162 protein-coding genes, 2 tRNA genes and 3 pseudogenes (1 of these 167 cut by a window edge) are annotated in these 193,828 nt (G+C 71.1%); 66 read left to right on the top strand and 101 right to left on the bottom strand.

Annotated features, from left to right (window positions below):
- Window positions 1-187: 187 nt before the first annotated feature.
- The 4 genes from rsrA to ACIO3P_RS19260 form a co-directional block, all read right to left on the bottom strand.
- A complete protein-coding gene (rsrA, locus tag ACIO3P_RS19275; RefSeq protein ID WP_329829289.1) occupies window positions 188-559 on the bottom strand; it encodes a mycothiol system anti-sigma-R factor in 372 nt (123 codons plus the stop codon).
- Window positions 556-1,215, bottom strand: a complete 660-nt coding sequence (locus tag ACIO3P_RS19270) for a sigma-70 family RNA polymerase sigma factor (protein ID WP_329829288.1) — start codon at window positions 1,213-1,215, stop codon at window positions 556-558. The genes rsrA and ACIO3P_RS19270 overlap by 4 nt, the downstream gene beginning before the upstream one ends.
- Window positions 1,216-1,503: 288 nt before the next feature.
- Window positions 1,504-2,259 carry an alpha/beta family hydrolase gene (locus ACIO3P_RS19265; RefSeq protein WP_401851278.1) on the bottom strand — a complete coding sequence of 252 codons (756 nt, stop codon included), beginning with the start codon at window positions 2,257-2,259 and terminating at the stop codon, window positions 1,504-1,506.
- Between the two features lie 22 nt (window positions 2,260-2,281).
- On the bottom strand, window positions 2,282-3,097 hold the full coding sequence (locus ACIO3P_RS19260; protein WP_401851280.1) for an SOS response-associated peptidase: 816 nt from the start codon (window positions 3,095-3,097) through the stop codon (window positions 2,282-2,284).
- 176 nt (window positions 3,098-3,273) lie between these two features.
- Here ACIO3P_RS19260 and ACIO3P_RS19255 point away from each other — a divergent pair, with 176 nt between their 5' ends.
- The 4 genes from ACIO3P_RS19255 to ACIO3P_RS19240 all read left to right on the top strand — a co-directional run bounded on the left by ACIO3P_RS19255 (window position 3,274) and on the right by ACIO3P_RS19240 (window position 6,964).
- Window positions 3,274-3,987, top strand: coding sequence for a M50 family metallopeptidase (locus ACIO3P_RS19255; RefSeq protein WP_329829687.1), 714 nt, complete (start codon window positions 3,274-3,276; stop codon window positions 3,985-3,987).
- Window positions 3,988-4,121: 134 nt separating this feature from the next.
- The gene (aroA, locus tag ACIO3P_RS19250; RefSeq protein WP_329829285.1) at window positions 4,122-5,471 is read left to right on the top strand and encodes a 3-phosphoshikimate 1-carboxyvinyltransferase; all 1,350 of its coding nucleotides are present in this window, start codon (window positions 4,122-4,124) and stop codon (window positions 5,469-5,471) included.
- 4 nt (window positions 5,472-5,475) lie between these two features.
- Entirely contained in the window at window positions 5,476-6,486 is a 1,011-nt protein-coding gene (gene rsgA / locus ACIO3P_RS19245; protein WP_399292593.1) for a ribosome small subunit-dependent GTPase A, read from the top strand.
- Window positions 6,487-6,640: 154 nt separating this feature from the next.
- Window positions 6,641-6,964: a multidrug efflux SMR transporter gene (locus ACIO3P_RS19240; protein WP_329829283.1), complete on the top strand. Its 324-nt coding sequence runs from the start codon at window positions 6,641-6,643 to the stop codon at window positions 6,962-6,964.
- Here ACIO3P_RS19240 and ACIO3P_RS19235 read toward each other — a convergent pair.
- Window positions 6,930-7,673 carry a TetR/AcrR family transcriptional regulator gene (locus ACIO3P_RS19235; RefSeq protein ID WP_401851283.1) on the bottom strand — a complete coding sequence of 248 codons (744 nt, stop codon included), beginning with the start codon at window positions 7,671-7,673 and terminating at the stop codon, window positions 6,930-6,932. The genes ACIO3P_RS19240 and ACIO3P_RS19235 overlap by 35 nt on opposite strands.
- 129 nt (window positions 7,674-7,802) lie before the next feature.
- On the opposite strand from ACIO3P_RS19235, the gene hisN reads away from it, so the two are divergent.
- Both hisN and ACIO3P_RS19225 read left to right on the top strand, forming a co-directional pair.
- The gene (gene hisN, locus ACIO3P_RS19230; protein WP_401791473.1) at window positions 7,803-8,603 is read left to right on the top strand and encodes a histidinol-phosphatase; all 801 of its coding nucleotides are present in this window, start codon (window positions 7,803-7,805) and stop codon (window positions 8,601-8,603) included.
- A gap of 418 nt (window positions 8,604-9,021) precedes the next feature.
- A complete protein-coding gene (locus tag ACIO3P_RS19225; protein ID WP_401851286.1) occupies window positions 9,022-9,426 on the top strand; it encodes a cyclic nucleotide-binding/CBS domain-containing protein in 405 nt (134 codons plus the stop codon).
- A gap of 112 nt (window positions 9,427-9,538) precedes the next feature.
- Here ACIO3P_RS19225 and ACIO3P_RS19220 read toward each other — a convergent pair whose 3' ends face one another.
- A complete protein-coding gene (locus ACIO3P_RS19220; RefSeq protein WP_329829279.1) occupies window positions 9,539-10,990 on the bottom strand; it encodes a catalase in 1,452 nt (483 codons plus the stop codon).
- Window positions 10,991-11,134: 144 nt separating this feature from the next.
- Between ACIO3P_RS19220 and ACIO3P_RS19215 the strand changes: the two genes are divergently transcribed.
- Complete coding sequence (locus ACIO3P_RS19215; protein ID WP_329829278.1) at window positions 11,135-11,551, top strand: Fur family transcriptional regulator; 417 nt, start codon at window positions 11,135-11,137, stop codon at window positions 11,549-11,551.
- Between the two features lie 125 nt (window positions 11,552-11,676).
- Here ACIO3P_RS19215 and ACIO3P_RS19210 read toward each other — a convergent pair.
- From ACIO3P_RS19210 to ACIO3P_RS19195, 4 genes are all read right to left on the bottom strand, one after another.
- Window positions 11,677-11,750 (bottom strand) — tRNA-Met (locus ACIO3P_RS19210).
- Between the two features lie 134 nt (window positions 11,751-11,884).
- Entirely contained in the window at window positions 11,885-13,855 is a 1,971-nt protein-coding gene (locus ACIO3P_RS19205; RefSeq protein ID WP_329829277.1) for a tetratricopeptide repeat protein, read from the bottom strand.
- Window positions 13,856-14,048: 193 nt separating this feature from the next.
- Window positions 14,049-14,122 (bottom strand) — tRNA-Met (locus tag ACIO3P_RS19200).
- Window positions 14,123-14,165: 43 nt separating this feature from the next.
- The gene (locus tag ACIO3P_RS19195) at window positions 14,166-17,123 is read right to left on the bottom strand and encodes a UPF0182 family protein (RefSeq protein WP_329829686.1); all 2,958 of its coding nucleotides are present in this window, start codon (window positions 17,121-17,123) and stop codon (window positions 14,166-14,168) included.
- A 125-nt stretch (window positions 17,124-17,248) separates the two neighbouring features.
- Here ACIO3P_RS19195 and ACIO3P_RS19190 point away from each other — a divergent pair, with 125 nt between their 5' ends.
- Entirely contained in the window at window positions 17,249-17,809 is a 561-nt protein-coding gene (locus ACIO3P_RS19190) for a PPA1309 family protein (protein WP_329829276.1), read from the top strand.
- 78 nt (window positions 17,810-17,887) lie between these two features.
- Here ACIO3P_RS19190 and ACIO3P_RS19185 read toward each other — a convergent pair whose 3' ends face one another.
- From ACIO3P_RS19185 to ACIO3P_RS19170, 4 genes are all read right to left on the bottom strand, one after another.
- Window positions 17,888-18,976, bottom strand: a complete 1,089-nt coding sequence (locus tag ACIO3P_RS19185; protein WP_329829275.1) for a PDZ domain-containing protein — start codon at window positions 18,974-18,976, stop codon at window positions 17,888-17,890.
- 104 nt (window positions 18,977-19,080) lie between these two features.
- A complete protein-coding gene (locus ACIO3P_RS19180; protein ID WP_329829274.1) occupies window positions 19,081-19,251 on the bottom strand; it encodes a hypothetical protein in 171 nt (56 codons plus the stop codon).
- Between the two features lie 166 nt (window positions 19,252-19,417).
- The gene (locus tag ACIO3P_RS19175; protein WP_399292585.1) at window positions 19,418-19,876 is read right to left on the bottom strand and encodes a molybdenum cofactor biosynthesis protein MoaE; all 459 of its coding nucleotides are present in this window, start codon (window positions 19,874-19,876) and stop codon (window positions 19,418-19,420) included.
- A gap of 100 nt (window positions 19,877-19,976) precedes the next feature.
- The gene (locus tag ACIO3P_RS19170; protein WP_329829272.1) at window positions 19,977-21,089 is read right to left on the bottom strand and encodes an SDR family oxidoreductase; all 1,113 of its coding nucleotides are present in this window, start codon (window positions 21,087-21,089) and stop codon (window positions 19,977-19,979) included.
- 237 nt (window positions 21,090-21,326) lie between these two features.
- Here ACIO3P_RS19170 and ACIO3P_RS19165 point away from each other — a divergent pair, with 237 nt between their 5' ends.
- Together ACIO3P_RS19165 and ACIO3P_RS19160 are read left to right on the top strand one after the other, a co-directional pair.
- Window positions 21,327-22,787, top strand: coding sequence for a zinc-dependent metalloprotease (locus tag ACIO3P_RS19165; protein WP_329829271.1), 1,461 nt, complete (start codon window positions 21,327-21,329; stop codon window positions 22,785-22,787).
- The gene (locus ACIO3P_RS19160) at window positions 22,784-23,323 is read left to right on the top strand and encodes an NUDIX hydrolase (RefSeq protein WP_329829270.1); all 540 of its coding nucleotides are present in this window, start codon (window positions 22,784-22,786) and stop codon (window positions 23,321-23,323) included. Before ACIO3P_RS19165 ends, ACIO3P_RS19160 begins: the two co-directional genes overlap by 4 nt.
- A 58-nt stretch (window positions 23,324-23,381) precedes the next feature.
- Here ACIO3P_RS19160 and ACIO3P_RS19155 read toward each other — a convergent pair whose 3' ends face one another.
- From ACIO3P_RS19155 to ACIO3P_RS19140, 4 genes are all read right to left on the bottom strand, one after another.
- A complete protein-coding gene (locus tag ACIO3P_RS19155) occupies window positions 23,382-24,140 on the bottom strand; it encodes an AIM24 family protein (RefSeq protein WP_401851289.1) in 759 nt (252 codons plus the stop codon).
- Window positions 24,141-24,155: 15 nt separating this feature from the next.
- Entirely contained in the window at window positions 24,156-24,836 is a 681-nt protein-coding gene (locus ACIO3P_RS19150; protein WP_329829267.1) for an AIM24 family protein, read from the bottom strand.
- Window positions 24,837-24,849: 13 nt separating this feature from the next.
- On the bottom strand, window positions 24,850-26,457 hold the full coding sequence (locus tag ACIO3P_RS19145) for a TerD family protein (protein WP_401851292.1): 1,608 nt from the start codon (window positions 26,455-26,457) through the stop codon (window positions 24,850-24,852).
- A gap of 186 nt (window positions 26,458-26,643) precedes the next feature.
- Window positions 26,644-27,288: a M48 family metallopeptidase gene (locus ACIO3P_RS19140; protein WP_329829265.1), complete on the bottom strand. Its 645-nt coding sequence runs from the start codon at window positions 27,286-27,288 to the stop codon at window positions 26,644-26,646.
- 180 nt (window positions 27,289-27,468) lie between these two features.
- On the opposite strand from ACIO3P_RS19140, the gene ACIO3P_RS19135 reads away from it, so the two are divergent.
- Window positions 27,469-28,614, top strand: a complete 1,146-nt coding sequence (locus tag ACIO3P_RS19135; RefSeq protein WP_401851294.1) for a TOMM precursor leader peptide-binding protein — start codon at window positions 27,469-27,471, stop codon at window positions 28,612-28,614.
- A gap of 42 nt (window positions 28,615-28,656) precedes the next feature.
- Window positions 28,657-30,114 (top strand): AarF/ABC1/UbiB kinase family protein, encoded by a 1,458-nt coding sequence (locus ACIO3P_RS19130; protein WP_329829262.1) that lies wholly within the window; start codon window positions 28,657-28,659, stop codon window positions 30,112-30,114.
- 15 nt (window positions 30,115-30,129) lie between these two features.
- On the opposite strand, the gene ACIO3P_RS19125 is transcribed toward ACIO3P_RS19130, so the two are convergent.
- From ACIO3P_RS19125 to ACIO3P_RS19105, 5 genes are all read right to left on the bottom strand, one after another.
- A complete protein-coding gene (locus ACIO3P_RS19125; RefSeq protein ID WP_329829261.1) occupies window positions 30,130-30,324 on the bottom strand; it encodes a hypothetical protein in 195 nt (64 codons plus the stop codon).
- 105 nt (window positions 30,325-30,429) lie between these two features.
- Window positions 30,430-30,753, bottom strand: coding sequence for a hypothetical protein (locus ACIO3P_RS19120; RefSeq protein WP_329829260.1), 324 nt, complete (start codon window positions 30,751-30,753; stop codon window positions 30,430-30,432).
- A complete protein-coding gene (locus ACIO3P_RS19115) occupies window positions 30,750-31,127 on the bottom strand; it encodes a WhiB family transcriptional regulator (protein WP_329829259.1) in 378 nt (125 codons plus the stop codon). Before ACIO3P_RS19115 ends, ACIO3P_RS19120 begins: the two co-directional genes overlap by 4 nt.
- A 172-nt stretch (window positions 31,128-31,299) precedes the next feature.
- The gene (locus ACIO3P_RS19110) at window positions 31,300-31,638 is read right to left on the bottom strand and encodes a hypothetical protein (protein WP_401851296.1); all 339 of its coding nucleotides are present in this window, start codon (window positions 31,636-31,638) and stop codon (window positions 31,300-31,302) included.
- A gap of 182 nt (window positions 31,639-31,820) precedes the next feature.
- Window positions 31,821-34,112 (bottom strand): ATP-dependent DNA helicase UvrD2, encoded by a 2,292-nt coding sequence (locus tag ACIO3P_RS19105; protein ID WP_401851759.1) that lies wholly within the window; start codon window positions 34,110-34,112, stop codon window positions 31,821-31,823.
- 161 nt (window positions 34,113-34,273) lie between these two features.
- On the opposite strand from ACIO3P_RS19105, the gene ACIO3P_RS19100 reads away from it, so the two are divergent.
- The gene (locus ACIO3P_RS19100; RefSeq protein WP_114661462.1) at window positions 34,274-34,516 is read left to right on the top strand and encodes a mycoredoxin; all 243 of its coding nucleotides are present in this window, start codon (window positions 34,274-34,276) and stop codon (window positions 34,514-34,516) included.
- A gap of 81 nt (window positions 34,517-34,597) precedes the next feature.
- Here ACIO3P_RS19100 and nudC read toward each other — a convergent pair whose 3' ends face one another.
- The 5 genes from nudC to ACIO3P_RS19075 all read right to left on the bottom strand — a co-directional run bounded on the left by nudC (window position 34,598) and on the right by ACIO3P_RS19075 (window position 45,117).
- Window positions 34,598-35,542 carry an NAD(+) diphosphatase gene (gene nudC / locus ACIO3P_RS19095; protein WP_329829257.1) on the bottom strand — a complete coding sequence of 315 codons (945 nt, stop codon included), beginning with the start codon at window positions 35,540-35,542 and terminating at the stop codon, window positions 34,598-34,600.
- A 116-nt stretch (window positions 35,543-35,658) separates the two neighbouring features.
- The gene (locus ACIO3P_RS19090; RefSeq protein WP_401791482.1) at window positions 35,659-37,053 is read right to left on the bottom strand and encodes a dipeptidase; all 1,395 of its coding nucleotides are present in this window, start codon (window positions 37,051-37,053) and stop codon (window positions 35,659-35,661) included.
- A gap of 10 nt (window positions 37,054-37,063) precedes the next feature.
- A complete protein-coding gene (locus tag ACIO3P_RS19085) occupies window positions 37,064-40,753 on the bottom strand; it encodes an ATP-dependent helicase (protein WP_401851299.1) in 3,690 nt (1,229 codons plus the stop codon).
- A gap of 198 nt (window positions 40,754-40,951) precedes the next feature.
- Window positions 40,952-44,350: an ATP-dependent helicase gene (locus ACIO3P_RS19080; RefSeq protein ID WP_401851301.1), complete on the bottom strand. Its 3,399-nt coding sequence runs from the start codon at window positions 44,348-44,350 to the stop codon at window positions 40,952-40,954.
- Window positions 44,351-44,676: 326 nt separating this feature from the next.
- Window positions 44,677-45,117, bottom strand: a complete 441-nt coding sequence (locus ACIO3P_RS19075; protein WP_329829253.1) for an MGMT family protein — start codon at window positions 45,115-45,117, stop codon at window positions 44,677-44,679.
- Between the two features lie 164 nt (window positions 45,118-45,281).
- Between ACIO3P_RS19075 and ACIO3P_RS19070 the strand changes: the two genes are divergently transcribed.
- Together ACIO3P_RS19070 and ACIO3P_RS19065 are read left to right on the top strand one after the other, a co-directional pair.
- The gene (locus ACIO3P_RS19070) at window positions 45,282-48,101 is read left to right on the top strand and encodes a lysylphosphatidylglycerol synthase domain-containing protein (RefSeq protein ID WP_401851303.1); all 2,820 of its coding nucleotides are present in this window, start codon (window positions 45,282-45,284) and stop codon (window positions 48,099-48,101) included.
- Between the two features lie 138 nt (window positions 48,102-48,239).
- Window positions 48,240-49,859 (top strand): alpha/beta hydrolase, encoded by a 1,620-nt coding sequence (locus ACIO3P_RS19065; protein ID WP_329829251.1) that lies wholly within the window; start codon window positions 48,240-48,242, stop codon window positions 49,857-49,859.
- Window positions 49,860-50,015: 156 nt separating this feature from the next.
- Here the strand turns inward: ACIO3P_RS19065 and moeZ are convergent, their stop codons facing one another.
- From moeZ to ACIO3P_RS19005, 12 genes are all read right to left on the bottom strand, one after another.
- On the bottom strand, window positions 50,016-51,194 hold the full coding sequence (gene moeZ, locus ACIO3P_RS19060) for an adenylyltransferase/sulfurtransferase MoeZ (RefSeq protein ID WP_329829249.1): 1,179 nt from the start codon (window positions 51,192-51,194) through the stop codon (window positions 50,016-50,018).
- Between the two features lie 72 nt (window positions 51,195-51,266).
- Window positions 51,267-52,151 carry a spherulation-specific family 4 protein gene (locus ACIO3P_RS19055; protein WP_401851306.1) on the bottom strand — a complete coding sequence of 295 codons (885 nt, stop codon included), beginning with the start codon at window positions 52,149-52,151 and terminating at the stop codon, window positions 51,267-51,269.
- Entirely contained in the window at window positions 52,139-53,119 is a 981-nt protein-coding gene (locus ACIO3P_RS19050; RefSeq protein ID WP_329829247.1) for an NAD-dependent epimerase/dehydratase family protein, read from the bottom strand. The genes ACIO3P_RS19055 and ACIO3P_RS19050 overlap by 13 nt, the downstream gene beginning before the upstream one ends.
- A gap of 118 nt (window positions 53,120-53,237) precedes the next feature.
- Window positions 53,238-54,461, bottom strand: coding sequence for a hypothetical protein (locus ACIO3P_RS19045; RefSeq protein WP_401851309.1), 1,224 nt, complete (start codon window positions 54,459-54,461; stop codon window positions 53,238-53,240).
- A complete protein-coding gene (locus tag ACIO3P_RS19040; RefSeq protein ID WP_401851311.1) occupies window positions 54,454-56,328 on the bottom strand; it encodes a glycosyltransferase in 1,875 nt (624 codons plus the stop codon). Before ACIO3P_RS19040 ends, ACIO3P_RS19045 begins: the two co-directional genes overlap by 8 nt.
- 202 nt (window positions 56,329-56,530) lie before the next feature.
- Entirely contained in the window at window positions 56,531-58,270 is a 1,740-nt protein-coding gene (locus ACIO3P_RS19035; protein WP_401851312.1) for a dipeptide ABC transporter ATP-binding protein, read from the bottom strand.
- Window positions 58,271-58,293: 23 nt separating this feature from the next.
- Window positions 58,294-59,283 (bottom strand): ABC transporter permease, encoded by a 990-nt coding sequence (locus tag ACIO3P_RS19030; protein ID WP_329829243.1) that lies wholly within the window; start codon window positions 59,281-59,283, stop codon window positions 58,294-58,296.
- Window positions 59,280-60,320: an ABC transporter permease gene (locus tag ACIO3P_RS19025; protein WP_329829242.1), complete on the bottom strand. Its 1,041-nt coding sequence runs from the start codon at window positions 60,318-60,320 to the stop codon at window positions 59,280-59,282. Before ACIO3P_RS19025 ends, ACIO3P_RS19030 begins: the two co-directional genes overlap by 4 nt.
- Entirely contained in the window at window positions 60,317-62,041 is a 1,725-nt protein-coding gene (locus ACIO3P_RS19020; protein WP_329829240.1) for an ABC transporter substrate-binding protein, read from the bottom strand. The genes ACIO3P_RS19025 and ACIO3P_RS19020 overlap by 4 nt, the downstream gene beginning before the upstream one ends.
- Window positions 62,042-62,283: 242 nt before the next feature.
- The gene (locus tag ACIO3P_RS19015) at window positions 62,284-62,382 is read right to left on the bottom strand and encodes an Ms4533A family Cys-rich leader peptide (protein WP_329829239.1); all 99 of its coding nucleotides are present in this window, start codon (window positions 62,380-62,382) and stop codon (window positions 62,284-62,286) included.
- Between the two features lie 211 nt (window positions 62,383-62,593).
- Window positions 62,594-63,943, bottom strand: coding sequence for a DUF3152 domain-containing protein (locus tag ACIO3P_RS19010; RefSeq protein ID WP_401851315.1), 1,350 nt, complete (start codon window positions 63,941-63,943; stop codon window positions 62,594-62,596).
- An 8-nt stretch (window positions 63,944-63,951) separates the two neighbouring features.
- Window positions 63,952-64,938: an alpha/beta fold hydrolase gene (locus tag ACIO3P_RS19005; RefSeq protein WP_401851317.1), complete on the bottom strand. Its 987-nt coding sequence runs from the start codon at window positions 64,936-64,938 to the stop codon at window positions 63,952-63,954.
- Between the two features lie 110 nt (window positions 64,939-65,048).
- Here ACIO3P_RS19005 and ACIO3P_RS19000 point away from each other — a divergent pair, with 110 nt between their 5' ends.
- The 4 genes from ACIO3P_RS19000 (at window position 65,049) to ACIO3P_RS18985 (ending at window position 66,894) form a co-directional block, all read left to right on the top strand.
- Entirely contained in the window at window positions 65,049-65,279 is a 231-nt protein-coding gene (locus ACIO3P_RS19000; protein WP_329829236.1) for a hypothetical protein, read from the top strand.
- Between the two features lie 183 nt (window positions 65,280-65,462).
- On the top strand, window positions 65,463-66,104 hold the full coding sequence (locus tag ACIO3P_RS18995; RefSeq protein WP_329829235.1) for a TetR/AcrR family transcriptional regulator: 642 nt from the start codon (window positions 65,463-65,465) through the stop codon (window positions 66,102-66,104).
- Window positions 66,105-66,236: 132 nt separating this feature from the next.
- On the top strand, window positions 66,237-66,464 hold the full coding sequence (locus tag ACIO3P_RS18990) for a DUF3107 domain-containing protein (RefSeq protein ID WP_329829234.1): 228 nt from the start codon (window positions 66,237-66,239) through the stop codon (window positions 66,462-66,464).
- 160 nt (window positions 66,465-66,624) lie between these two features.
- Complete coding sequence (locus ACIO3P_RS18985) at window positions 66,625-66,894, top strand: hypothetical protein (protein WP_329829233.1); 270 nt, start codon at window positions 66,625-66,627, stop codon at window positions 66,892-66,894.
- A 54-nt stretch (window positions 66,895-66,948) separates the two neighbouring features.
- Here the strand turns inward: ACIO3P_RS18985 and ACIO3P_RS18980 are convergent, their stop codons facing one another.
- Entirely contained in the window at window positions 66,949-67,746 is a 798-nt protein-coding gene (locus tag ACIO3P_RS18980) for a ferritin-like fold-containing protein (protein WP_329829232.1), read from the bottom strand.
- 516 nt (window positions 67,747-68,262) lie between these two features.
- Here ACIO3P_RS18980 and ACIO3P_RS18975 point away from each other — a divergent pair.
- A complete protein-coding gene (locus ACIO3P_RS18975) occupies window positions 68,263-70,254 on the top strand; it encodes a DEAD/DEAH box helicase (RefSeq protein ID WP_401851318.1) in 1,992 nt (663 codons plus the stop codon).
- A 192-nt stretch (window positions 70,255-70,446) separates the two neighbouring features.
- A complete protein-coding gene (locus ACIO3P_RS18970) occupies window positions 70,447-71,295 on the top strand; it encodes an alpha/beta fold hydrolase (RefSeq protein WP_401851320.1) in 849 nt (282 codons plus the stop codon).
- 69 nt (window positions 71,296-71,364) lie between these two features.
- Here ACIO3P_RS18970 and ACIO3P_RS18965 read toward each other — a convergent pair whose 3' ends face one another.
- Entirely contained in the window at window positions 71,365-72,198 is an 834-nt protein-coding gene (locus tag ACIO3P_RS18965) for an NYN domain-containing protein (protein ID WP_329829684.1), read from the bottom strand.
- A 319-nt stretch (window positions 72,199-72,517) separates the two neighbouring features.
- On the opposite strand from ACIO3P_RS18965, the gene ACIO3P_RS18960 reads away from it, so the two are divergent.
- On the top strand, window positions 72,518-72,670 hold the full coding sequence (locus ACIO3P_RS18960) for a hypothetical protein (RefSeq protein ID WP_015611185.1): 153 nt from the start codon (window positions 72,518-72,520) through the stop codon (window positions 72,668-72,670).
- A gap of 127 nt (window positions 72,671-72,797) precedes the next feature.
- Here ACIO3P_RS18960 and ACIO3P_RS18955 read toward each other — a convergent pair whose 3' ends face one another.
- The 3 genes from ACIO3P_RS18955 to ACIO3P_RS18945 form a co-directional block, all read right to left on the bottom strand.
- Window positions 72,798-73,403 (bottom strand): MarC family protein, encoded by a 606-nt coding sequence (locus tag ACIO3P_RS18955; RefSeq protein WP_329829224.1) that lies wholly within the window; start codon window positions 73,401-73,403, stop codon window positions 72,798-72,800.
- Window positions 73,404-73,629: 226 nt separating this feature from the next.
- Window positions 73,630-74,499, bottom strand: a complete 870-nt coding sequence (locus ACIO3P_RS18950; protein ID WP_401851324.1) for a PHP domain-containing protein — start codon at window positions 74,497-74,499, stop codon at window positions 73,630-73,632.
- Between the two features lie 242 nt (window positions 74,500-74,741).
- Window positions 74,742-75,380: a DUF6758 family protein gene (locus ACIO3P_RS18945; protein ID WP_329829222.1), complete on the bottom strand. Its 639-nt coding sequence runs from the start codon at window positions 75,378-75,380 to the stop codon at window positions 74,742-74,744.
- A gap of 160 nt (window positions 75,381-75,540) precedes the next feature.
- Between ACIO3P_RS18945 and ACIO3P_RS18940 the strand changes: the two genes are divergently transcribed.
- Window positions 75,541-76,794: an MFS transporter gene (locus ACIO3P_RS18940; protein ID WP_401851326.1), complete on the top strand. Its 1,254-nt coding sequence runs from the start codon at window positions 75,541-75,543 to the stop codon at window positions 76,792-76,794.
- A 53-nt stretch (window positions 76,795-76,847) separates the two neighbouring features.
- On the opposite strand, the gene ACIO3P_RS18935 is transcribed toward ACIO3P_RS18940, so the two are convergent.
- On the bottom strand, window positions 76,848-77,435 hold the full coding sequence (locus ACIO3P_RS18935) for a suppressor of fused domain protein (RefSeq protein ID WP_329829220.1): 588 nt from the start codon (window positions 77,433-77,435) through the stop codon (window positions 76,848-76,850).
- A 477-nt stretch (window positions 77,436-77,912) separates the two neighbouring features.
- On the opposite strand from ACIO3P_RS18935, the gene ACIO3P_RS18930 reads away from it, so the two are divergent.
- On the top strand, window positions 77,913-79,037 hold the full coding sequence (locus tag ACIO3P_RS18930) for a magnesium and cobalt transport protein CorA (protein ID WP_329829218.1): 1,125 nt from the start codon (window positions 77,913-77,915) through the stop codon (window positions 79,035-79,037).
- Window positions 79,038-79,158: 121 nt separating this feature from the next.
- Here ACIO3P_RS18930 and ACIO3P_RS18925 read toward each other — a convergent pair whose 3' ends face one another.
- Complete coding sequence (locus ACIO3P_RS18925; protein WP_401851328.1) at window positions 79,159-82,305, bottom strand: VCBS repeat-containing protein; 3,147 nt, start codon at window positions 82,303-82,305, stop codon at window positions 79,159-79,161.
- Between the two features lie 282 nt (window positions 82,306-82,587).
- On the opposite strand from ACIO3P_RS18925, the gene ACIO3P_RS18920 reads away from it, so the two are divergent.
- From ACIO3P_RS18920 to ACIO3P_RS18905, 4 genes are all read left to right on the top strand, one after another.
- Complete coding sequence (locus tag ACIO3P_RS18920) at window positions 82,588-89,007, top strand: RHS repeat-associated core domain-containing protein (RefSeq protein WP_401851331.1); 6,420 nt, start codon at window positions 82,588-82,590, stop codon at window positions 89,005-89,007.
- A gap of 18 nt (window positions 89,008-89,025) precedes the next feature.
- The gene (locus ACIO3P_RS18915) at window positions 89,026-89,577 is read left to right on the top strand and encodes a hypothetical protein (RefSeq protein ID WP_329829215.1); all 552 of its coding nucleotides are present in this window, start codon (window positions 89,026-89,028) and stop codon (window positions 89,575-89,577) included.
- Window positions 89,578-89,730: 153 nt separating this feature from the next.
- A complete protein-coding gene (locus ACIO3P_RS18910) occupies window positions 89,731-90,117 on the top strand; it encodes a hypothetical protein (protein WP_401851333.1) in 387 nt (128 codons plus the stop codon).
- 183 nt (window positions 90,118-90,300) lie between these two features.
- The gene (locus ACIO3P_RS18905) at window positions 90,301-90,807 is read left to right on the top strand and encodes a hypothetical protein (RefSeq protein WP_329829213.1); all 507 of its coding nucleotides are present in this window, start codon (window positions 90,301-90,303) and stop codon (window positions 90,805-90,807) included.
- Window positions 90,808-90,861: 54 nt separating this feature from the next.
- Here ACIO3P_RS18905 and ACIO3P_RS18900 read toward each other — a convergent pair whose 3' ends face one another.
- A complete protein-coding gene (locus ACIO3P_RS18900; RefSeq protein WP_329829212.1) occupies window positions 90,862-91,665 on the bottom strand; it encodes a hypothetical protein in 804 nt (267 codons plus the stop codon).
- Between the two features lie 188 nt (window positions 91,666-91,853).
- On the opposite strand from ACIO3P_RS18900, the gene ACIO3P_RS18895 reads away from it, so the two are divergent.
- The 3 genes from ACIO3P_RS18895 to ACIO3P_RS18885 are packed head-to-tail and all read left to right on the top strand — an operon-like array spanning window position 91,854 to window position 94,941.
- On the top strand, window positions 91,854-93,128 hold the full coding sequence (locus ACIO3P_RS18895) for a magnesium transporter MgtE N-terminal domain-containing protein (protein ID WP_329829211.1): 1,275 nt from the start codon (window positions 91,854-91,856) through the stop codon (window positions 93,126-93,128).
- A 22-nt stretch (window positions 93,129-93,150) separates the two neighbouring features.
- Entirely contained in the window at window positions 93,151-93,738 is a 588-nt protein-coding gene (locus ACIO3P_RS18890; RefSeq protein WP_329829683.1) for a DUF1003 domain-containing protein, read from the top strand.
- A 42-nt stretch (window positions 93,739-93,780) separates the two neighbouring features.
- Complete coding sequence (locus ACIO3P_RS18885) at window positions 93,781-94,941, top strand: Mrp/NBP35 family ATP-binding protein (protein ID WP_329829210.1); 1,161 nt, start codon at window positions 93,781-93,783, stop codon at window positions 94,939-94,941.
- Window positions 94,942-95,124: 183 nt separating this feature from the next.
- On the opposite strand, the gene ACIO3P_RS18880 is transcribed toward ACIO3P_RS18885, so the two are convergent.
- The 5 genes from ACIO3P_RS18880 to sigE all read right to left on the bottom strand — a co-directional run bounded on the left by ACIO3P_RS18880 (window position 95,125) and on the right by sigE (window position 99,988).
- Window positions 95,125-95,790, bottom strand: a complete 666-nt coding sequence (locus ACIO3P_RS18880; protein WP_401851334.1) for a hypothetical protein — start codon at window positions 95,788-95,790, stop codon at window positions 95,125-95,127.
- Between the two features lie 116 nt (window positions 95,791-95,906).
- Complete coding sequence (locus ACIO3P_RS18875) at window positions 95,907-96,440, bottom strand: sec-independent translocase (protein WP_329829207.1); 534 nt, start codon at window positions 96,438-96,440, stop codon at window positions 95,907-95,909.
- A gap of 136 nt (window positions 96,441-96,576) precedes the next feature.
- Window positions 96,577-98,238, bottom strand: a complete 1,662-nt coding sequence (locus ACIO3P_RS18870; protein WP_401851337.1) for a trypsin-like peptidase domain-containing protein — start codon at window positions 98,236-98,238, stop codon at window positions 96,577-96,579.
- 92 nt (window positions 98,239-98,330) lie between these two features.
- On the bottom strand, window positions 98,331-99,233 hold the full coding sequence (locus ACIO3P_RS18865) for a zf-HC2 domain-containing protein (RefSeq protein WP_329829204.1): 903 nt from the start codon (window positions 99,231-99,233) through the stop codon (window positions 98,331-98,333).
- Window positions 99,230-99,988, bottom strand: a complete 759-nt coding sequence (gene sigE / locus ACIO3P_RS18860; RefSeq protein ID WP_329829202.1) for an RNA polymerase sigma factor SigE — start codon at window positions 99,986-99,988, stop codon at window positions 99,230-99,232. The genes ACIO3P_RS18865 and sigE overlap by 4 nt, the downstream gene beginning before the upstream one ends.
- Window positions 99,989-100,152: 164 nt before the next feature.
- Between sigE and ACIO3P_RS18855 the strand changes: the two are divergent.
- Window positions 100,153-100,819, top strand: a pseudogene (locus ACIO3P_RS18855) (O-methyltransferase).
- 192 nt (window positions 100,820-101,011) lie between these two features.
- Here ACIO3P_RS18855 and ACIO3P_RS18850 read toward each other — a convergent pair.
- Window positions 101,012-101,179, bottom strand: coding sequence for a DUF3117 domain-containing protein (locus tag ACIO3P_RS18850; protein WP_003966491.1), 168 nt, complete (start codon window positions 101,177-101,179; stop codon window positions 101,012-101,014).
- A 314-nt stretch (window positions 101,180-101,493) separates the two neighbouring features.
- Between ACIO3P_RS18850 and ACIO3P_RS18845 the strand changes: the two genes are divergently transcribed.
- Window positions 101,494-102,297, top strand: coding sequence for an enoyl-CoA hydratase/isomerase family protein (locus tag ACIO3P_RS18845; RefSeq protein ID WP_401851338.1), 804 nt, complete (start codon window positions 101,494-101,496; stop codon window positions 102,295-102,297).
- 19 nt (window positions 102,298-102,316) lie between these two features.
- Here ACIO3P_RS18845 and ACIO3P_RS18840 read toward each other — a convergent pair whose 3' ends face one another.
- Both ACIO3P_RS18840 and ACIO3P_RS18835 read right to left on the bottom strand, forming a co-directional pair.
- Window positions 102,317-102,913, bottom strand: coding sequence for a DNA-3-methyladenine glycosylase I (locus tag ACIO3P_RS18840; protein ID WP_329829200.1), 597 nt, complete (start codon window positions 102,911-102,913; stop codon window positions 102,317-102,319).
- On the bottom strand, window positions 102,910-103,263 hold the full coding sequence (locus tag ACIO3P_RS18835) for a hypothetical protein (protein ID WP_329829198.1): 354 nt from the start codon (window positions 103,261-103,263) through the stop codon (window positions 102,910-102,912). Before ACIO3P_RS18835 ends, ACIO3P_RS18840 begins: the two co-directional genes overlap by 4 nt.
- A 161-nt stretch (window positions 103,264-103,424) precedes the next feature.
- On the opposite strand from ACIO3P_RS18835, the gene folP reads away from it, so the two are divergent.
- Window positions 103,425-104,303 (top strand): dihydropteroate synthase, encoded by an 879-nt coding sequence (folP, locus tag ACIO3P_RS18830; protein ID WP_329829681.1) that lies wholly within the window; start codon window positions 103,425-103,427, stop codon window positions 104,301-104,303.
- Between the two features lie 110 nt (window positions 104,304-104,413).
- Here the strand turns inward: folP and ACIO3P_RS18825 are convergent, their stop codons facing one another.
- Complete coding sequence (locus ACIO3P_RS18825; RefSeq protein ID WP_329829196.1) at window positions 104,414-105,163, bottom strand: TIGR00730 family Rossman fold protein; 750 nt, start codon at window positions 105,161-105,163, stop codon at window positions 104,414-104,416.
- Between the two features lie 124 nt (window positions 105,164-105,287).
- Window positions 105,288-106,367, bottom strand: coding sequence for a succinyl-diaminopimelate desuccinylase (gene dapE / locus ACIO3P_RS18820; protein WP_329829194.1), 1,080 nt, complete (start codon window positions 106,365-106,367; stop codon window positions 105,288-105,290).
- A 195-nt stretch (window positions 106,368-106,562) separates the two neighbouring features.
- On the opposite strand from dapE, the gene ACIO3P_RS18815 reads away from it, so the two are divergent.
- Both ACIO3P_RS18815 and ACIO3P_RS18810 read left to right on the top strand, forming a co-directional pair.
- Complete coding sequence (locus ACIO3P_RS18815; RefSeq protein ID WP_329829192.1) at window positions 106,563-107,612, top strand: hypothetical protein; 1,050 nt, start codon at window positions 106,563-106,565, stop codon at window positions 107,610-107,612.
- A gap of 230 nt (window positions 107,613-107,842) precedes the next feature.
- Window positions 107,843-108,289 carry an ATP-binding protein gene (locus ACIO3P_RS18810; protein ID WP_329829190.1) on the top strand — a complete coding sequence of 149 codons (447 nt, stop codon included), beginning with the start codon at window positions 107,843-107,845 and terminating at the stop codon, window positions 108,287-108,289.
- A gap of 111 nt (window positions 108,290-108,400) precedes the next feature.
- On the opposite strand, the gene dapC is transcribed toward ACIO3P_RS18810, so the two are convergent.
- Entirely contained in the window at window positions 108,401-109,495 is a 1,095-nt protein-coding gene (gene dapC, locus ACIO3P_RS18805) for a succinyldiaminopimelate transaminase (RefSeq protein WP_401851340.1), read from the bottom strand.
- Window positions 109,496-109,574: 79 nt separating this feature from the next.
- On the bottom strand, window positions 109,575-109,895 hold the full coding sequence (fdxA, locus tag ACIO3P_RS18800; RefSeq protein WP_003985062.1) for a ferredoxin: 321 nt from the start codon (window positions 109,893-109,895) through the stop codon (window positions 109,575-109,577).
- 140 nt (window positions 109,896-110,035) lie between these two features.
- Here fdxA and ACIO3P_RS18795 point away from each other — a divergent pair, with 140 nt between their 5' ends.
- Both ACIO3P_RS18795 and ACIO3P_RS18790 read left to right on the top strand, forming a co-directional pair.
- The gene (locus ACIO3P_RS18795) at window positions 110,036-111,055 is read left to right on the top strand and encodes a GNAT family N-acetyltransferase (protein WP_401851343.1); all 1,020 of its coding nucleotides are present in this window, start codon (window positions 110,036-110,038) and stop codon (window positions 111,053-111,055) included.
- Entirely contained in the window at window positions 111,052-111,873 is an 822-nt protein-coding gene (locus ACIO3P_RS18790; RefSeq protein ID WP_401851344.1) for a tetratricopeptide repeat protein, read from the top strand. The genes ACIO3P_RS18795 and ACIO3P_RS18790 overlap by 4 nt, the downstream gene beginning before the upstream one ends.
- 27 nt (window positions 111,874-111,900) lie before the next feature.
- Here ACIO3P_RS18790 and ACIO3P_RS18785 read toward each other — a convergent pair whose 3' ends face one another.
- From ACIO3P_RS18785 to ACIO3P_RS18750, 8 genes are all read right to left on the bottom strand, one after another.
- Window positions 111,901-112,515 carry a response regulator transcription factor gene (locus ACIO3P_RS18785; RefSeq protein ID WP_329829164.1) on the bottom strand — a complete coding sequence of 205 codons (615 nt, stop codon included), beginning with the start codon at window positions 112,513-112,515 and terminating at the stop codon, window positions 111,901-111,903.
- Window positions 112,512-113,645 (bottom strand): sensor histidine kinase, encoded by a 1,134-nt coding sequence (locus tag ACIO3P_RS18780; protein ID WP_401851762.1) that lies wholly within the window; start codon window positions 113,643-113,645, stop codon window positions 112,512-112,514. Before ACIO3P_RS18780 ends, ACIO3P_RS18785 begins: the two co-directional genes overlap by 4 nt.
- A 65-nt stretch (window positions 113,646-113,710) precedes the next feature.
- Window positions 113,711-114,448: an ABC transporter permease gene (locus ACIO3P_RS18775; RefSeq protein ID WP_329829162.1), complete on the bottom strand. Its 738-nt coding sequence runs from the start codon at window positions 114,446-114,448 to the stop codon at window positions 113,711-113,713.
- The gene (locus ACIO3P_RS18770; RefSeq protein WP_401851347.1) at window positions 114,445-115,446 is read right to left on the bottom strand and encodes an ABC transporter ATP-binding protein; all 1,002 of its coding nucleotides are present in this window, start codon (window positions 115,444-115,446) and stop codon (window positions 114,445-114,447) included. The genes ACIO3P_RS18775 and ACIO3P_RS18770 overlap by 4 nt, the downstream gene beginning before the upstream one ends.
- Before the next feature lie 241 nt (window positions 115,447-115,687).
- A complete protein-coding gene (locus tag ACIO3P_RS18765; RefSeq protein WP_401851349.1) occupies window positions 115,688-117,901 on the bottom strand; it encodes a hypothetical protein in 2,214 nt (737 codons plus the stop codon).
- 197 nt (window positions 117,902-118,098) lie between these two features.
- Window positions 118,099-118,494 carry a DUF6113 family protein gene (locus ACIO3P_RS18760; RefSeq protein ID WP_329829156.1) on the bottom strand — a complete coding sequence of 132 codons (396 nt, stop codon included), beginning with the start codon at window positions 118,492-118,494 and terminating at the stop codon, window positions 118,099-118,101.
- A 26-nt stretch (window positions 118,495-118,520) separates the two neighbouring features.
- Window positions 118,521-119,453, bottom strand: coding sequence for an N-acetyl-1-D-myo-inositol-2-amino-2-deoxy-alpha-D-glucopyranoside deacetylase (gene mshB / locus ACIO3P_RS18755; protein WP_401851352.1), 933 nt, complete (start codon window positions 119,451-119,453; stop codon window positions 118,521-118,523).
- A gap of 190 nt (window positions 119,454-119,643) precedes the next feature.
- On the bottom strand, window positions 119,644-119,838 hold the full coding sequence (locus ACIO3P_RS18750) for a hypothetical protein (RefSeq protein ID WP_329829152.1): 195 nt from the start codon (window positions 119,836-119,838) through the stop codon (window positions 119,644-119,646).
- 224 nt (window positions 119,839-120,062) lie between these two features.
- Between ACIO3P_RS18750 and ACIO3P_RS18745 the strand changes: the two genes are divergently transcribed.
- The gene (locus ACIO3P_RS18745; RefSeq protein WP_401851355.1) at window positions 120,063-122,249 is read left to right on the top strand and encodes a prolyl oligopeptidase family serine peptidase; all 2,187 of its coding nucleotides are present in this window, start codon (window positions 120,063-120,065) and stop codon (window positions 122,247-122,249) included.
- A gap of 144 nt (window positions 122,250-122,393) precedes the next feature.
- Here ACIO3P_RS18745 and ACIO3P_RS18740 read toward each other — a convergent pair whose 3' ends face one another.
- From ACIO3P_RS18740 to ACIO3P_RS18720, 5 genes are all read right to left on the bottom strand, one after another.
- The gene (locus ACIO3P_RS18740) at window positions 122,394-123,443 is read right to left on the bottom strand and encodes an ABC transporter ATP-binding protein (RefSeq protein WP_401851358.1); all 1,050 of its coding nucleotides are present in this window, start codon (window positions 123,441-123,443) and stop codon (window positions 122,394-122,396) included.
- A complete protein-coding gene (locus ACIO3P_RS18735; RefSeq protein WP_401791518.1) occupies window positions 123,436-124,497 on the bottom strand; it encodes an ABC transporter ATP-binding protein in 1,062 nt (353 codons plus the stop codon). Before ACIO3P_RS18735 ends, ACIO3P_RS18740 begins: the two co-directional genes overlap by 8 nt.
- Before the next feature lie 13 nt (window positions 124,498-124,510).
- Window positions 124,511-125,557: an ABC transporter permease gene (locus tag ACIO3P_RS18730; RefSeq protein WP_401851360.1), complete on the bottom strand. Its 1,047-nt coding sequence runs from the start codon at window positions 125,555-125,557 to the stop codon at window positions 124,511-124,513.
- Window positions 125,550-126,473: an ABC transporter permease gene (locus tag ACIO3P_RS18725; protein WP_329829143.1), complete on the bottom strand. Its 924-nt coding sequence runs from the start codon at window positions 126,471-126,473 to the stop codon at window positions 125,550-125,552. The genes ACIO3P_RS18730 and ACIO3P_RS18725 overlap by 8 nt, the downstream gene beginning before the upstream one ends.
- A gap of 72 nt (window positions 126,474-126,545) precedes the next feature.
- Complete coding sequence (locus ACIO3P_RS18720; protein WP_329829142.1) at window positions 126,546-128,180, bottom strand: ABC transporter substrate-binding protein; 1,635 nt, start codon at window positions 128,178-128,180, stop codon at window positions 126,546-126,548.
- A gap of 337 nt (window positions 128,181-128,517) precedes the next feature.
- On the opposite strand from ACIO3P_RS18720, the gene ACIO3P_RS18715 reads away from it, so the two are divergent.
- The 12 genes from ACIO3P_RS18715 to pabB all read left to right on the top strand — a co-directional run bounded on the left by ACIO3P_RS18715 (window position 128,518) and on the right by pabB (window position 144,339).
- Window positions 128,518-129,546 carry an ABC transporter permease gene (locus tag ACIO3P_RS18715; RefSeq protein ID WP_329829141.1) on the top strand — a complete coding sequence of 343 codons (1,029 nt, stop codon included), beginning with the start codon at window positions 128,518-128,520 and terminating at the stop codon, window positions 129,544-129,546.
- A 140-nt stretch (window positions 129,547-129,686) separates the two neighbouring features.
- Window positions 129,687-131,510: an ABC transporter substrate-binding protein gene (locus ACIO3P_RS18710; protein WP_401851363.1), complete on the top strand. Its 1,824-nt coding sequence runs from the start codon at window positions 129,687-129,689 to the stop codon at window positions 131,508-131,510.
- 98 nt (window positions 131,511-131,608) lie between these two features.
- Window positions 131,609-132,589 (top strand): ABC transporter permease, encoded by a 981-nt coding sequence (locus ACIO3P_RS18705; protein WP_329829138.1) that lies wholly within the window; start codon window positions 131,609-131,611, stop codon window positions 132,587-132,589.
- 19 nt (window positions 132,590-132,608) lie between these two features.
- Entirely contained in the window at window positions 132,609-133,676 is a 1,068-nt protein-coding gene (locus tag ACIO3P_RS18700; protein ID WP_401851366.1) for an ABC transporter ATP-binding protein, read from the top strand.
- A gap of 66 nt (window positions 133,677-133,742) precedes the next feature.
- Window positions 133,743-134,756 (top strand): ABC transporter ATP-binding protein, encoded by a 1,014-nt coding sequence (locus tag ACIO3P_RS18695; protein WP_401851764.1) that lies wholly within the window; start codon window positions 133,743-133,745, stop codon window positions 134,754-134,756.
- A gap of 837 nt (window positions 134,757-135,593) precedes the next feature.
- Window positions 135,594-136,634, top strand: a complete 1,041-nt coding sequence (locus ACIO3P_RS18690; protein WP_401851368.1) for a polyprenyl synthetase family protein — start codon at window positions 135,594-135,596, stop codon at window positions 136,632-136,634.
- A 46-nt stretch (window positions 136,635-136,680) separates the two neighbouring features.
- Complete coding sequence (locus ACIO3P_RS18685; RefSeq protein ID WP_401851370.1) at window positions 136,681-137,559, top strand: SAM-dependent methyltransferase; 879 nt, start codon at window positions 136,681-136,683, stop codon at window positions 137,557-137,559.
- A 360-nt stretch (window positions 137,560-137,919) separates the two neighbouring features.
- A complete protein-coding gene (locus tag ACIO3P_RS18680; protein WP_329829131.1) occupies window positions 137,920-139,098 on the top strand; it encodes a cytochrome P450 in 1,179 nt (392 codons plus the stop codon).
- The gene (locus ACIO3P_RS18675; protein ID WP_329829130.1) at window positions 139,095-140,024 is read left to right on the top strand and encodes a 4-hydroxybenzoate octaprenyltransferase; all 930 of its coding nucleotides are present in this window, start codon (window positions 139,095-139,097) and stop codon (window positions 140,022-140,024) included. The genes ACIO3P_RS18680 and ACIO3P_RS18675 overlap by 4 nt, the downstream gene beginning before the upstream one ends.
- 116 nt (window positions 140,025-140,140) lie before the next feature.
- Window positions 140,141-140,980, top strand: a complete 840-nt coding sequence (locus ACIO3P_RS18670; protein WP_329829128.1) for an arylamine N-acetyltransferase — start codon at window positions 140,141-140,143, stop codon at window positions 140,978-140,980.
- 68 nt (window positions 140,981-141,048) lie between these two features.
- Window positions 141,049-142,059 (top strand): diiron oxygenase, encoded by a 1,011-nt coding sequence (locus ACIO3P_RS18665; RefSeq protein WP_329829127.1) that lies wholly within the window; start codon window positions 141,049-141,051, stop codon window positions 142,057-142,059.
- Between the two features lie 120 nt (window positions 142,060-142,179).
- Window positions 142,180-144,339, top strand: coding sequence for an aminodeoxychorismate synthase component I (gene pabB, locus ACIO3P_RS18660; protein WP_401851372.1), 2,160 nt, complete (start codon window positions 142,180-142,182; stop codon window positions 144,337-144,339).
- A gap of 160 nt (window positions 144,340-144,499) precedes the next feature.
- Here pabB and ACIO3P_RS18655 read toward each other — a convergent pair whose 3' ends face one another.
- Window positions 144,500-145,477: a 4-hydroxy-3-methylbut-2-enyl diphosphate reductase gene (locus ACIO3P_RS18655; protein WP_329829123.1), complete on the bottom strand. Its 978-nt coding sequence runs from the start codon at window positions 145,475-145,477 to the stop codon at window positions 144,500-144,502.
- Between the two features lie 576 nt (window positions 145,478-146,053).
- Between ACIO3P_RS18655 and ACIO3P_RS18650 the strand changes: the two genes are divergently transcribed.
- The 3 genes and pseudogenes from ACIO3P_RS18650 (at window position 146,054) to ACIO3P_RS18640 (ending at window position 148,114) form a co-directional block, all read left to right on the top strand.
- Complete coding sequence (locus ACIO3P_RS18650; protein WP_401851766.1) at window positions 146,054-147,349, top strand: 3-deoxy-7-phosphoheptulonate synthase; 1,296 nt, start codon at window positions 146,054-146,056, stop codon at window positions 147,347-147,349.
- Between the two features lie 234 nt (window positions 147,350-147,583).
- Window positions 147,584-147,886 (top strand): annotated as a pseudogene (locus ACIO3P_RS18645) (Scr1 family TA system antitoxin-like transcriptional regulator); the annotation flags it as partial.
- Between the two features lie 3 nt (window positions 147,887-147,889).
- Complete coding sequence (locus tag ACIO3P_RS18640; RefSeq protein ID WP_329829122.1) at window positions 147,890-148,114, top strand: DUF397 domain-containing protein; 225 nt, start codon at window positions 147,890-147,892, stop codon at window positions 148,112-148,114.
- A gap of 21 nt (window positions 148,115-148,135) precedes the next feature.
- Here ACIO3P_RS18640 and ACIO3P_RS18635 read toward each other — a convergent pair whose 3' ends face one another.
- From ACIO3P_RS18635 to ACIO3P_RS18555, 17 genes are all read right to left on the bottom strand, one after another.
- The gene (locus ACIO3P_RS18635) at window positions 148,136-148,771 is read right to left on the bottom strand and encodes a hypothetical protein (RefSeq protein WP_401851375.1); all 636 of its coding nucleotides are present in this window, start codon (window positions 148,769-148,771) and stop codon (window positions 148,136-148,138) included.
- Between the two features lie 235 nt (window positions 148,772-149,006).
- Window positions 149,007-149,606, bottom strand: coding sequence for a DUF4291 domain-containing protein (locus ACIO3P_RS18630; RefSeq protein WP_401851376.1), 600 nt, complete (start codon window positions 149,604-149,606; stop codon window positions 149,007-149,009).
- A complete protein-coding gene (locus ACIO3P_RS18625) occupies window positions 149,603-150,157 on the bottom strand; it encodes a hypothetical protein (RefSeq protein WP_401851379.1) in 555 nt (184 codons plus the stop codon). Before ACIO3P_RS18625 ends, ACIO3P_RS18630 begins: the two co-directional genes overlap by 4 nt.
- 119 nt (window positions 150,158-150,276) lie before the next feature.
- Window positions 150,277-150,699: a hypothetical protein gene (locus ACIO3P_RS18620; protein ID WP_401851380.1), complete on the bottom strand. Its 423-nt coding sequence runs from the start codon at window positions 150,697-150,699 to the stop codon at window positions 150,277-150,279.
- A gap of 21 nt (window positions 150,700-150,720) precedes the next feature.
- A complete protein-coding gene (locus ACIO3P_RS18615; protein ID WP_401851383.1) occupies window positions 150,721-151,140 on the bottom strand; it encodes a DUF4279 domain-containing protein in 420 nt (139 codons plus the stop codon).
- Window positions 151,141-151,364: 224 nt separating this feature from the next.
- On the bottom strand, window positions 151,365-151,772 hold the full coding sequence (locus ACIO3P_RS18610) for an Imm50 family immunity protein (protein ID WP_401851386.1): 408 nt from the start codon (window positions 151,770-151,772) through the stop codon (window positions 151,365-151,367).
- Window positions 151,759-152,259, bottom strand: coding sequence for an Imm50 family immunity protein (locus tag ACIO3P_RS18605; RefSeq protein ID WP_401851389.1), 501 nt, complete (start codon window positions 152,257-152,259; stop codon window positions 151,759-151,761). The genes ACIO3P_RS18610 and ACIO3P_RS18605 overlap by 14 nt, the downstream gene beginning before the upstream one ends.
- Complete coding sequence (locus tag ACIO3P_RS18600; protein ID WP_401851392.1) at window positions 152,240-156,892, bottom strand: putative T7SS-secreted protein; 4,653 nt, start codon at window positions 156,890-156,892, stop codon at window positions 152,240-152,242. Before ACIO3P_RS18600 ends, ACIO3P_RS18605 begins: the two co-directional genes overlap by 20 nt.
- Window positions 156,889-157,608 (bottom strand): hypothetical protein, encoded by a 720-nt coding sequence (locus tag ACIO3P_RS18595; protein WP_401851394.1) that lies wholly within the window; start codon window positions 157,606-157,608, stop codon window positions 156,889-156,891. The genes ACIO3P_RS18600 and ACIO3P_RS18595 overlap by 4 nt, the downstream gene beginning before the upstream one ends.
- Window positions 157,605-158,177: an SseB family protein gene (locus ACIO3P_RS18590; RefSeq protein WP_401851396.1), complete on the bottom strand. Its 573-nt coding sequence runs from the start codon at window positions 158,175-158,177 to the stop codon at window positions 157,605-157,607. Before ACIO3P_RS18590 ends, ACIO3P_RS18595 begins: the two co-directional genes overlap by 4 nt.
- A gap of 114 nt (window positions 158,178-158,291) precedes the next feature.
- On the bottom strand, window positions 158,292-159,458 hold the full coding sequence (locus ACIO3P_RS18585) for a dipeptide ABC transporter ATP-binding protein (protein ID WP_329829109.1): 1,167 nt from the start codon (window positions 159,456-159,458) through the stop codon (window positions 158,292-158,294).
- Window positions 159,451-160,509: an ABC transporter ATP-binding protein gene (locus ACIO3P_RS18580; protein WP_329829108.1), complete on the bottom strand. Its 1,059-nt coding sequence runs from the start codon at window positions 160,507-160,509 to the stop codon at window positions 159,451-159,453. The genes ACIO3P_RS18585 and ACIO3P_RS18580 overlap by 8 nt, the downstream gene beginning before the upstream one ends.
- A gap of 11 nt (window positions 160,510-160,520) precedes the next feature.
- Window positions 160,521-161,486, bottom strand: coding sequence for an ABC transporter permease (locus ACIO3P_RS18575; protein ID WP_329829106.1), 966 nt, complete (start codon window positions 161,484-161,486; stop codon window positions 160,521-160,523).
- The gene (locus tag ACIO3P_RS18570) at window positions 161,479-162,408 is read right to left on the bottom strand and encodes an ABC transporter permease (protein ID WP_329829105.1); all 930 of its coding nucleotides are present in this window, start codon (window positions 162,406-162,408) and stop codon (window positions 161,479-161,481) included. Before ACIO3P_RS18570 ends, ACIO3P_RS18575 begins: the two co-directional genes overlap by 8 nt.
- 131 nt (window positions 162,409-162,539) lie before the next feature.
- Window positions 162,540-164,162 carry an ABC transporter substrate-binding protein gene (locus ACIO3P_RS18565; protein WP_329829103.1) on the bottom strand — a complete coding sequence of 541 codons (1,623 nt, stop codon included), beginning with the start codon at window positions 164,160-164,162 and terminating at the stop codon, window positions 162,540-162,542.
- Window positions 164,163-164,671: 509 nt separating this feature from the next.
- Window positions 164,672-166,546 (bottom strand): translational GTPase TypA, encoded by a 1,875-nt coding sequence (gene typA / locus ACIO3P_RS18560; protein WP_329829102.1) that lies wholly within the window; start codon window positions 166,544-166,546, stop codon window positions 164,672-164,674.
- Between the two features lie 444 nt (window positions 166,547-166,990).
- Window positions 166,991-169,441: an ABC transporter family substrate-binding protein gene (locus tag ACIO3P_RS18555; RefSeq protein ID WP_401851398.1), complete on the bottom strand. Its 2,451-nt coding sequence runs from the start codon at window positions 169,439-169,441 to the stop codon at window positions 166,991-166,993.
- A 381-nt stretch (window positions 169,442-169,822) separates the two neighbouring features.
- Here ACIO3P_RS18555 and ACIO3P_RS18550 point away from each other — a divergent pair, with 381 nt between their 5' ends.
- From ACIO3P_RS18550 to ACIO3P_RS18535, 4 genes are all read left to right on the top strand, one after another.
- Entirely contained in the window at window positions 169,823-170,053 is a 231-nt protein-coding gene (locus ACIO3P_RS18550) for a hypothetical protein (RefSeq protein ID WP_401791537.1), read from the top strand.
- 70 nt (window positions 170,054-170,123) lie between these two features.
- Window positions 170,124-170,966, top strand: a complete 843-nt coding sequence (locus ACIO3P_RS18545; protein ID WP_399292469.1) for a hypothetical protein — start codon at window positions 170,124-170,126, stop codon at window positions 170,964-170,966.
- Window positions 170,967-171,023: 57 nt separating this feature from the next.
- Window positions 171,024-172,946 carry a fumarate reductase/succinate dehydrogenase flavoprotein subunit gene (locus ACIO3P_RS18540; RefSeq protein WP_401851401.1) on the top strand — a complete coding sequence of 641 codons (1,923 nt, stop codon included), beginning with the start codon at window positions 171,024-171,026 and terminating at the stop codon, window positions 172,944-172,946.
- Complete coding sequence (locus ACIO3P_RS18535) at window positions 172,943-173,755, top strand: succinate dehydrogenase/fumarate reductase iron-sulfur subunit (RefSeq protein ID WP_401851404.1); 813 nt, start codon at window positions 172,943-172,945, stop codon at window positions 173,753-173,755. The genes ACIO3P_RS18540 and ACIO3P_RS18535 overlap by 4 nt, the downstream gene beginning before the upstream one ends.
- 17 nt (window positions 173,756-173,772) lie before the next feature.
- Here ACIO3P_RS18535 and ACIO3P_RS18530 read toward each other — a convergent pair whose 3' ends face one another.
- From ACIO3P_RS18530 to ACIO3P_RS18520, 3 genes are all read right to left on the bottom strand, one after another.
- Window positions 173,773-174,327: an isochorismatase family protein gene (locus ACIO3P_RS18530; RefSeq protein ID WP_401791544.1), complete on the bottom strand. Its 555-nt coding sequence runs from the start codon at window positions 174,325-174,327 to the stop codon at window positions 173,773-173,775.
- 70 nt (window positions 174,328-174,397) lie between these two features.
- Window positions 174,398-174,874, bottom strand: a complete 477-nt coding sequence (locus tag ACIO3P_RS18525; protein WP_329829094.1) for a MarR family transcriptional regulator — start codon at window positions 174,872-174,874, stop codon at window positions 174,398-174,400.
- A 68-nt stretch (window positions 174,875-174,942) separates the two neighbouring features.
- Window positions 174,943-175,929: an acetylxylan esterase gene (locus ACIO3P_RS18520; RefSeq protein WP_401791545.1), complete on the bottom strand. Its 987-nt coding sequence runs from the start codon at window positions 175,927-175,929 to the stop codon at window positions 174,943-174,945.
- A gap of 180 nt (window positions 175,930-176,109) precedes the next feature.
- Between ACIO3P_RS18520 and ACIO3P_RS18515 the strand changes: the two genes are divergently transcribed.
- Entirely contained in the window at window positions 176,110-178,170 is a 2,061-nt protein-coding gene (locus ACIO3P_RS18515) for a TPM domain-containing protein (protein WP_401851767.1), read from the top strand.
- 45 nt (window positions 178,171-178,215) lie between these two features.
- The gene (locus tag ACIO3P_RS18510; protein WP_401851406.1) at window positions 178,216-178,926 is read left to right on the top strand and encodes a PspA/IM30 family protein; all 711 of its coding nucleotides are present in this window, start codon (window positions 178,216-178,218) and stop codon (window positions 178,924-178,926) included.
- Window positions 178,927-179,028: 102 nt separating this feature from the next.
- On the opposite strand, the gene ACIO3P_RS18505 is transcribed toward ACIO3P_RS18510, so the two are convergent.
- The 5 genes from ACIO3P_RS18505 to ACIO3P_RS18485 all read right to left on the bottom strand — a co-directional run bounded on the left by ACIO3P_RS18505 (window position 179,029) and on the right by ACIO3P_RS18485 (window position 184,206).
- Window positions 179,029-181,581, bottom strand: coding sequence for a SpoIIE family protein phosphatase (locus ACIO3P_RS18505; RefSeq protein WP_329829091.1), 2,553 nt, complete (start codon window positions 181,579-181,581; stop codon window positions 179,029-179,031).
- Window positions 181,582-181,727: 146 nt separating this feature from the next.
- On the bottom strand, window positions 181,728-182,216 hold the full coding sequence (locus ACIO3P_RS18500; protein ID WP_401791597.1) for an ATP-binding protein: 489 nt from the start codon (window positions 182,214-182,216) through the stop codon (window positions 181,728-181,730).
- Window positions 182,217-182,408: 192 nt separating this feature from the next.
- Window positions 182,409-182,804, bottom strand: coding sequence for a (deoxy)nucleoside triphosphate pyrophosphohydrolase (locus ACIO3P_RS18495; protein WP_329829090.1), 396 nt, complete (start codon window positions 182,802-182,804; stop codon window positions 182,409-182,411).
- A 66-nt stretch (window positions 182,805-182,870) separates the two neighbouring features.
- Window positions 182,871-183,050 carry an SPOR domain-containing protein gene (locus ACIO3P_RS18490; RefSeq protein ID WP_329829089.1) on the bottom strand — a complete coding sequence of 60 codons (180 nt, stop codon included), beginning with the start codon at window positions 183,048-183,050 and terminating at the stop codon, window positions 182,871-182,873.
- Between the two features lie 403 nt (window positions 183,051-183,453).
- The gene (locus ACIO3P_RS18485; protein WP_329829088.1) at window positions 183,454-184,206 is read right to left on the bottom strand and encodes a GntR family transcriptional regulator; all 753 of its coding nucleotides are present in this window, start codon (window positions 184,204-184,206) and stop codon (window positions 183,454-183,456) included.
- Between the two features lie 201 nt (window positions 184,207-184,407).
- Between ACIO3P_RS18485 and ACIO3P_RS18480 the strand changes: the two genes are divergently transcribed.
- Complete coding sequence (locus tag ACIO3P_RS18480; protein ID WP_401851770.1) at window positions 184,408-187,050, top strand: discoidin domain-containing protein; 2,643 nt, start codon at window positions 184,408-184,410, stop codon at window positions 187,048-187,050.
- Window positions 187,051-187,098: 48 nt separating this feature from the next.
- On the opposite strand, the gene ACIO3P_RS18475 is transcribed toward ACIO3P_RS18480, so the two are convergent.
- Together ACIO3P_RS18475 and ACIO3P_RS18470 are read right to left on the bottom strand one after the other, a co-directional pair.
- The gene (locus ACIO3P_RS18475; RefSeq protein WP_401851408.1) at window positions 187,099-187,461 is read right to left on the bottom strand and encodes a hypothetical protein; all 363 of its coding nucleotides are present in this window, start codon (window positions 187,459-187,461) and stop codon (window positions 187,099-187,101) included.
- Between the two features lie 48 nt (window positions 187,462-187,509).
- Window positions 187,510-188,265, bottom strand: a complete 756-nt coding sequence (locus tag ACIO3P_RS18470) for a LysR substrate-binding domain-containing protein (protein WP_329829084.1) — start codon at window positions 188,263-188,265, stop codon at window positions 187,510-187,512.
- 58 nt (window positions 188,266-188,323) lie between these two features.
- Here ACIO3P_RS18470 and ACIO3P_RS18465 point away from each other — a divergent pair, with 58 nt between their 5' ends.
- The 5 genes and pseudogenes from ACIO3P_RS18465 to ACIO3P_RS18445 all read left to right on the top strand — a co-directional run.
- A complete protein-coding gene (locus ACIO3P_RS18465; RefSeq protein WP_329829082.1) occupies window positions 188,324-188,731 on the top strand; it encodes a DUF5997 family protein in 408 nt (135 codons plus the stop codon).
- Window positions 188,732-188,747: 16 nt separating this feature from the next.
- Window positions 188,748-189,328 (top strand): annotated as a pseudogene (locus ACIO3P_RS18460) (Uma2 family endonuclease).
- A gap of 202 nt (window positions 189,329-189,530) precedes the next feature.
- A complete protein-coding gene (locus ACIO3P_RS18455) occupies window positions 189,531-190,325 on the top strand; it encodes a hypothetical protein (RefSeq protein WP_329829080.1) in 795 nt (264 codons plus the stop codon).
- On the top strand, window positions 190,322-191,080 hold the full coding sequence (locus ACIO3P_RS18450) for a hypothetical protein (RefSeq protein WP_401851411.1): 759 nt from the start codon (window positions 190,322-190,324) through the stop codon (window positions 191,078-191,080). The genes ACIO3P_RS18455 and ACIO3P_RS18450 overlap by 4 nt, the downstream gene beginning before the upstream one ends.
- Before the next feature lie 60 nt (window positions 191,081-191,140).
- Window positions 191,141-193,828 carry the 5' portion of a CHAT domain-containing protein gene (locus ACIO3P_RS18445; protein ID WP_401851413.1) on the top strand. Its footprint extends 57 nt past the window's final position, so only the first 2,688 of its 2,745 coding nucleotides appear in the window; the start codon lies at window positions 191,141-191,143; its stop codon lies beyond the right edge, outside the window.

Below are 193,828 nucleotides of genomic sequence, written 5' to 3'. Positions count from 1 at the left end.
AAGGGCGCCGCGCTGAACGCGGTCCAGATCGCGGAGCTGGTGGCGGCCGAGCTGACGGCGTAGGGCGACCCACGAGGACGCTCACCGCGGCGGGGGGGGGGGGGGGCGCCCCCCCCCCCCCCCCCCCCCCCGGGGGGGGGGGCCCCCCCCCCCCCCCCCCCCCCCCCCCGCCTCGACGGCGCCCGGCTCACTCCTTGGCGACACCCGGCAGATCACTGCCGGACGGCTTCGCGCGCGCCGCGGTGGTGACGGACGTGGTCGACACGTCCGGGGCCGTCGACACGTCATGGTCGGGCACGGCCTCGCCCGACCGGATCAGGTCGATCCGCCCCAGCACCTTGGAGCGCAGGTCGGCCGGTACGTCGTCCTGCCCGCAGCACCGTTTCACCAGCTTCTTCACGGCCTGCTCCAGGCCGTACTTCTCCAGGCACGGGGAGCACTCCTCGAAGTGCACCTCGAACTTGGTGCAGTCGCTGTCGGGCATCTCCCGGTCGAGGAACTCGTAGAGGTGGTCGAGAACCTCGGCGCAATCCGTCTCATGCGGCTCTCCGCAGCTCATGAGTCCGAACCTTTCCGATCGTCCGACGACTCCCCGGCACCCGCCGGGACGAGCCCGCGGTCGCGGGCGTAGTCCTCCAGCATGCCGCGCAACTGGCGGCGCCCACGGTGGAGTCGTGACATCACCGTACCGATGGGTGTCCCCATGATGTCCGCGATCTCCTTGTAGGCAAAGCCCTCTACATCGGCGAGATAAACGGCGATCCGGAACTCCTCCGGAATCGCCTGGAGCGCCGACTTCACATCGGAGTCCGGCAGGTGGTCCAGCGCCTGGGACTCGGCGGAACGCAGCCCGGTCGACATGTGCGACTCGGCGCGCGCGAGCTGCCAGTCCTCGATCTCCTCGGCGGCGCTGCGCTGGGGTTCCCGCTGCTTCTTGCGGTACGAGTTGATGAAGGTGTTCGTGAGGATGCGGTACATCCACGCCTTGAGGTTGGTGCCCTCACGGAACTGGTGGAAGGAGGCGTACGCCTTGGCATAGGTCTCCTGCACCAGGTCCTCGGCATCGGCCGGATTGCGCGTCATGCGCAGCGCGGCCGAGTACATCTGATCGAGGTAGCCCAGGGCGTCACGCTCGAAGCGGGCGTTGCGCTCGGCAGTGGTCTCTTCGATGTGGCCGTCGTCGGTCGCTCCGTCGGTCCCAGTGACCGGACCCACCTCCTCCAACGCTGTGGCGGATCCGAATGCGGACCCACTCGAATCGGAGAATAGTCGACCTTGCTGGGACGGGGCCTGTCGGTCCGTCCCGGCGCCGGCCCGACCGGGGGCGTTCCTGGCCGCGGAAAGCACAGTCCACTCCAGGTCAGTGGCTTCTGAGCGGCGCGGGCAGATGGTCGAACCCATACGACGGACTCCCTTTCGATGCGCTGTGTACCGATGTTCGTCACAACAGCGTCCCCCTGCGCATCATTCCCGCCCGGAACGACCTGGAGCCTCTCCTTCCGATCAGGCCGGATCGAGCCCGTCCAGCCACGCGGCCACGCCCCCGGTGATCGTCTCCAGAGCCTCGTCCTGCCCGAGAGGCGCCCTCTTGGGTACGGCGAAGGAGTGATCGCCGTAGGGCACCTCAAGAAGCCCGTACCCCGCTCCGGAGGACTTCAGAGACACGGAGGACTCCAGGGACACGGAGGACTTCCCCGACTCCGAGGGCTTCCGGGACGCCGAGGACTTCCGCGGCTCCGAGGGCGCCGGGAACTCCGCGGGCTTCCCGAAGGGGTCGTTCCCGCCCTGGACGACCAGGGTGGGCACCCCGGAGCCCAGCAACTCGGCCGCCCGGGACTTCTCGGGGCGGCCCGGTGGGTGCAGCGGGAAGCTCAGCGCGAGTACGGCGCGGGCGCCCAGCTCACGCGCCGTACGGCAGGCCACGCGCGCCCCCGCGCTGCGCCCGCCGGCGACGAGACCGAGCCCCGGCTCCCTCCCGGCCAGCGCGGGCCACAGCGCCCGCCAGCCGGTGTCCAGGGTCGCGGGCGCGGGCGCCACCTTCTTCCCCGCCACCCGCCAGGGCTGCTCCACCAGGGCGACGGTCACCCCGAGCGGGGGCAGCGCGGCGGCGAGGGCTCGCAGGTCGCGCGCCTCGATCCCGCCGCCCGCGCCATGGCCGAGGGCGAGGACGAGCCGCGGGTGCGGGGCGGGGTGCCAGGTGATCCTGGCGTCCCCGGCGGGGGTGTCGACGGTCCGGGTGTCTGTGGTCACCCGGCCCATCCTGCCGCCCGGGGGAGGATCTTCAGAAGAGCGTGCTCTCCTCCGGCGCGGCCAGCTCCTCCAGCAGCTCGGGCCCGTTGTTGCGGACGCTGCTGACCGCCGTCGCGACCGGGTACGCCCGCATCAGCCCGCCCGGCGGCGGCGTCAGCAGCCGCCGCAGGTCGTCCGGGTCCGTACGGGACGGGTCCAGCCAGGCGTCCCAGCGGTCCGGGGTCAGCATCAGCGGCATCCGGGGGTGGATGTCGGCCAGCGCCGCGGGCCCCTCCGCGGGGGCCACCCCGAGCGGGGTCGTCTCCGCCTCCGTGGTGATCACCGAGCAGGTCGCCCACCAGGCCAGCGGATGGTCGGGCGGCAGGGTCGGGTCGCGCCAGAACTCGTACACCCCGGCCAGCGCCATCACCGAGCCGTCGGCGGGGGTCACGAAGTACGGCTGCTTGCGCGTCCGCTTCTTCTTGCCCTGTTCCTCCAACTGCCGCTCGTCGGAGCTGGTGACCCACTCGTAGTAGCCGTCGGCGGGCAGGATGCACCGCCGTGCGGCGAAGGGCCGGCGGAAGGACGGCTTCTCGTGGACGGTCTCGGCCCGCGCGTTGATCATCCGGGCGGCGCCCTCGGGCGTCTTCGACCAGGACGGTACGAGCCCCCAGGTGAGCCGCCGGAGCTGGCGCACCGGCCGCGGCGTGGGCGCGTCCTTCAAGGGGCGCTCAAGGACCGCGTAGACCTCTTTGGTGGGCGCCACGTTCCAGTCCGGGGCGAGCGTCTCCTCCGGCTCCCACTTCTCGATCCCGAAGATCCCCTGAAGCTCCTCGGGCCGCCGGCTCGCCGCGTACCTGCCGCACATTCCCCATCACCGCCTTGGACCGGCCCGCAAGCGCCGGTCGGTCTTATGAACTGCCTGTGCGTTCTCGTCCGCCGGAACGGAGGGCATCGGGTGAGCGTCTTTCACCCGTACCGCGTATGAGTGCCAGACTGCCACGACGTACACCCAGTTGAGGAGCCGCCCGAGAAATGGCCAGCATCGACCCGACCTCGCTCGGCGATCTCTGGGATCGCGTCTTCGGCACCCAGTCCCCTCCGGACGAGTGGCTGGTGTTCGCCACGGCGGCCGTCGCGCTCGTCGCCGTCGTCCCCCGCGTGCTGTGGCGGCTCTCCCGTAACGCGATCACCATCGCGCACGAGGGCGGCCACGGGCTGATAGCCCTGGTCACCGGGCGCAGACTCGACGGAATACGGCTGCACTCGGACACCTCGGGGCTCACCGTCAGCGCGGGAAAGCCCACCGGCCCCGGCATGATCCTCACCGCCGCCGCCGGCTACACCGCGCCGCCCCTGCTGGGGCTCGGCGGCGCCTGGCTGCTCTCCGCCGACCACATCACCCTGCTGCTGTGGCTGACCACCGCGCTGCTGCTCGCGATGCTGGTGATGATCCGTAACGCGTACGGGGCGCTCACCGTGATCGTCACCGGCGCCGCCTTCCTCCTCATCTCCTGGCTGACCAGCCCCGACGTGCAGGCGGCTTTCGCGTACACCGCCGTCTGGTTCCTGCTGCTGGGCGGCGTGCGCCCGGCCTTCGAGCTCCAGTCCAAGCGGCGGTACGGCGGCGCGGGCGACTCGGACGCGGACCAGCTCGGCCGGCTCACCCACACGCCGCCCCTCCTGTGGCTGCTCTTCTTCCACGCCGTCTCGCTCTGCTCCCTGGTCGGCGGCGGGCGCTGGCTGCTGGACCTCTGACCGGCCCGGCCGCCGCCCAGCACGGGGAAGGTCCTCCCGTATCTCCACACGTGGTCACGACGCGCGGATTACGCCCGGGTTGCCGCGCATTTGATCAGGATCGGGCTCCGTCAAGAGCCACTAAAGTGTGGGGCATGACCGAAAGCTCCGTGCAGTCCGCCCACTGGCCCGCCCCCTACGCGAGCGGGGCCGTCCACGCGACGGTCACCGTGCCCGGATCGAAGTCGGTCACCAACCGCGGTCTCGTCCTCGCCGCGCTGGCCGCCGAGCCCGGCTGGCTGCGCCGTCCGCTCCGCTCCCGCGACACCCTGCTGATGGCGGAGGCGCTGCGCGCGATGGGCGTCGGCATCGAGGAGACCGTCTCGTCCAGCTCCGGCGGCGGCCCCAGCGGCGAGGCGTGGCGCGTGATCCCCGCCGGGCTGCACGGCCCTGCCTCGGTCGACGTCGGCAACGCCGGTACGGTGATGCGCTTCCTGCCGCCCGTGGCGACCCTCGCCGACGGCCCCGTCCGCTTCGACGGCGACCCCCGGTCGTACGAACGCCCGCTGCACAGCGTCATCGACGCGCTGCGCGTCCTCGGCGCCCGGATCGACGACGACGACCGCGGCTCGCTCCCGCTGACCGTGCACGGCGGCGGCGCGCTGGACGGCGGCACGGTCGAGATCGACGCCTCCGCGTCCTCCCAGTTCGTCTCGGCGCTGCTGCTCTCCGCGCCGCGCTTCAACCAGGGCGTGGAGGTACGGCACACGGGCTCCGTACTGCCGTCCCTGCCGCACATCCGGATGACCGTCGACATGCTGCGCGGGGTCGGCGCGCAGGTGGACGAGCCCGAGACGGGCGGCGAGCCGAACGTCTGGCGGGTCTCCCCCAGCGCGCTCCTCGGCCGCGATCTGACGGTCGAGCCCGATCTGTCCAACGCCCAGCCGTTCCTGGCCGCCGCGCTGGTCACCGGCGGCCGGGTCACCGTCCCCGACTGGCCGGCGCGGACCACCCAGCCGGGTGACACGCTGCGCGAGATCTTCACCGCCATGGGTGGCTCCTGCGAGTTCACCGAGACCTCCGAGGGCACCAGCCTCACCCTCACCGGATCGGGCCGGATCCACGGCGTCGACCTCGACCTGAGCGAGGTCGGCGAGCTGACGCCGGGCATCGCCGCGGTCGCCGCGCTCGCCGACTCGCCGTCCACGCTGCGCGGCGTCGCCCATCTGCGGCTCCACGAAACGGACCGGCTGGCCGCGCTCACCAAGGAGATCAACGAGCTGGGCGGTGATGTCACCGAGACCGCGGACGGTCTGCACATCCGCCCGCGCCCGCTGCACGGCGGCGTGTTCCACACGTACGACGACCACCGCATGGCCACGGCGGGCTCGATCATCGGCCTCGTGGTGCCCGGCGTGGAGATCGAGAACGTCGGCACGACCGCCAAGACCCTGCCCGACTTCCCGCGGATGTGGACAGAGATGCTCGCGGGAGCGGGAGCCTGAGGGCATGCGGCGCTACGGCAAGAACCCCGACGAGGACGACATCCGCTCCCGTCCCAACCCCAAGGGCAACCGGCCCCGCACCAACATCAGGCCCAAGCACGAGGACGCCTCCGAGGGCATGGTCCTCACCGTCGACCGCGGCCGGCTGACCTGCCTCGTCGACGACCGGGTCGTCCTGGCGATGAAGGCGCGTGAGCTGGGCCGCAAGGCCGCCGTCGTCGGGGACCAGGTCTTCCTGGTCGGGGACCTGTCCGGCAAGAAGGACACCCTCGCCCGGATCGTACGGATCGAGAAGCGCCGCTCCGTGCTGCGCCGCACGGCGGACGACGACGACCCGTACGAGCGCGTGGTCGTCGCCAACGCCGACCAGCTCGCCGTGGTCACCGCGCTCGCCGACCCGGAGCCGCGCCCCCGGCTGATCGACCGCTGTCTGGTCGCGGCGTTCGACGGCGGTCTCGAACCGCTCCTCGTCCTCACCAAGTCCGACCTCGCGCCGCCGGACGAGCTGCTGGAGACGTACCGGGCGCTCGGCATCCGCCATGTCGTCACCCGGCGGGACGAGCTGATGAGCGGGCACGCGGCCGAGCTCGTACGCGAATACCTCGACGGCCGGGTCACCGCCTTCGTCGGCCACTCCGGCGTCGGCAAGACGACCCTCGTCAACGCTCTCGTACCGGACGACCGGCACCGGATCACCGGTGACGTCAACGCGGTGACGGGGCGCGGCCGGCACACCACCACCTCGGCGCTCGCACTGCCGCTGGCCAAGGCGGAGGGCTGGGTGATCGACACCCCCGGCATCCGCTCCTTCGGGCTCCACCACGTCGATCCTTCGCGGGTCATCCTCGCTTTCCCCGACCTCGTGCCGGGTACGGAGGGGTGTCCGCGCGCGTGCAGCCACGACGAGGCGGAGTGCGCGCTCGACGCCTGGGTGGCCGAGGGACACGCCGATCCGGCGCGGCTGTACTCGCTGCGGCGGCTGCTCTCCACGCGGGAGCGGCGCGAGGGCGACTGACCGGGCGACGGACCGCGCCGGGCCATGGCCACGTTTGCGGGCCGCGGTGACTGGTAAGGGCATAATCACACCAGGTGGGCCGGTTGGTCACGGACGGTTGCAGGGCCTGCCGACCGGCCGGCAGGGCGGTCACCGACGCGGGGAGACGTTTGACATGGCGTGGCTGCTGGTTGTGGTGGCGGGGATCCTGGAGACCGGCTTCGCGGTCTGCCTCAAGCTGTCCCACGGATTCACCCGGCTCTGGCCGACGATCGCCTTCGCGGCCTTCGCGCTCGGCAGCTTCGGACTTCTGACCCTCGCTCTGAAGAAGCTCGACGTGGGCCCGGCGTACGCGGTGTGGACGGGCATCGGCGCGGCCGGTACGGCGATCTACGGCATGATCTTCCTGGGCGACATCGTGTCCGTGCTCAAACTCGTCTCCATCTCGCTGGTGATCGTCGGCGTCATCGGGCTCCAGCTCTCGGGCTCGGCGCACTGAGCAGCGCGGACGGCGGCGCGGTGACGGCGGTACGGACCAGCGGGCCCACCGGCTCCGCGCCGGGCGCGACCAGATGGGCGAGCGCGAGCCGCATGGCCAGTTCGCAGCGGTAGAGCAGTTCGGTACGGCCGTACGCGGCGAACCGGCTGTGGCCCACGGCGCCGGTGTGGCCCCCGCCCCCGTGTCCGTGCTCGGTACGGCCGTGCTCCGGGCGCCCGTGCTCAGGACGCCCGTGATCCTTCCGGGTGGGATCCAGCGCCGCCGCGGATCTGTCCCGTACGAGCGCCACCAGCTCCGTGGTCGCGGGCGGCCCCGCGTCGGCCCTGCGCTGCGCCGGGATGCCCGACGGGACGGCGTCGGCCCGTGCGGGGCGCGGGGCGGGCAGCCACTCGCCCCAGCAGCCGGTGAGCAGCGCCCGCAACAGCGGCCGGGCGCGCGCCTCCCCGACCGTCCACTCGGCGACCGCCACCAGCCGGTCGGCGGCGTCGGCGCGTTCGCGCAACAGCCGCTCCACACCGTGCAGATAGCGGTCGGCCTCGCGCCGTACCAGGGCGCGCGCCAGACCGTCCTTGCTGCCGAACTCGTTGTACAGGGTCTGCCGGGAGACCCCTCCCGCCGCCGCCACATCGACCATGCGCACCGCGGACCAGGGCTGGTCGGCGAGGGCCGAAAGGGCGGCACTGAGTAGGGCTTCACGCGCGCTGGGCATCGTCGCCTCCGGGGCCGTGCGGCTCTGCGCTCAGAGTTGACGGACCGTCGCTCACTGTCAAGACCGTCGTCGGGTTCCGGCCGAAGGGGCCCATGGCAGCCGCACCGCCCCGGTGGATACTGTGGCGGCATGCCCGACTACCACGATGACCTGCGTCTCGCCCACGTACTGGCGGACGCCGCCGACGCCGCGACGATGGACCGGTTCAAGGCTCTGGACCTCAAGGTCGAGACGAAACCGGACATGACCCCGGTGAGTGAGGCCGACAAGGCGGCCGAGGAACTCATCCGTGGCAACCTCCAGCGGGCGAGGCCGCGCGACGCGATCCTGGGCGAGGAGTACGGCATCGAGGGCACGGGCCCGCGCCGCTGGGTCATCGACCCGATCGACGGCACGAAGAACTATGTACGCGGGGTACCCGTCTGGGCGACGCTGATCTCGCTGATGGTGGCCGGTGAGGGCGGTTACGAGCCGGTGGTCGGCGTGGTGTCCGCGCCCGCGCTGGGCCGCCGCTGGTGGGCCGCGAAGGGCGGCGGGGCTTACACGGGACGCAGTCTGTCGTCCGCGACCCGGCTGCGCGTCTCGGACGTCTCGCGCGTACCGGACGCCTCGTTCGCGTACTCCTCGCTCACCGGCTGGGAGGAACAGGGCCGGCTCGACGGCTTCCTGGATCTGTCCAGGGCATGCTGGCGCACGCGCGGTTATGGCGACTTCTGGCCCTACATGATGGTCGCCGAGGGCTCGGTGGACATGTGCGCCGAGCCGGAACTGTCACTCTGGGACATGGCGGCCACCGCCATCGTCGTCCAGGAGGCGGGCGGCAGCTTCACCGGCCTCGACGGCCGCCCGGGCCCGCACAGCGGCAACGCGGCGGCATCGAACGGAGTCCTCCACGAAGAACTCCTCGGCTACCTGAACCAGCGGTACTGATTTTTTGAGGGCTCGGTTCGCCTCCGGGGCGCACTCCCGCACGTTCGGGCCAGGTGCTGCGGTGCCAGAATCTTCGCCCCGTCTCCCTGCCTGGCCGGCGAGTGAGCCGAAGGGGCGCGTCGGCGCCGTAAGAGAGAGCGCGCGCAGGTTCGTGAGGTACGAGCGAACCGAGCACGGTCGACCGTCGGCGCCGACTTAAAGCGCCCCGGAGGCGAACCGAGCCCTCAAAAAAAAGAGGGGGGCTTTTGTCGGGTTTTTGGGCGCCCCCGGTGGTGCGCCGCCCGCCCCCTTGTTGACTCTGGGCAACCGTGTCACCCTGAGAGTCTCCCCACTTGTGAACTTGTGAATCGTTTCTCCAAGGTCCCCCGCTCACCTCGGGACCCCGGAAACCGGCTCACCAAGGAGGTGGCTCCACCCCATGCTTGTCCGTGACGCCATGAGTTCGGTGGTTCTGACCATCGGGCCCACGCATACACTCCGCCAGGCCGCCGGGCTGATGTCGGCCCGACGGGTCGGCGCCGCCGTCGTCCTCGACACCGATCACTGCGGCATCGGCATCCTCACCGAGCGTGACATCCTCAACTCGCTCGGCTCGGGCCAGAGCCCGGACGTCGAGACGGCCTGCTCCCACACCACGACCGATGTCGTCTTCGCCTCGCCGGCGTGGACGCTGGAGGAGGCCGCGGCGGCCATGTCGACCGGCGGATTCCGCCATCTGATCGTGCTCGACGAGCGTGAGCCCGTCGGCATCGTCTCCGTACGCGACATCCTCCGCTGCTGGGCCCCGATCCGGCACGAGGCGGCCGTCCTGACCGCCTCCTGACCCGGCCGGCCCCCGGCTCTGATCCCGCAGGTCCCCTGGACGCCCCCGAGGGCGGCGGAAGGGGCCGGCTCCCGGAGGAACCGGCCCCTTCCGTCTTCAGCAGGCGGGACCGTCAGCCGCGCAGGGCCTGGACTGCGGCTTCCAGTCGCTTGCCGAAGTCTCCGTCCGCCCGGCGGAAGTTGTCGACCGCGCGCTCGGCGATGTCGTCGCGCGAGACCTGGGAGATGAACCCGGCCAGGTTGTCGATCAGGCGGCCCTTCGCGTCCTCGGGCATCAGGCGGTAGAGGGTGCCCGCCTGGACGAAGTCGTCGTCCTCCGCGTGGCTCGGGGCCTCGTGGTTGCCCGTGCCGCCGGTGACCGCCGTGGACTGCCACAGCGGCCGGTCCGTCTGGAAGGGTCCGCCGAAGCTGTTCGGCTCGTAGTTCTTGGCGCCCTGATGGCGGCCGTCGTACAGGAAGCCGTCCCGGCTGTTCGTACGCGCCTCGGTGGCGTGCGGGCGGTTGACCGGCAGGTGGTCGGCGTTGACGCCGACGCGGTAGCGGTGGGCGTCGCCGTACGCGAAGAGCCGGCCCTGGAGCATCTTGTCCGGGGAGGGGCCGATGCCGGGCACGAAGTGGGCCGGCGAGAAGACCGACTGCTCGACCTCGGCGAAGATGTTCTCCGGGTTGCGGTTGAGCTCCAGCTTGCCGATCTCGATCGGCGGGTAGTCCTCGTGCGGCCAGACCTTGGTCAGGTCGAACGGGTTGAAGCGGTACGTGGCGGCGTCGGCCGCCGGCATGATCTGGACCTGCACCGTCCAGGACGGGAAGTCGCCGCGCTCGATGGCCTCACGCAGGTCGCGCTGGTGCGAGTCGGCGTCCTGGCCGGCGAGTACCGCGGCCTCCTCCGAGGTCAGGTTCTTGATGCCCTGGTCGGTCTTGAAGTGGTACTTGACCCAGAAGACCTCGCCCGCCTCGTTGTTCCACTGGAACGTGTGCGAGCCGTACCCGTTCATGTGGCGCAGCGTCGCCGGGATGCCGCGGTCGCCGAAGAGCCAGGTCACCTGGTGCGTGGACTCGGGGGACAGCCCCCAGAAGTCCCAGACGTTGTCCGCCTCCTGCGAGCCGGTGTACGGGTCGCGCTTCTGGGTGTGGATGAAGTCGGGGAACTTGATGGCGTCCTTGATGAAGAACACCGGGGTGTTGTTGCCGACGAGGTCGTAGTTGCCCTCTTCGGTGTAGAACTTCAGCGCGAAGCCGCGGGGGTCGCGCACCGCGTCCGCGGAGCCCAGGTTGCCCGCGACGGTGGAGAAGCGCAGGAACGTCTCCGTCTCCTTGCCGACCTCGGAGAGGAACTTTGCCCGCGTCCAGCGCGAGACGTCCCTGGTCAGCGTGAAGGTGCCGTAGGCGCCGGCGCCACGCGCGTGGACGACGCGCTCCGGGATGCGCTCCCGGTTGAAGTGCGCGAGCTTCTCCAGCAGCGCCTGGTCCTGGACCAGCACGGGCCCGCCGACGCCCGCCGTCTCGCTGTTCTGGTTGTCGGCGACCGGAGCCCCGGCCTCGGTGGTGAGCGGTCCCTGCGTCACGTGCGCCTCCTGCGTCAATCGGTGCAAGTTCTGTCCCTCTCGGATTCTGCTCTCGATCCTATAATGGACTTTGTCCAAGTCAAGCGAGCATCCAAAGTCACACTCGTTCGGGACCTGGGGCCCTTCACTGTTAGGCTGGATTTCATGAGTGACCTGTTGGAACGACTTCGCGAACGTGGCTGGCGCATGACGGCGCAGCGACGCGTCGTGGCCGAGGTCCTCGATGGGGACCATGTCCACCTGACCGCCGACGAGGTGCACGAACGGGCCGTGGCGAGACTCCCGGAGATCTCCCGCGCGACCGTCTACAACACGCTGGGCGAGATGGTGACGCTGGGCGAGGTCATCGAGGTCTCGACGGACCGCCGTGCCAAGCGGTACGACCCGAACGCGCACCGGCCGCACCACCACCTGGTGTGCGCGCGGTGCGGTGCCATCAGGGACGTACACCCGTCGGGCGACCCGCTGGCCGACCTGCCGGCCGGTGAGCGCTTCGGCTTCACGGTCTCGGGCGTCGAGATGACGTACCGGGGCACCTGCCCCAACTGCGCGTCCGCGTAACGAAAAGGCCCCGGAGACGGGGCCTTTCGTCTGTCCCGGCTCGCGTATCGCCGCACACACGCGTATCGCCGTACACACGCCTGAGGCCCGGATCTCGTAACGAGATCCGGGCCTCAGGACTTCAGTAGCGGGGACAGGATTTGAACCTGCGACCTCTGGGTTATGAGCCCAGCGAGCTACCGAGCTGCTCCACCCCGCGCCGTTGAATGAAACATTACGTCACGGTGCCGGGCAGTGCAAATCCCTTATCGCGCGGGCCCGACGCCATCGGCGCAGGTCACACGGTGGGGGCCGCGGGGTGGGGGCCGCGGGGTGCTGCCCCGGTGACCCGGGTCACGCGGTCAGCTCCTGGTGCAGCGCCTCGCGCAGCCGCGCCGCGCGCTCCGCCACCTCCGCCGGGCCCAGTTCGACGGCGCGCGCGCACCAGCGCTGCCCCTCGGTCAGCTCACCCCGGCGCGCGGCCAGCAGCGCGAGCCGCAGCGCGGCCCTGCCGTGCCCGGCCTGGGCGGCCCTGGTCCACCACAGCGCGGCCTCCCGCTCGCCGCCCTCGCGGGCCAGGAGCAGCCCGAGGTTGAAGGCGCCGTTGCGGCTGCCCGCCTCCGCGGCCTCCCGGTACCAGCGGGCGGCGTCGTTGATGTCGCCCCGGGCCGCGGCGAGCATGCCGACGCGCACCTGGGCGCGGCGGTGGCCCTGCTCGGCGGCGCGCTCGTACCACTGCTCGCACTCGCTCTTCACGCCGTGCGGCTCGCCGAGCGCGGGCGGCCCCGACGGGGGCTCGCGCGAGTCGAGGACGGTGGCCAGCCGGAAGGCGGCCTCCGCGCTGCCGCCGCCGGCCGCGCAGCGCAGGTGGCGCTCGGCCGTGCGGTCGTCGCCGTCGCGCAGCCGGGCGATGCCGACCTGGAGGGCGGCTTCGGTGTGTCCGGCCGCCGCGGCGCGCTCGTACCAGCGCAGGGCGGCGCCGTCGTCGTCGCGGCCCGCGTACAGGATGCCGAGGTTGAACGCGGCGTCCACGCTGCCCGCCTCGGCGGCCTTGGAGAACCAGGGTTCGGCGCCCGTCGGGTCGTCGGCCTGGAGGAGCAGGACCGCGAGCGCGTTGGCGGCCTCGCGGTGGCCCGCGTAGGCGGCGCGGCGGTACCACTGCTCGGCCTGGACGGTACGGTCCTGGGCGGCGCAGAGCAGCCCGAGGTTGTACGCGCCGTTGACGTCGCCCGCGTCCATGGCGGCGCGGTACCAGCGCTCGGCGGTCTGCGGCTCGCCCCGGGCCGCGTGCAGCGCGCCCAGCGCGTTGGCGGCGTTCCCGTCGCCCTCCTGGGCGGCGCGCAGCCACCAGACGGCGGCACTCTCCTCGTCCCCGGCGTCGCGCAGCAGGAAGCCGAGGGCGCAGGCGGCCCGCGCCTCGCCGTCCTTGGCGGCGCTGAGGTACCAGCGGCCGGCCTCCTTGAGCTCGCCGCGCCGCTCCAGGATCGCGCCGAGGTGCAGGGCGGCGCGGCGGTGGCCGCGTGCGGCGGCCTGCTGGTACCACTGGGCGGCCTCGCTGACGAGGGAGGCCGCTGGCCCGGACAGGGTCGCGGGGCCCGGTGTCCCGGTGTACGCGGGCAGCCGGGGGTCGGTGCTGGTGACGGGGTCCATGGAGAGCAGCGGCTCCTGGCCCGTACGGCGGCCTCGCGGGGCCGGTCCGGCCGTACCGGCGCGGTAGACCACGTCGGCGCCGGAGCGGGCGCTCTCGCGGGCTCTTCGCTCCAGTGCGCGGGCGAGCCGGTAGGCCGCCTCGCGGTGGCCCTGCTCGGCGGCGGCGCGCAGCCAGCGCTCGGCCCCGACGTCGCTGCGGTGCTCCAGAAGGTCGGCGAGGGCGTAGGCGCCCAGCGCGTGTCCCTGTTCGGCGGACTGGCGCAGCCAGTACTCGGCGGCGGGTTCGTCGCCGAGTTCGCGGTAGTGGCGGCCGAGCGCGTGGGCGGCCGGGGCGGAGCCGGCGACGGCGGCGATCCGCCACCAGCCGGCGGCCTCGTCGACGTAGCCGCGCTGGTGCAGGAGTACGCCCAGGTTGTTCGCGGCGGCGCGTTCGCCCTCGGCGGTCGCGGCGCGCAGGTACGGCTCGGCGCCGTCGAGATCACCACGGCGCAGCAGCAGGGCGCCGAGCACGCTCATCGACGCGGTGTCCCCGGCGTCGGCGGCGCGGCGGTGTCTCGCCTCGGCCTCGGTGTCGGGCCCGTCGGCGGCTCCGGTCCCACCGGCCGCGTCGTTCACGTGTGGCTGCACATACCGCCCTGTCTCCAACAGAGTTGCCCTATCCCCCATATTTTCCATCGTCGCACCACCCGCCGGCCGCGTACAGCCGGTATACCGCGCCCCACAAGGTCACTACAGCGTTTTGTCGACATGCCCACAGAGAGACACATCAAACCCACCGGGGACCAACTGGGCCCACCTACTACCCAGTTGGGACGGACACATGGCAAGGGCCCGGATCCTAGAAGGATCCGGGCCCTTGACTTCGCCGTAGCGGGGACAGGATTTGAACCTGCGACCTCTGGGTTATGAGCCCAGCGAGCTACCGAGCTGCTCCACCCCGCGTCGTTGTGTCCCAACCGTACCACGGGGCGGAGGTGAAGCCAGGTCAGCTCGTATCGCCACCGCCGTCCGCACTGCCGGAGTCGGCGCTGGAGTCCGCGCTGGAGTCGCCGCTGGCCCCGTCACCGGCCCCGTCGCCCGAGCTGGGCTTCGCCTTGGCGGCCCTTTCGAGCGCGCTCTGCAGGTCCTTCTGGGCCTGGGCGTACGCGTCCCAGTCCGGCTTCTTCAGCGCCTCCTCGCCCGCCTCGTACGCCTTCTGGGCGTCCGCGATGGCCTGCTGGAGGGCCTTGTCGCCGGTGGCCGGCGGCGTGGTGGTGTCGCCCGGCGGCTCCGTGGTGCCCGGCTGCTCCGTACCTTCCGCACCGAACACCGCGTTCAGCGCTTCCGGAAGGGTGTCCTTGAAGACCGGCTTGCCTCCGTAGGAGACGGCCACCTTCTTCAGCAGCGGGTAGTTGGCGCTGCCACCGCGCGCGTACACCGGCTCGATGTAGAGGAAGCCTCCGTCGAGCGGCACCGTCAGGAGGTTGCCGTACTCGATGTCCGAGTCGGTGCCTCTCAGGTTCCTGACGAACTCGGCGACTTCGGGCACACCGTTCAGCTCGCTCTGCACCTGTTGCGGGCCCTGGACCGTGGACGTCACCCTCAGGACTCTGATCTTGCCGTAGTCCGTGCTGGTGGCGTCGGCGTCCACCGCCATGAACGCCCCCAGGTTGGGGCGCCCGTTGGGCGTGAAGGTCGTCGTCAGCGAGAACTTCTGATCGTCCTGGCCCGGCATCTTCAGGCTCAGGTAGTACGGCGGGACCGAGTTGCTGTCCTTGGTGGTCGGGTCGTCCGGCACCTGCCACGCGTCACTGCCGCTGTAGAACTGCGCGGGGTCCGTGACGTGGTAGCGGGTGAGGAGCTCTCGCTGCACCTTGAACATGTCCTGCGGGTAGCGCAGGTGGTCCAGCAGTGTCTTGTCGATGTCGGCCTTCGGCTTCACCGTGCCGGGGAACGCCTTCATCCAGGTCTTGAGCACCGGGTCCTTGGTGTCCCACTGGTACAGGCTGACCGAGCCGTCGTACGCGTCGACGGTGGCCTTCACCGAGTTCCGGATGTAGTTGACCTGGTTCTGCTGGGCGACGACCGCGCGCTGGCTGTCGGTCAGCGAGTCGGCCGTCGTGTCGCCGAGCGTCGTACGGGACGCGTACGGGTAGCCGTTCGTCGTCGTGTACGCGTCGACGATCCACTGGATCCGGCCGTCGACCACGGCGGGATACGCGTCGCCGTCGATGGTCAGCCAGGGGGCGACGGCCTCGACGCGCTCCTTGGGCGTGCGGTTGTACAGAATCCGCGAGCCGTCGCCGATGGCGCCGGAGTAGAGCATCTGGGGCTCGCTGAAGGCCACGGCGTACGCCGCGCGGTTCAGCGGGTTGGAGAGGTCGACGCCGCTCTTCCCCTTGTAGCTCGTGGTCTGCTCGCCGTTCTTCTCGTAGTCCAGCTCCTTCTGCGGGCCGCCCACGATCGAGTACTGCTCGGTCTTCTCCCCGTAGTAGATGCGCTGCTCGTACTTGGGGATGTCACCGGTGGTCGGCAGGCCGGACTCGGTGAAGTCGGGGGCGCCGATGGTGCCCTCGTTCTCGTCCGTCACCGTGTTCGTGCCCTTGGACGCGATCAGCCCGTACCCATGGGTGTACGTGAAGTGATCGTTGATCCAGTTGCGCTTCGGGATACCGGTGATGTTCAGCTCGCGCAGACCGACGACCGTGTCCTGCGGCTTGCCGTCGGGGCCGGGGTACCGGTCGACGTCCAGCGTGGAGGGGAACTGGTAGTACTTACGTTCCTGCTGAAGCTGCTGGAACGCGGGCGAGACGACATTCGGGTCGACCAGCCGGTAGCTGGCCGCCGAGTCGGCCGCCTTGCGCTGCTCGGCCTTCTTGTCCGGGTCGCCCTTGCCGCCGTAGTCCTGCACATCGGCGGTGTCGATGCCGTACGCCTGACGCGTGGCGTCGATGTTCTTCTTGATGTACGGGGCTTCCTTGGCCTGCTCGTTCGGCTCGACCTGGAACTTCTGGACGATCCCCGGGTAGAGGCCGCCGATCAGGATCGCCGAGAGCACCATCAGGCCGAAGCCGATCACCGGAAGCTGCCACGTACGGCGCCAGAGCGTCGCGAAGAACAGCAGGGCGCAGATGACCGCGATGCAGAAGAGGATCGTCTTGGCGGGCAGGAACGCGTTCGCGTCCGTGAACCGCAGACCGGTCCAGTTTCCCGTCGCCTTGAAGTCGCTGGACTTCACGGCCAGGCCGTACCGGTCGAGCCAGTACGCGACCGCCTTGAGCGAGACGAAGACACCGAGCAGCACCGAGAGATGACCGGTGGCCGCCGCGGTGGCCCGCGCGCCGGGGCTGGTGATCCGCAGCCCGCCGTACAGGTAGTGGGTCAGCGCGGCGGCGATCAGCGACAGCACGGCCGCCGCGAAGCCGAACGCCAGCATGAAGCGGTACCAGGGCAGGTCGAACGCGTAGAACGCCACGTCCAGCTTGAACTGCGGGTCCTTCTGGCCGAACGGCACCCCGTTGACCCACATCAGCCACGTACGCCACTGGCCGGCGGCGGAGGCCCCGGCGATCAGCCCGACCAGCGCGGTGATCCCGAGGAGCACCCACTTCTTGAACGGGGCGATCCCCATCCGGTACCGGTCGAGGTTCTGCTGCTCCATGGACATCGCGCTGAGCGGCGGCCGCAGCCGGTGCGCCAGCCAGATGTTCAGCCCGACCGCCAAGGCCATCAGCAGTCCGAAGACCGCGAACAGACCGATCTTGGTCCAGAGAGTGGTGGTGAAAACCGATGAGTACTTCACCGAGCGGTACCAGAGCCAGTCGGTCCAGAACCCCGCGAACATGACGAAGAGCATGGCCAGAACGGCCAGCACGCCCAAAGTCATGAGCAGGGTCCGAGCCCGACGGGAAGGCCGGCCCACTCTGATCCGTGGCCCGGTCGGGCCTCCGCCGCGGTCCGGCATCTGGAAAGCCAACGTGCGCACCTCGAAGTTCGCGGTCGTGTGAATGCGTGTGGTTCAGCTTGTTCAACTTACTGAGGCTTTACCTAGTTCCCGCACCCGGGTCCGAAGGAGGCAGGATATTGACCATGTCCACTGTTTCTCCCTCAGGCACCCCCATGGCCGCGAGCCCGCTGACCCGAGCGGTTCTCGAAATCGACGAATACGCCTCGACGCTCGGCTGGGACCAGCCCGCCCGGCTCTTCGCGCTCGTCGACACGACGCGGCTGCGCACCGACGAACCCGAACTCGCGGCCCAGTTGGGTCTCGACGAGGACGGCGGCTCCGTCGCCCCCCTCACCCCCGTGGAACAGGACGAGATCCCGGCGGGCACCCCGCTGGACGAGTTCCTGGGCACCATCGCGTGGCCCGGGGCGGTGGCGGGCTGCGCGATGACCGTGGAGCGGCTGATGCTGCCGCCGTCCGCGGAGGCGTCCGTACCGGACAATCTGGATGAAACGGCGCTCGCCGCGTGGGTCGCCTCCCACCCGGAGCGCCAGGAGGTACGGATGACCGTGGCCGTGCTGCGGGACGGCGCCCGGGAGTCCGCGCTGCGGCTGCGCGAGAAGGACTCCCCGAACGAGGTCCTCACGGGCTCCGGGCTGGTCCCGGGGCTGGCGGAGGCGCTGTCGGCCACCTTCGAGTCGTAACAGGCTCCCGCGAGCCCTACAGGCGCGCCCAGGCGCCGTACCGCGCCGCCTGAGCACGTCCTCCGTGGATGCGGCCGGTCAGCTTGCCGAACAGCTCGGCAGGCCGGCCGTGTCCCCGGTACGGATCTTCTCCAACGACCGCGTCGCGTCCTTGATCGTCTTCACCCGGACCAGGGTGAGGCCGCTCGGGATGTCCGAGGCCGCGGTGGCGCAGTTCTGGTCGGGCGTGAGGAAGTACCGCGCGCCCGCGTTCCGCGCGCCGACGAGCTTCATCTCGATACCACCGATCGGGCCGACCTCGCCCTTGTCGTCGATGGTCCCCGTACCCGCGACGAACTTGCCGCCCGTCAGCGAGCCGGGTGTGAGTTTGTCGACGATGCCGAGCGAGAACATCAGCCCGGCGCTCGGACCGCCCACGTCGGCCAGCTTGATGTCCATGGTGAACGGGAACGTGTGATCGGTCCCCGCCTGGATGCCGACGATCGCGCGGTCACCTTCGTCGGACTTCCGCGTGGTGATCGTGACCTTCTCGGTGGCCGTCGGCTCCTTGCCGGACTTCTCCGCCGCCTTCGCCTCCTTGGCGGGCACGATGGTGAAGACGACGTCCTCGCCCGGCTTGTGCTTCGTGACGAGCTTCGCCACGTCCTCGGGCGCCTTGATCTCCGTGCCGTCCACGGCCTTGATCACATCGCCGGCGTGCAGGGTGCCCTCGGAGGGGCTGTCCTTGATCACCGAGGAGACGATCGTGCGGGAGGAGTACGGGATGCCCAGCTCGGCCAGGGCGGAGACCTTGGCGCTCTCCTGGGACTGGCTGAACTCCTCCGCGTTCTCCTGCGTGGACTGCTCTTCCGTCTTGCCGTCCGGATACAGGGTGTCGTGCGGCACCACGACACTGTCGTGGGCCAGCCAGCCGTAGACCGCCTCGACGATGTTCATGTTGTAGTCCGCGCCCGTGACCCTGACCGTCGTCATGTTCAGATGACCCGACGTCGGATACGTCTTACGACCGGAGATCTGGAGTACGGGCTCACCGCCGGCGTCGCCCAGTGTGTTCACCGTCGGCCCCGGGCTCATCTCCGAATACGGGACCTTGATGAGCACACCCGCGCAGAGCAGCGCGATGAGGACGAGGGTGGAAGCGAGCATCGTCGCGGTGCGGCGTGGCATGGAACGACAGTACGGGAAGGCTCTGTCAGTGCACCCCCGGGGCCGGTCCGTACGAGGTCACAGGGGCCGTGGCCCGGACCGACGGGCCCACGGGGCCCACGGACTCAGACCGGCTCGGACTCGGTCTCCGCCTTCTCCATCGCGTCACGGAACCGGGCATAGCCGTTGAGCTCGGCCATGTCCCCTATCGTGCGGTCCCTGGAGACCCAGCTTCCCCATATCGCCGCGCCAACGGCAGCGAAAAGCGGGATCAACAACCAGGCAAGTGCGGCCATACCGACCTCCCGACCCATGAGTGTCTGTGAACTGACCGATCAGCAGATTAACCATCTGCAGCACCAACGCTGCTGGCCGGAAGGCGGTTACGCAAATCGGGCCGTACGGGTGGAGGCCCCGGTGGAACCCCCACCCGTCGCCCGACCGCCACCCCTCAAAGAGGCGCTACGCGCCCACCCATTCCTCTGTTCCGTCCGAGAACTTCTGGTGCTTCCAGATCGGCACCTCGTTCTTGAGGTCGTCGATCAGCTTTCTGCACGCCTCGAACGCCTCCGCCCGGTGCGGACAGGAGACCGCGACGATCACCGCCAGATCTCCGACCTCCAGATCCCCCACACGGTGGACGGCGGCCAGCGCGCGCACCGGATGACCGGCGACGATCTTCTCCGCCACCCGCCGCAGCTCGGCCTCCGCCGACGGATGGGAGGAGTAGCCGAGGGCGTCGACGTCCGCGCCGCCGTCGTGGTTGCGCACCGTGCCCACGAAGAGCGCCGTACCGCCCGCCGCGTCCTCCCCCACCGCGCGGAAGACCTCGTCGACGCTGAGCGGGGTGTCACGGATCGCGAGCAGCCGGATGGGGTCCTGCGCCGCCTGCTCGCCCGGGTGGGAACGCGTACTCGCCATGGGACCCATCGTGCCGTACGGCACCGGCGCCATGGAACGGGCGTTCCCCCGGACCGGAGCAGGGCGAGCAGGAGCGCGGGGCGAGGCCCGCGCGGGTGGCTCAGATCCGGCGCCGCGCCTTGCGGGCCCGCCGTACCAGCGCGGCCGTACCGAGCAGCGCGACCGTCGCGCCCGCCGCACCCGCCGCCGTGGCGTCCTTGCGGCCCAGACGGCGTCCGGCGACCGTGTGGCGGCCCTCCACCTCTTCGAGGAGGGCGGTGAGGACCTCCTCGTTGGTCCACCGGGGGCGCCAGCCCGCGTCGTGCAGCCGGCTCACGCTGACCACCCAGGGGTGCATCGTGTACGCGAGGTCGCCGGCCGGGGACGGTGTGAGGCCGATCCGGTGCAGCCGGGCGGCGGCGCCCAGGGCGACCGCCGAGGGCAGCTCCATGCGGCGGATGCCGCTCAGCTCCTCGACCTCCTCCTGTTCCAGCCAGCCGTCGCAGCCGACCGCGAACTCCCCCTCGGCCTTTTCGAGCGCCGCGTACTCCAGCGCGCTCACCAGGTCCTCGACATGGCAGAACTGCCAGGTGGGGCGGGATCCGGCGACGACGAGCAGCCGTGGCGACTCGAAGTAGCGGGTGAGGGCCGTGTCCGTACCGCCGACGAGGACGGCGGGCCGTACGACCGTCACATTCAGGCCGGGGTGCGCGCGGGGAGCGCGGCGGCCGAGCCGTTCGATCTCCAGGAGGTCGCCGACGCCGGTGGCCTCGGCGGTCGCCCGCAGTTCCGCGTCCTCGGAGAGCGGGATGTCGTTGTCGGGCAGGGCGCCGTAGACCATCGCCGAGGTGCAGAGCACGACCCGGTGCACCCCGGCCGCCGCGGCGGCCGTGAGCACGGTCTGTGTACCGCGCACGTTGTACGCGGTCCGGGCGGCGGCGTCGGTCTCCAGGTCGAGGTCGAGCGCGAGGTGCACGACGACGTCGGCCCCGCGCAACTTCTCCGCGATGGCCGGATCACGGACGTCGAGGATGTGCCACTGGGCCTCGGAGACCTCCCCTCGGCGCTCGTCGATGGCGATGACCTGCTTGATCTCCTCGGACGCGGCCAGGCGCCGGGTGAGCAGGTCACCGACGCCGGAGGCGGCGCCGGTGACCGCGACTACGGGGCCGCGGGACGGGGTCGGGGTTGAGCGGTTTCGCGCTGCGCGAACCTGCGGATCTGGGGAACTCACCGGGCGTCTCCAGCGGTTGTCTTCAATACGTACGTGAATGGCGCGTACGTACCAGGTGACGTCCATCCTGCCGCAGGCCATCCGCCGACGGAGCATCGAGCCCGGAAGCCACCGGGTGTCGAACCCGTTCCGACCCGCGGCACCGCCCGTACGAACCCTGTGCCGCTTAGGCTGGGTGGTGAAGTCGGGCAGTCGCCGCCGACAGAAAGTCGGCGGCCCTACGAGCCGAGGAACCCCGTGAGTGACACACCATTCGGATTCGGCCTTCCGCCGGAGGAGCCGGAGGACGGCGACGGCAAGAAGAAGGACCCTGCCGGAGGTGGTCAGGGTGCCGGTGGCCAAGGCGCTCAGGGCAACCCCTTCGCAGGATTCGGGCTGCCCGGTGGCGGCGGCGCGGGCGGCGCGGACAATCCGTTCGCCGCGATGTTCGGTTCGCTGAACCCCAACGACCTGGGGGCCGCGTTCCAGCAGCTCGGCCAGATGCTGAGCTACGAGGGCGGTCCCGTGAACTGGGACATGGCCAAGCAGATCGCCCGCCAGACGGTCGCCCAGGGCACCGCCGACGGCACGAAGGACGAGAGCGTCGGCCCCGCGGAGCGCGCGCAGGTGGACGAGGCGGTGCGGCTGGCCGACATCTGGCTGGACGGCGTGACGTCGCTGCCCTCCGGTGCCAACGCCTCCGTGGCGTGGAGCCGCGCCGAGTGGGTCGAGGCGACGCTGCCCGCGTGGCAGCAGCTCGTCGACCCCGTGGCGGAGCGGGTGGGCACGGCCATGAGCGAGGTGCTGCCCGAGGAGATGCAGTCGGTGGCGGGCCCGCTGATCGGCATGATGCGCTCCATGGGCGGCGCCATGTTCGGCCAGCAGATCGGGCAGGCCGTGGGTGTGCTGGCCGGTGAGGTGGTCGGCTCGACGGACGTCGGGCTGCCGCTGGGCCCGGCGGGCAGGGCCGCGCTGCTTCCCCTGAACATCGAGGCGTTCAGCAAGGACCTCGGTGTCCCCAAGGACGAGATCCGGCTCTATCTGGCGCTGCGCGAGGCCGCCCACCAGCGGCTCTTCGCCCATGTGCCGTGGCTGCGGTCGCACATGTTCGGCGCGGTCGAGGGCTACGCCCGCGGGATCAAGGTGGACACCTCCAAGCTGGAGGACGTGGTCGGCCAGTTCGACCCCGGCCACCCCGAGGAGATCCAGGAAGCGCTCCAGCAGGGCATGTTCCAGCCGGAGGACACCCCGGAGCAGAAGGCCGCGCTCGCCCGGCTCGAAACGGCGCTGGCGCTGGTCGAGGGCTGGGTGGACGCGGTGGTCCACGAGGCCGCGAAGAACCGGCTGACGGCGGCGGACGCGCTGCGCGAGACGCTGCGCAGGCGCCGGGCCTCCGGCGGTCCGGCCGAGCAGACGTTCGCGACGCTCATCGGGCTCCAGCTCCGGCCCCGCAGGCTGCGGGACGCCTCCCGGCTGTGGGCCTCGCTCACGGACGCGCGGGGTGTCGACGGCCGCGACCGGCTCTGGGAGCACCCGGACATGCTGCCGACGGCCTCGGACCTGGACGACCCGGACGGCTTTGTCCACCACGAGCAGCTCGACTTCTCCGAGCTGGACAAGATGCTCGGTGAGGCGGCCGACGGCAAGCCGAACCTGCAGAAGGACGACACCGACAACCAGGGCGACCAGGGCGACAAGAAGGACGACACCGACAAGTGAGCCTGCATGACGACGCGATCCTCGTCCTGAAGGGGTACGAGGGGGACGAGCCCGCCCAGCGGGAGCTGAGCGGGCTCTATCTGGACCATCTCGCGGCCCACCCGGACGGGATGTGGAAGGCGTGCGGGGCCGGGCATCTGACGGCGAGCGCGCTGGTCGTCGACCCGGAGCGGGGGCGCGTGCTGCTGACCCTGCACAAGAAGCTCGGCATGTGGCTCCAGATGGGCGGCCACTGCGAGCCGGGTGACCCGACGCTGGAGCGCGCGGCGCTGCGGGAGGCCGGGGAGGAGTCCGGGATCCCGGACCTGACCCTGCTGGCGGGTGGCCCCGTACGGCTCGACCGGCACCCCATCCCGGCGCCCTGTCACTGGCATCTGGATGTCCAGTACGCGGCGCTGGCGGCCCCCGGCGCGGTCGAGGCCATCAGCGAGGAGTCGCTGGACCTGCGCTGGTTCGCGTACGACGAGGTGGCGGAGGTGGCCGACGGCTCGGTCGTCCGGCTGCTGGAGCGTACGCGGGTGCTCCTGGGCGCCTGAGACGACGCGGGGGGGCGGGTTCCGTTGGAACCCGCCCCCGTGACCTGGGCGGACCGGGTCACCTGCTCCAGGCGTTGTTCTGGTTCTGCCCGTGCGCGCCGCTCTGGCCGACGCCGTACTGCGCGCCCAGCCCCTGGCCGATCTCCGCCTGCTGCGGCGGCATGACCTCGCTCGGCTGGACAAGGGCGAAGCCCTGTCCCAGGAAGCTCAGCTCCCAGCCCTCGCCGGTGGAGCCGCGCCGCCGCCGTATCCCCGAGGAGTGCGTCTGTGCCTGCATCTGCACCCGCAGCGCGGAGGACCAGGCGACGACCGCGTCGGAGTCGGCGTTGACGTACTTGTCCGGCGTGACCTCCATCATCAGCGGCTGGCCCGAGGTCATCAGCGCGACCTTGCCCCGCCCGGAGATGTTGAGCTGGTACTTGCCGGAGCCGGAGATTCCGTACTGGCTGTCCACCGCGACGACCTCGCTGTGGAGCGTGGAGTCGAGCGCCAGGACGTAGGCGCTGTCCACCGTCATCCCGTCGTGGTCGACATCCACCACATGGATGTACTGGGCGAGGTTGGCCAGATAGACCGTGCCCTGCCCGGAGCAGCGCATCAGGTCGAGGCCCTCGCCGGTGGTCGCGCGCGCCCGGCGCTGGCCCTGCGACTGGTACTCACCGTCGAACTCGATGAGCCCCTGGTAGGCGACCATCGCGCCCTTCCGGGCGAGCACGTCGTCCTGGCCGGTGAGCGCGACCCGCAGGAGCTGCGGGTTCTGGACGGCGTAGCGGTCCTGGGACTGCTGTTCCGTGTGCGCGAAAAGCGGACTCTGCATGGTTCCTCGCTCCCCTCAGCCCCGGATCCGCAGGCGGTCGGTGCTGTCCTCGCTGGGCTGGACGACGACGATGCCCTGGCCGGAGAAGGCCATCTGGTATGCCTCTCCGCTGCCCCGCCCGATCAGCGAGGACGCCTTGAAACTGCGCTTGCCCTTCACCTTGAGGCCGGGTGACCAGGCGACGAGCGCGTCGGGGTCCACATAGGTCTCGTCCTCGCCGCGTCCGCAGTCGACGACGACCGGGGTGCCGCGCGAGGTCAGGGCGACCCAGCCCGTCCCGGAGATCTGTACGTTCCACAGGCCCTGGCCGGCGAACTTGGCCAGCCCCTTGACGCGTTCGACGCCCCATTGGAGGTGCGCGTCGAAGGCGAGCAGGTTGGAGCCGTTGACGGAGAGCGCGTCGTTGTCGAGGTTGATGACGACGACATCGGCGCCGTAGTCGGCGAGATAGAGCAGTCCGTCACCCGCGCACTTCATCACGGGGGTGGTCTCGCCGGTGACCCACTGGGAGGCGATCTGGCGGACGGCGGGCGGGTTCGGCTCGTACTGGATGAAGCCCTCGTAGGCGACCATCGAGCCGGTGCGCGCGTAGAGGTCGTGGCCGGAGGCCATGGCGACCTTGAGCATGGAGCGGCCGTGGTTCTCCATCCGGGCCGCGACGGGGGTCGGGGCGAAGCCCGCGAGCTGCTGGTTCATTGTCCGGGCTCCCTCAGACCTCGTACGGCTGGACGACGATGAAATTGCCGGGCGCTCCCCGGAACTGGAGGTTCACGGTCTCCCCGCTGTGGCCGGGGTACGCGTTGCGGCGCAGCCTGACCTGGCTGGAGATGATCACCTGTGCGGCCGCCGACCAGGCGACGACGGCGTTGCAGTCGGCGAAGGTCGTGGGCGTGACGGGCAGCACCACGGGGGTGCCGTGGGTCTTCACGACGACGGTGCCGGTGCCCTGGAACTGCATGGTGAACAGGGCGCCGCCGGGTATGCCGTGGCCCTCGATGCGGCGGACCTCGTACTGGAGGCTCTCATCGAAGGCGAGGACGTTCTCCGCCGAGACGCAGATGCCGTCGCCCTGGAGTTCCACGGGGTGGAGGTGCGCGCCCTCCTCGGCGAGGAAGACCTGACCGCGTCCTGTGCAGCGCATGAGCTGCATCTCCTGGCCGGTCGCGTTGCCGACGACGCGGCCGACGAAGCCGGCGCCCTTGTAGCCGAAGTCGACCTTGCCCTGGTACATGACCATGCTGCCCTGGCGGGCCAGGACGGGGCTGCCGCCTTCGCCGAGGTCGATCCGTACGAGCTGGCCGTTCTGCGAGGTCCAGCGCTGCCCTGTGGGCGCTTCCTTGTACGGCTGAAGGGCCGCCTGGAGACCGGAGCCGCCGGCGGGCACACCCTGCGGGACGCCCTGGGGCGCGCCGGGCGGCTGCTGCCCGAAGGGCGCGGGGGCACCGTACGGGGACGGCGCCCCGGGCGGCATCTGGCCCGGGACCTGGCCCGGCATCTGGCCCGGGACCTGGCCGAACTGGGGCTGTTGCGGCTGCTGGGGCGGCTGCTGGCCGTACGGGGACGGCGCGGGCGGCGGCGGTACGGTGCCGCCCTGCGGGGGCATCGGCGCCACGATGGTCGGCGCGGCGTGCACGGACTGCGGAGCCGGTGCCGGGGCCGGTGCTGGCGCCGGGGCCGGTGGTCCGGCGGGGGCGCCGAAGGACGGTGCGGGCGCGGTGGGCGCGGCGGGCGGGGCGAAGCCCGGGACCGGGCCGCCGCCCGCCGGGGGCTGCGGCGCGGCGGGTTCCTCCTCGGCGACCTCGCCGCCGAAGTTCTTCAGCAGCGCGTCGAGTCCGCCGTCGAAGCCCTGGCCGACGGCGGCGAAGCGCCAGACGTCCTTGAGGTAGAAGTCACCGAGCATGACGGCCCGCTCGGTGGTGAACTCCGCGCCCGTGAACGCGTACCGGACGACTTCCTCGCCACCCGCGACGATCCGGATGTATCCGGGGCCGACCTGCGACATCTGTCCCGCGCCGTCGATCGTGGCGGTGAACGACAGCTTGTGGACGGCGTCGGGGACACGGTCCAGCGTGACCCGGAAGGACTCCGTGTCGCCGGCCTGGGCCCCCAGCAACTGGATGGATTCCTCCGGCGACTTCGGCTGGTTGAAGAAGATGAAGTACCGGTCGTCCGAGAGCTTTTCGTCGGCGTCGAGACCGAAACAACTGATGTCGAAGCTCAGCCCCGGAGCCGCGATCTGCACGCCCACGTACAGATCCGTCCCCGCCGTGAGATCACTGACCTTGGCCTTGTGGCCCCGCTGGAATTCCCGTGCCATACGTAACGACCGTCCCCCATCCCGAATGCCAATGCGTCGCGCCAGGCTAACGGCTGGGTCGGACAATCGGCCAAGTCGGTACAGACTCGGTACAGGACCGGTGAAGGGAGTTTCCCCTGACGGCGGTGGCTGAGGACGGCGGCGACCGGATCTTCGCGGAGGCGCTGTCGCGGGCCTGCTCCGCGCTCATTCCCCGGCTTCGGCGTCGGCCGTGTCCGCTGTCCCGTCCGTGTCCACGTCGTCCGCCTCGGCGCCGTCCGGGCCGTTCCCCCCGCGCGTGAGGGGCAGATGCGGAAGCCGTTCCGCCGCGACCACGCCTTCGAGATAGCCGCGGGCCCGCTCCGTGCGCGGGTACGCCTCCAGCAGCCGCCAGAAGCGCGGGCCGTGTCCCGGCACCAGCAGATGGGCCAGCTCATGGACGAGGACGTAGTCGACGACGTACTCCGGCATGCCCTGCAGCCGGTGCGAGAGCCGGATACTGCCCTCGGCGGGGGTGCAGGAGCCCCAGCGGGTGTTCTGGTTGGTGACCCACCGGACGGAGGCGGGCCGCGCCCTGCCGTCGAAGTACTGCGCGGAGAGCTGTTCGGCGCGCTCGGTCAGCGCGCTGTCGCCGAGGACCCGCTTGCTCTCCTGGGCGGCGAGTTTGTCGAGCATCACCGAGACCCAGCGGCGCTCCTCCGCCTCCGACATCCGGGCGGGGATGAGCACGATCGTGCGGTCGCCCTCGCGGTACGCCGAGACCGTTCTGCTGCGACGGGCGCTTCTGCGGACCTCGACAGCGCTCGTCCCCGAGCCGCGGAGCGGGCGGCTGAGGGAAGGGTCGGCGGGCACGCCCTGACGTTACCCGCTCAGCGCGGCGGAAGTCCTGCCTCCTGAAGGGTTCCGCCTCCTTCCCCGCATGTGCGCTCACCATTCGAACGACTAATACCCGTGGCTGTGGATAACTTTCTGCGCGGTCGGCCGCCGCCTTGCATTCTGGGATCACGGATCAGCGGGAACGGGGAGGCCGACATGCGTCCGATGATGAAGCCCGCGCTGCGGCGCGCCTGGCGGGACCGGCACACGGTGCAGTTCGGGGTGACGCCCGCGCACGCGGTGGTGATGGGACCGGTCGACACGGCCACGGCCAGTTTTCTGGGGCTGCTGGACGGGACGCGCGGGCTGCCGCTGCTGCGGGAGGAGGCCCGCGCGATGGGGCTGCCCGACGGACTGGTCGAGGAGCTGGTACGGCGGCTCACGGCGGCGGGGGTGCTCGACGACCCGGGGGCGGGCGGCCCGGCGGCCGACGCGCTGCGCGGCAGGACGGGGGAGGTCGAGCGGCTGCGGCCCGACCTCGCGTCGCTCTCCGTCCTGCATCCGGAGCCCGGGGCGGGGCTGCGGAAGCTGGCCGCGCGGCGGTCGGCGCGGGTGCAGGTCCGGGGCGCGGGCCGGGTCGGGGCGGCCGTCGCCGCGGTGCTCGCGGCCTCGGGGGTGGGCCGCGTCGATGTGCTGGACGGCGGATGCGCGACGGCGGGGGACGTGGCGCCCGGCGGACTGCCGGAGCACTCCGTCGGTGAGCGCAGGGACCTGGCGGCCCGGCAGCTCGTCCGGCGGTCCGCGCCCGGCCGTCTGCCGAGGGCGTCAGGGTCCCCGGAATCGGCGGAGGGCGAGCCGCCGCTCTCCCTGGTGATCGTCGCGCCGCGCGACGGGCTCGCGGCGTACGCACCCGATCCGGTGACGGCGGAGCCGTGGCTGACCACCGGTACGCCTCATCTCTACGCGGGGGTGATCGAGGCCACGGGGCTGGTGGGGCCGCTGGTGCTGCCCGGCGGCACGGCGTGCGCGGGGTGCGTCGCGCGGCTGCGGGCCGATCACGATCCCGGGTGGCCGAGGATGCTGGCCCAGTGGCGCTCGGGACGCGGGGCGGGCGCCGTACCGGCCTGTGATCTGGCGCTGGCCACCACGGTGGCGGGGCTGACGGCGGCTCATGCTCTGTCGTTCCTCGACGGGGAACTTCCGGCGAGTACGGGTGCACGATGGGAGGCGGCACTGCCGCTGCTGGACTGGCAGCCGGAGCGGATCGCGCCCCATCCGGACTGCCCGTGCGGGGCGGCCGGACGGCGAAGGGGGGAGCGCGTCGCCGGAACGGGGGCGTCGCACGACACAATGGCGGGGTAACCGCCGTACGCGGCACGGCTGTCTGGGATTAGGAGGGGCTTCATGTCTGATCTTCCCCGGAAGGCGGTCACCCGCACCGCGAAGCTGGCCACTCTGCCGCTGGGCTTCGCAGGCCGGGCCACCTGGGGTCTGGGCAAGCGGATCGGCGGCAAGTCTGCCGAGATCGTCACCCGGGAGCTCCAGCAGCGCACGGCGGACCAGCTCTTCAAGGTCCTCGGGGAGCTGAAGGGCGGCGCGATGAAGTTCGGGCAGGCCCTCTCGGTCTTCGAGTCGGCGCTGCCCGAGGAGATCGCCGGGCCCTACCGGGCGGCGCTCACCAAGCTCCAGGAAGCGGCGCCGCCGATGCCGACGCACACGGTGCACGCGGTGCTGGCGGAGCGGCTGGGCGAGGAGTGGCGGGAACTGTTCCTGGAGTTCGAGGAGAAGCCCGCGGCCGCCGCGTCGATCGGCCAGGTGCACCGGGCGGTGTGGCACGACGGGCGCCAGGTCGCGGTGAAGGTGCAGTACCCGGGGGCCGGGGAGGCGCTGCTCTCCGATCTGACGCAGCTCAGCCGCTTCGCGCGGCTGCTGGGGCCGCTGATCCCGGGGATGGACATCAAGCCGCTGATCACCGAGTTGCGGGACCGGGTCTCCGAGGAGCTGGACTACGCCCTGGAGGCGGAGGCGCAGCGGGCGCACGCGGTGGAGTTCGCGGACGATCCGGACGTGGTGGTGCCGGAGGTGGTGCATCAGGGCGAACAGGTGCTGGTGACGGAGTGGATGGACGGGGTTCCGCTGGCGGAGGTGATCTCGGACGGCACGCCCGAGCAGCAGGACCGGGCGGGCCAGCTCCTGGCGCGGTTCCTCTTCTCGGGCCCGGCGCGTACGGGGCTGCTGCACGCGGATCCGCATCCGGGGAACTTCCGGCTGCTGCCGCCGGCGGACACCGGGGAGTCGCGGGACGAGGAGCGGGAGGAGGCGCGGGAGGGCGCGTACCGGCTGGGGGTGCTGGACTTCGGGACGGTGGACCGGCTGCCGGGTGGGCTGCCCGGGATCATCGGTGAGGCGCTGCGTCTGACGCTGGAGGGCGACGCCGAGGCGGTGTACGAGCTGCTGCGCGAGGAGGGGTTCGTCAAGGAGTCCATCGATCTCGACCCGGACGCCGTGCTGGAGTATCTGCTGCCGATCATCGAGCCGGCCGCGGTGGAGGAGTTCACCTTCACCCGGAGCTGGATCCGTACCCAGGCGGCGCGGATCGCCGACCCGCGGTCGCCGGCCCATCAGTTGGGCAAGCAGCTCAATCTGCCGCCGTCGTATCTGCTGATCCACCGCGTCACGCTGAGCACGATCGGGGTGCTCTGCCAGCTCAACGCGACGGTACGGCTCAGGGACGAGCTGGAGGGGTGGCTGTCCGGATTCCTGCCGGACCCGGACCCTGACTCGGAGCCGGACGCCGGTTCGTTTCCCGGCTCGGTTCCGGACGCGGAGCCGGTGGAGGCGGCGGTGGACGCGGGAGCCTGAGCGTCATGGCCCGCGTCACCACCAGGTCGGGTCGAGTCTGCTCTCGATCGCCGTGATGTGCGCGCGGCAGCAGTCGTCGCAGAGGTAGGAGCGGCTGCCGTGGTCGATGGCGCAGCTCCAGGTCGGTGGCGGGGCTTCGGCCGTGAGGCCGCAGCGGGCGCAGACCGCCTTCTCGGCGTTCTCGGCACCCGGCGGTTCGAAACTCGGCACGCGCCGACGATAACCCCGCCGGGTGTCCCGGCGCAGGACAACGCACGGAGCGAGGGCCGGTCCCTGAGGACCGGCCCCCTTGTGTGCGTCCGTTGTGTCCGACGCCTACTGCATGACGGCCATGGCCAGCGCGCGGCGCGCGCGCATCGACACGCGCTCGGCACGACGCTGCATGCGCCGCGCGGTGACCAGGCGTACGGCCCGGCGTTCCGCGTCGGCTTCACGCATGCGTTCGTTCATATGCGCGCGAGCCAGGGCTTCTGGAATGAGTTGCATCTCGCGGGTCCTGTTCTGACGCGAGTCGTTCGCGCCCATGGTGGTGACAACTGGGGTGGCGGAGCCGGAGGGCTCGCTCAGGGAAGAGGTCATCGGAGCCTGCTTCTGGGGATCGTGCGTGAAGGGACGGTCGATGGTGCCGACGGTGTTCATGCCGTGACCGGGTTCTTGCGCGGACGGCCACGCGGCCGCTTGCGGGCCACGACGACCCCCTGGACGAAGAGTTCGCCACCCCAGACACCCCACGGCTCGCGCCGCTCCTTGGCGCCGGCGAGGCATGCCTCGATCAGCGGGCAGGTGCCGCAGAGGGCCTTCGCGTACTCGACGTCGGCCGGGGACTCGGCGAAGAAGACCTCCGGGTCGTAGGCACGGCAGGGAACGGGTACGCCGAGGTTCTCGATGGCGTCGTCAAGCGCGGTGAGCGCGGTCAGCGGGGTCAGCGGGGTCAAGGTGGAGTCCTCCGTGGGGACGGGCGGGGTGATCGGTTCTGAAGGCGGTACGGACGGGGCGTGCGCTTCGAGTTGCACGGGTTTTGTTCCTCGTCTGGTCGGTCCGGCCTGTTTGGCCAGTTGTCGGCTGGTACCGGGTGGTGCGTGTCCCGAGGCCCCTTCGCTCCGGCTGTCCCGTTCGGGACAAACAGAAGGGCCGCGGATCCCGGGTGGGGTTCCGCGGCCCTGAAGGCGCCGGCCTGATCGTCGATCAGGCTGGATCACTCCAGGGTTCGAGCCCACGGAAGGCCCACATCAGGTGATGCTGCGTCTGCGTCTTCGTTGCGGCACCGGTCGCCGCAGAGGCATAGGCATTGCCTGCTGCCGCTGCTACTCCTGCTTCCGGTGCCTTGGTCGGTCGCTCATCGCGGACCATGACGGGCCGCTCACGGGTCAGCAGACCCGAGAGACCGGCGGGCTTGACGGCGAAGGCGCCGGGCAGTCCACTGGCGATGAGTTCGGTACGGGAGAAGCCGAGCGAGCAGGCGGAGACGACCGAGAGATCGGTCATTTTGACGGTGCTGATGGAGCTGGCGTTGATGCTGATCACTGGAATCGCCTCCTCTCGGCGTCTCAAGGACAGGTCCGAAGACCCGTCATACGTATTTTGGGCAGGTACTGCTTGACAAGTAGAGCACGGGGACCGGGCTTCGGAGAAGCCCGCCGTTCCGTGGTTAAGAACCTATGGGGATTCCCCGCACGGGCGCAAACTATTTTTTCGACGAGTTTGCCTCAGTCGTCTCCGTCCTCGCCCACACCTTCCTCACCTGCGCAGATGGCCAGGACATCGGCTCCGAAGCGATCCAGTTTCCGGATCCCGACCCCGGGGATGCCCGTCAGCTCGCCCGCGCTGCCCGGCACGGCCTCCGCGATCGCCATCAGCGTCTTGTCGGTGAACACGCACCACGCGGGCTGACTGATCCGCCGGGCCTGCCCGGCGCGCCAGTCCAGCAGCCGCTCGTAGAGCCCCTCGTCCATGTCGGAGGGGCACTCCTCGCAGCGCATGAGCTTCATCTCACCGGCGTCCGTGAGGGTCCTGCCGCACACCCGGCAGCGGGCCGGGCCCCGCCGCTTGCGCCGGGTGGGGCCGCCGGCCGCGTCGCCGGTGGCGCCGCCCCGTTCGACGGAGCCGCCCGTGGCCGTGCCCGCGCCACGGGCCCCGGGGGCCGTGGAGCCCGGACGCAGCCCGTTCAGGAAGCGGGTCACCCGTCGGGAGGACCGGCCCCCCGGAGAGCGCGAGAGCGCCCAGGAGAGGTGGAGATGGAGCCGCGCGCGGGTGACCCCCACATAGAGCAGCCGCCGCTCCTCCTCGACCTGCTCGTCCGTCTTGGCGTAGGTGATCGGCATCATCCCCTCGGTGAGGCCGACCAGGAACACCGCGTCCCACTCCAGGCCCTTCGCGGCATGCAGCGAGGCGAGCGTGACGCCCTGCACCGTGGGGGCGTGCTGGGCGGCGGCGCGCTCGTCCAGTTCGGTGACGAGATCGGCGAGCGTCGCCGAGGGCTTGGCCCGGACGAAGTCCTCGGCGAGCCGCACGAGCGCGGCCAGCGACTCCCAGCGGTCCCGGGCCGCGCCCGACCCGGCCGGGGGCTCGGTGGTCCACCCCTTGGTGGAGAGCACGGCCCGCACCTGAGAGGGCAGCTCCACCACATCGTCCAGCAGCGAGTCGTTGGACCCGAAGCGCGCGGCTCCGCGCAGGGCGGCGCCCGCCTCCCGTACCTCCTGGCGTTCGAAGAACCGCTCGGCGCCCCGGAGCTGGTACGGCACGCCCGCGTCGGCGAATGCCTGTTCGTACACCTCCGACTGCGCGTTGATGCGGTACAGCACCGCGATCTCGCCGGCCGGGACGCCGGCGGCGATCAGATCGCGGATCCTGCGGGCGGTGCCCTCGGCCTCGGCCGGTTCGTCCGCGTACTCCGTGCAGAGCGGCTCGGGGCCGGGGTCGCGCTGCGAGATCAGCTCCAGGCGGTGTTCGGCGGCCCGGCCGCGCGCCTGGCCCAGCAGGCCGTTGGCGAGATGGACGACCTGTGGGGTGGAGCGGTAGTCGCGGACGAGCTTGACCACCGTGGCGCTCGGGTGCCGGGTGCGGAAGTTGAGCAGATGGTCGGGGGTGGCGCCGGTGAAGGAGTAGATCGTCTGGCTGGCGTCCCCGACGACGCAGAGGTCGTCCCGGTCGCCGAGCCAGAGATCGAGCAACCGCTGCTGGAGCGGGCTCACGTCCTGGTACTCGTCCACCACGAAGTGCTGGTACTGGCGGCGGACCTGGTCCGCGATGTCGTGCCGGTCCTGGAGGACGCCGACCGTGAGGAGCAGGACGTCCTCGAAGTCGATCACCGAGCGCTCGCGCTTGAGCTGCTCGTACATCCCGTAGATCTGGCCGATCTCGGCCGCGTCACGCGGGGCGTCGCGGTGGGACTTGGCGACGGCGGCCGGATAGTCGGCGGGCACGGTCTGGGTGACCTTCGCCCACTCGATCTCGCCGGTGACGTCCCGCAGCTCGTTGCGGTCGAGCCGGACCCGGCAGCGGGCCGCGGCCTCGGCGACGAGCTGGACCTTGCGGTCGAGCAGGCGCGGCAGTGTGCCGCCGACGGCCTTGGGCCAGAAGAACTGGAGCTGGCGCAGCGCCGCCGCGTGGAACGTCCGCGCCTGCACACCGCCCGCGCCGAGCTGCCGCAGCCGTCCGCGCATCTCGCCCGCGGCGCGGTTGGTGAACGTGACGGCCAGCACGCTGGCGGGCTGGAGTATGCCCGCGCGCACCCCGTACGCGATCCGGTGGGTGATCGCGCGCGTCTTGCCCGTGCCGGCCCCGGCCAGCACGCACACCGGGCCGTGCAGGGCCGTCGCGACCTCGCGCTGCTCGGGGTCGAGCCCGTCGAGCACCGCGTCGGCGTCGCGCGGCGGTGCCACGATCTGGCCGCCGTCGGGTTCCCGCGGGAACAGTGGGGAGTGCGTTGCTGCTGTCACCCCGCCATGCTGCCAGGTCCCCCGGGGCGGGTGCGGCGGTTGTCCACAGGGGCGCCGCATCGGTCGTACCAGTCCGATCATCACCGGTGGACACGGTGCCGGGGTGAGGCGATGGGGGCGAGCACGGGAATGGTCGCCGGGTCCGTTACGTTCAGGAGTTTGCGGGCGACGTACCGGTACGACGGACGACGCATCCAGCGAGACAAGAGGAGTGCGAGACCATGCCGGGCACTGTGACGATGTACAGCACCACGTGGTGCGGATACTGCCGTCGGCTCAAGGGCCAGATGGACCGCGAGGGCATCGCGTACACGGAGATCAACATCGAGCACGACCCGGAGTCGGCGGCGTTCGTCGAGAAGGCGAACGGTGGCAACCAGACCGTCCCGACGGTGCTCTTCCCCGATGGTTCGACGCTGACGAACCCCTCGCTGGCGCAGGTCAAGCAGAAGGTCGGCGCCTGACGGCCCGTCCCGAGGAACCCCCGTCACCCCCGTCGGACCCGGTCCGGCGGGGGTTTCGTCATCCGTCAGTTCAGTCGTCCGTCAGTTCAGCGGCTTCGGGAGCGGCTTGCCGTACCAGAGTTCCACCAGGCGCGCGGCGATCGAGATGCCCAGCGGGGGCAGGATCTCGCCTGTCTCGATCGCGGTGCGCAGGTCCTCGCGGGAGAACCAGCGCGCCTCCTCGATCTCCTCGCCGTCCACCGTGATCTCCGACGAGGTGGCGCGGGCCATGAAGCCCAGCATCAGGCTCGACGGGAAGGGCCACGGCTGGCTGGCGATGTACTCGACCTCGCCGACCGTGACGCCCGCCTCCTCGAAGACCTCGCGGGCCACCGACTGCTCGATCGACTCGCCGGGCTCGACAAAGCCCGCGAGCGTGGAGAACCGGCCCTCGGGCCAGTGCACCTGGCGGCCCAGGAGCGCGCGGTCCTCCTCGTCCGTGACCAGCATGATCACCGCGGGGTCGGTACGCGGGTAGTGCTCGGCGCCGCACGCCTGGCAGCGCCGGATGTGGCCGGCCGCGGCGATCACCGTACGTTCGCCGCAGCGGGAGCAGAAGCGGTGCAGCCGCTGCCAGTTCTCCAGCGCCACGGCGTGCACCATCAGGCCCGCGTCGCGCGCCGAGAGCAGGACGCCGGCCTCGCGCAGCCCCGCGGGCCGCGCAGACTGGTCCATCCGCCCGGGGAGCGAGTCCTTCTGGAGCGCGAAGTAGCGCACTCCGGCCTCGTCCGTGCCGAGGAAGTAGCGGTGGGTCTCGGTGAGGGGTGCCTCGAACGCCGGGGTCATGACCAGTTCGGTCCGCCCGTCGGGGGTGTCGTCGATCAGCACCTGGCCGCCGGACACCACGAAGACCCTGGTCGTCGGGTGGCTCCAGGCCGCCGCAAGCCACGCCTCGTCGAGACGGTGGTGCGCCGCGCGGTCGATGCCGCTGTGCGCGGTCAGGCCGATGGGCTGGTGTGCGGTGGCGTCACTGCTGATGGTGCTCACAGGTTCTTTCTACTCCCCCGGGGTGATGTGGGTGTCTGGTCAGCGGAGTGGTCGTGGGGTGACGGGTGCGGGGGTCGGTGGCGGAGGCATGGGTCGGGGGTCATGGGGGCGTGGGGTCAGCGCCGGGTGGCGGCGAGGTCGCCCCACAGGTAGGCGGTGGTCTCCACGCCCTTGAGGAGCAGGTCGATCTCGACCTTCTCGTTGGGCGCGTGCCAGCCGTCCGACGGAACGGAGATACCCAGGAACAGTACGGGTGCGCCCAGCACGTCCTGGAGGTCGGCGGCCGGTCCCGAGCCGCCCTCGCGCGTGAAGCGGACCTTCTGCCCGAAGGCGCGGGTCATGGCCCGGACGACCGACTGGAGCGCGGGGTGGTCCAGCGGGGTCAGACAGGGGCGGGTGGCCGCGCCGAAGCTGATCTTGTGCCGGATCCCGGCCGGGATCCTGGCCTCCGCCCAGGTGGTGACGGCACGCTCCACCTGGTCCGGGTCCTGCCCGGCGACCAGCCGGAACGAGAGCTTGAGGTGGGCGGAGGACGGGATGATCGTCTTGCCGCCGGGGCCCTGGTAGCCGCCGCCGATGCCGTTGACCTCCGCGGTGGGGCGGGCCCAGACGCGCTCCAGGGTGGAGTAGCCGGCCTCGCCGAGGGTGCCGTGGGACGCGGCCGTACGCAGCCACTCCGTCTCGTCGAAGGGCAGCTCGGCGATGAGGGCGCGCTCGGCGTCGGTGAGCGCGGCGACGCCGTCGTAGAAGCCGGGGACCGTGACGCGTTCGTCCTCGTCGTGCAGCGCGGCGACGAGGCGGGCGGCGACGGTGGCCGGGTTGGGGACGGCGCCGCCGAAGGAGCCGGAGTGGATGTCCTGGTCGGGGCCGTACAGCTCGATCTCGCAGTCGGCGAGGCCGCGCATGCCGGTGCAGACGGTCGGGGTGTCCTCGGACCACATGCCGGTGTCCGAGACGATCACGACATCGGCGGCGAGGCGCTCGGCGTGCCGCTCGGTGAGGGCGCGGAAGTGCGGGGAGCCCGACTCCTCCTCGCCCTCGACCAGCAGCTTCAGATGGACGGCCGGGGTGGCGCGGCCGGTGGCGGCGAGGTGGGCGCGCACGCCGAGTGTGTGGAAGAACACCTGGCCCTTGTCGTCGGCGGCACCGCGCCCGTACATCCTGCCGTCCCGTACGACCGGGTCGAAGGGGTCGGTGAGCCAGCCGTCCTCGCGGGCGGCGGGCTGGACGTCGTGGTGGCCGTAGACCAGCACGGTCGGGGCCTCCGGGTCCTCGGAGGGCCACTCGGCGAAGACGGCGGGGGCGCCGGGTGTGTCCCAGATCTCGGTGACCGGGAAGCCGGTCTCCTTGAGTTTGGCGGCGAGCCAGTCGGCACTGCGTCGCACGTCAGCGTCGTGGTCGGGCTGGGCGGATACGGAGGGGATGCGCAGCCAGTCGGCGAGGTCGTCGAGGAAGGCCGTGCGGTGGGTCTGGATGTACGTACGGACGACGCTGTCCGGCATGTCGCTCATGACGTCGAGCCTAACGGGCCCGGCGGGCTGTCTCGTCTGCCCGTTGCGAAGATCGCTCGTCCGTGGGTGTGTCGGGATCGCCGTAACCGCCTTCCGTGTCGTAAAGGGCGCCCGCGGTGAGGAGCCGTTCCAGCTCGGGGCGGCCGGGGAGCGGGTCGGGGCGGACGACCTCCCCGGTCCGTACGTAGAGGAACGTGGCCGTCACCGCCTCGGGCGGAAGGCCGTGCTGCTCGGCCCACGCGAGGCGGTAGACGGCGAGCTGGAGGGGGTCGGCGGTACGGGTGCGGCCGGTCTTCCAGTCGACGATCTCGTACGCGTACGGGGCTGACGGGCCCGCTTCGGTGCCGGTTACGGGGCGGCGGTAGACGGCGTCGATACGGCCGCGGATCACCCGGCCCGCGAGGGTGAGCTGGAACGGCTCTTCCACCCGGTAGGGCGTGCGCCGGGCGTACGGGGTGCGCTCGAACGCCTCCTTGAGGGCGGCGAGGTCGCGTTCGTCCGCGATCTCCGGCTCGTCCTCGTGACCGCCGGGCAGCTCGTCGGGGCCGAGCATCGGGAGCGGCAGCTCCTCGAACCGCGACTCCACCCAGGCATGGAACCGGGTGCCCCGGCGCGCGGCGGGCTGCGGGGGCCGGGGCATGGGCCGGGCCAGCTCATGGGCGAAGGCGTCGGGGTCTGCGGCGAGGCGCAGAAGCTGGGAGGCGGAGAGCGACGGCGGTACGGGGACGTCGCGGACGGTGGCGCGGGCGCGGGCGAGTTCGCCCGCGAGGGCGTCGAGGTCACGGTCCCAGGAGGCGAGCGTACGAGCCTCCTCGGGGGTCGGGCCCTCCCCTGCCCCGCCCCTTCCCCGAACCGGGTGCCGGGGGGCCGGGACGGACGGCGCGGGTGGGGGTAGAGCTGCGGGCGAGGCCGCAGGGTGCTCCTGGGGGCCGTGGGAGTCCCAGGTGTCCCAGTCGGACAGGTCCGCCAGGTCGGACGGGTCATCCAGGTCGGGCTGATCCGGGTCGCCGGGGTCGCCGGGACCGTCCGGGTCGCCGGGGTCGAAAGCGTCGTCCCAGATCTCCGGGACGTCCGGATCCCCGGAGGCGGGGGAGTCGTCCCAGAGGTCCGGCGCCCCCGAGACGTCCCCCCGTACCGGCTCCGCCAGGGTCCTGGCCTCCTCGGGGACCGCCCCGCTCCCGGACTCCGACCCGTGCTCCGTGCTCCGAAGCTCCTCCAGATACGCCAGCACCGTGTCCGCGGCCTCCCGGCGGCGGGTCAGGGACTGCGGGTCCAGGGGGAGCGGCCAGGGGTGCGGGGTGGTCTCCGCCGCGAGGGACGGGTTCTCCTCGGTCTCCTCCGGCTCGTCCGCCCAGACCTCGATCTCGCCGTACCCTGCCTCGCAGTGCGCGTACAAGGCGTGCAGGAAGTCCGACGGGCCCCTCGTCCGCTTCTGGGTGGGTCCCCACCAGTGGCCCGAGCCGAGCAGCAGGGAGCGCGGGCGGGTGAAGGTGACATAGCCGAGGCGCAGTTCCTCCGTGTGCTGGTGCGCCTTCATGTCCTCCTTGAAGGCCCTGATCCCCTTCGCGTCCCAGGAGTCGATCCCGGGGAGTGTGGGCGCGTCCCCGCGCAGCGCGTGCGGGAGGACCTTCGGCTGCGCGGTCCAGGCTTCGCGCGCCTTGGTGTTCGGGAACTGTCCGGTGACCAGTCCGGGGGCGGCGACGACGTCCCACTCCAGGCCCTTGGACTTGTGGGCGGTGAGCACCTTGACCGTGTTCTCGCCGCCCGGGAGCGCGTTGTCCAGGCCCTTCTCGTACTGCGCGGCCGTACGGAGGAACGCCAGGAAGGCCAGCAGTCCGGCCTCCCCGTCGAGCGCGGCGAAGGAGGCCGCCGTGTCGAGGAAGTTGCTCAGGGTCTCCCGGCGGCGGGCGGCCAGGGCGTGCGGCGAGGCGGAGAGTTCGACTTCGAGGCCGGTCGTGGCCAGGACGCGGTGCAGCACGTCCATCAGCGGGTCGGCCAGGGAGCGGCGCAGGTCGCGCAGTTCGGTGGCGAGGCGGGCGAAGCGGACGCGGGCGGCGGCGGAGAAGGGCAGGTGGTCCGCCGGGGCTCCGGCGTGCTCCAGGAAGGTGTCGAGGGCGTCCGCGAGGGAGATCACCTCGGCGGGGTCCGTGCCCTCGACGGCCGCGGCCAGCCGTGCGTCGGTGTCGTCCGCGTCCCCCGCCGGGCCGCGGTGGACGAGGAGCCGGGCCCGGCGGCCGAGCAGCGCCAGGTCGCGCGGGCCGATGCGCCAGCGGGGGCCGGTGAGGAGGCGTACCAGCGAGGCGTTGGCACCGGGGTCCTGGAGGACCTCGCACATGGCGACGAGGTCGGCCACCTCGGGCAGGTGCAGGAGCCCCGACAGGCCGACGACCTCGACGGGGACGTCACGGGCCACCAGCGCGCCCTGGATCTCGGGGAAGTCCCCGGCCGTACGGCACAGCACGGCGATCTCGCCGGGTTCCTTGCCCGTACGGACGAGGTGGGCGATGGAGTCGGCGAGCCAGTCGATCTCCTCGGCGTGGGTCGGGAGCAGGGCGCAGCGTACGGAGCCGTCACGTTCGGCGCCGGGTGCGGGGCGCAGCGCCTCGACGCCTTCGTGCATGGCGCGCAGGGGTTTCGCGAGGCCGTTGGCGAGGTCGAGGAGCCGGCCGCCGCTGCGGCGGTTCTCGCTGAGGGAGAAGCGGGCGGCGGGCGTGCCGTCGGCGTGCGGGAAGTGGGCCGGGAAGTCGTCGAGGTTGGCCACGGAGGCGCCGCGCCAGCCGTAGATCGCCTGGCAGGGGTCGCCGACGGCGGTCACGGCGTGTCCGGTGCCGCCGCCGAAGAGTCCGGAGAGCAGGAGCCGCTGGGCGACGGACGTGTCCTGGTACTCGTCGAGGAGGACGACCCTGAACTCGTCCCTCAGCAGGGCGCCGACCTCGGGGCGGGTGGTGGCGAGTTCGGCGGACAGGGCGATCTGGTCGCCGAAGTCGAGGAGGTCGCGGGCGCTCTTGGCGGTGCGGTAGCGCCCGACGAGGTCGAGCAGCTCACGGCGGGCGACGGCGGCCTCGGGGACCTTGCGCAGATCGGCGTTGGAGAGCCGCACGCCGTCGAGGGCGCGCAGCAGTTCCGTGTCGTACGAGCCGAGCCGGCCCGGGGGGACGAGATGCTCCGCCAGCTCGGCGTCGAGGGCGAGCAGATCGCTGACCAGGGCGGGGAGCGTCTTGGTCAGGGCGGGGTACGGTCCCGGCGCCTCCCGCAGGACGCGGGCGGCGAGCTGGAAGCGGGTGGCGTCGGCGAGGAGCCGGGCGGTGGGCTCCAGCCCGATGCGCAGCCCGTGGTCGGTGAGCAGCCGGCCGGCGAAGGCGTGGTACGTGGAGATGCGCGGCTCGCCCGGGGGGTTGTCGGGGTCGATGACGTCCGGGTCGGTGACGCCCGCCCTGACGAGCGCCTTGCGGACGCGCTCCGCCAGCTCGCCCGCGGCCTTGTTGGTGAACGTGAGCCCGAGGACCTGCTCGGGCGCGACCTGTCCGCTGCCCACGAGCCACACCACCCGGGCGGCCATCACCGTCGTCTTCCCCGACCCGGCCCCGGCCACGATGACCTGCGGGGCGGGCGGCGCGGTGATGCAGGCCGTCTGCTCCGGGGTGAAGGGGATGCCCAGCAGCTCCTTGAGCTGCGCGGGATCGGTGAGATGTACGGACACCCCAGGAAGGCTATCCGGCACCACTGACAGCGGGCGGGGGCGGTCGCGGCGACCGGTGTCCGGCTGCCCGGCTGTCCGGCTGCCCGGAGTCCGGTTGTCCGGCGGTCCGGCGGTCCGGCGGTCCGGCGGTCCGGCGGTCCGGCGGTCCGGAGTTCGGCTGTCCGAAGTCCGTGATTCATGCCACGGCCCGGCGGCGGCTCACTCCACGATCTGCCGGCCCTCCGGCTGCGCGCTGCACGAGGCGCGGAACGCGCAGTGGCCGCAGTGCTGGCCCGTGGTCGGCGTGAAGCGTTCGTCGAGTACGCGGCCCGCCGCTGTGGTGAGCAGTTCGCCGACCCACTCCCCCGTGAGCGGCTCCTGCGCCTGGATCCTGGGGAGCACGTCGCCGCCCTCCTTCTTGGGCGCGGGCTGGCGGAGCTGGACGAGTTCGGCGCCGCCCGGTTCGGGGCGGTGGCCGTCGAAGACCTCGTCCAGCGCGCCCTCGCGGACCGCGAGCTGGTAGACGGCGAGCTGGGGGTGGTGGGCGACCTCGTCCTTGGAAGGGGAGTGTTTGCCGGTCTTGAAGTCGACGACATAGGCCCGGCCCTGCGCGTCCTGTTCGACGCGGTCCATGGAGCCCCGGATCCGTACCTCGTAGGCGCCCGCCTCCAGGGTCACGTCGAAGCCGTGCTCGGTGGCGGCGGGGGTGCGTCCGCCGCGGTCCGTGACATGCCAGCGCAGGAAGCGTTCGAGGGCCGCGCGCGCGTTCTCCTTCTCCTGGTGCGACTTCCAGGGCGCGTCGAAGGCGAGGGCGTCCCATACGGAGTCCAGGCGTTCCATGAGGACGGCGAGATCGGCGGGGGTACGGCCGGAGGCCACCTCGTCGGCCAGCACATGGACGACGTTGCCGAACCCCTGGGCGGCGGTGGCGGGCGCGTCCGCCTTCACCTCGCGGCCCAGGAACCACTGGAGGGCGCAGGTGTTCGCCAACTGGTCCAGGGCGCTCCCGGAGAGCGCGACGGGCTGCTCCCGGTCGCGCAGCGGGACGGCGCTGCGGGTCGGCTCGTACAGGCCCCACCAGCGGTGCGGGTGGGCCGCGGGGACGAGTGCCTGGCCCTCCTCGTCGCTGAGGGCGGCGAGCCGGGCGAGGCGGCGGGCGGCGGCGTCGCGCAGCCCCGGGGAGGCCGCCGGGTCGACGGTGGTGGCGCGGAGTTCGGCGACGAGCGGGGCGACGGCGAGCGGGCGGCGCGGCCGGCCGGTGACGTCCCGGGGTTCGACGCCGAGTTCGGGGAGGAAGCGGGAGGGCTGGTCTCCGTCGTCGGCGGGGGCCTTGACGGCGGTGACGACGAGGCGGTCACGGGCGCGGGTGGCCGCCACGTAGAAGAGGCGTCGCTCCTCCGTCAACAGGGCGCCCGGAGTCAGCGGTTCCGCGAGCCCGTCGCGGCCGATCCTGTCGGCCTCCAGGAGCGAGCCACGGCGCCGCAGATCGGGCCACAGGCCCTCCTGTACGCCCGCGACGACCACGAGGCCCCATTCGAGCCCCTTGGAGCGGTGCGCGGTCATCAGGCGTACGGCGTCGGGGCGTACGGCGCGGCGGCTGAGCGTGTCGGCGGCGATGTCCTGGGCGTCCAGTTCCTCCAGGAAGTTGAGCGTGCCCCGGCCGCCGGTGCGCTCCTCGGCGCGGGCGGCGGCGTCGAACAGGGCGCAGACGGCGTCGAGGTCCCGGTCGGCGTTGCGGCCGCCGGCGCCGCCGCGCAGGGCGGAGCGTTCGAGCCGCCCGGGCCAGGGCGTGCCGTCCCACAGCTCCCAGAGCGCCTCCTCGGCGGTCCCGCCACCGGCCAGCAGCTCGCGCGCCTTGCGGAGCAGCGCGCCGAGCCGCTGCGCGCCCCGGGCGTACGCGGGGTCGTGCGCCACCAGCCGTTCGGGCTCGGCGAGCGCGCGGGCGAGCAGCACGTCGGAGGCGGCCGGGATCCGGTTCCCGCCGGTCCGCTCCTCGTCGCGCAGGGCCCGGCCGAGGCGGCGCAGATCGGCGGCGTCCATACCGCCGAGGGGCGAGGTGAGGAGGGTGAGCGCGGTCTCCACGTCGAGCCAGGTGATGAGGGCGCTCTCGGAATCGGAATCGGAATCGGGATCGGGATCGGAATCGGGATCGGGGGCCTCCGCGTCCGCCGCCTCCGGGTCGGCCTCGGTGCCGGACGGGGCCGCCTGCTCCCCCGGTGGCGTGATCGACGCCGTCGCCACCGCCCGCAGCGCCGTCAGCAGCGGCGCGACCGCCGGTTCGTGGCGCAGGGGGACGTCGTCGCCGTCGACCTCCAGGGGGACGCCCGCCGAGGTCAGGGCGCGGCGGATCGACGGGATCGTACGGCCTCCCGCACGGACCAGGACCGCCATGTCGTGCCAGGGCACGCCGTCCTCCAGATGCGCGCGGCGCAGGATGTCGGCGATGTTCTCCAGCTCGGTCGACGGGGTCGGGAAGGTGTACGTCTCGACCCGGCCGCCCTCCCGTACCGCCGCCAGTTCCCGGTGGGCCCGTACCTTCTCGGCCGGCAGCCGGTTCAGCGGCATACGGCGCGTCAGGAGGCGGGTGGCCGCCAGGAGGCCCGCGCCCGAGCGGCGGGAGGTCGTCAGGACCTCGACCGGCGCCGGGGTGCCGTCCGTACGGGGAAAGGCGTAGGGGAAATCGAGGATGCCGTTCACATCGGCACCACGGAAGGCGTAGATCGACTGGTCGGGATCGCCGAAGGCGACCAGCGTGCGTCCTCCGCCCGCCAGGGCGCGCAGCAGCCGTACCTGCGCCGGGTCGGTGTCCTGGTACTCGTCGACGAAGACCGCGTCGTACCGCTCCCGCAGCTTCTCCGCGACCTCCGGGCGCCGGGCGAGCAGGACCGCGCGGTGCACCAGTTCCGCGTAGTCGAGCACCCCCTGCATGTCCAGGACGTCCAGGTACTCGGCGAGGAAGGACGCGGCGGCCGACCAGTCGGGGCGGCCCGTACGGCGGGCGAAGACCGCCAGTGAGCGCGGGCCGAGGCCCAGTTCACGGCTGCGGGCGAGCACCGCGCGCACCTCGTCGGCGAAGCCGCGCGTGGTCAGGCACGCGCGCAGCTCGTCGGGCCAGCGGACCCGCCCCCGGCCGTCGCGGGCCAGCTCGATCTCCCCGGCGAGAAGGTCCCGTACGGCGACGTCCTGTTCGGGCCCGGAGAGCAGCCGTAGCGGCTCCGTGAAGAGTTCGGCCTCCTGGTGCGCGCGGATCAGGGCGTAGCAGAACGAGTGGAAGGTGGTCGCCTGCGGGCCCCGTGCGCCGCCGAGCCGGACCGCCGTGCGGTCGCGCAGCTCCACCGCGGCCTTGCGGCTGAAGGTGAGCACCAGCATCCGCTCGGGGTCGGCGCCCCGGGCGACGCGCTCGGCCACCGACTCCACCAGCGTCGTCGTCTTGCCGGTGCCGGGGCCCGCCAGCACCAGCAGCGGCCCCGTCCGGTGGTCAACCACGGCGCGCTGCGCTGCGTCCAGCACAGGGGGGTCCACCGGCACGGGCGGCGTACGCAGCAGCCGGTACGCGCCGGTGGGGCGCTGACGTTCCCGGCGGTGCGGGGTACGTCCGGTGGAAGAGGAGGAGCTCACGTGGTTCGCCGGTCCTGGAGGGGGTGCTGATGGTGACGGGGCTGGCCCGCGCGCGCGGAACGCGGGAGACGCGTGGAGCGCACGGAACGCGCGGGACGCGTCCCGCCGACGCTACGCCGTCCGGCGGCCCGGACGCGTACGGTCCGGCGTGGCGTCCGTCGCAGGGACCCTCGGCGTGGCATCCGCTACAGGCACCGCTGCCGCCCCTCGGTGCGGGACCCTCCCGTACGCCCTCGCGTGCGCCCTCTCGTACTTCGGCGCGTCATCCGTACGGCGGGCGGTCGGGACGCCGGATCGCCCGCCGTACGGCCCGATGGCGGAAGCTGTCATCTGTGAGTCACATCGTCCGCGTCCGTGCCCGGCCCCGGGTCCTCGCCGTCCCATCGCGCCCGCCTCATGTCCAGGCGCGGCACATGGCCCTCGGCGCTCCGCGCGGCCTCACGCAGCGGGGTGGCCTCCTCGCGGTAGTGGTCCAGGGCGCGCAGTTCGTGCCCCGGCAGCAGCACCCCGTCGGACCGGACCACCCGCCACCAGGGAACCGCGGAGCCGTAGAGCGCCATGGCCCGGCCCACCTGGCGCGGACCGCCGTCGCCGAGCCATTCGGCGACGTCCCCGTACGTCATGACCCGGCCGGGCGGGATCAGCTCGGCGACATCCAGCACCCGCTCCGCGTAGTCCGGCAGCTCGGACGGTCCTCGCAGGTCGGGCGGCTCGGGCAGGTCCGGCGGCTGGGTTCCCTCGGGCTCCTTGCTCCTCATTCGGCCCATCCTGCCGCACGCCACCGACATCGCCGGCGCCCTGGTCCCGCGCGTCGGATGCCCCCGCATTGCACCCTGATGCCCCCCTCTGTCGGATGCTCGTGCCACCATCATCCGGGCGGTGACTGGTGATACGAGATCAAGAAGAGACGGATTCGGCAGAGGAGGGGGCCGTGCAGCCTCCGGCGACGGCGAACACCTCCGGCGCTGAGTCGCGCCCGGACGCCGACGGATCCCCGTCCGCCGGCCCGGACACCGGCCCGTCCGCCGGCCCGGACAGCAGCACGGACAGCGGACCGGACAGCAGCACGGGCAGCGGAGCCGAGAAGCGCCCTGCGAGCGGCGCCGGCCGCAGCGACGGCGAAGGCAAAGGTGACGGTGACAGTGACAGCGGCGCCACCCGGGCCGACCGGGTCTCCGGCGACGAGCCGCTGCTCGCCGCCCGCGTCCACCGCCCCTCCGACCTGCTGCGGCTGCTCATCGGCGTGCTGGCCATCGCCCTCGTCCTCGGTCTCTCCGCCTTCGCCCACGGCACCACCTCCGGCCTGGAACAGGACATCAGCAAGGGCACGGGCCAGGCCCCCGACCTGATCGTCAAGCTGGCCGGCCTGGTCTCCAGCATCGCCGTGCTGCTCGTCCCGGTCGCGTTCGCGATCGAGCGGCTGATCAAACGGGACGGGCTGCGCATCGCGGACGGTGTCCTCGCCGCCGTACTGGCGCACGGCGTCACCCTCGCCACCGACCTCTGGGTCGCCAGGGCCGCGCCCGAGTCGATCACGGACGCCCTGACACGGCCCCAGCTCGGCGCGGGGCTCACCGACCCCGTTCACGGCTACCTCGCCCCCGTCATCGCCTACATGACGGCCGTGGGGATGGCCCGCAGACCCCGCTGGCGGGTGGTCCTGTGGGTGGTGCTGCTGCTCGACGCCTTCGCGATGCTGGTCGCCGGGTACACCACGCCGTTCTCGATCATTCTGACCGTGCTGATCGGCTGGACCGTCGCGTACGGCACCCTCTACGCGGTCGGTTCGCCCAACGTACGGCCGACCGGACAGAACCTGATGGCGGGTCTGCGCCATGTCGGCTTCCGTCCCGTGAACGCGATGCGCGCCGAGGACGCCTCCGACGCCTCCGAACAGGGCGACCGGGGCCGGCGCTATCTGGTCACCCTGGAGGACGGCCCGCCCCTCGACGTCACCGTCGTCGACCGCGAGCAGCAGGCGCAGGGCTTCTTCTACCGGGCCTGGCGCCGGCTCACGCTGCGTTCCATCACCACCCGCAGATCCATCCCCTCCCTGCGTCAGGCCCTCGAACAGGAGGCGCTGCTCGCGTACGCGGCCATCGCCGCCGGGGCCAACGCGCCCAAGCTGATCGCCACCTCCGAGCTGGGTCCCGACGCCGTCATGCTCGTGTACGAGCACCTGGGCGGCCGGTCGCTGGACTCGCTGCCGGACGAGGAGATCACCGACGAGCTGGTACGGGAGGCGTGGCGGCAGGTCAAGGCGCTCCAGTCGCGGCGTATCGCGCACCGCAGGCTCACCGGGGACGCCCTGCTGGTGGACCGTTCCGGCCAGGTGATCCTCACCGAGCTGCGCGGTGGCGAGATCGCGGCGGGCGATCTGGTGCTGCGGATGGACACCGCCCAGATGCTCACCACCATGGGGCTGCGCGTGGGCGCGGAGCGCTCCGTCGCCGCGGCGGTGGAGGTGCTCGGTCCTGACGCGATCGCCGACTGTCTGCCGCTGCTCCAGCCGATCGCGCTGAGCCGCTCCTCCCGCGCGACGCTGCGCAGGCTCGCCCGTGAGCGGTCGCAGCGCGAGCGTGAGGCGGTGCTCGCGGCCTCCGAGACGAACAAGCGCGCCAAGGCGGCGGAGACGGCCGCCATCGACGGCGCCGCCGACCGCAAGGCCGTACGGAAGTCCCTGCGCGCCGAGAAGCAGGCGGAGAAGCGGGCCATAGACGAGGCGCTGGACGAGGCCCGCGAGGAGGATCTGCTCTCCCAGATGCGGCAGCAGGTGCTGCTGATCAGACCGCAGGCGCCGGTCGAACCGGTCCGGCTCGAACGGATCAAGCCGCGGACGCTCCTCAGCTTCATCGCCGGAGCCGTCGCCGGGTACTTCCTGCTCACGCAGCTCACCCAGGTGGACTTCTCCACCGTCGTGAGCGAGGCGCACTGGGGGTGGGTGCTCGCGGCGCTGGCGTTCTCGGCGCTCAGCTATGTGGCGGCGGCGATGAGCCTGCTCGGCTTCGTACCGGAGCGGGTGCCGTTCGCGCGTACGGTCGCCGCGCAGGTCGCCGGGTCCTTCGTGAAGATCGTCGCTCCGGCGGCGGTCGGCGGGGTGGCGCTGAACACCCGCTTCCTCCAGCGCGCGGGGGTACGGCCGGGGCTCGCCGTGGCGAGCGTCGGCGCGTCCCAGCTCTTCGGGCTCGGGGCGCACATCCTGCTGCTGCTCTCCTTCGGCTATCTCACCGGTACGGAGAAGACGGCCTCGCTGACCCCCTCCAGGACGGTGATCGCGGGGCTGCTGACGGTCGCCGTTCTGGTCCTGGTGGTGACCGCGATCCCGTTCCTGCGGAAGTTCGTGGTGACGCGGCTGCGCTCGCTGTTCGCCGGGGTGGTGCCGCGCATGCTGGACGTGCTCCAGCGGCCGATGAAGCTGCTCACCGGCATCGGCGGGATGCTGCTGCTGACGGGCGTGTTCGTGATGTGCCTGGACGCCTCGATCCGGGCGTTCGACAACGGCAACCAGCAGCTCAGCTACGCGAGCATCGCGGTGGTCTTCCTGGCGGGCAACGCGCTGGGCTCGGCGGCGCCCACCCCGGGCGGGGTCGGCGCGGTCGAGGGCGCGCTGACGCTGGGTCTGCTGGCGGTCGGCCTGCCCAAGGAGGTGGCGGCGCCCGCGGTGCTGCTGTTCCGGCTGCTGACGCTCTGGCTGCCGGTGCTGCCGGGGTGGCTGAGCTTCAGCCACCTCACGCGCAAGGGCGCCTTGTAGGACTCGCAGGACTTGGGAGCCCCCGCCGCCCGCCGTCGTGTGCCCGCCGCCCGCCGTCGCGCGCTGCCGCGCGCCCGCCGCCACCCGCATGGACCGCGGCCCCGCGCGGCGCGCGCCGACCCGGCGCACGATGGGGCCATGCCAATCTCCTCCGTCCGGCGGTCCGCGGCCCTGGCCGCCGTCACCGCCGTCGCCCTGCTGGCCGCCTCCGGATGCTCCGACAACGCGGGCTCCGAACGGGGGGACGCCTCGGACGCCGCCCTCGGGACCCCGGCCGGCGGGAACCCCCGGGCCACGAGCAGCCCGGGCGGCGGCCTGGCCACCCAGCATCTGACGTGGAAGGCGTGCCCGGCCCCCGCGGCCTCCGAGGGGGGCGGTACGGCGCCCTCGCCGCTGCCCGGCGGCACCCGGTGGCAGTGCGCCACCATGAAGGCCCCGCTCGACTACGCGAAGCCGGACGGCGACACGATCGACCTCGCCCTCATCCGCGCCAAGGCACGCGACACCAAGCACCGGATCGGCTCGCTCATCTTCAACTTCGGCGGGCCCGGCGGCTCCGGCATCACCGGGCTGCCGTCCTTCGCCAAGGACTACGAGAAGCTGCGCGCCCGCTACGACCTGGTGAGCTTCGACCCGCGCGGGGTCGGCCTCAGCGACGGCGTCCGGTGCGAGAACGCCAAGCAGCTCGACGCGTACTTCGCCCAGGACTCCACCCCCACCACGGCGGCCGAGGAGAAGACCTTCACGAAGGGGCTCGCGGACTTCGCGGCGGCCTGCGAGAAGAACTCCGGCACGATCCTCCCGTACGTCGGCACGACCAGCGCCGCACGCGACCTGGAGCTGATGCGGCAGGTCCTCGGGGACAAGAAGCTGTACTACTTCGGGATCTCGTACGGCACCGAACTGGGCGGCGTCTACGCCCACCTGTACCCGAAGTCCGTCGGCCGGGCGGTCTTCGACGCCGTCGTCGACCCGACGCAGAACTCGGAACAGGGTTCGCTCGGCCAGGCCAAGGGGTTCCAGCTCGCCCTCGACAACTTCGAGAAGGACTGTCTGGCGCGCGGCGCCGCCTGCCGGCTGCCCGGCTCCACGCCGAAGGAGATCCAGGCGTTCATCACCGACCTGCTCGACCGGATCGGGAAGAAGCCCATCGCGGGCATCGGCCCCCGGAAGCTGACGGAGACCCAGGCCACCAACGGCATCGCGCAGGCGCTCTACTCGAAGGACTTCTGGCCGTATCTGGAGCAGGGCCTGGACGAGGCCGACGGCGGCAACGGCGCGCTGCTGCTCGCGCTCTCCGACTCGCTGAACGGACGCGACCAGAACGGCCGGTACAGCAATCTCCAGGCGGCCAACGTGGCCGTCAACTGCGCGGACTCCAAGGAGCGCTACACCCTGGCGCAGACCAAGGCGAAGCTTCCGGCGTTCCGCAAGGCGTCGCCCGTCTTCGGGGACTACCTGGGCTGGGGGCTGATGAGCTGCACCAAGTGGCCGGTGAAGGGGCAGTGGACCACGCCGGACGTGAGCGCGCCCGGCTCGGCCCCGATCCTGATCGTCGGCAACACCGGTGACCCGGCGACGCCGTACGCGGGCGCCAAGGCGATGGCGACGGCGCTGGGCAAGGGCGTCGGGGTGGAGCTGACGTACCACGGGCAGGGGCACGGCTCGTACGACAGCGGCGACCGGTGCGTACAGAGCGCCGTGAACGGCTATCTGCTGAACGGGAAGGTGCCGGCGGCGGGCACCGTCTGCAAGTAGAGCAAGAGAGCAGGAGAGCAGGAGAGCAGGAGAGCAAGCAGGAAGGAAGCGGGAAGTAAGCGGAGAGGGGCCGGTCCAGGCGGTGTGCGCGGACCGGCCCCTCATCCCTGTCCATGAGACCCACAAGATCCACAGGACCTGCGGGATCCGCCGGATCTAGTAGATCGGCTTCTCCGGCTCGATCTGGTTGACCCAGCCGATGACCCCGCCCCCGACGTGGACGGCGTCCGAGAAGCCCGCGGACTTGAGCACCGCGAGGACTTCCGCACTGCGGACGCCCGTCTTGCAGTGCAGGACGATCTTCTTGTCCTGCGGGAGGGTCGCCAGGGCGGTGCCCATCAGGAACTCGTTCTTCGGGATCAGCTTGGCGCCGGGGATGGAGACGATCTCGTACTCGTTCGGCTCCCGGACATCGATGATCTCGATGTTCTCCTTCTCGTCGATCCACTCCTTGAGCTGCTTGGGAGTGATCGTCGAGCCGGCCGCCGCCTCCTGGGCCTCCTCGGAGACGACGCCGCAGAATGCCTCGTAGTCGATGAGTTCGGTGACGGTCGGGTTGGCGCCGCAGACCGCGCAGTCGGGGTCCTTGCGGACCTTGACCTGGCGGTACTGCATCTCCAGGGCGTCGTAGATCATCAGCCGGCCGACCAGCGGGTCGCCGATGCCCGCCAGTACCTTGATCGCCTCGGTGACCTGGATGGAGCCGATGGACGCGCAGAGCACGCCCAGCACGCCGCCCTCGGCGCAGGAGGGAACCATGCCGGGGGGCGGCGGCTCCGGGTAGAGGCAGCGGTAGCAGGGGCCGTGCTCGGACCAGAAGACGCTGGCCTGGCCGTCGAAGCGGTAGATCGAACCCCATACGTACGGCTTGTTCAGCAGCACGCAGGCGTCGTTGACCAGATAGCGGGTGGCGAAGTTGTCGGTGCCGTCCACGATCAGGTCGTACTGGGAGAAGATCTCCATCACGTTCTCGGCCTCAAGCCGCTCTTCGTGAAGGATCACGTTCACATAGGGGTTGATGCCGAGAACGGAGTCACGCGCGGACGCGGCCTTGGAACGGCCGATGTCGGCCTGGCTGTGAATGATCTGACGCTGGAGGTTCGACTCGTCGACCTCGTCGAACTCCACGATGCCGAGGGTGCCGACACCGGCCGCGGCCAGGTACATCAGGGCCGGGGAGCCGAGACCTCCGGCGCCCACACACAGCACCTTCGCGTTCTTCAGCCGCTTCTGCCCGTCCATCCCCACATCCGGGATGATGAGATGACGGGAGTACCTGCGGACCTCGTCGACGGTGAGCTCGGCAGCGGGCTCGACCAGGGGTGGCAGCGACACAGGGACCTCAACTAGGGGGTTGGTCGGTCATTCAGTACGGTTGTTCTCCCTGTAACACTGCCACGGCCCTTCTCATTCCGAGACACACGGTCCGACTCGCGAGACGAATTCGTCCCAGAAGCCGGGCAGGGTCTCGAACGGGTCATTCCCTCCCGTTCGCTCCGTCCGGTCGGTACGGTCCGTTCGCTCCGTACGGTCCAGTCGCTCCGTACGGTCCGTTCGCTCCGTACGGTCGGTGAAGAAGATCGTCCCCGCGCCCTGCCAGCGCGCGACGCGCAGCGCCTCGTCGAGGTGGGTGCGCGGCACCCCGTGGACGAGATGGACGAACCGCTCCGGCGGGTACTCCGCCGTCCACGCCGCCGCCTGCGACCAGCGGTAGTCGCTCCACGGCCCGGAGAAGGTGACCAACTGGTCGGCGGCCACCGCGTATCCGGGGTGGGGATGGATCCCGTGCGCGAGGACGAGGTAGCCGCCGTCCGCGGCGCCGCCGGGGGCGCCGTCCAGCAGCGCCTCCAGGGTCGCGGTGGTCCGCCGTACCCGGGGCAGCTCCGCGCGCCCCGCCGGGCAGCGGTCCAGGTAGAAGCCGCCGACGCGGTACCAGTCGAGGAAGCGCCGCGCGTCGGCGACGATCTCCTCGTGGGGGCGGCCCCCGTACGCCAGGTCCAGGTGGCCGAGCACCCGGAGCCGTGCGTTGGTGAGCCGGCCCGCGGCGTCGAGACAGTGCGGGTCGGGGCGGTCGCCTGGGCCGTCGGCGACGTTGAGGACGGCCCAGTGCAGGGGGGTGGCCGGACGGGTCAGCTCGGCCCACTCGACGGGCGCGACCAGCGGGTGCGCGTACCCGGGGACGCCGAGGCCGAGCCCGCCCGCCCCGGCGCCGGGGCGGGGAGGCGCGCCGAGGGGTGGCGCGCTCCGGTGCCGGGGGGACGCGCCTCCTCCGCCCGGGGTCAGATGCGGCACGCCGCCTCCATCCAGATGTCCGCGAGGGACTCCTCCAGATTGATCCGGGGGCGCCAGCCGAGCCGGTCGCGGGCGGTCCGTACGTCGGCCTGCTGCCAGGCGCCGCAGCCGTCGGGGTACGGGAACGGGCCCGCGCCCAGGTGTTCCGCCACCGTCTCGGCCCGGGGCGCGCCGATGACGGCGTGCCCGGGGCGCAGTCCGGGCGGGCCCTGGGGCAGGTCGAGTTCGTTCAGGGCGCCCGCGAACCCGGCGACCCTGGCGAGTACGGCGGCGGCGTCCCTGAGCTTCACGGCGCGGCCGGTGCCGATGTTGACGATGCCCTGGGCCGCGGAGAGCGAGGCGGCGTGCACGGCGCGCGCGACGTCGCGTACGTCCACGAAGTCGCGCTGGACGCCGAGGCCGCCGAGCTTCAGCTCGCCGTCGCCCGACTGCATGGCGCGGCGCATCGCCTCGGCGAGCCGGCCGAGCGGGGAGCCCGCCGGGGTGCCGGGGCCGACGGGTGAGAAGACCCGGAGCACGATCGCGTCGAGCCCGGAGCCGAGGACCAGCTCGGACGCGGCGAGCTTGGAGACGCCGTACGGGCCGCCGGGGCGGGGTACGGCGTCCTCGGCGGTCGACGAGCCCTGCTGGGAGGGGCCGTACTCGGAGGCGCAGCCGAGCTGGACGAGGCGGGCGCCGCAGCCGCTGCGGCGCAGGGCCTCGCAGACGGTGGCGACGGCGACGGTGTTGTGCCGGGTGAGTTCGCGGGCGCCGCCGCGGGTGGCTCCGGCGCAGTTGATGACGACTCCGGGGTGGACGGCGTCCAGGAAGCGGGTGAGCGCGCCGGGGCTGCCCCCGGCGAGGTCGAACCGTACGTCGGCGTCGTCGCCGCGGCCGAGCGCGGTCAGGTGGACGGCGGGGTCGGCGAGCAGCCGGTCGGCCACGAAGCGGCCGAGGAAACCGTTGGCACCGAGCAGCAGGACCCTCATCGCGCGGCCCCTCCGTGCGGACGGGCCGTGGCGGAGGCCGGTGCTGGGGATTGCGGGGTCATGTCGTGCGTCTCCTTCTGCCTTCTTCTGTGACGTGTGTGGGGCATGCGAGGGGAGGTCAGGTGTGTGCCGAGGCCCGGGAGAGGGCGACGGCGGCGTGGACGAGGAGGCCGAGGGCGGCCGCACCGCAGGCGAGGGCCGGTACGGCGGCCGTCCCCGCGGCGTGGACGAGGGCCCGGACGGGCGTGGCGAGCGCGTCGCAGCCGGGGATGCGGCCGGCGAGGACGGACGCGCAGGCCAGGACCTCCAGGGCGCAGGCGGTGGCGAGGCCGGTGGCCGCGGATTCGGGGAAGCCGTGGACCGCGAGGAGCCGGGCGAGCAGGAACAGGGTGCCGAGCGCGACGGTGGGTGCGAGCGCGCCGCGCTCGGCGGGGAGCAGATTGGTCAGCGGGGTCAGTACGGCGAGGACGCAGGCGTACAGCCCGACGACGCCGAGGAGCAGGGGGCGCGCCCGCGCCGCGAAGTCGGCGAGGCCGCGGCTGGCGGTGAGTCCGCGGCGCGCCCGTACGGAGAAGAGGCGGGCGCACCAGGCGGCGGGCGCGACGGCGACGGCGAGCGTCACGAGGGGCGTCGCGGTGGCGGGCCAGGGCCCGTGGGGGCCGCCGTCGAGGAGCGCGGCGAGGAGGCCGTCGCCGCAGAGCAGGTAGGCCAGCAGCGCGTACGTCCAGAGTCCGGCGGCGGGTACGGTACGGCCCTCGGCGCGCAGGGGTCCCCGGCGGAGGCAGGCGGACACGGCGGCGGAGAGCGCGAGGGCGCCCGCCACGCCTATCGCGAGCTGCCGCTGTCCGGTGCTGTGCTCCAGCCCGGCGAGGGTGAGGGAGGCGACGGCGCCGGGCAGCAGGACGACACCCGCCCATCCGGCGCCTGTCCATCCGGCGCCGGTCCGCGCGGGGTCTCTCCGCGCGGCGCGCACGCCGCGCGGGAGGCGTGCGGGGCGCGCGCCGTCCTCCTCTCCCGCGCCGTCCTCCTCTCCCGCGCCGTCCGCCTCCTCCGCGCCGTGCACGCCGTGCACGCCCTCGGCCCCACGCGTTGCGTCCGCGCCCTGCGGGGCCCGTGCGTACAGCTCCTCCGCGAGCGAGAAGACGTCCCGGTGCCGGAAGCGCGCGGCCGTGCGGTCGGTGATCCCGTGGGCTTCGAGTCCGGCGGCGATCTCCAGCGGGTCGACGGCCCGCTCGCAGAGCGTGCGATGCCGGTGGAGCAGCGCCTTGACGGGATCGGCGGAACCCCGGCGCGCGTGCGCGTGACCGGCGGCGGCCGTACGGGCGTGGTGGGTGTCAGGCATCGCGCTCCCCCGCTCCCGTGTGGGCCGCTCCCGTGTGGGCCGCTCCCGTGTGGGCCGCTCCCGCGTAGGCGCCGACGCGCCGCCCGGTGGGGTTCGCCCAGCTCGGGGTGGTGTGCGGTGATCGGGGGCGGCCCGCCGTCCAGTGGCCCGGGACATGGGTCTCCGCCGGGTGGGCGAAGGGCAGGGGGGAGCCGTCGGCGTCGACCGACTCGGCCGCGCGCCGTACGGGGGCGTGCGAGATGAGTTCGAGGTAGAGAGCGCGGAACGCGGCGAGGTTCTGCTCGACGGTGAAGAGTTCCCGTGCGCGGGCGCGGGCAGCGGCGCCCAGGCGGGCGCGGCGCTCGGGGTCGCGCAGCAGCGCGACACAGGCGTCCGCGAGCGCCCGCGGATTGCGCGGGGGTACGACCAGTCCCGTACCGCCGATGACCTCGACGACCGCCCCGACGTCCGTCGAGACCGTCGCGCGCCCGCAGAACATCGCTTCGACCAGGCTGATCGGGAAGCCCTCGACCACGCTGGACAGCAGCACCAGGCTGCCCGAGGCGTACACGTCCGGCAGGTCGGGCGCCTCGGGGCCGCCGATCTCCTCGAAGGAGACGGGGTTGTCGCCGACGGCGTACGCGTCGGCCGCCTCGTCGGGGAAGAGCTGGGCCGCCAGTCCCCGGCAGTGCGTGAGATACGCCGCGCCGTCCGCGGTCCGCACCGGCGCGCCCACGATCCGCAGCCGGGTGTCCGGCTCCGCCCTGCGGATCTCCGCGAAGGCGTGCAGCAGGGAGATCAGGTCCTTGGCGGGTTCGATCCTGCCGACCCAGACCAGCGTCGCCGGACCGCCCGCACCACCGCCGTCCGCTCCGCCGGCACCGTCGCCGTCGGCGCTGTCGGCAGTGTCGGCTGCGTACGCCGTGAACCGTTCCGCGTCCATCCCCGGGTAGACCGTCCGCAGCTTGGCGCGGTCGGCGCCGCACCGTTCCTGCCAGCGCCGGGCGTGCAGGTTGCCGGGGGTGATGACGCCCGCCTGCCGGTAGATCTCGGCGGCGAGCCGCCGGTGGAACGCCGCGAGCAGGGCGCGCACCGGCGCACCGGACCCGGCGTCCGCGCCCACCGCGCCCGCGCCGCGTACGCCGGGGCCTTCCGCGCCGGAGTCGCGTACGCCCGCCCCGTCCGCGCCCGCCGTCGCCAGGTAGTGCGCCCGCAGCCGGACGCCGTACTCGGTGACCAGCAGCGGGACCCCGAAGAAGCGTTTGGCCAGCAGCCCCGGCAGGGCGGCGGAACCGCCGGAGGCGGCGTGGCAGAGGTCGACCGCGCCGAGCCCGTCGTCCTCGCCGTACCAGTCGAGCGACAGGGGGCGGAGCGCGCGCTCCAACTGGTCGGCGAAGGCGAGGAAGTCGGGCACGGTCGCGGTGTGCACGCTCCGGCGTGCGCCGGGTGCCCGGCAGGCCGACTCCAGCAGCCGTACGGCGGTCTCGGAGCGGAGCGCCGCGTACAGCCCGCCGCGCTCCCTGCCGAGGTCGGCCAGTCCGTACAGCCCCTCGGCGAAGGACTCGACGCCTCCCGTGCCGTCCGCGCCGCCCTCGGAGCAGATCGCCTCGGCCAGCCGGCCGAAGTGGAGCGCGAACCGGCGCCGGTCGCGCCGCCCGTGGCCGCGGCCGTCGTCGGCCGGCGCCCAGAGCGGCGCCGTGCGCACCCGCTCGGCGGGGACGTGGGGCGGCAGCAGGACCCAGCCGCTCCGTTCCTGGCGGGCGCTGCGGCTGAGCGCGTAGATGTGGAACTCGTGCGGTGCGAGCCCGCGTACGAGCCGGTCGCACCAGAGCCTGGACTCACCCGTCGCATACGGATAGCCACCGTCCGTGAGCAGTCCGATCCGCACGAGCGCACCCCCGATCTCCCTTGTGGGCGGCCGCCGTTGATCGGCGACACGCAGCGGGACGACCGTAAGCGGACAACCCGGTGGTGCGACGGACGGTTGTCCGTCGCACCACCGGAAGGGGTGAATGCACGTAACTTTCTCGTACCGGCGGCGTTCTGTCGCACTACGAAAAGGAACGGTTACGTACGGCGAACCTCGCGGGTCAGGTCAGGGCCGCTTCCCCGGCGGGCGCCACGGGCGCGGGAAGCTCCCTGCGGGCCGCGCGGCGGGCCGCCGCGAGGACCGGATCGAGCGCGGGCACGGCGGCCAGGAGCTGCTTCGTGTACGCCTCGGATGGCGCCCCGTAGACCTCCTCGACCGTGCCCTGCTCCACGATCCTGCCGTCCTTCATGACGGCGATACGGTCGCTGACCTGGCGTACGACGGCGAGGTCGTGCGCGATGAAGACCAGGGCGAGCCCCAGTTCCCGCTGGAGCTCCGCGAGGAGCGCGACGACCTGCGCCTGGGTCGTCACGTCGAGCGCGGAGACGGGCTCGTCGCAGACGATCAGCCGTGGCTCGGCGGCGAGCGCGCGGGCGATCCCGACGCGCTGGCGCTGGCCGCCGCTGAACTCGTGCGGATACCGGTCGTACCGGTCGGGGTCGAGCCCGACCCGCTCCAGCAGCCCCCGTACCCGCTCGACGATCTCCCCTTCGGCCAGCACCCCGGCGGCCCGCAGCGGGTCCGCGACGGACTCGCCCACCGAACGGCGCGGGTTGAGCGACGAGACCGGGTCCTGGAAGATCATCTGAAGTTCGCGACGGTAGGGCCGCAGCTCCTTCTCGGACGCCGCGCCGATCTCCGTACCCCGGTAGCCCAGCGTCCCGGCGGTCGGGTCGAGCAGCCGGACGAGCATCCGCCCCAGCGTGGTCTTGCCGCTGCCGGACTCGCCGACGATGCCCAGGGTCTCCCCCGGCGCGACGGTGAGCGAGACCCCGTCGACGGCGGTGACGGTCCGCCGCCCGCGCCGGAACTCGCGGCGCAGACCGACCGCCTCGATCAGCGGGGCGCCGGTGTCCGGAGCGGCCGGCGCCCGTTCGACCGGCGCGTCCACCCGGGGCACCGCCGACAGCAGGGTGCGCGTGTACGTGTCCTTCGGAGCGCCCAGGACGTCCGCGACGGGGCCGCGTTCGATCTCGCGCCCGTGCCGCATCACCAGGACCTCGTCGACGCTCTCCGCCGCGACCCCCACGTCGTGGGTGACCAGCAGCAGCCCCATGCCCGTCTCGTGGCGCAGGTCGTGGAGGAGGTCGAGGATCTGCGCCTGGACCGTCACGTCGAGCGCCGTGGTCGGTTCGTCCGCGATCAGCAGGCGCGGCTCGCAGGCCAGCGCCATCGCGATCAGCGCGCGCTGGCGCATTCCGCCGCTGAACTCGTGCGGCCGGGAGCGCGCGCGGCGCGCGGCGTCGGGGATGCCCACGCGGTCCAGCACCTCGACCGCCCGCGCACGCGCCGCGCGCCGGGTGGCGTCGGTGTGGACGCGGTAGACCTCAGCGATCTGGTCGCCCACCGCGTAGTACGGGTCCAGCGAGGACAGCGGGTCCTGGAAGACCATCGCGGCCACCGCGCCGCGCAGTGCGCGCAGTTCGCGGTCGGAGGCGGTGCCCACGTCCGTACCGGCGACCCGGACCGTACCGCCGACGCGTGCGCCGGTCCCCCGGTGCAGCCCGAGGAGCGCGCTCGCGACCGTGCTCTTGCCGCTGCCGGACTCGCCGACCAGGCCGATCGCCCGGCCCGCGGTGAGCGAGAAGGACAGCCCGTCCACGGCGCGTACGGTGTCGTCGTCGCCCGCGGTGAAGTCGACGGTCAGGTCCTCCACGAGGACCAGTCGCTCCGTGGCGGAACCTTCAGGAGTCCCAGGTGTCCCGGGTGTGCCAGGTGTCACAGGAGTCCCTGGAGCCATAGGAGTCCCGGAAGTCGTACGCGTCACAGGAGAGCCACCCTTCGGTCGGCCACGGCGTACAGCAGGTCCGCCACGACATTGGCCAGCACGACGGCCGCTCCGGTCACCAGCACCACGCCCACCACCACCGGCAGATCGACATCCCGCACCGAGTCGATGAGCGTCTTGCCGACGCCGGGGATGCCGAACAGGGTCTCGGTGAGGACCGCGCCGCCGATCACCGTGCCGAAGTCGTTCGCGTTGAGCGCGATGACCGGCGGCAGGGCGCCGCGCAGCGCGTGCCGCCCGACGACCGCGCGCTCCCCGACGCCGTAGGCGCGGAAGGTGCGGATATGGTCCTCGGCCAGCGTCTCCAGTGTCGAACTGCGCGTCAACCGCGCGTATTTCGCGCTCTCGAAGAGCCCCAGCGTGAGCCAGGGCAGCAGCATGTTCCACGCCCACTGCTCGGGGTCGTCGCCGAGCGGTACGTACGACGGGAACGGCAGCCACTGGAGATACGCGCAGACCACCATCAGGAGCAGCAGGCCCAGGATGAAGACGGGCGTGCCGGTCCCGGCGAGGGTGAGCACGGTCAGCGCGCGCTCGGTGATCCCGCCGCGCCGCAGCGCGGAGAGCAGGCCGGTGCCGACCCCGATGACCAGCCAGACGACCATCGCGCCGACGGCGAGGGAGAGCGTCGCGGGCAGCCGCTCCAGGATGAGCTGGGTGACCTGCTGGTCGGTCTTGTACGAGAAGCCGAGGCAGGGCGCGTCGCAGTGCAGCAGCGCGGTGCCGGTGGAGTAGTCGCGTCCGGCGACGATGCCGCGCAGGAACTGCCCGTACTGCGCGAAGACGGACTGGTCCAGGCCGAGGCGCTCCCGTACCTGCGCGACCTGCTGCGTGGAGCAGCGTTCGCCGCAGGCGAGCCGGGCCGGGTCGCCGGGCGCCAGGTAGAAGAGCGCGTAGACGACGACGGAGAGCACGAGCAGGACCAGGAGCGCGCCGGCGAGCCGTTTGATCAGATAGCGCGTCATGAGGCGTTGTCCTTGAGGGGGGTACGGGCCTGGCCGGACGTACGGGCGCGGGTGCGCGTACGCGTCCCGACCCGCAGCCGGCTCGCCTCGCGCGGGTCGAGCGCCGTACGGAGCGCGTCGCCCAGCACGGTGAAGGCGAGCACGGTCACGAACAGCAGCCCGGCGGGGAGCAGGACGTACATCGGGTCGGCGCGGAACCAGGTCTGCGCGGTCGACAGCATCACGCCCCACGAGGGGGTCGGCGGCTTGACGCCGACGCCGAGGAAGGACAGCGACGCCTCGATGACGATGTTCGTGGGGAGCAGGATCGCCGCGTACGTGATGACGGGCGCCGCGAGCGAGGGCAGCAGTTCGCGCCGTGCCACCCGCAGCCGCCCCGAGCCGCCGAGCCGGGCCGCGGCCACGAAGTCGAGCTGCTTCAGGGTGAGAGTCTGCGCCCGGACGATCCGCGAGGTGCCGCCCCAGTTGAGCAGGCCGATGACGAGGATCAGCAGCAGGGGGCGGGGGAAGTCCTGGGGGACGACGGCGGTCAGGGCGATGGCGAGCACCAGCATCGGCAGCGAGATCATCACATCGGTGACCCGGCTGAGGAAGGTGTCCAGCCAGCGGTTGCCGAGACCGGCCGCGAGGCCGACGGTGACGCCGATCGCCACCTGGACGACGGTGGCGCCGAGGGCGACGAGGAGCGAGATACGGGCGCCGTAGAGCAGCCGTACGAACAGGTCGCGTCCGGTGCCGGGTTCGACACCCAGCCAGTGGTCGCCGCTCACCCCGCCGAACGAGCCGAGGGGCACGCCGCCGCGCGCCGAGTCGACGAGCGAGTCGTGGTACGTGTTCGGGTCCTGGCCTTCGAGCGCGGCGAGCAGGGGCGCGGCGAGCGCCAGCACCACCAGCAGGGCGAGGACGCCCCCGGCCACCAGGGCCGAGGGTCGTCCGCGCAGCCGTCGCCAGACCTGGCCGGCGCCGGAGGAGGGAGCGGCCGGGGCGGGGGCCGTGGCGCCCGCCCCCGCCGCCACCGGGTCGGGAGCGGTACTCACTTGACCGCGACCTGCGAGATGTCGAGGACGCCGGTCCAGTCGCTGATCACGATGTTCTTGACGTCCTTGCCGTAGAGCCGCTTGTAGACGGGGTGGAAGAGCGGCACGTCGAGGGCCTGCTCACCGATCTTCTTGTCGAGCGCGCCCCAGCGCTTCGCCGCCGCTGACAGGTCGGTCAGCTTGTTGATCTCGTCGATCTCCTTGTTGACCGACGCGTCGTCGAACTGCGCGTGGTTGAAGTTGGAGCCGTCCTTGACGATCTGCCGGCCGTCGAAGATCGGCGCCAGGAACGGTCCGCCGGACGGCCAGTCGGCGCCCCAACGGGAGAGGAAGAAGCCGGGCCCGTCCTTGACGCTCCAGCGCGCCTCGTTGAACGCGTTCGGTTCCAGTCCCACCAGCTTGACGGTGATGCCCGCCTTCTTGAGCCCTTCCTGGACGGCCGTGGCGACCTCGGGGCTGGTCTCGCGGTTCTGCGCGGTGGAGTGGGTGAGGGAGATGGTCAGCCCGTTCGGGAAACCGGCCTCCTTCAGCAGTTCCTTGGCCTTCGCCGGGTCGCCCGTCTTACCGGCCGGGAAGTGGTCGTACGGCGTGTAGCCGAACGCCTTCTGCTCGGGCAGGAAGGTGGTGGCGGGCTCGGCGAGCGCGGAGCCCCCCGCCGCGTTGATCACGCTGGTGCGGTTGATGGCGTACGAGATCGCCTGGCGCACCTTGGGGTTGTCGAACGGCTTCACCTTCGGGTTGAAGGCGAGGTAGTTCGTGTAGCCGAAGTGACCGGTGCCGACCCGGGCCGCGAGCGCCTTGTCGCTGCCGACCTCGGCCAGCTCGGCGGGGCCGAGGTTGGTGTCGGTGGTGACGGCGGCGGCGTCGGCGCCCGAGCTGGTGGCGAGCCGCTGGTTGATGACGGCCGAGTCGAGACCGGCCTTGACGTCGATCTTGTCGGGGTAGGCGTGGCGCTGGTCGTCGGTCTTCTCGGACCAGTGCGGGTTCCGCTCCAGGACCATGTGCTGGCCGTCGCCCTCGTTCTTGACGACCTTGTACGGCCCCGAGGAGACCGGGCGCTCCTCGTACTTGGCGCCCTTGTCCTTGGCCTTGGGCACCGGTGCGAACTGCGTCTGGGTGGCGACGAAGGGGAAGTCGCCCTCGGGCTTGTTCAGCTTGAAGACGATGGTTCTCGCGTCGGGCGTCTCGATCGAGGCGAGGCCCTTGCTGTCCTTGTACGGGCCCTGGTACTCCGCGCCGCCGACCAGCCAGTCGCGCAGGTAGGGGGCGCCGCCGGAGAGTTCGGCGGCGAAGGAGCGCTCGATGCCGTACTTGATGTCGGCGGTGGTGATCGGGGTGCCGTCCTCGAACTTCAGCCCCTCTTTGAGGGTGTACGTCCACTCGGTGGCGTCGGCGTTGGGGCGGCCCGTGTCGGTGGCGAGGTCGGGCACGACCTTGGTGCCGGCCGCGCCGTCCTCCCGGTTGCGGGTGGTCAGCGTGCGGAAGACCAGCGAGGGGACGTTGCCGCCGCCGGAGGTGTAGAGGCGCGCCGGGTCGAAGTCGGTCTGCGCCTCGGTGTTGAGCACCGAGAGCGTGCCGCCCTTCTGGGGCTTGCCCTGGGCCGAGCCGTCGCTCTTGGCATCGTTGTCCTGGGGGCCGGCGCAGGCGGCTGCGCCCGCCGTCACGGCCAGGGCGACGGCTGCCGCGGCCACGCGGCGGGTGATGACGGACGGTTGACGCATCGGATGAAGCCTCTCGGTGGGCTGCGCGCACGGCGTGCACAGGAGTCACGGGGTGCACAAGAGTGACAGGAGGGGGCTGGGCTGGAACAGAGGGCGTGGAACGCCCGGTGTCCGCGCAGGCGGCAGCGGCGGAGAGGACGGAACGAGAGGAACCGGGACGCCGCGCCCGCGTACGGACGGAATGCGCCGGGCACGGCGGTCCGCGGCGGAAAGAGGCAGCGGACGTACGCGCTCGGGCGGCGTCAGCTACAGAGGATGTCGGCGACGCACAGCGGCGTCACACCGATGAGCGCGAGCTCAAAGGCGGCGTGACGGGAGGCGCGTGCGCAGGGGGACGACATGCGGAGAAATATGGACGAGGCAGTGTTCGAATGTCAACGCGGAGTGAGACAGCCCTCTCACCATACGGACGGTCACGGCGAGCCCGAGATGATCGCGAGATGACAGCGGGCGATCGCGGGTGCCCCACAGGTGATCACGACTGACCGATGGCGATCGCGGGCGATCACCGAACACCACCCATGGCCCCGGGCCAGACACAAAGGCCCTGGATCACTCGTCCGGGTAGACCCAGGGGTTCGGCCGGCACCTGATGCCGTCGAGGTCGAGCGTCTTGGTCTGCTGCTGCATCACCGGCGCGAGCGCGCCCGGCGTGCGGCAGCTCACATGGTTATGGCCGAGCCGGTGGCCGACCTCGTGATTGATCAGCATCTGCCGGTACGGGAACATCGCCTTGTCGCCGAAGGTCTCCGCGCCCCGCGCCCAGCGGAAGGCGTTGATCATGACGCGGTCGGTCGCGGCCGAGTCGCAGGACACGTTGTCGACGGTCGTGTCGAGACCGGACTTCTCGCACCAGACCGCCGTGGTCCCCGGGCTCGCCAGGGTGATCACGAAGTCCGGCTGACCGCTGGAGATCCGCTCGAAGGTCATGGCACCGTTGTGGGCCCAGCTCCGCCGGTCGTTCAGGGTCTTCTGGACGGCGTCCGCGAACAGCGTCCCGTTCAGACCGAGTCCGTTCTCGATGTCCACGCGGTAGCGGAACTTCTGGCCCTTGCCGGGCGCCTTGGCGAGGCCCGGTACGGCGGTGAAGCTGCCCGCCGCCTTCAGCTCCGGGTCCAGCGGGAACTGGCGGGTCATCAGCTCCCCGTACGTGGCCTGGGTGGCGGCGGCCGAGGGCGCGCCCTTCCCGTCAGCGGGGGCGGTCCGCTCGTCGGAGCGTGAGGCCCCGTCGCCCTCCTGGTCAGCCCGGTCGATGCCGCCGTCGGCCCGCGCGTCGGACGCGCCGGAGCCGGTTCCGGTGACCTGACCGGCCACCACGACCGCGAGGACGGTGGTCACCGCCGCCGCGGCGATCCCGGTGAGCGCGCGGCCCCAGCCGCCTCTGGCGGGCTCCTCCGCGTCCTGTCCCGCGCCGTCCTCGTCCTCGGCGATGGCTGCCGCGCCCGTGGCCTCGCCGCCGTCGCCGCCACCGGGCTTCGACGCGGGCCGGGGCACGGGGGTGGCCGGGGCGTCGAACGAGCCGAAGGCGTCGAACGCGTCCACGAACTCCCTGCGCGGGCCCGGGATCAGCGGCTTCGACGGGCCGCCGGCGCTCCCTGCCACGCCCCCGCTCCCCGTGGCGCGCGGCTTCGGGTCCGGCCGGTCGCCGTAGCGGCGTGCGCTGCCCCAACCGCCGCCGGACTCCCGCTGTTCGGGGTGGCCGCCGCGTACCTGCGGCACGCCGTGCGCGGGCGTGCCGGGCCCCGGTCCGCCGTGCTGGTCCGGATCCTGGTCCTGGCCGTCGCCGGAACGCCCGCGCCGCCCGTACCGGCCTTCCCGGTCCTGACCTGGTGCACCCGCCGCGGGGCCACCCACGCTCGGGGAGCCCTGGGGTACGGGCCCTTTGCGGCTGTGTCGTCCCACGCCCCGGATCAGCTCCTGCCGTGTTCGTCGATCGAGTCGTCGGAGTCGTACGCGTCAATGAGGTCCCGGCACGCCTGGGCGACCTGCCGGGGGTACTCCATCATGGCAACATGCCCGGCGTCGGGGAGCGTAAGGAGCCGGGAATCACGGAAAGCGGCCGAAGCCCGGCGGGCCATACGGGACGAAACGATCTGATCCCGCCCGCCGTAGACGAGCAGGGTCGGTGCCAGTACCCGCTCGGCCTGCCGCCACAACGCGTGCTGTCCGCCCAAGGTGTACGCGTCGACGATACCGCGTGCCGAACCGGTCATCGCCTCCCAGAAATGAGGCAGTTGGAGCCTGCGCTCCATCTCCGCCACCGCGTGGCGCACGTCCTCTTCCGTGACCGCGGAGGGGTCGCCGTAACAGAGCTCCATCACCCCGCGGGTGCGCTGCTCCGCCGTCCACCCCCGGGTCAGCCGGCCGAAGAGCGCGGCGACGCCGGGCACCGCGAGCAGCGCGGTGGGCAGGGCGGTCCGCTGCACCAGGATCTCCGGCAGCGCCGGGGAGACCAGCGTCAGCGTCCGCACCAGATCCGGCCGTGCGGCGGCCACGCGCGTCGCGACGGCGCCGCCGAGGGAGTTGCCGAAGAGGTGGACGGGGCCGCGTCCGCCCGCGTCCAGCAGCCGGATCACCGCGCGGGCGTGGGCGCCGACCGAGTAGTTGCCGTCGCGCGGCGGCGGCGAGTCCCCGAAGCCGGGCAGATCGACGGCCTGGCCGTCGATCAGGTCCGCGAGGTACGGCATCAGCGCCGACCAGTTTTGCGACGAGCCGCCGAGCCCGTGCACGTACAGCCCGGGGGCGGCCCCGGCGCCGGTCGCGGGCCGTGCCCGTACGGTCAGGGTGAGTCCTGGCAGGGTGACGGAGCGCAGCTCCTCCCCTTCCGCGACCCGTACGGGACTCACCTTCGGAGCCACGGCGGCGGCTACGGTTTCCGGCAGCTCGGTCGACGACATGCGGCAATGTTACGAGACGATCACGCCGGAATCCCGGTGTTCGGCGTCACAGGCCGTATGGCGCGTGACACCCCCGGCTCCTAGGCTCGGGAGAGAGAAAGGGGGCCGGCATGACAGTCGATCCCACGGAACCGGACACCTTCGCCCCGGACACCCGGGACGACGGGAGCGCCGGGGCCGCCGACGAGATCCCCGAGGCCGACGCCGCCGAGCAGCGCGCGGAGGTACGCCGGGGCCGTGACGAGCCGCTGACGCACATCGACCAGGACACGGCGAGCGAGGGGGACGCGGCCGACCAGGCGAGGGCGGTGGATCTGGGCGACGAAGAGGACTACCGCTGAGGTGACGGCCTGGTGTGGCAGGCCGCGAAATGTCGTGGCCGGGCAGGTCACCACGGCCCGGTCCGGCTTCCGTACGCGTCCGGTCCGTGAAATTCTGCCTCCTCACCACGCGCGGCCGGGTTACCCAAAAGTACGATGGCGGAGCGGCGCACCACGCGCACGGAACGAATTTTGGGAGGCGGCGTGACAGCCATAGAGCAGACCGAGGCGGCGCGCCCGCGAGGCACCCGCCTGCCGCGTCGCGCCCGGCGCAACCAGCTACTGGGCGCCGCACAGGAAGTGTTCGTCGCGCAGGGGTATCACGCGGCGGCGATGGACGACATCGCCGAGCGGGCGGGCGTCAGCAAGCCCGTGCTCTACCAGCACTTCCCGGGAAAGCTGGAGCTGTATCTCGCCCTGTTGGACCAGCACTGCGAGTCGCTGCTGCTGGCCGTCCGTACGGCGCTGGCCTCGACGACGGACAACAAGCTGCGCGTCGAGGCGACGATGGACGCGTACTTCGCGTACGTGGAGGACGAGGGCGGCGCGTTCCGTCTGGTCTTCGAGTCGGACCTGACCAACGAGCCGGCGGTGCGCGAGCGCGTGGACCGGGTCGCGCTCCAGTGCGCCGAGGCGATCTCCGACGTGATCGCCGAGGACACCGGGCTCTCCAAGGAGGAGTCCATGCTGCTGGCGGTGGGGCTCGGCGGGGTCTCGCAGGTCGTCGCCCGCTACTGGCTCTCCAGCGAGTCCCAGATCCCCCGTGAACAGGCCGTCCAGCTCCTCACCTCGCTGGCCTGGCGCGGCATCGCCGGCTTCCCGCTGCACGGCACCGAACAGCACTGAGAGGGCCGCGGGCCGGACCGTGTTCGCTGCGGGCGTGCACCGCGGCGCCTTCCGGAGGGTCTCTCCGGGCTAGTGTGTGCTGCGTACAGCGCGGCTGGCCGCGCAACGCAGACCGTTCGGAGGGACATAGCCGTGGAGGTCAAGATCGGCGTGCAGCACACGCCCCGCGAGATCGTTCTGGAGAGCGGGCAGTCCGCCGAGGAGGTCGAGCGAGCCGTGTCCGCGGCGCTGGCCGGCAAGGCGCAGTTGCTCAGCCTCACGGACGACAAGGGGCGCAAGGTGCTCGTACCGGCCGAGCGGATCGCGTACGTGGAGATCGGTGAGCCGGCGGCACGGCGGGTCGGCTTCGGCAACCTGTAGCCGCTGTCGTCAACCGACAGAAGGAGTGGCCCGGCGGGATTTTCCCGCCGGGCCACTTCGCTGTGGTGAGGGTTGTTTTCACCGCCCGCCGGGTAGTGACGTGACGGGCCGAAAGGTCCGGACCGCGTAGCCACCCCCCGGTGTTGTGAGGTGATCGGCAGTGATCCTGGTAATCCTCGGATCGGTCCTGCTCGGACTCGGTCTGTCGTGGGCCGCCGCCCACCACCTGGCGGACCGGCTCCCCGCGCTCCGTACGGTGTACGCGGCAGGGCCCCTCGGCGCCCTCTTCGGCGCGTACGTGACACACATGGCGCTCGGCGCCGGTCATGTCATGGCGACGCTGGTGGGCGCCCTGCTGGTCGCCTCGGTCCTGCTCTCGCTGCTGCTCCGCCCGGCGGGCCGGCCGCTGCACCGCGCCATACCGTCCTGACGCGGACGGGACTCCTGACGCGGGCGGGACGCGCCCGCCGGAGGAGCGAGCGGGTCAGGCGGCCAGGCCGAGGGCGGCCATCCGCTTCGTGTGCGCCTCGGTGATCCGGGAGAACATCCGGCCGACCTCCGCGAGGTCGAAGCCGCCGGCCACCCCGCCCACCAGCATCGTGGAGAGCGCGTCCCGGTCGGCCACCACCCGCTGGGCCTGCGAGAGCGCCTCGCCCATCAGACGGCGCGCCCAGAGCGCGAGCCGGCCACCGACGCGCGGCTCCGCCTCGATCGCGGCGCGCACCTTCTCCACGGCGAAGTTGCCGTGCCCGGTGTCGTCCAGCACGGCCAGCACCAGCGCGCGGGTGTCGGTGTCCAGCCGGGCGGCGACCTCGCGGTAGAAGTCACTGGCGATCGAGTCGCCGACGTACGCCTTGACCAGGCCCTCCAGCCAGTCCGACGGCGCGGTCAGGTGGTGGAAGTCGTCCAGCGCCTTGGCGAACGGCTCCATGGCCTCGGTCGGCTCGGCGTCGATCGCCCGCAGCCGCTCGTTCAACTGTTCGAAGTGATGGAATTCCGCCGCGGCCATCTTCGCCAGCGCCGCCTTGTCCGCCAGGGTCGGCGCGAGCTTGGCGTCCTCCGCGAGCCGTTCGAAGGCCGCCAGCTCCCCGTAGGCGAGTGCGCCCAGCAGGTCCACGACCGCCGCGCGGTACTGCGGCTCGGCCGAGGCCGTCTCCCAGTCCTGGGCGGCGGTACCGGTCGGCGCGTCCGAACCGGCCGACTCGGACGCGGCGGATCCGGTCGATCCGGTGGGTTCCTCGGCTGCGGATGCGGGCGGGGTGGCGTTGTCGGGCGTCTCCATGAGGGGCACAATAGCCCGCTCTGCGGAGGGCGGAAGGGCCTGGTCAGACACTGCCGTCACACCATCCCGACGAATTCGCCCAACACACATGCGCGATTCCGGGGTACAGTGGTAATGAGCCTGCCGACTATTCGGCGGGCCATCGCATGTTTACAGTGTTTGAACGAGGTCCGTTCTCCACGGACAGGCCCCAGAGGATGCCCGGTCGGTGGCCCGATCGGCTCCGACCCCGACCGCCCTCCGCGCGGACCGTGCGCACAGCAGCGTACGACCGCAGATGAGGGGCCCCCTCAGCGGCATGAGCGCTCTGAGCGACGGCAGTGGTCCCGCGCCATCCGGCCAATCCACGGCCGGCCGAGTACCCAGGTGCGGTACGACCCCCAGCGTTCGCCTCACGCCGCGTCTCACAGAAGAGGCAGCACCCTGACTACGACTTTCCGAGAACTCGGAATCCTCCCCGAGACAGCCGAAGCGCTTGAAGCCGTCGGCATCCTGTCTCCGTTCCCCATCCAGGAGATGACCCTCCCCGTCGCGCTGTCGGGCAAGGACGTCATCGGACAGGCCAAGACCGGCACGGGCAAGACGCTCGGCTTCGGCCTCCCGCTGCTGGAGCGCGTCACCGTGCCCGCGGACGTCGAGTCCGGCCGGGCCACGCCCGAGCAGCTCACCAACGCCCCGCAGGCCCTGGTGGTCGTCCCCACCCGCGAGCTGTGCCAGCAGGTCACCAACGACCTGCTGACCGCCGGCAAGGTCCGTAACGTACGCGTTCTCGCGATCTACGGCGGCCGGGCGTACGAGCCGCAGGTCGAGGCCCTCAAGAAGGGCGTCGACGTGATCGTCGGCACCCCGGGCCGGCTGCTGGACCTGGCGGGCCAGCGCAAGCTGGACCTGTCGCACGTCCGCGGGCTCGTCCTCGACGAGGCCGACGAGATGCTGGACCTGGGCTTCCTGCCCGACGTCGAGCGGATCATCCAGCTCCTGCCGCCCAAGCGCCAGACCATGCTGTTCTCCGCGACGATGCCGGGCGCGGTCATCGGCCTCGCCCGCCGCTACATGTCGCAGCCGACGCACATCAGCGCCACCTCGCCGGACGACGAGGGCGCGACCGTCCGCAACACGACCCAGCGGATCTACCGCGCCCACTCCATGGACAAGCCGGAGCTGGTCGCGCGGATCCTCCAGGCCGAGGGCCGCGGACTCGCCATGATCTTCTGCCGTACGAAGCGCACGGCCGCCGACATCGCCGACCAGCTCGCCCAGCGCGGCTTCGCCTCCGGCGCGGTCCACGGCGACCTGGGCCAGGGCGCCCGCGAGCAGGCGCTGCGCGCCTTCCGCAACGGCAAGGTGGACGTGCTGGTCTGCACGGACGTCGCCGCCCGCGGTATCGACGTCGAAGGTGTGACGCACGTCATCAACTACCAGTCGCCGGAGGAGGAGAAGACCTACCTCCACCGCATCGGCCGCACCGGCCGCGCGGGGGCGTCCGGTACGGCGGTGACGCTGGTCGACTGGGACGACATCCCGCGCTGGCAGCTCATCAACAAGGCGCTGGACCTCGGCTTCCCGGACCCGCCGGAGACGTACTCCACCTCCCCGCACCTCTTCGAGGAGCTGAACATCCCGGCCGGGACCAAGGGTGTCCTGCCGCGCGCCGAGCGGACCCGCGCCGGGCTCTCGGCCGAGCAGGTCGAGGACCTGGGCGAGACCGGTGGCCGTGGCCGCAGGTCCGCGCCGGCCGCCGCCGCGCCCGTACGGGAGGAGCGGCCCGAGCGTACGCGCACGCCGCGCCAGCGCCGCCGCACCCGTGGCGGTACGACCCTGGACGCCACGGCGACAGCGACGACGGCGCCCGCCGCCGCTGCCCCGGCCCCGGCCAGGGCGAGCGCCCCGGCGGTGGCCGCACCGGCCCAGGCACCGGAGCCGCAGTTCCAGACGGCCGTGGTCGACCTCCCGGTGGAGCCGCGCACCCCGCGCCGCCGCCGGCGCACCCGTGCCGGTTCCGGTGCGGAGACGGCGTCCCCGGAGACCGTGGTGGCGGAAGCCACCGCCGTGGCCGAGGCCCCCGCGGTGGCGGAGCCGGAGGCGGCGCCCAAGCCGCGCCGTCGCCGTGCCCGCGCCGCGAAGCCGGAGGCGGAGGCTCCCGCGGTGGCCGAGGCGGCCGTGGCGGCCCCCGAGGCGCCGGTCACCGAGGCTCCGGCCGAGGAGACCAAGCCGCGCCGCCGCACCCGCGTCACGAAGGCCAAGGCGGCCGAGGCTCCGGCCGCGGAAGCCGTCGCGGTCACCGAGGCCCCGGAGACCACCGAGGCCGAGGAGCCCAAGCCCCGGCGCCGTACCCGCGTCGCCAAGCCGAAGGCCGAGAAGACCGAGAAGGCTGCGAAGACAGAGAAGGCCACGGTGGCGGACGCCGTCGCCGAGGCCCCCGGCACGGAGGCGGAGCCCAAGCCGCGCCGCCGCCGCGCCCGTACCACCACGGCGAAGACGGCCCCGGCCCAGCCCGAGGAGAGCTGAGCCGAGCCGCACCTCGCCCGGGCGGGCCCGTTCCACTCGGTACGCCGCCCCGTGTCACCGCCGATGGCCCGACGCCCCGCACTCAGGGGGTGCCGGGCCATCGGCGGTTCCGAGGCCCCGTACGTGACGGGGACCCCTGTGCGTTACAGGGGCGGAACGCGGACCGGACGCGTACGCGGTTAGCCTCGTCGCATGAGTCGGCCGCCCACCTTCACCCCGCCCTCCTGCGCCCACGCCCGTACGCTCGCCACCCGGCGCGGACGGTTCGCCGTCCTCGACGCGCGGCCCGCCGGGGAGCCGCACGGGACCGTGCTGATGCTGCCCGGGTTCTCCGGCAGCAAGGAGGACTTCATCGCGCTGCTCGAACCGCTCGCGGCGGCCGGGTACAGAACCGTCGCCGTGGACGGCCGCGGACAGTACGAGACCGATGGCCCCGACACCCAAGAGGCGTACACCCGGGCCGAGTTGGCCGCCGATGTGCTGGCGCAGGCGGCGGCGCTCGACACCCCCGTCCATCTGCTCGGGCACTCGCTCGGCGGCCAGATCTCCCGCGCCGCGGTGCTGCTGGACCGGGATCCGTTCCTCTCGCTGACGCTGATGTCCTCGGGGCCCGCCGAGGTCACCCCCGGCCAGCGGGAGCGGATCAAGCTGCTCAGCGACACACTCGCGGTCATGTCCATGGCCCAGGTCTGGGACCTGATGCAGACGATGGAGCCCCCGGAGGACGTCTCCACCCCCGGCAGCCGCGCCGACCTGCGCGAACGCTGGGTGCGCACCAGTCCCGCGCAGCTCGTCGCGACCGGCGCCCAGCTCAGCGCGGAGCCGGACCGGGTGGCCGAGCTGGCCGCCGTACAGCGGCTGCCGCTGCATGTGATCTCCGGCGAGCGGGACGACGTGTGGCCGGTGCCGCTGCTGGACTCCATGGCGCGGCGGCTGGAGGCCCGCAGGACCGTCATCGCGGGGGCGGAGCACTCCCCCAACACCGACCGGCCGGCGCAGACCGCGGCGGCACTGGCCGACTTCTGGGACAGCCTCTACTGACACGGGCACGGACACGGCCCGGCACCGACGGACACGGACGCACACCGGCGGACACCTCCCGCCCAGCGCTCAGAACTGGGACTGGAGGTGCTGCCAGAAACCGTCCCGCAGCGACCGGCGCAGCATGGAGTGGCCCCTCAGCGAGCGCTGGAGCAGCTTCTCCGCCTCGATCAGCAGGTCCTGGTCGACCGGTCCCGGCAGATAGGGGTGGCCCGGCAGCAGCTCGGCCATGGCCTCCCTGCCCCGTTCCGCCAGCCACGTCGCGGCGATCTGCGCGCCGAGGAACCGGACCTGGTCCCGGGAGGGCGGCGGCTCGCCCTCGTGCTCGTACGTGGTGACCGGCCGCCGGGTGACGTACGGCTTGCAGAACTCCAGGTCGAAGGTGCGCTGACTGTCGACCTCCCAGAGCAGCGGCTCCGCCTGGTTGGACCCCTCGCCCGCCTCGATGCCCCAGAGGTGGACCCGCGCCCCGTACCCCTGCGCCGCCTCGACGGCCGACACCAGGTCCTCGTCGCCGCCGACCAGGGCCGCGTCGCTGATGGCGCGGTGCCGGGCGAGCGATTCGAGGTCGGTGCGGATCAGGGAGTCGACGCCCTTCTGCTGGTTGTTGGCGTTGAGGTTGCCCAGCCTGACCTTGACGTCGGGCAGTTCGGCGATGGACTGCTGCTCGGTGGTGTGGATCCGGCGTCTCGCGCCGTCGTACCAGTAGACGCGGAGCAGTCTGCTGTCCGCGAAGATGATCCGCGCCTTGTCGATGAAGGCTTCGATGAGCCCTTCGGCGTCCAGGTCGAAGGAGCGCCGGTCCTCGGTACCCGCAACTAGCAACCCGGCCGCAGCGTAGACGTAACCGGCGTCGACGAAGATGGCATGTGTGGAAGGGGTCTTCGCGACCTCGGCGAGCATGCGCTGGAGCAGCTCGTTGGTCCGCTCCAGCCGGGCGCCGATACCGGTGTTCTCCGCATCGCTCTCCGCGTTGCTCTCCGCGTTGATCTCGGTGTTGCTCTCTGCGTTGATCTCTGCCTCGTTCATACGCCGTTCGTTCCGGGTGGACGGACACCTTACCCATCGGTAGTTAGTCACTCAAAAATTTTCCTTAGCGTAGGGAATGTTTGCAGAGGGCAAGCCGTTGATGGGGATGTAGCTGCCCGACATATAACCAACGACGGAGTTGCCCGTCACTCACACAGTTCTCCAGCAGGAGGATCAGACGAAGGGAGAAGCCTTGCGCTTCGAAATCATGCGACTCGACGACGTCGACGGCACGGCCGTGGACAGCACCGTCGTGGACGCCGCCTCCGTCAACCGGATAGTGCAGCAGGCCGCAGCGATGGGCCAGCGCATCTATATCCGCCCGGCCGAATCCTCGGCCTCGTAACCTTCCCGGCTCTCCAGGATTTCACGCGACGCACGAAGCGCCCCCGTACGGATCACTCGTACGGGGGCGCTGCCCGTTGCCCCAGGCACCGAGTGACCCCGCCGCTCATGAGGCCCTCACGAGGCGCTCACGAAGCCTGGACGACCTGGGTGACGCCGTTGATGATCTGCTGCACGGCAATGGCCGAAAGCATCATCCCGGCGAGCCGGGTCACCAGCACCACCCCGCCGTCCCTGATCACCCTGATGATCACCAGCGAGTAGCGCATCGTCAGCCAGAGCACCCCGTGCATCGCGACGATCGCCGCCCAGACCGAGACCTGGCCCGCGGCGCCGTCGGCGTGCTGGACGGCGAGGATGACGGAGACGATCGCGCCGGGCCCCGCGAGCAGCGGCATGCCCAGCGGTACGAGCGCCACGTTGACGTCCTTGGTCTGCTGCGGCTCGTCGGTCTTGCCGGTCAGCAGGTCGAGCGCGATGAGCAGCAGGAGCAGCCCGCCGGCGATCATCAGGGCCGGTACGGAGACATGGAGGTAGTCCAGGATCTGCTGGCCGAGCAGCCCGAAGACGGTGATCACTCCGAAGGCGACGGCCACCGCCTGCCAGGCCATGGCGCGCTGGACCTTGGCGGGGCGCCCGGAGGTCAGGGCCAGGAAGATCGGGGTGATCCCGGGCGGGTCCATGATCACAAAAAGGGTGAGAAAGAGGGATCCGAAGACAGCGAAATCGAACACAGTGAGGCCCTGAGGGAAGAAGAAGCGGGAGGAACGGGGAGGGACGGGGAGGAACAGAGGGGAGCGGAGCACGGCGGCGGTGCCGGGGAGGCGGTCGGCCGGGCAGCCGGGTGACAGACGGGTGGAGTGACAGGCGGGTGGAGGGGGACGGGGCCAGGCCGGTTACGCCCGGAAATACGCCGGACGTACGGCAGGGCCGCGCCGCGGCGGGGGGAGGGCGGAAGCCCTACGCGTGTCCGCCCGCGCCGGGCACCGGGAAGGCTCCGGAGGCACGCCGGGTGATCTCGCCGTAGATCTCCGGGTCGGTGGTCCAGGCGCCCAGCTCCACGGACTTCCGGCTGCCGTGGTAGTCGCTGGAGCCGGTGGTCAGCAGCCCGAGTTCGGCGGCGAGTCCGCGCAGCCGGGCACGGGTCGGCCCGTCGTGGTCCATGTGGTCGACCTCGACGCCGTCGAGCCCGGCGGCGGCGAGCCGCGCGACGGCGGACTCGGGCACGACCTCGCCGCGCTTGACGGCCTGGGGGTGGGCGAAGACGGTGACCCCGCCGGCGGCCTTGACCAGGCGGATCGCCGTGAAGGGGTCGAGTTCGTGCTTCTCGGCGTAGGCGCGCCCGCCGTTGGCCAGCCACTGCGGCGTGAAGGCGTCGGAGACCGTCTCGACGACGCCCAGCTCGACGAGGGCGGTGGCGATGTGCGGCCGGCCCAGGGAGGCGTCACCGGCGATCCGCTCGACCTGCTCCCAGGTGATCGGGACGCCCAGCTCCTGGAGCTTGGCGACCATCGCGCGGGCGCGGGGCACACGGTCGTCCCGTACCAGCTCGCGCTCGCGCAGGAACGCGGGCTCCTCCGGGTCGAAGAGGTACGCGAGCATGTGCAGCCCGACACCGTCGAGCCGGCAGGAGAGTTCGGCGCCGGTGACGAGCGTGAGCGGCCGGTCGAGCCCCGGGAGCGCGGCGATCGCCTCGGCGTGGCCCCGGGTGGAGTCGTGGTCGGTCAGCGCGACGACGTCGAGTCCGGCGGCGACGGCGTTACGGACCAGCTCGGCGGGGGTGTCGGTACCGTCCGAGGCGCTGGAGTGGGTGTGCAGATCGATGCGCACGACGCGGGCTCCGGGGCTCGGGACGGGCCAGGGGTGAGGCCCTGGTGGGGGGACGTCAAGGATAACGGCAGCCGTTTCCCGCCCCGCAGGCCCCCCACACGCCCCACCCGCACGCTCTCGCACGCCCGGTGCACGGCCTGCTCCCCGCACGTCCGACAGCGGCACGCCCTGCTCCCCCGCACGTCCGACAGCGGCACGTCCGTCCCCCGCACGTCCGACCGCGCGGCTCCGTACGCCCGTACTCAGTTGAGCAGCCGGGGAGAGAGCACGCCGCACGGCAGCAGCTCCACCTCCGTGCCCACTTCCCGCAGATCGGTCAGGACGAGTTCGTCGTAGAGCAGCAGCCCCGACTGCTCCGGCCAGACGATCGCCCACAGCCAGAGCCCGAGCGCCTCGCCCACGAAGACGGCGCGGTCCTGCGGCGCCTGCGGGACGTGCCAGAGCGGGGTGGGCCGGCCGGCGGCCAGGAGTTTGGTCTGCGGTGGCTTGTCGACACTGATCATGGCCCCCGGGTCGGGTCCGTCGATCCCCGCGTAGCGCGCCCCGAGCCCGACGCCCAGCTCCTCGGCGATCAGCAGCAGCTCGCCGCTGCCGCCGAGCGGTCCTGGACCCGAGCAGGCGACGGCGGTGGCCCGGCCACCGCTGCGGTCGTCGCCCGCGTACGCCACGCCGGCGAAGAGCCAGCCGACGGGCAGCGGCCAGGGCATCCAGACCGGGACCCGCGCGCGGTGCACCACGACATCGAGGGCCTCGACGCTGGGCGGTATCACGGGCTGGAGCGGATGCACGGTGCCGTGCACGTCGCACTGCCAGGAGTCGGCGAAGAGACCGGGCGCCCTGACCCGGCCACCGCACTTCGGACAACTGGGTTCGCCCCTCATAGCGCCCCACGGTCCTCCGCGACCGTCGTCGCGTCAAGGACGATCACCCGTCCGGCCCGAGGTGTCACGGAGCGAGGTAGGTGTAACTTGCAATCATTAGCTCCGCTAACTTAATATGTTCATATACCACTTATCCAGCCGGAGAGCGAGGAGACCCCTCATGCGCGCAGAGCCGGGCGAAGCAGGCCGCGACGATCCGTTCGACGAGGGAGCGGGCGGGCTGTTGCACCAGCCCAAGGCCGTCTGGGCCACGGCCGGAGCCTCCGTCGTGGCCTTCATGGGCATCGGACTCGTCGACCCGATCCTGCCGTCCATCGCCCAGGGACTCGACGCCACCGCGAGCCAGGTCTCCCTCCTCTTCACGTCCTACTTCCTGATCACCGCCGTCGCGATGCTGCTCACCGGCTGGGTCTCCAGCCGGATCGGCGGACGCAAGACCCTGCTCGTGGGCCTGGCCCTGGTCGTCGTCTTCGCCGGACTCTCCGGTACGTCGTCCTCCGTAGCGGAACTGGTCGGCTTCCGGGCCGGCTGGGGCCTCGGCAACGCGCTCTTCGTCTCGACCGCGCTCGCCGTCATCGTCGGCGCGGCGGCCGGGGGTTCCTCGGCGGCCATCCTGCTGTACGAGTCGGCGCTCGGCCTCGGCATGGCCTGCGGGCCGCTGCTCGGCGCGCTGCTCGGCGACGCGAGCTGGCGCTACCCGTTCTTCGGCACCGCCGCGCTGATGGCCATCGGCTTCGTCTGCATCACGGCGTTCCTCAAGGAGCAGCCCAGGCCCGCGCGGAAGACCTCGCTCCTCGACCCGATCAGGGCGCTCGGCCACGGCGGGCTCGCGTCGGCCGCCGCCGCGGCGTTCTTCTACAACTACGCGTTCTTCACGGTCCTGGCCTTCACGCCGTTCGTGCTCAACATGTCGCCGTACCGGTCGGGCGCGGTCTTCTTCGCCTGGGGACTGCTGCTCGCGGTCTTCTCCGTCCTGGTGGCGCCCCGGCTCCAGGCGCGCCTGGGCTCGCTGCGGGTGCTGGGCGGCTCACTCGTGCTGCTCGCGGCCGACCTGGTGGTGCTCGGATACGGGAACCACACCGCGGCCGTCGTCGGCACGATCGTCTCGGGCGCCTTCATCGGCCTCAACAACACGGTCTTCACCGAACTGGCGCTGGGGGTCTCGGACGCGCCCCGGCCGGTGGCGAGCGCGGGCTACAACTTCGTCCGCTGGTTCGCCGCGGCGGCGGCGCCCTTCCTCGCACCGAAGATCGAGGAGTGGAGCGACGTCCATGTCCCGTTCCTGGTGGCCGCGGGCGCCGCGGTCGTCGGCGCCGTCGTCGTGGGGGTACGGCGCGGCGCGCTGAGCCACCGGGCCGAGGAACTGCGGCCCGCGCACGCCACGGAGGACGGCGTCGGGGTCTTCGCCAACTGACCCGCCACGGATACCGGAGCGGGTCCGGGTCCAGACCCGGGTCCGGGTCCGGATCAGTCCAGCGCGACCGAACGCCGCAGCGGGTCGCGCAGATCCGTACCGCGCGCGAGCCAGCGCTCCTCCAGCTCCGCCGCGCCTCTGACCCGCTTCCACGCCGCCTCGTTCGGCGTCATCGGCAGCAGCGGCAGGAACCGTACGGGCTCCAGCGGCGCGTCCAGCTCCAGGTCCGGCACCAGCCCCCCGGACTCCCCCACCAGGACGGAGTGGAACGGCGCCCCGGGCCACAGCGGCCCGCCCACGTCGAGCGAGCCGCCCGGCGCCACCACCACGCCCTCGACCTGCGGCGACGCGGCCAGCACCGCGAGCGTGCGCAGCACCTGGTCGGTGTCGGCGAGCCCGGCGCGTACCGAGAGGACCAGTTCGGCGCGCGGGCCCTTCACCGGGTCGGCGAGGAGCGCGGACGGGTCGGCCATCGGCTGCGCGGACATCCCGAGCGTGGCGTACCGCACGACGTCGGAACCGTCCAGGAAGCGCAGGACCTCGATACGGTCCGTCCCCAGGAAGGTCACCGCGGCGCGCGCGTCCGGTTCTCCCAGGGCCGTGCGGAGCCGTGCCTCGACCAGGGCGAGAATTTCTTCCATACGGCGAGCATAGATCGCGTAAGGATTGGGCAAGAGGTCAGTTTGGGCCTGAGGCTGCTGATAGGCTAGGCCGCCGGTCGGGACAGCACGCAGAAGCGTCGCTCTCCAGTCCCGACGACACGTCATCCCCCACGGGGGACAGACTGGAGGAGGTGGGGCTGCGGTGGACCGAAGTCACCCGGCCAGTACCAGCCGCTCTTCCGCCCGAGCCGCGTCGCATCCGTCCCGGTGAACTGACACCCCCTCGGTGTACTGACACCTCACGGACATGCCGACCGCCCGCCGCACCGGGCACGGCCATGGCAGATCGCACGACGGAAGAGCACTTCTCGATCGCCGGTGTTTATTCCTGTCATAAGCGAACGCCGTCACCGCGAACGCCGCGGTGCCGCCCGCTTTGCGGACGTCACGCAACACGTCCCCATTCCGGGCTGTGCCACGCTCCCGCCGACGGCCTCTCCGTAGAGGAGCCCCGCCATGTCGATGATCCGTGACCTGCGCGCAGCGGTCCGTCCGGCCCTGCGCAAGAACAACGCCTCCTTCGGCGCGTACGACGGCTACGACCCCACCCGCGACCCGTCCGCTTCGAGCGCGGTCGTCGACTGCGCGGTCTACCGCGACGGCGAGCGCGTCAGGGAGGACCCCTGCCTGACCCCGCGCGAGGCGATGCTGCGCGTCCGCGAGGGCGGCGGCTTCGCCTGGATCGGACTGCACGAGCCGACCGAGGCGGAGTTCGCGGGGATCGCGGCCGAGTTCGGGCTGCACCCGCTGGCGGTGGAGGACGCGGTCCACGCGCACCAGCGGCCCAAGCTGGAGCGGTACGACGACACGCTGTTCACCGTCTTCAAGACGATCCACTACGTGGACCACGCCGAACTGACCGCGACGAGCGAGGTCGTCGAGACCGGCGAGGTGATGTGCTTCACCGGCCGGAACTTCGTCATCACCGTCCGGCACGGCGGCAAGGGCTCGCTGCGCAGCCTGCGCCATCGTCTGGAGTCCGACAGCGATCTGCTGGCCAAGGGCCCCTCGGCGGTGCTGCACTCCATCGCCGACCATGTCGTGGACGGGTACATCGCGGTGGCGGCGGCCGTGCAGGACGACATCGACGAGGTCGAGATCGACGTCTTCTCCGCCCCGGCCAAGGGCGGCCCGCGCGGCGCGGACGCCGGGCGGATCTACCAGCTCAAGCGCGAGGTGCTGGAGTTCAAGCGCGCGGTCTCCCCGCTGCTGCGTCCGATGCAGTTGCTGAGCGAGCGGCCGATGCGGCTGATCGAACCCGACATCCAGAAGTACTTCCGGGACGTCGCGGACCACCTCGCCCAGGTGCACGAGGAGGTCATCGGCTTCGACGAACTGCTGAACTCGATCCTCCAGGCCAACCTGGCGCAGGCGAGCGTCGCGCAGAACGAGGACATGCGCAAGATCACCTCGTGGGCGGCCATCATCGCCGTACCGACGGCGGTCTGCGGGGTGTACGGCATGAACTTCGAGCACATGCCGGAGTTGCAGTGGCGGTTCGGCTACCCGCTGGTCCTCGGCGTCATCATCACGACGTGTGTGATGATCCATCGCACGCTCAAGCGCAACGGCTGGCTGTAGCACCACGGCGGGCCGACACGGTACGGGCCGGACCTGACGGTGGTCAGGTCCGGCCCGTACTGCTGTGAGGCGCCGGTCAGTTCAGCGCGCGTCAGCTCAGCGCGCGTCAGTTAAGGACCCGTCAGTTCAGCGCGCGGAAGCCCGCCATGCCCGATCCCGCGTTGACGCCGCTGCCCTTGATCTCCGGGTAGAAGAGCAGGTCACCGGCGGCGTTCGTGGACCAGACCGCGGGCTTGCCGTCGCCCAGGACGTTCGGGACGGCGGTGAGCAGCGGGCGGTTGGCGGGGGTCCAGCCGGTGCCGATGGCGGCGCGGTCGGGGCCGGAGCCCAGGCCCTCGCCGTTCGGTCCCGTACCCGCGTACAGGAACAGTTCGCCGGTGTCCTTCTTGCGGGCGACGAGGTCGACGCGGCCGTCGCCGGCCGTGTCGCCGGGGGCGGCGAGGTCGTAGTTGGACCAGCTTCCGTCGCCGATCAGGACCGGCGGCTGGTCGATGAAGTCGTCCAGGTAGTAGACGTAGTCGTCGAGGTAGCCGGACGGCGAGCCGAAGTAGAGCCAGAGCTGGTCGCCCTGCTTGACCAGCAGGTCCGGGTAGCCGGGGCGGTCGTCGGGGCCGATCACGCCGTCGCCGTCGAGGTCGAGCGGTCCGTCGACGTCACCGATGGCGAGGATCTGGTCCGCGCCCTGCCAGTGGTCGTTCTCGGTGTCCCAGACGCGCAGTTCGCGCTTGTCGGACTCGTCGACGGCGCCGGAGCCGTCGTTGGGGTGGACCCAGAGGCGGTCGCGGGCCACGGCCGGGTCGGCGGCCAGGGTGATCAGGTCCTCGTAGCCGTCGTCGGTCCAGTCGCCGCGGCGGGTCGTCCTCGTTCCGGTGTAGCGGCCGTCCTGGGAGGCGGCGCGGTCGGCCTTCACGGCCTTTCCGGTGCCGTCGCCGAAGTAGCGCTGGAGGGTTCCGGCGGCGTCGACGGCCCACAGGTCGGCCTGGCCGTCGCCGTTGAGGTCGCCCACCTGGTCGGCGACCTTGGCGCCGTTGGCGTAGAAGAGGTAGGCGCGGGTGTCGGAGCGGTTGCCCGCGCGGTCGAGGCTGCGTACGTAGAGCTGGTGCGCGCCCGCCTTGGTGGGGGTCAGTTCGATGTTCACGCTGCCGCCGAGCGCCCCGGGCGTGCGGGTCGTGACGGTCGGGTCGATCGTGGACCAGAACTCGTAGGAGGCGATGTCGGTGGCGGCGCCGGGGCCGACGACGAAGGTGCCCGGGTTGCGGACCGTGCCGGTGTCGACGGGCCAGCCGGCGGTGCCGTCCGGGAACTGCTGGGAGGTCACGGTGGGCGGTGTGCTGGGACGGTCGGGCAGGTAGACGAAGCGGCAGCCGGGGGCGCCGCCGGTCGGGTTCCAGTCGCTGGTCAGGGAGCCGTCACCGGCCTGGACCTTCCAGGAGAAGTTCCCGTTCGCCGTGGCGACATGGGCCTTCAGGGTGGCCTTGGGGATGGTGACTCGCGCAACCGAGCCGGAGGTCACGGAGACGGTCTGATTGACGATCATGACGCCGTTGGGGTCGGCGGTCGGGTGGTGGCCGGTCGCCCAGAGGTGGAACTTCATCTGGACCGTCCCGCCGTCCGGGTCGCTGCCCTTCGCCGTGAGCTGGACGTCCGTGTCACCGATCAGGCCGTACGGCGCGGTGTTTCCGCAGCCGGCGGAGTTCTTCGTGCTGGGGACGGTGTCGAGCGCCGACGGCACGGCCGGCGGCGTGTTGTACTCCGTGCTCAGGACGGCGGTGGCCGCGTCGAACTTCTTCCAGCCCTCGGTGTCCGTCGTGCTGGCCTGGAGGCTGAGCGTCATCGTCGGCCAGTTGGAGGCCGCCGCCTTCACGGCGTTGCCCTTGACGCCGAACTCCAGGTTGCCCGCGGGGCAGCCGCTGCCCCAGCCCTTGGCGTCGGTCACGGTGGCGAGCAGCCCGCCGAGCGTGGGCTGCTTGGCCCAGGTGGTGGCGGAGCTGATGGGGTTCGAGGCGTACAACTGGACCGGCTTCTTGGTGCAGGACCAGGAGTGGGTGTTCTTGATCCGGAACGTGGAGTTCACGATGGACTTGCCGGAGAGGTTCCGGGTGTCCATCGTGAAGTACGAGAACCAGGTGCCGCCGGTCTCGTTCTCGTGGCCGACCCGCGCGACGTTGTCCGACTTGTTCCAGTAGCTGGTCGTCGGGTAACTCTTCGCGACCGCGGTCCAGTTGTTGCGTCCACCGGAGACGTACGGGTCGATGTGGACGGGGAAGACCGTGTCGGGCGCGGTGAGCAGCCCCTGATCGGGCGTCAGCTTGAGGGCGCCGCCCTCGACGACGGCGGGTACGGCGCTCTCCTTGGCGCCGGCCGCCGGGGCGAATCCTTCCTCCTCGATGGCCGGGGCCTGCCGCGCGGTCCGCTTCGCGGCGGAGCCGGTCGCGGCGGAGCCGGTCGCGGCGGTCGCGGCGAGCGCGGCGCCGAGCGAGGCCGCGCCCTTGGGCTCCTGGCCCGTGGCGACGCCGGAGCTGTCCCACATGACGGGGGTGGGCGCGGCGAACACGTTCTGCCCGGCCGGGTCGACGGCGGTGAGGTTGCCCGCCGCGTCGGTACGGGCCCGCACCCCGTCCGTCTCCATCGGGAAGGTCAGCCGCTCCAGCCGGGGATCGGCGGCGGCCTCCCGGGACTTGACGACGAGGACCTGCTGGAAGCCGGTGACTCCGGCGCGCAGCTTCAGGTCGACGCCGGGGATCACCTCGGGGTACGTGGCGGTGTCGCCGTCGAGTTCGGGCGTGGGGAGCTTGCCCTGCCAGTCCAGCGACATGGTGCGGCCGTGCTGCTCGATGGTGGCCATCACCGAGTCTCCGCCGCCGGAGAACTCCAGGCCGACGGAGGTGGCGCGGGGCCGTACGGCGCCGTCACCGGTGCGTACCAGCGTCGGATCGGCCGTCACCAGGCGGCCGTTCTGGCGGACCCGGATCGGGACGATGTGTGTCTCCTGGGTGAAGGAGCCCGAGGGGTTGGCGTAGGTGGTGGAGAACTCACCGCGCTCCGCGACCACTTCGACCTGTTCCCCGGTCTCGGCCGCCTTCTTGAGGGCGCGCTCGGCCGGTGTGGCCCGCTCGGCCGCCGTGTCGGCGGCCGTGGCGGGACCGGCGGCCGAGGCCGGTACGGCGGAGAGCGGTATGACGGCGCCGGCCAGGCCGGTGGCGACGGCGGCGGCGATCAGCGGGCGCAGGAGCGCCCGGCGTCTGCGCAGCCGTGGTTGAAGTGACAAGACAATTCCTCCCCGAAGCCCCCGGCGGTCTTCCGCGCGTCTCGCGGAACGGTGACCGAGGGGGCCCAACAGCCTTTGTGAATGAACGGTGATGGCGAACGAAAGGAGAGTAAAGCGCACACCATCGATGAATTAATCCGGCATGTTGCGGCAAGGCTGACATTCCGCTTGTGCAAATCACAACAGAAGCGATCAGATATGCCCCCTTTAGCTGTGCTTTACGTAGCTCTTAGGCACGTATTCTCCACACGCGGTTATCAACTTCACCACTAGGGGGCTTCCGTGAACGACCCTTCGAGCCGTGCCGTGCACAGCCGGCGCAGATCGAGACCAACACGTCGAAGAAGGTGGACGAAAACCACGTCCGTCATCACCGCATCCCTGCTCCTCGGGGGTTTCCTGAGCGCCGAGACCGCCTTCGCGGTCGGCTCTCTCGCCCTGCCGAAGCTGGACGAGACCAAGCCCGTACCCGTCTCCCCCGTCGACCGGAAGCGCGCCGGCGGCAAGAACGACGCCGCCCGCGACGCGCTGAAGTCCGCGCCCGGCGTGAGCTGGCCCGCGCCCGGTACGGCGGAGGTCGAACTCCCCGCCGCCCGGGGCGCCGTGGAGCGCGCGGGCAAGCTGCCCGTACGGCTCGGGGCCGCCGCCGGGAAGACCCCGGGCGGTGAGCGCGGCAAGGCGCCCGCGTCCGCGCGGGTCCAGATACTCGACCGGAGGACCACCGAGAAGCTGGGCGTCGAGGGCGTCGTCCTCGCCGTGCGCGCGGCCGACGGCGGCAGCGACGCGAAGGTCCGGCTCTCCCTCGACTACTCCCGGTTCGAGCACGCCTTCGGCGCCGGCTGGGCCTCCCGCCTCTCCCTCGTCCACCTGCCCTCCTGCGCCCTGGAGTCACCCGGCGCGAAGGACTGCGGCGCACCCGCCCCGCTCGACACGGACAACGACACGGGCGACCGGACGCTGACCGCGGACATCCCGGTCGACGCTGCGGAGCCCGCGGACGCCACCGCCGGGGACGCCGACGGGGCGCCCGTGACGGCCGCCCCGAAGAGCGCCCGCTCCGCCACCGGCCTCACCGCCGCCTCCGGCGTGACCCTGCTCGCGGCGACCGCGGGCCCCTCCGGCGCGGGCGGCGACTACAAGGCGACGCCGCTGAGCCCCTCGGGCAACTGGACGGCCGGCGACTCCTCCGGCGGCTTCGGCTGGGGGTACGAGATCCAGACCCCGGAGTCCCCCGGCGGCATGGACCCCGAACTGGCCCTGAACTACTCGTCGCAGTCGCTGGACGGCCGTACGGCGGCCACGAACAACCAGTCCAACGAGGTCGGCGACGGCTGGTCGCTCACCGAGAACTACATCGAGCGGCGCTACGCGTCGTGCAACGACGACATGACCGGTGGCACCAACAAGGCCAAGAACGGCGACCTGTGCTGGTCCAACTGGAACGCCACCATGTCGCTCGACGGCCAGTCCCACGAACTGGTCAGGGACGACACCCGCGGTGAGTGGAAGCTCAAGGACGACGACGGCACCAGGATCGAGCGGCTGACCGACGCCGACGCCGCCACCCCGCGCGCCAACGGCGACAACGACGGCGAGCACTGGCGGATCACCACCACCGACGGCACGCAGTACTACTTCGGCTACAACCGGCTGCCCGGCTGGTCGTCCGGGAAGGCGGAGACCAACTCCACCTGGACCGTGCCGGTGTACGGCAACCAGAGCGGCGAGCCCTGCTACAAGGCCGCCTTCGCCGACGCGCACTGCCAGCAGGCGTGGCGGTGGAACCTCGACTACGTGGTGGACACCAACGCCAACGCCACCACGTACCACTACACCCAGGAGAAGAACCGGTACGGCCGCAACGTCTCCGCGACCACCGGCCTCGGCACCCCGACCGAGTACGTCCGGGGCGGCTACCTCTCCCGTATCGAGTACGGACTGCGCTCCGACAACCTGTACGGGACCAACGCGGCGAGCGCCAAGGTGGACTTCACCGTCGCCGAACGCTGCCTGCCCGACGCCTCCTTCGACTGCGCCCCGGCCAAGATGACCACGGCCAACGCCAAGCGCTGGCCCGACGTCCCCGTCGACCAGGAGTGCAAGGCGGGCGAGGACTGCAAGAACCGGATCGCGCCGACCTTCTGGACCAGCAAGCGGCTGACGAAGATCACCACCTCGTCGCTGGCCGGCTCCTCCTACCAGCCGGTCGACTCCTGGGAGCTGCGCCAGGAGCTGCCCGACCCGGGCGACGGCTCCCCCGCCTCCCTCTGGCTGGCGGGCATCACCCGTACCGGCCACACCGGTGACGCGCCGGTCTCGCTGCCCGAGGTCACCTTCAAGGGCTGGCAGCTCCCCAACCGCGTGGACACCACCGGCGACGGCATCCCCGCGCTGGTCCGCTACCGCGTCAACCAGATCGACACGGAGACCGGCGGCTCCATCGGCGTCACCTACTCGGCCGCCGACTGCGCGCCCGGCAGCCTGCCCTCGGAGACGTCCAACACCAAGCGCTGCTACCCGGTCTACTGGTCGTCAGCGGACTCCCCCGCCGCCGACTACAAGCCGGTGAAGGACTGGTTCCACAAGTACGTCGTCACCCGCGTGCTGGAGAACGACCTGGTCGGCGGCTCGCCCACCGAGCAGACCGACTACACGTACGTCGGCGGCGCCGCCTGGGCCAAGAGCGAGGACGAGTTCACCAAGGCCGAGCACCGCACGTACAGCGACTACCGCGGCTACGCCGAGGTCCGCACCCAGAACGGCAACGGCATCGACGGCCCGAAGCTGGACAGCCGTACCCGCTACTTCCGCGGGATCGAGGGCGCCAAGGTCGCCGACTTCGAGGGCAAGGAGGTCACCGACCAGCCCGCCTTCCAGGCCATGGAACGCGCCGAGATCGTCTACGACGGCACCGAGGTGATCTCCGAGGAGACCTCCACCCCTTGGCACAAGGGCCCCACGGCCACCCGCGCCAGGCCCGGACTGCCGGCCCTGACCTCCGGGATGACCGACGTCCAGGAGGAGACCACCCGCTCCCCCGCCAAGGGCGGCGGCTGGCAGCGCACGAAGACCGAGCGGACCTTCGACGCGTACGGCATGGTCGCCACGGAGACCGACCACGGCGACACGGCGAACACCGGCGACGAGACCTGTGACACCACCACCTACGCCCGGAACACGGCGGCCAACATCCTGGAGCTGGAGGCCACGGAGAAGATCACGGCGGGCACCTGTGCCGCGCCGGGCGAGCTGATCTCGGAGAACCGCAGCTTCTACGACGACTCCACCACCCTGGGCGCGGCGCCGACCCGCGGCAACACGACGCGTGAGGACGAGAACAACGCGGAGGGCACGGGGTTCTTCACCGCCTCCACCGCCACGTACGACCTCTACGGCCGGCCGCTGAAGACGACCGACTCGCAGGGCCGTGTGATGACGACGGCGTTCACCCCGACCACGGGGATGGCGGCCAAGACGGTCGTCACCAACCCCCTCGGCCACACCCTCACCACCGAGTTCGACCTCGCACGGGGCGTGCCGGTCGCCGAGACCGACACCAACGACAAGCGGACGGAGATCGCCTACGACGGCCTCGGCCGGGTGACGGCGGTCTGGGAGGCGGGCCGCAGCCGGGCCAAGTTCCCCGACTCGCCGAACACGTCCTTCACGTACCGCATCTCGCGTACGGACACTCCGGTGGTGACCACGCGTGAGCTGCGGGGCGACGGTTCCACGGAGACCGGTTACGAGATCTACGACGGTCTGCTGCGCGAGCGCCAGACACAGGTGGCCTCGGGGACCGGCACGGGCCGGGTACTGACCGAGACGCTGTACGACTCGCGCGGCCTGGAGTGGAAGTCCTACGACGACTACTACGCGACCGGCGCCCCCGAGGGGAAGCTGGTCGCCGGTGACGACACCAAGGCGCCCGCCGTACTCCGGACGGTCTTCGACGGGGCGGGCCGGGCCACCGACGCCATCGCCCTGAAGTACGGCACGGAGACACGCCGTACGAAGACGGTGTACGACGGGAACCACACCACGGAGATCCCGCCCAAGGGCGGCACCGCGTCCACCACCGTGACCGACGCGCTCGGCCGGACCAGCGAGGTCGTCGAGTACACCAACGAGGCCCGCACCACCTCCCAGTCCATCACCTACGCCTATGACAAGCGGGGCCTGCTGGAGAAGATCACCGACCCGGCGGGCAATGTACGGAAGTTCGGCTACGACGGACGCGGCCGTGAGGTCCGCGCCGAGGACCCGGACACCGGCACCGTGGAGACACGGTACGACTCGCTCGACCGCCCGGTCGGCACGACGGACGGCCGCGGGGTGTCACTCTCCGTCGCCTACGACGAGCTGGGCCGCCAGACCGCACTCAGCCAGGGCGCGAAGACGCTCTCCGAGTGGCGGTACGACGAGATCGCCAAGGGGGAGATCGCCGAGACCCGCAGGTATGTGGACGGCAACGCCTACGTGCAGCGGATCACCGGCTTCACCGACGACTACCAGGCCACCGGCATGGAAGTCACCATCCCGTCCTCCGAGGGCGACCTGGCCGGCACGTACAAGTGGGGCTTCGGCTACGACGAGCTGACCGGGCTGCCGACCTGGATCAACCAGCCGGCGATCGGCAATCTGCCCGCCGAGCGCGTGGTCACCCGCTACGGTGCCGACGACCAGGCCCAGGGGCTGACCGCCGGCGGCCGGGTCCTCGTCAACTCGGCCACGTACGACGCCTTCGGGCGGGCGCAGCGGACCGAGTACAACGACCAGGCGCGCCGGCTCTACCGGTCCTGGTCGTACGACGAGCACACCGGTGAGCTGCTGCGGACCACCACGGATCGCACGGTGGCGCCGAACCGGATCGACGACACGACGTACGGATACGACCTGGAAGGCAACGTCACCCGGATCACCACCAGGACCGGCCAGGACCAGGCGCAGCAGACGGACACTCAGTGCTTCGTCTCGGACGCGCTCCAGCGGCTCACCGAGGCGTGGACGTCGACGGGGGACTGCGCGAGCGCCCCGAGCGGGTCGGACGTCGGTGGCCCGCAGCCGTACTGGCTGTCCTACAGCTACGACGCGCTGGGCAACCGCACCCAGGAGACGCGCCACGACGTCGCCGGCGTCACCGCGAAGGACGAGGTCCGCTCCTACCGGTACGCGAAGCCGGACGGCGCCAAGCCGGCCGCGCTGACCTCGGTGGACACCGCGAGCAACGGCGCGACGTCGACGACCGACTCCTTCACGTACGACGGCTCCGGCAACACCGTCACCCGCAAGACCGACGGCCGGGACCAGACGCTGGAGTGGGACGCGGAGAACCAGCTCGTCAAGGTCGACGAGGCGGGCGTGGGCGCCACCGAGTACACCTACGACGCCGACGGCGGACGGCTGATCAGGAAGGACGCGGCGGGCACGACCCTGTACCTGCCCGGCGGCAACGAGCTGCTGCTCACGGCGGACGGCAAGAAGGAGGGCACCCGCTACTACGACTTCGACGGCGACACGGTCGCGGCGCGGGCGAACGGCGCGCTCCAGTTCCTCTTCGCCGACCACCACGGCACGGCGACGACCGCCGTCGACGCGACGACCCAGGAGGTGCAGCACCGCAATCTGGACCCCTTCGGCGAGGAGCGGGGAGCGGTCTCCTCGGCGCCCGCCACATGGCCCGGCCAACGGGGCTTCGTCGACGGGACGGTGGACCGTACGGGGCTGACGCAATTGGGCGCCCGTGCGTACGATCCCGCCCTCGGCCGGTTCCTGAGTGTCGACCCGATGATCGACTACTCCGAATCGCAGCGTATGAACGCGTACGCCTACGCCAACAACAATCCGGCGTCCTTCTCCGACCCGGACGGCCTCTTCTGGGGAAAGCTCAAGAAGGCCGCCAAGAAGGTCGCGAAAAAGGTCACCAAGACGGTGAAGAAGGCCGTCAAGAAGACAAAGAAGGCCGTCAAGAAGGTCGTCAAGACGGTGAAGAAGGTGGTGAAGAAGGTCGCCAAGAAGGTGAAGCGGGTGGTGAAAAAGGTGGCCCGCGTCACCAAGAAGGTCGTCAAACGCACGGTCTACGCGGCCAAGAAATATACGAAGAAGGCATACCGCTACGTCAAGAAGACGACGAAAAAAGCGGGCGGCTATGTGAAGAAGCAGGCGGGTCGCGCCTGGTCCGCCGGGAAGAAGACGAGCAAGTCCGTCGCACGGGGCGCCTCCAAGGCAGGAAAGGCCGTGGCGAAGGGCACGGCCGCGACCGGAAGAGCCGTGGCGCGCGGCGCCGACGCGACGGCGGGAGCCATCGCGAGCGGGGCCAAGGCGGCGGGCAACCACGTCAAGGACAACTGGCGCGACTACGCGGGAGCGGCGGCGCTCGGTGTCTGCATCGCGGCCTCGGCCGGTGCGTGTGTGGCTGCGGGGATGGCCGTGGCGGGCGCCAAGCTCGCCGCGTCCAAGATCGACCCCAACATGGAGACGGACTGGGGCACCTTCGCCAAGGACAGCGCGTTCGCGGTCGGCGGCGGCGCCGTCGCGGGAGCGTTCGGCAAGGCTGTCGCCGGAGGCACCTTCCGGGGCGCTCTGCGAGCCAGTCCGGTCACCACCAGTATCCGAGGGACATTGGGCAATGGCGCGATGAACTTCGGGATGGCCTGGGCGGGTTGCGGAACGGGTAGCCTCGGCAAAGCCGCGTACTGCTGATCAAGGGGACGAAGAGAGATGAAGCCGCGCCTGCTGAGAAGAAAGAGCCTGTGGATATTCACGACGCTCGCCTGCTGCGGGTTTCTCGTGATGATCCCGGTGTTCTGGCTGTCGGCACAGCCGGACGACGCCGTGGGCGACAGCCTCATGGTGTCCTCGGTCATGCTGGCCATCTGCTGGGCGATGATCAGGATCGGCCGGGCCCGCGTGGAAATACACGACGGCGGGCTCGTGCTGATCGACTGGTGGAGTCGCGAGTGGATTCCCTGGGGCGCTTACCGGAGGGTCGAGACAGACGGTGGACTCACCGTCGTCGCCCGCGGGGACAAGCAGCACACGCTCATGAGCTTCGGCGGCTCAGTCGTCGAAGAGGCGCGTGCGCGGCGCGGTAAAGGTCTCATCGGCGGGATCGCCCAGGAAATCCGCACCGCGAGCCGGGCGGCGTCACCCGAATCCCTCCGGGAAACGGAAGTGACGGTCAAGCGGTGGGAGTTCATCCCCGCCGACCTCCTCCTGGCCCAGGTGCTGGTCTGCCTGGCTCTCACCCAGTCGGGCATCGTCCCGATGTGAGAACCCGTAACTCCCCCGGGTCGGTGCCATCCCACGGCACCGACCCGGCGCCCGGCCGGGGAAAAGCTCAGGCTTCTCCCCGGCCGGGCTGCGTGATCGGCTTTCCTCTCCCCCCAGTACCTCTTCCCTTCCGCCCTTCCTCAAGGGAAATCCATGCTCGACATATCCCGCCACGTGATCTTTCTCGTCTTCATCCTCGGCATCGGATCTTTCGCCCTGGTCCACGGCATGCTGACCGCCACCTGGGGTCAACGGTCGGTGCTTCTGTGGATGCTCATCCCGCTCGGCGGCGGCACAGGACTCGGACTCGCCAAGGGCGAATCGGTCGATGTCCTGCTCCTCAGTCTGGGCGGAGCCCTGGCGATGATGGCCGTTCTGATGGCTTTCCCCAGCGGCAGGAGAAAAGAGCTCTACCGGCGCCAGGCGGCCGGGGAGAAGGTCGACTGGAAAGAGGCCGAACCGCCCACGTGGGCGATCTGGGTCTTCATCTGCGCGGTCCTCCTCTGGACCGCCTTCTCCTTCATCGCCACCGGGGGGTGAACCGGGAAGGTCGCGCGGCGGGAGGCCGAGGAAGGGGCGAGCAAGGAGAATCAGATGCCCGCTGCTCTTCCTCCAGCGGTTCGGCGCCATGGTGGCGCTGTTCTTCCTCGTCGGCCGGTTCTCCGACATGTCCTGACGGACAGCGCCGCGCACCGGCCCCCGCGCCGCCGATAGGCTGCGGGCATGACAGAACCACAGCTCGGGCAGGCGCTCGTCGAGGAGGCCACCAAGAAGTCCGGCCTCGTGTGGGTGCGGGGCTCGGGGCCCGACCGGGCGCTCTGGCACGTCTGGCACGAGGGCGCCGCGCTGATCGTCGGGGACGGGCCCGGGGAGCAGCCGCTGCCGGGGCTCGTGGACGGGGCGCCCGCCGAGGTGACCGTACGCAGCAAGGACAAGGGCGGCCGGCTGATCGCCTGGACGGCGGTCGTGGCCGAGCTGGCGCCGCACTCGCCGGAGTGGGAGAGCGCGGTCGCCGAGCTGAAGGGCAAGCGGCTCAACGCGCCGGACGCCGAGACGATGACGGAACGCTGGGCGCGCGAGTGCCGGGTGGTGCGGCTGGTGCCAGCGGAGACGATCACCGAGCTGCCGCAGGGCTCACTGGCCGCCGTACCGCTGGAGACCCCGGCGACGACCCGCGAGCCCGTACCCGCCTCGCTCGGCCGCCTGCTGCTCCGCCGTAGGAAGAAGTAGGCAGAAGCAGGAAGAAGCAGGGAGAAGGCCACCGGCCGAACCGGGCGACAGCGGCTAGTCGCCGGTCTTCGGGAGCCTGGTGCCGTAGTCGACCGTCTGGCCCTTCGTCGGGGCCGCCAGGTCGAAGTCCTTGCCCCACTCCGTCAGGGAGAGCGTGCCCGCGCCGCCCGCGCGCAGCAGTTGCAGCGGGTACGGCGTGCCCTCCAGGGAGACGTCCAGCGTCCCGCCGGCGCCCTTGGAGCCGTTGATCTTGACGGTCCGCACCCCGCCGATCCGGTCGCGGTCGCCCTTGTCCAGTGCCCCGTGGAGCGTCAGTATCCCGGCGAGGAGGACCTTCTTGTCCGTGAACCCGCTGAGCTGCTTGTACGACGGATCGTCGGGCGGGACCTTCACGTACTTGTCCTTGAGCTTGCCCGCGGCCTCCGCGTCCGAGCCGCCGGCGGGCGCGGGGGTCGACGTGCCGCCGGTGTCGTCGGCGTGGTTCCAGAACCCGGCGTCGGCCTTCAGATACAGCTCGTCGTCGATGCGCAGGAGCTGGAAGGTGCTGTTCTTCGAGGTGACGGAGCCGGTGCCGCCGTTCTCCTTCAGCCGCATGTTGAGCCGGTACGTCCCGCCCTCGCTGACCAGCGCGCCGGAGAGGTGGACCGCCGCCGCGGAGTCCGCCGCCGCCTTGGCCTTTCTCTCGATCTCGACGGCGGTGAGCTTGCCTACCCCGTTCGTCCCCTTGTCCGGATCCTCGGTCTCGCCGCCGCACGCCGTGAGCACCGCCGTGAGTCCCAGGCAGAGCGCCAGGGGAAGGGCGGCCCTGCGGGAGCGGTCGGACGACAGGGGAACGATCACAGACGCACTGCCTCTCATACGCTGCTGGGGGGTGGCAGACCGCAGCGTACCCGGGCCGCGGACACCCAGGCCCGCCCCCCGAACAGCGCGCGGTACGAACGGCCGGACGGACGGATCCGTCAGCGCGTGCCGCAGCGGTACGGGCTAGCCTGAACCTGTAATCGCGCTGGATAGAAGGACAATCAAGGACAAGGAGGCGCTCGGAAATGGCGGCAGGCGTCCCCCGTGTCTTCGTCTCGCACCTCGCCGGCGTGCCGGTCTTCGACCCCACCGGCGACCAGGTCGGCCGGGTCCGCGATCTCGTCGCCGTGCTGCGCGTCGCCGGACGGCCGCCGCGCCTGCTCGGCCTGGTCGTGGAGGTCCTCAGCAGGCGCCGGATCTTCCTGCCGATCACCCGGGTCACCGGGATCGAGTCGGGCCAGGTGATCACCACCGGGGTGCTCAACGTACGCCGCTTCGAGCAGCGCCCCACCGAGCGCCTGGTCCTCGGCGAACTCCTCGACCGCCGGGTACGGCTGGTGGAGGACGGCGAGGAGGTCACCGTCCTCGACGTCTCCGTGGCACAGCTCCCGGCCCGCCGCGACTGGGAGATCGACAAGGTCTTCGTACGGCGTGGCCGCAAGGGCGGCGCGCTGCGCCGGCGCGGGGAAACCCTGACCGTCGAGTGGTCGGCCGTCAGCGGTTTCTCACTGGAGGAGGAGGGGCAGGGCGCGGAGAACCTGGTCGCCACCTTCGAGCGACTGCGCCCCGTCGACCTCGCCAATGTGCTGCACCACCTCACCCCGAAGCGGCGCGCGGAGGTCGCCGCGGCGCTCGACGACGACCGGCTCGCCGACGTCCTGGAGGAGCTGCCCGAGGACGACCAGGTGGAGATCCTCGGCAAGCTCAAGGAGGAGCGCGCGGCCGACGTCCTGGAGGCGATGGACCCGGACGACGCGGCCGACCTGCTCTCCGAGCTGCCCGAGGCCGACAAGGAGCGGCTGCTGACGCTGATGCGCCCCGACGACGCGGCCGACGTACGGCGCCTGATGTCGTACGAGGAGCGCACCGCGGGCGGTCTGATGACGACCGACCCGATCGTGCTGCGCCCGGACGCGACGGTCGCGGACGCGCTGGCCCGGGTACGGCAGCAGGACCTCTCCCCCGCGCTCGCGGCCCAGGTCTACGTGTGCCGGCCGCCGGACGAGACGCCCACGGGCCGGTACCTGGGCACGGTGCACTTCCAGCGGCTGCTGCGGGACCCGCCGTACACGCTGGTCAGCTCGATCGTGGACAGCGATCTGCCGCCGCTCGCGCCGGACACCCCGCTGCCCGCGATCACCAGCCATCTCGCCGCGTACAACATGGTCTCGGCGCCGGTCGTGGACGACGGCGGGGCGCTGCTCGGCGCGGTGACGGTCGACGACGTCCTCGACCACCTCCTGCCGGACGACTGGCGCGAGACGGGATTCCACGGCGGGGAGGCGGAGCGTGGCGCCTGAGCGGCGGGACAACAACGAGGGCATCGGCCCCCGGGAGCGGCCGAAGGCGCTCTCCGCGGCGGGGTCGACGGCGCTGACGCGCGGCGGGCGGGTCCGGCTCGACCAGCCGAGGTCGCAGCGGCGCAGGGTGCTGCCCGAGTACGACCCGGAGGCGTTCGGGCGGCTCTCGGAGCGGGTGGCGCGCTTCCTGGGGACGGGCCGCTTCATCGTCTGGATGACGCTGGTCATCATCGTGTGGCTGGTGTGGAACATCAGCGCCCCGGTCCACCTGCGCTTCGACCCGTACCCGTTCATCTTCCTGACGCTGATGCTGTCGCTCCAGGCGTCGTACGCGGCGCCGCTGATCCTGCTGGCGCAGAACCGCCAGGACGACCGGGACCGGGTCACCCAGGAGCAGGAGCGCAAGCAGAACGAGCGGTCGATCGCGGACACCGAGTATCTGACGCGGGAGATCGCGGCCCTGCGGATCGGTCTGGGCGAGGTGGCGACCCGCGACTGGATCCGTTCGGAGCTCCAGGACCTGGTGCGGGAGATGGCGGAGCAGCGTCTTCTCCCCCCGGCGGGGCCGGATGACGAGCCGCCCGCGGGACGGGCGGAGACGGACCGCTGACGGACTTGTCGGCGGCGGTGCGGATCGCCGTACCATCTCGGTATGGCTACCGACACGTACGGAACCGCCGTCCCCGCGGAAGAAGCGGTGCGCGAAGCGCTGGCGACGGTGAACGACCCCGAGATCCACCGGCCCATCACCGACCTGGGGATGGTCAAATCGGTGGAGATCGCCGCGGACGGTGCGGTCGCTGTCACGGTCTACCTCACGGTGTCCGGCTGCCCGATGCGCGACACGATCACCCGGAACGTGACGGACGCGGTCGCCCGGGTCGAGGGCGTCACGCGCGTCGACGTCACGCTGGACGTGATGGGCGACGAGCAGCGGCGCGAACTGGCGGCCTCGCTGCGCGGCGGTACCGCCGAGCGTGAGGTGCCCTTCGCCCGCCCCGGCTCGCTGACCCGGGTGTACGCGGTGGCCTCCGGCAAGGGCGGCGTCGGCAAGTCCTCGGTGACGGTCAACCTGGCGGCGGCGATGGCGGCCGACGGGCTGAAGGTCGGCGTGGTGGACGCGGACATCTACGGGCACAGCGTGCCGCGGATGCTCGGCGCTGACGGCAAGCCCACCCAGGTCGAGAACATGATCATGCCGCCGTCCGCGAACGGGGTGAAGGTGATCTCGATCGGCATGTTCACCCCGGGCAACGCGCCGGTGGTGTGGCGCGGCCCGATGCTGCACCGCGCGCTCCAGCAGTTCCTCGCCGACGTCTACTGGGGTGATCTGGACGTCCTGCTGCTCGACCTGCCGCCGGGGACCGGCGACATCGCGATCTCGGTGGCGCAGCTCGTGCCGAACGCCGAGATCCTGGTGGTCACCACCCCGCAGCAGGCCGCGGCCGAGGTCGCCGAGCGGGCCGGCTCGATCGCCGTGCAGACCCACCAGAAGATCGTCGGCGTGGTCGAGAACATGTCCGGGCTGCCGTGCCCGCACTGCGACGAGATGATCGACGTCTTCGGCACCGGCGGCGGCAAGCTGGTCGCGGAGGGGCTGACGCGGACGACCGGCGCCGAGGTGCCCGTACTGGGCGCGATCCCGATCGACGTACGGCTGCGCGAGGGCGGCGACGAGGGCAAGCCGATCGTGCTCTCCGACCCGGACGCCCCGGCGGCGGCGGCGCTGCGCGCCATCGCGGACAAGCTGGGCGGGCGTCAGCGCGGCCTGTCGGGCATGTCGCTGGGGATCACGCCGCGCAACAAGTTCTGAGACGCCCAGGGGCCGTACGGCCCCTCGGGTCCCTGCGGGTCCCTGCGTGCGGATCTCTCCGGAGCTCTGCGGATCTCTCGGGGGCTCTGCGGGTCTCTCGGGGTAAGGGGCGGCCGTCCATGGTGGTCGCCCCTCACGTACGGACCTGCTGCGCAGAGGCCCGCTACTGCCCTCTACTGGTCGCTACTGGTCGTACGACCGGATGTCGTCGATCACCGAGAACCCGATGCCGTACGCGCTCATCCCGCGCCCGTACGCGCCGAGATGGACCTCGCCGCGCGCCGACCCCGCCAGCACCCAGCCGAACTCGGACTCGCGGTAGTGGAAGGGCGTCGGCTCGCCGTCGACCGGCAGGGAGAGCGTCGACCAGGCGGACCCGGTCAGATGGTCGGCCAGTTCGAACGCGGTCTCCGTCTGCTGCTCCAGCCATTCGGCGCGCAGGATGTGGTCCAGTTGCGGGGGCCAGGTGGAGGCCAGCAGCCCCGAGCCGGCCAGCCAGGCCGCGGAGGACGCCGTCGTGGCGTCCAGATGCCCCGTACCGTCACCGGTACGGCGTACGGCGCTGTTGGCGACCGTGACGACCACCGTGAAGCGTTCCCGGTCCGCGGCGGCCGCGTCCGGTCTTATCGACGGCTCTTCCCCGTGGCCCGTGGCGCCGTGCCGTACGGAGCCGTCGGCGCTCGCCCCGACCTGCATCAGCCAGCGCGGTCCCGTGAACGCGTCGTCCAGCCCGTACCAGGGAAAAGGCGCCCTCAGATAGGCGGCGAGGGAACGAAGACCCGTCTGCCCTCCCTCGGAGGGGTCTGGTCCGGCCGCGTCCCGCGCATCCGCCCGACTCGTGGTCTCCATCTGCCCGCGCCTCCTCGATCTCGGTCGTCCGGCGCCGATCCGCCCCCGACGGGCGTTTCACTGCCGGACAGATGGAGGATAGCCACCCGCTCCCGACTCGTCGGGATTGGTCGCGCTCAGGTGGCGTCTGCGTCGAAGGGAGGGCGTTCGACCGGATCGGGCTTTTCGCGCTTCTTGAGCAGGTCGGGCGTCTGGGGAGAAGTGGGGGATTTCTTGAGGAGATCGGGTGTGGCGGACCCGCCGCCGACGGACGCGCCGTTCGCCGACGATCCGTTCGCCGCGCTTATGGCGGGCGCGGGGGTCTCCGACTCGTCGGACTCGCCCTCCCGGCCGTTCACCACGTCCGCGATGTCGTTCATCTCCTGACGGAGGTCGAACGTGCCGCGGATCTCCTTGAGCCCCAGATCGTCGTTGTCCATGAGCTGTTTGCGGACGAAGTTCTTGGGGTTGAGGTCCTCGAACTCGAAGTCCTTGAAGTCCGGGCCCAGCTCGGAGCGGATGTCCTCCTTGGCGTTGTCGGAGAACTCACGGATCTTCCGGATGAAGCGGGAGACGTCCTGGATGACCTTGGGCAGCTTCTCCGGACCGAAAACGATCACGGCGAGGACCGCGATCGTGATCACCTCAAGGGCGCCAATGTCGTTGAACACCTTGCTGCTCCTTGTGTTCTCCATGCACGCGGGACGGGGACGGGGCCGTCCTGGTCCGCTCTGGGTCGAGGTGGGCGGGGCCGGGCCGCTCCACGGTACCTGGCCGAACTGTCCGGGCGGTACCTTCCGGTGACCGTCAGGTGCCGTCCGCGGAGCCGAGAGCCAGACTCATGGTCCGCTCCTTGCCTCCCCGTACGAGGGTCAGGTCCAGCCGGTCACCGGGGCGGTGCGCGCGGATCTTCACGATCAGCTCCTCGCCGCTGTGCACCCGCTGTCCGTCGACCTCGGTGATGATGTCGCCCGGCCTGATGCCCGCCTTGTCGCCGGGGCCGCCCGCGGTGACCGCGGGGCCGCCGTCGGCCGCCTTGTCGCCGACCTTGGCACCGTCGCCCGTGTACTCCATGTCGAGGCTCACACCGATCACCGGGTGGGTGGCCTTGCCGGTGTTGATCAGCTCCTCGGCGACGCGCTTGCCCTGGTTGATGGGGATGGCGAAGCCGAGCCCTATCGAACCGGACTGGCCGGTGCCGAGCCCCGTACCGCTGTCGGCGGCGCGGATGGCGCTGTTGATCCCGATCACCCGGGCGCGGGCGTCCACCAGCGGTCCGCCGGAGTTGCCGGGGTTGATGGGGGCGTCGGTCTGGAGGGCGTCGACGTAGCTGATGTCGCTGCCGTCGCCCTTCTCGCCGCCCGCGGTGATGGGGCGCTCCTTGGCGCTGATGATCCCGGAGGTCACGGTGTTGGAGAGGTCGAAGGGCGCGCCGATGGCCACCACCGGGTCGCCGACCTGGACGTTGTCGGAGTTGCCCAGCGGGAGCGGCTTCAGCCCGGACACGCCGGTGACCTTCACCACGGCGAGGTCGTAGCCGCTGTCCTTGCCGACGAGCTTCGCCCGGGCGGTCTCGCCGCCGCTGAACGTGACCGATATCTCTCCGCCGGAGCGGGAGGACGACGCGGGCTGGACGACGTGGTTGTTCGTCAGGATGTGCCCCTGCCGGTCGAGGACGAAGCCCGTACCGGTGCCCTGCTCACCGCCGCCGCTGACATGCAGGGTGACCACGCTGGGCAGCGCGCTGGCGGCGATGCCCGCGACGCTGTCGGGCGCGCGGCCGGCGGACTCGGGGCCGGCCTGCGGGAGTTCCACGCTGGTGAGGCCGCCGTTGCGCTCGATGTACGCGCCGACCGCGCCGCCCACGACACATGCGGCGAGCCCGACCAGCACGAGGACGGCGAGCCCGGCCCTGCGGCGCTTGGGGGCCGGCTCCCCGTACTCGGTCAGGGGCCGGGCCGCCGGGGCGCTCCAGGGGTCGTACTGGAGCCACTGGGAGGGCGCGGAGTGCGGCTGCGCGGGCCCCGGGTGAACGGGCTGCGTGGGCGGCTGCTGAGGCTGCGCGGGCGGCTGGGGCTGGGGCTGGGGCTGGGCGTGGAACTGCGGCGGCCCGGCCGGACCGGGGTACGGCGTGCCGCCCGCGGGGGTCGGGAACTGCACCGGGGGCGCGGGCGCCCAGGGCCCGGGGCCGCCGTACGGCGGGGTGCTGTAGGCGTCGGGCTCGTGCAGCGGCCGGGGCCGCTCAGGGGGCGCGTCCGACGGCTCGGGCTCGGCGGGCGGTTCCGACGTCACGGCGGGGAGTTCCGCCGTGACCTCCGGGAGTTCCGCCGTGACCGCGGCGGGCTCGGTGGGCGGCTCCGGCACTTCTGACGGCTGCGACGGCCCGTCGGGCTCCTGCGGCGGCGCGCCGACCGCGGAGGGCCGGCTCCACCACTTCGCCTTCGGTCCGGTCGGCTTCCCGTCGTCCATGCTCTCCCCGCAACTGCCGTTCCATGCCCCGACAGGGGCACCCCTGCCCTGGATTCAACCAGGTTTACGAACGTCCGCGCAGGGAGCCGGTGTCAGCGCCTGGCCGAAAGCGGCGAGGAAGGCGAGGAAGGCAGCGTCGGGGCGTCGAGCCGGGTGGGGTCCGGGGTGGCTGCGGAACCGGTCCCCGGCGTCTCGTCGTCGATCTGGACGGCGGATCCCGTGGCCCGGGCCCACGGCAGCGGTGAGGCGCCGGTCAGCAGCCCTTGCGGGAAGGGGTGTTCGGCGAGCAACTGCGACTGGAGCACGCCGGGCGGGGCCGTGGAGGAGGGCCGGTCCGTGGAGCGCGAGAGCGAGCCGCCGCCCTGGCGGCGGGAGGAGTCACTGATGCTGGACGCCGGGGCCGTGGTGCCCGGGGCCCGCAGGGGGGTCACACTGTTGCCCGCGCCGCGCGGCATGACGTCGGCGGCCGTACCGAGCGGCATCGTCCCGCCGAGGGCCATCGCGGCGAACGACACGGCACTGGCCGCGGCGAAGGCGAACCGCCGGCCGCGCCACGCGGAGCGCGCCTCGTCCTGCCGGGGGCCGTGGCGCCCGACCTCGTGGATACGGAATCCGGAACCGCCCGGCAGCATCCCGGCGTGCGGGCCGCCCGGGACATAGCCGAAGCCGCCCGTTCCGACTCCGAAGGAGCCGTCACCGAAGCGGCCTCCGTCGAAGCGCCCTTTTCCGTCGTCGTCACCACCGGGTCCGGTTCCGGGCCCGCCGGGAAGTCCCTGGAGCCGGGCGAGCAGACCTGCCGAGAGCTGCGGCGGCGCGGCCTGCGCGAACGCGGTTTTCAGCCGGCGCTGGGCGTCGGCCTCCGCCTTGCACCTGGCGCAGGTCGCGAGATGGGCCAGCACGCGCTCACGCGCGTCATGGTCCAGCTCCCCGTCCACCAGTGCGGCGAGTCGGTCCCCCAGATGCTGCTCGGCGGGGGTGGGCCCTGTGCCACTCACGCCGCTCCGCCCTCCCCGGCCACGCTCACAAAGGCGCGCTGCTCGGCCCGGGCCTCGGGGGAACGGTGCTGGAGCGCCTTGCGCAGGTGCGAGCGGCCGCGGTGGATCCTGCTCCGTACGGTGCCGAGCTTCACGCCCAGCGTGGCGGCGATCTCCTCGTACGACAGCCCCTCGATGTCGCAGAGCACCACCGCCGCACGGAATTCGGGCGCGAGGGTGTCCAGCGCCTGCTGGACGTCCGCGTCGAAGTGCGTGTCGTGGAAGACCTGCTGCGGCGAGGGCTCACGGCTGGGCAGCCGCTCCGCCGCGTCGTCGCCGAGCGCGTCGAATCTGATCCGCTGCTTGCGGCGGACCATGTCGAGGAAGAGGTTGGTGGTGATGCGGTGCAGCCAGCCCTCGAACGTGCCGGGCGTGTACGTCGACAGCGAGCGGAAGACGCGCACGAAGACCTCTTGGGTCAGATCCTCGGCGTCGTGCTGGTTGCCCGTGAGGCGGTACGCCAGGCGGTAGACACGTCCGCTGTGCGTGCTGACGATCTCCTCCCAACTGGGAGGCGTCCACGCCTGCGATTCCGCATCCGATGCGAAGGTCGCCGTAACTGCGGAGTCGGTGGAGCGAGAACGGTCAGCAATGTTGGTCACGGATTTCGGCTCGCCGGCTGACCTGAGAAGGCGCCGGAGCACTCCTCCCCGATCCACAGGCGCAGCCGCACCTCCCCTATCGGCTCTGGTGGTGTCCAGTGGAGCCCCTACCATAGCCACTCCGCCCGTTAGCTCCGGATAAGAATCTTTACGTGAATTTGGGGGCGGTCCCGGGCCCCCTCGGGAGCTGCTCCTGGGGTTTCCCCCGCCTCGCGCTCTGCCCTTCTTAACGCCTGGTCCCATCTGCGGGTTCCCGGGCGCAGCGGATACAGTCACCGTTGCGCCGCCAACGGGGACAAGGAGAGGGTCATTACCGCCAACCGGCAGACGAGCTGGGCGTTCGCCGACGCCTTTGTCGCCGAGGACGAACCTCTGCACTGGGCCCGGGAACGGGCCCGGGAGACAGGGCTCCGCTCGGTGTCACCAGGCACCGGCGCCGCGCTGCGTCTGCTCGCCGCCACGCTGGACGCGAAGGCGGTGGCCGAGATCGGCACGGGCACCGGTGTCTCCGGTATCTACCTGCTGGAGGGCATGCGCCCGGACGGCGTGCTGACCACGGTCGACACGGAGCCCGACTGCCAGCAGTTCGCCCGGCAGGCGTTCCGTGCCGCCGGCTTCACCGGCAACCGGGCACGGTTCATCCCCGGCGGCGCCCTGGACGTACTGCCGCGGCTCGCGGACGGCGCGTACGACCTCGTCTTCTGCGACGGGGACCGGCTGGAGTCCCTCGACTACCTCGCTGAATCGTTGCGGCTGCTCAGACCCGGCGGTCTGGTCTGTTTCGAGGGCGTCTTCGCCAACGGCCGGACCGTGGACTCGGCGGCCCAGCCCTCCGAGGTACTGCGGCTGCGGGAGCTGCTGCGGACCGTACGGGAGAGCCAGGAGCTCCAGTCGACGCTGCTGCCGGTGGGCGACGGCCTGCTCTGCGCGGTACGGCGCGGCTGACCCGCGCCCCGGAGCGCGAGACGTCCGTCCAGCCCGCCGGTCCTGTCGGTCCTGTCGAACTCGTCAGCTTCCCCCGGAACCGTCCTCCTCACCCCGAACAGTCCTCTGCCCCGGTACGGACGGATCCGTACCGGGGCAGAGGGCTGCTTGTCCGGGGGTGACTCCCCACCCCGAAGACCGTGATCGTTCCGCTCAGCCGACGACCTTCTTCAGCGCGTCGCCGAGGGCGTCCGCCTCGTCCGGAGTCAGCTCGACGACAAGCCGACCGCCGCCTTCGAGCGGAACGCGCATGACGATGCCCCGCCCCTCCTTGGTCACCTCGAGCGGGCCGTCGCCCGTTCGCGGCTTCATGGCCGCCATGCTCGTTCCCCTTCCTGAAACCAGCTCATCGCAGCCGGCGGCCCCATGACAGGCGCTGTGTCACCGGCATCGAACACATTGCTTCCAGCCCATTATCCCGCATGGCGGGACCCGATGACCAACATCGGACGGCATCGCTTGCGCAACGCGCTCTCGCAAAACGCCGCATTTCGGGGATCCGGCTGCGATACTTCGCCGCCGCGCCCTTGGCCGGCGGCCGACTTTCTTAGACGCAGGTCACATGCCCGGCACCGGTGAACTCCGCCATGCTGGGGCCGGACAGGACCCGCCCGAGCCGCTAAGGGGACCCGATCATGGCCGACACCGTGCTGTACGAGGTGAGTGACGGACTCGCAACGATCACGATCAACCGGCCCGAGGCCATGAACGCGATGGACCTCGCGACCAAGGTCGCGCTCCGGGACGCGCTGACGGCCGCGGGGGACGACTCCGCCGTACGCGGCGTACTGCTGACCGGGGCGGGGTCCCGGGCCTTCTGCGTGGGCCAGGACCTGAAGGAGCACACCGCCCTGCTGGCGGAGGACGCCAGGACGGGCGGCGGGCGGACGATGAGCACCGTGCGCGAGCACTACAACCCGATCGTCCGGGCCATCGCCGGAATGCCCAAACCGGTCGTCGCCGGGATCAACGGCGTCGCGGCGGGCGCGGGCCTCGGCTTCGCCCTGGCGGCGGACTACCGGATCGCGGCGGACACGGCCGCGTTCACCACGTCCTTCGCGGGCGTGGCCCTGACGGCGGACTCCGGTGTCTCCTGGACGCTGCCGCGCCTGGTGGGCCGGGGCCGGGCGACGGACCTGCTGCTCTTCCCGCGCTCGGTACCGGCGGCGGAGGCGCACGCGTGGGGCCTGGTCGACCGGCTGGTCCCCGCGGCCGACCTGGCGGCCATGGCCGCCCGGGTGGCGGCCGGCCTGGCCGCGGGGCCGACGGTGGCGTACGCGGCCATCAGGGAGTCCCTGGCGTACGGAGCGGAGCACTCGCTGGCCGAGACGCTGGAGAAGGAGGACGAACTCCAGACGAGGGCGGGCGCGTCGGAGGACCACGGGATCGCCGTGCGCGCGTTCCTGGCGAAGGAGAAGCCGAGGTACGTGGGGCGTTAGGTGTCAGGGCGGGCCGGGGTCAGTCCGTCGGGCGGCGGGCCACGCACTCCGCCAGGTGGTCGTTGACCAGGCCGCACGCCTGCATCAGCGCGTACGCGGTCGTCGGGCCCACGAACCGGATGCCGCGCTTCTTCAGCTCCTTCGCCAGCGCCGTGGACTCGTCCGTCACGGCCGGGACGTCGGCCGTCGTCACCGGGGCCGGCCGCCCGGCCGCGGCGGGGGCGTACGACCAGATCAGCTCGTCGAGGCCGCCCGCGGGCCAGTCGGCCAGCACACGCGCGTTCGCCAGGGTCGCGTCGACCTTCGCCCGGTTGCGGATGATGCCCGGGTCCGCGAGCAGCCGTTCCCGGTCGGCGTCGGTGAACTCCGCCACCGACGCGATCTTGAACGAGGCGAACGCCTCGCGGAAGGTCTCGCGGCGGCGCAGGATCGTGATCCAGGACAGCCCCGACTGGAAGGCTTCCAGGCACAGCCGCTCGAACAGGGCGTCGTCGCCGTGGACCGGACGGCCCCACTCCTTGTCGTGGTACGCGAGGTAGTCGTCCGTGGAGACGCCCCAGGGGCAGCGGGGCCCGCCGTCGGGGCCCGCCACCGCGCCGCCGGGGGTCTCGCTCATCGGTCGCTCTCCTCTCCCGGCTTCTTGAAGAGGTCCGGGGAGGAGACGGCCGTCGCCTGCGCGCCCGCGAGCGCGGACTCCAGCTCCGCGATCCGCGCGTCCCGCTCCGCCAGCTCAGCGCCGAGGCGGCTGAGGACGTCGTCCACGTCCGCCATCCGGTAGCCGCGGGCCCCGACGGGCAGCCGGAGCGCCTCGACGTCCGCGCGCCCCACCGGACGCGACTCGGGCAGGGGGTCCACGAACTGTTCCGGAGGGGCCTCCGGCAGGACCGCGCTGTCGCCGCCACCGACGACCGCGAGGGTGACCGCGGCGACGACCACGACCATCGCGATGAGCAAGAACAAGAACACGAGCTTCTCCCCGGGCAGGAAATGTCCAGTGCCGATCGTGCCACGAGCCACTGACACCGGGCGCCGCGCACGGCGGTTAAGGTCGCAGACGAGCAGAGCGGCGAACCGGCGGACGAGCAGGCGAGCGGCGAGCGAACCGAACGCGGGGAGGAACCACGGACATGCGCTCCACGGACGGGACGCTGCGGCTGGGGCGCCGGGAGTTCGGCGCCCACGAGCCGGTGATCATGGCGATCGTCAACCGGACCCCGGACTCCTTCTACGACCGGGGCGCGACCTTCCGTGACGAGCCGGCCCTCGACCGGGTCGAGCGGGCGGTCTCCGAGGGCGCCGCGATCATCGACATCGGCGGGGTGAAGGCGGGCCCCGGCGAGGAGGTCACGGCCGAGGAGGAGGCCCGCCGTACGGTCGGCTTCGTCGCGGAGGTGCGCCGCCGCCACCCGGACGTGGTGATCAGCGTCGACACCTGGCGCCACGAGGTCGGCGAGGCGGTCTGCGAGGCCGGCGCCGATCTGCTCAACGACGCGTGGGGCGGGGTGGACCCCAGGCTGGCGGAGGTCGCCGCGCGGTACGACGCGGGGCTGGTGTGCACCCACGCGGGCGGGGCCGAGCCCAGGACGCGGCCGCACCGGATCGCGTACGACGATGTGATGGCCGACATCCTGCGGGTGACGGTGGGGCTGGCCGAACGCGCCCTGGAGCTGGGCGTTCGCCGCGACGCGATCATGATCGACCCAGGCCACGACTTCGGGAAGAACACCCGGCACTCGCTGGAGGCGACCCGCAGGCTCGGGGAGATGGCGGAGACGGGGTGGCCGGTGCTGGTCTCGCTCTCCAACAAGGACTTCGTCGGGGAGACGCTCGACAGGCCCGTCAAGGAGCGGCTGATCGGCACGCTGGCGACGACGGCGGTCTCGGCGTGGCTCGGCGCGCGCGTCTACCGCGTCCACGAGGTCGCTGAGACGAAGCAGGTGCTGGACATGGTGGCGTCCGTCGCGGGCCACCGGCCGCCCGCCGTGGCCCGCCGCGGCCTCGCCTGACCGGGGAACGAGCACCGCGGCGGAGCGGGAGAGCCGGTCGCCGGCCCCGTCGCGGAGGCCGTCCACCGGTCTCCTCCGCGGACGTCAGCGGCCGGTCCTCCCGGCCGGGATCAGTTCCCGGTCTCCTTCGTGACCAGCGCGACCGCTTCCTCCACGTCGTCCGTGACGTGGAAGAGCAGCAGATCCTTCTCGGACGCCTTGCCCTGCGCTACCACCGTGTCGCGCAGCCAGTCGACCAGGCCGCCCCAGTACTCCGTACCGAACAGCACGATGGGGAAGCGGGTGACCTTGCGGGTCTGCACCAGGGTGAGCGCCTCGAACAGCTCGTCCAGGGTGCCCAGGCCGCCCGGCAGCACCACGAAGCCCTGCGCGTACTTCACGAACATCGTCTTGCGGACGAAGAAGTAGCGGAAGTTGACGCCGATGTCGACGTGCGGGTTGAGCCCCTGCTCGAAGGGGAGCTCGATCCCCAGCCCGACGGAGACGCCCGACGCCTCCCGCGCCCCCTTGTTCGCCGCCTCCATGGCGCCGGGGCCGCCGCCCGTGATCACCGCGAACCCGGCGTCGACCAGCGCGCCGCCGAGCCGTACGCCCGCGTCGTACTCCACCGTGCCGACCGGGGTGCGCGCGGAGCCGAAGACCGCGATGGCGCTGGGCAGTTCGGCGAGGGCGCCGAAGCCCTCGACGAACTCCGACTGGATCCGCATCACCCGCCAGGGGTCGGTGTGCACCCACTCCGAGTCGCCCTCGGTGTCCAGCAGCCGCTGATCGGTCGTGCCGGGCTGCACCTGCTCGCGCCGCCGGATCACCGGTCCGAGCCGCTGTTCCTCCGGCTTGCGCGCTCCTTCAGGCATGCCCATGAGCTGCTCCCTCCGCTGCTGTGCGTTGTTCTGGGCAAGGGTAGATCGACGGACGTGACAAACGGCGAAATTCCGGCAGTCGATCAGGTCCCCGGCCGGTGAGCCGGGGCTTGCCCCGGGGCCGTCACCGCGTGAGCCACTCGCGGAGCCGGTCCTCGCAGTGTGTGATCCGTTCGACGGCCACCCGCTCGTCCCGCTTGTGGGCGAGCAGCGGGTTACCGGGTCCGTAGTTGACCGCGGGGACCCCGAGCGCGCCGAAGCGCGAGACGTCCGTCCAGCCGAACTTGGGCCGCGCCTTGCCTCCGACGGCCGTCATGAAGGCGGCGGCGGCCGGGTGCGAGAGTCCGGGCAGGGCTGCGCCCGAGTGGTCGTCCACGACGAACTCGGTGACACCGCATCCTTCGAAGACCTCGTGGACGTGGGCCAGGGCCTCCTCCTCGCTGCGGTCCGGCGCGTAGCGGTAGTTGACGACGACGGTGCACGCGTCGGGGATGACGTTGGTGGCGACGCCCCCCTCGATCCGTACGGCGTTGAGCCCCTCGTGGAACTCCAGCCCGTCGATGACCGGCCGGCGCGGCTCGTACGCGGCGAGGCGCTGGAGGATCGGCGTGGCGGCGTGGATGGCGTTGGACCCCATCCAGCTCCGCGCGGAGTGCGCCCGCTCCCCCGCCGTGCGCAGGAAGACCCGCAGCGTGCCCTGGCAGCCGCCCTCGACCTCACCGTCGGAGGGCTCCAGCAGGACGGCGAAGTCGCCCTCCAGCCAGTCGGGATGGGCGTCGGCGACATGTCCGAGGCCGTTGAGGTCCGCGGCGACCTCCTCGTTGTCGTAGAAGACGAACGTGAGGTCGCGGTTGGGTTCGGGGACGGTCGCGGCGATACGGAGCTGTACGGCGACGCCCGACTTCATGTCGCTGGTGCCGCACCCCCACAGCACCCCGTCGGCGTCGAGCCGGGAGGGCACGTTGTCCGCGATCGGGACGGTGTCGATGTGTCCGGCCAGGATGACCCGCTCGTCCCGCCCCAGTGCGGTCCGCGCCACGACGTTGTTGCCGTGCCGGTCGACGGTGAGATGCGGCAGAGCGCGCAGCGCCTGCTCGATCGCGTCGGCGAGCGGCTTCTCCTCGCCGCTGACCGAGGGGAAGTCGACCAGTCGCGCGGTGAGCGCGGGGCCGTCCAGGGTGAGGTCGAGCGGTGTCTCAGACATGCTTCGACCCTAATACGCCAGACTGACACCCCCCTCCCGGCCTGATCCGCGCGCCGGTCCTCACCACCTCCGCGCGCCCGCGCGCCGTACCGGCGGGGCGGCCGTGACGGGGCGCGGCGCCGGGCCCTCGGAACCGTCGTGACGGGTCTTCCTGACCGGGCCGCCGGCCCCCTCCGACTCCAGTACGGTGGGCCCGTGTCAGAGCCCGTCTCTCCTTCCTCCTCCGCCTCGCGCCCTCGTTCCCGTCGCGGACGTCTCCTGCGCATCGCGGGTTCCTTAATCGTTCTGCTGGCCGTGGCCTGCTACGTGACGGTGCAGTATCTGAGCGGCGGCGGGGGCCCACCGCGCTGCGAGGCCCGCGCCGGGGACGAGCCCGGCGACGGCAGCGCGACGTACGAGATGACCCCGGAGCAGGCGGCCAACGCGGCCACGATCGCCGCCGTCGGCTCCAGCCGGGGACTGCCGGAGCGGGCGGTGACGATCGCGCTGGCGACCGCCCTCCAGGAGTCCGCGCTGCGCAATCTCGACCACGGTGACCGCGACTCGCTCGGTCTGTTCCAGCAGCGCCCGTCGAAGGGGTGGGGCACGGCCGCGCAGATCCAGGATCCGGTCTATTCGGCGGGCGAGTTCTACGACCACCTCATCGAGGTTCCCGGCTACTCGCGGCTGCCGCTCACGGAGGCGGCGCAGCGCGTCCAGCGCAGCGGTTTCCCGCAGGCGTACGCGAAGCACGAGCCGGACGCCACGCTGCTGTCCGCCGCGCTCACCGGCCGGTCCGCCGCGTCGCTGACGTGTTCGACGCCGACCGGCATCACGCCCGGGGACCCGGCGAAGGTACGGGCCGCGCTGACGCGGGACTTCGGGGCCGAGGTGAAGCCCGCGGACGCCGCGCACGAGGTCTCCGTACCGGTGCCGGCCGCGGCCGGTGCCACGGGCGGCGAGCGCGGGGCCTCGGTGGCCGGTGAGGCGGGCGGGTCCGACGGATCCGGCGGGACCGACGAGACCGACGGGTCTGTCGCCGGGAGCACGGCCTCGCAGCGGGGCTGGGAGCTGGCGCACTGGGCGGTGGCCCAGTCCACGGCGCTGCGGATCGACGAGGTCGCCTACGCGGGCCGCGTGTGGCGGGCCGGGCAGGCGCACCGGGGCTGGCAGCGGGTGGAGGGGGCCGCGGGCGGCCGGACGTCCGGCGCGGATTCCGGTCCGAACTCCGGTGCGGGAGTGGTCCGTATCGGCACCGCTCGGTAGCCGGGCGGCGGGCCGCGGAGCGGGGCGCCCAGCAGTACGACTGATCACCCGGACGGGCGAGTCCGCCTCGCTCCGGGAGGGTCACGCGGCGCATTACCTACTCTTTACCCGCGCCCACCGCATCCTTCGCCGCCCTTCGAGGGGTTGTCACTACGTCCGATCGACGGATCTGCCGATCGACGGACAAGCGACACGCACCGTTCTCCCCTCAAGCCCTCCAAGGAGCCATCATGTCCGCGAACCTCCCCCTGACCCGCCGGATCGCCCGTGCCGCGCTGCTCATCGCGGCGGGCGCCGCCCCGGTGATCGGCGCGGCCGGGTCCGCGAGCGCGGCGGGACTCCCGCAGACCACCGATCTGGGCGCGGTCACTGCGCTCGACGGCGCCGCCGTGGGCGACACCGTCGGCAACGGGGCGCAGAAGGCCACCCAGGCCGTGGGCAGCACCGGCGGCAAGGCCGTCGCGAAGGGCGTGCCCGCCGCGGGCAGGACCGTCGGCAAGGCCGTGCAGACGGCGACGCCCGCCGTCCAGAAGGCGGCGGGCGAGACGGCGGGCAGCGCGGGCACCGTTCTGGGCGAGACCGCCAGGACGGCCACGGAGGGCGCGGCCCCGGTCAAGGCCCCTCAGGGCGGTCTGCCGCTGGGGCAGCTCCCGGTGAAGGGCCTGCCGATCGGCTGACCCGGGCCGGTACGCGGCCTCGCACACCGGCTCGTACCCCCGTGTACGACGGGTACGAAACGAGGGCCCGGGGAGCGCGCGCTCCCCGGGCCCTCGGCGTACGCCGGTGGATCACGCCAGGCGCTTGACCGCCGCGTCGATCCGTTCGTCGGTGGCCGTCAGCGCCACCCGTACGTGCCGCTCGCCCGCCGGACCGTAGAAGTCGCCGGGTGCGACCAGGATGCCCAGCCCGGCGAGGTGCGCCACGGTGTCCCAGCACGGCTCGTCACGCGTCGACCAGAGGTAGAGGCTCGCCTCGCTGTGGTCGACACGGAATCCGTGCGCCTCCAGCGCGGCGCGCAGCGCGGTGCGCCGGGCCGCGTACCGCTCCCGCTGCTCCTGTACGTGCGTGTCGTCGCCGAGCGCCGCGACCGTGGCCGCCTGCACCGGCGCCGGCACCATCATCCCGCCGTGCTTGCGGATCTTCAGCAGCTCGCCCAGGACGGCCGCGTCGCCCGCGAGGAAGGCCGCGCGGTACCCGGCCAGGTTGGAGCGCTTGGAGAGCGAGTGGACGGCGACGATGCCCTCGTACGTACCGCCGCAGACGTCCGGGTGGAGCACGGAGACGGGCTCGGACTCCCAGCCCAGTTCCAGGTAGCACTCGTCGCTGAAGAGCAGCACACCGTGCTCGCGCGCCCAGGCGACGATCCGGGTCAGCTCGTCCTTGGACAGCACGCGTCCGGTGGGGTTGGACGGCGAGTTCAGCCAGAGCAGCTTCAGCTCGGCGGGGTCCAGCTCCGTGGGATCGTCGTACGCGACGGGTTCGGCGCCGCAGAGCCGCGCCCCCACCTCGTACGTCGGGTACGCGAGCAGCGGGTACGCGACCCGGTCGCCCGCCCCGAGCCCGAGCTGCGTCGGCAGCCAGGCCACCAGCTCCTTGGAGCCGACCACCGGCAGTACGTTCGCGTGGCCCACTCCGTGCGCGCCGAGCCGCCGCTCCACCCAGCCGGTCAGCGAGTCCCGCAGCTCGGCCGTGCCCCACACCGTCGGATACCCGGGCGAGTTCGCGGCGTCGATCAGGGCCTGCTGGACCAGTGCGGGAACCGGGTCGACGGGCGTGCCGACGGACAGGTCCACGATCCCGTCCGGGTGGGCCGCCGCGGTCGCTTTGTAGGGCTCCAGCTTGTCCCAGGGAAAGACGGGAAGGCGCGAAGAGACTGCTGACACGTGCTCACTCATTCTTTCTCGTGTGCCAAACACCACGGTCCCGTACGGCGGGGAGCCGTACGGGACCGGGGGCGCGCTGTCAGCCGTTCTGCGGCGGCAGTGCGGCGATGAAGGGGTGGTCGCGCTCGATCAGGCCGAGCTTGGAAGCACCGCCGGGCGAACCGAGCTCGTCGAAGAACTCGACATTCGCCTTGTAGTAGTCCTTCCACTCCTCCGGGGTGTCGTCCTCGTAGAAGATGGCCTCGACCGGGCAGACCGGCTCACAGGCTCCACAGTCGACGCATTCGTCCGGGTGGATGTACAAGGACCGGGAGCCCTCGTAGATGCAGTCGACCGGGCACTCCTCGATGCACGCCTTGTCCTTGACGTCGACACAAGGCTGCGCGATGACGTAGGTCACGCTGTCGTTCCTCCTCGATAGGGCGCGGCGGGCCGATCTGCGGCTCCGTCCACGGGCGCGCGGGAGCGCGGCGTCGTCGATGCCCACATCTAGTATCTCCGTTCTTGAGCGCGATCCGAACAGGAGGGGCGGACAGAGCTGTGGAATTCACTGGCGGCGGACGACTTGAGGTCTACGTAACCCCCTCTGACGTGGGCAAACGTGTATCAGTCAGACAACTGACGGAGGGCGGTACAGGCCCGGAGAAGTTCACCGACACGGTGGGCGTTCTCACATCCTGGGACGGTGGTGTGCTGCTCATCACACGCCGGACCGGGGAGAGTGTGCGCGTCCCTGAATCCGCACTGGTCGCGGGCAAGGTCGTGCCCACCGCCCCGGCCAGGCGCCGGGGCCCCGCGGCGTCGTTCGAGGAGCTGGCACGGGTCTGCGCGCGCTCCTGGCAGCCGGTGGAGAGCGAGCCGCTGGGTGACTGGCTGCTGAGGGCCGCGTCCGGCTTCACGCGGCGGGCCAATTCCGTTCTACCCCTCGGTGACCCCGGCATGCCGCTCGACGAGGCGTTGGCGCGGGTACGCCAGTGGTACGGGGAGCGGGGGCTGCCCGCGTACGTCCAGGCCGCGACCGGCGCCGAGTCCACGCAGGAGGTGCTCTGCGCGGAGCTGGAGCGGCGCGGCTGGCGTTCGGAGGTGACGGCGGAGGTACGCGTCGCCGCGCTCGCGCCGCTGGCCGACCGGGACGACGACCTCTCCGCCGTCCGGCTCGTCCGGCCCGTCGATCTGGGCGAGCCCTGGCTGCGGCGCTACCAGCGCTCCTCCGAGGAGCCGGGGCCCCATGTCCTCCAGGTCCTGCGCAGCGGCCCCTCGGTGTGGTTCGCGGCCGTGGCCAGGGACGACGGCCCGGAGGGGGACGGGACGCCCGCGGCGATCGGCCGGTGTGTGGTCGACGGGCGGTGGGCGGGGTTCATGGCGGTGGAGGTCGACCCCGCGTACCGCAGACGCGGCCTGGCCACGACGGTGATGACCGCGCTCGCCCGCCGCGCGCTGGACGAGGGCGCGTCCGCCGCCTGGCTCCAGGTGGAGGCGGACAACGAGGGCGCGCGGGCCCTGTACGACGGCATGGGCTTCGCCGTCCACCACCGCTACCACCATTTCCGGTCACCGTGAGCGGCGACCGGCGCCGGCGGTTCGCCGAGGAGGCGCGCGCGGACCGGCCCGATCTGGCGACGCTCTGCCTGCTCGTCGGCGCGGAGGGCGAGCCGGCCCTCACCGAGCCGGATCTCGATGCCGTCCAGGCCGAGCTGGACCGGCTCGCCGGGCTGCTGCCCTTCGGCGTCAGGGGGGCGCGTGCGTGGGCGGCGGCGCTCGCGGAGCTGCTCGGCGGGCGCTACGGCTTCCACGGCTCCCCGACCGACTACGAGCGGCTGGAGTCCTCGCTGCTGCCCGCAGTGGTGCGGCGGCGGCGCGGGCTGCCGATCCTCCTCTCGGTGGTCTGGATCGAGGTCGCCCGCCGTGCGGGGGCGCCGGTGTACGGGCTGGCGCTGCCCGGCCACTTCGTGGTCGGTTTCGGCGACCCGGCCGAACGGATCCTGGCCGACCCGTTCGCCGCCGGGCGCCTGCTGACGAGCGACGACACGGACCTCCTGGTCACCAGCGTGACGGGCGCCCCGCCCGACCCGGCCTCGTTCCGCCCCGCGGCGGCGCTGGACATCGTGCGGCGCGTCCTGAACAACATCCGCGCCTGGGCCGCGACCCGCCCCGAACGCACCGATGTGGCGCTCTGGGCCGTCGAACTCTCCCTCCTCCTCCCTGCCCACCCGGCCCGGCTGCGCTACGACCGCGCCCAGTTGCTGGTCCAGCGCGGGGAGTTCCTGAGCGGGGCGGCGGAGATGGAGGAGTACGCACGGGTGGTGGCGGCGGTGGAACCCTCCACGGCGGAGGCCATCCGCAGAAAGGCCCGCGCGGCCCGTGCCATGCTCAACTGACGGCGCCTTCACCTCCCCTTGCCGCCCTTACAGCCAGCCCTTCTCCCGCGCGATGCGGACCGCCTCCGCCCGGTTGCGGGCCGCGAGCTTCTGGATGGCCGTCGAGAGGTAGTTCCGCACGGTGCCCTGGGAGAGCCGCAGCGCGTCGGCCACCTCGGCGTTCGTCGAGCCGTCGGACGCGACGCGCAGCACCTCGCGCTCCCGCTCGGTGAGCGGGTTCGCGCCGTCGGCCAGGGCCGCCGCCGCGAGGGTGGGGTCGATGACGCGCTCACCGGCGAGGACCTGCCGTACCGCCGAGGCCAGTTGGGCCGCCGGGGCGTCCTTGACCAGGAAGGCGTCCGCGCCCGACTCCATCGCCCGGCGCAGATAGCCGGGGCGGCCGAAGGTGGTGAGGACGACCACCTTGACCTCGGGCAGCGCCCCGCTCAGGGCCGCCGCTGCCTCGATGCCGGTCATGCCGGGCATCTCGATGTCGAGGAGCGCGACATCCACTTCGTGAGCCCGCGCGGCGGCGAGCACCTCGTCGCCCCGGGCCACTTGGGCGACGACCTCGATGTCCGGTTCGAGGCCGAGCAGCGCGGCCAGGGCCTCGCGCACCATGGACTGGTCCTCCGCGAGGAGAACCCTGATCATGTGGCTCATGCGGCGGATCCTAGGGGGGTGCCGATCGGGGCACGGGCGGTGAGGACGAATCCCCTGCGGGACGCGTCCGTCTCCAGGGTGCCGCCGATCTTCGCGAGCCGTTCCGACAGGCCGGTGAGGCCGTTGCCGGGCGCCGCTCCGCCGTGGCCGGTCACCGCGCTCGCGCCGTGGCCGCCGCCGTCGTCCTCGACGGTGAGTTCCAGCACCGGTCCGTCCAGCGTCTGACGCGGGGCGAGGGTGACGGTGCAGCGGCGGGCCCCGCTGTGCCGTACGACGTTGGTGACGGCCTCGCGCAGCGACCAGGCGAGCGCCGCCTCGCACTCCTCGGCCAGCTCCCCTTCGGGGAGGAGCTCCGGGATCTCACCGGGGACCTCCGCAACGATCCCCGCGACCGCCAGCGCGGTACGCGCCCCGGCCAGCTCACCCGGCAGGGTGGGTCTGCGGTAGCCGGTGACGGCTTCCCGTACGTCGGTGAGCGCCTGGCGGCTGACCCGCTCGATATCGGCTATCTGCTCGGCCGCCCGGTCCGGCCGGCCGGGCAGCATCCGTCCGGCCAGTTCACTCTTGAGGGTGATCAGGGAGAGGGAGTGGCCGAGGAGGTCGTGGAGATCGCGGGCGAGCCGCAGCCGCTCCTCGTTGGCGGCGAGCTCGGCGACGGCGGCCCGTGCCTCGCGCAGCTCGACCGTCGTCCGCACGAGCTGCCGTACGCCCGACATCGCGAAGCCGCCGAGCAGCGCGGGGATGACCAGGGCGGTGAGGAAGTCGGCCGCGTCCTCCTTGTGGAACCCGACGAGGACCATCGCGCCGGTGACGGCCGGGATCGCCAGCCGGGCACCGGAGAGCGGCAGGGCGGCCCCGGCCGAGACCGACACGTACACGAAGAGCACCAGCCAGGCCGTGCCCATGGTGAGGGGGAGCACCACCGCGAGGGTGATCTGGAAGAGCAGGATGCCGTAGACGGCACGCCGGTCGAGCAGCCTGCTGGTGTGGCGGAAGATCGTGATCAGGTAGGCCGCCACGAAGACGACCAGGCCGAGCGCGCCGAGCACGACCGCCCAGGTGGTGTGGGAGCCGTCGGCGAGATCGCTCACCGGAGCGCCCATGAAGGTCAGCCAGACGCCGATCCACATGAATTTGGCGAGGGACCCCTGGCGGTTCTCCGGGCGCTGTCCGATCGGGATGGTGTACGTGTCGCTCACGTCTTCAGTGTGTCCTTCCGGTACAGCCAGGCGGCACCGCCCGCGAAGAGCAGGAAGTACGCGACGAGGAGGGTCACGTCCTTCATGTGCGGGGCGCCGCCCAGTTCGACGGCCTGTCCGAGGCCCGCGTACGCGTGGGTGGGGAGCCAGGAGGAGACGTTCTGCAGCCACTGCGGGTAGATCGTGGTGGGCATCCACAGGCCGCCCAGGAGGGAGAGCCCGAAGTACGTGATCATCGTGATCGGCCGGACGGCGTCGCCGGAGGCCAGGTAGCCGATGGCCACGCCGAGCGCCGCGAAACAGAGGCTGCCCGCCCAGATGACGCCGGTGAGCGCGAGCCACTGCCAGGCGTCCAGCCGTACGCCCTTGGAGGCGCCGGCGACGACGAACACTATGACGATCGACGGCAGCGTGACCACGGCCGCCGAGGCTATTTTGGCGAGCACATAGCCGTGACCGGGCAGCGGGGTCAGCCGGAGCTGGCGGACCCAGCCCTTCTCACGCTCCTTGGCGATCTTCTCGCTGTTGCCCATCAGGACGGCGGTCAGGGCGCCGAAGGAGGCCATGGCGACCATGTAGAAGGCGCCCATCGGCAGGCGGGTGCCGGGGACCGTGCTGTTGTCCTGGGGGCCCGCTATCACCAGGAAGAGCACCGAGGGGTAGATGATCGAGAAGAACATGAACTTCTTGTTCCGCAGGGTGCGGATGATTTCCAGCTTGATGAGGGTGTTCACGCTGTCCTGGCCTCCTCGGCCTCGGTGATGGCGACGAATGCCTGCTCCAGGCCGAGCCCCGCGACTTCGAGGTTGCGCGGGTAGACCCCGAGCCCGTACAGCGCGTGCACGGTCGCGTCGGCGTTGTGCGACTGCATACGGACGGTGGCGCCGGAGACCGAGAGCGAGCTGAGGAACGGCAGCCCGCGCAGCGCCTCCTCGTCGATCACGCCGCCGGGGCCGGTCACACGGCCGGGGCCGGTCGGGCCGTCGGGACCGGTCAGGTCGAAGGAGATCCGGCGGGCCCCCGCCTTCGCCTTGATCTCGGTGGCGGTGCCGTCGGCCAGCAGCTTGCCCCGGTGGAGGACCAGCACCCGGTCCGCGATGGCGTCGGCCTCTTCCAGGTAGTGCGTGGCGAACAGGACCGTACGCCCCTGGCGTGCCTGCTCCCGCATCGTGGCCCAGAATGCCTGCCGTGCGGTGACGTCCATCCCGGTGGTCGGCTCGTCGAGGACGATCAGGTCGTTGGCGCCCGCCGTGGCGAGGGCGAAGCGCACGCGCTGTTCCTGACCGCCGGAGAGTTTGTTGACCATGCGGTCGGCTATTCGGGTGATCCCGGCGCCGGCCAGCACGTCGGAGACGGCGTACGGCCGGGGGTGCAGCGCACAGGCGAGCGTGACCAGCTCGCGGACCGTGACCTCCTCCATCAGGCCGCCGCTCTGGAGCATCGCGCCCACGCGCCCGGCGGCTATGGCCTCCTGGGGGCTCGTACCGAAGAGGGTGACGGTGCCGGAGTCGGCCTTTCTGAGCCCGAGCAGCAGATCGAGGGCGGTGGACTTCCCCGCGCCGTTGGGGCCGAGGAGCGCCACGGTCTCGCCGGGGTGAAGGGCGAGGCTGAGCCCGGCGACCGCGTGGACGGCTCCGTAGCTCTTGCTCACCTGGTCGAAATCGACCACGGCGGTGGCCGCCGAAGTCGCCCGGTCCGTCACGGTCCCGGTCGTCCGGTCTGTCGATGTCATACCGAAAGGGTCGCCCGGGACCGGGTTCCCGCGGCAGTGTCACCGGTCGTGACTCCGGCATGACATCCGTCATCCCCGAACCGTGACAAGGCTCCCGAACGCCGACCTCGAACCGCCGCATCGAACCACCGGCGAACCACCGGCTTCGAACCCGCGCCCCCCGAACGGCGCTGGGCGGGCCTCCGGTGAGGCCCGCCCAGCGACCGGGACCAAGCCCTGTCCGTCCGTACGTACATACGTACTAACTCGGGTCGAGGCTGATCTCCTGCGTACGCTCCGCCGGGGTCTTGCCCCGCAGCGCCTTCTGCATGGCCTGCGCCACATCGGCCGAGGAGACCGGGTACTGCTTGCCGTCGCCCTTGGTGATCGTGATGCCGTCGAAGACGCCGTCGAGGAGCTGGTCGATGGCGTTCCTGTCGTAGACCTCGACGAGCTTTCCGTCGACCGCCTTCATCGAGAGGATCTTCGGCAGCGACTTGGCGGGCCCGAACTGGATCTGCTTGCCGCCCGCCTGGATGGTGATCAGGCCGGACATCGCGGGCTCGGCGAACTCCCTCATCGCCCGGTCCAGCTCCGCCTGGTCGACGGTCGGCTCGCGGGAGACGACGGGAAGTTCGATGCTGTTCGCCTTGCCCGTCTGGACCTGGGCGCGATAGGCGTCCCGGGTCGAGATGATCGAGTGGTTGACGTCCAGCGCCTTGCCCGCCTTGCCGGGTACGGCGACGGCCTTGCCCGGCTCGAACTTGATCGTGCCCTCGCTGGCCGAGCCGGAGACGCCCGCCAGGTCGGCCAGTGCGACGCTCAGCTTCTCCTCGTCGACGGGGATCACCGGCTCGGCGACGCGCGCGCCGCCGAAGAGCGAGCCGATCACCGAGACCGGGTTGTAGTCGCTGCCCGCCGCGTTGCGCACCGTCGCCTGGCTGTCCAGGCTGAGGCCCGCCTTGTCGGGGGCCAGCTCCTCCGTCGTGCCACCGATGCTGAGCCGCAGCGGGGCGGAGGCGCGTTTGCCGAGGGTGTCGTCGAGCTTGTTGACCGCCTGGTCGCGGGTGCCACCGCCGATGTCGACCCCGAGGACCGTGGTGCCCTTCGGCACGTCGGAGTGGTTCATCAGCAGTCCGGCGCCGTAGAGACCACCGGCCACCACCACAACGGCGACACCGAGGAGCGCCAGCTTGGAGCGGCCCTTCTTGGCGGGCGCGGACGCGGACCCGGAACCGGACGCGGCCCCGGACGCCGGTGACGGAGTCGCCGGAGCGGTGCCCGCCGCTCCCTTGCCCGCGGGCGGCGTGGTGCCCGCCGCGCCGACCGGACCGGGGAAGTCGGGCGCCGAGAAGTCGTGTTCCCGTCCGAACGGACCGGACCCCGCGGCACCGGGACCGCCGGGTGCGCCGGGGCCACCAGGACCGCCGGGCGCCCCGTCCTTACGCGGACCACCGGCCCCCGGGCCCGACCCGGGGAACGGCGCGTGGCGCTCCGCCGGCACCACCGGGATACCGCTGGTGAGCGTGTCGCCCGAGACCTGGCCGCCGGGGCCCGGCTCCGGCGCAGGCTGCTGCGGGGTCAGCACGGCGGTGTCGTCGGAGAGCCGGGGGGCGCCGATCCGGCCCGCCCCGGGCGCGGTGCCCAGGGACGCCGGCGGGGTGCCGAACGAGGCGCTGCCGGGGACCGGTCCCGTGGTGGGGCCGGACGGACCGGTGGGCGCGCCCGGGGGACGCGTGCCGAACGCCGGAGTGGTGGGGCCGCCGCCCGTCGCCAGCCCCTCGGCGGCGAGATCGCTGAGCGAGGAGCCGCCCGCGCCGCCCAGCCGGTGGGATCCGGTGGAGTAGTCGGTGCCGTTGGAGTAGTCCGAGCCGTACGGCGACTCCGCGCGGTTCTCGCCGCCCGGGTCCGGCGACGGCGTCGAGGACGGGGCGGAGGGCGCCGTCGAGGTCGCGCCGGCGACGGCTGCGGCGCCCGCGCTCATGCCCGCGGCTGTTCCCGCGGCCGCCTTGCGTGGCGCGAACCAGTCGCTGGTCGGCTTGTCCCGGCCGTCGCCGTTCTCGCCGTCCGCGCCCTTGCCGGCCTGGACTGCGGAGCGCTGCTCGCCGACGATGTCGATCGGCCTGGTCTCGGACATGTCCTGGGCCGCCGTGGGCTTCGGGGTGCTGCCCGTGCGCTCGCCGGCCGGGACGCCCCGGCCGTCGGTGCTGTCGATGTCGCTCATCGGCGTACGCATCACGACGGGCGGAATCGGCCGTGAACCCGGGATGTTGATCCGGATCCGGGTGGTCAGCGTCGTCTCGGTTCTCGGCTCGTCCGGCTGTGCGGCGGGCGCGGTCTCTGTCTCCTCCGGAGCGTCCTGCTGGGGATGCAGCGACGGATACTGGCGGGATCCGTACGGCGGTGTCCCCGAGGGGTACGCGGCTCCGCCGCGCCCCTGGGGCCCGGAGGACGAACTGTCAGTTTCACGACTCAAAGCAGGTTCTCCCGGTTGGCTCCGCCGCCCGTTCTTACTGGTACTCAACTGTTCAGGTCCCCCACAGCCGGAGAGCGGGGGGAAGGCCCGGAGCGCGCACCACCATACTGGCCTCCACCGACGGAGACCCGACGACCGTGAGAAGCGATGCTCCGCCGACCGTACGCGCATGGTCAATTCAGCGGCTGCCGGGCGCGTCACTTCCCAAGTCGGCCGGACTTCGTGCCCGGTTGCGGCAACCGCGACATCGTGGCACACATCACAGCCACCACCATGCCGCCGAGCAGGTAGACAAGGGGCCCGGCACCTGCGGCGAAGGCCGCGTCGCCCTCGGCGCGGCCCATGCTCAGCCCGATCGTCGCGATCAGCCATCCGGCGGCGGGCGCCCCCACGCCGAGCTGGGTGCCGGTCGCGTACAGCCCGCCGAGGAAGACCCCGGCGGTGGCGAGCAGGGCGAGCGCCAAACCGCCCGGGAACCAGCCCCCTTGGGCGAGGGAACCCGCGATCCCGACGAGCGCGCCGAGCGCCGCCAGCGCCAGATATGCGGCGATACGCCCGGGTTTGAAGCTGAGCGGGGTCGTGAGCGGATTCACGGCCGGTCCACCCGGCTCGCGCGTGCTCACGTGTCCGCTCCGGCGCGCGGACCGGCGTGCGAACCGGTCTGTGAACCGGCGGTCCCGGCGAAAAGGTCGCTCTCACGTTCGCCGGTGGGCGCTCCGGACGTGCCGTGCACCAACTGGTAGTACTCGGCGGCGAAGATCGGCTGGCCGAGGTCGTTGGAGAGCGCGAAGAAAGGCCCGTCCACGGCAATTTGGGTGGCGTGGGCACGCATCGCCGCCGCCTTCTGCCGGCCGTACGGAGCGCCGTCGAGCGCCGCGGTGATCTCCGCGTCGGCCACGACGCCCGGGATGTCGTCGATGTCCGTGACGCCGGGGAAGTCGGTGCCGGCCGCGCGCAGCCGCGCGAAGCCCTCCTCGGCGACCGAGCGCGGCACCCGGTTCCAGTAGATCTTGTCGATGGCGTGCGCCGCGCCCAGCTCGGGCCGGTAGGCGGGGTCGGCCGCCAGTTCGGCGGCGCGCATGGCGACGCGGTGGGCCTGGATGTGGTCGGGGTGGCCGTACCCGCCGTTCGGGTCGTACGTGACGAGCACCTGGGGGCGCACCTCGCGGACGACCTCCACGAGGTACGGAGCGGCCTCGTCCACATCGGCGTGCCAGAACGCGCCCTCGCGGTCGTTCTGCTCCAGGCCCATCATCCCGGAGTCCCGGAACCGGCCGGGCCCGCCGAGGAAGCGGTGGTCGGTGACACCCAGCTCCCGCATCGCCTCGGCGAGTTCACCGATGCGGTGGGCGCCGAGCCGGTCCTCCTGATCGGCCGCCAGGTGGGCGAGTTCGGGCACGATGACCTCGCCCTCCTCGCCGAGGGTGCAGGTCACCAGCGTGACCAGGGCGCCGTCGGCCGCGTACCTGGCCATGGTGGCGCCGTTGTTGATCGACTCGTCGTCGGGGTGCGCGTGCACGAGCAGCAGACGACGGGCGGGGAGATCGGTCATGGGGACAGCCTACGAGGCGGCACCGACAGCCACCGTGAGAGCCGACGGAAGCCGCGCGGGAGCACCGGTCGAAGACATGCGCGAGCACCGGTCGACGCCCCTCGGCGGGTGGGCGGTGGCGAAGGCCGAGGGGCGGTACCGGATCGATGGCGCGCTCAGCAAAGAATGGCCGATTGCTGATGCCCGGTGGCTAGAACTTGATGCCACCGATCATCCCGGCCACGTTCGTGGTCAGTTCGCTGATGGTGGGAGCGATGGAGGAACTGGCCATGTAGAACCCGAGCAGCATGCAGACCACCGCGTGTCCTGCCTTCAGCCCGGACTTCCGGACCAGCAGGAAGACGATGATCGCCAGCAGCACCACCGCCGAAATCGAGAGTGCCACGGCGGTTCACCTCCATAGATATTCAGTCGGGAAAACGCAGCGTGCATGTGCCCGGCTCATTCATACCCAGCTATCGCTAGGGATCATAACTATCCGTACGTACGCATCGATCGGTGCACGGCAGCACATGGGGGCGCACGGAACCCCGTCACGGGGGTCGCGAACCGCTGCATCCGGCTACTTGCGGCTGCTTCCGGCTCACTCGCTCGGTTAGGTTCGGTCGCATGACCTTGAGCCCTCGTCCCTCGTTCCCCCGCCAGCACGCCAGGACCCAGCGGTTCACGCTCGGCGCTCCCCGGTCGTTCACGGTCTCCCCGGACGGGACGCGGGTGGTCTTCCTGCGTTCCACCTCGGGGACGGACCGCGTGAACCGCCTCTGGGTACTCGATCTCGACGGCTCCGCGGCGGGTGCGGAGGGCGCCCGGATCGCCGCCGATCCCGGCGTGCTGCTCGGCGGCGCCTCGGAGCGACTCCCGGTCGAGGAGCGGGCCCGCCGTGAGCGCAGCCGGGAGGGGTCTGGAGGCATCGTCGGGTACGCGGTGGATGCCGAGGCCGAGCTGGCCGCGTTCGCCCTCTCAGGGCGCCTCTACGCGGCCGAACTGCGGGCCGGGACGGCGCGCGAACTCCCCGCGCCGGGGCCGGTGATCGACCCGCGCCCCTCGCCGGACGGCCGGCACATCGCCTATGTGGCCGGTGGTGCGCTGCGGGTGATCGGGGCGGACGGGGAAGGGGACCGCGAGCTGGCGGGTCCTGGCACGGACGAAGAAGCGGGCGGAAGCGCGGACGTCACCTATGGTCTCGCGGAGTTCATCGCGGCCGAGGAGATGAGCCGTACCCGCGGCTACTGGTGGTCGCCCGCCTCCGACCGGCTGCTCGTCGCGCGCGTGGACACGGCGGACGTACAGCGCTGGTGGATCTCCGACCCGGCCCACCCGGACCGGGAGCCGTCTCGGGTGCCCTATCCGGCGGCCGGTACGCCCAACGCCGACGTACGGCTCTTCGTGGTCCCTTTGACGGACGGCGCGGAGACGGACGGCACCGGGACGCCTCCCACAGAGGTGATCTGGGACCGGGACCGTCACCCGTACCTCGCCCGCGTCCACTGGTCCGCGGGCGGCGCCCCGCTGCTGCTCGTCCAGAGCCGGGATCAGCGCGGCCATCTCTACCTCGCGGTCGACACCGACACCGGTGCCACCCGGACCGTGCATCAGGACGAGGACCCCGCGTGGCTCGAACTCTCCCCCGGGGTGCCCGCCTGGGCCCCGGACGGGCGGCTCGTACGCCTGGCCGACGAAGGGGGCGCACGGGTCCTGATGGTCGGCGACCGGCCGCTCACCGGGCCGCAGTTGCATGTGCGGGCGGTGCTGGACATCGGCGAGCACGACGTCCTGGTCTCGGCGTCGGCCGGTGAGGAGGCCGCGGATCCCGAGACCGGCGAGATCCACGTGTACCGCGTCAGCGAGTTGGGCACGGAGCGGTTCTCGGCGGCCTCCGGGGTCCACTCGGCCGTCCGCGCGGGAGACGTGACCGTCCTCGTGTCGGCCCGTCCCGAGACCGCGGGGGCGTCCGTGGGGGTCTTCCGGGAGGGCAAGCAGCTCGCCTCGATCGCCTCGTACGCGGAGGCTCCGGCGCTCACGGCGCACGCGCGGCTCACCGAGGGGGGCGCACGGCGAATTCCGTGCGCCGTCCTGCTCCCCACGGGCTACCAGGAGTCGGACGGCCCGCTCCCGGTGCTGCTCGACCCGTACGGCGGCCCGCACGGCCAGCGCGTGGTCGCCGCCCAGAACGCGTACCTCACCTCGCAGTGGTTCGCCGACCAGGGGTTCGCGGTGCTCGTCGCCGACGGACGCGGCACCCCCGGCCGGTCCCCCGCCTGGGAGAAGTCCGTCCACCGCGATCTGCTGCTCACCCTGGACGACCAGATCGAGGCGCTGCACGACCTCGCCGACCGGTTCCCGTTCGACCTCGACCGGGTCGCGATCCGCGGCTGGTCGTACGGCGGCTACCTCGCCGGGCTCGCGGTGCTGCGCCGCCCCGACGTCTTCCACGCGGCGGTCGTGGGCGCTCCCGTCACCGATCTGCGGCTGTACGACACGCACTACATGGAGCGCTATCTCGGCACCCCGCAGGAGACGCCCGAGGTGTACGCGGCCAACTCGCTCGTGACGGACGACGGGCTCTCGTCCCCGGCGGAGCCCGCGCGGCCCATGATGATCATCCATGGGCTGGCCGACGACAATGTGGTGGTCGCCCACTCCCTCAAGCTCTCGGCGGCGCTGCTGGCGGCGGGGCGGCCCCATGAGGTGCTGCCGCTCACGGGTGTGACCCACATGACGCCGCAGGAGGAGATCGCGGAGAACCTGCTGCTGCTCCAGGTCGATTTTCTCAAGCGGTCGCTGGGCCTGTCGTAACAGGGAAACGGCAACCGGCCGGGACTCCTGGAAGTCCCGGCCGGTTTACGGCACCCGCACGGCCGTACGCTCTACAGACTGACGGGTCCGTATATCGGTACCGGGTCCGCCAAGTTGCCTGCGTGTTAACGAAATTGTTGTGCTTTATTGGCTTTCCTCCCCCTCGGGACCGGTGGGGACGATCTTCCGTTCCTCCGCGAAGTGGCAGGCCGAGGGGTGCGCGGCCGGCCCCTCCGCCGCCCTGAAGACCTCCGGGACCGTCAGCGGCGGCACCTCCACCGCGCACCGCTCCCGCGCCTTCCAGCAGCGCGTACGGAAGCGGCAGCCGGACGGCGGGCTCGCCGGGGACGGCACGTCGCCCACCAGGATGATCCGCTCCCGGTGCGCACGCGCGGACGGGTCGGGCAGCGGCACCGCCGACAGCAGCGCCTGGGTGTACGGGTGCGTCGGGTGCTCGTAGATCTGCGTGTCCGAGCCGATCTCGGCCAGCCGCCCCAGATACATCACCCCCACCCGGTCGGAGATGTGCCGGACGATCGACAGATCGTGCGCGATGAAGATGTACGACAGGTCGAACTCGTGCTGGAGGCGCTCCATCAGATTGATGACCTGCGCCTGGACGGAGACGTCCAGCGCCGAGACCGGCTCGTCGGCGACAATGATCTCCGGCCGGAGCGCGAGGCCGCGCGCGATGCCGATCCGCTGGCGCTGCCCGCCGGAGAACTGGTGCGGGTAGCGGTTGATGTACTCCGGATTGAGTCCGACGACGTCCAGCAGGTCCTGGACCCTGCGCCGCCGGTCGCCCTTGGGGGCCACCTCGGGGTGGATCTCGTACGGTTCCCCGATGATGTCGCCCACGGTCATCCGCGGATTGAGCGAGGTGTACGGGTCCTGGAACACCATCTGGATGTTGCGCCGTACCGCCTTCAGCGCCCGTCCCGACAGCTTCGTGATGTCCTCGCCCTTGTACCGGATCGATCCGGACGTCGGCCGCTCCAGGTTGACCAGCATCTTCGCCACGGTCGACTTGCCGCAGCCGGACTCCCCCACGATGCCCAGGGTCTCGCCGGGCGCCAGGCCGAAGGAGACCCCGTCGACCGCCTGCACCGCGCCGATCTGGCGCCGGAAGAGGATGCCCTGGGTGAGCGGGTAGTGCTTGACCAGGTCCCGTACCTCCAGGAGGGGTTCAGCCATCGAGCGTCTCCTTCCAGAAGTAACAGGCGCTCCGCCGCTCCCCGGTCCGGTCCGGCTCACCGGGCGCGCCCGGCTCCCCGACCGCGCCCAGTCCCCCGGCGGCCCGGCCGTCCTCCGTCACCTCGTACAGCGGCGGCACCTCGGTACGGCACACGTCCCGGGCCCTCGGGCAGCGCGGGTTGAACGCGCAGCCCGGCGGGATGTGCAGCAGGTTGGGCGGCAGGCCCTTGATCGCGTACAGCTCCTCGCCCTTCTGGTCCAGGCGCGGGATCGAGTCCAGCAGCCCCCGCGTGTACGGGTGGGCGGGCGCCTTGTAGAGGGCGTGGACCGGCGCGGTCTCCACGATGCGGCCCGCGTACATCACCGCGATCTTGTCCGCCACGTCGGCGACGACGCCGAGGTCGTGGGTGATCAGGATCAGCCCCATGTTCAGCTCGCGCCGGAGCTCGGCGAGGAGGTCCATCACCTGGGCCTGCACGGTCACATCGAGCGCGGTCGTCGGCTCGTCCGCGATGATCAGCGCGGGTTCGAGCGCGAGCGCCATGGCGATCATGATGCGCTGGCGCATACCCCCCGAGAACTGGTGCGGGTAGTCGTTCACGCGGTCCTTGGCGGCCGGGATACGGACGCGGTCCATCAGTTCGACGGACTTCGCCCGCGCCTGTTTGCGGCCCATTCCCCGGTGAACCTCGAACATCTCCCCGAGTTGGGCGCCCACCGTGAGCACGGGGTTGAGCGAGGACAGCGCGTCCTGGAAGATCATCGCCATCTCGGCCCCGCGGATCCTGCGGCGCTGCTCCTCCTTGAGTTTCAGCAGGTCCCGCCCCTGGAAGAGCACTTCGCCGCCCGTGATCCGGCCGGGCGGCGTGTCCAGGATCCCCATGATCGCCTGGGCGGTCACGGACTTGCCGGACCCCGACTCCCCGAGCACGGCGAGGGTTTCGCCCGCCGCCACCGCGTACGTGACGCCGTTGACGGCCTTGGCGACCCCTTCACGGGTGTGGAACTCCACCTGGAGATCGCGCACTTCGAGCAGGGCGGGAGGCGGCAGCATGGAAGGGGGCTCCTCAGCGCAGCTTGGGGTCGAGGGCGTCGCGTACCGCGTCGCCGAGCATGATGAACGCGAGCACGGTGATCGCCAGCGCGCCGGCCGGCCAGAGCAGCATGTGCGGGGCGTTGCGGATGTACGGGGAGGCGTCCGAGATGTCGATGCCCCAGGAGACCGTCGGTGGTTTGAGGCCCACTCCGAGGTACGAGAGGGTCGCCTCCAGCGCGATGAACGTACCGAGCGCGATGGTCGCCACGACGATCACCGGCGCGACCGCGTTGGGCAGGACGTGCCGCAGCATCATCCGCGGGTTGGAGGCGCCGAGCGCGCGCGCCGCCTGAACGTAGTCGTTCTGTTTGACGGTGATGACGGAGCCGCGGGCGATCCGGGAGATCTGCGGCCAGCCGAGCAGCACCATGAAGCCGATCACCGGCCAGACGGTGGCGCTGGTCACCACGGAGAGCAGCACCAGCCCGCCGAGGACGACGGGGATCCCGAAGAAGATGTCGGTGATCCGGGAGAGGCCCGCGTCCCAGGACCCGCCGAAGAATCCGGCGAGCCCGCCGAGGACCGAGCCGACGACGGCGACCCCGAGACTGGCGAGGACGCCGACGACGACGGAGGTCCTGGCGCCGTAGACGGTACGGGTGTAGACGTCGCAGCCCTGTCCGTTGAAGCCGAAGGGATGGCCGGGCCGGGAGCCCTCCTGCGCGTCGGCGAGATCGCAGGAGAGCGGGTTGCCACTGGCGATCAGCGACGGCCAGATCGAGATGACCACCAGAAAGATGATGATCAGACCAGAGATGACGAAGACGGGGTTGCGCCGCAGATCCCGCCAGGCGTCGGACCACAGGCTGCGCGCCTTCCCCCCGGGCCCGCCCGCCACCGGGTCCCCAGGCCCGCCCGCCACCGGCCCCTCCGGTCCGCCGTCCCTCTCCAGGGTGAACCCCTCGCCGGTGGCGAGGTCCATCGCACCGCCGGCGCCGGTCCCGGCGATGGCGCCCCCGTCGGCCGTGGGACCGTTCGGGCCGGGTCCGTCGGGGTTCGGGCGCTGCGGGTCAGGCATACCGGATCCTCGGGTCGAGTACGGCGTACAACAGGTCGACCAGCAGGTTCGCCACCAGGAAGACGATGACGAGCACGGTCACGAAGCCGACGACGGTCTGGGTGTTCTGGCGCAGAATGCCCTGGTAGAGCTGGAATCCGACGCCGTGGATGTTGAAGATCCGCTCGGTGACGATGGCACCGCCCATCAGGGCGCCGATGTCCGTACCGATGAACGTGACCACCGGGATCAGTGAATTGCGCAGCAGATGCCTGACGATCACCCGCCGCCGGGGCAGCCCCTTGGCGACGGCCGTACGGACGTAGTCGGAGCGGGTGTTCTCCGCGATGGACGTCCGGGTGAGCCGGGTGACGTACGCGAGGGAGACCGAGGCGAGCACCAGCCCCGGCAGGATCAGCTCGTCGAGCGGCGCCGCCGGGGAGACCGAGGGCTCGATGATCTTCCACCGCACCCCGAAGAGGAGTTGGGCCAGCAGTCCGGTGACGAACGTCGGTACGGCGATGACGACGAGCGTCAGCAGCAGGACGGAGGTGTCGACCGGGCGGCCCCGGCGCAATCCGGTGACCACGCCGAAGACGATCCCGATGACGATCTCGAAGAAGACGGCGACGAGCGTCAACCGGATGGTGATCGGAAAGGCGGAGGCCATCAGGTCGATGACCTCCTGCCCGTTGAAGGCGGTGCCGAAGTCTCCCGAGAAGACATGGCCCATGTAGGTGAGGTATTGCCGCCAGACGGGCTGGTCGAGGCCGAAGTCCTTGCGGAGCTGCGCCTCGGTGGCGGGGTCGCACTGCCGGTCGCCGCAGAGGCCGGCGACGGGGTCGCCCATCACATTGACCATCAGGAAGATCAGCAGCGTGGCGCCGATGAAGACCGGGATCATCTGGAGCAGACGCCGGATCACATAACGTCCCATGAGGGCTCCGGGGGAAGGGGTCGAACGGTGGCCGTGGCTCTTCGGTCGCGCTTCGGCCGCTCCGTTCCGGCGTCAGTGGACGGTGATCTCGTTGTAGACCGGGACGCTGAACGGGTTGAGCGCCACGTTCGAGACCCGGTCCGAATAGCCGGCGCTGCCGTTCTGGTACCAGAGCGGGATGGCCGCCATCTGATCGCGCACCACTCCCTCGGCCTGCTGGAACTTGGCTGTGGCCGTCTTCGTGTCGACCTCGGCGTTGGCCTCGTTGATCAGCTTGTCGAACCGCGCGTTGCTCCACTTGCCGTCGTTGGACGAGGCGTTGGTGTAGTAGAGCGGCTGGAGGAAGTTCTGGATCAGCGGGTAGTCCATCTGCCAGCCCGCGCGGAAGGGCCCGGTGAGCTTCTTCCGTCCGATCTGGTTACGGAAGTCCGCGAAGGTGCCGACGGGGCTGCCGACGCACGCCTTGTCCTTGCCGAGCGCGTTGTTGATGCTGTTGCAGACGGCGTCGACCCACTCCTTGTGGGAGCCGGTGTCCGCGTTGTACGTGATCTTGAGCCGGCCGCCGGGGATGCCGCCGCCCTCCTGGACCAGTCTCTTCGCCGCCGCGGCGTCGTACGCGCACGCCGACCCGCAGAGCCCCGCCTTGTAGCCGCCGTCCGCGCCGAGCACCGGTGAGGTCCAGTCGGTGGCCGGGGTGCGGGTCTTGCGGAAGATGGTCTCGGTGATCTGCTCACGGTTGATCGCCCGGGAGAGCCCGGTACGGACCTTGACGGCCTTCGCGGTGTTCCAGCGCTTGTCGTAGTAGGGGAAGGCGAGGGTCTGGATGATGCCGGCGGGCGTGTTGATGTAACGGCCGTTCAGATCGGCCTTCACGTTCTTGAGCTGCGCGGCGGGGACGTCGTCGACCAGGTCGAGATTGCCCGCGACGAGGTCGGTGTAGGCGGTGTTGTTGTCCGTGTAGACCATGAGGTCCACACCGCCGTTCCGTGCCTTGTCCGCCCCCGGATACGCCTTCCAGGTGCGCAGCGACATCTGGGAGCCCTTGGTGTACCGCCGTACCGCGTACGGGCCGTTGCCGATCGGCTTGGCGAGCCACGCCGCGTGCTGGTCGTGGAACGCCCTGGGCAGCGGCGCGAAGGCCGCGTACCCGAGGGTGTCGGGCCAGGTGGAGAAGCGCTGCGACAGCTTGACGGTGAAGGTACGCGGCCCGGTGACCTTCAGGCCCGAGAGGGTCTGGGCGGTCGGTGCGCCGGAGACCGGGTGGACCTTGTCGTATCCCTCGATGTACTGGAAGAAGTACGCGTTCTTCTGGTTGTTCTTGAGGTGGGCGCCGTAGTTCCAGGCGTCCACGAAGGACGCGGCGGTGACCTTCTCTCCGTTGCTGAAGGTCCAGCCGTCCTTGACGGTGACGGTGAAGTGCGTCGAGTCCGTGGACTCGATCTTCTCGGCCAGTTCGTCCTCGGCCTTGCCGGTCTTCGGGTTGTACCGCTTCAGCCCGCGGAAGATCATGTCGAGGACCTTGCCGCCCTGGACCTCATTGGTGTTCGCGGGTTCCAGCGGGTTCTGCGGGTCCCCCCAGGAGGAGCGCACCACCCCGTCCGCACCTCCACGAGCGCCGCTGTCTCCCCCGCCGCACGCCGTCGCCGCGAGGGTGACGGCCACCGCGCAGGCGGCCCACTTGGCGTGCGTCGGCGTAGCTCCTCGCATGAAGGGTCCTCCTCGGAGTGGTCGGGCTCAGATGAGGGCCAATATCCACCCATAGGGCGCAATACACACACACGACTCACCTGAACGGACGGATCCCCCTCCGGATGTACGCATACCGGCGAGTGACGCGCGCACGCGCGCCGGGGCCGGTTGCCTTTCGGTCGGGTCACGACAGGAGCGCATTCGCACCAACGGTTGGCCATGCGTGCACCAAGCCGCAAAAGAGGCATTCAAGGCCACGAAGAATTCATTGACCGTGCACGTAACCGATTGAAAAAGTCCTATTGGTCCGCGGATCTGACCGTGGAGCTTTCGATCTCTTCCGGCCAGGAGCATCATGACCTCCGCACCTTCTCCGGCCGCCGTCCCTCTTGAGGCAGTCGCCGGGAACGCCGGCGGCGCGCCGGCCTCCGCGGCACCGGGAGGCGGGGCCGGCCGCTCCCCGGGACAGCTCGCCCTGCGGCGCTTCCGGCGCGACCGTACGGGCGTCGTCTCGGCCTGTGTCGTCGCCTTCTTCTTCGTGGTGGCCGCCTGCGCCCCGCTGATCGCCCGGCTCTACGGGAAGAATCCATACGACACCTACGGCCAGGACAACCCCGGCCTGCTCAACGACTTCGGGTTCCCCGTCCGCCCCAACGGCGGTATCAGCGGCGCGTACTGGTTCGGCATCGAACCCGGGCTCGGCCGGGACGTCTTCACCTTCCTGCTGTACGGGATCCGCAACTCGCTGCTGATCGCCACCGTGACCACGCTGCTGGTGGCGGTGTTCGGGGTCGTCATCGGTGTCACCGCGGGCTATCTCGGCGGGAAGACGGACTACCTCGTCGGCCGGGTCGTCGACATCCTGCTGGCGTTCCCCTCGACGCTGTTCTTCATCGCCTTCTGGCCGGTGCTGATCTCGATCCTGGTGTCGCCCGAGGAGAACACCCCGGTCTGGCTCACCGTCGTCAGCCTGATCTCCGTGATGACCGCCTTCGGCTGGGCCCCCATCGCCCGGCTGCTGCGCGGCGAGGTACTCGCCCTGCGGGAACGGGAGTTCGTGGAGGCGGCCAAGGTGACCGGCGCGTCCCCGGCGCGGATCATCCTCAGGGAACTGCTCCCCAACCTGTGGACGCCGATCCTCATCCAGGCGACCCTCGCGCTCCCCCTCTTCGTCACCACCGAGGCGGGGCTCGCCTTCCTGGGGGTGGGGCTCAGCTCACCGACCCCCGACTGGGGCGTGATGATCCAGCGCGGCTCGAACGTGTACCAGAACGACATCACCTTCCTGCTCTTCCCCGGGCTCGCGATGGTGATCTTCGTGATCGCCTTCAACCTCCTCGGCGACTCGGTGCGCGACGCACTGGACCCGAAGACCAGACGCTGACACCCGCCGCGTGGGCCTCGCACCCCGGGGCCCCGTACCTCCGTACTCCCGCACTCCCGTACTCCCGTACCGCAGCACCTTCGTACCCCCGTACCGCAGAACCCATTCGGCTCCACTGACGTACCGACAGGGCAGGAATCATGTCCCTCTCCCGCAGAGACTTCGTCATAGCCACCTCCGTAGCGGCCGGGGGCTCCGCGCTCCTCTCCGCCTGTAGCAGCGGCAACGCCGGCTCGGGCGGATCCGGCGGCACCGGTCCGGGAGACGGGGGCGGGGGCGGAAGCGCGGACGGAAGCGCGGGCTCCACGACGTACACCGGCAGTACGGTCGCCATCGGCACCGCCGCCGACTCCACCGGGCCCGCGCCCGCCGTCGCCGGTGCGCGCACGGGCGGCACGATCCGCGGCATCGGCCCCGACGACTTCTCCCATCTCGACCCGCAGCGCATCTACTTCTCCTGGAACTCCACGGTCGGCAACCTCTACATCCGCTGCCTCACCGGCTACCGGATCGCGCCGGACGGCTCCATGAAGCTGGTCGGCGACCTCGCCACCGACCCGGGCACCATGTCCGACGGCGGCAGGACATGGACGTTCACGCTGAAGGACGGCCTCATGTGGGAGGACGGCAGCGCCCTGACCGTCGACGACGTACGCCACGGCATCGAGCGGGGCTTCGCGAGCTTCACCACCGAGGGCGCCGGCTACCTCCAGACCGCGCTGACCGGTTCCACCGACTTCCGGGCCGCGTACAAGGGCCCGTACGGCGGCGAGCACCTCGACTCCGTCGTCACCGACGCGAAGAAGCGGACCATCGCCTTCCATCTGAAGCTGGCCCGCCCTGACCTCAACTTCACACTGGCGATGCACTCGTACGGCGCCGTACCGGTCGCGCTGGACACCAAGGAGAAGTACGACAAGGACCCGGTCTCGGCCGGTCCGTACAAGCTCAAGCAGCACGCTGTCGACAAGTCGATGACCCTCACGCGCAATCCGCACTGGGACGAGCGGACGGACCCGATCCGCACCGCCTACCCGGACAGCTTCGCCTTCGAGTTCGGCCCGCAGGCGCTCGCCGCCTCGGACCGGCTGATCGCCGACTCGGGCGACGACCGGTACGCGGTCATGGCGTACAGCGGGGTGCCGGCCGAACGTATCCAGAACGTCCTCACCGACCCCGCGCTGAAGAAACGCACCATCAACGGCCTGCTCACCGGCCTCTACTACTACGCCATCAACACCCGGCGCGTCCCCGACCTGAAGGTGCGCCAGGCCCTCATCCACGCCTGGCCTCTGGAGCAGATCCGGCAGATCTACGGCGGCCCCTCCGCCGGCGACATCGCGACGACGATCCTCAGCCCGGACATCCTGGGGCGCGAGAAGTTCGACGTCTACGGGAAGCTGAAGAAGCCGCAGGGCGACCCGGAGGCCGCGAAGAAGCTGCTCAAGGAGGCGGGCAGGAGCGGCCAGAAGATCGTGTACGCCTTCCCGCAGGGCGACAACTACGACAAGACCAAGGTCGTCATCGAGAACGCGCTGACGAAGGCGGGCTTCCACCCCGTCATCAAGCCGCTTGACTCCACCAGTTACTACGACCAGGTCCAGCAGATCGACAACCAGTTCGACGTGATGTGGTTCGGCTGGGCCCCGGACTGGCCCACCGGCTACACCCTGATCCAGCCGCTCTTCGACAGCGGCACGATCGCCAACGGCGCCAACAACATCTCCGAGCTCAAGGTCGGCTGGGTGGACACGGCGATCAAGAAGGACGTGGTGATCGCGGACCCGAAGCAGGCGGGGAAGGCATGGGCCGCGCTGGACCGGCGGATCATGACCGAGGAGGCGCCGATCATCCCGGAGACGTACCAGCGCCGCTTCTACCTGGCCGGGTCGAAGGTCGGCGGAGCGCTCTTCGACCCGCTGTTCTCGGCGGCCGTGCTCTACAAGCTGTACGCCAAGGACTGAGGACTCCGGAGGAACCGAGGAACCCAAGGAACCCGAGAAACCCGAGGACCCGCGAAACCGAGGACCCGCGAAACCCGAGGACCTGAGGAAAACACGCCATGTTCCGCTTCCTGGTGCGCCGCACGCTCGGCGCCGCGGTGATCCTGCTGATCATCAGCGCCTTCACCTTCGTCCTCTTCTACGTCGCGCCCCGCGACCCCGCCCGGGTCGCCTGCGGCAAGGTCTGCACGCCCGAGACACTGGCGCTGGTACGGCGCAACCTGGGCATCGCCGATCCGCTGCCCGTGCAGTACGGGCACTGGCTCCAGGCGGTCTTCGTCGGCCGCGACTACGCGTCGTTCGGGCACTGCCCGGCGCCGTGCCTCGGCTACTCGTTCCACAACCGCGAGCCGGTCCTCGCCACCATCCTCGACCGCTTCCCGACCACACTGTCGCTCTCCCTCGGCAGCGCCGTCGTCTTCGTGGTGCTGGGCGTGGGCGCGGGCATGCTCGCGGCGGTCAAGCAGGGCAAGGCGCTGGACAAGGTGGCGTCCTCGGCCTCGCTGGTCGGCTCCTCGCTCCAGATCTACATCGTCGGCGTGGTCGCCATGTACTACCTGACCGACCAGTGGCACATCCTGAGCCGCCCGCAGGACGTCCCGATCACGCAGGACCCGGCGGGCTGGTTCCGGGGGCTGCTGCTGCCCTGGTTCGTCCTCGCGCTGATCTTCACCGCCAACTACACGCGGATGGCCCGCTCCCAGTTGGTCGAGACGCTCGGCGAGGAGTACGTACGGACGGCGCGCGCCAAGGGCCTCTCCCGCCGGACGGTCTTCTTCCGCTTCGCCTGGCGGGGTGCGATGGGACCGATCGTCACCATCTTCGGGCTCGACATCGGCGCGCTGCTCGGCGGCGCCATCATCACCGAGCAGACGTTCAACCTGCACGGCATCGGCGCGCTCTCCGTCAAGGCGGTGCAGGACAACGACCTGCCGCTGCTGCTCGGGGTCGTCCTCGTCGCGGCGGGCGCGATCGTCGTCTTCAACATCGTCGTCGACGCCGTGTACGCCCTCATCGACCCGCGCGTACGCCTCGCCTAGGGCCCGGGAGACACACTCCATGACCACGCACCCCATGACCACACACCCCGTGAACACCTCATCTCCCGCCCCCTTCCTCTCCGTCCGCGACCTTCGGGTGCACTTCGCCACCGAGGACGGCACCGTACGGGCCGTCGACGGGCTCTCCTTCGACGTGGCGCGCGGCAGGACCCTCGGGATCGTCGGCGAGTCGGGCTCCGGCAAGTCCGTCACCAGCCTGGCGGTCCTGGGCCTGCACGACCGCGACCGCACGACGATCGACGGGGAGATCCTGCTCGAAGGCCGCGACCTGCTCACCGTGGGCGAACGCCGGCTCGAACGGCTGCGTGGCGACACGATGGCCATGATCTTCCAGGACGCGCTGGCCTCCCTCTCGCCGTACCACACGGTCGGCCGGCAGATCGCGGAGACGTACCGCAAGCACACCGGCGCCTCCCGGAAGGCCGCCCGCGCGCGGGCCGTCGAGATGCTGGGGCGCGTCGGGATCCCGCAGCCGGACGTACGGGTCGACGACTACCCGCACCAGTTCTCCGGCGGGATGCGCCAGCGCGCGATGATCGCGATGGCACTGGTCTGCGACCCCGAACTGCTGATCGCGGACGAGCCGACGACCGCGCTCGACGTGACCGTGCAGGCCCAGATCATGGACCTGCTGAAGGACCTCCAGCGGGAGACCGGCACCGCCATCATCTTCATCACCCACGACCTGGGTGTGATCGCCGACATCGCGGACGACGTGCTCGTGATGTACGGCGGCCGGTGCGTGGAGCTCGGGACGAAGAAGGAGGTCCTGCGCGCCCCCCAACACCCGTACACCTGGGGCCTGCTGGGCTCCATGCCGAGCCTCGACACGCCGGTGGACGTGCCGCTCGCCCCCATCCCCGGCACCCCGCCCAGCCTCCTCGACCCGCCCGGCGGCTGCCGCTTCCATCCGCGCTGCGCCTTCACCGAGCAGGTGGGCGGCGCACTGTGCGCGACCCGGCTGCCACCGCTGGAGCCGGCCGCGGGGCATGGGGCGGCCTGCCATCTCGACGCCGCCCAACGGGTCGAGTTCTCGGCCGACTTCGCGGGGGCGGGACCGGTGTGAAACGGCACGCCCCCTACGCCCACCGAAAGGGCTTCGCACCCCATGAGCACCCCCTTGAGCACCCCCATGACCACGCCCACGCCCCTCCTGGACGTCTCCGGGCTCACCAAGCACTTCCCGATCACGGGCGGCTTCCCGATCCGGCGTACGGTCGGCGCGGTCCAGGCCGTGGACGGGCTGGACTTCACGGTCGGCGAGGGCGAGAGTCTGGGCCTGGTCGGCGAGTCCGGCTGCGGCAAGTCGACGACGGGCCGGCTCATCACCCGCCTCCTGGAACCGACCGCGGGCCGGATCACCTACCGGGGCCAGGACATCACGCACGCCTCCCGCAAGGGGCTCGCGCCGGTCCGCCCCGAGATCCAGATGATCTTCCAGGACCCGTACGCCTCGCTCAACCCGCGGCAGACGGTGGGCCGGATCATCGCCGGGCCGATGGAGATCAACGGTATCGATCCGCCGGGCGGCCGGGAGAGACGCGTACGTGAACTCCTCGACACGGTGGGCCTCAACCCCGAGCACTACAACCGCTTCCCGCACGAGTTCTCCGGCGGCCAGCGCCAGCGCATCGGGGTGGCCAGGGCGCTCGCCCCGCACCCGAAGCTGATCGTGGCCGACGAGCCGGTCTCGGCGCTGGACGTCTCGATCCAGGCGCAGGTGGTCAACCTGCTCCAGCAGCTCCAGCGCGAGTGGGGCATCGCCTTCGTCCTCATCGCCCACGACCTGGCCGTCGTACGCCACTTCTCGCAGCGCGTGGCGGTGATGTACCTGGGCCGCATCGTGGAGATCGCGGACCGGGACGAGCTGTACGGCGCCCCGCGCCACCCGTACACCCGGGCGCTCCTCTCGGCGGTCCCCGAGGCCACGCTCCCGGACGACGCCGCCCCGCCGCGCGCCCGTATCCGCCTGACCGGCGACGTCCCGTCCCCGGTCCACCCGCCGTCGGGCTGCCGCTTCCGTACCCGCTGCTGGAAGGCGACGGACCTCTGCGCGACGGCGACGCCCCCACTGGTACGGCCGGAGGGCAGCCGGGAGGGTCATCTGACGGCCTGTCACCACCCGGAACCGCTGTCCCCGAAATGATCCGGGCCTGAGCAAAATAATCCGGGCCTGAGCGAAATGACCCGGGCCTGAGCGAAAGTCCCCGGGACCGCTTTTGTCCCGTACCGCGAACGGCGCCGCCGCGTCGAGGCCGGGCGAAATCAGGGTCCTGCGGGACTGGCATATTCCACGCCGATGTCCGACCTTTCCGGCGGAATGCCCCTCGGCGGGTCGGGCTCGCTCGGGGATCTCGAAAATCCTCCGTAACTGTTTCCGCCAGGCGACGGCGACCGCTCCGTCACGCCCGGTATCACCCGCCCGAACAACCTCACGCCGACCGAATGAGAGACAGTGGCGCTGGTCAAGGGGCATGCCGTAGATCATCTACACGGGGCGCTTACCTCCGGCCAATGAGGAAAATTCGGGATGGGAAATTACATGACACCCAAACCGCCCATGCCGGGGAAAAATTTGGTCGCCGACAGCTCGCCCCCTCAGGAGAATTCGGGATGGGGAATTACATGACGCTCAAACCGCCCAAGCTGGGGAAAAACTTGATTTCGACAGCTCGACCCCTGCCAGGTCTCAGATCGCGTCGTTGACACGACTCAGGCGATCACCCAGACTGGAATCCGGTACAGCCACTGAATCCCCGGAAATGCGAAATCCCGGGAGCGGCATACTGGCGAACCGAGGTAAAACTTGGCGATCACGCGGCTTTTACATAAGCCTCTGTGCATCGGGAGTTTACCGCACGGCAAGCAGGAGATGAAAAGGTGTGATGACATAGATGCAACATGTTCAGCACATTGATGAGTGTTCAGTAATTCAATTCGCGAACGACATGTGCTTCACTCGCGCGACCCGAGGAGAGCCGCGATGAGCACTCACGTCGCCTCGTCTACTGGGTCCCAAGCCCTCCTGTCGCCGAGCATCGTGCGATCCACGGTATTACCCGTTATTGAGCAGCAGGTTTCCGCGCTCGATCCGCCGGCCTTGGCCCGGATCTGCCGTTACCATCTCGGCTTCATCGACGAACAGGGCGAGCCCAGCAGTACAGGCGACGGCAAACTGACCCGTGCCAGCCTCATGACGGCGGTCGCCGACGGAGTCGGCCTGCGGCCGGAGGACGTGCAGTTCCAGGCGGCAGCGGTGGAGTTGCTGCACAACGCGACCCTCCTCCACGACGACATCGCCGACACGGACGAGCTGCGCCGCGGCAGGCCGGCCGCGTGGAAGGTATTCGGCGTAAGTCTGGCCATACACGCCGGGAACGCGCTCCAGGCTCTTGGGCTGCGGATAGCCGTGGACGACTCCGGCCCCGGCCACCAGGAAATCATCGCCTCGTTCGCCAAGGCCATCGCCCTGGTTCACGCGGGCCAGGCGCGCGAGCTCACCCTCCAACCAGGCCCGGGCGCCAGCTTCGAGGCGTACGAGCACATCGTGATGGAGAAGGCTTCCGCACTGCTGGAGTTCTCGCTGGGGGCCCCGGCCCTACGGGCGGGCAAGCCGGAGAGTGTCCTGGCCGCCCTGCGCGGCGCGAGCCGGCACTTGGGCATCGCTCTGCAGATCTCCAACGACGTGGAGGACATCTGGGGCGATCCCGCGGTGACCGGCAAGCCCATCCGGGGAGACATCAAGCGGCGCAACCTGACCTTCCCCGTGCTGGCCGCCTTGTCCGACGACAGCCCGGCCGGCGAGCGACTGAGCCGGTTGTGGCACGCGGACAGCACCACGGCGGCGCACCTGGAGGAGTTGGCCGACCTCATCGAAAAGACCGGTGGGCGTCATACGGCCGAGCAACTGTCCCGCAGTCACCTGGACTCGGCGGTGGACCACCTCGGACAAGCCGGACTGACCCCGACCACGACCGCCGAACTGACCACCTTGTTCGACCGCATCGTCAATCGCGCAGGATGACCCGCGCCGCCCGACAGGGTCGGCATGTGAATCGGAGTTTATCATCATGACCACTACCCACGACACCCCGGCCTCCCCTGTCGTCCGCTCCGAATTCGAGCGCCGGGCGCAGGCCCACTACGAGACCAAGACCCAGGACCCGATCAACCTCCTGCTGGGCGAGGAGGACGGGCTGTACCACCACCACTACGGCGTCGGCCCCTTCGACAAATCCGTGCTGGAGGTCCCCGCGTCCGAGCGGGACGCGGCGATTCTCGGGGAAATGGCCCGCCTTGAGAACGAGCAGGTCGAACTGGTGCTGCACGGCCTGGGCTCGCTCGCGCCCGACGCGAGGGTGATGGACGGCGGATCGGGTCGCGGCGGCACGTCCTTCCTCGTCAACCGGCGGTTCGGCTGCGAGGTGGTCGGTGTCAACTTCTGCGCCCACCACATCGAGTTCGCCGAGCGTCTCGCCAAGGAGAAGCACGGCTGCGACGACAAGGTCTCCTTCAAGTTCGCCAACATGTGCGACACCGGTCTGCCCACGGGGTCGTTCGACGCGGTGTACACCAACGAGACCACCATGTACGTCAAGCCCGCCGAAGCCTTCGCGGAGTTCGCCCGGCTGCTGCGCCCGGGCGGCCGCTACGTCTGCGTCACCTGGTGCGCCAACGACGCCGTGTCGACCGACAGCGCGGCGGTGAAGGCCATCGACGAGCACTACGACTGCCACATCAACAACCGCAGCGAGTACTTCCAGGCGCTCGCCGACAACCACCTCGTGCCCTCGCAGGTCTGGGACCTGACCGAAGAGGCCATCCCGCACTGGGAGCTGCGATCCCAGTGGGGACTGGCCACCGGTGTGGAGCAGCCGTTCCTCGACGGACACCGGAGCAACGAGCTCAACTACATAGTCGTGGTCGCCGAATACACACCGCCGGCCTAGAGAGACCGTTGCTCCACGGAGACGGGAGCAACACACTCAACGCACTCACCTACCTGGTCGTTGTCGCCGGAGCCGCACCCACCGCGCCCTGAACCCTGAACGGCGTGGGGGCGTGCTCACGGCACACGCCCACCGGGTCAGGCCGGAGTTGCCCTCACCGCGCGCACGGCGGGCGCCCTCGAGAAGTTGCCCGGTACTCGAGTGGTGCCCGCCGTTGCGGTGATCGCCGTCGGATCGCGGTCGCGGCGGTGGGGCATTTCGACGGGACCGGGTTTCGTACCGCGGGGCGACTGTCCGGTTGCACTCGGCGTCGACTCCGGCGGAGGTTGTCACGGGTCACAACGATGTGGAGATTTGTCAGTGTCAGTGAACACCCCAGCTCAATTGCCTTTCGAGCAGACACATCTGCTGCATGTCGCGCCAGGGCTGCGTACGCTCCAGTCCCAGGGCACGGTCCATCGGGTCCGTACCGTCGACGGGGACGAAGCATGGCTGGTCACCGGTCACGCTCAGGTACAGCAATTGTTGGACGACGACCGGCTCAGCCGCTCCAATCCCGACCCGGGGTCCACCGCTCGTGACAAAGGGTCCGCGTTTCTCGACAGCCTGCTGGGCAGCCTCGCCGCCGACCACGCCCGGATGCGTTCGGTACTGGAGCCGCCCTTCTCACCCGAGCTGATGCTGGCGATGCGCTCCCACGTCGAAAAACTGACCGAAAAACTGCTGGACGAGCTGGCCGGCCAGACACAACCGGTGGATCTGCGCCAGGCATTGGCCCTACCGCTTCCGATTCTGGTGATGTGCGACTGGCTCGGCGTACCCCATCAGGACAAGGACAAGTTCAGCGTCTGGACCCAGGACGCCGCCAATGTGCAGGACCCCGTCCGGTCCAAGCAGGGGATGGCCCAATTGTTCGGCTATTGCCAGCAGCTTGTCGCGGACAAGCGGGAAAATCCGGGCGATGACGTGATTTCGCGGTTGTGCGCGACCGAGGGCCTCAACGACAAAGAAGTCGTGGGGCTGACCGCACTGTTGCTGTTCGGTGGTTACGAGACCACGGTGGCCCGCATCGGCACGGGCGCACTGCTGTTGCTGACCAACCCTGAGCAGCGGCAGAAATTGCTGGACGACCCGAGTCTCATTCCGGGCGCGGTGGAGGAAATCCTGCGGATGTCCATGCCGAACCCGCACAACGGTGGAATGCCCCGTTACGCGCGGACGGACCTGGAGATCGACGGAACCACCATCCGGGCCGGAGAGCTTCTGCTGCTGAACATCATCGCGGCCAACCACGACGGGACGGTCTTCGCCGACCCCGAGCGGGTCGATGTCACCCGTCACACCGCGGGGAGCCTCACCTTCGGACACGGCATGCACTCCTGCGTCGGTGCGCCGCTGGCCCGGATGCAGTTGCAGGTGGCGCTCGCCCGGCTGGTCGAGCGATTCCCGACCATGCGGCTGGCCGTCGACGTGGCGGACCTGAGGCTGCGTCACGACACCCTCACCGGCGGGCTGGTCGAACTTCCGGTGACGTGGTGACCGGCGTTCCGGCAGCAGCGGGCCGCGCCCGTACCCCGGGTATGTCCGCGCGCCTGGTCAAGAAGAGCCCTGATCCACTCCGCGTCTACCTCATCCTGATGCGGCTGCACGCACCCACGGGTGTCCTGCTCTACCTTCTTCCCGGGTTGTGGAGCCTTTCCCTCGCCACCGAAGGTCGACCCGACCTGTCGGCGGTGGTCCTTCTCGCCCTCGCCGCCGTACTGGTGCGCGGGGCGAGCTGCGCGGTCAACGACGTCATCGACAAGGACATCGACGCCCAGGTCGCCCGTACGGCGTCGCGTCCTGTCGTGACGGGGGCGATCAGTGTCGGGAACGCCCTCCTCTTCGCCGTCGCGCAGGCTGTGGCCTCCCTGGCGCTCCTGGCGCTGGTGAACGTGGAAACGGCCCTGGTCGTCGGTGCCTCGTACCCGCTGCTGGTCGCGTACCCCTACATGAAGCGTGTGTTTCCTTGGCCCACGGCATGGCTGGCGTTGGTGATCAACGTGTACGCGCTGGCCGGCTGGACGGCCGTGACCGGGAGCATGGACTACCCGCCGAGTGTGCTCGGTCTGTACGCGTGCGGGTTCTTCTGGACCCTGTTCCACGACACGGTCTACTCCCACCAGGACAAGGAGTACGACCGGAGCATCGGCGTCAAGTCCTCGGCTCTGATGTTCGGCGACTCCAGCAAGGCGTGGCTGGGCGTCTTCATCGCGCTGAGCGTCGCCGGCGCGTTGTGGGCCGGTGCCGAGGCGGGGACGGGTTGGGCCTTCTACCCGCTCGTCGTGGGTGCGGGGCTCCTGCTGTCCTATCTGGTCGTACGCGTGAACCTGGACGATCCGAAATCCTGCTGGGACGCCTTCGTCGCCAACCGCTCCTTCGGCTGGATCATTCTCGCGGCGACGGTCGCCGGACAGTTCACCTGACGGAGCCGGATCCGCGGCACGTCACTGACCACACGTCGCTGACCGTACGTCGCTGACCGCACGGCACTGACCGTATGTCGCTGACCGCACGGCACTGACTGAAGGATGGGATACGAATGACAGATTCGATGTGGCAGGGCCCCGGCGTCGACCTGGACGCCTATCTGTCCCGCGTGGGATACCTGGCCGAGGTGGCTCCGGACCTCGCCACACTGCGGGGCCTGCACGCCGCCCACGTCGGGGCGATCGCCTTCGAGAACATCGACGCGGTGCTCGGCCGACCGGTGCCGTTGGACCTGGACAGCGTCCAGGACAAGATCCTGCGACGCGGCCGTGGTGGCTGGTGCATGGAGCACGTCGTCCTGGTGGCGGCCGTACTGGACCGGATCGGGTTCACGTTCTCGGCGCTCTCGGCCAGGTCCCGGATCCGTACCGGAAACAAGCTGGGCCCCGCCGTCCACGTCGCCCTGTGCGTCGAGCTGGACGGCGAACAGTGGCTCTTCGACGTGAGTTTCGGCGGATACGGGCTGCATGAGCCGATCCGTCTCGCCGATAACGCGCGGCTGGACGGCGACTGGCCCTTCGACATGGTCCGGGAACCGCACGGCGAATACGTCCTGCGGTCCGTACGGCCCGATGGACCGGTGGATCTCTACGGGTTCACCACGGACCCGCGCTATCCCTCGGACTTCGAGATCCTCAACCACTTCTGCCTGACCCATGCCCGCTCACCGTTCAACCACCGGATGGTCCTCCAGCGCACACAGCCCACGGTGAGGCACGTCCTCATCGGCAACGCGCTCACGGAGATACGGCTCGGAGAGCCTCCCGCGCAGCGGGAACTCGACGAGGACGAGACGCTTTCCGCTCCCGAGAAGATCTTCGGGATCACCTTGGACCCGAGCGATGTCCAGTCCCTCAAGGCCACGTCGGGCACGACGGGGACCGGTCTCTGACCTGGACCGGTCGGGCGCCCGGCTCCCCCTGGGCAGCAGGCGAGATCAGAAGGATCACTATGGAAGAGATGCCCAAGAACCCGGAATTCGGAGCATTCTCCGTGGCGGAACGGCTGCGGTCGCTCCCGGAACACGATCCGAATGATCCGGTGGAGAACGCCATCCTCAGCAGGCTCGCCGGCAACTGGGACCGGCGCGCCACGGTCAGGCGGCGGGAGGAGACTCTGGACGACGTCTTCGAGCGGGACAAGCCGGACTTTCCCGTGGCCCTGCTGCCCTTCCGGAACCACCCCACCTATCTCGGCCTCGACGACGAGGCCAAGGCCCAGCTCCTCGCGTGGGGCTGGGTGGCGTTCAACAAGAACGTCATGGACATCGAGCAGTACGTGGTCAATCCGGGGTTCGGCCTGATCGCCAGGGAAGCCTTCGACACCGGGCTGGACGAGTCCCTGGTCATCGCGGTGACGCAGGCCATGGTCGACGAGCAGTACCACACGCTGATGCACCTGAACGCCAGCGCCGTGACGCGTCGGCAACGCGGCTGGCGCATGCCCGACTCCGCACTTCCGCTCGGATACAAAACGCGTCGGCACGCGCACCGGCTCTCCGCCGCCGGGACACCCGAGCATCAGGCTCTGGTCTCGCTCGCCTTCACCACCGTCGCGGAGGTCTCGATCAACGCCCATCTGGACCTCATCGCCGAGGACCACGAGATCCAGCCCGTCAACCGCCTGACGGCCGTCCTGCACAACCGTGACGAATACTGTCACGCCTCCATCGCGAGCACCGTCGTCCAGGAGGCATGGAAGCGCTTCACCCCCGAACAGCGCGGCTACTTCCTCACCGAACTGGCCGACGGGATGGAGGCGTTCGCCGCCCACGACTTCACGACCTGGGCGAGGATCATGGAACTCCTCGGAGTGGAGGGAGGCGGACAGATGCTGCAGGACATCAAGAACGCCTCCGGCAGTGGCCGGCTCCTTCAGGACTTCAGCGGGTTGCGGAGTCTGTGCCAGGAGCTCGATGTCCTCGACTCCGTCCCCTTCGACTGGTCAACGGTGGCGACCGACGTCCCCTGACGACCACCGACCACGCTGCGCCTGATGTCCGAGCCGAGTTGAGCCAAGCAGCGATCCATTGGACCGGGACGTGCCCGCACTCTCCTCTCTTCCGCCTCCCACAACACTTGGTGCTTACTCATGCGCGTCCTGCTGATCGACAACTACGACTCCTACACCTACAACCTGTACCAGCTCCTGGCGAAGGTGTACGGCATCCCGCCCGTCGTCGTACGGAACGACGCCGCGGCCTGGGGCCACCTCGATCTCGACGGCTTCGACGCCGCGGTGATCTCGCCGGGACCGGGGCACCCGTCCATCCCTCGCGACTTCGGCCGCTCCCGTGACGTCCTGGAGCACGCCCGGCTTCCGGTCCTGGGCGTGTGCCTCGGGCACCAGGGCATGGGGCTCCTGGCGGACGCGCGGATCGTCCCCGCGCCGCAGCCCCGGCACGGATACCTGTCCACGATCCGGCACAGCGGTGACGGAATCTTCGCCGGTGTCCCGCAGGAGTTCACCGCGGTGCGCTACCACTCGCTGAGCGTCGCCGAACCCGTGCCCGCGCATCTCCGGATCACCGCGCGTGCCGAGGACGGGGTGGTCATGGGGCTGGCTCACCGCGATCGGCCCTGGTGGGGGGTGCAGTTCCACCCCGAGTCGATCTGCACGGAGCACGGTGCCCTCCTGATGGCGAACTTCCGTGACCTGGCGCTCGATTCGGGCGCACGCGAGCGGAGTACCAGCATCCGTGACAGCGAGGTCAGCACCGATACCGGCACCGATGCCGTTATGGATGACATGGCCACGTCCGTCGTCGTACCGTCGGCTCCCCACCCCCAGCCCCACCCGCACCCACACCCACACCCCACGGAACTCCAGGCGCAGATCGGCGTCCTGGAGGGCGCCGTCGACGCCGAGGCCGCGTTCCTGGCCCTGTACGGGGCCAGCGCACGCTCCTTCTGGCTCGACAGCTCGCACGTCGAACCGGGCCTGGCCCGCTTCTCCTTCTTCGGCGCGGCGGAAGAGCCCGGAACGGAAATGCTCACCTATCGGGTGGAGGACGAGCATGTCGTCGTGGATCCCGCGGGAGGCATTCCCCATCCGGAGGACGGCACCATCTTCGACGCCCTCAACCGCCGCACCGGCCGGGTGGTCACCGGTGCCGAGGAGTTGCCCTTCGACTTCACCGGCGGCTACGTCGGCTACTTCGGTTACGAGTTGAAGGCCGACCTCGGCGGCCGGCGCACCCACCGGTCGGAGACCCCGGACGCCGTATGGCTTCAGGCCGACCGCTTCATCGCCGTGGACCACGCCGAGGACCGTACCTATGTCGTCGCCGTGTGCGAGCAGCAGGACGTGGACACCGCCCAGAAGTGGGTCAACGCGGTGGTCCCCACCCTGGCCGAGCTGCCCACGGCGCCGGCTGACACCTCTCCCCCACCCCGCGCCGAGAACCATGACGCGTCGCGACGGCTGGTCCGCTCACGCACCCAGTACCTGGCCGACATCCGTGAGTGTGACCAACGGCTGCGGGAGGGCGTGAGCTACGAGATATGCCTCACCAACAAACTCCGCCTGCCCGCACCGGCCAACGACATCGCCTACTACCAGCGCCTGCGCCGGCTGAACCCCGCTCCTTACGCCGCGTTCCTGCGTCTCAGCGAGGTCACGGTCTTCAGCTCCTCACCCGAGCGTTTCCTCAAGGTGGACGCCGCTCGTACGGTGGAGACCAAACCGATCAAGGGAACGGCGCCCCGCCACCCGGACGCTCGAACCGATGATGAGATACGGCGCTCCTTGCAGAAGGATCCCAAGACGCGCGCGGAGAATCTCATGATCGTGGATCTGCTCCGCAACGACCTGGGACGGATCTGCGAGATAGGCAGCGTCGCCGTCCCCTCCCTCATGGTGACGGAGTCGTACGCCACCGTGCACCAGTTGGTCTCCACGGTCACCGGCACGCTGCGCGACGACACGTCCGCGGTGGACGCGGTACGGGCGTGCTTCCCCGGCGGATCCATGACCGGAGCGCCGAAGCTGCGCACCATGGAGATCATCGACACGTTGGAGAACGAAGCCCGCGGGGTCTACTCCGGGGCCATCGGCTTCATCGGATACACCGGAACCACCGACCTCAGCATCACCATCCGCACCGCCGTACGCCACGACGGTGAACTGACCATAGGCGCGGGTGGCGCCATCGTCCTCGACTCCGACCCCGTCGCGGAGTACGAGGAGATGCTGCTCAAGGCCGAAGCGACCCTGCGGGCACTGCCCAAGGCGAGGGTCTCGGGCGCGTAGACGCCAACGGTTACGAAGCCCCGGCCCCGTTCCGCACAGGAGCGGGGCCGCTGCCGTGGGCCGGTGTGCCCGCCGATCCTCGCGGTGCCCGCCGATCCTCGTAGTGGGCGCCGATCCTCGCGGTGGGCGCCACGGCCGCGGCGCCCACTGCGAGGAGGTGTCAGCGCAGGTTACGGCGGAGTTCGTGCGGGAGGGCGAAGGTGATGGACTCGTCGGCCGTCGTCACCGTGGAGACGTCCGCGTAGCCCCGCTCGGCGAGCCACTGCAGTACGCCGTCGACCAGGACGTCGGGGGCGGAGGCGCCGGAGGTCAGGCCCACGGTCGTGACGCCCTCCAGCCAGGCTTCGTCGATCTCGTGGGCGAAGTCGACCAGATGGGCGGCGGGCGCGCCGGCGTCGAGGGCGACCTCGACCATGCGGACGGAGTTGGAGGAGTTCCTGGAGCCGACGACGATGACGAGTTCGGCCTCCTCGGCGAGTTTCTTCACCGCGGTCTGCCGGTTCTGCGTGGCGTAGCAGATGTCGTCGCTGGGCGGGGAGGTCAGGTTCGGGAAGCGTGACTTGAGGGCGTCGACGGTTTCCATGGTCTCGTCGACGGAGAGGGTGGTCTGGGAGAGCCAGACGACTTTGGACTCGTCGCGTACGGAGACGTTGGCGACGTCCTGAGGTCCGTCGACCACGGTGATGTGGTCGGGGGCCTCACCGCTGGTGCCGATGACCTCTTCGTGCCCTTCGTGGCCGATCAGGAGGATGTCGTAGTCCTCCCGTGCGTACCAGACGGCTTCCTTGTGCACCTTGGTGACCAGTGGGCAGGTCGCGTCGATGGTCGCGAGGTTACGTTCGGCGGCTTCCGCGTGGACGGTGGGGGCGACGCCGTGGGCCGACAGCAGAACGATGGCCCCCTCGGGCACCTCGTCCGTACGTTCCACGAAGATGGCGCCCTTGTCCCTCAGGGTCTGCACGACGTGTTTGTTGTGCACGATCTCGTGGCGGACGTAGATGGGCGCCCCGTACTGTTCCAGGGCCTTCTCGACGGCGAGCACGGCGCGGTCCACGCCCGCGCACCATCCGCGGGGGGAGGCCAGCAGAACGCGGCGGGGGTGTGCGGCAGGCTCGGGTACTGCGGGCGAGTTGGTCATATGGTCCTCGACGTCGTGGGGAAGGCCAGGGAACGCAGTACGGCCGTGACGGGCAGGGGAGGGGCGTGTGCGCCGGCGTCGTCGGGGTTGCCGAGAACGCCCAGGGGACGCGTGCGGGCCGCCGCGGTACGCGGGCCTGGTCCGGGACGGTGGTGGGGGCGTGGCAGGACAGGTGCAGTGGGGGGCATGAGCATCCTTCCGCCGCGGACGAGCGCGGCAGGAGTCGCAAGGGCCGTGGTGACTGCGTGCTGTTATGAGGGGTGAGGTCTCTTCAGGTGCTCCCCTTCGGAATGCGTCAGCACCGCGATCGCGGGCTCATCGGGGGCACTGGGGGCACTGGGGGCATTGTGGATACAGGGGACACTGGGAGTACCGGGCGCAATCAGCCCAGGTCCGCGCGTACTGTGCTCGCCGTGCGCCACACCGGCGAGCGTCTCGGTAGTGGCATCGCACACCAGGGGTCGCAGCAGAAGCAGCACCACGCTACGGTAGCGGACGGCCCGTACGACTGAACAGGCAGCGAACAGACCGTGCCGACACGTGAGTTGACCGCAGGTTGACCAGGGGGCGCTCGTGCTGTACACACCCTTTTCCTCGGCCGATCCCGGCGGCGCGCGGAGCCGGGCCGACACGCGTAAGCCGGCCCGGCAACAACCCGACTGGGACGACCCGTCACAGGTCCGGCGCATCCGGGAGGTACTGGCCGCCCGCCCGCCGCTGGTCAGGGCGGAGGACGTACGCGTACTGCGGACGCTGCTGGCCCAAGTGGCCCGGGGCGAGGCCCTGGTGGTGCAGGCCGGGGACTGCGCCGAGAACCCGGACGAGTGCGACGCCGGGTACGTGTCGCGCAAGTCCGCGGTGCTCGACCTGCTCGCCGCGACGCTGCGGACGGCCGCCCGCAAGCCGGTCGTACGGGTCGGACGCATCGCGGGCCAGTTCGCCAAGCCTCGCTCCAAGCCTTTCGAGCGCATCGGGGATCTGGAACTGCCGGTCTACCGGGGCCACATGGTCAACGGCCCGGAGCCCGACCCGGAGAGCCGGCGGCACGATCCGCTGCGCCTGCTGACCTCGTACATGACGGCCAGCGACACCATGGAGCACCTGGGCTGGCGCGGGCCCACCGCCCTGGGCCACCGGACCCTGATCGAGACCCGGTTGTGGACGAGCCACGAGGCCCTCGTCCTCGACTACGAAGTGCCCATGGTCCGTGGGCTGGGTGACGGGCGCCGCTGGCTCGGCTCCACGCACTGGCCGTGGATCGGCGAGCGGACCCGAAATCTGGACGGCGCCCACCTGGACCTTGTCGCCGGCATCGTCAACCCGGTCGCCGTGAAGGTCGGCCCGACCACCACCCTGGAGGACATCACCGTCCTGTGCCAACGGCTCGACCCGCTGCGGGAACCGGGCCGGCTCACCCTCATCGCACGGATGGGCGCCGATACGGTCGCCGACCGCCTGCCCGCGCTCGTGGAGGCGGTCCGGGTGGCCGGCCATCCGGTGATCTGGCTCAGCGACCCCATGCACGGCAACACGGTGACCGGCCCGGACGGACACAAGACCCGCCTGCTGGAGACCATGACACGGGAGATCCGGGGATTCCTCCGGGCCGTGACCGATGCCGGCGGCACTGCGGGCGGACTGCACCTGGAGACCACCCCCGACGACGTCCTCGAATGCGCGGCGGACCTCTCGATGTACGAGGGCAAGCCCGTCCGCCGCACCAGCCTGTGCGACCCCCGCCTCAACCCGGACCAGGCCGTTGCCCTGGTCTCCGTCTGGTCCGACGCCAACGTCCGGCCCAGGGCCTTGAGCCAGGGGCCACGGACGATCCCGGCACGTAAGTACGCGCGGGACTTGAACGAAACGGCGTGACCGCGAGGCAGGTCGTTCAACCCGGCCCGCCATCCCGTTCTTCCCATACGGTCACGGGTTCACCGGCGGGAATCCGCAACTCCGGGCCGTCGTCCAGCGCCAGCAGGACATCGGGCCGCCCCGCCACCCCCGGCTCGCCGCGTACTCCACGGACCGTGTGCCACGCGCCCCATACCCGTACGACGTGACCAGGACGCACGGCGAGCGCACTGACCTCCACCAGCAGCACCCCGCGCCCACCAGGAACAGCTCAGGTACCTGCTGGAGATCTCGACGCACGCGTCGGTCGACCTCAGGGTCATCCCGTACGAGAAGGGCGAAGAGGCGGCCCAGATCGGAGCGTTCATGATTCTCCAGTTCGCGGACGAGGACGTACCGGACGTGGCCTTCGGCGAGTCGGTCGCGGGGAGCCTGACCATGGAAGGCCCCCGTGACCTACGCCGACTGCACCGGCTCTTCCGTGGCCTCACCGAGTCGGCCTACTCTCGGGACGAGAGCCGTGACGTCATCGCGCGCACCCTGAGCAAGGAAGAATGACTGATGGAGAAGGCAGACCTCTACTCGATCGACCCGGCCGAGCTGTCCTGGCAGAAGAGCAGCTTCACCGCCAACAACGGTGAGTGCTTCGAGCTGGCGCCGCTCCCCGGCGGCGGAGTGGCGGTCCGCGACTCGAAGAACCCGTCGGGCCCGCATCTGTGCTTCACGCCCGGTGAGTGGCATGCCTTCAAGTCCGGTATGGCCACAGGCGACTTCGACAACCTGTAGCCAACAACCGGCGGCGCCTGGTCAGCCGAGAGGCCGGCGCACTTCGTCGCGTATTTTCTGGACGTTCTGCGCGACAGCATCAAGGTCGACGGATTCAGGGTCTTGCGCAACGTCCCCGGCGTGGAAGAACGTGACGTAGGCAGCGGTGTTCTCGTCCCCCCACGCGCACACGGGGAGGGTGGAGGTCGCGCCCTCGTCCTCGGAGAGCAGAACCGTGCATTCCAGACTGATGTCCGATCCTTCCGGCGTAATGGTCTTCGGCGGGTTGGGCTCGCTCATCCCGTCCGCGTCCCTCATGCTGCGCAACAGGAGCGTCCTCTCGCCATCCGGGTTCTTGAACTGCCCAAATGTCCCGCCGACGACGAACCCGTTCTGCGCGTCCGTACCGGCGCCCGCGTACGTAGCCAGGATTCCCCGCGTATAGCGTGCGTCCGGCCCGTCGCCGTAATCTCCCTGCTCCGCCTCGTCGTTCGTTTCGGCGCTTTCGTCCTTGACCAGTTCGTACCCGTCGCCCAGGAGCGTCTTCGGAACGGTGAGCTGGTACGTGGCCGCCGGGAAGGCGTCCGAGGAGCTTCCCGAGGAAGCGCTCCCCCGATTACCGAGGTAGGAGAGAACGAGCAGCCCCACGACGGACGCCGCGACGATGCCGAGAATCATCCCGGTCCGGTTCTTGCGCGGCGGCGGCCCCGGAGGGAACTGCCCCCAGGGCGCTTGGCCGGCGTACGGCGGAGAGGGCTGCTGGTACTGCCCGGCCGGATACGGGTGGGGAGCGTAGGGGTTCGGCTGCTGCGGAGGGGGGCCGTACGGGCCCGGAGACTGATGGGGCGGCGGTGGCATGCTCATGATCGCAAATCCTATGCGTGCAGCGGGTGCGAGCCTCCGAGCCGCCCGATCACACCGCCACCCGCGTGGGCACGATCCGTTCCCCCACGGCCTCCGGAAGCGGATACTCGCGCTCCACCGGCAGCAGGGCGGCCACTTCCTCGTCGTCCCCACCGCGAACCGCCCGGCGAATGTCGCCGACCATGCCGGTGATATCGGTCATGCCGACGATCCACTCATCCAGATACCTCTCGACCGCCTCCCCCGACAGGCCGATCTGAATGGCACGCCGGGACAGCGGATTCAGCCCGATATCGCGATCCGGATCCCACTGCACCCGAACCGGACTCGACTCCAACTCCGCCCGCCACTCCGCCTTGTCGCGGAAGCGGGTCCGGTCGAAATGGCTGAGGCACGCACGGGAAAGAGCCCACTCGAAGCCTTCCCGCGTGATCTGGATGGACAGGATCCGCTCCTGATCGGGCTTCGTGGCCCAGCCCGAGCGATACATCATCCAGAGGAACGAGGGCTTGATCCACGTCATCCGGGCACGCCTGAAGGGATCGACGAATATTCCTGCGGCCACTGCGGGGTCGGCGATCCTTGCCGGGTACGCCTGATACACCGTGATGGTGCCGTCCGTGAAGGCGGCACGAATTTTCGGAGTCATACGGAGTCCTCTGCTGCCCATACCTCGGGATGATTCAGGATCGGCCCTTCGACCTCAGCCGCACCGCACGCATACAGGAGCCAGCGCAGATCTTCCCACGAGAAGAACGGCTCGCCCCAGGTGTCGGCCCAGAGCCGCAGTCCACCGTTCGGCAGGGACGTCAGATCCCACCATGACCACCCCCGGACCTCTACTTCCGGATCAAATCGGTACAGCCAGCTCCGCAATGCCCAGGGCTTGCTTCCGGTCTTCTCGGTGTAGTGCAAGCTCCCCGTCCGGGCGAATTCCTCGACAGGACCATCGCCCTCACGGCACACTGCACTGAACCACGCCGGCATGGTGTCGACGGGGAAGTCGTCGTCCTCGAACTCCTCCGACATCGCGAGCGTCAAGACCGCGTTCATGACAGACCGAAGCCGGATCGCGTACTCCGCACCAGGCACCTCGACCGCCAGGTCGAAATGAGTGAGGACGGGAGGGGCGGAAGAGGCTTCCGGACGTTCAGAGGTACGGGACCTCTCCAATTCGAGATCTTCGATTTCATGCAACATTACCGATACCCCTGTCCAGACCGCTCAAGCCTTCCCAAACAGGAGAGGCCGTCGATGCGCACCCGCACGCGCACGCAGTAAGGGGCGCCCGTACAGCAGCCCGTATCCGACCGAGCGCTTCAGTCATCGAGCCAACTGAGGGGATCCTCTTCCGGGGCATCCGTAAGTGACGTGACCGAAATAGGCACTGCCAAGGATGCCAACTTACCAATCACCCAAGGCGAAAGAAACAACTGGGATCCAGTTCCCACCGATCCCTCGATGGCTAGTTGAACCGCGTGGCCAGTTTCAAGGAGATTCCCCACTCCAGCCAAGCGCGGCTGGAATTGATCCACCAATGCAACAACTTTGGATTCCAAGTCATCGCTGAACTCTTCGCCGTACGTGTACGTCCACCAGTTCGACCCCGAACTGGTCAAAACGCCAGCCCTCGACGGAACGGATTCAATGCCCAGAACGTCACAGACGACCTGAGTATCGAGGGGCTCTTTCGCTACAATCAGTGAGATATTCACGGATTCCCAGGAATCGATCACAGCCACGACACACCCCCGCTCAGCCGACTACCGCTCATTGATATTGGGAATAATTTTCACCGGAGTTTGCAGGCGATAAATCCTCGCCATCTCGTCTCCGGAGAAGATGATCTGGGAGCCGTTGCCTGCAAACCCAGAAATGACGATAGTCGTTTCACAGCCTTCGGCTCTCAGCATTTCCAGAACCCTGGTGCACCCCTCGGCTGCCCGAAGAATTACGTCGAGCTGCTCCGAAAGGATTCTGCTCGTACGCTCGTCACACTGGAGACGCCATTGCCCGTCGGTATCCCCGGCGGGATTCCAACGATCAACACCGGGCAGCCGCACGTCCGAAGGAATCAGCCCCAGGCGCTCCGTGACCGAATCGGGGTCGAGATCATCTTTCTTGACCACAAGCGTTACAGCCGTCAGAATCCACGAATCTCCTGGCTGCCGAATGTCACTCATTGAATCCCCACCCGTTTTCCCTGCCAAGGCTACCCGTCTGGACAATCACCCGAGGCTGACACTCCAGACGTCCCCGTGCCCCAACCAGCCGCCTCGCTCTTCATGGTCATTGCCCACCAAGACGGACATCCGTGAGTGTCGTAAACGAAATGGGCATCGCCGAGTACGCCAACCTGCCCATCACCCAAGGTGAAGGAAATAATTGAGATCCCCTCCCCGGATGGTTAACCCTTTCTCGACACAAGACCAAATCGCGACTTCCCAAGCGAAACACTGTCCGCCTCGAAAGCCACGAGAGATCCTGGTGATTCAATTTTGACATGAATCTTCCCAGCAGCACCCCCGACCAGAGTCACATCCTTGCGAGCCGGACCGCTCCAGCCTTCGACGGTGAACGCTTGAACGTCGAGGAACGTAAGATAGAACTCGAATGAATTAAATTCACGAGCCTCTGATACGTACTGCCCATGCTGCGGCATGCGTGACGTTTCGAAGCCCAAAGTAACACCGCGTCCACGCTCGTCCATCAAGAAATAGAACAAGTCACAGCCGTTCAGCTCCGGCACCTGATTATAAAATCGATGGATCTCCTGCGGGTCCTCAAGGAAGGAAGACCAACTAGATTCGCTCATAAAAGGTCCTCTCGCACACGTCGGGAAGAGACGTGAAGATCCGCGCATCCAGCCGACTCAGAAATTTGCGCGGTCCGCCATCTGAACCATCTCCGGCCCTGGCGAATGATGAAATATGGCCAATAAGAAGCTCGTCGCCGGCAGTAAAGGAAAACTTACCCGCCCCCTTTGCCGCGGCAACAGAAATTCTACTCTCCCCCAGATGGGAAATCGAGATGTCAACAAGGGAGTGAGGCAGGCTCGAAAGAACGACGCGATCGATCGCCAAGAATTTTATGTGAATTTGAAGCGTATCATGGCTGGATTCCAGAGAATCGTCCGACATATTATCCGGAAAGACAGGGAGGTCCAGCCTCAAGGTCAATGAAGGGCCGCGCCAATCAAGATGGACCGACCGAAGCCTGACAGCCTCAAGGGGAGGAACCTCCGAGTACAGAGAGGTGAGCAAATGAGAATTTCGCACCAGGTCAATCCAGCGACGGGTCATAGTAATAGTGCTCCTCAGCGCCGGGAATCTGCCCATTTCGGGTATTGCCATACGGCCTCACATGTACATGTGGACCCTGATAGCCAGGTTCGCCTGGTTTTTGATGACCGAACCAATGATCCTGGAACACAACAATATCCCCAGAAGGTGATTCGTACCATTCTTCCCTGTAATAGATAGGCTTATGATTTTCGTCCAGTAGTTGCTTGCCTCCCTGCCAATCCGGGGTTGTGGCAGGCACCCAGTCGTCCACGTCGAATGGTTGTGCGCCTTCAGGGATGCCGGCATCCCTGAGTGCTTGAGTCTTGGCGTCGGCCAGCGGACGCGGCGGGCACGGCTTCAGCCCCAGCGGGTCTGCCCATGTGTGCGGGTTGTCGACGTACGTAGCCGGGTTCGGAGCCGGCCCCAGCCCCAGCGGGTCCTGGCTGAGGTAGCGGGCCGTTTCCGGGTCGTAGTGGCGGAAGTAGTTGTAGTGCAGGCCCGTTTCCGGGTCGAAGTACTGGCCCGGGAAGCGGAGGGGCGTGTACGTCGTCGCGTTGGTGTTCCAGGTGGTGGTGCCCCAGAGGGTGGTGCGGGTGCGCCAAGCCGTTTCGCCGTGGTCGTCGATCAGTTCCGTGGGGGTGCCCACCAGGTCCGTGACGATGGCGAAGAAGCGTTCGTCGATGACCTCCTGGGCGTCCGTCGACGTGAGGCGTTCGGTCTGGGCCAGGGGGTGCAGGCCCTGGTGGTGCCAGGTGAGGGTGATCGGGTGGGGCTGGTCGGGGGTGTGGGTGGTCTGTTCGCAGAGGGTGGTGCCGTCCCAGGTGAAGTCCACCTGTTCCTCGACCGTAGCGCCGTCCGCCGCCAGGCGCTGTTTGGCGGTGCGGCGGCCCAAGGGGTCGTAGAGGTAGTGCCAGTGGGCGCCGTCGGGGGTGGTCACGTCCGTCAGGTGGTCTTCGGCGTCCCAGGTGTAGCGCCAGATGTCGGGCTTGCGGGAGAGGCGGGTCTTGCGGCGCTCGACGATGCGGCCCTGGGCGTCGTGTGCGTAGTGGACATCGCCTGCGCGGGTGATACGGGTGCCCGTGTAGGTGCGGGGGCCTGTCGCCTCCGCGCCGGGGTGGGTCGCGGGCCAGGCGGCTTCCGTCTGGTTGCCGGCCTCGTCGTACGCGTACCGCTCCGTCCAGTCCCCGGCGTGGACGCCGGTCACGCGGCCCGCCGCGTCCAGGTCGAAGCGGCGGGTGCCGGAGAGCTGGTCCTCCATGGCCGTGAGGTTGCCGTCGGCGCGGTAGCTGTACGTGCGGCGCTGGAGGCCGCGCCCCGCGCCGGTGACCGTGTGCGCGGTGAGGCGGCCCACCGCGTCCCACTCATGGGTGAGGGTGACGGCGTCCCCGATGCGGCGGGTGAGTTCGTTGCCCGCCGCATCGCGTTCGAAGGTGATCGTGCGGCCCGCCGTGGTCAGGGAGGTGCGCTGATCCGCCGCGTCGTAGGTCCACTCCGCCGTGGCGCCGGTCGGCGTGGTCCGGCCCGTGCGCCGGCCCAGGGTGTCGTACGTGTACGAGGTCGTACGGCCCGCCACCGTCTCCGAGACCAGATGGCCCGCCGGGTCGCGGAGCAGGGTGAGCGTGGTGTCCGGGCCGACCGCCTCGGCGAGACCGTCGGTCAGGTCGTACGCGTACCTCGTCACCGCTCCGTCGGCGTCCTTGGACGCGATACGGCCGAGCGCGTCACGCGTGTAGGTGATGGTCTGGCCCAGGCCGTTCGTACGGGAGCGCAGGGCGCCGGCCGCGTCGTGCGCGTACGTGAGAACGCGGCCGTCGAAGTCCGTCTCCGCTATGACGCGGCCGGTCGGGTCGTAGCCGTACTCCCAGGTCAGACCCTGCGGGTTGGTGACCCGGGTGAGGTTGAGGTCGGTGTCGTGGGTGAACTCGTACCGTGTGCCGTCGGGGCCGGTGCGGGCCGTCAGGAGGTCGAAGTGGCCGTACTCGAAGCGGGAGACCGCCCCCATCGGGTCGGTGTGGCTGGTGCTGTTGCCCTCGCCGTCGTACGTCCAGGACTCCTCCGCGCCGTCCGGGGCGGTACGGCGGGCGAGCCTGCCCTCCGCCGTCCACTCCAGGAGCGTGGTCGCCCCGAGCGCGTCGGTCAGGGTCACCGGACGACCGAAGCCGTCCCGTACACAGCGTTTCACCGCTCCCAGCGGGTCGACGACCTCCGTGATCAACCCGGCCGGGTCGCACCGTACGCGGGTGGTGCGGCCGAGCCCGTCGGTCATCGACAGGAGGCGGCCCGCCTCGTCGTACGTGTAGCGCGTGGTGACGCCGGCCCGGTCGGTCGCCGAGACGCGGTTGCCCCGGTCGTCGTAGGCGTAGCGCCGTACGGTGCCGTCCGTCGCGCGGACCATGGCCGGCAGGCCCGGGGCGTGGTACGTCACCGTCGTCGTCCGGCCGTCCGGACGTTCGGCCTCGACGAGGTTCCCGTCCGCGTCGTACGCGAACCTCGTCGTCCTGCCGAGCGGGTCGGTCCGCGACAGCAGCCGGTGGAAGCGGTCCCGCTCGAAGCGGGTGACCGCGCCGGCCGGGTCGATCTCCGCGACGACCTGGACATCCGCGTTGATGAGGTAACGGCTGCTGTGGCCGAGCGAGTTGGTGTGCGTGGTGACGCTCAGACCCGAGTCCGGGTCCTCCGGGTCGCTCGCGTCGTAGCGGAAGGTGGCGGACAGGTGGCCCGCCGCGCCGGCCTGGTACGTACAGCGGTCACGCTCGTCGTAGACGTAGTCGAAGCGGCTGCCGTTGGTGTCCGTCCAGGACGTGATGCGGCCGTGCTCGTCGTTGCCGAACCGCAGGGGCAGGCCCGAGGAGTTGGTGACCTCGGTCAGATGGCCGTCCGTGTAGGCGTACCGAAGGATCTCCTGGTCGGTGCCGTCGGGGGCCGCCCCGGCCAGGTGCAGGGCGGTGACTCGTCCCTCGGCCGTGGTCAGCCTGAGAAGGTAGCCGCCGTGGTGGGCGATGGTCGTCGGGGCCCCGGCGGTGTCGTACTCGAAGGTGATCCAGTTGCCGTTGCGGTCGTCGAGCTGTGCCAGGAGCGCCAGGTCCTCGCCGTGTGCGGTGAAGTGGCGGATCCGGCCGGTGTCCGGTTCCGTGACCGTGTAGCCGCCGTCCACGTCCCGGTCCAGCGGCCAGCGCTGTCCGTGGGACGGCAGGACGGGAACGCCCGGCGCCGGATGCGGGTAGGCGAGCAGGCTGCCGTCCTCCCGTACGAGGACCACGCCTTCGGAGTCGATCTCCAGCCGCTGGTCGACCGTGCTCGCCCAGGTCGGACCGAACCAGCCGCCCGCGCGGTACGACGACTCGAAGGTCCGCGCGAACACCAGCGGAAGCGATCCGGGCAGCGCGACGTCCGTCTGGGGCAGGATCATCCTTCCCGTGGCGACATCGACCGGGTCCCCCGTGCAGGTCTTCTCGTCGTGCCGCCTGCTGCTGCCCGGAGGGTCCTGCCCGACCCCCTCGCGCGCGCCTCGTCTTCCTCCCGCCTTCACGCCGTCCTTGATCCCGGCCCGTGCGGTGGAGGCCACCCGGCCCGTGCCCTTCGTGCCGAGCAGCTCGGGGACGAGCCGGCCGAGGAACTCGCTGGGGTCCTTCTTCGCCGCGACCCAGGCGTCCTTGAGTACCTGGTCGGGGTCGGCGGCCACCGAGACCAGGCCCGCCAGCGTCATGTTGACGCTCTTGTAGTACTCGGCCGGGTGCGTGATGTTGTACGGGTCCGCCGGGTTGAGCGAGCGGGCGAAGTTGGTGATGCCGACCGTGCCCTTGACGATGCCGCCGCCGAAGTGGCTGATCTCCGTGGACTGGCTGACCGAGTAGTCGAGCGTGCCGAGCTTCGCCCGTTCGGTCGCCGAAGGCATCGCGGGCGCGTGGGCCAGCGCCGCCGCGACCGCCTTCCTCGCCGTGTCGCCCGCCTCGTCGCGCTGGCGGCGGGCCTCGGTGAGGATCTCCCGGGCCCGTACGCGCCGCGCCTCACCCGGATCGGTGAACTCGCCCGGATCGGGGAGGGGGTCGGGGCCGTTCCTCGCGGCGTTGTACGCCTCGGCCTTCTTGTTGTACGCGTCCACCGCAGCCTTGGAGGCCGCCTCGCCCTTCCGGTGCAGGGCGATCGCCTCCCTGGCCTCGCCCTGTGCCCAGGTGACCAGGTCCGCGTAGGTCTCCAGCGCCTTCGCCGCGTCCCCGAACGAGTCCGCCGCGCGCAGCCAGTCCCCGGCGAGCGGTGCGAACTTCTCGCGGAACGTGTCCGCCGCCGCGCCCTTCCAGCGGCTGGGGTCCAGCTTCTTCATTCCGCCGCCGACCAGGTCGAACGCGTCCCGGAAGTCCCTGAGGTTCTTGACGCTCGCGGTGATCCTGGACGGACTGCCGTGGATCAGCTCGTCGGCCTCTTCGCTCTGGCCGAGCTGCTGCTCCCCCACCTTCGCGCCGAGCGAGGACGCAGTGCTGTCGCCCCAGTCCTCGACCTTGTCCGCGAGGCCCTCGGCGCCCGCGTACTCCAGGCCGGCGCCGGCCTTGTCCGTGGCCCAGTCGACGCCCTCTCCGACCTTGCGCTGACCGGCCTCCCAGCCGGCCTCCAGCTTTCCGAGCCCCTTGTCGGCCAGCTCTCCCCAGTCGGTCACCGGCCGTCCGCCCCGTGCTCGGATCCGTGCTCGGATCCGTGCTCGGATCCGTTGTCCGATCCGCTGTCCGACCCGCCGCTCGGGCCGTACCGCTCATCCGCCTGCTGGACGGCCGCCTCCGAGGGGCTGAACGTGTCGCGGAGCTTCTGCTCCCCGGGGTCGTTGAGCTCCGGGCTCACGATGCCCGTCTCCTGGAGGTCCTTCAGCGCCGCCCGCTCCGCCACGTACATGGTGTCGCCCCAGTTCTGCTTCACCTCGCCGTGCGCCTCCGCGAACGACTCGGCGCTGTAGTCCGCGCCGTCCGTCGCCGACTGCGAGCGGATCTCGTCCCAGCTCTTGCCCTGGACCTCCTCCTCGCTGAGATGCGGGTTCCCGTTCACCGCGTTCACCGCGATCTTGAACGTGCCTTTGACGTACTGCTCCTGCTCGTGGAACGCCCCGGCCGACAGCCCCACCCCGGAGGCGAAGTTGTTCCCCCGCCACATCAGCGCCCGTACGCCCCACTCCCAGCGTTCGCAGAACGCGTCGAACTGCGTGGTCAGCCCCTGGTGCCCCAACTCCAGGCCCGTCAGCGCGAGTTCCGTGAAGCCGCGCCCCGCGGTCGCCTGGCCGATCGCGCCGAGGTCCTTCAGTTCGCCGTGCGCCTTGTCGATGCCCTCGGCTATCAGCGCCAGGGCCTCGTCCGGGGCGTCGAGGTCCTTGGCGTCCCCGCTCACCGCGCACCCCCGGCACCGAGGTCCACGGCGGCCGTGTCCGGCACCACCCCGGCCACCGGCGGGAAGACGGTCCCGTCGGGGCTTCCCGCGTCGAGGGCCACACCGGCGGGTACGCCCAGCAGGGGCACCAGCACGTCCAGCAGCCGGGCGCCCAGCACCGTACGGTACGGCCACTCCCGCGCCGCTTCCCCGCGCGCGACGGCGAACCGGGCCAGCGCGGCCTCGTCCGAGAAGGCGCAGATCCACCGGATGCCGCCCTGCTCCGCCGTCCACAGGCCACCCTGGCCGTCGTCGGGGACGAGTACGGCCGTACGCCGGAATTCCCCCAGCAACGCCGCGAACCCCGCCCTCGCCGCCGCGATGCCGTCAGCGGGCGGTACCGGCACGATGCCGTCAGCGGGCGGTACCGGCACGATGCCATCAGCGGGCGGTACCGGCGCGGGCGCCGACGCGGGTGGTACCGGCGCGGGCGCCGGTGCGAGGCGGCTCCCGTCGGCCTCCGAGCGGGCCAGATCCGCCAGTCTCAGGGGGCGTTCGCGCCCTGATGGTCCGTCGCCGCTCATGGTCATGAGCCGGATTCTGTCGTGATCGTATTACTTAATGCAACGCCAAAAGGCCCGGCCCCGTACGCGCGTGCGTACGGTTCCGGGCCCTGGCTGCGGGCGTTACGGTGTGACGCGCGGTCAGGCCGCGTGGACCACGTCCTTCTCCTCCGCGAAGTGGCACGCCGACTCGTGCGCGTCCTCGCCGTCCGAGTCCTTGAAGCGCTCCGGGATGGCGAGCAGCGGCACCTCCTCCGCGCACCGGTCCTGCGCCTTCCAGCAGCGGGTGCGGAAGCGGCAGCCGGACGGGGGGTTCGCCGGGGAGGGGACGTCTCCGGTGAGGATGATCCGCTCGCGGCCCTCGCGGGCCTCCGGGTCGGGGACCGGGACCGCCGACAGCAGCGCCTGGGTGTAGGGGTGCGTCGGGTGGTCGTAGATCTGGGTGTCCGTACCGATCTCGGCCATCTTGCCGAGGTACATGACGCCCACCCGGTCGGAGATGTGCCGGACGATCGACAGGTCGTGCGCGATGAAGATGTAGGAGAGGTTGAACTCGTCCTGGAGCTTCTCCATCAGGTTGATGACCTGCGCCTGGACGGAGACGTCCAGCGCCGAGACCGGCTCGTCGCAGATGATGATCTCGGGGTTGAGCGCGAGGCCGCGGGCGATGCCGATGCGCTGGCGCTGACCGCCGGAGAACTGGTGCGGGTAGCGGTTGATGTACTCGGGGTTCAGGCCCACCACGTCCAGCAGGTCCTGGACCCTGCGCCGCCGGTCGCCCTTCGGGGCCACCTCGGGGTGGATGTCGAACGGCTCCCCGATGATGTCGCCCACCGTCATACGGGGGTTGAGCGAGGTGTACGGGTCCTGGAACACCATCTGGATGTTGCGCCGTACCGCCTTCAGCGCCCGCCCGGACAGCTTCGTGATGTCCTGGCCCTTGAAGAAGACCTCGCCGGCCGTGGCCGACTCCAGCATCATCAGCAGCTTGGCGACGGTGGACTTGCCGCAGCCGGACTCGCCGACGATGCCCAGGGTCTCGCCCTGGTAGAGGTCGAACGAGATGCCGTCCACGGCCTTGACCGCGCCGACCTGCCGCTTGAAGAGGATGCCCTGCGTCAGCGGGAAGTGCTTGACGAGGTTACGGACCTGGAGGATCGGCTCGCCCCGCTCGACGGGCGCCTCGATCGCGGCGACGGAGGCCGACTCGGTCACCGCGTCGACCACCTCCACGTCGGTGACGTTCGGGGTGGCGTCCACGGCGTCCACGGCCGCGGCGGCCTCGTCACGTTTCGCCGGCTCAGCCATGGATCGTCTCCTTCCAGAAGTGGCATGCGCTGCCGCGTCCGGGCAGCTCGCCGCCGTCCCGCTCGGTCACCTGTGCCAGGGCCGGGACCTCCGTACGGCAGATGTCCTGCGCCGACGGGCAGCGCGGGTTGAAGGCGCAACCGCTGGGGATCTTCAGCAGGTTGGGCGGGAGGCCCTTGATCGCGTAGAGCTCGTGGCCCTTCTGGTCCAGGCGCGGGATCGAGTCCAGCAGCCCCCGCGTGTACGGGTGGGCCGGACGCTTGTAGATCTCGTGCACCGGGGCGGTCTCCACGATCCTGCCCGCGTACATCACCGCGATCTTGTCCGCGACGTCGGCGACGACGCCGAGGTCGTGGGTGATCAGGATCAGCCCCATGTTGAACTCGCGCTGGAGCTCGGCGAGCAGGTCCATCACCTGGGCCTGCACGGTCACATCGAGCGCCGTCGTCGGCTCGTCCGCGATGATCAGGTCGGGCTCCAGGGCCAGCGCCATGGCGATCATGATGCGCTGGCGCATACCGCCGGAGAACTGGTGCGGGTAGTCGTTCACCCGGTCCTTGGCGGCCGGGATACGGACCCGGTCCATCAGCTCGATGGACTTGGCCTTGGCCTCCTTCTTGGAGAGGCCCTGGTGCACCCGGAACATCTCGCCGAGCTGATAGCCGACGGAGAGCACCGGGTTGAGCGACGACAGCGCGTCCTGGAAGATCATCGCGATCTTCCGGCCGCGGATCTTGCGCCGCTCGTCGTTGCTCATCTTGAGCATGTCCTGTCCCCGGAAGAGGATCTCTCCCTGCGGGATGCGGCCGGGGGGCATGTCGAGGATGCCCATGATCGCCTGCGCGGTCACGGACTTGCCGGAGCCCGACTCGCCCAGTACGGCGAGGGTCTCCCCGGCGGCCACGCTGTAGTTGACGCCGTTGACCGCCTTGGCCACACCGTCCCGGGTGTGGAACTCCACGTGCAGGTCACGGACTTCCAGCAGCATGCCGCCTTTGCCGTCCGCGTCCTGCGGAGCGGAGTCTTCCGCTGTCTTCTCGATGATGGTCATGTACGCCTCCCTCAGCGCAGCTTGGGGTCGAGGGCGTTGCGTACCGCATCGCCGAGCATGATGAACGCCAGAACGGTGATCGACACCATGACGGACGGAATGATCAGGACGAACGCGGCGTTACGGAGCTGTTCCTGGCCCGAGGAGATGTCGACACCCCACGAGACGGTCGGCTCGGCGAGGCCGATCCCCAGGAAGGACAGCGTGGCCTCGGCGGAGATGTAGCCGCCGAGCGCGATGGTGGCGACCACGATCACCGGCGCGATGGCGTTGGGCAGGATGTGCCGGAGCAGGATGCGGGTGGTCGAGGCGCCGAGCGCCTTGGCCGCCATCACGTAGTCGGCCTGCTTGACGGTGAGCACCGAGCCGCGGGCGACACGGGCTATCTGGGTCCAGCCCAGGAAGGCCAGGGCCAGGATCACGACGTACACGTGACGCTCCTCGAAGGAGGTCAGGACGACCATCGCGCCGAGGATGAAGGGCACGCCGAAGAAGATGTCGGTGACGCGCGACAGGAGCGTGTCGATCCACCCGCCGAAGTAGCCGGCGAGCATGCCGACGACCGTACCGAGCAGGGTGACGAGCAGGGTGACGACGAGGGCGACGGTGATCGAGGCGCGGGCCCCGTAGATCACGCGCGCGTAGATCGAGCGGCCCTGGATGTCGTACCCGAACCAGTCCTCCTTGAAGAAGTGGCTCCAGTTCGGCTTCTGCAGGTAGTGGTTGGCGAGGTCCGCGTACCGCGGGTCCGCGCCGGTGAACAGCCCGGGGAAGACCGCCATCACCAGCAGGATCACGATCAGCACGGCCGAGGCCAGGAAGAGCGGGTTGCGCCGCAGGTCGTGCCAGGCGTCCGACCAGAGGCTGCGGGGCTTGCCCAGCGAGCTGTCCGCGGGCGCCGCCGGGCCTGCCGCCAGGTCCTCGGCCGGCTTCACCCCACCGGTGTCCTTGGTGGTGTCCTTGAGTGCCTCAGGCATAACGGATCCTCGGGTCCAGGACCGCGTAAAGCAGGTCGACGAGCAGGCTGGCGACGAGATACACGACCACGATCAGGGTCACGATGCCCACGACCGTGGCACCCTCCCGGTGCCTGAGCGCGTCGAAGGTGGCGTAGCCGACACCCTTGACGTTGAAGATGCCCTCGGTCACGACCGCGCCGCCCAGCAGGGCGCCCAGGTCGGTGCCGAGGAACGTGACCACCGGGATCATGGAGTTGCGCATCAGGTGCACTCCGACGATACGACGACGCGGCAGCCCCTTGGCCACCGCGGTGCGCATGTAGTCGGAGCGGAGGTTCTCCGCGATCGAGGTACGGGTGAGCCGTGCCACGTACGCCAGGGAGAGGGAGCCGAGCACCACGGCCGGCAGCAACAGCTCGTCCCAGTTCGCTTCCCCGCTGACGTTCGGGTCCACCCAGCCGAGCTGGAAGGCGAAGAAGTACTGGCCGAGGAAGCCGAGCACGAAGGACGGCACCGAGATCAGCAGCAGGGTGATGACGAGCAGCCCGCGGTCCCGGAGGGTGTCGGCCTTCAGACCGGCGAAGACCCCCATCGAGATACCGACGAGCACGGTGAAGGCGAAGGCGAACAGGGCCAACCGGACCGTGATCGGGAACGCCTCGGAGATGATGTCGGCGACAGGCCGCCCGCTGGCGATCTGGGTACCGAAATCACCCTGGAACAGGCCGGTCAGATAGTTCCAGTACTGGTGCCAGAGCGGCAGGTCGAGCCCGAGATCCTTCTTCATCGCGGCTATCTGCGAGGGATCGACGGTCTGTTCTCCGGCGAGCGCGCGCACGGGGTCGCCGGGCAGCGCGAACATCATGGAGAAGACCAGCAAGGTTGACCCGATGAACACCGGGATCATCTGGAGCAGTCGCCGCGCGACATAACGCCCCATGTGTGCCTCCGAATGGATAACTTCAGCCCCGAAGGCCGCTCCCCGTGCAAGAGGGGAGCGGCCTCGGGACCACCGCCGTCGGGGCGGCTTCTGGCCGAGTGGGGGGGATGGCCCTCGGGCCGTTGTGTGACCTACTTGACGGTGACTTCGGTGATCTCGTAGTCACCGTGGAAGTCGACGTTCACGTTGTCCACGGACTTGGAGTAGCCGCCGTTGGCCTTGTACTCCCAGAGCGGGATCGCGGGCATCTTCTCCAGGACCAGCTTCTCGGCGTCCTGGTAGGCCGCGACCGACTCCTCAAGGGTCTTGGCGTTGTCGCCCTTCTTGAAGGCCGCGTCGACCTCCTTGTCGGAGAACCGGCCGTTGTTCGCCTCGGCGGTGGTGCCGTACAGCTCCCGCATGAAGTTGACGTTCACGGGGTAGTCGGCGACCCAGCCACCGCGGTAGGCGGACTTGACCTGGTTGTTGTCGCGGGCCTCCAGGTCGGTCTGGAAGTCCGGCTTGGCGTCCGGGACACAGTCCACACCGGTGGAGTTACGGATCGACTCGCAGACCGCGGTCACCCACTCCTTGTGGCCACCGTCGGCGTTGTACTGGATCCACATCTTGTTGCCGGGGACGCCGCCACCCTCGGTGACCAGCTTCTTGGCCTCGGTCGGGTTGAACTTGAAGACGTCGGTGCCCAGGTCCTGGTTACCGGTGACACCCGGCGGGGTGAAGCTGGTGGCCGGCTTGCGGGTGCCGTTGAGGACCGTCTTGGTGATCGTGTCGCGGTCGATACCCATCGACAGGCCCTGGATGACCTTGGGGTCGATGCCCTTGAAGGTCTTCGAGTAGAACGCCGGCACGATGGACTGCATGGCCGCGTACGGCTGGTCGACCGCGCGGTCGCCGAGGTCCGCCTTGTACTTCGGCAGGTCCTTCGGGCCGACCTGCTTGATCAGGTCCAGGTTGCCGGAGAGGAGGTCCTGGTACGCGGCCTCGACGGTCGCGTAGTTCTTGAAGAGGACACCCTTGTTCTTGGCCTTGTTCGGACCCTTGTAGTCGGGGTTGGCCTTGACCTGGATGAGCTTCTTGTGGTCCCACTTCTCGAAGATGTAGGGACCGTTGCCCACCGGGGCCTGGCCGAACGCCTTGGTGTCCTTGTAGAAGACCTCGGGCAGCGGCGCGAAGGTCGCGTAGCCGAGCTTGTACTCGAAGTACGGCACCGACTTCTTGAGTTCGATGGTGAAGGTGGTGTCGTCGACGACCTTCAGGCCCGACATCGCGTCGGACTTCGGGTCACCCTTCTCCGGGTGGACGTCGTCGTAACCGGCGACATCCTCCCACCAGAAGGCGTTCTGCTGGTTGTTCTTGATGTTGGCGTACCAGTTCCACGCCTTGACGTACGACTCGGCGGTGACCGGGGTGCCGTCGTGGAACTTCCAGCCCGGCTTGAGCTTGACCGTCCAGGTCTTGGAGTCGGTCGTCTTGATCGACTCCGCGTTCGTGTAGACGATCTGACCCTTGGAGTCGAAGTCGACGAGCTGGGTGAAGACGGACTGGATGACGTAGCTGCCGACGGACTCGTTGGTGTCTGCCGGGATCAGCGGCTTCTGCGGCTCACCGTTGTCGATGGAGATGTAGCCGGCAGGCTTGCCCTTCTCCTTCGACGCCGAGTCACTGCTGTCATCGCTTCCGCCGCCGCAAGCCGTCGCCGAAAGAGCCACGACAATCGCGCCCACTACCCACTTGGCGCTCTTGGCACCGCGCATGGGTTCCTCCTCATGAGTCCACTTAGTCACTACAAGAAGGGCACTGTCTACGCGCGCTGACACCCCTGACAGCGGGCTTGTCGGCAGTACCCCGAGTGTGCTCGTGAGTCGGCGCTCCCCATCGCGCATGACCCATTGACCCGAGCTCAACGGAGCCAACTATTGAGTACGCCCGACCTGTAAACCACACTTAAAGGGTCTCGTTTTGACAACATCGGCCGGGCGCGCTGGCCCGAAATCCGGACAAACGAGAACAGACAGACACGCCCGAAACGGACCGTTAACACATGTTCCGGAGAGCGAGCCCCGATATCCGGACGTTCTGGTCGAGTCCGGAGGTGTCCCGGAGGCGTAAATCGAATTGACGAACGGCCCGGTCCCCCGCACTTCCGCAGGGGTCCGGGCCGTCGTTCCGCGTACGGGGTCCGGTCCTGATGACGTACCCGCTCAGGACCGGACGGCGGGCACCGACCGCGCCCGGTGGGAGCGCGTCGGCCCCGCTCCGCGGGTCAGCCGTGCTTGGCGCGCGACGCGGTACGGCCGCGCTGCTTCTGGTCCAGGACGACCTTGCGGATACGGACCGTCTCCGGGGTCACCTCGATGCACTCGTCGTCGCGGCAGAACTCCAGGGACTGCTCCAGCGACAGCTTCCGCGCCGGCACCACGTTCTCCGTGGTGTCCGCGGAGGCGGCACGCATGTTGGTGAGCTTCTTCTCCTTGGTGATGTTCACGTCCATGTCGTCGGCGCGCGAGTTCTCGCCGACGATCATGCCCTCGTACACCTCGGTGCCGGCCTCGGTGAAGATGACACCGCGCTCCTGGAGGTTGACCATCGCGAACGGCGTCACCGAGCCCGAACGGTCCGCCACCAGCGAGCCGTTGTGACGGGTGCGCAGGTCGCCGAACCACGGCTCGTGGCCCTCGAAGATGGAGTGGGCGATGCCCGTGCCGCGGGTCTGCGTGAGGAACTCCGTACGGAAGCCGATGAGCCCGCGCGACGGAACGATCCACTCCATGCGGATCCACCCCGAGCCGTGGTTCGTCATCGTCTCCATGCGGCCCTTGCGGGTCGCCATGAGCTGCGTGATCGCGCCCAGGTGCTCCTCGGGCGAGTCGATCGTCATGCGCTCGATCGGCTCGTGCGTCTTGCCGTCGACCTGCTTGGTGACGACCTCCGGCTTGCCGACGGTCAGCTCGAAGCCCTCGCGGCGCATCTGCTCCACCAGGATGGCCAGCGCCAGCTCACCGCGGCCCTGCACCTCCCAGGCGTCGGGGCGCTCGGTGTCCAGGACGCGCAGCGAGACGTTACCGATCAGCTCGCGGTCCAGGCGGTCCTTGACCTGGCGGGCCGTGACCTTGTGGCCCTTGCCGCCCTTGCCGACCAGCGGCGAGGTGTTGGTGCCGATGGTCATCGAGATCGCGGGCTCGTCGACCGTGATCAGCGGCAGCGCGATGGGGTTCTCGGGGTCGGCCAGGGTCTCGCCGATCATGATGTCCGGGATACCGGCGATGGCGCAGATGTCGCCGGGGCCCGCCTTCTCGGCGGGCTTGCGGGTCAGCGCCTCCGTCATCATCAGCTCGGTGATGCGGACGTTGGACATCGTGCCGTCACGCTTGATCCACGTGACGGTCTGGCCCTTCTTCAGCTCGCCCTGCTCGACGCGGCACAGCGCGATACGGCCGAGGAAGTTGTCGGCGTCCAGGTTGGTGACATGGGCCTGGAGCGGCGCGGACTCGTCGTACTCAGGGGCCGGGACATGGGCCAGGATCGTGGAGAAGAACGGCTCCAGGTTCTCGCTGTCGGCCGGGACCGTACCGTCCTCGGGCTTGGTCAGCGAGGCGACGCCGTCCCGCGCGCAGGCGTAGACGATCGGGAACTCGATCTGCTCCTCGGTCGCGTCCAGGTCCAGGAAGAGGTCGTACGTCTCGTCGACGACCTCGGCGATCCGGGAGTCGGGGCGGTCCGTCTTGTTGATGCAGAGGATGACCGGCATCTTCGCGGACAGGGCCTTGCGGAGCACGAAGCGCGTCTGCGGAAGAGGGCCTTCCGACGCGTCGACGAGCAGCACGACGGCGTCGACCATCGACAGACCGCGCTCGACCTCGCCACCGAAGTCGGCGTGGCCGGGGGTGTCGATGATGTTGATGGTGATGGGGTCGCCACCCGACTTCGGGTGGTACTTCACCGCCGTGTTCTTGGCGAGGATCGTGATGCCCTTCTCACGCTCCAGGTCGTTCGAGTCCATCATCCGGTCGTCGAGGTGCTCGGCGGCGTGCGCGGCGAAGGCGCCGGCCTGCTTCAGCATGGCGTCGACCAGAGTGGTCTTGCCATGGTCGACGTGGGCGACGATGGCGACGTTACGGATGTCGTGGCGCGTGGGCATGCTGGCTGGCGCTTCTCTCGATCGTGGGTGCGGCGTTTTTTCCTCGTACGCCCGCCGGGCGGACACGCCACGGCTCTTCCATCGTACGGGGCCAAGGCGTCCGGGGCTTCCCGGCCCGATCGGAGAGGGATGGATCACGGTGCCGCGGGTGCGCGCGGGGTGCTTGCGGAGCGCTCGCGAGGTGCTCGCGTGGGGTGCTCGCGTGGGGTGTGCGCGGTGGATACGGAGGGTGGAGAAGCCCGGGTCAGGGACGGGAACGAGCTTGCCCGCCGGGGGACCGGCGGGCAAGTGAATTGATGGGTTTCTGAGCTTACGAAGCGGCGCTGACCTGGTGCTTCTCGGTCGTTTGCGCGCCGCCTCGCGTTTTCCGCCTCTTCGTGGCGGCTACTTCCTCTTCGTGACGGCTACTACTTCTTCGTAGCGGCTACTACTTCTTCGTAGCGGCTACTTCTTCTTGCCGGAGTTCGGTCCCGCGTCGCCCGGCTTCTCCCAGCCGACGTCCTCGTAGCGGGGACCGGCGAAGCCGAAGGCACCGGCGTTCACCAGACCCGGCCTGACGGCCACGAGCTGGGGGCGCTGGTAGAGGGGGATGGAGCCGGCCGCGGCCCAGATCCGGGCGTCGGCCTGCCGGACGAGATCACGGGACGCGCCCTCGTCCAGTTCGGCGGCGGCGCGGTTGAAGAGCTGGTCGATGTGGTCCGTGCCGACCCGCGTGTAGTTCTGCTCCACCAGCAGCGATCCGTCGCTGGCGGGGACGGGCTTGGCGAAGATCGGCCGGCCGTCGGTGGCCGGGTAGGGGCTGGCGGGCCAGGAGTAGAGCGCCAGGTCGTAGTCGCCGGAGGCGATGTGGTCCTTGAAGTAGCTGTCGTCGGCGACCTTGGTGATCTCCGTGCTGATCCCGACGCGGTCGAGCATCCGCGAGATCCGCTCGCCGACGGCGCGCAGCGACTCGGTGCCCTCGCCGGCGGGCAGGACGAAGCGGAGGGTGAGGGGCTTGCCCTCCTTGCCGAGCGGGCCGCCGACCGGAACGGGCGAGGCGGAAGCGGAGGACTTCGCTCCGGAGCTGGGCGCGGGGGCGGCCGTACCGCGCGGGGCGTACGCGCCCGCCATGCCGCCCGGACTGTCCTGGGCGGCCTTCACGGCCTGCCGCCCGGTGTCGGTGTCGTCGACCGCCGCGGCCTGGCGCAGCAGGGCGGTGGTCTGGAAGGCGGCGGCCTGTGCGGGATCCAGGACGTAGGGGGCGGACTCGGGGCGCGGCGCGGGGTGGCCCGGCTTCCCGTCGTCGCCGACGATGTACATGCCCTCGTCGGAGGCGGCGTCGTTCTCCGCGTCCGCGTCCCGCTTCTTCCGGTCGGTGGCCTGGTCGGCCTCCTGGCCGGGCTGTCCTCGTTCGGCGCGCTTCTCGTCGGTCGTCGACTCGTCCGACTCGTCCGACGTCTCGCCGTCCTCGCCGTTCTCCCCGGCGGCCTTCTTCCGCTCGCCCGCGCTCCCCGCCTTCGTACCGTCCGACTTCTTGACCGCGCCGCCGGGGGTCCAGCCCGCGTCGGCCAGCAGGGCCAGCGCCTCGTGGGTGTCCTGCTTGCCGAGCGCCCGGCTGCTGTCCGCGTACGCCTGCTGCCCCGCCAGTGCGAGATGGCTGCCCGGCGGCTTGGCCGGCAGGTCGAGCGGTTTGAGTACGGTCTCGGCCAGCTCCTTGCGGTCGAGTGCGCGGGCCACGGCGCGCCGTACCCGCTCGTCGGCCAGCGGCCCCGACTCACCGTTCAGGGCGAGTTGGGTGTAGGCGGGCTCCAGCGACTTGCGGACGATGATCCCGCTCAGCCCGCGCTGCTCGGTCGCGTACCGCTGGATGGCCTCGGCGTTGTCCTTCCTGGCCTCCTGCGCCAGTTCGGCGCTCTCCTCGTCGGAGCCGTGGGCCAGGGCCCAGGAGCGGAGCGCGGAGGCCGGGGTGGTGTCGGAGCCGGGGCCGTGGGTGAGCGCCTGGCCGCCGGTTCCCTTGTCCTTGATCGCCAAGGCGATACGTTTCGCCGCGCCGCTGTCGATCTCCGCGAGATCGAGCTTCCCCGCGGCGAGCTCGGCGGCCCGCTTGGAGCGGGGCACCGCGCTCAGGACGAGCGAGTCGAGCTTGGCGGGCTGTCCCCACCAGCGCGGGTCGCGCACGAGCGTGACCTGCTTGGTCTTGCGGTCCACCTTCTTGAGGGTGAAGGGACCCGCCGTCTTCTTCAGAGCGGCTCTGGCGCCGTCGTTGAACGCGTTCGGCTTCCCTGTCACCTCCTTGGGGTAGAGGGGGGTGAACAGGGACTTCCAGTCGGCATAGGGCTTGTTGAAGGTGACGCGCACCTCCAGGTTGTTCGCCCCGCGCTCGATCTTCTCGATCCGCTCGTAGCCCGCGTTGCGTGCCGTCCAGTACGCGGAGTCCTTGCCGCGCAGCGCGCGCCACTGCGCCACGAAGTCCGGTGCCCCGATCTCCCGGCCGTCGCTCCACACCGCCTGCTGGTTGAGCTTGTAGAGCACGACCTGCTTGGGTTCCCGCTCGACGATCTTGGCGGATTCCAGATAGTCGGGGTTGCGCTGCGGCCGGCCGGCCTTGTCGATCCGGAAGAGCGAGGGGAGTACGGCGTCGGCGACCCGGCCGGTGGCCGCGTCCGCGTCGGCCTGGAAGGCGTTGAGGGTGGCGGGCATGGTGTCGATCGCCCAGCGAACGGTGCCGCCCTGCTTGACCCCCTCCCGGTTGGTGGCCGCGATGTCCGGGGCGGCGGCGGCCGAGGCCTCGCTCCCGTCCGTCTCCGAGGTGCATGCGGACAGGGTGGGCAGGGCGAGCACACCGGTGGTCAGAAGCGCGACGGAGCGGAGCGTTCGGGAGCATGTCCTCCCGCGTGGGGCGCCGACGTGGGACATGGCTTGTACCTCTTCGTCCTGTTTGTGGAATTTAGAGATGATCACACCTATTGCCCACTCACTGAAGGGGACGGCACGGGAGGGACGGCGCAGACACGGCGGCGCGCGCCGCGAATCCCACCCGCACGGCGCAACGCGCCCCCGGCACGGGCCCGGGACCCCCGGCCCGCCCGGACCGGACCCCCGACCGCGCGGACCGGACCGGACCGGAGGACGGCCGACGCGGCAGGACCGGCCGGGCCGCCTGACGAAAAGGCCAGTCGCGGCCTTCACAAGCGGGTGTGTGACGCGCGACACTCGCAGCCGCACACAGAGAGCGTCCGACGGATCATCCGGAGGACCCCCGCATGCCACCGGCGATCGTGGAAATGAGGGCAACTCATGTCTCTGCAAGACGAAATGGCGGCCGTCAGGCGCCGCCTCACCGACCTGGAGTCCACCGTCGAGCGGCTGGAACGCCAACTGGCCCAGGCCCGCGAGAGCGACTTACAGCCCGAGCGGGCCCGCCCCGTCAACGATCTGGTGACCATCCCCGACACCCCGTACGACACCGCCCTGTGGACGGACTCGGACGACGAGGGCCTGGGCGTACGCGACCGGCGCGCCCCCTGAGGACCCGCGCGGCCAGGGCGCCGCGCCCTCCCCGTACCCCTGCCGGCCCCCGTACTGCGAGGAGACCTCGTTGGCCACCGGTACTCAGCCCCCGGCCCCCGGCACGGACGCGCCACGTGGCGGGCGCGGTGTGCGTGGCGCCTCGCGCGCCGCCATCGCGCCCCGCCATCTGCGGACCGACCGCTGGTGGCTCGCGCCCGCCGTGACCGCAGCCGGGCTCTTCGCGTTCATCGTCTACTCGACCTGGCGCGCCTTCGCGAACGGCGACTACTACGCGGCGCCGTACGTCTCGCCGTTCTACTCCCCGTGCCTCGCCGAGAGCTGCGTCCCGATGCGCGGCGGCCCCAACTGGGAGCTGTTCGGGAGCTGGTGGGGGCTCTCCCCCGCGCTGCTGATCCTGATCTTCCCGCTCGGATTCCGGCTGACCTGCTACTACTACCGCAAGGCGTACTACCGGGGCTTCTGGGCCTCGCCGCCCGCCTGCGCCGTCGCCGAGCCGCACGCGACGTACACCGGCGAGACCCGCTTCCCGCTGATCCTCCAGAACCTGCACCGGTACTTCTTCTACGCGGCGGTGCCGGTCGCCGGGATCCTCTCGTACGACACGGCCCTCACGTTCCGCGACGAGCACTACGCGTGGGGCCATATGGGCCTGGGCACGCTGCTCTTCCTCGTCAACATCGGGCTGATCTGGGCGTACACCCTCTCCTGCCACTCCTGTCGGCACATCGTCGGCGGCCGGCTGCGGCACTTCTCGAAGCATCCGGTGCGCTACCGGCTCTGGACCTGGGCCGGGAAGCTGAACCGGCGTCATATGCAGCTCGCCTGGGCCTCGTTGATCAGCGTCGCGCTCTGCGACTTCTACGTCTATCTGCTGGCCACCGGCGTCTTCGACGATCCGCGCTTCTTCTAGTCCGATCATCCGGTCCGACCACCGCTCCTACCGCCACTCCGAGGTGAGCCTTCACATATGACGCAACTGGAACGCCGGCCGTGGGACGTCGTCGTGGTGGGCGCGGGCGGGGCGGGGCTGCGTGCCGCCGTCGAGGCGCGCGAGCGCGGTGCCCGTACCGCCGTCATCTGCAAGTCCCTCTTCGGCAAGGCCCATACGGTGATGGCCGAGGGCGGGATCGCCGCCTCCATGGGCAACGTCAACGCGGGCGACAACTGGCAGGTGCACTTCCGCGACACCCTGCGCGGCGGCAAGTTCCTCAACCAGTGGCGGATGGCCGAGCTGCACGCCCAGGAGGCCCCCGACCGGGTCTGGGAGCTGGAGACCTGGGGCGCGCTGTTCGACCGTACGCCCGACGGCAGGATCTCCCAGCGCAACTTCGGCGGGCACGAGTACCCCCGGCTCGCCCATGTCGGCGACCGTACCGGCCTCGAACTGATCCGTACCCTCCAGCAGAAGATCGTCTCGCTCCAGCAGGAGGACTTCCGGGAGTACGGCGACCACGAGGCACGCCTGAAGATCTATCAGGAGTGCACGGTCACCAGGATCCTGAAGGACGGCACCGGGCGGGTCGCCGGGACCTTCTGCTACGCGCGGGAGTCCGGCCGCTTCTTCGTCCTGGAGGCCCCGTCCGTCGTGCTCGCGACGGGCGGCATCGGCAAGTCCTTCAAGGTGACGTCGAACTCCTGGGAGTACACGGGCGACGGCCACGCGCTGGCGCTGCTCGCGGGCGCGCCCCTGCTGAACATGGAGTTCGTGCAGTTCCATCCGACCGGGATGGTCTGGCCGCCCTCCGTGAAGGGCATCCTCGTCACGGAGTCGGTGCGCGGCGACGGCGGGGTGCTGCGCAACTCCGAGGGCAAGCGGTTCATGTTCGACTACGTCCCCGATGTCTTCAAGGAGAAGTACGCGGAGTCCGAGGAGGAGGGCGACCGCTGGTACGAGGACCCGGACCACAACCGGCGCCCGCCCGAACTGCTCCCCCGCGACGAGGTGGCCCGCGCCATCAACTCCGAGGTCAAGGCGGGCCGCGGCTCGCCGCACGGCGGGGTCTTCCTCGACGTCTCGACGCGGATGCCCGCCGAGGTCGTACGGCGGCGGCTGCCGTCGATGTACCACCAGTTCAAGGAGCTGGCGGACGTCGACATCACGGCGGAGCCGATGGAGGTCGGCCCGACCTGCCACTACGTGATGGGCGGGATCGCCGTCGACTCGGAGACCGCAGCCGCGGCCGGGGTGCCGGGGCTGTACGCGGCGGGCGAGGTGGCCGGAGGCATGCACGGCTCCAACCGGCTCGGCGGGAACTCCCTCTCCGACCTGCTGGTCTTCGGACGGCGGGCGGGCCTGTACGCGGCGGAGCACGCGGCCGGGTTCACGGACGGGCCCGAGGGCGCCACCCGCCCGGTCCCCGACGAGGCGCAGATCGACGCGGCGGCGGCCGAGGCGCTGCGCCCCTTCAGCGCGGAGGGACCGGTGGGCGACCCGGGCGGCGGCCCGGCCGAGAACCCGTACACCCTGCATCAGGAGCTCCAGCAGACGATGAACGACCTGGTCGGCATCATCCGGCGCGAGGCCGAGATGGCGCGGGCCCTGGAGAAACTGGCCGAGCTGCGCGTACGGGCCGTGCGCGCCGGGGTCGAGGGGCACCGGCAGTTCAACCCCGGGTGGCACCTCGCGCTCGACCTGCGGAACATGCTGCTGGTCAGCGAGTGCGTGGCGCGGGCGGCCCTGGAGCGTACGGAGAGCCGGGGAGGCCATACGCGGGAGGACTGGCCGGGCATGGTGACCGACTGGCGCCGGATCAATCTGTACTGCCGCCTCGCGGAGGGGCGTGTCGAGCTCGGCCGGCGGACGACGGAGCCGATCCGGCCGGACCTGCTGGCGCTGTTCGACAAGGAAGAGCTGGTCAAGTACCTCGCCGAAGAGGAGCTTCACGAGTGAGCACAGAGACGGGCGCGGGTACAGGAACGGACGGGGCTGCCGCGTCGTACGAGGCGAGGTTCAGGCTCTGGCGCGGCGACGCGGACGGCGGGGAGCTGACGGACTTCGCGGTCGAGGTGAACGAGGGCGAGGTCGTTCTCGACATCGTCCACCGGATCCAGGCGACCCAGGCCCCGGACCTCGCGGTGCGCTGGAACTGCAAGGCGGGCAAGTGCGGTTCGTGCAGCGCGGAGATCAACGGCAGGCCCCGGCTGATGTGCATGACCCGGATGTCCGTCTTCTCCCGCGAGGAGACCCTCACGGTCACCCCGCTGCGCGCCTTCCCGGTGATCCGGGACCTGGTGACGGACGTGTCCTTCAACTACGCGAAGGCGCGGGAGGTCCCGGCGTTCGTACCGCCGCCGGGGGTGGCCGCCGGTGAGTACCGGATGCAGCAGATCGACGTGGAGCGCTCGCAGGAGTTCCGCAAGTGCATCGAGTGCTTCCTGTGCCAGGACACCTGTCATGTGGTGCGGGACCACGAGGAGAACAAGACGGCGTTCGCCGGGCCGCGTTTCCTGATGCGCGTCGCCGAGCTGGACATGCATCCGCTGGACGCGGCCGGGGAGTCGGGGCTCGACCGCAAGAGGGCGGCGCAGGACGAACACGGGCTGGGGTACTGCAACATCACCAAGTGCTGTACGGAGGTGTGCCCCGAGAACATCAGGATCACGGACAACGCGCTGATCCCGCTGAAGGAACGGGCGGCGGACCGGAAGTACGACCCGCTGGTGTGGCTGGGCAACAAGATCCGGCGCCGGGGCGTGTAGCGGCGCCGGACCTGGGGTCAGGCGAGGAGCTTGATGATCTCCTCGGTGGTGCCGGTCTCGCCGAGCGCCGGGAAGATCCTCTCGACGGAGTTGCGGTGGGTGGCCTCGTCCATGTCGGTGACCGCGTCCGTGGCGACCGTGACGTGGTAGCCGTGCTCGTAGGCGGCGCGGGCCGTGGACTCGACGCCCTTGCTGGTCGCGATGCCCGTCACGACGACCTGGGTGATGCCCTGGCGGCGCAGTTGGAGATCGAGGTCGGTGCCGTGGAAGGCGCCCCACACGCGCTTGGTGACGACGAGGTCGCTCGCCTCGGCGCCCAGGCCGTCCGCCGGGTCGGCCCAGTCGGCGGCGGGCCTGCCACCGCCGCCCATCGGCTTCTCCGTACGGCCGGGCGCGGCGCCGACGGCGCGGACGAGGACGACGGGCAGGCCCTTGGCCCGGAAGGCGGCGGCGAGTTCGGCGGAGCGCGCGACGACGTCCTCGGCCGGGTGGGCGGTGGGCAGGCCGACGACGCCCTTCTGGAGGTCGACGACGACCAGGGCGGTCCTCGGGTCCAGCGTGGTGGCGGTCATGGGGTGGCTCCTTGCGTGAGGGGGTTCGAGGGGGCCGCACCGGGCGGCGTACACCGTGGGCGCGCCGTGGTCATCTCGCGCCGAGGCGGCGCATCAGCTCGGTGGCGTCGGCCAGCGCGCGGCGCTCGGTGAGGTCGAGTTCGTCGGCGATCGCCCGGGAGAGCCAGTCCTGCTTGGCGGCGTACACCGTGGCGAGCGTCGTACGGCCGGTCTCGGTGACGGAGACGACGGACTGACGGCCGTCGTCGGGGTCGGGGGTCCGCTCGACCAGGTGCTGTTCCTCCAGGGCGGCGAGGGTCTGCCGCATGGACTGCGGCCGTACGTACTCGGCGCGGGCCAGTGCGGCGGTGGTGGCCGGGCCCTCGCCGTGGAGGCGGGCCAGGACCGAGCGCTGGGAGGGGGTGAGGCGGTCGTCGGGCGAGGTGGTGCGGAGCCGGCGCATCAGCCGGCCGACGACGGCGGTCAGCTCGGCGGCGACCCGCTCGGGGTCCGGCTCCCCACTCTCGTACGGTGCGGGCGGTCCGGTCGGTCCGGTCGGCTCGGGCATGGGCTCACCGTACGAGATGGACAGGCAACCTTGCAAGGCTGCCTGTCTTTTACGCGAGCGCCCCTGCCTCAGATGTTCGGCAGGCGTTCCGCGAAGAAGCGCTGGCGGGCCGAGGCCAGCTCCTTCGCCTCCTGCTCGCCGCCCGCGTGCTCGAAGTGGCCGGCGGACAGGACGTGCAGCTCACGCGGGCCCGCCAGCGCGTTGTAGACGGCGAACTGCCCCGGCGGCGGGACCACCGGGTCGAAGAGCGCCGGCGCCACCAGCACCGGCACGCGGATCCGGCTCGCGGCCGTGGCGGCGTCGAAGTAGGGCAGGACGTCCGTGACCTCGGGGTGGTCGCGCCGGTACGTCCGTACGGCTTCCCCGCTGCCCACGCCGGGGAGCGTGAGCCGGAGCGGGTGGTCGCCGAAGGTGGGGACCGTGAGCTGGCCGCACGCGAAGCGGTCGTCCCAGGGCAGCGCCAGCGCACCGAGACCGCCGCCGAGGCTCTCGCCCACGTAACCGAGCCCAGCGCCTGACGCGGCCAGGTCCGGTACGAGTTCCAGCAGCGCGGACGCCGCGCACCACAGGTCGGCCACGCAGTCGCCGATGACATACGTGTGGCGGGACTCGATGCCGTGCAGTACGTGCAGGTCCGACTCGCCCGGGATGCCGGGGCGGCGGCTGCGCGCGCCCAGCCCCCGGACGCACGGCAGGATCGCCGCCGAGCGCGGCAGCGGAAGCGGTACGGCGTCGTCGGCGTCCTGGCGTCCGCCGTAGCCGTGGCCGACGACGAAGCCGTGCTCCGCGGGACCGTCGGCGGGCAGCACCAGCCAGCCGCCGAGCCGCAGCCCTCCGACGGAGGTGAAGGAGACGCCGAAGATCCGGAACCCGTCGCGCTCCTCCTCCTGCGGGCCCACCGCGGGCGCGGTCGCGACCCGGCGCGCCGCCTCGTACCGCGCCTGCCAGAACGCGTCGAAATCCGGCGGCGCGGCCGGTGCGGGAAGGGCGAGGAGCTGGTCGAGGGTCCGGCCGTACGCCGGATCGAAGGGGAAGCCATGCTCGAACACGGACATGATCGCGACATTAGCGGACGGGTCACGTGCCGGGGATGAAGTCCGGTCAGGTGGTCGGCGGCCCCCTCGTCAGTCCGGTCGCGGCCCCTTCCGCACGGACATAACCTCCGAAATGTGACGCCCTCCGAGAGCCCCGCCCCGCCCCGTACCGCCGGCCGGTCCCTGCTGGCGCTGCTGGTCATGGCGTGCTGGCTGCTCCTGCCCGGGGCCGAGGACGCCCGCGCCGAGGACCCGGTCACGCTCTCCCGGCAGGGCCAGATCACCGACAGGGTGGGCGCGCTCGACGGCCACAAGGGCCAGGTCACCACGGCGCTGAACCGCCTCTACGACAGCCGCCGCGTCCAGCTCTTCGTCGCGTACGTACGGGACTTCTCCGGCCGGTCCGCGCAGAGCTGGGCCGATGCGACGGCCACCCGCAGCGGCCTCGGCCAGGACGACATCCTGCTCGCCGTCGCCACCCACGACCGGCAGTACGCCTACTCGGCGGGCACCGGCTCCGGCCTCACCGGGGGGCAGCTCGCCGAGGTCGCCAGGACCGCGATCGAGCCCGCGCTGCGGCAGAACGACTGGGCGGGCGCGGCGATCGGCGCCGCCGACGGGTACGGCGCCGTGCTGGCGGGCCGGCCCGTGCCCACCCCGGCGATCACGCCCGGGGAGGCCGATCCGGGTGGCGCGGCGGCCGACGGGGGCGCCGCGACCAATCTGGTGCTGCCGGTCGTCGTGGTGGTCGGCGCGGTGGCGGTCGCCTCGTACGCCTTCGCCAAGCGCAGCCGCCGCGTCAGGGCCCGTACGACACCCGGCCGTGGCCACGGCGGCGGCCGGGCGGCGGGCGGGCCGTCCGCACCCCCGGTGACCCCGCTGCCCGAGCTGGACGCCGCGGCGAAGCGGCGGCTCGTCGAGACGGACGACGCCCTGCGCACCAGCGAGGAGGAACTCGGCTTCGCCACGGCGCAGTTCGGGGAGGAGGCGGCGGCGCCCTTCACCGACGCGGTGGCGTTCGCGAAGGGGGAGCTGACCGTGGCGTTCCGGCTGCGTCAGGAGCTGGACGACGCGTATCCGGAGGACGAAGCGACCCGCCGCACGATGCTCGACGAGATCCTCGCCCGCTGCGCGGAGGCCGACAGCCGGCTGGACGCGGAGTCCGAGGCGTTCGACCGGCTGCGCTCCCTGGAGCGGAACGCGCCACAGGCCCTCGCCACCGCCCGTACCGCCTACCGCGCGCTGGGCGAACGGGCCGGCGCGGCGCGCGCCACGCTCGCCGGGCTGCGCGAACGGTACGCCGCTTCGGCGTCCGCGCCGGTCGCCGACTGCCCCGCCCAGGCGGAGGACCGGCTCGTCTTCGCCTCCGACAGCCTGGACACGGCGGCCGGGTTCGTGGAGTCGGGGGAGAACGGGCGGGCCGCCGTCCATGTACGGGCCGCCGAGGGCGCCGTCGGACAGGCGGCGACGCTGGTCGACGCGGTCGAGCGGCGGTCGCGGGAGCTGGCCGAGGCGGCCGGGAGGCTCCCCGGCGCGCTCACGGAGACGGAGACGGACCTCGCGGACGCCCGGGGGCTGCTGAAGGGCACCCCGGCGGGCGTACCGACGGCCGACCTCCAGGGCCGGATCGGCCGCGCGGAGGCGGTGACGGCGGAGGTACGGCGCGCGGTGAACGCGGGCCCCTACGACCCGATCGACGCCCTGCGCCGGGTCGAGGAGGCGGACGCGGTGCTCGACGAGGCCCTGACCGGCGCGCGGCGGCGGGAGGAGGGCGAGCGGCGCGCGGGCTCACTCCTCGACCAGGCGATGCTGGCGGCGCGTTCGGCGATCGGCGCCGCCGCCGACTACGTCACCACGCACCGCGGGGCGGTCGGCAGCCAGGCGCGGACCCGGCTGGCGGAGGCGCAGCGGCGGCTGGAGTGGGCCCAGGGGCAGGCGGGGGCGGGCGAGAGCCGGCCGGCGCTGGCGGAGGCCCAGCGGGCGGACGCGCTGGCCCGGCAGGCGCAGGAACTCGCGGAGCGGGACGTGCTGTCGTACGGGAGCCACTACGGCGCGGGCGGGGTACGGGGCGCGGGCGGCGGCGTCGGCGGGGCCATGCTCGGCGGCATCCTCCTCGGCGGCCTGTTCGGTGGCGGGCGCGGCATGGGAGGGGGCGGATTCGGTGGCGGGCTCGGCGGGGGGTATCGCGGCGGCGGGGGCGGTCCCGGCAGCTTCGGCGGCGGCGGTACGCGCGGCCGGATGGGCGGCGGCGGCCGGTTCTGAGCACGTCCCGTACGCACCGGAAGGTTTCCCACAAGGAGCGGAGCCATGACGAAGCAGACCATCCTCGGGCGGGTCACCCAGCTCGCGAAGGCCAACATCAACGCCCTGCTGGACCAGGCCGAGGATCCGCGGAAGCTGCTGGACCAGCTCATCCGGGACTACACCGACAACATCGCCGAGGCGGAGGAGGCGGTGGCGGGCACCATCGGCAACCTCCGGCTGCTGGAACAGGACCACCTGGAGGACACGGAGGCGGCCCGGGAGTGGGGCGTGAAGGCGCTCGCGGCCAGCAGGAAGGCCGACGAGCTGCGCACGGCGGGCCGGGGCGCGGAGGCCGACACCTTCGACCGGCTGGCCAGGGTGGCGCTGGGCCGGCAGCTCCAGTCCGAGAAGGAGGCGAGGACCGCCGAGCCCACCATCGCCGCGCAGACGGAAGTGGTGGAGAAGCTCAAGGCGGGCCTGGAGAAGATGCGCGCCAAGCTGACCGAACTGCGCTCCAAGCGGGACGAGCTGGTGGCGCGGGCCGCGTCCGCGCGGGCGCAGAACCGGATGATGGACGCGGTGAAGAGCATCGACGTCCTCGACCCGACGAGCGAGCTGGGCCGCTTCGAGGACAAGGTACGGCGCGAGGAGGCGCGGGCGGCGGGCAAGCAGGAGCTGGCCGCGTCGTCGCTGGACGCGCAGTTCGAGCAGTTGGACAGCGCGGGCGACGACGCGGAGATCGAGGCGCGGCTGGCCGCGCTGAAGGCGGCCTGACGCGCGACGGGGCGGACGGGGGCGGGCCCCGCTTCCGTATGCCCGCCGCTCCCTCGGACCCCTCAGCCTCTCAGCCCCTCAGTCCCTCAGTCCCTCAGTCCCTCAGAACATGCTCAGAAGCTGCTCCACGGTCGGTTCCGCCGTCGAGTCCCCGTCCGGCAGAGCGAGTTCGAACCAGACCGTCTTGCCGCGCGGCGTACGGCGCGATCCCCACGCCGCGCTCAGCAGCCCGACCAGTTGCAGCCCCCGGCCGCCCTCGTCGGTGTCGCGGGCCCGGCGCCGCCTCGGCTGGACGAGGCCCGCGTCCCAGACCTCGCAGACGAGCGTACGGTCGCGCAGCAGCCGCAGCCTGATCTCGCCCTCGCCGTACCGCAGGGCGTTGGTGACCAGTTCGCTGACGAGCAGTTCGACGGTGTCCACGAGCGGTTCGAGGTCCCAGGCGACGAGCTGCGCGCGGGCCAGCTCCCTGGCGCGGCCCACCGAGCGGGGCTCGCGCGGCAGGCTCCAGTCGCCGACGGCCTCGGCGGGCAGCCCCTGGATCCGGGCCATCAGCAGGGCGATGTCGTCCTCGCCGTGCCGGGTGTCGAGCGTGGTGAGGACGTGGTCGCAGACGTCCTCCAGCGGGCGGGCCGCGTTGCCGAGGGCCGCGCGGAAGGCGCTCAGCCCCTCGTCGAGCGGCTGGTCCCGCGACTCGACGAGACCGTCGGTGTAGAGGGCGAGCAGCGCGCCTTCGGCCAGGTCGACCTCCACCTGTTCAAAGGGCTCGCCGCCCACGCCGAGCGGCATGCCGGGCGGCACGTCGAGCAGCAGCGCCGCCTCGTCCGGTTCGACGACGACGGGGGGCAGATGGCCCGCGTTGGCGAACGTACAGCGCCGGGTGACCGGGTCGTAGACGGCGTACACGCAGGTGGCGAGGTACACCTCGGAGAGTTCCGCGTCGCGGGACTTGTGGGCGACCCGCGACGCCTGCTGCGCCCCGCTGGGGGTGCCGAGGCCGCGCGCGATCTCGTCGAGCGCGGAGAGCACCTCGGCGGGCTCCAGGTCGAGCAGCGCCAGGGTCCGGACGGCCGTACGGAGTTCGCCCATCGCGACCGCCGCCCGCAGGCCGCGCCCCATGACGTCGCCGACGACCAGCGCGGTCCTGTGGCCCGGCAGTTCGATGACGTCGAACCAGTCGCCGCCGACCTCCGTGGCGGTGTTGCCCGGCAGGTAGCGGCAGGCGATGTCGAGACCGGCGGCCTCGGGGTCCCCCGGCGGCAGCAGGCTGCGCTGGAGGATCAGGGCGCGCTCGTGCTCCCTGCGGTAGAGGCGGGCGTTGTCGATGCAGACGGCGGCGCGCGCGGCGAGTTCGACGGCGAGCGCCCGGTCCTGGTCGCCGAAGGGCTCGCTGCCCTTCGTACGGGAGAACTGGGCGAGGCCGATGACCGTGTCGTGGGCGACCATCGGAACGGCGAGCGTGGACCGTACGAGACTGCCGGCCTCGCCCGGGATGGACTGCACCCGGGCGGTGCGCAGGGCGCTCGCGCTCAGCGAGCTGAACGGGAAGCGGTGGACGGCGCCGACGTCCGGTGACACGTATCCGTCCCCGCCGCCCCAGGTGCCCAGCGGGCCGTCGGAGACGGCGCTGGCGAAGGCGACCCGGCGCAGCCTGGCGCTGCCGCCGCCGGACTCGGCCCCGGAGGAGCCCCACCGTCCCGGCGGCGCCTCCTCGCCGGTGAGCAGCGACTGGTAGAGGTCGACGGCGGCGAGGTCGCAGAAGCCGGGCACGGCGACCCCGAGGAGTTCGCGCGCGGTGGTCTCCAGGTCGAGGGAGTTGCCGATGCGGGCGCTGGCCTCGTTGAGGAGGGCGAGGTCGCGCCGGGCGCTGGCGGCCTCCCTGGCCGCGTTGTGGCGGCGGGTGACGTCCGTGCCGACCCCGGCGACGCCGATGGTGCGCCCCGAGCCGCTGTGCACCCGGTAGAGGTTGATCGACCAGTGCCGGCGTTCCTGGTCCTCGGGCGCGGTGCCGACGATCTGGAGGTCGCTGACGGTGTCTCCGGTCTCCAGCACCCGCTTGAGGGCCCCGGTCAGCCGGTCGGCCTCGGGGCGGGAGAGGTAGTCGTAGACCGTGCGGCCCCGGTGGTCGGCGACGGCGCCGCCGAAGACCGTCGCGAAGCGCTGGTTGGCGCGCCGCACCTTGAGGTCGGTGCCGAACAGCATGAACCCGAAAGGAGATTGGCCGAAAATCGCCTGCGAAGAGGCGAGATCCGTTTCGATCCGCTGGAGCGCCCGCACGTCCACGACGAGACAGAGCGCACCCCGTTCGCCGCTCTCGGTCTCGCTCGGCATGACGTAGATCTCGGCGAGCCCGTGCTCCTGGCCCCCCTCGCCGGTCCGGAACGGGACCAGTCCGGTCCATTCCTTGCCGTCGAGGATCTCCTTGACCGTGCGGTGACCTTGCGGACGCAGCTCCGCCGGTACGAACACCTCGACCGGATCCCTGCCCCTGACCTGGTGCGCACCGATGCCGAACAGCTCGGCGGCGCGCCCGCTCCACTGGTCGACCAGCCCGTCGGGGCCGATCGAGAAGGAAGCCACCTTGATGTAGTCATAGATCGAGCCGGGTGGATGGCTCTGCCATACGACGTCGCCCGCCGTCCCAGATATCTCGCTCACGCGACCGTCCCCTCCAGCTCACGCACCGGACCGGCCATGCCCGCAGTATTCAGCACTACGGCCCCGGCCGGCACGCCGTTCACGATCACAGCACAGTCTCGCTCTTTTTGAGCCGAGTCCGTTGTGATCGTTCTCCCTTCACTCTTCTAACCAGGGAGGGACAGCTCGAACCACACGGTCTTACCTGTCTTCCCGCGCCGTGTCCCCCAGCGCCGGGCGGAACAGGCCACGAGGCGCAGCCCGCGGCCCCCCTCGTCCTCAGGACCGGCGAGGCGCTCCGTCGGGGGATCGGGCAGCGGGTCGGAGACCTCCACCAGCAGCGCGGCGTCGGGCCCGGCCGCTCCGGCCGCCCCGTCGGCGTCCCCCGCGCCCCCGGCGCTCCCCGGGGCCCCGGCGCCCTCGGGGGCGAGGGCGTGGACCGCGAGCCGTACGCCGATCGGTCCTGAGGTGTAGCGCTGGGAGTTGGTCACCAGTTCGCTGACGAGCAGGACCGCCAGGTCGCGCAGGGAGGCGGGCGCGCCCCAGGCGCTGAGGGTGTCGTACACCGCGTGACGTGCGGTGCGTACGGTGTCGGGTTCGGCAGGGAAGGTCCACTCGGCGCGGGCGCCATCCGCTGTGTCGATCAAGCCGACCACATCCCAGGACCGACGGCAGACCCTCATCCGTGCGAGAGGGGCAGTTCGTCATATACCCGGAATTCAGGACAACTACCCTCACAGGGGCGTGGAACCGACCGGGAGGGGCGCCATGGAAGCGACGCGCGCCGGGGCCGGGGGCCAGAGCGGGCCAGGGCCCGGGGGGCGGCGCCGGGGGCCGGGGTCGGGGCGTTACGGAAGCAGCCGGGCCGCCTCGGCGACGGCGGGGCGGTCCTGGTCGAGCCAGTCCACCGTGTGGATCTCGTCCGGGCCGAGCCAGCGCAGTTCGTCGTGGTCTTCCAGAGGCTGGGGTTCGGGCTCCCCGGCGAGCAGCCGGGCCGTCCACACCTGGAGCACATAGCCCGGCTTGAGCGGCCACTCTCCGGGGACCCGCTCCACCGGACGCGTCTCCACGCCCAGTTCTTCCCGCAGCTCGCGCACGAGGGCCTGTTCGGGGCGCTCCCCCGGCTCCACCTTGCCGCCGGGCAGCTCCCACCGGCCGGCCAGCTCGGGCGGCGCGCTGCGCCGGGCCGCCAGCAGCCTGCCGCGGTCGTACACGGCGCCCGCCACCACCACACGATCACTCATGCGCCGGAGCGTAACGCGACCGCGCTACGGGCGGCTCGTGTCACGGGGCCCCGCGGAGGGGTCTCGCTAGGGGGTGGTCTGGCTGACGCGCTCCACCCAGTACACCTGTCCGTGGCCGCGTGCCCCGAGGCCGTCGGCCATCTTCTGGGCCTCGTCCTCCGTGGCGTATCTGCCGACGCGGTAGCGATTGCCGTTGTCGTCCTGCCGTATGACCAGCCATGGGAGCAGGGCTCCGCTGTCGTTCATCGAGCCCCTTCCACCGACGACCCGCGTCTCTCCGAAGATCTCCAGGAAACCGCATTCCGCATATGCCCGAGCGTACGCCTGACCTTTACTGAGCGAATACGGGTTTACACAAAGAGGCACGCATCCGGCCAACAAAGCGCCGAAAACCGAGGGCAGGGGGCGCACTCAGCCGAACGCGCCCCCACCGCCGCTCGCTCCCGCCGCCCACCCCCGGCCGCCGCCCGTTGGCCGAGTGGGCTGCCCCGCCGCAGGGATGGAACGGATCAGCACGAGGGAATCGGCCATGGTCAGACGCATCACCACCCGCCCGTAAGGCCGTTGGAGCGCCGCGCGGGAGGTGGCGCGAACGCTCCGGAGCGCGCGCCCCGTCATCGCCGGGCGGGCGGGCACGGGCGCCCTCCGGTCATTTGACCGAAAGGTGGTAGGCGATCCGGTACCGGTCGGCGGGGACGACGACGTCCGCCGTCTCCACCGCGCGCCCCGACGCGTAGTACGTCCGCTCCAGGACCATCACCACATGGCCGGGCACCCCGCCGAGCGTGATCAGTTCGTCCGCCAGCCCCGGGCGCGCGCCGACCTCCTCCAGGACGTTGTCGACGACGATGTCGATGGCCGCCATCCGCTCCACCACCCCGCATCCGCCGAGCGGCCCCTCCTCGGGCAGCATCACCGGCGTACGCCCCGTCACCGCCAGGGGCTCCCAGGAGGTGGAGAGCATCATCGGGTCGCCCGCCTCCCGGAAGACGTACCGCGTCCGCATCACCCGGTCGCCGGGCTCGATGCCGAGCCGGGCGGCGATCTCCTCCGACGCCTCGTCCTGCTCGCTCCGCGACTCCCACGTCCCCCGCACGCCCGCCTCCGCCTGCTCCTGGCGGAACGGGCTGGACCCCACCGGCGGCCGGTAGCCGGACCGGGCGATCCGGCGCGGCACGGGCCGCTCCCGCACATACGTACCCGACCCGGAGCGGCCCTCCACCAGACCCTCGGCCATCAGCACCTTGCGCGCCTCCAGCGCGACCGTGTCGGACACGCCGTACTCCTGGCGGATGCGGGCCTGCGACGGAAGGCGGGTGTGCGGGGGCAGCGCGCCGTTGACGATCTTCTCGCGCAGATCACTCGCCACGCGCAGATAAGCGGGCTGCTCACCGAAGGCCACGGGCCACTCCCATCAGGTTGACAGACAGCAACAGATTGGCAACCGTCGGTTGTGGACCGCAAGCGTGGGCCAGAGTTTCACTCGATGTGATGAGTTGCGTTTACGCTGCGGCTTCCCGGCGTAACCGGCCGCCCGCCGCTCCCTCCGCCGCGCGCGCCGTGCCGGGCCACGGGGTACGCCCTTCCTACCGTCGTACCCGTGATCTCCTCCCCGTCCCCCCGCACCCGTCTCACCGCGCAGCTCGTCGCGGCCACACTGCTCCTGACCGTCCCGCCGCTCTCGTACGCGGACCCCGCCCCGGACGCCCGCACCACCCCGGGGCCCGGCGCCCCGCCGGACCCGGACGCCCCCTCGGATCCTCCCTGCGGGAAGGAGACCGAGCCCGGCTGGTCCCCCGCCGCCACCCGGATCGATCCCGCCGACAGCTACCACGCCTACACCGGCAACGGCTATCTCGGCGTCCGCGTCCCGCCCACCGGCGCCGGTTACGACGAGCCGGGCGGCGCGACAGGGTGGCCGCTGTACACGCCCCGCTACGACGGCGCGTTCGTCGCGGGCCTCTACGCCCACCAGCCGGCGACGACCGCCGACCGCCAGGTGCTCGCCGCCCTGCCCACCTGGACGACGCTGGACGTACGCGTGGGCGACGAGACCTTCGGCCCCGGCAGCCGGATCTCCCGCTACCGCCAGCGCCTGCTGCTGCGCTGCGGAGTCGTCGTCACCAGCCTGCGCTGGACCACCGCCGACGGCCGCGTCACCGATCTGACGTACGAGGTGCTCACCGACCGCTCCGACGCCCACACCGGCGCCGTACGACTGCGGCTGACCCCGCGCTGGAGCGGCGAGGCCACCGTCACCGGCGCGCTCGACTGGCGCGGGGCCCGGCGGATCACCCGTACGGGAACAGGAGGGGACACGGAGGCCGAGACCTTCCGTACCGACGGGACGCGGACGGCCGGCGCCGTCGCCTCGGTGCTGCGACCGGCCCTCCGGGGGCCCGTGGGCCTACGGGCGGGCCGTACGTACACCTTCGTGAAGTACGTCGGCGTCAACACCGCGCTGACGTCACGGAATCCGCGCGCCGCCGCCGTCGCCGCGGCCCGGCGCGCGGCCGACAGCGGCTGGCCCGCGCTGTTCGCCGCCAACGCCGCCGCGTGGGCGCCCCTGTGGTCCGCCGGCATCGACGTCCCCGGACGGCCGGACCTGCTGGCGTGGCTGCGCTCGGCCCAGTACGGACTGCTGACCGGCACCCGCGCGGGCTCGGCCGACAGCATCGCGCCGACCGGTACGACCAGCGACAACTACGCGGGCCTGATCTTCTGGGACGCCGAGGTCTTCATGTTCCCCGGGCTGCTGGCCACCCGTCCGGAACTGGCGCGCTCCGTCGTGGAGTACCGCTACCGCACCAGAGGAGCCGCCGCCGAGAACGCCGGGAAGCTCGGCTTCAAGGGGTTGTTCTACCCGTGGACCAGCGGCGGGTCGGGCCACCTCTGGACGGAGTGCCAGTCCTGGAACCCGCCGCACTGCGTCACGCAGATCCATCTCCAGAGCGACATCGCGCTCGCCGCCTGGCAGTACTACGAGGCGACCGGGGACCGCGACTGGCTGCGGGAGCGCGGCTGGCCGCTGCTGAAGGGCATCGCGGAGTTCTGGGCCTCCAGGGTCACCGCCAACGACGACGGCAGTTACTCCGTCAAGGAGGTGGCGGGGCCCGACGAGTACAGCAACGGTGTCACCGACGGCGTCTTCACCAACGCGGGCGCCGCCACCGCGCTGCGCCGCGCCACCGAGGCCGCCGCGCTCGTCGGGGAGGAAGCCCCCGCCGCGTGGACGCGGATCGCTGACCGGATCCGTATCCCCTACGACGCGGCCCGCACGATCTACCTTCAGTACGCGGGGTACGACGGTTCGCGCATCAAACAGGCCGACACCGTCCTGCTGACCTATCCCCTGGAGTGGCCGATGCCCCCGGGCGCCGCGGCGGCCACGCTCGACTACTACGCGGAGCGCACCGATCCGGACGGGCCCGCCATGACGGACTCGGTCCACGCGATCGACGCCGCGGCGATCGGGGAGCCGGGGTGTGCGACGTACACGTATCTCCAGCGGGCGATCCGGCCGTTCGTCCGGGGCCCGTTCGCGCTCTTCTCCGAGGCGCGCGGCGACAAGGCGGGGGCGGACGACCCGCTCTCCGGCTCGCCCGCGCAGGACTTCCTGACCGGCAAGGGCGGCTTCCTCCAGGTCTTCACCCACGGTCTGACGGGGCTCAGGCAGCGCGCGGACGGCGTACGGCTCGACCCGATGCTGCCGCCGCAGCTCGCTCGGGGCGTGACCGTACGGGGGCTGCGCTGGCAGGGGCGTACGTACGACGTGGCCGTGGGCGCCCATGGGACGACGGTGCGGCTGACGTCCGGCGCGCCGTTCACCGTCCACACCCCGGCGGGTGACCGCCGGCTCACTTCCACGCTCATGCTGCCCACCCGCCGCCCCGACCTCACGGCGACGGAGAACGCGGCCCGCTGCCGCCCGGTGAGCGCCACCTCGGAGCAGCCGGGCCTGTACGCGGCGGCGGCGGTCGACGGCAGTCCGGCCACCGCGTGGGTCCCCTCGGACGCCACCGCGGCGCTCACGGTCGATCTGGGCCGCACGGAGCCGGTCGCCTCCGTCACCCCCCGGTGGACGGATCCGCGCCCCACCGCGTACGAGATCGAGACGTCCACGGACGCGGCCCACTGGCAGCCCCTGCGGCCGGGCGCCCCGGCCCGTCACCTCAGGGTCACGGTCCACGCGGCGGCCGGTTCGGCCTCGGGCATCAGCGAGCTCTCCGTCATCGCGGACGGGTAGCGGCCCCGTATCAGCGCGTCCGCGTCCGTGACCGTGTCCGCGTCCGCGTCACCAGCGGTTCTCCGGTGTGAACGGGGCGGTCCGTACGTCGAGCCACTCCATCCCGGCCCACGCGGCGAGGGCGAGCACCCCCACCATGACGAGCGCGCCCACGCCTTCCCTGACCCGCAGGACGCCGGTGAGCAGCGCCCAGACGGCGAGGGCGAGCGCGGGCATCCCGAAGAGCAGCAGCGGCAGTTCGACGTAGACGAGGCTGAGATCCCGCTCCCCCTCGAACCCGCCCCGTACCCCCGGCCCGGCCCCGACCGTCCACACCACGGCCCCCGCCAGGAACCCGCCCACCACGGCCAGGCATCCTGCCCAGCCCCGGGTGAGCGGCTTCTCGTCCCTGGAACTCTCACGTATCGCCATCACGGCGAGGGACGCGGTCCGGGCGGCTCCGGTTCCCGCGACCGCCGCTCAGGACCGGCGCCGGGGCTTCCCCCGCTTGGCGCCGCCCTTGGCCGGCTTTCCGGCCCCGCCCGCACGCCGGGGCATCGCCTTCGGCGCGGGCTTCGACTTCGCCTTCGACGTCGGCTTCGCGGTGGGGGCGGGCGCGGGCGCGGGGCGCCCCCGCGTGCTGTTGACGGTCCGCCCCCGGACGATCCCGATGAACTGCTCCACCAGATCGGTGGTCTCGTCCTCCCGCCACGACAGCGCCACACGCGACTCGGGGGCGTCCGTCACCGGCCGGTACGTGAGGTCCTTACGGTGGTGCAGCCGGGCCAGGGACTGCGGCACCACGAGCACCCCCACCCCCGCCGCCACCAGCTCGACGGCGTCCTCCGTCGTCGCGGGCCGCTCGATCGCGGGACGCCCCGGCAGCCGCTCCCACTCCAGGGTGTCGTCGAGGGGGTGCAGCACCACCTCGTCGGCCAGATCCCCGGTGGAGACCTCTTCGACGGCGGCCACGAGATGGTCCTTGGGCACCACCACGACGGTCGTCTCGGTGTAGAGGGGGATCGCGCTGAGCCCCGTACGGTCCATCGGCAGCCGCACGAGCCCGGCATCGGCGCCACCGCCCCGCACCGTGTCGGGTGCCTCGGCGGCGGAGACCCCGGCGAGGTCCAGGGGGACGCCGGGCAGCCGCTCGTGCCAGATCCGTACCCACTTGCCGGGCGTCACCCCCGGTACGTAGGCGAGCCTGAATGAGGGAGGTGTGTCCGAGCCTGTCACCCGGCCAGGTTACCGGCCGTGGTCAGAGGCCGCTCACACGCTCGATACGCTTGACTTCATGACATCGCACAAGACCACTGTCCAGACGATGAAGCCCGCGACCGCGGCGAAGAAGCTGGGCGTGTACCTGGAGGCCACCCCCGCCGCGTTCCAGGAGGGCGTCGTCTCCCGCAACGAGCTGAACGCACTGCAGACCGACCCGCCCGAGTGGCTGGCGACCCTCCGCCGCGAGGGCCCGCACCCCCGCCCGGTCGTCGCCGCGAAACTGGGCGTCTCCATCGCCGGCCTCGCCCGCGGCGGCGTGACGGACGCCCTCACCACGGACGAGATCGACGCCCTGAAGGCGGACAGCCCCGAGTGGCTGGTACGGGAACGCGCCACGCAGGCGGAGGTCCGTAAGGAAGCGGCCCGCATCAAGGAGAAGAACGCGGAACGCACCGCCGAGTCCCCCCGGGACCGCGCCTGATCGGTACGTTTGGGCCATGACCGCACTACCCGACTGGATGCGCCCGCCGCGCGCGGAAGGCTGGTTCGCGGAGGACCTGGACCGCCTCCCCGAGGCGCCCCGCCACACCGAGCTCATCGACGGAGCGCTCGTCTTCATGGTGTCCCCACAGAGGTGGTGGCATGGCCACCTCGTCACCATGCTCACCGTCGCGCTGATGGAGCAGGCACCTGCCGACGTCAGGGTCGGCCGCGAAATGACCATCGAACTCGACCGGCACAACCGGCCCGAGCCGGATCTGCTGGTGACGACGGCGGGCTTCGACGGCGACCGCACCTGGTTCGCGCCGGACGAAGTACGGCTCGCGGTCGAGGTCGTATCCCCCGAGTCCGCCCACCCTGACCGTACGGTGAAGCTCCGCAAGTACGCGGAGGCCGGCATCCCGCACTACTGGCGTATCGAGGACGAGGACGGAACCCCCGTCGTCCACGTCTACGACTCGACGAGCCGACCTCGTCCTACGCGCCGGTCGGCATCTTCAGAGACTCGCTCCAGCGCCCGGTTCCCTTCAGGATCAGCATCGACCTGCAGAAGCTCGCCCCGCCCCGACGCACCTGATCGTGATCACCGCATCGGTACGGTGACACCACACGGTGACACCACCGGCCGGCGACTCGACGTGATCCCAGACTCAACCGGCCGGCGACTCGGCGTGATCGCAAACATGTTCAGCAGCCATCGCCGTATTGCTGCGGCTCCGCGGGCAGCCCTACGCTGAGAATTTGCCTCAGCGGTAACGCTCACGGGGGAGGTCGCACGCATGCCACCGGTCGAGAAGCACCTGCGCAGAGCGCTGCGGTTCTGGGAACAGGGGCGCGGCTTCGAGGACCAGGGACGGTCGGCGTGGGCGGCCCGCTCGTACATCCGGGGGCTCGGCAGTTTCCTGAGCTATGTGAAGCTCGCCCCTGATCTTCAACTGGCCCCCGCCTACTACGCCTTCGGCACGCTCGGGCGGGAGTCCGCCCGGGTTCAGGCCACCTGGCACAAGCCCGCCGCGCTCCAGCACGCCCGGATGGCGCTGGCCGCGTCCCACCTCGCCGATCCGACACGCGGGCAGGTCGAGCTGATCGAGCGGGCGGTGCGCGACGGTCCCGGCCGGCCCCTCCGGCAGATCCTCCCGGGCGCGGGCACCGCGCCGCTGAGCCCCGAGCTACGGATCGCGGGGGCGGCGGACGCGCGGGACCTGCTGGCCACGCTGCTCGGCAGGGGTGTCACGCGGCGCGACCCCCAGGAACTCTGGCCGATCGGCAGCGGCGTACGGCTCGGTGCGGGACCGATCGGCTACTGGAAGGAGCAGAACCGCTTCCTGCGGGCGACCCTGCCCAGTTGCGAGGGCCTGGACGAGCCTCAGGAGGCGGCGGCGCTCCGGTCCGAGGCGGACGCCATCCACCAGGAACTACGGCGGCTGGTACCCGAGTTCGACCCGGGTCCGCGCCCCGACCGGACGGGGGTGTCCGCCCGCCCGTACCGCCGGCCACCCGGGGCCGGGAGGTCCGGGACGCCCCGGCCGCGGGGAAGCACGGAGCGGTCGCGGCGCGCCTGGGGGCCGGAGTGAGCCTCCGGCGGCTGCGGCCCCATCTGCACACCGCGCTCGCCGCCTGGGAACGGTCCAGGACCGTCGCCCGGAGCGCCGACGCGCTGCGCACCGGCCTCACCTACAACCGGGCCGTCAACCATCTCCAGTGGTACGTCAGCCTGTTACGGACCGCGCACGACGCCTCCGAACTCCGCGACGAGGTGAGCGCCGCCTGCCACGCCCTGTCCTTCCTCGGCCGTGAGGCCCTGCCGAAGGTCATGGCCTCGCGCGCCACGCGCCAGGTCGTCGTCCACGCCCGGATCACCCTCGCCGCCGCCCACCTGGCCGACCCCGCACACGGCGATCCCGACCGGGTCCCCGGGGTGTGGGACGGTCCCGTGCTCGACCGCCTCGCCCCGGACGGCGTCGGCGACGTGACGGTCGCGCAGCGCGTCCAGGCCGCGGCGGACGTACGCCTGCTCGTGGCCGAGCTGATCGCCGGGCATCCGCAGGCCGCGATGTCCAAGGGGCGGCGCTGGCCCGTCACGGAGGCCGCCGGCAGCGGAATCGGCGCACCCTACCGGGACCGGCAGAACTTCCGGCGGGCGGTGCTGCCCAGTTGCGCGCGCCTGGACACGGCCGGCGAGGCCGTACAACTCGCCTACGAGAGCGTCCGGCTGCACGCGGCGCTGGCACGGGCCATGCCCGCGCACACGGGAGAGTACGAGCGCGCGAGGCGGGCCCTCGCCTCCCTCGCGGCCCGCGTCGGTGTGACCGCGCCGACCGTGGAGTGAGACGGAAGCAGAGGTAGAGGCGGAAGCGGAAGCACAGGTAGAGGCGGAGGCGAGGCGGCGGTGTCGCAGTGGGCGCAGGCTCTCGGGGCGCTGGGCGCCCTGGTCATGGGGCTCTTCGGCGCCGCCAACTGGCGCTTTCCGTTTCTTGAGCGGTACGGGGTGATCGGTTTCGGCTTCGGCATGCTGACCTGGGTCTGCGCCAGGTTCGACGGGCCGGCCGGCGAGCAGCCCGGGTGGTACGACACCCTGGGCTCTTCCGCCATGCTGCTCGTCGGTGTCTCCCGCTTGATCCGCTCGTCGCGGCACCGGGACAGCTCCGCCTTCGGCGACGACGACCATCTGCTCGCCGCCGAGGCCGACATGCTGCTGCGCTTCTACTTCAAGCAGGACGCGCTCCCCGCCCTGGACAAGGCCGTCGACACCTACCGTGACGCCGTCCGCCACACCGACGGCGCTCCCCCTGACGTACGCGACCACGCCCATCTGTTGAAGGCGCTCCGTATCCGGTACGAGCGGCTGCGGAACCGCGCCGACCTCGACGAGGCCGTGGAGCTCGGTTACGCCGCCCGCACCCGGCGCGGAACCCGGTCGCACCGGGCGCTGCTGCTGACCGAGTTGAGCACGGCGCTGCGGCTGCGCCACGACCACACGGGGGCCTCCGAGGACCTGGCCCAGGCGCGTGACTGCGGCGAGGCGGCGGTCGCGCTGCTGCACCCGCGCCATCTCCTCTTCCCCTTGTGCGGCTCCCGTCTGAGCCACGTGCTGTTCAGTTCGTACGAGCACACCGGCGACCCGCGCCGCCTCGACGACGCCCTCGGCCGCCTCCGCCGGGGGCTGGACTCCGCCGCCCGGCGCGGGTACGCGCGGACCGCGGACGAGATCCGCCTCTGCTTCCTGCTCACCGAGCGCGGCCGGCGGACCGGGAGCGCCGGGGACCTCGCCGAAGCCGTCGCCACCGGCGACCGCACCCTGGCGCGGATCACGCCCAAGGACCCGCTGTACGCGTCCTGCCTGCACCACCTCTCCGTGGCCGTGCGCGCCACGGGGACCCGGCCGGAGAAGGCCGAGGACCTGGCGCGGAGGGCGCTGCTCAGCATGACCGACGGTGCGCCCGAGCACGCACGCGCGCAGCTCAACCACGCCCTGGCCTTGTACGACCTGCACGGTGCGCGCGCGGACCCCGGCCGCCTGGACCACGCCCTGTCACGGGCCCGCTCGGCCACGCTCCATCCCACCGCCGACGTGCCGACCCGGCTGCGCGCCGGTCTCGTCTGGAGCGACATCGCCGCCGCCGAACGCCGTGACGCGGAGGCCGTGGAGGCGTTCGAGAGCGTGATCGGGTTGCTGCCGCAGCTCGCTTCGCAGGAGTTGTCGCGAGCCGACCAGGAGGAACAGAGCGCCCGCTGGGCGGGCGTCGCCGTGGCGGCGGCCACCAGCGCCGTGGCCGCCGGGGAGCCCGCGAAGGCCGCCGTCCTGCTGGAACTCGGCCGGGGGGTGCTGCTCTCGCGCACCCTCGCCCTGCGTACCGATGCCACCGCGCTCCGCGCGGCGCACCCGCGGCTCGCCGCCGAACTCGACGACGTACGCGGGGATTTGACCTCACCGGCCCCGGACCTGGCCCCGGAGGCCCAGCGGTCCGTGCGCCGGGAGCGGGAGGCCCGCTGGGAGCGGCTGCTGCGGGAGATCCGCCGTCTGCCGGGGTTCGAGGACTTCGCCCGGCCGCCCACAGCCGACCGGTTGCGCGCCCTGAGCGCGGACGGCCCGCTGATCTATCTCACGGTGACGGCGCGCGGCTCCGCCGCCATCGCGGTCACCCCGGACGAGATCCGGGCGGTGCCGTTACGGGTCACCCCCGAGGAGGTGGAGGAGCGGGCGCGGGTGCTGCGGTCCTGCTTCGCCCTGGAGCGGGTCGGCGACCACAGGGCCCAGGGCCCGGCATTCGATGTCCTGGGCTGGATGTGGGACGAACTCGTCGCCCCTGCGCTGTCCGCGGCCCTTCCGGCGCGCTCCGCACCTCCGCCACCCGGCGGCTGCCGGCCGCGGGTCTGGTGGGTGCCCACCGGTCCGCTCGTGGAGCTGCCGCTGCACGCGGCGGGCCACCACCGGGACGGCGGCCCCGTCCTGCTCGACCGCGCCGTCTCCTCGTACACGCCGACGGCGCACGCGCTGGCGGCGGCCCGCGGACGGTCGGGGCCCGCGCTGCCGGGCGGCAGCCGGCTCGCCGTCGCCGTCCCCGCCGCGGAGGGGCACCCGCCGCTGCCGAAGGCCACGGGAGAGGCGGAGCTAGTCGCCCGTACGGCGCCCGGTGCCGTGTCCGTCCTGACCGGCGCGGACGCCACCCGCGACCGTGTCCTGGCCGAACTGCCCCGGCACGCGTGGGCGCACTTCGCCTGCCACGCGGTCCCCGACCCGGCGACGCCCTCGCACAGCAGGCTGCTGCTCGACGATCACCAGGACGCCCCGCTCACCGTCGCCGACATCTCCGCGCTCGACCTGCGCGGCTCCCGGCTCGCGTACCTGTCGGCCTGCGAGACGTCCGTGACCGGCCCCCGCCACCGGGACGAGGCGATCCACTTCGCGTCGGCCTTCCAGCTCGCGGGGTTCCCCCATGTCATCTCGACCCTGTGGCAGGTGCCCGACGTGGGCGCGTACGGCCTCGCGAAGGCGATGTACGACGCGTTCGAGGCGGCGCCGGACGACGAGGAGGTGGCCCGGGCGGTTCACGCCGTAACCCGGCTGGCCCGCGCG

Source organism: Streptomyces sp. NPDC087310, assembly GCF_044744405.1.
GTDB lineage: Bacteria > Actinomycetota > Actinomycetes > Streptomycetales > Streptomycetaceae > Streptomyces.
The sequence above is the reverse complement of the archived record's forward strand: the minus strand, read 5'-3'. Positions and strand labels throughout refer to the sequence as shown.

What these genes read in the sequence shown, in the direction of transcription:
- rsrA (WP_329829289.1), bottom strand. Translation starts at nt 559, where the DNA reads ATGAGCTGCGGAGAGCCGCATGAGACGGATTGCGCCGAGGTTCTCGAC.
- ACIO3P_RS19265 (WP_401851278.1), bottom strand. Translation starts at nt 2,259, where the DNA reads ATGGGCCGGGTGACCACAGACACCCGGACCGTCGACACCCCCGCCGGG.
- ACIO3P_RS19260 (WP_401851280.1), bottom strand. Translation starts at nt 3,097, where the DNA reads ATGTGCGGCAGGTACGCGGCGAGCCGGCGGCCCGAGGAGCTTCAGGGG.
- aroA (WP_329829285.1), top strand. Translation starts at nt 4,122, where the DNA reads ATGACCGAAAGCTCCGTGCAGTCCGCCCACTGGCCCGCCCCCTACGCG.
- rsgA (WP_399292593.1), top strand. Translation starts at nt 5,476, where the DNA reads ATGCGGCGCTACGGCAAGAACCCCGACGAGGACGACATCCGCTCCCGT.
- ACIO3P_RS19240 (WP_329829283.1), top strand. Translation starts at nt 6,641, where the DNA reads ATGGCGTGGCTGCTGGTTGTGGTGGCGGGGATCCTGGAGACCGGCTTC.
- ACIO3P_RS19235 (WP_401851283.1), bottom strand. Translation starts at nt 7,673, where the DNA reads ATGCCCAGCGCGCGTGAAGCCCTACTCAGTGCCGCCCTTTCGGCCCTC.
- hisN (WP_401791473.1), top strand. Translation starts at nt 7,803, where the DNA reads ATGCCCGACTACCACGATGACCTGCGTCTCGCCCACGTACTGGCGGAC.
- ACIO3P_RS19225 (WP_401851286.1), top strand. Translation starts at nt 9,022, where the DNA reads ATGCTTGTCCGTGACGCCATGAGTTCGGTGGTTCTGACCATCGGGCCC.
- ACIO3P_RS19215 (WP_329829278.1), top strand. Translation starts at nt 11,135, where the DNA reads ATGAGTGACCTGTTGGAACGACTTCGCGAACGTGGCTGGCGCATGACG.
- ACIO3P_RS19205 (WP_329829277.1), bottom strand. Translation starts at nt 13,855, where the DNA reads ATGGAAAATATGGGGGATAGGGCAACTCTGTTGGAGACAGGGCGGTAT.
- ACIO3P_RS19195 (WP_329829686.1), bottom strand. Translation starts at nt 17,123, where the DNA reads ATGCCGGACCGCGGCGGAGGCCCGACCGGGCCACGGATCAGAGTGGGC.
- ACIO3P_RS19190 (WP_329829276.1), top strand. Translation starts at nt 17,249, where the DNA reads ATGTCCACTGTTTCTCCCTCAGGCACCCCCATGGCCGCGAGCCCGCTG.
- ACIO3P_RS19185 (WP_329829275.1), bottom strand. Translation starts at nt 18,976, where the DNA reads ATGCCACGCCGCACCGCGACGATGCTCGCTTCCACCCTCGTCCTCATC.
- ACIO3P_RS19180 (WP_329829274.1), bottom strand. Translation starts at nt 19,251, where the DNA reads ATGGCCGCACTTGCCTGGTTGTTGATCCCGCTTTTCGCTGCCGTTGGC.
- ACIO3P_RS19175 (WP_399292585.1), bottom strand. Translation starts at nt 19,876, where the DNA reads ATGGCGAGTACGCGTTCCCACCCGGGCGAGCAGGCGGCGCAGGACCCC.
- ACIO3P_RS19155 (WP_401851289.1), bottom strand. Translation starts at nt 24,140, where the DNA reads ATGCAGAGTCCGCTTTTCGCGCACACGGAACAGCAGTCCCAGGACCGC.
- ACIO3P_RS19150 (WP_329829267.1), bottom strand. Translation starts at nt 24,836, where the DNA reads ATGAACCAGCAGCTCGCGGGCTTCGCCCCGACCCCCGTCGCGGCCCGG.
- ACIO3P_RS19145 (WP_401851292.1), bottom strand. Translation starts at nt 26,457, where the DNA reads ATGGCACGGGAATTCCAGCGGGGCCACAAGGCCAAGGTCAGTGATCTC.
- ACIO3P_RS19135 (WP_401851294.1), top strand. Translation starts at nt 27,469, where the DNA reads ATGCGTCCGATGATGAAGCCCGCGCTGCGGCGCGCCTGGCGGGACCGG.
- ACIO3P_RS19130 (WP_329829262.1), top strand. Translation starts at nt 28,657, where the DNA reads ATGTCTGATCTTCCCCGGAAGGCGGTCACCCGCACCGCGAAGCTGGCC.
- ACIO3P_RS19120 (WP_329829260.1), bottom strand. Translation starts at nt 30,753, where the DNA reads ATGAACACCGTCGGCACCATCGACCGTCCCTTCACGCACGATCCCCAG.
- ACIO3P_RS19105 (WP_401851759.1), bottom strand. Translation starts at nt 34,112, where the DNA reads ATGCGGCGCCCCTGTGGACAACCGCCGCACCCGCCCCGGGGGACCTGG.
- ACIO3P_RS19100 (WP_114661462.1), top strand. Translation starts at nt 34,274, where the DNA reads ATGCCGGGCACTGTGACGATGTACAGCACCACGTGGTGCGGATACTGC.
- ACIO3P_RS19090 (WP_401791482.1), bottom strand. Translation starts at nt 37,053, where the DNA reads ATGAGCGACATGCCGGACAGCGTCGTCCGTACGTACATCCAGACCCAC.
- ACIO3P_RS19075 (WP_329829253.1), bottom strand. Translation starts at nt 45,117, where the DNA reads ATGGGCCGAATGAGGAGCAAGGAGCCCGAGGGAACCCAGCCGCCGGAC.
- ACIO3P_RS19065 (WP_329829251.1), top strand. Translation starts at nt 48,240, where the DNA reads ATGCCAATCTCCTCCGTCCGGCGGTCCGCGGCCCTGGCCGCCGTCACC.
- ACIO3P_RS19050 (WP_329829247.1), bottom strand. Translation starts at nt 53,119, where the DNA reads ATGAGGGTCCTGCTGCTCGGTGCCAACGGTTTCCTCGGCCGCTTCGTG.
- ACIO3P_RS19045 (WP_401851309.1), bottom strand. Translation starts at nt 54,461, where the DNA reads ATGCCTGACACCCACCACGCCCGTACGGCCGCCGCCGGTCACGCGCAC.
- ACIO3P_RS19035 (WP_401851312.1), bottom strand. Translation starts at nt 58,270, where the DNA reads ATGGCTCCAGGGACTCCTGTGACACCTGGCACACCCGGGACACCTGGG.
- ACIO3P_RS19030 (WP_329829243.1), bottom strand. Translation starts at nt 59,283, where the DNA reads ATGACGCGCTATCTGATCAAACGGCTCGCCGGCGCGCTCCTGGTCCTG.
- ACIO3P_RS19020 (WP_329829240.1), bottom strand. Translation starts at nt 62,041, where the DNA reads ATGCGTCAACCGTCCGTCATCACCCGCCGCGTGGCCGCGGCAGCCGTC.
- ACIO3P_RS19015 (WP_329829239.1), bottom strand. Translation starts at nt 62,382, where the DNA reads ATGTCGTCCCCCTGCGCACGCGCCTCCCGTCACGCCGCCTTTGAGCTC.
- ACIO3P_RS19005 (WP_401851317.1), bottom strand. Translation starts at nt 64,938, where the DNA reads ATGTCGTCGACCGAGCTGCCGGAAACCGTAGCCGCCGCCGTGGCTCCG.
- ACIO3P_RS19000 (WP_329829236.1), top strand. Translation starts at nt 65,049, where the DNA reads ATGACAGTCGATCCCACGGAACCGGACACCTTCGCCCCGGACACCCGG.
- ACIO3P_RS18980 (WP_329829232.1), bottom strand. Translation starts at nt 67,746, where the DNA reads ATGGAGACGCCCGACAACGCCACCCCGCCCGCATCCGCAGCCGAGGAA.
- ACIO3P_RS18975 (WP_401851318.1), top strand. Translation starts at nt 68,263, where the DNA reads ATGACCCTCCCCGTCGCGCTGTCGGGCAAGGACGTCATCGGACAGGCC.
- ACIO3P_RS18970 (WP_401851320.1), top strand. Translation starts at nt 70,447, where the DNA reads ATGAGTCGGCCGCCCACCTTCACCCCGCCCTCCTGCGCCCACGCCCGT.
- ACIO3P_RS18965 (WP_329829684.1), bottom strand. Translation starts at nt 72,198, where the DNA reads ATGCTCGCCGAGGTCGCGAAGACCCCTTCCACACATGCCATCTTCGTC.
- ACIO3P_RS18945 (WP_329829222.1), bottom strand. Translation starts at nt 75,380, where the DNA reads ATGAGGGGCGAACCCAGTTGTCCGAAGTGCGGTGGCCGGGTCAGGGCG.
- ACIO3P_RS18940 (WP_401851326.1), top strand. Translation starts at nt 75,541, where the DNA reads ATGCGCGCAGAGCCGGGCGAAGCAGGCCGCGACGATCCGTTCGACGAG.
- ACIO3P_RS18935 (WP_329829220.1), bottom strand. Translation starts at nt 77,435, where the DNA reads ATGGAAGAAATTCTCGCCCTGGTCGAGGCACGGCTCCGCACGGCCCTG.
- ACIO3P_RS18930 (WP_329829218.1), top strand. Translation starts at nt 77,913, where the DNA reads ATGTCGATGATCCGTGACCTGCGCGCAGCGGTCCGTCCGGCCCTGCGC.
- ACIO3P_RS18915 (WP_329829215.1), top strand. Translation starts at nt 89,026, where the DNA reads ATGAAGCCGCGCCTGCTGAGAAGAAAGAGCCTGTGGATATTCACGACG.
- ACIO3P_RS18910 (WP_401851333.1), top strand. Translation starts at nt 89,731, where the DNA reads ATGCTCGACATATCCCGCCACGTGATCTTTCTCGTCTTCATCCTCGGC.
- ACIO3P_RS18905 (WP_329829213.1), top strand. Translation starts at nt 90,301, where the DNA reads ATGACAGAACCACAGCTCGGGCAGGCGCTCGTCGAGGAGGCCACCAAG.
- ACIO3P_RS18900 (WP_329829212.1), bottom strand. Translation starts at nt 91,665, where the DNA reads ATGAGAGGCAGTGCGTCTGTGATCGTTCCCCTGTCGTCCGACCGCTCC.
- ACIO3P_RS18895 (WP_329829211.1), top strand. Translation starts at nt 91,854, where the DNA reads ATGGCGGCAGGCGTCCCCCGTGTCTTCGTCTCGCACCTCGCCGGCGTG.
- ACIO3P_RS18885 (WP_329829210.1), top strand. Translation starts at nt 93,781, where the DNA reads ATGGCTACCGACACGTACGGAACCGCCGTCCCCGCGGAAGAAGCGGTG.
- ACIO3P_RS18880 (WP_401851334.1), bottom strand. Translation starts at nt 95,790, where the DNA reads ATGGAGACCACGAGTCGGGCGGATGCGCGGGACGCGGCCGGACCAGAC.
- ACIO3P_RS18870 (WP_401851337.1), bottom strand. Translation starts at nt 98,238, where the DNA reads ATGGACGACGGGAAGCCGACCGGACCGAAGGCGAAGTGGTGGAGCCGG.
- sigE (WP_329829202.1), bottom strand. Translation starts at nt 99,988, where the DNA reads ATGGTAGGGGCTCCACTGGACACCACCAGAGCCGATAGGGGAGGTGCG.
- ACIO3P_RS18850 (WP_003966491.1), bottom strand. Translation starts at nt 101,179, where the DNA reads ATGGCGGCCATGAAGCCGCGAACGGGCGACGGCCCGCTCGAGGTGACC.
- ACIO3P_RS18845 (WP_401851338.1), top strand. Translation starts at nt 101,494, where the DNA reads ATGGCCGACACCGTGCTGTACGAGGTGAGTGACGGACTCGCAACGATC.
- ACIO3P_RS18840 (WP_329829200.1), bottom strand. Translation starts at nt 102,913, where the DNA reads ATGAGCGAGACCCCCGGCGGCGCGGTGGCGGGCCCCGACGGCGGGCCC.
- folP (WP_329829681.1), top strand. Translation starts at nt 103,425, where the DNA reads ATGCGCTCCACGGACGGGACGCTGCGGCTGGGGCGCCGGGAGTTCGGC.
- ACIO3P_RS18825 (WP_329829196.1), bottom strand. Translation starts at nt 105,163, where the DNA reads ATGGGCATGCCTGAAGGAGCGCGCAAGCCGGAGGAACAGCGGCTCGGA.
- dapE (WP_329829194.1), bottom strand. Translation starts at nt 106,367, where the DNA reads ATGTCTGAGACACCGCTCGACCTCACCCTGGACGGCCCCGCGCTCACC.
- ACIO3P_RS18810 (WP_329829190.1), top strand. Translation starts at nt 107,843, where the DNA reads ATGTCCGCGAACCTCCCCCTGACCCGCCGGATCGCCCGTGCCGCGCTG.
- ACIO3P_RS18785 (WP_329829164.1), bottom strand. Translation starts at nt 112,515, where the DNA reads ATGAGCCACATGATCAGGGTTCTCCTCGCGGAGGACCAGTCCATGGTG.
- ACIO3P_RS18780 (WP_401851762.1), bottom strand. Translation starts at nt 113,645, where the DNA reads ATGTGGATCGGCGTCTGGCTGACCTTCATGGGCGCTCCGGTGAGCGAT.
- ACIO3P_RS18770 (WP_401851347.1), bottom strand. Translation starts at nt 115,446, where the DNA reads ATGACATCGACAGACCGGACGACCGGGACCGTGACGGACCGGGCGACT.
- mshB (WP_401851352.1), bottom strand. Translation starts at nt 119,453, where the DNA reads ATGACCGATCTCCCCGCCCGTCGTCTGCTGCTCGTGCACGCGCACCCC.
- ACIO3P_RS18745 (WP_401851355.1), top strand. Translation starts at nt 120,063, where the DNA reads ATGACCTTGAGCCCTCGTCCCTCGTTCCCCCGCCAGCACGCCAGGACC.
- ACIO3P_RS18740 (WP_401851358.1), bottom strand. Translation starts at nt 123,443, where the DNA reads ATGGCTGAACCCCTCCTGGAGGTACGGGACCTGGTCAAGCACTACCCG.
- ACIO3P_RS18735 (WP_401791518.1), bottom strand. Translation starts at nt 124,497, where the DNA reads ATGCTGCCGCCTCCCGCCCTGCTCGAAGTGCGCGATCTCCAGGTGGAG.
- ACIO3P_RS18730 (WP_401851360.1), bottom strand. Translation starts at nt 125,557, where the DNA reads ATGCCTGACCCGCAGCGCCCGAACCCCGACGGACCCGGCCCGAACGGT.
- ACIO3P_RS18725 (WP_329829143.1), bottom strand. Translation starts at nt 126,473, where the DNA reads ATGGGACGTTATGTGATCCGGCGTCTGCTCCAGATGATCCCGGTCTTC.
- ACIO3P_RS18720 (WP_329829142.1), bottom strand. Translation starts at nt 128,180, where the DNA reads ATGCGAGGAGCTACGCCGACGCACGCCAAGTGGGCCGCCTGCGCGGTG.
- ACIO3P_RS18715 (WP_329829141.1), top strand. Translation starts at nt 128,518, where the DNA reads ATGACCTCCGCACCTTCTCCGGCCGCCGTCCCTCTTGAGGCAGTCGCC.
- ACIO3P_RS18710 (WP_401851363.1), top strand. Translation starts at nt 129,687, where the DNA reads ATGTCCCTCTCCCGCAGAGACTTCGTCATAGCCACCTCCGTAGCGGCC.
- ACIO3P_RS18705 (WP_329829138.1), top strand. Translation starts at nt 131,609, where the DNA reads ATGTTCCGCTTCCTGGTGCGCCGCACGCTCGGCGCCGCGGTGATCCTG.
- ACIO3P_RS18700 (WP_401851366.1), top strand. Translation starts at nt 132,609, where the DNA reads ATGACCACGCACCCCATGACCACACACCCCGTGAACACCTCATCTCCC.
- ACIO3P_RS18695 (WP_401851764.1), top strand. Translation starts at nt 133,743, where the DNA reads ATGACCACGCCCACGCCCCTCCTGGACGTCTCCGGGCTCACCAAGCAC.
- ACIO3P_RS18690 (WP_401851368.1), top strand. Translation starts at nt 135,594, where the DNA reads ATGAGCACTCACGTCGCCTCGTCTACTGGGTCCCAAGCCCTCCTGTCG.
- ACIO3P_RS18685 (WP_401851370.1), top strand. Translation starts at nt 136,681, where the DNA reads ATGACCACTACCCACGACACCCCGGCCTCCCCTGTCGTCCGCTCCGAA.
- ACIO3P_RS18670 (WP_329829128.1), top strand. Translation starts at nt 140,141, where the DNA reads ATGACAGATTCGATGTGGCAGGGCCCCGGCGTCGACCTGGACGCCTAT.
- ACIO3P_RS18665 (WP_329829127.1), top strand. Translation starts at nt 141,049, where the DNA reads ATGCCCAAGAACCCGGAATTCGGAGCATTCTCCGTGGCGGAACGGCTG.
- pabB (WP_401851372.1), top strand. Translation starts at nt 142,180, where the DNA reads ATGCGCGTCCTGCTGATCGACAACTACGACTCCTACACCTACAACCTG.
- ACIO3P_RS18655 (WP_329829123.1), bottom strand. Translation starts at nt 145,477, where the DNA reads ATGACCAACTCGCCCGCAGTACCCGAGCCTGCCGCACACCCCCGCCGC.
- ACIO3P_RS18640 (WP_329829122.1), top strand. Translation starts at nt 147,890, where the DNA reads ATGGAGAAGGCAGACCTCTACTCGATCGACCCGGCCGAGCTGTCCTGG.
- ACIO3P_RS18635 (WP_401851375.1), bottom strand. Translation starts at nt 148,771, where the DNA reads ATGATTCTCGGCATCGTCGCGGCGTCCGTCGTGGGGCTGCTCGTTCTC.
- ACIO3P_RS18630 (WP_401851376.1), bottom strand. Translation starts at nt 149,606, where the DNA reads ATGACTCCGAAAATTCGTGCCGCCTTCACGGACGGCACCATCACGGTG.
- ACIO3P_RS18625 (WP_401851379.1), bottom strand. Translation starts at nt 150,157, where the DNA reads ATGTTGCATGAAATCGAAGATCTCGAATTGGAGAGGTCCCGTACCTCT.
- ACIO3P_RS18615 (WP_401851383.1), bottom strand. Translation starts at nt 151,140, where the DNA reads ATGAGTGACATTCGGCAGCCAGGAGATTCGTGGATTCTGACGGCTGTA.
- ACIO3P_RS18610 (WP_401851386.1), bottom strand. Translation starts at nt 151,772, where the DNA reads ATGAGCGAATCTAGTTGGTCTTCCTTCCTTGAGGACCCGCAGGAGATC.
- ACIO3P_RS18605 (WP_401851389.1), bottom strand. Translation starts at nt 152,259, where the DNA reads ATGACCCGTCGCTGGATTGACCTGGTGCGAAATTCTCATTTGCTCACC.
- ACIO3P_RS18590 (WP_401851396.1), bottom strand. Translation starts at nt 158,177, where the DNA reads ATGACCATGAGCGGCGACGGACCATCAGGGCGCGAACGCCCCCTGAGA.
- ACIO3P_RS18585 (WP_329829109.1), bottom strand. Translation starts at nt 159,458, where the DNA reads ATGGCTGAGCCGGCGAAACGTGACGAGGCCGCCGCGGCCGTGGACGCC.
- ACIO3P_RS18580 (WP_329829108.1), bottom strand. Translation starts at nt 160,509, where the DNA reads ATGACCATCATCGAGAAGACAGCGGAAGACTCCGCTCCGCAGGACGCG.
- ACIO3P_RS18575 (WP_329829106.1), bottom strand. Translation starts at nt 161,486, where the DNA reads ATGCCTGAGGCACTCAAGGACACCACCAAGGACACCGGTGGGGTGAAG.
- ACIO3P_RS18570 (WP_329829105.1), bottom strand. Translation starts at nt 162,408, where the DNA reads ATGGGGCGTTATGTCGCGCGGCGACTGCTCCAGATGATCCCGGTGTTC.
- ACIO3P_RS18565 (WP_329829103.1), bottom strand. Translation starts at nt 164,162, where the DNA reads ATGCGCGGTGCCAAGAGCGCCAAGTGGGTAGTGGGCGCGATTGTCGTG.
- typA (WP_329829102.1), bottom strand. Translation starts at nt 166,546, where the DNA reads ATGCCCACGCGCCACGACATCCGTAACGTCGCCATCGTCGCCCACGTC.
- ACIO3P_RS18555 (WP_401851398.1), bottom strand. Translation starts at nt 169,441, where the DNA reads ATGTCCCACGTCGGCGCCCCACGCGGGAGGACATGCTCCCGAACGCTC.
- ACIO3P_RS18550 (WP_401791537.1), top strand. Translation starts at nt 169,823, where the DNA reads ATGTCTCTGCAAGACGAAATGGCGGCCGTCAGGCGCCGCCTCACCGAC.
- ACIO3P_RS18540 (WP_401851401.1), top strand. Translation starts at nt 171,024, where the DNA reads ATGACGCAACTGGAACGCCGGCCGTGGGACGTCGTCGTGGTGGGCGCG.
- ACIO3P_RS18530 (WP_401791544.1), bottom strand. Translation starts at nt 174,327, where the DNA reads ATGACCGCCACCACGCTGGACCCGAGGACCGCCCTGGTCGTCGTCGAC.
- ACIO3P_RS18525 (WP_329829094.1), bottom strand. Translation starts at nt 174,874, where the DNA reads ATGCCCGAGCCGACCGGACCGACCGGACCGCCCGCACCGTACGAGAGT.
- ACIO3P_RS18520 (WP_401791545.1), bottom strand. Translation starts at nt 175,929, where the DNA reads ATGTCCGTGTTCGAGCATGGCTTCCCCTTCGATCCGGCGTACGGCCGG.
- ACIO3P_RS18515 (WP_401851767.1), top strand. Translation starts at nt 176,110, where the DNA reads ATGGCGTGCTGGCTGCTCCTGCCCGGGGCCGAGGACGCCCGCGCCGAG.
- ACIO3P_RS18510 (WP_401851406.1), top strand. Translation starts at nt 178,216, where the DNA reads ATGACGAAGCAGACCATCCTCGGGCGGGTCACCCAGCTCGCGAAGGCC.
- ACIO3P_RS18495 (WP_329829090.1), bottom strand. Translation starts at nt 182,804, where the DNA reads ATGAGTGATCGTGTGGTGGTGGCGGGCGCCGTGTACGACCGCGGCAGG.
- ACIO3P_RS18490 (WP_329829089.1), bottom strand. Translation starts at nt 183,050, where the DNA reads ATGAACGACAGCGGAGCCCTGCTCCCATGGCTGGTCATACGGCAGGAC.
- ACIO3P_RS18475 (WP_401851408.1), bottom strand. Translation starts at nt 187,461, where the DNA reads ATGGCGATACGTGAGAGTTCCAGGGACGAGAAGCCGCTCACCCGGGGC.
- ACIO3P_RS18465 (WP_329829082.1), top strand. Translation starts at nt 188,324, where the DNA reads ATGACATCGCACAAGACCACTGTCCAGACGATGAAGCCCGCGACCGCG.
- ACIO3P_RS18455 (WP_329829080.1), top strand. Translation starts at nt 189,531, where the DNA reads ATGCCACCGGTCGAGAAGCACCTGCGCAGAGCGCTGCGGTTCTGGGAA.